The 230686-nt window shown below is 49.1% G+C and carries 195 protein-coding genes, 1 tRNA gene and 2 rRNA genes (1 of these 198 cut by a window edge); 92 read left to right on the top strand and 106 right to left on the bottom strand.

Going from position 1 to position 230686, the window contains the following annotated elements:
* The 3 genes in view from BFC17_RS04770 to BFC17_RS04760 are tightly spaced (at most 3 nt apart) and all read right to left on the bottom strand, a layout consistent with a single transcriptional unit that may run on beyond the window.
* On the bottom strand, positions 1–539 hold the 5' portion of the coding sequence (locus BFC17_RS04770) for an alpha/beta hydrolase (RefSeq protein WP_070175313.1). Its footprint begins 436 nt before the window's first position; the window shows 539 of its 975 coding nt (coding positions 1–539); its start codon is at positions 537–539; the stop codon falls past the left edge of the window.
* Positions 539–2188 carry a glycoside hydrolase family 43 protein gene (locus tag BFC17_RS04765; RefSeq protein WP_070175312.1) on the bottom strand — a complete coding sequence of 550 codons (1650 nt, stop codon included), beginning with the start codon at positions 2186–2188 and terminating at the stop codon, positions 539–541. Before BFC17_RS04765 ends, BFC17_RS04770 begins: the two co-directional genes overlap by 1 nt.
* 3 nt (positions 2189–2191) lie before the next feature.
* Positions 2192–3358, bottom strand: a complete 1167-nt coding sequence (locus BFC17_RS04760) for a glycoside hydrolase family 88/105 protein (protein WP_229681018.1) — start codon at positions 3356–3358, stop codon at positions 2192–2194.
* 452 nt (positions 3359–3810) lie between these two features.
* Here BFC17_RS04760 and BFC17_RS04755 point away from each other — a divergent pair, with 452 nt between their 5' ends.
* Together BFC17_RS04755 and BFC17_RS04750 are read left to right on the top strand one after the other, a co-directional pair.
* A complete protein-coding gene (locus BFC17_RS04755; RefSeq protein ID WP_070175310.1) occupies positions 3811–6507 on the top strand; it encodes a TonB-dependent receptor in 2697 nt (898 codons plus the stop codon).
* 142 nt (positions 6508–6649) lie between these two features.
* Positions 6650–7405: a rhamnogalacturonan acetylesterase gene (locus tag BFC17_RS04750; RefSeq protein ID WP_070175309.1), complete on the top strand. Its 756-nt coding sequence runs from the start codon at positions 6650–6652 to the stop codon at positions 7403–7405.
* A 293-nt stretch (positions 7406–7698) separates the two neighbouring features.
* Here the strand turns inward: BFC17_RS04750 and BFC17_RS04745 are convergent, their stop codons facing one another.
* The 11 genes from BFC17_RS04745 to kduD all read right to left on the bottom strand — a co-directional run bounded on the left by BFC17_RS04745 (position 7699) and on the right by kduD (position 19296).
* Positions 7699–8619, bottom strand: a complete 921-nt coding sequence (locus tag BFC17_RS04745) for a sugar kinase (protein WP_070175308.1) — start codon at positions 8617–8619, stop codon at positions 7699–7701.
* Positions 8616–9254 (bottom strand): bifunctional 4-hydroxy-2-oxoglutarate aldolase/2-dehydro-3-deoxy-phosphogluconate aldolase, encoded by a 639-nt coding sequence (gene eda / locus BFC17_RS04740; protein ID WP_070175307.1) that lies wholly within the window; start codon positions 9252–9254, stop codon positions 8616–8618. Before eda ends, BFC17_RS04745 begins: the two co-directional genes overlap by 4 nt.
* The gene (locus BFC17_RS04735) at positions 9254–10717 is read right to left on the bottom strand and encodes a mannitol dehydrogenase family protein (RefSeq protein ID WP_070175306.1); all 1464 of its coding nucleotides are present in this window, start codon (positions 10715–10717) and stop codon (positions 9254–9256) included. Before BFC17_RS04735 ends, eda begins: the two co-directional genes overlap by 1 nt.
* Positions 10718–10719: 2 nt before the next feature.
* Positions 10720–12141, bottom strand: coding sequence for a glucuronate isomerase (gene uxaC / locus BFC17_RS04730; RefSeq protein WP_070175305.1), 1422 nt, complete (start codon positions 12139–12141; stop codon positions 10720–10722).
* A gap of 13 nt (positions 12142–12154) precedes the next feature.
* Entirely contained in the window at positions 12155–13642 is a 1488-nt protein-coding gene (locus BFC17_RS04725; RefSeq protein ID WP_070175304.1) for a UxaA family hydrolase, read from the bottom strand.
* A gap of 110 nt (positions 13643–13752) precedes the next feature.
* Complete coding sequence (locus BFC17_RS04720) at positions 13753–14775, bottom strand: LacI family DNA-binding transcriptional regulator (RefSeq protein WP_070175303.1); 1023 nt, start codon at positions 14773–14775, stop codon at positions 13753–13755.
* Positions 14776–14891: 116 nt separating this feature from the next.
* On the bottom strand, positions 14892–16187 hold the full coding sequence (locus BFC17_RS04715; RefSeq protein WP_070175302.1) for a TRAP transporter large permease: 1296 nt from the start codon (positions 16185–16187) through the stop codon (positions 14892–14894).
* Complete coding sequence (locus BFC17_RS04710) at positions 16187–16675, bottom strand: TRAP transporter small permease (RefSeq protein WP_070175301.1); 489 nt, start codon at positions 16673–16675, stop codon at positions 16187–16189. The genes BFC17_RS04715 and BFC17_RS04710 overlap by 1 nt, the downstream gene beginning before the upstream one ends.
* Before the next feature lies 1 nt (position 16676).
* Complete coding sequence (locus tag BFC17_RS04705) at positions 16677–17660, bottom strand: TRAP transporter substrate-binding protein (protein WP_083271582.1); 984 nt, start codon at positions 17658–17660, stop codon at positions 16677–16679.
* A gap of 11 nt (positions 17661–17671) precedes the next feature.
* A complete protein-coding gene (gene kduI, locus BFC17_RS04700) occupies positions 17672–18514 on the bottom strand; it encodes a 5-dehydro-4-deoxy-D-glucuronate isomerase (protein ID WP_070175300.1) in 843 nt (280 codons plus the stop codon).
* A gap of 20 nt (positions 18515–18534) precedes the next feature.
* Positions 18535–19296 (bottom strand): 2-dehydro-3-deoxy-D-gluconate 5-dehydrogenase KduD, encoded by a 762-nt coding sequence (gene kduD / locus BFC17_RS04695; RefSeq protein WP_070175299.1) that lies wholly within the window; start codon positions 19294–19296, stop codon positions 18535–18537.
* A gap of 169 nt (positions 19297–19465) precedes the next feature.
* On the opposite strand from kduD, the gene BFC17_RS04690 reads away from it, so the two are divergent.
* On the top strand, positions 19466–20458 hold the full coding sequence (locus BFC17_RS04690) for a DUF4861 family protein (RefSeq protein ID WP_070175298.1): 993 nt from the start codon (positions 19466–19468) through the stop codon (positions 20456–20458).
* 24 nt (positions 20459–20482) lie between these two features.
* Here BFC17_RS04690 and BFC17_RS04685 read toward each other — a convergent pair whose 3' ends face one another.
* Positions 20483–20965, bottom strand: a complete 483-nt coding sequence (locus tag BFC17_RS04685) for an FxsA family protein (RefSeq protein WP_070175297.1) — start codon at positions 20963–20965, stop codon at positions 20483–20485.
* A gap of 199 nt (positions 20966–21164) precedes the next feature.
* Here BFC17_RS04685 and cutA point away from each other — a divergent pair, with 199 nt between their 5' ends.
* The 16 genes from cutA to BFC17_RS04605 all read left to right on the top strand — a co-directional run bounded on the left by cutA (position 21165) and on the right by BFC17_RS04605 (position 37999).
* Positions 21165–21497 (top strand): divalent-cation tolerance protein CutA, encoded by a 333-nt coding sequence (gene cutA, locus BFC17_RS04680; protein WP_070175296.1) that lies wholly within the window; start codon positions 21165–21167, stop codon positions 21495–21497.
* Positions 21498–21531: 34 nt separating this feature from the next.
* Positions 21532–23361, top strand: coding sequence for a protein-disulfide reductase DsbD (locus tag BFC17_RS04675; protein ID WP_070175443.1), 1830 nt, complete (start codon positions 21532–21534; stop codon positions 23359–23361).
* 194 nt (positions 23362–23555) lie between these two features.
* Complete coding sequence (locus tag BFC17_RS22895; protein ID WP_070175295.1) at positions 23556–24713, top strand: methyl-accepting chemotaxis protein; 1158 nt, start codon at positions 23556–23558, stop codon at positions 24711–24713.
* An 11-nt stretch (positions 24714–24724) separates the two neighbouring features.
* The gene (locus tag BFC17_RS04665; protein WP_070175294.1) at positions 24725–25003 is read left to right on the top strand and encodes an STAS domain-containing protein; all 279 of its coding nucleotides are present in this window, start codon (positions 24725–24727) and stop codon (positions 25001–25003) included.
* A 14-nt stretch (positions 25004–25017) separates the two neighbouring features.
* Complete coding sequence (locus BFC17_RS04660) at positions 25018–26697, top strand: SpoIIE family protein phosphatase (protein WP_070175293.1); 1680 nt, start codon at positions 25018–25020, stop codon at positions 26695–26697.
* Between the two features lie 7 nt (positions 26698–26704).
* Positions 26705–27070, top strand: coding sequence for a response regulator (locus BFC17_RS04655; protein ID WP_070175292.1), 366 nt, complete (start codon positions 26705–26707; stop codon positions 27068–27070).
* 6 nt (positions 27071–27076) lie between these two features.
* Positions 27077–29065 carry a chemotaxis protein CheA gene (locus tag BFC17_RS04650; RefSeq protein ID WP_070175291.1) on the top strand — a complete coding sequence of 663 codons (1989 nt, stop codon included), beginning with the start codon at positions 27077–27079 and terminating at the stop codon, positions 29063–29065.
* Positions 29065–29583, top strand: a complete 519-nt coding sequence (locus tag BFC17_RS04645) for a chemotaxis protein CheW (protein ID WP_070175290.1) — start codon at positions 29065–29067, stop codon at positions 29581–29583. Before BFC17_RS04650 ends, BFC17_RS04645 begins: the two co-directional genes overlap by 1 nt.
* A complete protein-coding gene (locus BFC17_RS04640; protein WP_070175289.1) occupies positions 29580–31751 on the top strand; it encodes a methyl-accepting chemotaxis protein in 2172 nt (723 codons plus the stop codon). The genes BFC17_RS04645 and BFC17_RS04640 overlap by 4 nt, the downstream gene beginning before the upstream one ends.
* Before the next feature lie 18 nt (positions 31752–31769).
* Complete coding sequence (locus BFC17_RS04635; protein ID WP_070175288.1) at positions 31770–32585, top strand: CheR family methyltransferase; 816 nt, start codon at positions 31770–31772, stop codon at positions 32583–32585.
* Positions 32582–33190 (top strand): chemoreceptor glutamine deamidase CheD, encoded by a 609-nt coding sequence (gene cheD, locus BFC17_RS04630; RefSeq protein WP_070175287.1) that lies wholly within the window; start codon positions 32582–32584, stop codon positions 33188–33190. Before BFC17_RS04635 ends, cheD begins: the two co-directional genes overlap by 4 nt.
* Positions 33191–33195: 5 nt before the next feature.
* Entirely contained in the window at positions 33196–34242 is a 1047-nt protein-coding gene (locus BFC17_RS04625) for a protein-glutamate methylesterase/protein-glutamine glutaminase (protein ID WP_070175286.1), read from the top strand.
* Between the two features lie 232 nt (positions 34243–34474).
* Positions 34475–34912: a type II 3-dehydroquinate dehydratase gene (aroQ, locus tag BFC17_RS04620; protein WP_070175285.1), complete on the top strand. Its 438-nt coding sequence runs from the start codon at positions 34475–34477 to the stop codon at positions 34910–34912.
* Positions 34913–34932: 20 nt separating this feature from the next.
* On the top strand, positions 34933–35385 hold the full coding sequence (accB, locus tag BFC17_RS04615; protein WP_070175284.1) for an acetyl-CoA carboxylase biotin carboxyl carrier protein: 453 nt from the start codon (positions 34933–34935) through the stop codon (positions 35383–35385).
* An 11-nt stretch (positions 35386–35396) separates the two neighbouring features.
* Positions 35397–36737, top strand: a complete 1341-nt coding sequence (gene accC, locus BFC17_RS04610) for an acetyl-CoA carboxylase biotin carboxylase subunit (protein WP_070175283.1) — start codon at positions 35397–35399, stop codon at positions 36735–36737.
* Between the two features lie 326 nt (positions 36738–37063).
* The gene (locus tag BFC17_RS04605) at positions 37064–37999 is read left to right on the top strand and encodes a hypothetical protein (RefSeq protein ID WP_070175282.1); all 936 of its coding nucleotides are present in this window, start codon (positions 37064–37066) and stop codon (positions 37997–37999) included.
* 172 nt (positions 38000–38171) lie between these two features.
* Here the strand turns inward: BFC17_RS04605 and BFC17_RS04600 are convergent, their stop codons facing one another.
* The 3 genes from BFC17_RS04600 to BFC17_RS04590 all read right to left on the bottom strand — a co-directional run bounded on the left by BFC17_RS04600 (position 38172) and on the right by BFC17_RS04590 (position 41366).
* Positions 38172–38495, bottom strand: a complete 324-nt coding sequence (locus BFC17_RS04600; RefSeq protein ID WP_070175281.1) for a DUF3718 domain-containing protein — start codon at positions 38493–38495, stop codon at positions 38172–38174.
* A gap of 382 nt (positions 38496–38877) precedes the next feature.
* Positions 38878–41004, bottom strand: coding sequence for an exonuclease domain-containing protein (locus tag BFC17_RS04595; RefSeq protein WP_070175280.1), 2127 nt, complete (start codon positions 41002–41004; stop codon positions 38878–38880).
* 53 nt (positions 41005–41057) lie between these two features.
* Positions 41058–41366, bottom strand: coding sequence for a hypothetical protein (locus BFC17_RS04590; protein ID WP_229681016.1), 309 nt, complete (start codon positions 41364–41366; stop codon positions 41058–41060).
* 80 nt (positions 41367–41446) lie between these two features.
* Between BFC17_RS04590 and BFC17_RS04585 the strand changes: the two genes are divergently transcribed.
* From BFC17_RS04585 to BFC17_RS04575, 3 genes are all read left to right on the top strand, one after another.
* Positions 41447–41638, top strand: coding sequence for a zinc ribbon domain-containing protein (locus tag BFC17_RS04585; protein WP_070175278.1), 192 nt, complete (start codon positions 41447–41449; stop codon positions 41636–41638).
* 2 nt (positions 41639–41640) lie between these two features.
* On the top strand, positions 41641–42294 hold the full coding sequence (locus BFC17_RS04580) for a flavin reductase family protein (protein WP_070175277.1): 654 nt from the start codon (positions 41641–41643) through the stop codon (positions 42292–42294).
* A 153-nt stretch (positions 42295–42447) separates the two neighbouring features.
* Entirely contained in the window at positions 42448–42741 is a 294-nt protein-coding gene (locus BFC17_RS04575; RefSeq protein ID WP_070175276.1) for a high-potential iron-sulfur protein, read from the top strand.
* A 60-nt stretch (positions 42742–42801) separates the two neighbouring features.
* Here BFC17_RS04575 and BFC17_RS04570 read toward each other — a convergent pair whose 3' ends face one another.
* Positions 42802–44424 carry an amidase gene (locus BFC17_RS04570; protein ID WP_070175275.1) on the bottom strand — a complete coding sequence of 541 codons (1623 nt, stop codon included), beginning with the start codon at positions 44422–44424 and terminating at the stop codon, positions 42802–42804.
* Positions 44425–44655: 231 nt separating this feature from the next.
* Between BFC17_RS04570 and prmA the strand changes: the two genes are divergently transcribed.
* The 6 genes from prmA to purD all read left to right on the top strand — a co-directional run bounded on the left by prmA (position 44656) and on the right by purD (position 51088).
* A complete protein-coding gene (gene prmA, locus BFC17_RS04565) occupies positions 44656–45537 on the top strand; it encodes a 50S ribosomal protein L11 methyltransferase (protein WP_070175274.1) in 882 nt (293 codons plus the stop codon).
* A 194-nt stretch (positions 45538–45731) separates the two neighbouring features.
* Complete coding sequence (dusB, locus tag BFC17_RS04560) at positions 45732–46730, top strand: tRNA dihydrouridine synthase DusB (protein ID WP_070175273.1); 999 nt, start codon at positions 45732–45734, stop codon at positions 46728–46730.
* A gap of 30 nt (positions 46731–46760) precedes the next feature.
* On the top strand, positions 46761–47054 hold the full coding sequence (fis, locus tag BFC17_RS04555; RefSeq protein WP_070175272.1) for a DNA-binding transcriptional regulator Fis: 294 nt from the start codon (positions 46761–46763) through the stop codon (positions 47052–47054).
* A gap of 148 nt (positions 47055–47202) precedes the next feature.
* Positions 47203–48801, top strand: a complete 1599-nt coding sequence (gene purH, locus BFC17_RS04550) for a bifunctional phosphoribosylaminoimidazolecarboxamide formyltransferase/IMP cyclohydrolase (protein ID WP_070175271.1) — start codon at positions 47203–47205, stop codon at positions 48799–48801.
* A 160-nt stretch (positions 48802–48961) separates the two neighbouring features.
* On the top strand, positions 48962–49774 hold the full coding sequence (locus BFC17_RS04545) for a class I SAM-dependent methyltransferase (protein ID WP_070175270.1): 813 nt from the start codon (positions 48962–48964) through the stop codon (positions 49772–49774).
* Positions 49775–49792: 18 nt separating this feature from the next.
* Entirely contained in the window at positions 49793–51088 is a 1296-nt protein-coding gene (gene purD, locus BFC17_RS04540) for a phosphoribosylamine--glycine ligase (protein WP_070175269.1), read from the top strand.
* Between the two features lie 78 nt (positions 51089–51166).
* Here purD and BFC17_RS04535 read toward each other — a convergent pair whose 3' ends face one another.
* Both BFC17_RS04535 and recG read right to left on the bottom strand, forming a co-directional pair.
* Positions 51167–51946, bottom strand: coding sequence for a class I SAM-dependent methyltransferase (locus BFC17_RS04535; protein WP_083271578.1), 780 nt, complete (start codon positions 51944–51946; stop codon positions 51167–51169).
* Complete coding sequence (gene recG, locus BFC17_RS04530; protein ID WP_070175267.1) at positions 51939–54020, bottom strand: ATP-dependent DNA helicase RecG; 2082 nt, start codon at positions 54018–54020, stop codon at positions 51939–51941. The genes BFC17_RS04535 and recG overlap by 8 nt, the downstream gene beginning before the upstream one ends.
* A gap of 168 nt (positions 54021–54188) precedes the next feature.
* On the opposite strand from recG, the gene BFC17_RS04525 reads away from it, so the two are divergent.
* Both BFC17_RS04525 and BFC17_RS04520 read left to right on the top strand, forming a co-directional pair.
* Positions 54189–54755 carry a hypothetical protein gene (locus BFC17_RS04525; protein WP_070175266.1) on the top strand — a complete coding sequence of 189 codons (567 nt, stop codon included), beginning with the start codon at positions 54189–54191 and terminating at the stop codon, positions 54753–54755.
* A 40-nt stretch (positions 54756–54795) separates the two neighbouring features.
* Positions 54796–55410 carry an FMN-binding negative transcriptional regulator gene (locus tag BFC17_RS04520; protein WP_070175265.1) on the top strand — a complete coding sequence of 205 codons (615 nt, stop codon included), beginning with the start codon at positions 54796–54798 and terminating at the stop codon, positions 55408–55410.
* On the opposite strand, the gene BFC17_RS04515 is transcribed toward BFC17_RS04520, so the two are convergent.
* The 5 genes from BFC17_RS04515 to gmk all read right to left on the bottom strand — a co-directional run bounded on the left by BFC17_RS04515 (position 55407) and on the right by gmk (position 59783).
* Positions 55407–56036: a peroxiredoxin-like family protein gene (locus BFC17_RS04515; protein WP_083271577.1), complete on the bottom strand. Its 630-nt coding sequence runs from the start codon at positions 56034–56036 to the stop codon at positions 55407–55409. The two genes, BFC17_RS04520 and BFC17_RS04515, sit on opposite strands and share 4 nt — an antisense overlap.
* 101 nt (positions 56037–56137) lie before the next feature.
* A complete protein-coding gene (locus BFC17_RS04510; protein WP_070175264.1) occupies positions 56138–56524 on the bottom strand; it encodes a RidA family protein in 387 nt (128 codons plus the stop codon).
* 17 nt (positions 56525–56541) lie between these two features.
* A complete protein-coding gene (gene spoT / locus BFC17_RS04505) occupies positions 56542–58650 on the bottom strand; it encodes a bifunctional GTP diphosphokinase/guanosine-3',5'-bis pyrophosphate 3'-pyrophosphohydrolase (RefSeq protein ID WP_070175263.1) in 2109 nt (702 codons plus the stop codon).
* A gap of 136 nt (positions 58651–58786) precedes the next feature.
* Positions 58787–59059, bottom strand: coding sequence for a DNA-directed RNA polymerase subunit omega (gene rpoZ, locus BFC17_RS04500; RefSeq protein WP_070175262.1), 273 nt, complete (start codon positions 59057–59059; stop codon positions 58787–58789).
* A gap of 82 nt (positions 59060–59141) precedes the next feature.
* Entirely contained in the window at positions 59142–59783 is a 642-nt protein-coding gene (gene gmk / locus BFC17_RS04495; RefSeq protein ID WP_070175441.1) for a guanylate kinase, read from the bottom strand.
* Positions 59784–59960: 177 nt separating this feature from the next.
* Between gmk and BFC17_RS04490 the strand changes: the two genes are divergently transcribed.
* The 5 genes from BFC17_RS04490 to BFC17_RS04470 all read left to right on the top strand — a co-directional run bounded on the left by BFC17_RS04490 (position 59961) and on the right by BFC17_RS04470 (position 64745).
* The gene (locus BFC17_RS04490) at positions 59961–60629 is read left to right on the top strand and encodes an alpha/beta hydrolase (RefSeq protein ID WP_070175261.1); all 669 of its coding nucleotides are present in this window, start codon (positions 59961–59963) and stop codon (positions 60627–60629) included.
* A gap of 118 nt (positions 60630–60747) precedes the next feature.
* Positions 60748–61677, top strand: coding sequence for a hydroxymethylbilane synthase (hemC, locus tag BFC17_RS04485; RefSeq protein ID WP_373287207.1), 930 nt, complete (start codon positions 60748–60750; stop codon positions 61675–61677).
* A 6-nt stretch (positions 61678–61683) separates the two neighbouring features.
* Positions 61684–62397 (top strand): uroporphyrinogen-III synthase, encoded by a 714-nt coding sequence (locus tag BFC17_RS04480; protein ID WP_070175260.1) that lies wholly within the window; start codon positions 61684–61686, stop codon positions 62395–62397.
* 3 nt (positions 62398–62400) lie between these two features.
* Positions 62401–63579: a uroporphyrinogen-III C-methyltransferase gene (locus tag BFC17_RS04475; RefSeq protein WP_070175259.1), complete on the top strand. Its 1179-nt coding sequence runs from the start codon at positions 62401–62403 to the stop codon at positions 63577–63579.
* Positions 63576–64745 carry a heme biosynthesis HemY N-terminal domain-containing protein gene (locus BFC17_RS04470; protein ID WP_070175258.1) on the top strand — a complete coding sequence of 390 codons (1170 nt, stop codon included), beginning with the start codon at positions 63576–63578 and terminating at the stop codon, positions 64743–64745. The genes BFC17_RS04475 and BFC17_RS04470 overlap by 4 nt, the downstream gene beginning before the upstream one ends.
* A 15-nt stretch (positions 64746–64760) precedes the next feature.
* On the opposite strand, the gene feoB is transcribed toward BFC17_RS04470, so the two are convergent.
* Both feoB and BFC17_RS04460 read right to left on the bottom strand, forming a co-directional pair.
* A complete protein-coding gene (gene feoB / locus BFC17_RS04465) occupies positions 64761–66581 on the bottom strand; it encodes a ferrous iron transporter B (protein ID WP_070175257.1) in 1821 nt (606 codons plus the stop codon).
* Between the two features lie 36 nt (positions 66582–66617).
* Positions 66618–66851 (bottom strand): FeoA family protein, encoded by a 234-nt coding sequence (locus BFC17_RS04460; RefSeq protein ID WP_070175256.1) that lies wholly within the window; start codon positions 66849–66851, stop codon positions 66618–66620.
* A gap of 298 nt (positions 66852–67149) precedes the next feature.
* Between BFC17_RS04460 and BFC17_RS04455 the strand changes: the two genes are divergently transcribed.
* The gene (locus BFC17_RS04455; RefSeq protein WP_070175255.1) at positions 67150–67521 is read left to right on the top strand and encodes a VOC family protein; all 372 of its coding nucleotides are present in this window, start codon (positions 67150–67152) and stop codon (positions 67519–67521) included.
* 72 nt (positions 67522–67593) lie between these two features.
* Here BFC17_RS04455 and BFC17_RS04450 read toward each other — a convergent pair whose 3' ends face one another.
* The 5 genes from BFC17_RS04450 to BFC17_RS04430 form a co-directional block, all read right to left on the bottom strand.
* Positions 67594–70635, bottom strand: coding sequence for an outer membrane beta-barrel protein (locus BFC17_RS04450; RefSeq protein WP_070175254.1), 3042 nt, complete (start codon positions 70633–70635; stop codon positions 67594–67596).
* A gap of 465 nt (positions 70636–71100) precedes the next feature.
* The gene (locus BFC17_RS04445) at positions 71101–72477 is read right to left on the bottom strand and encodes an alkaline phosphatase PhoX (RefSeq protein WP_070175253.1); all 1377 of its coding nucleotides are present in this window, start codon (positions 72475–72477) and stop codon (positions 71101–71103) included.
* Positions 72478–72619: 142 nt separating this feature from the next.
* Positions 72620–73525, bottom strand: a complete 906-nt coding sequence (locus BFC17_RS04440; RefSeq protein WP_070175252.1) for a YcjF family protein — start codon at positions 73523–73525, stop codon at positions 72620–72622.
* A 2-nt stretch (positions 73526–73527) separates the two neighbouring features.
* Entirely contained in the window at positions 73528–74907 is a 1380-nt protein-coding gene (locus BFC17_RS04435) for a YcjX family protein (RefSeq protein ID WP_070175251.1), read from the bottom strand.
* 99 nt (positions 74908–75006) lie between these two features.
* The gene (locus BFC17_RS04430) at positions 75007–76215 is read right to left on the bottom strand and encodes a M24 family metallopeptidase (protein WP_070175250.1); all 1209 of its coding nucleotides are present in this window, start codon (positions 76213–76215) and stop codon (positions 75007–75009) included.
* 207 nt (positions 76216–76422) lie between these two features.
* Here BFC17_RS04430 and BFC17_RS04425 point away from each other — a divergent pair, with 207 nt between their 5' ends.
* A complete protein-coding gene (locus BFC17_RS04425) occupies positions 76423–78222 on the top strand; it encodes a DUF885 domain-containing protein (RefSeq protein WP_217494013.1) in 1800 nt (599 codons plus the stop codon).
* A 67-nt stretch (positions 78223–78289) separates the two neighbouring features.
* Here the strand turns inward: BFC17_RS04425 and BFC17_RS04420 are convergent, their stop codons facing one another.
* The gene (locus BFC17_RS04420) at positions 78290–78490 is read right to left on the bottom strand and encodes a DUF1737 domain-containing protein (protein ID WP_070175249.1); all 201 of its coding nucleotides are present in this window, start codon (positions 78488–78490) and stop codon (positions 78290–78292) included.
* A 23-nt stretch (positions 78491–78513) separates the two neighbouring features.
* A complete protein-coding gene (locus tag BFC17_RS04415) occupies positions 78514–79479 on the bottom strand; it encodes a S41 family peptidase (protein ID WP_070175248.1) in 966 nt (321 codons plus the stop codon).
* Positions 79480–79626: 147 nt separating this feature from the next.
* Here BFC17_RS04415 and BFC17_RS04410 point away from each other — a divergent pair, with 147 nt between their 5' ends.
* Together BFC17_RS04410 and BFC17_RS04405 are read left to right on the top strand one after the other, a co-directional pair.
* Positions 79627–81051, top strand: a complete 1425-nt coding sequence (locus BFC17_RS04410) for an MATE family efflux transporter (protein WP_070175247.1) — start codon at positions 79627–79629, stop codon at positions 81049–81051.
* Between the two features lie 11 nt (positions 81052–81062).
* Positions 81063–81428 (top strand): RidA family protein, encoded by a 366-nt coding sequence (locus BFC17_RS04405; RefSeq protein ID WP_070175246.1) that lies wholly within the window; start codon positions 81063–81065, stop codon positions 81426–81428.
* A 36-nt stretch (positions 81429–81464) separates the two neighbouring features.
* Here BFC17_RS04405 and BFC17_RS04400 read toward each other — a convergent pair whose 3' ends face one another.
* On the bottom strand, positions 81465–83105 hold the full coding sequence (locus tag BFC17_RS04400; RefSeq protein WP_070175245.1) for an acyl-CoA synthetase: 1641 nt from the start codon (positions 83103–83105) through the stop codon (positions 81465–81467).
* 325 nt (positions 83106–83430) lie between these two features.
* Between BFC17_RS04400 and BFC17_RS04395 the strand changes: the two genes are divergently transcribed.
* Positions 83431–83952 carry a DUF3237 domain-containing protein gene (locus BFC17_RS04395; protein ID WP_083271574.1) on the top strand — a complete coding sequence of 174 codons (522 nt, stop codon included), beginning with the start codon at positions 83431–83433 and terminating at the stop codon, positions 83950–83952.
* Between the two features lie 45 nt (positions 83953–83997).
* On the opposite strand, the gene BFC17_RS04390 is transcribed toward BFC17_RS04395, so the two are convergent.
* Positions 83998–84480 (bottom strand): DUF6491 family protein, encoded by a 483-nt coding sequence (locus tag BFC17_RS04390; RefSeq protein ID WP_070175244.1) that lies wholly within the window; start codon positions 84478–84480, stop codon positions 83998–84000.
* Between the two features lie 218 nt (positions 84481–84698).
* Between BFC17_RS04390 and BFC17_RS04385 the strand changes: the two genes are divergently transcribed.
* Positions 84699–85925 carry a threonine/serine exporter family protein gene (locus BFC17_RS04385; RefSeq protein ID WP_070175243.1) on the top strand — a complete coding sequence of 409 codons (1227 nt, stop codon included), beginning with the start codon at positions 84699–84701 and terminating at the stop codon, positions 85923–85925.
* Positions 85926–85964: 39 nt separating this feature from the next.
* On the opposite strand, the gene BFC17_RS04380 is transcribed toward BFC17_RS04385, so the two are convergent.
* The 4 genes from BFC17_RS04380 to BFC17_RS04365 are packed head-to-tail and all read right to left on the bottom strand — an operon-like array spanning position 85965 to position 91818.
* Entirely contained in the window at positions 85965–87323 is a 1359-nt protein-coding gene (locus tag BFC17_RS04380; RefSeq protein WP_070175242.1) for a hypothetical protein, read from the bottom strand.
* A gap of 21 nt (positions 87324–87344) precedes the next feature.
* The gene (locus tag BFC17_RS04375; RefSeq protein ID WP_070175241.1) at positions 87345–89543 is read right to left on the bottom strand and encodes a DUF3857 domain-containing protein; all 2199 of its coding nucleotides are present in this window, start codon (positions 89541–89543) and stop codon (positions 87345–87347) included.
* Positions 89544–89587: 44 nt separating this feature from the next.
* Positions 89588–90421, bottom strand: coding sequence for an ethanolamine ammonia-lyase subunit EutC (eutC, locus tag BFC17_RS04370; RefSeq protein WP_070175240.1), 834 nt, complete (start codon positions 90419–90421; stop codon positions 89588–89590).
* Positions 90418–91818, bottom strand: coding sequence for an ethanolamine ammonia-lyase subunit EutB (locus tag BFC17_RS04365; RefSeq protein ID WP_070175239.1), 1401 nt, complete (start codon positions 91816–91818; stop codon positions 90418–90420). Before BFC17_RS04365 ends, eutC begins: the two co-directional genes overlap by 4 nt.
* Positions 91819–91977: 159 nt before the next feature.
* On the opposite strand from BFC17_RS04365, the gene BFC17_RS04360 reads away from it, so the two are divergent.
* Complete coding sequence (locus tag BFC17_RS04360) at positions 91978–92325, top strand: hypothetical protein (RefSeq protein WP_070175238.1); 348 nt, start codon at positions 91978–91980, stop codon at positions 92323–92325.
* A gap of 453 nt (positions 92326–92778) precedes the next feature.
* Here BFC17_RS04360 and BFC17_RS04355 read toward each other — a convergent pair whose 3' ends face one another.
* The 7 genes from BFC17_RS04355 to BFC17_RS04325 all read right to left on the bottom strand — a co-directional run bounded on the left by BFC17_RS04355 (position 92779) and on the right by BFC17_RS04325 (position 99578).
* Positions 92779–93723: a transposase gene (locus BFC17_RS04355; protein ID WP_070175237.1), complete on the bottom strand. Its 945-nt coding sequence runs from the start codon at positions 93721–93723 to the stop codon at positions 92779–92781.
* Positions 93724–93912: 189 nt separating this feature from the next.
* Positions 93913–95103, bottom strand: a complete 1191-nt coding sequence (locus BFC17_RS04350; RefSeq protein ID WP_070175236.1) for an amino acid aminotransferase — start codon at positions 95101–95103, stop codon at positions 93913–93915.
* 95 nt (positions 95104–95198) lie between these two features.
* Positions 95199–95819, bottom strand: coding sequence for a YitT family protein (locus tag BFC17_RS04345; RefSeq protein ID WP_070175235.1), 621 nt, complete (start codon positions 95817–95819; stop codon positions 95199–95201).
* 122 nt (positions 95820–95941) lie between these two features.
* Positions 95942–96397, bottom strand: a complete 456-nt coding sequence (locus BFC17_RS04340; RefSeq protein ID WP_070175234.1) for an Lrp/AsnC family transcriptional regulator — start codon at positions 96395–96397, stop codon at positions 95942–95944.
* Positions 96398–96440: 43 nt separating this feature from the next.
* Positions 96441–97559: a hypothetical protein gene (locus BFC17_RS22500; RefSeq protein WP_070175233.1), complete on the bottom strand. Its 1119-nt coding sequence runs from the start codon at positions 97557–97559 to the stop codon at positions 96441–96443.
* 60 nt (positions 97560–97619) lie between these two features.
* Positions 97620–98210: a glycosyltransferase gene (locus tag BFC17_RS04330; RefSeq protein ID WP_070175232.1), complete on the bottom strand. Its 591-nt coding sequence runs from the start codon at positions 98208–98210 to the stop codon at positions 97620–97622.
* A gap of 153 nt (positions 98211–98363) precedes the next feature.
* Positions 98364–99578, bottom strand: a complete 1215-nt coding sequence (locus BFC17_RS04325; protein WP_083271572.1) for a glycosyltransferase — start codon at positions 99576–99578, stop codon at positions 98364–98366.
* An 84-nt stretch (positions 99579–99662) separates the two neighbouring features.
* On the opposite strand from BFC17_RS04325, the gene BFC17_RS04320 reads away from it, so the two are divergent.
* A complete protein-coding gene (locus tag BFC17_RS04320) occupies positions 99663–100313 on the top strand; it encodes a sulfotransferase family 2 domain-containing protein (protein WP_070175231.1) in 651 nt (216 codons plus the stop codon).
* Here the strand turns inward: BFC17_RS04320 and BFC17_RS04315 are convergent.
* Entirely contained in the window at positions 100310–103015 is a 2706-nt protein-coding gene (locus tag BFC17_RS04315; protein WP_070175230.1) for an HAD-IC family P-type ATPase, read from the bottom strand. The two genes, BFC17_RS04320 and BFC17_RS04315, sit on opposite strands and share 4 nt — an antisense overlap.
* Before the next feature lie 270 nt (positions 103016–103285).
* Positions 103286–103606, bottom strand: coding sequence for a 2Fe-2S iron-sulfur cluster-binding protein (locus BFC17_RS04310; protein ID WP_070175229.1), 321 nt, complete (start codon positions 103604–103606; stop codon positions 103286–103288).
* A 525-nt stretch (positions 103607–104131) separates the two neighbouring features.
* Between BFC17_RS04310 and BFC17_RS04305 the strand changes: the two genes are divergently transcribed.
* Both BFC17_RS04305 and BFC17_RS04300 read left to right on the top strand, forming a co-directional pair.
* Complete coding sequence (locus BFC17_RS04305; RefSeq protein WP_070175228.1) at positions 104132–105175, top strand: isopenicillin N synthase family dioxygenase; 1044 nt, start codon at positions 104132–104134, stop codon at positions 105173–105175.
* 170 nt (positions 105176–105345) lie between these two features.
* Positions 105346–106086, top strand: a complete 741-nt coding sequence (locus tag BFC17_RS04300) for a class II aldolase/adducin family protein (RefSeq protein WP_070175227.1) — start codon at positions 105346–105348, stop codon at positions 106084–106086.
* A 97-nt stretch (positions 106087–106183) separates the two neighbouring features.
* Here the strand turns inward: BFC17_RS04300 and BFC17_RS04295 are convergent, their stop codons facing one another.
* On the bottom strand, positions 106184–107089 hold the full coding sequence (locus tag BFC17_RS04295; protein ID WP_070175226.1) for a lactate/malate family dehydrogenase: 906 nt from the start codon (positions 107087–107089) through the stop codon (positions 106184–106186).
* A gap of 100 nt (positions 107090–107189) precedes the next feature.
* Positions 107190–108155: a LysR substrate-binding domain-containing protein gene (locus BFC17_RS04290; protein WP_070175225.1), complete on the bottom strand. Its 966-nt coding sequence runs from the start codon at positions 108153–108155 to the stop codon at positions 107190–107192.
* Between the two features lie 634 nt (positions 108156–108789).
* Here BFC17_RS04290 and BFC17_RS04285 point away from each other — a divergent pair.
* The 8 genes from BFC17_RS04285 to BFC17_RS04250 all read left to right on the top strand — a co-directional run bounded on the left by BFC17_RS04285 (position 108790) and on the right by BFC17_RS04250 (position 119764).
* Positions 108790–111057: a TonB-dependent receptor gene (locus BFC17_RS04285; protein ID WP_070175224.1), complete on the top strand. Its 2268-nt coding sequence runs from the start codon at positions 108790–108792 to the stop codon at positions 111055–111057.
* 22 nt (positions 111058–111079) lie between these two features.
* Positions 111080–112438: a purine-cytosine permease family protein gene (locus BFC17_RS04280; RefSeq protein ID WP_070175223.1), complete on the top strand. Its 1359-nt coding sequence runs from the start codon at positions 111080–111082 to the stop codon at positions 112436–112438.
* 138 nt (positions 112439–112576) lie between these two features.
* Positions 112577–113416: a helix-turn-helix transcriptional regulator gene (locus tag BFC17_RS04275; protein ID WP_070175222.1), complete on the top strand. Its 840-nt coding sequence runs from the start codon at positions 112577–112579 to the stop codon at positions 113414–113416.
* Between the two features lie 195 nt (positions 113417–113611).
* Positions 113612–114523: a dimethylarginine dimethylaminohydrolase family protein gene (locus BFC17_RS04270; RefSeq protein ID WP_070175221.1), complete on the top strand. Its 912-nt coding sequence runs from the start codon at positions 113612–113614 to the stop codon at positions 114521–114523.
* Positions 114524–114533: 10 nt separating this feature from the next.
* Positions 114534–115766, top strand: coding sequence for a M20 family metallo-hydrolase (locus BFC17_RS04265; RefSeq protein WP_070175220.1), 1233 nt, complete (start codon positions 114534–114536; stop codon positions 115764–115766).
* 34 nt (positions 115767–115800) lie between these two features.
* Entirely contained in the window at positions 115801–117219 is a 1419-nt protein-coding gene (locus tag BFC17_RS04260) for an aldehyde dehydrogenase family protein (protein WP_070175219.1), read from the top strand.
* Positions 117220–117263: 44 nt separating this feature from the next.
* Complete coding sequence (locus BFC17_RS04255; protein ID WP_070175218.1) at positions 117264–118592, top strand: purine-cytosine permease family protein; 1329 nt, start codon at positions 117264–117266, stop codon at positions 118590–118592.
* A complete protein-coding gene (locus BFC17_RS04250; protein ID WP_070175217.1) occupies positions 118589–119764 on the top strand; it encodes an iron-containing alcohol dehydrogenase in 1176 nt (391 codons plus the stop codon). Before BFC17_RS04255 ends, BFC17_RS04250 begins: the two co-directional genes overlap by 4 nt.
* Positions 119765–119838: 74 nt before the next feature.
* On the opposite strand, the gene BFC17_RS04245 is transcribed toward BFC17_RS04250, so the two are convergent.
* The 8 genes from BFC17_RS04245 to BFC17_RS04210 all read right to left on the bottom strand — a co-directional run bounded on the left by BFC17_RS04245 (position 119839) and on the right by BFC17_RS04210 (position 131601).
* Positions 119839–120159, bottom strand: coding sequence for a 2Fe-2S iron-sulfur cluster-binding protein (locus BFC17_RS04245; RefSeq protein WP_070175216.1), 321 nt, complete (start codon positions 120157–120159; stop codon positions 119839–119841).
* 65 nt (positions 120160–120224) lie between these two features.
* Positions 120225–121361 carry an aromatic ring-hydroxylating oxygenase subunit alpha gene (locus BFC17_RS04240; protein ID WP_070175215.1) on the bottom strand — a complete coding sequence of 379 codons (1137 nt, stop codon included), beginning with the start codon at positions 121359–121361 and terminating at the stop codon, positions 120225–120227.
* Positions 121362–121555: 194 nt separating this feature from the next.
* Positions 121556–122929, bottom strand: coding sequence for a YjiH family protein (locus BFC17_RS04235; RefSeq protein WP_070175214.1), 1374 nt, complete (start codon positions 122927–122929; stop codon positions 121556–121558).
* Positions 122930–122940: 11 nt separating this feature from the next.
* Positions 122941–124551: a 5-guanidino-2-oxopentanoate decarboxylase gene (locus tag BFC17_RS04230; RefSeq protein WP_070175213.1), complete on the bottom strand. Its 1611-nt coding sequence runs from the start codon at positions 124549–124551 to the stop codon at positions 122941–122943.
* 49 nt (positions 124552–124600) lie between these two features.
* A complete protein-coding gene (locus tag BFC17_RS04225; protein ID WP_070175212.1) occupies positions 124601–126610 on the bottom strand; it encodes a S9 family peptidase in 2010 nt (669 codons plus the stop codon).
* 58 nt (positions 126611–126668) lie between these two features.
* Complete coding sequence (locus tag BFC17_RS04220) at positions 126669–127532, bottom strand: hypothetical protein (RefSeq protein WP_070175211.1); 864 nt, start codon at positions 127530–127532, stop codon at positions 126669–126671.
* Complete coding sequence (locus BFC17_RS04215; RefSeq protein WP_070175210.1) at positions 127526–129142, bottom strand: tetratricopeptide repeat-containing sulfotransferase family protein; 1617 nt, start codon at positions 129140–129142, stop codon at positions 127526–127528. Before BFC17_RS04215 ends, BFC17_RS04220 begins: the two co-directional genes overlap by 7 nt.
* An 83-nt stretch (positions 129143–129225) precedes the next feature.
* The gene (locus BFC17_RS04210; protein WP_175439525.1) at positions 129226–131601 is read right to left on the bottom strand and encodes a TonB-dependent receptor; all 2376 of its coding nucleotides are present in this window, start codon (positions 131599–131601) and stop codon (positions 129226–129228) included.
* Between the two features lie 290 nt (positions 131602–131891).
* Between BFC17_RS04210 and BFC17_RS04205 the strand changes: the two genes are divergently transcribed.
* Both BFC17_RS04205 and BFC17_RS04200 read left to right on the top strand, forming a co-directional pair.
* Positions 131892–132797 (top strand): LysR substrate-binding domain-containing protein, encoded by a 906-nt coding sequence (locus tag BFC17_RS04205; RefSeq protein WP_070175208.1) that lies wholly within the window; start codon positions 131892–131894, stop codon positions 132795–132797.
* Positions 132797–133612: a LuxR C-terminal-related transcriptional regulator gene (locus BFC17_RS04200; RefSeq protein ID WP_070175207.1), complete on the top strand. Its 816-nt coding sequence runs from the start codon at positions 132797–132799 to the stop codon at positions 133610–133612. Before BFC17_RS04205 ends, BFC17_RS04200 begins: the two co-directional genes overlap by 1 nt.
* A gap of 6 nt (positions 133613–133618) precedes the next feature.
* Here BFC17_RS04200 and BFC17_RS04195 read toward each other — a convergent pair whose 3' ends face one another.
* Complete coding sequence (locus BFC17_RS04195) at positions 133619–134518, bottom strand: LysR family transcriptional regulator (protein ID WP_229681014.1); 900 nt, start codon at positions 134516–134518, stop codon at positions 133619–133621.
* A gap of 148 nt (positions 134519–134666) precedes the next feature.
* On the opposite strand from BFC17_RS04195, the gene BFC17_RS04190 reads away from it, so the two are divergent.
* A complete protein-coding gene (locus BFC17_RS04190) occupies positions 134667–136109 on the top strand; it encodes an NAD-dependent succinate-semialdehyde dehydrogenase (protein WP_070175205.1) in 1443 nt (480 codons plus the stop codon).
* A gap of 1 nt (position 136110) precedes the next feature.
* A complete protein-coding gene (gabT, locus tag BFC17_RS04185) occupies positions 136111–137397 on the top strand; it encodes a 4-aminobutyrate--2-oxoglutarate transaminase (protein ID WP_070175204.1) in 1287 nt (428 codons plus the stop codon).
* Positions 137398–137473: 76 nt separating this feature from the next.
* Here gabT and BFC17_RS04180 read toward each other — a convergent pair whose 3' ends face one another.
* Together BFC17_RS04180 and BFC17_RS04175 are read right to left on the bottom strand one after the other, a co-directional pair.
* Positions 137474–137920, bottom strand: a complete 447-nt coding sequence (locus BFC17_RS04180; RefSeq protein ID WP_070175203.1) for a cupin domain-containing protein — start codon at positions 137918–137920, stop codon at positions 137474–137476.
* A gap of 120 nt (positions 137921–138040) precedes the next feature.
* Positions 138041–138595 (bottom strand): recombinase family protein, encoded by a 555-nt coding sequence (locus BFC17_RS04175; RefSeq protein WP_070175202.1) that lies wholly within the window; start codon positions 138593–138595, stop codon positions 138041–138043.
* A gap of 171 nt (positions 138596–138766) precedes the next feature.
* On the opposite strand from BFC17_RS04175, the gene BFC17_RS04170 reads away from it, so the two are divergent.
* A complete protein-coding gene (locus tag BFC17_RS04170) occupies positions 138767–139462 on the top strand; it encodes a response regulator transcription factor (protein WP_070175201.1) in 696 nt (231 codons plus the stop codon).
* Positions 139452–140648, top strand: a complete 1197-nt coding sequence (locus BFC17_RS04165; RefSeq protein ID WP_070175200.1) for a sensor histidine kinase — start codon at positions 139452–139454, stop codon at positions 140646–140648. Before BFC17_RS04170 ends, BFC17_RS04165 begins: the two co-directional genes overlap by 11 nt.
* Here BFC17_RS04165 and BFC17_RS04160 read toward each other — a convergent pair.
* From BFC17_RS04160 to BFC17_RS04140, 5 genes are all read right to left on the bottom strand, one after another.
* Complete coding sequence (locus BFC17_RS04160; RefSeq protein WP_070175199.1) at positions 140634–141281, bottom strand: hypothetical protein; 648 nt, start codon at positions 141279–141281, stop codon at positions 140634–140636. The genes BFC17_RS04165 and BFC17_RS04160 overlap by 15 nt on opposite strands.
* 103 nt (positions 141282–141384) lie before the next feature.
* Entirely contained in the window at positions 141385–142530 is a 1146-nt protein-coding gene (locus tag BFC17_RS04155; protein ID WP_070175198.1) for an alpha-hydroxy acid oxidase, read from the bottom strand.
* A gap of 166 nt (positions 142531–142696) precedes the next feature.
* Positions 142697–143719 carry an amidohydrolase family protein gene (locus BFC17_RS04150; RefSeq protein WP_070175197.1) on the bottom strand — a complete coding sequence of 341 codons (1023 nt, stop codon included), beginning with the start codon at positions 143717–143719 and terminating at the stop codon, positions 142697–142699.
* 28 nt (positions 143720–143747) lie between these two features.
* Entirely contained in the window at positions 143748–144836 is a 1089-nt protein-coding gene (locus BFC17_RS04145) for a 4-oxalomesaconate tautomerase (protein ID WP_229681012.1), read from the bottom strand.
* Positions 144833–145534 carry a 4-carboxy-4-hydroxy-2-oxoadipate aldolase/oxaloacetate decarboxylase gene (locus BFC17_RS04140; protein WP_070175196.1) on the bottom strand — a complete coding sequence of 234 codons (702 nt, stop codon included), beginning with the start codon at positions 145532–145534 and terminating at the stop codon, positions 144833–144835. Before BFC17_RS04140 ends, BFC17_RS04145 begins: the two co-directional genes overlap by 4 nt.
* Positions 145535–145664: 130 nt before the next feature.
* On the opposite strand from BFC17_RS04140, the gene BFC17_RS04135 reads away from it, so the two are divergent.
* Positions 145665–146852, top strand: a complete 1188-nt coding sequence (locus BFC17_RS04135; RefSeq protein ID WP_070175195.1) for a LysR family transcriptional regulator — start codon at positions 145665–145667, stop codon at positions 146850–146852.
* A gap of 118 nt (positions 146853–146970) precedes the next feature.
* A complete protein-coding gene (locus BFC17_RS04130; protein ID WP_070175194.1) occupies positions 146971–147480 on the top strand; it encodes a hypothetical protein in 510 nt (169 codons plus the stop codon).
* Between the two features lie 52 nt (positions 147481–147532).
* On the opposite strand, the gene BFC17_RS04125 is transcribed toward BFC17_RS04130, so the two are convergent.
* The 4 genes from BFC17_RS04125 to BFC17_RS04110 form a co-directional block, all read right to left on the bottom strand.
* On the bottom strand, positions 147533–148525 hold the full coding sequence (locus BFC17_RS04125; protein ID WP_070175193.1) for an aldo/keto reductase: 993 nt from the start codon (positions 148523–148525) through the stop codon (positions 147533–147535).
* A gap of 31 nt (positions 148526–148556) precedes the next feature.
* Positions 148557–149501, bottom strand: coding sequence for a Gfo/Idh/MocA family oxidoreductase (locus BFC17_RS04120; protein ID WP_070175435.1), 945 nt, complete (start codon positions 149499–149501; stop codon positions 148557–148559).
* Positions 149502–149552: 51 nt separating this feature from the next.
* Positions 149553–150446 carry an amidohydrolase family protein gene (locus BFC17_RS04115; RefSeq protein WP_070175192.1) on the bottom strand — a complete coding sequence of 298 codons (894 nt, stop codon included), beginning with the start codon at positions 150444–150446 and terminating at the stop codon, positions 149553–149555.
* 363 nt (positions 150447–150809) lie between these two features.
* Positions 150810–151694, bottom strand: a complete 885-nt coding sequence (locus tag BFC17_RS04110) for a helix-turn-helix domain-containing protein (protein WP_070175191.1) — start codon at positions 151692–151694, stop codon at positions 150810–150812.
* A gap of 163 nt (positions 151695–151857) precedes the next feature.
* Here BFC17_RS04110 and pobA point away from each other — a divergent pair, with 163 nt between their 5' ends.
* A complete protein-coding gene (pobA, locus tag BFC17_RS04105; RefSeq protein WP_070175190.1) occupies positions 151858–153066 on the top strand; it encodes a 4-hydroxybenzoate 3-monooxygenase in 1209 nt (402 codons plus the stop codon).
* A 13-nt stretch (positions 153067–153079) separates the two neighbouring features.
* Here the strand turns inward: pobA and BFC17_RS04100 are convergent, their stop codons facing one another.
* The 3 genes from BFC17_RS04100 to BFC17_RS04090 form a co-directional block, all read right to left on the bottom strand.
* The gene (locus tag BFC17_RS04100; protein WP_070175189.1) at positions 153080–153622 is read right to left on the bottom strand and encodes a DUF1285 domain-containing protein; all 543 of its coding nucleotides are present in this window, start codon (positions 153620–153622) and stop codon (positions 153080–153082) included.
* Between the two features lie 85 nt (positions 153623–153707).
* The gene (locus tag BFC17_RS04095; protein ID WP_070175188.1) at positions 153708–156080 is read right to left on the bottom strand and encodes an alpha-L-rhamnosidase-related protein; all 2373 of its coding nucleotides are present in this window, start codon (positions 156078–156080) and stop codon (positions 153708–153710) included.
* A 19-nt stretch (positions 156081–156099) separates the two neighbouring features.
* Positions 156100–157743 carry a carboxylesterase/lipase family protein gene (locus BFC17_RS04090; protein ID WP_070175187.1) on the bottom strand — a complete coding sequence of 548 codons (1644 nt, stop codon included), beginning with the start codon at positions 157741–157743 and terminating at the stop codon, positions 156100–156102.
* 844 nt (positions 157744–158587) lie between these two features.
* Between BFC17_RS04090 and BFC17_RS04085 the strand changes: the two genes are divergently transcribed.
* Entirely contained in the window at positions 158588–161308 is a 2721-nt protein-coding gene (locus tag BFC17_RS04085) for a TonB-dependent receptor (protein ID WP_070175186.1), read from the top strand.
* 53 nt (positions 161309–161361) lie between these two features.
* Here the strand turns inward: BFC17_RS04085 and BFC17_RS04080 are convergent, their stop codons facing one another.
* Positions 161362–162252 (bottom strand): AraC family transcriptional regulator, encoded by an 891-nt coding sequence (locus tag BFC17_RS04080; RefSeq protein ID WP_083271567.1) that lies wholly within the window; start codon positions 162250–162252, stop codon positions 161362–161364.
* A 148-nt stretch (positions 162253–162400) separates the two neighbouring features.
* Between BFC17_RS04080 and BFC17_RS04075 the strand changes: the two genes are divergently transcribed.
* From BFC17_RS04075 to BFC17_RS04040, 8 genes are all read left to right on the top strand, one after another.
* A complete protein-coding gene (locus BFC17_RS04075; RefSeq protein WP_070175184.1) occupies positions 162401–163180 on the top strand; it encodes an SDR family oxidoreductase in 780 nt (259 codons plus the stop codon).
* Between the two features lie 27 nt (positions 163181–163207).
* Complete coding sequence (locus tag BFC17_RS04070) at positions 163208–164623, top strand: sugar porter family MFS transporter (RefSeq protein ID WP_070175183.1); 1416 nt, start codon at positions 163208–163210, stop codon at positions 164621–164623.
* Between the two features lie 4 nt (positions 164624–164627).
* Positions 164628–165776 carry a galactonate dehydratase gene (dgoD, locus tag BFC17_RS04065; RefSeq protein ID WP_070175182.1) on the top strand — a complete coding sequence of 383 codons (1149 nt, stop codon included), beginning with the start codon at positions 164628–164630 and terminating at the stop codon, positions 165774–165776.
* 25 nt (positions 165777–165801) lie between these two features.
* Positions 165802–166686, top strand: a complete 885-nt coding sequence (locus tag BFC17_RS04060) for an SMP-30/gluconolactonase/LRE family protein (protein ID WP_070175181.1) — start codon at positions 165802–165804, stop codon at positions 166684–166686.
* Positions 166679–167620: a 2-dehydro-3-deoxygalactonokinase gene (locus BFC17_RS04055; RefSeq protein ID WP_070175180.1), complete on the top strand. Its 942-nt coding sequence runs from the start codon at positions 166679–166681 to the stop codon at positions 167618–167620. Before BFC17_RS04060 ends, BFC17_RS04055 begins: the two co-directional genes overlap by 8 nt.
* Entirely contained in the window at positions 167608–168228 is a 621-nt protein-coding gene (locus tag BFC17_RS04050) for a 2-dehydro-3-deoxy-6-phosphogalactonate aldolase (RefSeq protein WP_070175179.1), read from the top strand. The genes BFC17_RS04055 and BFC17_RS04050 overlap by 13 nt, the downstream gene beginning before the upstream one ends.
* A gap of 15 nt (positions 168229–168243) precedes the next feature.
* A complete protein-coding gene (locus BFC17_RS04045) occupies positions 168244–171060 on the top strand; it encodes a sugar-binding domain-containing protein (RefSeq protein ID WP_070175178.1) in 2817 nt (938 codons plus the stop codon).
* Positions 171061–171131: 71 nt separating this feature from the next.
* Positions 171132–174317, top strand: coding sequence for a glycoside hydrolase family 2 TIM barrel-domain containing protein (locus BFC17_RS04040; protein ID WP_229681010.1), 3186 nt, complete (start codon positions 171132–171134; stop codon positions 174315–174317).
* 33 nt (positions 174318–174350) lie between these two features.
* On the opposite strand, the gene BFC17_RS04035 is transcribed toward BFC17_RS04040, so the two are convergent.
* Positions 174351–174695: a hypothetical protein gene (locus BFC17_RS04035; protein WP_070175177.1), complete on the bottom strand. Its 345-nt coding sequence runs from the start codon at positions 174693–174695 to the stop codon at positions 174351–174353.
* 298 nt (positions 174696–174993) lie between these two features.
* Between BFC17_RS04035 and BFC17_RS04030 the strand changes: the two genes are divergently transcribed.
* A complete protein-coding gene (locus BFC17_RS04030; RefSeq protein WP_070175176.1) occupies positions 174994–175872 on the top strand; it encodes a nuclease-related domain-containing protein in 879 nt (292 codons plus the stop codon).
* 70 nt (positions 175873–175942) lie between these two features.
* On the opposite strand, the gene BFC17_RS04025 is transcribed toward BFC17_RS04030, so the two are convergent.
* The gene (locus tag BFC17_RS04025; protein WP_070175175.1) at positions 175943–176371 is read right to left on the bottom strand and encodes a DUF3010 family protein; all 429 of its coding nucleotides are present in this window, start codon (positions 176369–176371) and stop codon (positions 175943–175945) included.
* 212 nt (positions 176372–176583) lie between these two features.
* On the opposite strand from BFC17_RS04025, the gene BFC17_RS04020 reads away from it, so the two are divergent.
* The 3 genes from BFC17_RS04020 to BFC17_RS04010 all read left to right on the top strand — a co-directional run bounded on the left by BFC17_RS04020 (position 176584) and on the right by BFC17_RS04010 (position 180688).
* Entirely contained in the window at positions 176584–177429 is an 846-nt protein-coding gene (locus tag BFC17_RS04020; protein WP_070175174.1) for a hypothetical protein, read from the top strand.
* 127 nt (positions 177430–177556) lie between these two features.
* Positions 177557–178549, top strand: a complete 993-nt coding sequence (locus BFC17_RS04015; protein WP_070175173.1) for a helix-turn-helix transcriptional regulator — start codon at positions 177557–177559, stop codon at positions 178547–178549.
* A gap of 189 nt (positions 178550–178738) precedes the next feature.
* Positions 178739–180688, top strand: a complete 1950-nt coding sequence (locus BFC17_RS04010; protein ID WP_175439524.1) for an AAA family ATPase — start codon at positions 178739–178741, stop codon at positions 180686–180688.
* Between the two features lie 92 nt (positions 180689–180780).
* Here BFC17_RS04010 and BFC17_RS04005 read toward each other — a convergent pair whose 3' ends face one another.
* The 4 genes from BFC17_RS04005 to BFC17_RS03990 form a co-directional block, all read right to left on the bottom strand.
* The gene (locus BFC17_RS04005; RefSeq protein WP_070175171.1) at positions 180781–182475 is read right to left on the bottom strand and encodes a class I SAM-dependent methyltransferase; all 1695 of its coding nucleotides are present in this window, start codon (positions 182473–182475) and stop codon (positions 180781–180783) included.
* Between the two features lie 86 nt (positions 182476–182561).
* Positions 182562–183032 carry a very short patch repair endonuclease gene (locus BFC17_RS04000; RefSeq protein ID WP_070175170.1) on the bottom strand — a complete coding sequence of 157 codons (471 nt, stop codon included), beginning with the start codon at positions 183030–183032 and terminating at the stop codon, positions 182562–182564.
* 263 nt (positions 183033–183295) lie between these two features.
* The gene (locus BFC17_RS03995) at positions 183296–184303 is read right to left on the bottom strand and encodes a hypothetical protein (protein WP_139141996.1); all 1008 of its coding nucleotides are present in this window, start codon (positions 184301–184303) and stop codon (positions 183296–183298) included.
* 113 nt (positions 184304–184416) lie between these two features.
* Complete coding sequence (locus BFC17_RS03990) at positions 184417–185160, bottom strand: type II restriction endonuclease (RefSeq protein ID WP_175439523.1); 744 nt, start codon at positions 185158–185160, stop codon at positions 184417–184419.
* A gap of 250 nt (positions 185161–185410) precedes the next feature.
* Here BFC17_RS03990 and dcm point away from each other — a divergent pair, with 250 nt between their 5' ends.
* Positions 185411–187120 carry a DNA (cytosine-5-)-methyltransferase gene (gene dcm / locus BFC17_RS03985; RefSeq protein WP_070175167.1) on the top strand — a complete coding sequence of 570 codons (1710 nt, stop codon included), beginning with the start codon at positions 185411–185413 and terminating at the stop codon, positions 187118–187120.
* 576 nt (positions 187121–187696) lie between these two features.
* On the opposite strand, the gene BFC17_RS03980 is transcribed toward dcm, so the two are convergent.
* Together BFC17_RS03980 and BFC17_RS03975 are read right to left on the bottom strand one after the other, a co-directional pair.
* Positions 187697–189244 (bottom strand): hypothetical protein, encoded by a 1548-nt coding sequence (locus BFC17_RS03980; RefSeq protein WP_070175166.1) that lies wholly within the window; start codon positions 189242–189244, stop codon positions 187697–187699.
* Between the two features lie 428 nt (positions 189245–189672).
* Positions 189673–189749, bottom strand: a tRNA-Arg gene (locus BFC17_RS03975).
* Positions 189750–189926: 177 nt separating this feature from the next.
* On the opposite strand from BFC17_RS03975, the gene BFC17_RS03970 reads away from it, so the two are divergent.
* The 3 genes from BFC17_RS03970 to BFC17_RS03960 all read left to right on the top strand — a co-directional run bounded on the left by BFC17_RS03970 (position 189927) and on the right by BFC17_RS03960 (position 194607).
* The gene (locus BFC17_RS03970) at positions 189927–191249 is read left to right on the top strand and encodes a hypothetical protein (protein WP_139141994.1); all 1323 of its coding nucleotides are present in this window, start codon (positions 189927–189929) and stop codon (positions 191247–191249) included.
* Positions 191250–191428: 179 nt separating this feature from the next.
* Positions 191429–191821 (top strand): c-type cytochrome, encoded by a 393-nt coding sequence (locus BFC17_RS03965; RefSeq protein ID WP_070175164.1) that lies wholly within the window; start codon positions 191429–191431, stop codon positions 191819–191821.
* 176 nt (positions 191822–191997) lie between these two features.
* Entirely contained in the window at positions 191998–194607 is a 2610-nt protein-coding gene (locus BFC17_RS03960) for a sensor domain-containing diguanylate cyclase (RefSeq protein ID WP_070175163.1), read from the top strand.
* Here BFC17_RS03960 and rep read toward each other — a convergent pair.
* Entirely contained in the window at positions 194604–196619 is a 2016-nt protein-coding gene (gene rep, locus BFC17_RS03955) for a DNA helicase Rep (protein ID WP_070175162.1), read from the bottom strand. The two genes, BFC17_RS03960 and rep, sit on opposite strands and share 4 nt — an antisense overlap.
* A 154-nt stretch (positions 196620–196773) precedes the next feature.
* Between rep and ubiK the strand changes: the two genes are divergently transcribed.
* On the top strand, positions 196774–197028 hold the full coding sequence (gene ubiK / locus BFC17_RS03950) for a ubiquinone biosynthesis accessory factor UbiK (RefSeq protein ID WP_070175161.1): 255 nt from the start codon (positions 196774–196776) through the stop codon (positions 197026–197028).
* A gap of 3 nt (positions 197029–197031) precedes the next feature.
* Here the strand turns inward: ubiK and ubiA are convergent, their stop codons facing one another.
* On the bottom strand, positions 197032–197901 hold the full coding sequence (gene ubiA, locus BFC17_RS03945) for a 4-hydroxybenzoate octaprenyltransferase (protein WP_083271603.1): 870 nt from the start codon (positions 197899–197901) through the stop codon (positions 197032–197034).
* Positions 197902–198044: 143 nt separating this feature from the next.
* Here ubiA and BFC17_RS03940 point away from each other — a divergent pair, with 143 nt between their 5' ends.
* Positions 198045–198449: a flagellar basal body-associated protein FliL gene (locus BFC17_RS03940; RefSeq protein ID WP_070175160.1), complete on the top strand. Its 405-nt coding sequence runs from the start codon at positions 198045–198047 to the stop codon at positions 198447–198449.
* A gap of 10 nt (positions 198450–198459) precedes the next feature.
* Here BFC17_RS03940 and glpG read toward each other — a convergent pair whose 3' ends face one another.
* The 8 genes from glpG to BFC17_RS03900 all read right to left on the bottom strand — a co-directional run bounded on the left by glpG (position 198460) and on the right by BFC17_RS03900 (position 207336).
* Positions 198460–199323 carry a rhomboid family intramembrane serine protease GlpG gene (glpG, locus tag BFC17_RS03935; protein ID WP_070175159.1) on the bottom strand — a complete coding sequence of 288 codons (864 nt, stop codon included), beginning with the start codon at positions 199321–199323 and terminating at the stop codon, positions 198460–198462.
* 2 nt (positions 199324–199325) lie between these two features.
* Positions 199326–199637: a thiosulfate sulfurtransferase GlpE gene (glpE, locus tag BFC17_RS03930; protein ID WP_070175158.1), complete on the bottom strand. Its 312-nt coding sequence runs from the start codon at positions 199635–199637 to the stop codon at positions 199326–199328.
* A 7-nt stretch (positions 199638–199644) separates the two neighbouring features.
* Positions 199645–200670: an L-threonine 3-dehydrogenase gene (tdh, locus tag BFC17_RS03925; RefSeq protein ID WP_070175157.1), complete on the bottom strand. Its 1026-nt coding sequence runs from the start codon at positions 200668–200670 to the stop codon at positions 199645–199647.
* The gene (locus tag BFC17_RS03920) at positions 200667–201863 is read right to left on the bottom strand and encodes a glycine C-acetyltransferase (RefSeq protein WP_070175156.1); all 1197 of its coding nucleotides are present in this window, start codon (positions 201861–201863) and stop codon (positions 200667–200669) included. The genes tdh and BFC17_RS03920 overlap by 4 nt, the downstream gene beginning before the upstream one ends.
* 157 nt (positions 201864–202020) lie before the next feature.
* Positions 202021–204459, bottom strand: a complete 2439-nt coding sequence (locus BFC17_RS03915; protein ID WP_070175155.1) for a bifunctional diguanylate cyclase/phosphodiesterase — start codon at positions 204457–204459, stop codon at positions 202021–202023.
* Positions 204460–204463: 4 nt separating this feature from the next.
* Positions 204464–205651, bottom strand: coding sequence for a hypothetical protein (locus tag BFC17_RS03910; protein ID WP_070175154.1), 1188 nt, complete (start codon positions 205649–205651; stop codon positions 204464–204466).
* A complete protein-coding gene (locus BFC17_RS03905) occupies positions 205648–206019 on the bottom strand; it encodes a type 2 periplasmic-binding domain-containing protein (protein ID WP_139141993.1) in 372 nt (123 codons plus the stop codon). Before BFC17_RS03905 ends, BFC17_RS03910 begins: the two co-directional genes overlap by 4 nt.
* Before the next feature lie 255 nt (positions 206020–206274).
* A complete protein-coding gene (locus tag BFC17_RS03900) occupies positions 206275–207336 on the bottom strand; it encodes a glycosyltransferase family 9 protein (protein WP_229681007.1) in 1062 nt (353 codons plus the stop codon).
* Between the two features lie 85 nt (positions 207337–207421).
* Here BFC17_RS03900 and BFC17_RS03895 point away from each other — a divergent pair, with 85 nt between their 5' ends.
* Both BFC17_RS03895 and coaD read left to right on the top strand, forming a co-directional pair.
* Positions 207422–208150: a 3-deoxy-D-manno-octulosonic acid kinase gene (locus BFC17_RS03895; protein ID WP_083271564.1), complete on the top strand. Its 729-nt coding sequence runs from the start codon at positions 207422–207424 to the stop codon at positions 208148–208150.
* A gap of 68 nt (positions 208151–208218) precedes the next feature.
* Complete coding sequence (coaD, locus tag BFC17_RS03890; protein ID WP_070175152.1) at positions 208219–208701, top strand: pantetheine-phosphate adenylyltransferase; 483 nt, start codon at positions 208219–208221, stop codon at positions 208699–208701.
* 4 nt (positions 208702–208705) lie between these two features.
* Here coaD and mutM read toward each other — a convergent pair whose 3' ends face one another.
* From mutM to radC, 9 genes are all read right to left on the bottom strand, one after another.
* On the bottom strand, positions 208706–209521 hold the full coding sequence (gene mutM, locus BFC17_RS03885; RefSeq protein WP_070175151.1) for a bifunctional DNA-formamidopyrimidine glycosylase/DNA-(apurinic or apyrimidinic site) lyase: 816 nt from the start codon (positions 209519–209521) through the stop codon (positions 208706–208708).
* Positions 209521–209997, bottom strand: a complete 477-nt coding sequence (locus BFC17_RS03880; protein ID WP_070175150.1) for a hypothetical protein — start codon at positions 209995–209997, stop codon at positions 209521–209523. Before BFC17_RS03880 ends, mutM begins: the two co-directional genes overlap by 1 nt.
* An 89-nt stretch (positions 209998–210086) precedes the next feature.
* Complete coding sequence (gene rpmG / locus BFC17_RS03875; RefSeq protein WP_012516577.1) at positions 210087–210242, bottom strand: 50S ribosomal protein L33; 156 nt, start codon at positions 210240–210242, stop codon at positions 210087–210089.
* Between the two features lie 12 nt (positions 210243–210254).
* On the bottom strand, positions 210255–210491 hold the full coding sequence (gene rpmB / locus BFC17_RS03870; RefSeq protein WP_070175149.1) for a 50S ribosomal protein L28: 237 nt from the start codon (positions 210489–210491) through the stop codon (positions 210255–210257).
* Between the two features lie 216 nt (positions 210492–210707).
* Positions 210708–212819 carry a YjbH domain-containing protein gene (locus BFC17_RS03865; protein WP_070175148.1) on the bottom strand — a complete coding sequence of 704 codons (2112 nt, stop codon included), beginning with the start codon at positions 212817–212819 and terminating at the stop codon, positions 210708–210710.
* A gap of 2 nt (positions 212820–212821) precedes the next feature.
* Positions 212822–213550, bottom strand: coding sequence for a capsule biosynthesis GfcC family protein (locus BFC17_RS03860; protein ID WP_070175147.1), 729 nt, complete (start codon positions 213548–213550; stop codon positions 212822–212824).
* Positions 213547–214248: a YjbF family lipoprotein gene (locus BFC17_RS03855; protein WP_070175146.1), complete on the bottom strand. Its 702-nt coding sequence runs from the start codon at positions 214246–214248 to the stop codon at positions 213547–213549. Before BFC17_RS03855 ends, BFC17_RS03860 begins: the two co-directional genes overlap by 4 nt.
* 129 nt (positions 214249–214377) lie before the next feature.
* On the bottom strand, positions 214378–214737 hold the full coding sequence (locus BFC17_RS03850; protein WP_070175145.1) for a hypothetical protein: 360 nt from the start codon (positions 214735–214737) through the stop codon (positions 214378–214380).
* 171 nt (positions 214738–214908) lie between these two features.
* Positions 214909–215583 (bottom strand): RadC family protein, encoded by a 675-nt coding sequence (radC, locus tag BFC17_RS03845; RefSeq protein WP_070175430.1) that lies wholly within the window; start codon positions 215581–215583, stop codon positions 214909–214911.
* 145 nt (positions 215584–215728) lie between these two features.
* Between radC and coaBC the strand changes: the two genes are divergently transcribed.
* The 9 genes from coaBC to BFC17_RS03800 all read left to right on the top strand — a co-directional run bounded on the left by coaBC (position 215729) and on the right by BFC17_RS03800 (position 225334).
* The gene (gene coaBC / locus BFC17_RS03840) at positions 215729–216946 is read left to right on the top strand and encodes a bifunctional phosphopantothenoylcysteine decarboxylase/phosphopantothenate--cysteine ligase CoaBC (RefSeq protein WP_070175144.1); all 1218 of its coding nucleotides are present in this window, start codon (positions 215729–215731) and stop codon (positions 216944–216946) included.
* A gap of 57 nt (positions 216947–217003) precedes the next feature.
* Positions 217004–217594, top strand: a complete 591-nt coding sequence (gene slmA, locus BFC17_RS03835; RefSeq protein WP_070175143.1) for a nucleoid occlusion factor SlmA — start codon at positions 217004–217006, stop codon at positions 217592–217594.
* Positions 217595–217675: 81 nt separating this feature from the next.
* The gene (locus tag BFC17_RS03830; protein WP_070175142.1) at positions 217676–218245 is read left to right on the top strand and encodes a TetR/AcrR family transcriptional regulator; all 570 of its coding nucleotides are present in this window, start codon (positions 217676–217678) and stop codon (positions 218243–218245) included.
* A gap of 86 nt (positions 218246–218331) precedes the next feature.
* On the top strand, positions 218332–218658 hold the full coding sequence (locus BFC17_RS03825; protein ID WP_070175141.1) for a DUF1820 family protein: 327 nt from the start codon (positions 218332–218334) through the stop codon (positions 218656–218658).
* A gap of 36 nt (positions 218659–218694) precedes the next feature.
* Positions 218695–219186, top strand: a complete 492-nt coding sequence (locus BFC17_RS03820) for a hypothetical protein (protein WP_070175140.1) — start codon at positions 218695–218697, stop codon at positions 219184–219186.
* Between the two features lie 159 nt (positions 219187–219345).
* Positions 219346–219963, top strand: a complete 618-nt coding sequence (locus BFC17_RS03815; protein ID WP_070175139.1) for a hypothetical protein — start codon at positions 219346–219348, stop codon at positions 219961–219963.
* A gap of 4 nt (positions 219964–219967) precedes the next feature.
* Positions 219968–221368, top strand: coding sequence for a Y-family DNA polymerase (locus BFC17_RS03810; protein WP_070175138.1), 1401 nt, complete (start codon positions 219968–219970; stop codon positions 221366–221368).
* A 2-nt stretch (positions 221369–221370) separates the two neighbouring features.
* Positions 221371–224430 (top strand): error-prone DNA polymerase, encoded by a 3060-nt coding sequence (locus tag BFC17_RS03805; RefSeq protein ID WP_070175137.1) that lies wholly within the window; start codon positions 221371–221373, stop codon positions 224428–224430.
* Positions 224431–224539: 109 nt separating this feature from the next.
* Entirely contained in the window at positions 224540–225334 is a 795-nt protein-coding gene (locus BFC17_RS03800) for a hypothetical protein (RefSeq protein WP_070175136.1), read from the top strand.
* Between the two features lies 1 nt (position 225335).
* Here the strand turns inward: BFC17_RS03800 and BFC17_RS03795 are convergent, their stop codons facing one another.
* The 3 genes from BFC17_RS03795 to BFC17_RS03785 form a co-directional block, all read right to left on the bottom strand.
* Entirely contained in the window at positions 225336–226028 is a 693-nt protein-coding gene (locus BFC17_RS03795; protein ID WP_070175135.1) for an ion transporter, read from the bottom strand.
* 1189 nt (positions 226029–227217) lie between these two features.
* Positions 227218–227333: ribosomal RNA gene (gene rrf, locus BFC17_RS03790) — 5S ribosomal RNA — on the bottom strand.
* Between the two features lie 144 nt (positions 227334–227477).
* Positions 227478–230346, bottom strand: a 23S ribosomal RNA gene (locus BFC17_RS03785).
* Positions 230347–230686: the final 340 nt, after the last annotated feature.

Below are 230686 nucleotides of genomic sequence, written 5' to 3'. Positions count from 1 at the left end.
GCTGCATGGCCAATTAATGCTGCCATCTGTCCGCCCGACGAGCCACCACCAATGGCTATTTGGTCTGGGCTTACCTGAAATAGCCCGGCCCTTGTTTTAAGCCAGTTAATAACATCACTAATATCAGTCAGCCCGGCTGGATAGGTTGCTTCGGTCGATAGCCGGTATTCTGGGGTTACCACTACATAACCGCTCTGAGCGAGCAAATTGGCCAATGGGTAAAAGTGAGATTTGTTGCCTGAGCGCCAGCCGCCACCGTGAACAAGAATAATGGCCTGACCATTTTGATTTTCTGCCGACGGATGGAACACATCAAGGTGCAAGTCCCGCCCATCGGCTTGTTTGTAAGGACGTTCAAACTCGACACGTTGGCCAGCACGAAAGCTTAGTACCGGCCATTCAAGCTCGGGATGTTTGGGTTTATAGCGGGCAAAGCGCTCACCGGGCGAATAGCTGTCATCCACCGTGATGTCTTTGCTTTCAGCCAGCGTAATTACCCCAAAGGACAGCAGGAAAACGAAAAAAACAGCCAGTTTCATTACTGTGACTCCCGATGCATGGGGGTAAACCGGACATAATCATACTCAGCAAAGGCGTTATCCTCGCCTACCGCAAACAAGCCGGTTTTAGCGCCAACCCAGCGTCCCCGTCGGGCCTTAAATTGTTCACCTACCACAGTAAAAGGTGCGCTGCTGTCAAATCGATAGGCAAATACGGCGGTAGCGTCAGAGGCGAGAATATAACGAAGCTCTACCTTCGCTGACGTGACTTCACCATAATCGTGGACGTTTTCATCACAACCTGTGCGGGCACCGCGGCACTGCACATAAACAAGGTGCGGCTTTTTGTTTAGGGTTTTAATACCCACCCAGGCGTAATCTTCGCCAAACAATAGCAGCCCGGTCTCAATGGCCGGGGTATCGTTGGGCACATTCAGACTGGCCCTTACCTGAAACGTTTGCGCCGGTAATTTTTGAAGCAACAGGTTGGAGGTCATCCACAAATTATCGCCTGTCTCACGCAACTTAGGCTGGGCATGCAGGGTAAGCTTGCCCTCTGCCAGCGAGTGCCACTCAGGCTGATAATTGGCATTCCACTGCCACTGCAATCCTAATGTACTCGCAATAAACTCATCACTGGTGGGCTGCGCTGCTAGTGTAACGGGAACCGCGCTAATTGGTTTGCGGTAGCGGTAAACCGGTTCACCGATACCATCACCGTCCGGATCGCTACCGATAACCGGCCAGTCGTTAACCCATGTCAGGGGTTGTAAGTGCACAATGCGGCCATAAGCCTTGCGCGACTGAAAATGCACAAACCAGTCCTGGCCTGAGGCAGTTTGCACCCATGCGCCCTGATGCGGGCCGTTAATTAAGGTATTGCCCTGCGCCATAACCGTTCGGTGTTCGTAAGGGCCAGTAATTTGCCTGGCACGAAACACGGCTTGCCAGCCCGTTTCCACACCACCTGCCGGGGCGAACACATAGTAGTAGCCATTACGTTTATAAAACTTGGGGCCTTCCAGCGTACGATAGCCACTCAATTGATGGCCATCAATAATGGTGTTGTAGTCCGGATTAACCCAGGAGGTATCCGGTGCCATTTCATGCAGACTCAGCACGTTGTTAAAACCTGCCCGGCTTTTCGCCCAGGCATGGAGTAAATAAGCCTTTCCGTCCTCATCCCACAACGGCGTTGGATCGATAATGCCTTTACCCGGCAATATCAGGCGTGGCTCGCTCCACCCGTCCGCCGGATCATCCGCAAAGACAACATAAATGCCAAAGTCCGGGTCCGGATAGAATATCCAGAACCGGCCATTGTGATAGCGGATATTAGGGGCCCACACGCCGTTGCCATGCTGCGGCTTATTATAGTGAGCCAGCGGTACTTGTTGTGGTAAGGCGTAGTTGATCAGTGTCCAGTTAACTAAATCGGTGGAATGGAGTATGGGTAACCCCGGCGACGCATTAAAACTGGATGACGTCATGTAATAATCGTTTCCCACGGCCACCACATCCGGATCGGAATAATCGATGTGCAGTATCGGATTGCGATACTCGCCCTGCCCATCATCGCTGATATGCAGGCAGTTATCACCCGCATTCATTGCAGAAGGAGCCGACTGACCGCTGCACGCCATCAGGCAACAGGCGGTCAGCACGGCGAGCAGGGCGTGGTGGCGCATGGTTTACTTGTCCAGTTCCAGTGCGGCCAGAATAAAAGGACCAACCCCTTTGGCATCATTCGGGCGAATGGGCTCACTCATGTAATAGTCAAAACTACCGTCACGATAAGGCTTGCCGCCCAGGCCCGCTACCGCACACACCTGATTAAGGGTAATGATATTGGTTTCAGCCTCCACTGAGATCATCTGATCTACCAGTGCAGCAAAGCCTTTTTCCGCGTGCTCGCGATAAGAAGCAGGTAACACACCCATATTTACGCCACGTGCCATTGCGTAGGTCAGCATGGCAGTACCGGAAGCTTCCAGATAGTTACCTTTGCGGTTGCCCAAATCGGTAACCTGATACCAGGCACCAGAGCTATGCTGATATTTAATAACCTGCGCCATAAACTTTTCAAACCGGGCCGCTAACCAGGCACGTTTAGAGTTTTGTGCTGGCACCACGTCCATTACATCCACCATTGCCATGGCATACCAACCCAGCGCGCGTGACCAGTGATGAGGTGACAAGCCCGTTGCTTTATCAGACCACTTTTGCTCGCGGGACTCATCCCAACCATGACGAGGCAGGCCGGTGTTAGTATCGTAAAGATGCTTTTCGATCAGCTCGAACTGTAAAAATACATCGTCCAGTTGCTCAGGGTCGCGGGCACGCACAAGGTACTCTGCATAAAATGGCGCGCCCATATACAGGCCGTCCAACCACATTTGGTAGGGATAGCGCTTTTTATGCCAGAAGCCGCCTTCGCTGGTACGCGGATGTTCGTTTAACTGATCGCGCAGTTTATCAGCAGCCAGCATGTATTTATTGTCGCCCGTTTGATCGTATAGGAAGAACAGGACCTTGCCGGCATTCAGCATGTCGATATTAAATTTGTCCCGACGATAGGTGGCAATATTGCCGTCTTTGTCGATCAGCGTGTCGTAATACCCTTTAAGATAATCAAAATAACGCTTATCACCGGTTTTCTCGTAAACACGGGCAAACCCTAATAAGTTAAGACCATGCACATAATCCCAGGTCGGCTCTTTATCCCAGTCCATCATCCAGGCTTGTGGAAAGCGCTCCATCTCAGATTCCGCCATGCGCTGATACCATGGTTTAGTGTTATCCAAAGGCCCGGTTTGGCCTGATACTGCTGAAGCTATAAACAGCAGTGATACAAGCATTACCCTTACCATCTGATTTAACATGTGTGCCCCCTGTTTAAAATTTGTAAACGCTTAATGCTACCGGTAGCATTTTATGTCTTTCACCCATGTTGTCAACATGTAAAAAAACCAAATATTGAACAACAAACAAACTCGGTAACTGGTGCACCACTTGTCCTGAATACATTTAAACATCTAATAAAAGCACTCATAAATCCCTAAATCACAAGGGCTTGGTTATCTCCCGGCAAAAACAAGACACTTATTTTTCACAAAAATTTAAAAAAACGCAAAATCCATCTTGCCACCGGTGGCATTTATATCTATATTGTTAAGCGCTTGTTAACCGATAAGGAATGATAAAAACAGGTTTAACAGTATACGTACCCATGCACACAACTTGTTCGGCAATGATTGACGAAATGAAACAAGCGCAGAACAGGTTAATAAAATACGTGAGGAAGCCACGAATGAAATTTGCCAAGAAGTTTACTAAAGCCCCTTTGAGCCTTGCAGTTACCTGCGCACTGTTAACACCAGCGATGGTTCAGGCTCAGGCGTCACCAGACGCCGAGGTTGAAATCATAGAGGTTCGCGCCTCCAGTTTTGCCGACAGCCTGCAAAAAGCGCTGCTGACCAAACGTGCTTCAGCCGGTGCGGTCGACACCATTCTCGCCGAAGATATTGCAGACTTTCCTGATCAGAACCTTGCCGAGTCGTTACAACGTATCCCGGGTATCGCCATCAGTCGTGATGCCGGTCAGGGACGTGAAATTACCGTTCGTGGTCTTAACTCCAGCTTCACCCGCGTTCAGCTGAATGGCATGCAGGCGCAATCACTGTCGGCAGGCCCAGGCGGTGTTCGTAAAAACCGTGCATTTGACTTCAACGTGTTTGCTTCTGAACTGTTCAGCCAGCTAACCGTACATAAGACCTCTTCTGCCGAAATTGAAGAAGGTACTTTAGGTGCCACGGTGGACTTAACCACTGGTCGCCCGTTCGATTTTAAAGATAACGTAACAGCCCTCAATGTGCAGGGCACTTATAACGACCAGTCTGAAGAAGCCGATCCAAGACTGTCGGCACTAACCAGTTACACCAACGAAGACCGCACCTTTGGCTTTTTGGTTTCTGCGTCATTTTCTTCTCAATTAATTAGCAACGTCGGTGCTGACACCGGTCGCTGGGAAGATAACAGCTTCTGTACCGACGATTCCTGCATAGGTACCCAGAGCGAAGATTTAAGCAGCTACTGGCACCCGCGCTTCCCACGGTTTGCCGATAAGAGCCACGACCTGGACCGCACCGGCATTACTGCGTCAATGCAGTTTGCACCAACCGACGACACCACGGTTACAGTAGATGCCTTATACGCAAAAATTGAAGCTCAGCGCCTTGAGCCATTTATGCAGGCAATCTCGCTGGCGCGGACTAACTCTCTGGGTGTTGGCCAGACTTACCTGACCGACTACACTATAGACGGTAACGACAGTATTGTGGCGGCGACGGCTCACGATGTGGATGTGCGTTCAGAAAACTTTGAGTCTAACTGGGAATCAGAATTTACCCAGTTCAGTGTGGACGTGGTTCACCATATCAACGACGACCTGAGACTCCACCTGTTAGCAGGTACCTCTGAGTCGGTACTGGATAACCGTGAAACCACCATTATTTATGAGCACTTCAGTGAAAACGATTCGCGTCGCATGCTCGATTACGCCGAAAGCAGCTCTGCGGTAACTTTTGATTACAGCAGCCCGATGAGCCCAACTATTGGCTACAGCTTTGATACCGCGAATCCGGCCAACTGGGAATTATCAGAGTACCGCGACCGTTTATATGATGCAGAATCCAGTTACGACAACGCGCGTCTTGATTTTGCTTATATCCTGAGTGATTCAGTCACCCTGAAAGGTGGTGTTACCTACAAAGACTACATGTATGAAATCGCCGGTTCACGGGCAGACGGCACCTTTGCCAATGCCGATGCAGCCGACGGCACTGTAGATAATGTCGCCTTTGGTATTAGCAATGTGGTCACAGCTGCCGACGGTAATGTGGTAAGTGCCGGTGGTCAGTCGTTCTTTATGGCCGACAACGCTCAATTGCCGCAATTCCTGGCCAGTGGTGGCTGGAGCTATGCCCCGCGCGGTGGTGATACCTACGCAGTTGGCGAAGAAAACATGAGCTACTTTATTCAGGCTGACTTTTTCTTCCCGGTTGGTGACATGGACCTGCGTGGTAACGCTGGTGTGCGTTATGCAACAACCGACGTTGAATCTACTGGTCTGGTCAATGGCGACCCAACCACGGTTAAAAACGATTACAGCGATACTCTGCCATCGGTTAATCTGGCACTCGACCTTACTGAAGATGTGGTACTGCGTGCCTCTTATGCCGATGTAATGTCTCGTCCTGGCCTGAGCACGTTATCGCCCGGTGGTAGTGTGGATCCATTTAACCTGACTGTTAACTATGGTAACCCGTTCATCGACCCATTCCGGGCTACTAACTACGATCTGTCTGCCGAGTACTACTTTGCTGAAGGCGCATTACTGTCTTTCGCCTACTTCATAAAAGACATTGAATCGTTCCCGACTACCTTACCCAGCACCCTTAACTGGCAGCAAGTTGGCTTACCAGACAGCGTACTCGGTGCTCAGGCAGATATCGTGAATAATGCTGATTTTGAAGTGCGTCGCCCGATAAATGGCGGTGGCGGCAAGCTCGACGGCTACGAAGTTCAGTACCAGCAAACACTGGATTTCCTGCCGGGACCTGAGTGGGTGAAAAACTTCGGTGTGTTAGCTAACATGACTTTTGTTGATGCCGATGTAAACCTCACCGGCCAGTCAGACAGATCGTCTAACTTTACGGTGTACTGGGAAAATGACCTGTTTAGTGCCCGTGTTTCCATGGCGAAACGCAGTGAGTTCACCACGTCATTCCAGAGTAACCCGAACAAAGAACGCTATGTGGATGGCACCACCCATATTGACTTCTCGGCCAGCTACAACGTGTCAGAAAACCTCAAAGTGTCGATTGAGGGTATTAACCTGACCGACGAGCCAATTGTTGCCCTGGTATCACCAAACGTTGGTGGACGCTTGTGGAATGTGACCCGAACCGGTCGTCAGTTCTTCATCGGTGCCAGCTACAGAATGTAACGATTTTATAGTGTGCCCAAGGATCATTTGATCCGCTGTTGGACTGGTTTCGACCCCGTAAACACAGACCCATTTGTCTACGGGTAAAAACCGGTCCCAAGGCCATTGTTTAAATGGCCTTTTTTTATTTTAAGGAGAAAGGATGAAACACATATTGTGTACTCTGTTGTTATCTCTGGTTTGCTTTGGCGCCAGTGCGTGGGACCCTACCCGCGTGGCGCTGCACCTGGTGGGCGATTCCACCATGTCAAACAAACCAAATCTGGCTTATCCGGAGCGCGGTTGGGGCCAGCTGTTACCCCAGTACATGACCGAAGAACTGGAGATTGTTAACCACGCTGCCAATGGCCGCAGCACCCGCCGTTTTCTTAACGAAGGGCGTTGGGCACTGGTTTTATCCGAGCTGAAAGCCGGTGATTATGTGCTGATCCAATTCGGTCACAACGACCAGAAAGAAGACGATCCGGCACGCTATGCCTCGGCAGACAAAGATTACCCGGCCTTTTTGCGCCAGTACATTAAAGAGGTACGGGCTAAAGACGCCACGCCGATGATTGCCAGTTCTATTTGTCGCCGTCATTTTGACGAACAGGGAAATCTTCAGCGCAAATTGCTCGACTATGCCAGTGCAGCAAAACAGGTCGCGGAGTCAGAAGGCGTTGAATTTTTTGATTTAAACGAGCAAACCTGCGGCTTCCTTAAAAACATTGGCGAGCCAGAGAGTCGTCAGTACTTTATTCAGGTACCGCCGGATCTCTACACCCGCTACCCGGAAGGAAAAACCGATAACACCCATCTCAATGTTGTTGGCGCCGCCAAGGTAGCCCAGTTTTTCATTCGTGATTTAAAGGCCCGCAAACACCCGCTGGCCAACTACGTTTACCGCGATTCATTGTAATCCTGTAGCAGTTACCCCGGAGCAACAAGCTCCGGGTTTTAGTATGGCACTGCCAGATTTTTTCGGCTCAGTATTACAGCAACAAACGCGGCCTAAAGGCCTGTGTCAGCCCTCCAGATTTATCTATTTCATCGACATCAGCACGCTATCCGCTGTGTTATTCGTAGCAGTTTGGCGCAGGGTGACAGGACAAGTCAGGAACGGGAGAGTAGATACAGAACAGGAATAATTTAAAGGTTGAAGGTTGAATGGTGACGAAGCCACTGTTGCTTCGCCACACGGGAGAGCAGGTTTCAGCTGCTGAATGGCATCACTGCATTAGCCAGCACACTGGCTGGAATAATAGCACCAGGATGTTGAATAACAATGCCTGCTACCATGGCCCCGAAGCTGGCAGACTCAGTAACGTTTTTTCCCGACAGCCGTGCCGCAAGATAGCCACCATTAAACGCATCACCGGCAGCGGTAGTATCAACCACGTTTGTCACCGTTTGCACAGGCACAATAAACTGCCCTTCCTGATTAACAATATGTACACCCACCGCGCCATTTTTCATAACGATCTCTTTGATACCAAAGGGAGTAAGATGAGATAACACGTCATCGGCATTAGTATGACCATAAAGCGCAAGGTGGTCATCACCGCCCGGGAAAGCGATATCAGCAGCCTGATAACTCTTGTCCATCCACTGTTGGGCTTCCTGCTTGTCGCGCCACAGGCGCGGACGGTAGTTTGGATCAAACACTATCTGGCAGCCGTCATTACGCAGCGTTGCTATCAGTTCAAACAACTTCTCGCGCTGTGCGGTATCCAGTATCGCCACGGAAATGCCTGAAAAATAGAATAAGTCGATATCCTGCGGGGCCTGCGTCATAACATTCAGCGTTTGCGTTGCCGCTGAACTGTCGCGCCAGTAGGCAAAAGTGCGCTCACCATGGCTATCAGTACGCACCATGTAAAGGCCAAGATTACGTTTACTGCAACGATAAACCTGATCGGTATTAATCTGCTCTTCACCCATGGCAAATAACAGTTCGTTACTTAAAAAGTCTTCGCCGATTGCCGTCAGATAACTCACCGACAAACCCGGCGCATTTCGCTTAAGGTAAACGGCCGTGTTGTAAGTGTCTCCGGCGAAGCTTTTCTTTAAATCAGTGGCACTGGTTGATACCAGCTCAACCATGCATTCCCCGAAAATAACGACTTTTTTCACGCGGGTTCCTTAGTGTATTGTTGCTGGGCCAGCGAACAGGCTGCGGTAATGCCCTGCCAGTCACTTTCAGCCACACAGGCTTTCGGAATCATCCAGGAGCCGCCAACGGCAAACACGTTAGGCAAGCTGCTGAACTCATGTAAATTGTCGCCGGAAATACCACCGGTCGGGCAGAGTGATACCTCCGGGAAAATAGCCCGGTAGTTATTAAGCATGGCAGCTCCACCACATACAGCGGCCGGAAAAAACTTAACTTCGCTCAGGCCCGCTTCCACCGCCAGCAGAATATCCGATGGTGATGCGGTTCCCGGCAAGTAAGGAACAGGCGAATCACTCAGTGCTGTCAGCAGCTTCTCGCTGATGGTGGGCGTAATAATAAACTGGCTGCCAGCATCTACGGCCTCGCGCACATGCTCTGCATTCAGCACTGTGCCCATGCCAACCAGCAAATCCGGATAGGTTTCACGAATTGCACTAACCGCGGCAGCCGCGGCAGAGGTGCGGCGAACCACTTCAACGCTGCGCAGCCCACTGGCATAAACGGCACCAGCAATATTCACGGCCTGTTCTACTGTGTCGGGTTGTAAAATGGGCAGCAATGGAGTGCCGCGGATTAATCCTTTAAAGTCAGCCATTAAAGCTCTCCTAATACGGTGCCGGCGTTATCCTGAGTCAACCCGGACAACACTTCGACATAGCTAAGTACAGTATCTTTAAACCACTTATTTGCGCTCAGCTCGGCAAATACCTGAGGTAAATTTAATACTGCTGACGCCAGTGCCTGAATATCCTGCTGATGCTGTTGCGCCAGGCCTGATAAAGTATCAGCCAGCGGATCCACCAGCTGTTCTTCGTCCCGCGCACGCTTAGCGATAAACAGGATCCAGGCCGCAATCGGCACACACAACAGTTTGGCTTGATGGCCAGATTTAAGGTTATCACGGACGGTGTTTAACACCCGGAAAGGCAGCTTCTGCGAGCCATCCCAGGCGATTTGCGCCAACAAGTGCCGGATATGGCGATTTTTATAACGGTTGAGGATATCTTCGGCGTAAGCCGGTAAATCCATCACGCCTTCAGCATTAATAGACGGTATGATTTCTTCACTAAGCAAGCGCCGAATAAAGCTTGCTAACGCACTGTCACTGATGGCTTCAAACACCGTTTCTTTACCCAGCAAAATGCCGGTGTAGGCCAGCGTGGAATGGGTGCCATTAAGAATGCGTAATTTGGCATTCTCAAACGCGGCAACATCGTCGGTAAAGGTCACACCGACTTTGTCCCAGGCCGGGCGCGGGCCGCTGAAACTATCTTCCACCACCCATTGAGTAAATCCTTCGCGCTGAATTGGCCAGGCGTCTTCTACGCCCAGCTTGTCGGCAGCAAGAGCAATCAAAGCCTCGTCGGTAGCCGGCGTAATACTGTCTACCATGGTGCAGGGGAAACAAATGTTCTCAGTGACCCACTCAGCCAGCCCGGGCTGTAATTTTTGCGCAAACTGGGTTACGGCTTTACCCAGTTTTTTACCGTTATCCGCCAGGTTATCGCAGCTGATCACGGTGATGTCTGACAGTTGCTGCTCAAAACGATGCTTTAACGCACTGACAATAAGGCCTATAGCCGAGACCGGCTCATCCGGATTAGCCAAATCGTGCATGATATCCGGGTGTGAAGTATCCAGTTCACCGTTACTGTTAAGGCAGTAGCCTTTTTCGGTGATGGTTAACGAAATAATATGTGTGTCAGTGTCGGTAAGCGCTGCCATGATAGCCTCGCGGTCCTCACTGAGCACCAGTACGCTATCAAACGCGCCGATAACCTGCACATAGGGCTCGTTGTCAAGCACTACCAGTGAATACAGGTTATCCTGTTCGGCCATCTTATGCTTAAGTGTGGCACTCCGCATAGAGACACCGGTAATTCGCCAGTTACCACCGAAGGCCATAGCCATATCGGTATACACAGCCTGATGAGCACGGTGAAATGCGCCCGGCCCGATATGCACGATACCGCGACTGCGTTCCTGCCGCTGATAGGCAGGGACTTTAACTGCCGCAGGTAACTGCGTCAGCGTTGAATTATTCAGCTTACCCGCCATGATTATTCCTGCCCTAACTTGTAGGCTTTCTTCGCCAGGTCATAAGACAACTGCTTGATCAGGCTGGCCGCTTCATCTTCGCTGATACGGTGTTCAACCACCATATTCGCCAGGAAACGGCAGTCAATCCGGCGGGCCACATCGTGACGGGCCGGAATAGATAAGAACGCGCGGGTGTCATCATTAAAGCCTACGGTGTTAAACAAGCCGGCTGTTTCCGTGACCTGATGACGGTATCTCAACATACCTTCCGGGCTATCATGGAACCACCACGCAGGGCCCAGTTTAAGACACGGATAATGACCGGCCAGTGGCGCTAATTCGCGAGAATAAACGGTTTCATCCAGGGTAAATAAAATGATGTTGAGGCGCGGATCATTACCGTATTTGTCCAGCAACGGCTTAAGTGCGTTAACATATTCGGTTTGCATGGGGATATCCGCCCCTTTATCACGACCAAATTTAGTGAACACATCGTTATTGTGGTTACGGAATGCGCCAGGGTGAATTTGCATTACCATGCCATCTTCAATGCTCATGCCAGCCAGCTCTGTCAGCATCTGGCCACGAAACAGCTCTTGTTCGGCAGCGCTGGCATTGCCACTTAAACACTTATCAAATAACGCCTGACACTCTGCTTTGGATAAATCGGCAGTCAGGGCAGTGGGATGACCATGATCGGTAGCTGTAGCACCGTGTTCACGGAATGTCTGACGGCGCTGGCGAATCGCTGCCAGGTAGCCAGCCCAGTCAGTGGTATTTTCACCGGTAATTTCGCCAAGCAAGGCCACGTTAGCGGCAAAATCTTCCCGCGAGGCATCCACAATATCATCCGGACGAAACGTGGTAATCACCCGCTTTTCCCAGCCGCTACCCTGCATGGCACGGTGGTGTTCCAGCGTATCCAGCGCGCCCTCGGTAGTGGCAATCAGCTCAATGTTAAAGCGGTCCATCAAAGCGCGTGGCTTGTAGGCTTCCTTGCTCAGTTCAGCCGTGATGAACTCATAGTAATCCATCGCATTTTCACTACACAGCATGTCTGAGAGGCCAAATACATTTTTAAACACGGTATCCAGCCACATTCTCGATGGCGTGCCTGCAAACAGATAGTAGTGATCAGCAAAAATTTGCCATATTTTCTTCGGATCACCTTCAGTTGCACCGCCGTCCCAACGACGAATACCTAAACTTTCCAGCGAAATGCCCTGGCTATAGAGCATTCTGAAAACATAGTGATCAGGCAAAATAAACAACTCAGTGGCGTTACCGAAGTTGTCATCGTAGGCAAACCAGCGCGGGTCGGTATGACCGTGCGGACTGATAATAGGCAGGTCTTTCACGGTTTGATACAGCGAGCGAGCCACAGAACGAGTCGCCTCGTCGGCCGGAAACAGTCTGTCTTCGTGTAGTAATATTGGTTTCATATCAATCTCTTTGTTACAAGGTTACGCCACGTTTCCAGATCGCTATCTCGTGACTGCCGTTTTTCTCGTTGCAGGTTTTCTCGCCCGACGCAATATTCAGGCAATGCTGATAAAGCTGGGCAGCGCAGTCGTCAATACTGGTGCCCTCCAATATCTGCCCTGCATTAAAATCAATCCAGTGTGGCTTCTTACGAGCTATTTCACTGTTTGATGAGATTTTCACTGTGGGTACAGGAAAGCCGAGCGGTGTTCCCCGCCCGGTGGTGAATAAAATAATGTGTGCCCCGCTGGCTGCCAGCGCAGTAGAGCTTACTGCATCGTTACCCGGTGCCTGCAACAGGTTTAAACCTTTGTGGGAGAGCGGCTCGCCGTACTGTAATACGCCGTTAACCGCTGCCTGACCGCCTTTCTGTACAGCGCCCAGGGATTTTTCTTCCAGCGTTGTCAGTCCGCCGGCTTTATTTCCCGGCGACGGGTTTTCGTAAACCGGCTGGTTGTTGTCTATAAAGTACTGCTTAAAATCATTTACCAGTTCAACGATGTCTGAAAACACGCCCATACTGGTAGCGCGGTTCATCAGTAGTTGTTCGGCGCCAAACATTTCCGGCGTTTCGGTCAGTAACACGCTGCCGTTCTGGCGTACCATCAGGTCGGTCATTCGGCCCACCAGCGGGTTAGCCGTAATGCCGCTGAAGGCATCGCTGCCGCCGCATTTCATACCCAGAATCAATTCGCTGCCGTCTATAGGCTCCCGCGAACAGCGACCAACATCATCCAGCATTTCGTGTACCAGACGGATCCCTTCTTCAATTTCGTCTCCCACCTGCTGAGAGTTAAAAAAGCGAATCTGTGAAGCCGGGCGATCGACTTTTTTAAGCAAACTGGAAAGCTGGTTGTTCTCACAACCCAGGCCAACAACTAATACCGCACCGGCATTGGGATGCGAAGCCAGAGACGCCAGTATAGTCTGAGTATCATGCAGATCATCACCTAACTGCGAACAGCCGAAGGGATGTGTGAAAGCACGAAAACCATCGCATTCTCCAAAGAAGCGGCGTTCACATTCTGCCGCAATGCGCTCTGCGGTGCGGTTTACACAACCCACGGTGTTAATGATCCACACTTCGTTGCGGATACCTACCTTACCGTTTTCCCGCCGATAGCCCATAAAACTCGCCTGCGCCGGTCGCGTTACCGGTTTGGCCTGATTAACCGGGGCGTACTGATAATTTTCCTGACCACTCAGAGCGGTCTTAAGATTATGGCTGTGAACGTGCTCGCCGCTTTTGATATCGGCCTGTGCATTACCAATAGCAAAACCGTATTTCATCACCTTATGACCGGCCGGTATCGCTTTTAACGCCACTTTGTGGCCGGCGGGTATATCACTGACAAGTGTCACCGACAACGCTTCAACAACGGTTCCAGCGGCTAAAGCCATGGTCGAAACCGCCACGTTATCATTGGGATGCACTTGAATTAGCTTGGTTTGTTCAGCCATAAATAATCTTGCAATGCTCTTTACTTGTTTAACAATTTACCATGTATTTAACATTAATGCCACCGGTGGCAGAATTAAGTCAAAAAAATTTATCCCGCCGTAAAACCGCCTTATCTGGAGGCTTTACGGGTCGACTCACGAATAATCAGATGCGGCTTAATCGTGTACTCTTCTACGTCTTCGGCCGGTTTGTTTTCAATCAGCGCGACGATCTTCTTGGCGGCAATGCCTGCCATAGCAACCACAGGTCGTTGCACCGTGGTTAACGAAGGAATAACGCGCGAGGCCAGCAGGTTATCATCAAAGCCTGCAACCGATAACTCACCGGGTACATCGATTCCCAGTTCGTGAGCCACCTTAAGCACGCCCGCCGCCATTTCATCATTATTGGCCACAATAACCTGCGGACGCGGCGTTTGAATAAGCAGGGCCCGCGCGCACTCGATACCGCTCTCGTAGCTGTTTTTACCCTCAACAATCCGTTCCTGAGGTACGGCTATACCCAGCTCCCTGAGCGTATGAGTAATCCCTTCAAGACGCTCCACGGTAGAGTAATAGTGATTAGGGCCGCTGATAATAGCGATATCCTTGTGGCCAAGAGAAACCAGGTAACGCGCCATATCACTTAAGGCTGCCCGGTCATCTGACACCACTATATTTTCTTTCTTATCAATATCAACCGACGTCAGCCTGACATAGTTGATACCGTGATTTTCCAGCGCCGCCGCCAGCTCATTCGATTCAGAAACCGGTGGCAGGACAATCACCCCGTCAATATTAGAGCGTCTGACAAAACTCACGCAATTACTGATAAATTCATCACTGCGATAGCGGCAGGGATGCACTACCAGCTCGTAACCTTTTTTAGAACACACATCAAGCACACCACGCTGAACCTGATCGATATACAAAGCGTCGGGGTTATCATAAATAAGTCCAATCAGGTAGGAACGGCTGGCGGCCAGTCCGCGCGCTTGTTTATCCGGCGCAAACCCGAGTTCATCCACCACCTTCTGGATTTTTTCACGGGTGGCAGCGCCAACGTTTGATGCGCCGTTAATAACCCGGGACACAGTGCGTTTAGACACACCGGCAATCCGAGCGACATCATTAATCGTTGGCTTTTTGTCCATATAGAGTACTCATTTATAATTGTTGTATATTTAACCGGCCCGAGTTTAACGTTATCAAATCAGTTGCGCCACCACCGGAAGTGTCATCATACCACCAAGCCGCTGTTTACGTGCGTTTATACGCCAAACAAAGCAGGCAATGCCTCACTGAACCAGGCCACATAGGTCACTAGCATTAACACCACAAACATGGCAGCGTACAAAGGCAATAAGGGCTTTATAATTTTATCCAGTCGCGTTTTCGCGATAGCACAGGTAATAAACAGCACGGCACCTACCGGTGGTGAACACAGTCCGATAGATAAATTAAGTACAATCATAATACCGAACTGCAAGGGTGACATCCCCAGCTCGGCCGCTACCGGTAAAAATATCGGGGTAAAAATCAATACCGCCGGGGTCATATCCAAAAAGGCACCCACCACAATAAGCAGCAGATTTATCAGCAACAAAATTACGATGGGGTTATCGCTGATGTCTAACATAAATTCACTGATATTTTGTGGAATATTAGCGTAAGAAAGCATCCATGACATCGCCGTTGACGCGCCGATTAGCAGCATAACAATAGCCGTGGTTTCGCCCGACTTTAACAGAATGTCCGGTAACTGTTTTGGCGTTACTTCCCGGTAAACACCAACGGCCAGGATTAACGAATACACTACGGCGATGGCACCCGCCTCAGTAGCTGTAAAGATCCCACCTACAATGCCGCCGATCACCAGAATAATCAGAAACAAACTTGGCAGCGCAGCACCAACCTGCTGCAGCACTACCTTTAACGGCAGACGCGCGGTGGTTGCATAACCTTTACGTTTAGCGTGAATAAAACACACTACCATCAGCGCCAGCCCCACCATCACGCCTGGCAGATAGCCGGCCATAAAAAGGGCTGCAATTGACACGCCGCCACTGGCAATGGCGTAAACAATCAGAATGTTACTGGGCGGTATCAGCATGCCTGTGGTTGATGCCGCCGCCGTTACCGCGGCACTGAAATTTTCGTCGTAGCCCTGCTTTTTCATTTCTGGCAGCATAAAACTACCTATGGCAGAGGTCGTGGCTACCGCAGAGCCGGAAATCGCACCAAACAGCATGCAAGACACCACGTTAACCAGTGCCAGGCCACCGGGTAACGAGCCGATTAACGCCAGTGCGCAGTTAATCAGCCGCTTAGCTATACCGCCGCGCCCCATGATCATGCCAGACAGCACAAAAAACGGAATGGCCAGTAAGGCAAAGCTATCCAGTCCACCCGCCATGCGCTGGGCAATGGTGGTTACCGCCGGCGTAAAATCAATACTAAGCAACATAGCCACCAGCGTTGCAATCCCAATGCTGAATGAAATCGGCACATTCAACAGCAGGAGTACAAAGAACGTTACGATTAAGGCGATTGCAGTGTAGTCCATCACCAGGCCTCCTCTTCATCAGCTAACCACAGGTTGTGGATATTTATCAGGCCATAGCAAATGATTAATGCGCCCGATAACGGCAACACGATGTATACGTAGCCCATACGGACCCCGAGTGCTGCTGAAATTTGTTCCAGCTCAAGGGTCAGCGATACCAGTTGAGCACCGCCAAACAGCAAAGTACTGGCACAGAAAATAATGACTAACAATTCAACCAGGGTGAGGATGTACTTGCGGCGCTCAGGCGGTTGTTTTTCCACAATCAGATTAAACCCCAGATGAACCTTCTGGCGATAAGCAAATGCCGCCCCCAGCAAACCAATCCAAATCAGCAAAAAGCGGGATAATTCTTCAGTCACAGAAGCCGGGTCAGCCAGCACGTAGCGGGATATCACCTGCCATACCACTGTGAGCAATATGAGTGTCATTGCCAGCATTAATATGCCAGCAACAAACTGATCAAGTAATCGAATAACCTTTCGCATACTACAAGGCCTTTATTTCTGAGATAAGCGCGCCAACCTCAGTGTCACGTAAACTTTCATGAAAGGGTTTAACGGCTTCAACAAACAAGGTTTTATCCGGATAAATCACTTCCACACCATCCGCCTTCACTTTGGCCAGCGATTCGGCGGTTGACTGCTGCCAGGCCTGACGCTGGAACAGCACCGAATCCTGCATTGCCTCACTCACCCAGGCCTGTTGCTGGGCGCTGAGATTGTCCCAGGTACGCAGTGACATCAGCATGATATCGGGTACAGAAGTATGCTCATCCAGTGAATAATAACGGGCGATTTCATAATGCCGGGAAAGGTAATAGCTTGGCGGATTGTTTTCGGCACCATCTACCACGCCCTGTTGCAGCGCAGTGTATAGCTCTCCCCAGGAGACCGGCGTTGCCGCACCACCCAACTCACGCACGGTTCTTACTGCTGTCGGGCTGTTAAGCACGCGTATCTTCATGCCAGCCAGATCGGCCGGACTGTGAATAGGTTTGTTGTTGGAGTAAAAGCTGCGGCTGCCAGCATCGTAATAAGCGAGCCCCTTAAGACGAAAAGGCTCTACTTCTTGTAACAACGTTTTGCCTATGTGGCTGTTAAGCACCGTCCAGAAGTGCGCGTTATCGCGGAAGATATACGGAATACTGAAGATTTTCATTGCCGGCACAAACCCCTCAAGCGGGCTTGCCGAAACCTTGGTCATGGACAGAGAGCCTATTTGTAACAGCTCTATCATTTCACGCTCATTGCCTAACTGACTGCCAGGATAAATCTTCACCTCAATGGTGCCACCAGACAATTCAGCGACTCGTGCGCCAAAGTATTCCATCGCCTTATGCACAGAATGCTGTGTATCAAGCGTGTGGCCAATGCGTAAGGTTGTTACCTTGCTTTCACTGTCAGTACCGCAGCCAGCGACAGCGAAGCCAAACAGGAGCAAGCCGGCTAACCTGAAAATCTTGTTATACATCGACAGCGCTCCTAGCGCAGTTCACTGGCAGGGAATTTATCCATGTCGTCATAGTCGAGGTTTTCCCCGGCCATGCCCCAGATAAAGGCATAATTAGCGGTGCCACAGCCGCAGTGAATAGACCAGGGCGGCGACAGCACAGCCTGATGGTTCTGCACAAAGATATGGCGGGTTTCCTGTGGCTCGCCCATAAAATGACTGACCGCCTGACCTTCAGGCACATCCAGATAAAAATACACTTCGTTGCGGCGATCGTGCTGATGCGCTGGCATAGTGTTCCACACGCTACCGGGATACAGTCGGGTCAGGCCCATCTGCAGTTGGCACGTTTCCACCACCCCGTTAATAATTAACTGATAAATATCGCGCTCGTTGGCCGTTTCCGGCGATCCCAGGTGCAGGACATTGGCATCATCCAGTCCCACTTTTTTGCATGGATAGCTTGCATGAGCCGGCGCAGAATTCAGATAAAAGCAGGCGGGAGCGTCAGCGGCGTCTGAGTGAAACGTTACATTGTGCTCACCCGCCCCAATGTACAGTGCCTCGCCTTTCGCCAGCGAGTAAACCGTTTCGTCAACTTCAATGGTGCCGGCACCACCCACATTAATCACGCCGACTTCCCGACGCGAGGTAAAGCAGCCCGACTTGAGCGCATCCAGCGATTCCAGGCTCAGCGGCTTATCGGTAGGTACCGCGCCGCCCACCATAAAGCGTTCGTAATGACTGTAAATCCAGTAAACTTTCCCTGGCTGCATGAGTTTGTCGGCTAAGAAAGCGTCTCTTAGCGCCTGAGTGTCATAGCCTTTGGCTTCCTGTTGCCCAATGGCATAGCGGGTTTCATATTCGGTCGTCATAAATTGTCTGTCCTATTCGGTTAGCGGGCTAAAAAGCCACCATCAACGGCCAGTACGTGACCATTGATATACTGACTGGCAGCACTGGCTAAAAACACCACCGCCCCTTTTAAATCGTCGGTTTCGCCCCAGCGACCAGCCGGGATGCGCGCACAAATTTCGCTACTACGCTGAGCGTCATCCTGCAGCGCCTGAGTGTTATCGGTACGAATGTAACCAGGAGCAATCGCATTAACCTGCAACCCCTTTGCCCCCCACTCGTTGGCTAAGGCTTTGGTTAATCCGGCAATGGCGTGTTTACTGGCGGTGTAGGCCGGCACGGTTATACCGCCGCTGTAACTGAGCATAGAAGCAATGTTGATGATTTTGCCGCTGCCCTGCTCAATCATCGATTTGCCCAGTTGCTGACAAAGCAAAAAGCTGGCATCAAGATTGACCTGCAAAACATTTTGCCAGGCCTCCAGAGGGTACTCGGTCGCCGGACTGCGAAAGATAGTGCCGCCATTGTTCACCAGAATGTCAACGCCCCCCCACAGCGCCAGTGCATCATCGGCTAACGCCTGCACTGCCAGCATGTCGCTGAGATCAGCATGCAATTGCGCCGCCTTAACGGTGCCAAGCGCGGCAATCTTAGCTACGGTTTCATCACAACCACCGGCACGGGAACTGGCGCAAATCACATCCGCACCCGCCTCGGCCAGCGCGATAGCCAGGGCTTGTCCTATGCCCCTGCTGGCACCGGTAACCAGTGCACGTTTCTGAGTTAAAGAAAAATCAGCCATAAGTCCTCTTGCGTCGATTTGCGGTTGTTTGTTTCCAGAAGATTAACAAGTTTGTACCTGGAATGAATTATGTTAACAATATTTAAAATAATTGCCACCGGTGGCAATTGTCAATATGATTAACTAAATTTTTACGCTTTATTATCTAACAGCCAACACGGAGAAAACCATGAAAAGGTACTTTGCACTCTCGCTGCTAGCCGCGTCGACACTGCTCTCAGCTTGTTCTCAAGGCCCCCAGTCACAGGACAATTCGGCGGCACCGACGACTGAGCCAGTCATTAAAACCCACGCCGAACTATCGGTGCGCGAGGGCGGCGCCTGGGATGGCAACAAGTATGTGGCTGATGGATTTCAGTTTGCCCCGGTTACCTCCTTTACAGCCCCGGCGCAGCTAACCGACCACTCCTATTTTTTACGCTATGAGGGACCAGGCTGGGAGAACGATCAGATTGGCTATCGCCTATATCTGGACTGGCGCAATGGCATCGATATATTTGTAAAAACCACCAACGAGATGGTGTTATCCCGGGTTGGACAAGATGGTTACGATAGCTATCACGAACTCAGTGACTGGGGTGGTGATGCGCTTAAAGTTGGCAAATCCGTCGGCCTCGGCGCCTTGGGGCGCTGGCTCAATGACGGTGTTTCTCACTTTAAACAAGTGGGCGAAACCCAATGGCAACTGATCACACAAACACCCACCGAAAGTGCATTTGAAGTGAGCTACAAGGAATGGGTAGTCGGTGGCGTTAGTGCTGATGTCAGCACCCTTTACAGCATTAAAGCCGGCGATCCCAGCACACTGGTTAATGTCACGACCTCACAACCACTGGATAATCTGGTAACCGGATTAGTCCGGCATAACAATGTTGCCTACATCGAAAAAGAGAGCGACAACTGGAAGATGATTGCGACCTATGGCAAACAAAATTTGTTAGGCGACAATCTGGATTTAGGCATGGCGTTATTTGTGCGCAAAAGCGATATTGCAGACCAGTTTGAAGGGCCCCACGATTACCTGTTCAAATTCAAACCGGCAACCCAGTATCAGTATGGCTTTTTTGCCAGCTGGCCCGGCCATCCGGATCAGCCACAAAATCGGCATCAGTTTGAAGCCTTTATGGAGGCTAAATTAGCGAGTCTGGAATCGTCCTTGTAACGACGTATAAAAACCGTCTGGCAATTAGTTCAGACGGTTATTCGGATCGTTTTGGGTGTTGTCGGTGTATTCACCTTCAAAGGTATCACCATCGTGGCCTGCCCCAGGCTGACGCGAGTGCTGGTAGCTAGTCTGTTGGGTAGCATTGACAGTATGGACGGTCAGGTGTTTGGCTGCACGAGTGGCAATCCACTTTCGAGACCAGGGCAATGCAAAGGTAAAGCCCAGGATATCGGTAATAAAGCCCGGTGTTACCAACAGCACACCAGCAATTACCAGTAACATGCCTTCCAGCATTTCGGTACCAGGCACCTGATTTTGCGCCAGTTTGGCCTGAGCGGTTTGCAAGGTGGAAATGCCCTCCTGACGAACCAGGTAAGCCCCGACAAATGCCGTCACAATGATTAATCCAACCGTATTCCAGCCACCGATCAAGTCACCCACCTGCAGCAACAGCGAAATCTCGGCAATTGGCATGACAATAAAAAGCAGTAATAAAAAGCGCAAAATTAGTTTCCTGTTGCTTTCTTAAGTTTCAGTTAATGAAGATGGGGCACAATTACGCAAACCCAAGTCATCGTATCTTACGTTTACGACGTACAATCGACTACGGACTTGTCACAGACCCTTTTTGCTCGGTAAAGTGCCTGCTTGCCGGTCAAATTGAATGGTTTTTGCGACAAAACCGGTCTCATGAGACGTTATTATGACAGATATTTGTATTGTGCATTGCACAACCGACTCACAGGAAAATGCCGAAGTCATTGCAACGCAACTGATTGAACAACGGTTAGCAGCCTGCGTGCAGATTGTGCCCGGTATTACTTCAGTCTATCGCTGGGACAACAAACTGGCCCAGGATCAGGAGTGGCTACTGTTAATTAAAACGCACCGGCAACTGCTCGACCGCGCTGAACAGTTAGTTAATGCGCTGCACTCTTACGACGTTCCGCAGTGGGTAGTCGTAGCAGCAGAAACGGTGAGTCCGGCCTACGGCACTTGGGTTGAACAGGAATTAAACATTGAAAAGAGGAACTAACTCGGTGAATCAGTCCCGGTTTTTATTAATTACGATGACGTTCATTGCCCTGATGTTCAGTGCGCTGGCTAACGCTCAGTTGAATGGCAGCAACATGGAAGATTTATTCAGTGACGAACCATCGTTCCTGCCGGTTGACGAGGCCTTTGTTTTCGACTTTGCACAACAGGGCGACGTGCTGGTTATTCGCTTCGAAATTGCCGACGGTTACTACCTTTATAAAAAGCAGTTTAAAGCCTCAACCAAGAATGCCACCCTTGGCGAACCGGTTTTTCCACCGGCAGAGCAAATAGAAGATGAGTTTTTTGGCATCTCCGATGTGTATTACAACACCGTTTCCTTTAGCTATCCGATTATTGAAACCATTCAGGATGGCGTAGTAAAGCTGCGCTATCAGGGCTGTGCGCTGGCCGGACTCTGTTATCCGCCCACGACCAAAGTAATTTACCTGAACAGCCTGAAAGGCAGCACCGTTACCGGTCAGCTCAGCGGTGGCGAACTAGTTGCAAAAGCGACTGACGACAGCGCCATTGCACAAAACAACAGCACCGTAAGCGAGCAATATGATCTCGCTAACATGCTGCAGTCAGACGGCAACTTACTGCTTACGCTGTTACTCTTTTTAGCACTGGGAATTGGCCTTGCCTTTACCCCCTGCGTGTTTCCTATGTACCCCATTGTCTCAGGCATCGTGATTGGCCAGGGCAAGGATATTAAATTATCCCGCGCTTTTACCCTGGCCTTTGTGTATGTGCAGGGTATGGCAATCATGTATTCGTTACTGGGACTGGTTGTGGCCTCAGCTGGCGTACAATTTCAGGCATCACTACAAAGCCCGTACATTCTGGGTACTTTTATTGTGGTATTTGTCGCCCTGGCAGCCGCCATGTTTGGTGCCTACGAAATTCAGTTGCCCAGCAGCTGGCAGGAAAAAGTCAGCGGTATGAGCAACGCTCAGCAACGGGGTAGCCTGGTTGGCGTGTTTGTAATGGGCATACTTTCAGGCCTTATTGCGTCGCCCTGCACCACTGCGCCACTTACCGGCGTGCTGATATTTATTGCCCAAAGTGGCGATATGACACTGGGCTTTCTGGCCTTATATGCCCTGAGTCTGGGCATGGGCATTCCACTCATTATCTTTGCCATGACGGGCGGAAAACTGCTGCCTAAAGCAGGTAACTGGATGAATATCATTAAAACCACCTTTGGTTTTATGCTGTTATCGGTGGCCATTATCTTTATCGAACGCTTGTGGAATTCTGACTACACCTGGCTGCTCTGGTCGGCGCTTGGTCTTGCCACTTTTAGCTATTATCAGGTCGCTAACCAGTCTACCGCCGCCACTTTTGCCAAAGGGGTACGTTCACTGCTTATCTTTGTTGGGCTGTTTATCAGCGCCATGATTGGCTACAACACGCTGTTTAGTCACAACAGTGCCACGGGCATTACCAACGCCACCAATGCGGGTGTTAGTACGCCAGCTGTGGCCCATCCACAATTTATGGTGGTGAAAAACCTGGCTGATTTTGAGCAAAAGCTGGCCGCCGCCAATGCCGAAGGCAAATCGGTGATGGTGGATCTCTACGCTGATTGGTGTGTGGCGTGTAAGGAATTTGAAAAATACACCTTTGTTGACCCTGAAGTTATTGATGCACTAAGCAACACGGTGTGGATGCAAATTGACCTGACCGACAATACTCCCACCAATCTGGCCTTCCAGGAAGCATTTAATGTGTTGGGTTTGCCGACAATTTTGTTATTTGATGAACAAGGTCAGGAATTAACCAAAGCAAGGGTTACCGGCTTTATGAAAGCTCAACCTTTCGCCAGACATGTGAAAAATGCATTAACGAAAAATCAATAACTTAATTTTATCATTTATTATTTGGCAAGACTTTTTTTTATGATTTTACATTTATCTATATAAGGAAAAACACGCTTATCATCAATTAGTTGCATATATTCCAACAGAGTATTGCATCGCGCTGAATAGTTCCCTACAGTAGTGATATATATGTACTACAATCCATAGGGATAGCCTGTGGATTAGAGAAAGTCATGAATAAATACATTGCTGTAGGGATAGCAACAGCTATTGCCCTTTTACTTGCTCATTTTGTTTCTGGTGTGGTTGGCGTTATTCTACTGGCCATTGCTGTCATAGCTTATGATTTCGTCGCGCCGGCATCATCCCCTGAAACATCAGCGCCCGCCAAGGCGGCTTCTGCGCCATTAGCCACCGCGCCGGTTATGAGTAGTGGTTCAGATGCTCCTCTTACAACTATTGCACAAACGTCGACTGAAGTGCTTAGTGATTGTGAAGTCAGCCTGAACAATATCATCTCTACTCACAACGATGCGGTAGACACCCTGAGCACCAGTTTTCTTGGCCTGCGTGACCTGGTAGACCAGCAAAGCAACACGATTTTACAGCTTATTAAAGCCGACAGTGACACTGACGAACTGTACAGTGATCGCATGCGCAGCTTTGCCGAACGTACTGGCGTGACTCTCGACAGATTTATCCAGAGCACCGTAGATATGTCCGCGGGTATTATGGAAATCCTCGAGCAGATCACGGCAATTAACGATACTGTACCTTCAGTTATCCAGGCACTTAAAGACATTGATAGCATTGCCGCGCAGACTAACCTACTTGCTCTGAATGCCGCCATCGAAGCAGCCCGCGCCGGTGAGCACGGACGTGGTTTTGCCGTCGTAGCTGACGAAGTACGCAGTCTGTCTAACCGCTCGGCGCAATTTAGTGAATCAATCCAGACTCAGATCAACGGCATCAATGAGAAGATATCCTCGCTGAGTGAACGCATCGGTGTGCTCGCCGCTTACGACGTAAGCTACGTAATTGAAGCGAAAAAAGACATCAACCAGGCACTTGAGCGCATTATTGTTAAAGCAGAGCACGATCAGACTATTACTTCTGGTCTGCAATCACTGTCTGTCGAATTAGACACGGCCCTTGGCAATGCGACCCGCAGTCTGCAATTTGGCGATATCAATCGTCAGTATATCGAGTACACCATCGCAACGGTGTCCTTGCTCAACATCAACCTGACCGCCCTGCTCGACACATCAGAACGTCAGGCGTTGTTAAACAATCCTGAGCAGTTCCAACAAAAAGTTCAGTCTGAGTGGTCGGCAATACACAACCCCGTATCTTCATCATCTGTGGAAGCAGGTGATATCGAGTTGTTTTAACCGGAGAAATAATGAATACCGTAATTTCAGTGCCAGAACGCTTCGATTTTAGCTTTCATAAGTCGTTTACCGAGCAATACAACAGCATTCTGGAAACCAAAAAAGGCGGCGTGATTGTTCTGGATTTCTCGAATGTACTATACCTGGACAGTGCCGCGCTTGGCATGGTGGTACTTTTAAAAAAACGCGCAAAAAGCAATGGCTGCGAAGTAGAAATTGCTAACGCCAAAGGCACTGCGCTGGAAGTATTACAAATCGCTAATTTCGATAAAATGGTGAAAATCCGTTAAGGATAAACGTCCTGATGAAAGCTCCCATAGCAAAAAAGCCGTCAGAATCCGTTCTGGTCGTCGACGATGATCATATTTTTTGTGAACTGCTTGTCTCAGATCTGACAGTTAAAGGCGTCAAAGCGATATCGTCTTTTTCTTTGACTGATGCCAAAGAAGTGCTGAGTAAACACCCGATAGATCTGGTGATATTAGACAACCATTTAGGCGATGGCAGTGGTACCGATTTGCTGCCTGTACTGCAAGCGCTTGAGCCTTCGCCCTACGTCATCATGGTGTCTTCCGATGACCAGATAAACAATATCAGTGACAGTTTTAGCCAGGGCGTGCACGACTATATTGTTAAGCCGGTCAGCATAGAACTGCTGTGGGAAAAAATTCGTAATCTGCTGACGTTTAAACGAACCAGCATGGATTTAGCCAACAAGTACCAGCTGTTACAACAGTTATTAAGCGAGAAAGCCCAGGAAGAAAGCCTCGCCCAACACGTTTATCAGAATATGGCGAACAGCCAGTGCGATCTGCCTTCTTTTGCTCAGGTACGCAGTCGGCCAATGACCAACTTTAGTGGTGATACTATTTTTTCACCACCAAACCCATCCGGCAAGATCCAGTTAATTCTGGCTGATGCTATGGGCCATGGTCTGGCCGCGGCGATTTGTATTATACCCATTGTCACTACCGCTCGGGCGATGGCCAATAAAGGCAAGGGCATTGATGAAATATTCCACGAGATAAATCGCAAGCTTTATATCGAGATACCTGACGATCGGTTTGTGGCTTTAGCTGGCATCGAAATTTGCCCTTACAGCAATACGATTACTATTGTTAATGCAGGCTTACCTGATGTGCTGTGCTGCTGCAAAAACGGTGAAGTGAAGCACTTTAAGTCAAAAGCAATGCCCCTTGGCATTATGGAGCCCGCGGAATTCAGCATTAAAACCGAGCAGGTCCCAATAGACGACATAGCACAACTGGCGTTGTACACCGACGGTATTATCGAACAAACAAATCCCCAGGGGGCGGCATATTCCACTAAACGTTTACTGGAACAGGTCGATAACTTAGTAAATAGCGGGCAGAGCCTAATCAATATAATGGATGACTGCCTGGATTTTGCTGCGGGTAACAGCATCGAAGATGATATTACGTTATGCGTTATTGATGGTGATGCCGTAAGGGAAAAACTACAAACCAGAATTGAAGAAACCCTGCCGGACTTTGGCGAGATCGATTATCGATTTTGCATCAGAGGTAAGGTAATCGGCAGTCTTGATGTGTTAAATCAGGCTATGCACATCATGCAACACTCTGATTTACCAAAGGATTTGTGCCAAAAAGCATTTACCGTTATGGCCGAGCTGATAAATAACGCGCTCGATCATGGCATTCTCGAACTGGATTCGAGCCTGAAAAATGATTTTGAAGGTTTTGCCACTTACCTGGCACTTCGTGAAGAACGATTGGGTAAACTAACAAATAGTGACGAGTTAACCATACAACTTTACACAAATTCGACTACGTTTATAAAGATATCAGTGGAAGACTCGGGAGCGGGTTTCGCTCTGACTGAGAACTCTGCCGATAAACAGGGCCTGAGTGGTCGGGGTCTTGGGTTGGTTGACGCGATGTGCCAGACAGTAGAACGAAATGCCAAAGGCAATTGCACAACCATTTTCATAGCAAGGAACTAAAACCGTTATGAGCAAAAAAATTCTAATCGTGGACGACTCTATGTCGATCCGCCAAATGGTCGAAGTCACTCTTAAGGGTGCCGGCTACAACGTTGACACCGCTGAAGACGGACAGGCAGCACTGGATAAATGTCAGACTACCCGTTACGACTTTGTACTGACCGATCAGAACATGCCTCGCATGGACGGCATTACGCTTATCAAGTCATTACGGGGCATGATGAGCTACCGCACAGTGCCGATTGTGGTACTGACTACCGAGGCAGGGGATTCCCTTAAGAGCCAGGGTAAAGCCGCCGGTGCTACAGGCTGGATGGTCAAGCCATTTGATCCATCTAAATTACTGGCTATTGCTAAAAAACTGCTGGGATAGTCGCCAATGTCTGTTGATATGAATCAGTTCCACAACGTGTTTTTTGAGGAGAGCCAGGAGCATCTTCAAACCATGGAAGAACTGTTATTAAACATTTCTACAGACGACCCTGATCCTGAAGATCTCAACAGCATATTCCGCGCAGCTCACTCAATTAAAGGCGGCAGTGGTATTTTTGGCTTCGATGCCTTAACCGGTTTAACTCACGTCATGGAAACGATCCTCGATAAGGCGCGCAACCATGAGTTAGATTTAACCACCGACATTGTGGACGTACTGTTAGCGACCACCGATACGCTGGGTGATATTCTGCGGGCTTATCAGGACGAAACTGAGATAGACTGGCAGCAGATTGAAGAGGGTAAAGCAGCCCTTGAAGCGATCTTAACGTCAGAACAAGAGCCGTCCGCAAAGGCAGAATCCAGCCCGGCATTTGACAATGACGATGACGGCTTTGGCTTTTTTGATGATGCCCCGGGTCAGCCCCAGCAGGACAGTGCGGACGACGAGGATGACGGTTTCGGCTTTTTCGATGATGCGCCGGGTCAACCCGTTGCGGCAGAGGAAGAGGACGACGGATTTGGCTTCTTCGACGATGCACCGGGTCAGCCTGTAGCGGCCGATTCCATCGAAAGTCACAATGACAGCGACGGTAAATTTGGATTTTTCAGCGAGCCCAAGCCTGCACAACCGCTTAAGGATGAAGAAGCCTTTGGCTTTTTTGAGCAGGAAAAACCCGAGAATAAAAGCCCTGCCAGAACTGCAGCAGCTAAAAAGCCCGCCGCCAAAGCGGCCGCAAAGCCCGCGGCTAAAGGCGATGCCGGCTCTATTCGGGTAGAAACCAACAAAATTGATACCGTGGTTAACCTGGTGGGCGAAATGGTTATCACCCAGTCGATACTGTCGATGATAGGTGAAGATGTTGACGGTAACACCGGTGAAAAATTAACCGGCGCCATTGATGAGCTATCCCGCAACATTCGCGAAATTCAGGAAGCCGTCATGTCCATGCGGATGATTCCGGTTTCCTTTGTATTTAACCGCTTCCCCCGACTGGTTCGTGATCTGGCGAAGACCCTCGATAAAAAAATCGAGCTGATTATCGAAGGCGGTGAAACCGAAGTCGATAAATCAATGATCGAGAAGCTCGCGGATCCACTTACCCATTTGGTTCGCAACAGTCTGGACCATGGCATTGAACCATTAGAAAAACGTCTGGCCGCAGGCAAGCCCGAAATCGGCACCATAGTGTTAAAAGCTGAGCAACGTGGTGGCAATATCCTGATTAGTATTAAGGACGATGGCGGCGGCTTAAACCGCGAGAAAATCCTTGATAAAGCCATTTCAAACGGTATGGATATCGACCCCAAAATGCCTGATGAAGAGGTATGGCAGTTGATATTTGCGCCAGGATTCTCTACCGCTGATGCCGTTACGGATGTTTCTGGCCGTGGCGTAGGTATGGATGTTGTTCGCCGGAATATCGAAGCCATCCAGGGCGGAATAGACATTGTCTCGGTTGGTGGGCAAGGCTCTACCTTTACCATTAAGTTACCGCTGACTCTGGCCATTATTGACGGTATGTGTGTTTCTGTGGAAAACGAAACCTACATAATTCCATTGCTCAATATTATTGAGTCCTTGCAGCCCAGAGCTGATCAAATAAAAACACTCGCCAACGATACGATGTTGTGGAGCCGGGATCAGTACTGGCCGCTGGTCTCGCTACGCGAAACCATGCAAATCAACGCTACAGATAAACGCGTCGAAGACTCGATTATTGTGTTAGTAGAAATAGGTAAAAAGCGCTACGGGATCATTGTTGACCAGTTATTAGGTAAACAACAGGTAGTCATTAAAAGTCTGGAGCGGCATTACAAGAAAGTAGACGGCATTTCCGGTGCAACCATAATGGGAGACGGCAAGGTCGCCATGATTATCGATGTTGACAACCTGATTAAAAACGAACAAATCAATCAAGTGGGGTTAGCCTGATGAATACTGTGTCATCTCAGGACGCTGCGTTGGCAGCAACTGTTGGTGCAAACAAGGAATATCTGACATTTATGTTAGGTGAAGAGCAATATGGCCTGGCGATTATTCAGGTTAAGGAGATTCGTGGCTATGAACCCGTCACTAAAATCGCTAACGCTCCTGACTTCATAAAAGGCGTAATAAACCTGCGCGGTGATATTGTTCCTATTGTCGATTTGCGCGTTAAGTTTAATGTTAGCGAAGCGACCTACAACGAATTTACTATCGTCATTATGCTCAATGTGCAGGACCGCATTGTGGGCATAGTAGTAGACAGCGTCTCTGACGTGATTAATGTCACCGAAGACGAAATTCACCCGCCTCCGGAATTCGGTGTCGCTTTTGACAGCCGTTACCTGGACGGACTGGCCAGCGTGGATGACGGACTTGTCATACTGGTCAATATAGAACGACTGATTACCAGCAGGGAAATCGGCATTTTTGACAGCATGAATCAGCAAAACGAGGGCTCAGTATGAACTTGCGTAATTTATTTGGGGGCCAGCAGCCAGAACCACAAAAGCCGGCATATTATGAACTTGCGCTCAACGCAATTTCTTCCGGTGTTATGGTGGCAGACAAAGACCGCAATATTATTTATGCAAATCCGGCGGTTTCACATCTTCTGAAGAAATATGAAAGCGAAATTCGCACTGTATTACCGCATTTTTCAGCTGAGAACCTGGTAGGTCAGAATATCGATCAGTTCCACAAGGACCCGGGTCACCAACGTCGTCTGCTCGCTGATTTAACCTCGCCAATGGAATCATCCATTGTGGTAGGTGATGTTAACTTTGATCTTAAATTGACCCCGGTTCTGGATAACCTTGGGCGTCCGGACGGCGCTATGGTTGAATGGGTCGACAAAACCGAATACAACTTAACCAGCAATATGCTGGCCGCACTGGATCGCAGCCAGGGGGTTATTGAGTTCCGTCCGAACGGCGAAATCTTAAAGGCAAACGAGAATTTCCTTACCCTGATGGGTTATGACGAGCGTGAAATAGTGGGCAAACACCATCGCATGTTTGTTGACAGCGACTATTCGCACTCGGCTGACTATAAAGAAATGTGGGCCAAGCTTCAGCGCGGTGAATTTATTGCCGGCGAATTCCTGCGTTTCAACAGCCGTGGCGAAGAAGTCTGGATTCAGGCGTCTTACAACCCGGTTGTTACCAGCGGTGGTAAAGTTACCCGCGTTGTAAAATACGCCACGGATATCACCGAAGAAAAAATCAAAAATGCCTACTTTTCGGGACAGATTAAAGCCATTAATCAATCCCAGGCGGTTATTGAATTTGATCCAACAGGTAAAATTCTGCAGGCTAACGATAACTTTCTGAATGCTTTGGGTTACACCCTGGACGAAATTAAAGGCAAGCATCACAGCATGTTTGTCGATAGTGCCGAACGCTCTACCACTGAATACCGCATGTTCTGGGATCAGTTAAACGATGGTCAATTCCAAAGTGGCGAATTCCGCCGTATAGGTAAAGGTGGCGTCGATGTGTGGATTCAGGCTACCTATAACCCAATTTTAGACGACAGCGGCCGTGTTTTTAAAGTTGTGAAATATGCGACAGACATCACCAGCCGTAAGATGGCGGTTAACGATATCTGTGAAGTGATGCTGGCACTGTCTAAAGGCAGCCTGACCAGTAAACTCGAGCGTGAGTACGAAGGTGAATTTAAAGCACTGGCAGATTCGGTTAATGATTTCGTCACCAATCTGTCCAGTATTATCATGGAAATTCGGGGCGGTTCAGAAACGATCAACAACGCGTCGGCTGAAATTGCTAAGGGTAACGCAGACCTGTCATCACGGACCGAACAGCAGGCTTCCAGCCTTGAGGAAACCGCCTCAAGTATGGAACAAATCACCAGTACGGTACAACTGAATGCGGATAATGCCAAACAAGCCAATGGTCTGGCATCAGAAGCATCACGAGTGGCCAGCAACGGTGGCAAGCTGATCGATCAGGTCGTTGGTACGATGGCTGACATTAACCAGTCAGCGAAGAAAATTGAAGATATCATTGGCGTTATCGACGGTATTGCTTTCCAAACCAACATACTGGCACTTAACGCCGCAGTAGAAGCCGCACGCGCCGGTGAGCAGGGTCGCGGTTTTGCGGTAGTTGCATCAGAAGTTCGCACCCTGGCACAACGTTCTGCCAATGCCGCTAAAGATATTAAGGATCTGATCTCAGACTCTGTAGCTAAAGTAGAAAGCGGTAACCAGCTGGTTAACCAGTCAGGTGACACCATGCGCGAAATTGTCACGGCTATTCAGCGTGTAAACGACATCATGTCAGAAATCGCATCAGCCAGTGCTGAGCAGGCCAGCGGTATTGATGAAATCAATAAAGCCGTGGTGCAAATGGATGAAATGACCCAGCAAAACGCAGCGCTGGTAGAAGAAGCAGCCGCTGCTGCAGAAAGTATGAGCTCTCAGGCGTCGCAGCTGATTTCCAGAGTTAACTTCTTTGAGCTAGGCCACGAAGCTGAAATGAGTCACGTTCCAGCTATCCAGTCTGCACCACTTCCAAGAACCAAGCCTAAAGTGTCTGCCAGAGCAGTATCAGCCCGTTCACAACACCTGAGTGCTGCCAAGCCCGACGATGATGATGAATGGGAGAGCTTTTAATCCAGAGTGAGTAAATAAATGGAGAAGCCTTTTGCGTTTACTCTGAAAGAATTTAATGCCGTTCGGCAAAAAATTCGTTCGCTCACCGGAATTAACCTGGCCGACAGTAAAGACAATATGGTTTACAGCCGCCTGGCCAGGCGGCTGCGAGCGCTGAATATTGACAACTTTCAGGCTTACCTTAAATACCTGGACACCCATAAAGCCGAAACAGAGCATTTTATTAATGCGCTGACGACAAACTTAACGTCGTTTTTTCGCGAATCTCATCACTTCGATTTGTTAAAAGAGTATCTGGCCAGTCATCCTGGCCCCCTGCGAATTTGGTGTACCGCCAGCAGCAGTGGTGAAGAGCCCTATTCCATTGCAATGACCTGTGCTGAAGCCCGTGGTTCACTCATTAATAACGTTAAGATTTATGCCTCAGATATCGACAGCCGAATGCTGGAACGAGCGCAGGCAGGAATTTATCCCATTGATCAGGTTGAAAAATTAAGTCCTATGCGACGTAAGCAGTTTTTCCACCGGGGTACCGGAGCTAACGCCGGTAAAGCACGGATAATTCCCGAACTGCGTCAGTCGATTCATTTTTTCCGGCAGAACCTGCTCGACAGTAGCTATGCCATAGAAAAAGGCATTGATATTGTTTTTTGTCGTAACGTAATGATTTATTTTGATAAGCCAACACAAGAAGTCATATTGAAACGGATTTTAAGACTAACTAAACCCGATGCCTGGTACATTGCCGGTCATTCCGAAAACTTTTCTCATTTGAGCAACCTTCTGCGGCCCAAAGGGAAAACGGTTTATCTTGTAAACCGAGGCGCGATATGACGTCTCTTCCCGGAATGAGTACCCCGAACCGCTATTTTGATCGGCATTTTGACAGTGAAGCCGTAAAGATATTACCCGGCGAGTACTTCGCTACCCGCGATCCAACGATTATCGTTACCGTGCTAGGTTCCTGTGTTTCCGTGTGTCTGCGCGATCCCATTACCAAAATCGGAGGCATGAATCATTTTTTGTTGCCTAACGATGAATTTGTTACCAGTGGCGAAATGAATACGTCGGCGCGCTATGGCACCTATGCTATGGAGTTATTGATTAACGAACTGCTTAAAATGGGGGCGGCCAGAAACCGTCTCGAAGCGAAGGTGTTTGGTGGTGGTAACGTGCTGCAAGGTCTTACTATTAACAATGTTGGCGAACGCAACAGTGAGTTTGTACTGGACTACCTGAAAATTGAAAAAATACCAGTTCTGGCACGGGATTTATTGGGTCCGTATCCACGTAAAGTCTATTTTTTCCCTGGCACAGGCGAGGTAAAAGTACGCAAAATTAAAGCTATGCACAACACCACCATTCTTGATCGTGAAAGTGAATACCGCATGCGCATCAAGGATACACCATCAGCTGGTGATGTTGATTTATTTGAGTAAAAGCTATGACAATATCTGTGTTAGTTGTTGATGATTCGGCGCTTATCCGTTCGTTAATGACACAAATTATTTCTGCCCATCCCGAACTGACACTGGTGGGTACAGCGCCAGACGCCTTTGTGGCCAAAGACATGGTCAAACGTTTCAATCCTGACGTAATCACACTGGACATTGAAATGCCCCGGGTAGATGGCCTGACCTTTCTTGATCGTCTGATGAAAGCCAAGCCAACGCCTGTAGTCATGATTTCTACTCTGACCGAAAAAGGGGCGGATGCCACTATGCTGGCACTGGAACTGGGTGCTATCGATTTTATTCCTAAGCCGAAAATCGACGTTCAGGCCAAGTTTATGGCCTTTCAACAATTGGTAACGACCAAAATTCTGGAAGCAGCCAGAGCCAAAGTCAAAAAACGTGTTGCCGATGCAGAGGTCACTAAAACTCAACTCTCCTACTCCGGTACAGAGTTAATTGTCGGCATTGGAGCCAGTACCGGTGGTACCGAAGCCATTAAAGAGCTGTTAGTGAGATTACCGGCTTCGTTTCCGGCGGTGGTCATGACCCAACATATGCCACCAGGCTTTACCACCTCATTTGCCAAACGCCTCAATGGCCTGTGTGCCCTCACGGTAAAAGAGGCAAAGCACAACGAACGCTTATTACCAGGCCACGCTTATCTCGCGCCGGGAGACCAACACCTGAGTGTGATTAAGTACGGTGCCGACTACCGCCTCCAACTTAGCGATCACGGTAGGGTTAGCGGCCACAAGCCATCGGTTGATGTATTGTTTAACAGCCTGGCGGAGCAGGTAGGCCACAATGCTTTTGGTGTGATTCTTACCGGCATGGGTAAAGATGGTGCTGACGGTATGCGCGCCATGCACGACAAAGGCGCGGTAACCTTTGCCCAGGATGAAGCCAGTTGCGTGGTATATGGCATGCCAAAAGAGGCTGTGCGTCGAGGCGGCGTCGATAAATCACTGCCAATTCCCGACATCGCCACCCAATTAACCGATGCCATTCGCCAAAAAGCGAAAGGTAACCGCCTGTAAAAAGTCACTCTTCAGCCGCAACTATTTATATTTAGCAATCACCATATCGAAAAGTTGCGGCGAAATCCCCTGATAAGACCAGTATTTTGCTGCGATATCTTAATTAATCACTATAATTGTTGATTAAGCTTATTTTAGTACTAATTCAACGCGGTTTTTGTGTTAAATATTAGCCAAATTCTGTATAACTGGTCGTTATTCGGAATTTAGCCGCAAGATAGCTACAAGATTAATGAAAATACTTTTATTAAATGGCCCTAACCTGAACATGCTGGGTAAAAGGGAGCCAGAAAAATACGGACACGCCACTTTAGCCGATATTGTTGCAGGCTTAACCGCACAAGCATCAGCTATGAATATCAGCCTCGAGCATTTTCAGTCTAATGCCGAGGCAGACCTGATCGATCGCATTCATGCCGCCATGGGCAATATCGACGGTATTATCATTAATCCTGCGGCTTTTACGCACACCAGCGTTGCCCTGCGCGATGCCTTACTCAGCGTGTCGATTCCATTTATAGAAGTACATCTATCCAACGTGCATGCCCGTGAGGCATTTCGTCATCATTCTTATTTTTCCGATATCGCTGCTGGCGTGATCGTAGGCTTTGGCGCTAAAGGTTACGCTCTCGCCCTGGACGCAGCAGTCGATATTTTTGCAACTAATTAACAAGACAAACGAGACAGATTATGGATATTAGAAAGATTAAAAAACTGATTGAGCTGGTCGAAGAATCAGGTATTGCCGAGCTAGAAATCACCGAAGGTGAAGAGTCTGTTCGTATCCACCGTGGCAGTTCACACGCCGCCGCTCCTATTCACTACGCGGCGCCAGCACCAGTTGCAGCGCCTGTAGCGGCTCCGGCAGCAGCGGCTCCGGCTGCAGCAGCCGAGCCAGAAGTACCAGCTGGTCACACCGTTAAGTCGCCAATGGTTGGTACTTTCTACCGCGCTTCTTCACCAACGGCAAAAGCTTTTGTCGAAGTAGGTCAGAGTGTAAACGTTGGTGATACCCTGTGTATCATTGAAGCCATGAAAATGATGAACCAAATCGAATCTGATAAAGCAGGTGTTGTTAAAGCGATTCTGGTAGATAACCAGGAAGCTGTAGAATTTGATCAGCCTCTGTTCATCATCGAATAAACGGTAATCTCATGGATAAAGTACTCATAGCTAACCGTGGCGAAATTGCGCTGCGGATCCTGCGAGCGTGCAAAGAGCTTGGGATTAAAACGGTCGCGGTACATTCTACTGCCGACCGCAATCTTAAACATGTATTGCTTGCAGACGAATCAATTTGTATTGGTAATGCATCAGCCACCGAAAGTTATCTGAATATTCCGCGCATTATTGCCGCGGCCGAGGTAACTAACTCTATCGCTATTCACCCAGGCTACGGCTTTTTGGCGGAAAATGCGGATTTTGCTGATGCAGTAGAAAAAAGCGGATTTATTTTCATTGGTCCACGCGCCGACACTATTAACCTGATGGGTGACAAAGTGTCTGCGATTAACGCCATGAAAAAAGCCGGTGTACCTTGTGTACCAGGCTCTGACGGCCCGCTAACTGACGATGCGGATCGCAATAAAACCATTGCTAAACGTATCGGCTACCCAATTATCGTTAAAGCTGCCGGTGGTGGTGGTGGTCGCGGTATGCGCGTAGTACGCAGCGAAGCCGAGCTGATTAAGTCCATCGAAACCACTAAAGCAGAAGCCGGTGCGGCTTTTGGTAATGACGTGGTTTACATGGAAAAATTCCTGGAAAACCCACGCCACGTGGAAATTCAGGTGCTGGCAGATGGTCAGGGCAATGCAATTCACTTAGGTGAGCGCGACTGTTCAATGCAGCGTCGTCACCAAAAAGTGGTAGAAGAAGCGCCGGCTCCGGGTATTTCTGAGCAAATGCGTAGCAAGATTGGTGATCGTTGTCGTAAAGCCTGTATCGAAATCGGCTATCGCGGCGCGGGTACCTTCGAGTTCCTGTACGAAAACGGTGAGTTCTACTTCATTGAAATGAACACCCGTATTCAGGTAGAACACCCGGTATCTGAAATGATCACTGGTGTAGACCTGGTCAAGGAACAGCTGCGAATTGCGGCAGGTCAGCCACTGTCTATCGACCAGTCTCAAATTCAAATTCGTGGCCACGCCATTGAATGCCGGATTAACGCTGAAGATCCAATCTCCTTTATCCCGAGTCCGGGTAAAATCGAAATGTTCCACCCACCAGGTGGTTTAGGAGTACGCTGGGACTCGCATATTTATGCCGGTTATACCGTACCACCTTATTACGATTCGATGATTGGTAAGCTGATCACCTATGGTGAAAGCCGTGACGAAGCCATTGCCCGTATGCGCCACGCACTGGACGAGCTGGTAGTAGATGGCATCAAAACCAACATTCCGTTACAGCAACGCATTATGGCGGACGAAAACTTCTATGCCGGTGGTACTAACATCCACTATCTTGAGAAGAAGCTTGGTCTGGCCTAAGCGCTTGCACTTCACGCAGTAAATTTTAAAAAGCTTTCTTCGGAAAGCTTTTTTTATTCGTTTTTTCCTATTAAACGAATCGATTTTTTGAATTATCTCTGTCGAATCTTGGCTACTATAGTGTTTTTTAGGATTAGACTTTAGTTTAATTTTCGCCACTTTTCTGTATCGACCCACAGAGTTGTGGTGACCTTGATTTCAAGGTAATTCTCCACTTGTTTGGCCGGCGCTTAGCCGGCTTTTTTATATCTGCGTTCAGGACATTACAGATCCTGCCTCCTTTTTAAGCTACACTCTGCGACATCTGAATTACGTTGCCACAGAGTATGTTAAAGCGACTTTCTGCAATAACTGGCTTTGCCTTATATCTTATGGGATTAACCATAAAGCCACTGATGGCAGCGGCCATACCCGATTTTTACCAACAAAAACTGGATATGCAGGTCCGTTACGATCACCGCTCTGATCAAACAGAACGCAGCCAGTATCGTCTGCGGTTTTACCCCCGGTTAAACTTCGATTCGCAATGGAGCTTACATAGCTTTGTTGTCACAGGAAACGGCTTTAGTTCCAGCCACAATACTTTTGGCAGTGACAACAACGATAAAATAGCCGTCAGACGGCTTTATATGAGGCGCACTTACAGCAAAGGTAAAACCGAATTTGGTGTGATTCCCACCTACAAAGGACGTGTTTCTGCCACAGGCTTGGCGAAAGACGGCTGGTTTCAGGGTCTTCGGCATGTTCACCAGATCCAACCTGACCACCAGCTGGAACTGGTCGTTGGCGCACTCGACGCTACCGACCCCGCCAGGGCGCTTGCAGTGCATGGCGATATTAATCTGTTCGAGCTTGAATACAGCGCAACGTTAAATCATTTATTCAGCATTGAGGCCGGTGTAGAACATATCACCAATGGTAATTACCTTCGCGGTGAAATCCGTTACCACCAGCAACCTGAACAAGTGTGGTTTGCAGAAATAGTACGCCGGGTCGATCAGGCAGAAAATAAACTGGTGTTGGGTTTAGAAAGCACATTTTTAATTCAACAATATCCCATAGCGTTCTATGGCTACTATGCTTATGTCAGTACGGAATTCGGTGAACGGGCAACACTAACCGAAGATTATCTGGGCACCGGACATGCAGGCTCGCTGGAATTTTCTGGCAACATTTTCGCGGCCCGGCTTGATTGGTTTGCCAGAATCGATATGGTTAAAAATACCCGACGCCTTTTAGTTGGGATTAAACGATCGTTTTGAAGCAGCGAAGCAAGGAGCACAAGGGAGTTTTTATTGTGCAGCGAGTTGAGCCTGAACTCTCTTTATCAGTGCCCGAGTAGTCCGTTGCTAAAGTGAAAATGACGGCTTTTCTCCAGGCAAAACAAAAGCCCCGAGGCAAGCCATCGGGGCTTTTTGCATTAACATCATAGGATTAGTTCGCGCGGCTGATCAGGGTGCCAGTGTACTCACCAGCAGTGATGTAGCGGTTAATTTTTGCTACGTTTTCGCCATACTGCTCAACAAACTCAACTATAGGCATACCGTTACAGGTAATATTTTTTTCAACATAATCGCGGCTCAGGCCAACATCTTTAAGCGCTGCATGCAGTTTCATTTTGCTGCCTTTAGCAGCAACCACGCAAATCTTAGAAGTCACTTCGTTGTCTGCTGCCACCAGTTGGGTATCAGCATGAGCTGCTGCCATTGCGCCAAACGTTAAACCAGCAACCATTACTACTTTAGTGAATGTTTTCATCGTCATTTCCTTTTTTACTATTTACGGGAGAAAGTTACTTTAGCTAGAGCAATGACGATGCCAATATTTTTTAACTATATTTATCAATAACTTAATGTGAAACGCGCAAAACTAGTTGGCCTGTGCCAAAAATCAAAAACCAAAATATAGTCAATTTGACTAATTTTTAGCTTTATATTTTTAGTCCAAAATACCCGATGATTTTTCGTGCGGAAAGAAAAAAGCCCACAACGAGGTGGGCTAAACAGCAAGAACGCATACACACTTAATCAGTGTTAGATAAAGTATGCTTGTAGTGTAAAAAAAGATCAAATTAATTTATTAAAAATAATATTCAATTTCATTAAATTTATTTTAACCTATATTAGATTTTATTTATTGTTCAGATACTGCGCTGCTGAATAAGCTTCAACAGTTCGCTAGCGGCCAGTGCGTCATCCAATGCCCTGTGGTGATTTTCCAGTTTTATGTCGAAATGTCTGGATAGCGGGCCAAGTCCGTAAGCACTCAGTCCAGGATAGGTTTTGCGCATTCTGGCACAGGTACATAACTTTGGCCGCTTAAAATCAAGTTCAAGGCGGGCAAATTCCTGTTTAATAAACCCATAGTCAAAATTTACGTTATGCGCTACAAAAACGCAGTCTTTAGTAAACGCTTCAATATCTTCAGCAACGTCGGCAAAAATTGGCGCAGAAGCCACCATGTCATCACTGATACCGGTTAACTGAGTGATCCGGTAAGGAATATGGCGCTGTGGATTGATCAGGCTTTGCCATCGTGCCACTTCTTCGCCCCCCACCACTTTAACCATGCCTATTTCGGTGATCCGATGGCTGGCCGACTGCCCTCCGGTGGTTTCGATGTCTACTACCACATAGGGCTGTAAAGGATCCTGATACCATTCAACCTGAGTAATGCCTACCTCAAATCCGCACTGCCGGAGCCGTTGAATTGTAATTAGCTGATTACGTCTGAGCTGGTCACCGGGCGCTTTGATTTCTTCAAAACGTAACTGTCCATCCTGCACCACCATAATGTCAGGAAAACCGTCGCGCAAGCTGGCATAGTCTTTACACATCAATAGTAAAAATGCGCGCAAGCGCGCCATGCTGACATATTTAAGCAACACGGTTATGGCTTCCGGCAACCCCTGGCGCCACATAAACAGGCTGTTTACCTTGCCATAATGTGCACTCGCTTGTTTTAGTAAATACCGGTGCAATGTTGCGGCATCACCGCAGTACTGTGCTAAATGACTTTCTATATCAGTGGCAAAACGTGCGTAGAAATCGTTGTGACGCAGCACTTGCGGACGACGGTCAAATTCGCTGACCAAGCCCAGCTCGCCATACAACCAGTCCCAAAAGAGTAAACCAAACAGCATACGCCAGGGCTGATTCTCGGCCCGATATGCCTCAAGCCCCTGACGGCGATAGTAGCCAATGACGCCCTGCTCCACCGACTGATTATGAATATCATCAAGCTGCACTGTGTGGGTTGCGGCACGTAACATATCGGTAAGGAGCGAAGTGCGCTTGCGACCAAACTTGCGACTGTAGAAGTCTTCTGCAAAAGCCAGCAGTGTATCTGAAGACGGGTCATCGATGATCGATTCCAGCTGCGTCTGCACAGCTTCCTGGTGGCCGGCCTTATAGCTCTCTCTTAACCATTTTTCCTGGGCCTGATCGCTGCCTGCCTGCTGTAACCATGCCAGCCCCTTTTCTGCTGACTTACCCAGCCAGAACAGGCCCAGCTGATACAGCAGTTTGTCCCGGTACTCATAACCGGTAGGGCAGGATACTGGCACCGACGAGTCAACAGTAAACCCGGTCTTTTGCCCCTCATTAAGCTGTTTAAACAAGGTTAACTGGCTGGCATAGTAATACGCCCCAGTAGCCGCCTCCGGGCTGTCAAAACGTGCGAGCTGACGACTAACATCCTGTCGGGTTCGCATGACACCGAGATCGCGCATGGAAAATTGATTTAACCGCCCTTTGGTGTGTCCGAAATATAAAAACAACAGATAATTTAAAGGCTCATCAAAAGTACGCAGTAAATATTGTTCATCAATGTCTTCAGGCACCGCCAGGGCCTTTCCGGCAAGAAGTTGCGCCAGGTGTTCTGTTAGCGCTGGCTTTGCCACTGAGGCATTAACTGTAATGCCGTTATACCGCAGTAAGGCCAGCAGATCGGCTTTGGTTAATACCTGCCCCAGTGCATAACTGTCGGCCTGAGTAATACTGCTAAACCATCCCTTCCCGGCCAGCGCTGCCAGGTTTTGCAGGGGTTGATTTATCTCATCGTAAACAAAGGTTTTTACCACTACTACCGGATACTTGCGATTGGCTGCACGCACAATCAAACACTGCTCATCGCTGCTGAGCGCCTTAAAAGCATCGATAAAAGCAGCGGTTTTGTCGTCGACTAACTCACGATTGACGCCTTCAAAAAACTGTAGAAATTCGTAAAAGTGATCGAGGTAATAACGCTCGGGCAGTGTTTTTCGCATTACCGGTCCTGCATGTAAAACATGTATAAATATACAGCCCTCACTATAAATGACTACCTGCCCTTGTCAACCGTCCTGATCCGCTGCTTTGCCACCCAGCTGAAGTACTCATTCAACGCCGGATCCGCTATGAGGGCTTCGGGCGTGGCGAACACTCTGGTCAGGGTCATCTCGTCATAAAACCGATGGATCCCGTTATGACACTGGCGGCAAATCAGAATGCCCGCTGCCAGTTGGTCTTTATCATAGTGCTTTTTAAAATGGCTACGGCGATGTACTTTACGTGGAATGAGATGATGAAATGTCAGCCAGGTTTCCCGCTGGCAACAGCAGCATCGGCCCATTTTTGCTTTTTGTCCCAAGTCTGTCCTCCCGTCGTCAATCCAGCCTTGGTGTTTTTACGTATAGCCTGTAACTAAGACCATTTTTCGGGGTAGTCGCTATGAGTTTAACCAAAGCCAGTACATTTGAGTGTCCCTATTGTATGACCATCAATGATATCGAAGTTGATGAAATTAATGACATTGGACAAAGCCAGGTTGTTGACTGTCAGATTTGCTGCCAGCCAATTCTGGTGACCATTTATGACCGCCATGGCGAATTTGAGATCATGGCCGAAATGGAGAATGAGTAATCATGGACCTTATTGATTCAGCGGCTATTGAAGCCATGGAGCAGCGCTACCGGGCTAATTTTATAAATAGTCTGTCCGGCTACAAAAGCGCTAACCTGATTGGCACCTGTAATCAGCAACAACAGACCAACCTGGCCATTGTTAGTTCGGTTGTGCATATCGGTGCCAGTCCCCCCTTAATGGGTATGATTATGCGCCCTCATTCGGTAGTGCGCGACACCCTGGGTAATATCAAACAAACCGGCTTTTACACTATTAATGCCATGCCGGTTTCGATGTACGCGCAGGGTCATCAAACTTCAGCCCGTTATCCTTCTGCGATTAGCGAATTTGATGCCTGTGATTTTACCACCCAGTGGCAGCCGGATTTTGCCGCCCCCTTTGTGGCCGAAAGCCCGTTAAAAATCGGTTTGCAGTTAGCCGAGATCATTCCTATTGCCCTGAATAACACCGAACTGGTCATTGGCCATATTCAACAGGTAATGGTTAATCCCGACGCAATCACCGATGATGGCAACGTCGATATCAGCGCTTTGCAACTCGCCGCTATTAGCGGTCTCGATACTTACCATCAGGTCAGTCCGATAGCCAAAATGGCCTATGCCAAGCCAGACATTGCCCCGGCGGCACTGAAAATTTTTAATGCAGATCAATAGAATGAAGGGTATCTGTTGTAGATCTTTTTTTTATCTGTATAAGTAAAAGACTATACATTGTGACGTTTCCTTAAAACCTGCTGCGGCAGGTTTTTGCATTTTGGGACCCAAGTAAAAAAGAATCATTCTCGTTAACTTTTTTGGAGTAAAACTATGAAATCAGTCAATCGTCGTGACTTTCTGAAACTTTCCGGAACCACGCTCATTGGCATGACTTTGGGCGGTGTAGCACTGCGCGCCAATGCACAGGAACACCTAAGCGAAGAAGACGCAACCGCAAAAGCACTTAAATACACCAACAAATCAACAGTAGAAGGCTCTCAGTGCGCTAACTGCATGTATATTCAGGGTGACGCCGGTGCAGAATGGCGCCCTTGTGCAATCTTCCCTGGTAAACAGGTCAACAAAAACGGCTGGTGCAGCGCTTGGGTTAAAAAACCTGGCTAAGCTCTGAGCTGCATCTGAAGGAGGCGACACACCGGTCAGGCATGTCGCCTTTTTTGTTGGCTACTGTGGCGCCTTATAGGGCAGCGCTGTGCCAGCCATAGCTGCGCTGTCAAAGCCCGTAGGCACAAACGCCGGAGCAAGCCGGAACTGACTGACCTGTTCAAACACCAGGCCTGCATTTAACACCTTAGCATCCTGCCACCGGCCACCGATAATACTCAGCCCCACAGGCAAGCCTTTGACGCTGGTTAGAGGGACCGTCAGATGCGGATAGCCGGCAATCGCGGCCAGATACCCTATCCCAATAAAGCCTTTGGGAGCACTATCACCGTACACCGCATCAATCAGGAAAGCAGGATTATTTGAAGGCGCAATAAGCACATCCACATCGTAATCGGCCAGCAGTTTATCGATGCCCTGGCTACGCGTGGCCATTCTGATATCAGCCAGCGCCTGCTGGTAATCGCTGCCAGCCATCCCTTCTGTGGCCGCTGCCTGCACAAAAATAGACTGATCAAACAGCTGCATTTCTCGTTTAGACGTTTTATTAAAGCCGATTAATTCGTTGAGATTTCGCACGGGTAACCGGGCAGGTGAGGAAAACAAATAATCGTTGATGGTGGTCTTAAATTCGGCAAGCAATACCAGATAAGACTTTTCCCAGAAGTCTTTCGGCTGCTCAAACTGGGCTATCTCAACCACACTGGCTCCCTGTGTGCGCAGCAATTGGATGGCATTATCCACGGCTCCAATGATTTGTGGATTATCACCCTGACGATAACGCACCACTCCGATTTTCAGACCCGTAATATCGCCGGAGAGGGACAATAGCGACTGGCTGTCTGGTCTGGCGGTATCCAGTGTTACCTCGTCGCTGGCATCTGTAGCGGCCATCACCGACGCCATAAGTGCGGCATCGCCAACCGAGCGGGCCATCGGCCCGGCGGTATCCTGAGTCGCCGAAATAGGCACAATGTGCGTACGTGGGATGAGCCCTACTGTTGGTTTAAATCCTACTATGCCATTCATTGCGGACGGGCAGATAATCGAACCATTGGTTTCGGTTCCCACCGCTAAAGAAGCCAGCCCTGCAGCCATTGCGGCACCCGAGCCAGAGGATGAACCACAGGCACTGCGGGAAAGCATATGAGGGTTACGGGTTAAGCCGCCTACGGCACTCCAACCGCTGATCGACGCCTCAGAACGAAAGTTTGCCCATTCCGACAAATTGGTTTTACCCAGAATGATAGCCCCGGCTTTACGTAAACTGGCCACCAGTGGTGAATCGCGCCGGGTAACATTATCCAGTAACGCCAGGGATCCAGCGGTAGTCGGCATATCCAGGGTTTCAATATTATCCTTGAGCAGCACCGGTATGCCATGCAAAGGCCCCGGTGTTTCGCCATTCGCCAGCGCGGCATCCCGTTTTTGGGCCTCTGCCAGCGCATTGGCATTTAACCGCAAAATACTGTTCAGGGTCGGCCCGCTTTTATCCAGCGATTCAATGCGCGCCAGATAGCCGGTTACCAGCCCTTCTGAGGTGAGTTCACCCCGCTTTATCGCTGCTACCTGTTCTGCTACCGGAGCATCCAGCCATTTGCTGTCTGTCTGTGGTTTGGTTTGCGATGCACAGGACATCAGCAAAGTCAGAAGCAAGGCTATTCCAACCAGTTTGTGTGCCATCCTTTCTCTCCTTGGGAGTAACGCTTATCACCAACGCAAGGTGCAAGCCCATGCCCCTTTGTTACTTTTTTATTTTGTCACTTAAACCATAATTGAAATTAGCGATTATCTCCACGTTATCCCGCCGACACGCAAAAAATCGCAAAACCGCCTGACCAATTGCTATATAGATTCCCCAGTCAGCGCTATCCCTGTTAAACTTGCAGTTTTTACATTGCCGTTGAGGATCCCATGCCCTGGCTACAACTTCGAATCGATACCTCTGCCGAACTTGCCGAACAGGTTGGCGGTATGATGAGCGCTAATGGTGCGCAGGCTGTTACCTTTGTCGATGCAAAAGACACTCCTATGTACGAACCCAAGCCGGGTGAAGTGATGTTGTGGCCGGATACCCAGGTAGTGGGATTGTTTGATGCCGCCGACGATATGCCCGCGGTAATTAAACGCCTGGAAAAAGCCAAAGTTCTGGGCGCGGGCTTTAAATACCGCCTCGAACCTCTCGAAGATAAAGACTGGGAAAGAGAGTGGATGGACAATTTCCACCCTATGCAGTTTGGTCAGCGCTTGTGGATTTGTCCGAGTTGGCGGGATGTGCCGGACCCTTCCGCAGTTAACGTGATGCTCGATCCGGGCCTGGCTTTCGGTACCGGCACCCACCCCACAACCGCTTTATGTTTACGCTGGTTGGACGGCGTTGATGTCGCGGGCAAAACCGTGGTCGACTTTGGCTGTGGCTCAGGCATTCTGGCCATTGCAGCATTAAAGCTAGGTGCCAAAGAAGTGATTGGTATCGATATTGACCCGCAGGCATTACAGGCCTCTATGGACAACGCCCAGCGTAACGACGTAGCGGATCGCCTGAGCGTGTATTTACCCGCCGACCAACCGGCTCTGCAGGCTGATATCGTGATGGCCAATATCCTGTCTGGCCCGCTGCTTGAGTTACAGGATGTGATCACCGGTTATTGCAAAGCCGATGGTTTAATCGTGCTGTCTGGTATTCTTGCTGAACAGGTTGAGCGCATAGAAAGTGCTTACGCCCGGGATATGGTCCTGGATCCCAGCGCCATCGATCAGGAATGGGCACGAGTTTCGGGGCGTCGGCACGGTTAATTGTCGACATTTCTCCCCAACCTGTCCCAAATTCTACGCTGGCTCAATTTGGGCAAAATCGAAATCTCTTTGTCAATAGCCCACACGCAAATTTTGTGTGATTTTTAGCCTTTTCAAGATTGCAGAAAACGCGTACACTTAGCGCCCCGTTTCAGGCAGGTGGTTATTTTCTACGCAAAGTTAGGTTGTTTTTTATGCGAATTGGAACTTACACACTTGATAACAACCTAATGTTAGCACCCATGGCTGGTGTAACAGACAGGCCCTTCAGACAACTCTGTCGTCGTCTGGGTGCAGGCTTGGTTGTTTCGGAAATGCTGAGCAGTAACCCAAGGGTCTGGAACACTGCGAAATCCATGCAGCGTATGGATCACAGCGGGGAATCAGGCATTCGTTCGGTGCAAATCGCCGGCGCGGATCCGGATTTAATGGCTGAAGCAGCAAGGTTTAATGTTGCTAACGGCGCCCAGATTATTGATATCAATATGGGCTGTCCGGCCAAGAAAGTGAACAAAAAGCTGGCAGGTTCAGCACTGCTGCAATACCCGGAGTTGGTGGAATCCATTGTCCAGGCTGTAGTAAACGCTGTGTCAGTTCCCGTCACCCTGAAAATTCGTACGGGGTGGGACACGGACAACCGCAATGGGGTGGAGATTGCCCGCATTGCTCAGGAAAATGGCATACAGTCACTGGCTGTTCATGGCCGAACCCGTGCATGTATGTACAAAGGCTTTGCCGAATACGACACAATCCGCCTGATAAAACAGGCAGTGTCGATTCCGGTAGTTGCCAACGGTGATATAACCTCACCACAAAAAGCCAGGGAAGTGCTGGAGTATACCGAAGCTGATGCATTAATGATCGGCCGCGGCGCGCAGGGAAATCCGTGGATATTCAGAGAAGTCTCCCACTATCTGAATACCGGAGAACTGCTGCCACCGCCATCGTTAACGGAACAGCATTCGGTACTGAAAGAACACGTAACGGCGGTTCATGCTTTTTACGGAGCTGAGAACGGCGTTCGTATAGCCCGCAAGCATGTGGGTTGGTATTTAGTGGAGCATGATAAGGACCGTCAGTTCCGTAAAACGTTTAATGCGCTGGAGTCTGCCGAAGAGCAGCTGCAAGCCATTGACCACTATTTTAACGCGCTGTCCAATGGTGAGGCCCGACAGATCTCACCGGCAGCTTAAGACTGATTAACAAAAGAGCAAGAAAGTATTATGTTCGATCAAAATGTAACTTCTCCTTTTACTACTACTGTAACTACTCCGTCACAAACTCAGGCACAAAAACCACTGCGTGACTCTGTTAAGCAAGCGGTTAACAAGTACCTTAAGCAACTGGACAACACCAACATCGATAACCTGTACGAAATGGTACTGGCCGAAGTTGAAGCCCCTTTACTGGAAGAAGTTATGACTTTCACTCGCGGCAACCAAACCCGCGCAGCGATCATGATGGGCATTAACCGTGGCACTCTGCGCAAAAAATTAAAGCAGTATGGCATGAACTAAGCCCCACGGGCCTGGCCCACATAAGAGCACCTTTCGGTGCTCTTTTTGTTTTTACCCATCGCTTTGCCCCGGAAGACAGGTGGGATAAAATAATAACATCCGGGTAACCAAACCATCGTTATTAACCTCATCGAAGCAAGATACCACTATGGAAACACCAAAACCGATCAAACGAGCACTGTTAAGCGTTTCAGATAAAACCGGCATAGTTGAGTTCGCGACTGCCCTGCACGAAGCAGGTGTTGAACTGCTGTCGACAGGTGGCACTGCCAAGCTACTCGCTGAACAAGGACTGCCCGTAATTGAAGTGTCAAACTACACAGGACACCCAGAAATCATGGACGGCCGGGTAAAAACCTTACACCCTAAAATTCATGGTGGCATCTTAGCCCGTCGCGGCACCGATGAAGCTGTGATGGCAGAAAATAACATTGGTCCAATCGACCTGGTTGCCGTTAATCTGTACCCCTTTGCTGCCACGGTCGCGAAAGACGACTGTACGCTGGAAGACGCCATCGAAAACATCGATATTGGTGGCCCAACCATGGTTCGCGCCGCGGCCAAAAACCATAAAGACGTTACTATCGTGGTTAACGCGGCAGACTACGCGCGTGTGCTTAGCGAAATGCAAAGCAACCAAGGTTCACTGACTTATAACACCCGCTTTGATTTAGCGATTAAGGCTTTTGAACACACGGCTGAATACGACGGCATGATCGCTAACTACTTTGGCGCTCGTCTGGATGCAACTGATTGTGCCGACGATTGCGAACACGATCACAGTGAATTCCCGCGGACTTACAACATTCAGGTAAGCAAAAAGCAGGATTTGCGCTACGGCGAAAACAGCCATCAGTCAGCGGCATTTTATGTTGAAAACAACATTCAGGAAGCCTCTGTTGCTACCGCTACTCAGTTAAACGGTAAAGAGCTGTCTTTCAACAATATCGCTGATACCGACGCTGCCCTTGAGTGTGTTAAAGAATTTGCTGAACCGGCCTGTGTTATCGTTAAGCACGCTAACCCATGCGGTGTAGCTCTGGGCGAAAACATTCTGGAAGCCTACGATCGCGCGTTCAAAACCGACCCAACTTCTGCCTTTGGCGGCATTATCGCCTTTAACCGCGAACTCGATGCCACTACCGCTCAGGCAATCATCGACCGTCAGTTTGTTGAAGTCATCATTGCACCAACCGTTTCTCAGGCTGCGGCAGACATCGTTGCTACTAAGAAGAACGTACGTTTATTAGTGTGCGGTGACTGGGCTGGTCAGTTAACCGAAGGTTACGACTTTAAACGTGTTAACGGCGGTCTGCTGATTCAGGAACGCGACTTTGGCATGGTTGAAATGGACGACCTGCAAGTGGTCACCAAAGTACAACCTACCGAAGCACAATTACGCGACCTGATGTTCTGCTGGAAAGTGGCCAAATACGTTAAGTCTAACGCCATTGTTTATTGCAAAGACAGCATGACTATTGGTGTGGGCGCTGGCCAGATGAGCCGCGTTTACTCAGCCAAAATTGCCGGCATTAAAGCAGCGGATGAAGACCTCGAAGTGGCTGGCTCAGTAATGGCCTCTGATGCATTCTTCCCATTCCGCGACGGTATCGATGCAGCGGCTGCTGCTGGTATTAAAGCCGTTATCCAGCCTGGTGGCTCTATGCGTGATGACGAAGTAATTGCAGCGGCGGATGAACACGGCATTGCCATGGTATTCACCGGCATGCGTCACTTCCGTCACTAATCCGTACGCCGGACTTACGGCGTATTACGTGTATTTGCGTTGGCCTGACATCACGAATGTAAAAATTTTGTGTTAGGCTAGCGCAATAATGCACTGCTTATCACCAGTTCAGGTGAGTAGCAGGGTATCAACAACACGATTATGACAGAAGGGAAATACCATGCGTAAATCTGCGGTTTTATTACTTGCCAGTCTGCTGGCAACACCAGCCTTTACCGCTAATGCCGATGCCATTGCAGACGCAGCAGCCAGCGACACACGTTCAAGTCAGGCTCGTCTGCGCGATGAATACCGTCATCCACAGCAAACGCTGCGCTTTTTTGACGTCCAGCCCGACATGAAGGTAGTCGAGATTCTGCCTGGTGGCGGTTGGTACTCAGACATTCTCGCTCCGTTACTGAAAGCTGACGGCAAACTGGTTGCTGCTCATTTTTATGTGCAGGAAGGTTCACCGGGTTATTACCCACGCCTGCGTAATGCGTTTAAGGAAAAAATGGCGGCTGATGGCCCATACAGTGCCGTAGAGCTTACCGCTTTCGATCCTATTGTACCGCAGGAAATCACCACAGCCGGCACCGCCGACCGCGTACTGACTTTCCGCAACGTACACAACTGGTACATGGCAGATAAGCAGGACGGCGTAGTTAATGCCATGAAGACATTTTATAAAGCCCTTAAACCAGGCGGTATTCTGGGTGTGGTAGATCACCGTTTACCCGAATCGGACGCCGACGAAAAAATGGCTTCATCCGGTTATATGAAACAGTCTTATGTCATCGATATGGCTGAAAAAGCAGGTTTTGAGCTGGTAGCAACCAGCGAGATTAACGCAAATGCGATGGATAACGCAGATCATCCGAAAGGTGTCTGGACACTACCTCCAAGTCTGAGACTGGGCGACGAAAAACGTGCCCACTATCTGGCGATTGGTGAAAGTGACCGGATGACCCTAAAATTTAAGAAACCCGAATAACTTTACGGAACACTCTGAATGAAGGTACTTGTAATTGGCGGTGGTGGCCGCGAACACGCGCTGGCCTGGAAAGCCTCTCAATCCATTGGCGTTACTGATGTATTTGTAGCGCCGGGTAATGCCGGTACGGCAACTGAAAACGGCTTAACTAACGTTGATATCTCTGCAACAGACGTTGATGCACTGCTGGCATTTGCCAAAGACAACAGCATTGACCTGACCATTGTTGGCCCGGAAGCGCCGCTGGTTATTGGTGTAGTGGATGCGTTTGAAGCCGAAGGTCTGAAGATCTTTGGACCAAGCAAAGGCGCAGCCCAGCTGGAAGGTTCAAAAGCCTTTACCAAGGACTTTTTAGCCCGCCACAACATTCCTACCGCCGATTATCAGAACTTCACAGAAATTGAACCCGCACTGGCTTATGTTCGTGAAAAAGGCGCGCCTATTGTGGTTAAGGCTGACGGCCTGGCCGCAGGTAAGGGCGTTATTGTCGCCATGACCCTGGAAGAAGCGGAAGATGCCATCAAGGATATGCTGGCCGGTAATGCCTTTGGCGAAGCAGGAAGCCGCGTGGTTATCGAAGAGTTCCTTGACGGCGAGGAAGCCTCTTTCATCGTAATGGTAGACGGTAAAAACGTAGCTGCGTTTGCTACCAGTCAGGATCACAAACGTGTCGGCGATGCTGATACCGGTCCTAACACCGGCGGTATGGGTGCTTATTCTCCGGCCCCGGTAGTTACAGCCCAAATCCACCAGCGCGTTATGGACGAAGTCATCTATCCTACCGTTGCAGGCATGGCTGAAGAAGGTTATCCGTACACTGGCTTTTTATATGCCGGACTGATGATCATGGCCGATGGCACGCCAAAAGTTATCGAGTACAACTGCCGCTTTGGCGATCCGGAAACCCAACCTATCATGCTGCGTCTGCAGTCTGACCTGGTTGCACTGTGCTTAAAAGCCTGTGACGGCGAGCTGGCCGGTATCGACATCGACTTTGATTCCCGTGCCGCAGTGGGTGTTGTGCTGGCGGCCGGCGGTTACCCGGGTGACTATGCCAAGGGCGAAGTGATTTCAGGCCTGGACAAAGCAGCTGAACTGGATGGCAAAGTATTCCACGCCGGGACAGCGCTGAAAGACGGCGAAGTTGTAACCAGTGGAGGCCGTGTACTTTGTGCCACAGCACTGGGTAACAGTGTTACCGAAGCGCAGCAACAGGCTTATCAGCTGGTTAAAGCCATTGACTGGAAAGACGTTTACTTCCGCAATGACATAGCCTATCGCGCCATTGCCCGCGAGGAGTCAGGCCTTAACTAAGCGTACCGGCCTGTCTGCTTATATGCAAAAAACCTCCTTAATGGAGGTTTTTTATTTTCTGGCAAATGCGCAACACCACTAAGGGGTGTTGATATACACATCAAAACGATGCTTCTTGCTGCTGATTGCCATTGACGGCTTTTGTCCTGCCAGCAGAGGCGCACTGTTAGGTCGCTTTACCACTACCCGTTTAGCGGCAGCGTGACGGGCCGCCGGTAACAGTAAGTCGGCATCCTCATCCGGACCAAGCATTACCTGAAACAAACGCATTTCTTTTTTTACCAGCGCCGATTTTTTACGGTGGGGAAACATAGGATCCAGATACACCGCATCCACACTGCCCGGGGCTAACTGCTGCATGTAATCACAACTGTTGGCATGATACAGAACAAACTGCCTGGCCAGCTCCGGCTCAGCCAAAGCCAGACGCCGCAGGCCGTCGCTCAAAAGTAAATACGCAACAGGCGAGCGCTCAATCATAATCACACTGGCGCCTAATGCCGCCAGCACGAACGCATCACGCCCCAGGCCCGGCGTTGCATCCAGTACCGTCATAGGTTGATTATTTTTCAGACCGATAGCCTTAGCAACAGGCTCTTTACTGCCGCCGCCGTGATTACGGCGGTACTGACTCTGTCCGGACAAAAAATCCACCATTACGCCACTGCTTTTAGGCTCGGCTAAATCCAACAATTGCAATGTGTCATCGCGGATAACCAGGGCCAGTTCTGCGGCTGCTGGCAGCTCAGTAATCGCCCTCACCCCAACTGACTGAGCCAGCGAGATCAGCTGTGATTCCGTCGCAGAAGGCGTACTGACCTGCTCGGCACCAAGCAATAACACAGGTAACTCAGGCATGACCATAATGCTCCTTCTGTCCAATCCAGCGGTTAATAATCGCCTGGGCACGGGCCGGATATTCGGTCCATAAGCGATTGGCGATTTCCTGCACCTGCGGGATCAGCGGCGCGTCACGCACTATGTCGGCAATTTTAAGTTCAGCAATGCCCGTTTGGCGCGTGCCCATCAGTTCACCGGGGCCGCGAATTTCCAAATCCTGCTGAGCAATATAAAAACCATCATTAGACTCACGGAGCACAGCCAGCCGCTTTGTGGCAGTTTTCGATAACGGGCTTTGGTACATCAGTACACAGTGGCTTTCTACCGCCCCACGGCCAACCCGGCCCCGCAACTGATGTAATTGTGCCAAACCAAGACGTTCCGGGTTTTCAATAATCATTAAACTGGCATTTGGTACATCTACGCCCACTTCAATAACGGTAGTGGCCACCAGCAAATCAAGCTCGCCTGATTTGAAGGCGGCCATAATTTCCTGCTTTTCCGCCGCCTTTAAGCGCCCGTGCACCAGTCCAATTTTTAAGTCGGGCAGGGCAGTTTGCAAGATTACCGCGGTATCTTCGGCCGCCTGGCATTGCAACACCTCTGACTCATCAATCAGTGTGCACACCCAGTAGGCCTGACGCCCCTGCTGCTGGCAGGCTTCACGTACCCGCTCTATCACATCAGCCCGGCGCGAGTCTGGCAGCGCAACGGTTTTCACCGGCGTTCTTCCAGGCGGTAGTTCATCAATTATCGACGTATCCAGATCGGCGTAGGCTGTCATGGCCAGGGTTCTGGGAATAGGGGTGGCGGTCATAATTAACTGATGCGGGAAACGACCTTGCTGCTCACCTTTCTCACGCAGTGCCAGGCGTTGATGAACCCCAAACCGATGCTGTTCATCTACAATGACCAGCGCCAGCTGACTATAAGTCACCTGCTCCTGAAAAATAGCATGGGTGCCAACCAGCATCTGCACTTCACCACTGGCCAGCCGCGCCAGTACTTCAGCTCGCTGTTTACCCTTTAATTTACCGGCCAGCCAGCCCACCTCAATTCCCAGTGGTGCCAGCCATTCGCGAAAGTTGTTGGCATGCTGCTCGGCCAGCAGCTCAGTAGGTGCCATCAGCGCTACCTGATAGCCACCGCCAATAGCAGATAAGGCAGCCAGTGCCGCTACCAGTGTTTTACCCGAGCCAACATCGCCCTGCACCAGACGCATCATCGGGCGCGCCCGCGCCATGTCTTGCTGAATATCGGCGGTAACACGCTGCTGTGCGCCAGTGGGGGAGAAAGGTAATGCGGCCAGTAATTTATCAACCAGTGCATGGTCAACGTTAATGGCAATGCCTGGCTGCGCATCACTCTGCTGACGCACCTTAAGCACACTTAAATGCTGGGCCAGCAGTTCTTCAAGTATTAATCGCATTTGCGCCGGATGCTCGCCTTTTTCCAGTTCCTGCAAGGCAACATCCGGAGGCGGCCGGTGAACCAGAGTCAGTGCGTCAATCAAACTGACCTGCTGGCGATACATCCCCTCAGGCAGCAAATCTGGCAATCCGCCTTGTTTAAGGATATCCAGTGCCTGATCAGTAAGATTGCGTAAGGTCAGCTGTTTCACCCCTTCGGTAGTTGGATAAACAGGCGTCAGGGTTTCTTCCATGGGCGCGGCATTTTCTTCAATGAGCATAAATTCCGGGTGCATCATCTCAAGCCCCCATTTGCCGGTGCGAACCTCGCCAAAGGCACGGATCTCGTTACCTGGCGACATCATAGTGCGCTGCAAAGCGCCAAAGTGGAAAAACCGCAGGGTGATAGTGCCGGTGCCGTCCGACAGTTTAACCACCAGCATTCGTTTTTTACCGTACTGAATATCAGCCGACTTTACTTCACCTAAAATGCTCACATGAGTAAACGGCAGGCAATCGCCAATGGGGTATATCCGGGTGCGGTCTTCATAACGTGTGGGAAGATGAAATAACACATCCTGCACCGTCACCAGATTAATTTTAGCCAGCTTCTCGGCCACTTTTGCCCCCACGCCCTTAAGCTGGGTAATGGGCATCGTAGCGAGGGATTGGTCTGACCGCATAGTGAGTGTGATTCCTTACTTTTAGGGGCATATTAAATCAAGCGCTTAGGCATTGCGAGTCTGAATATTCGCGGCTCCGCTGCTACTACTATTATAGTGCTAAAGTACCCTTTTCCGGGCGCTCTGGCGGTCTATAGTTAAGTGACCGACACCGACAGGAACACGCTTATGCACTTTCGCCCGCTTCGTTTATTTATGCTTGGGGCTGCCAGCCTGCTTGCTGCATGCGCCAGCTCACCACCAGAAGGGCCACTTAGCGGTGAAAAGCGAATTATATTAATGGGTAATAAAGGCGAACAACTGGACATTGGCAGTGTTACCTTTACCCCGGTGGCAGACGGCGCAACCTATACTATCAGAATTGACCACCGGCACTTTACCGATTACTTCCTGTCGATGAAGGAAATGAAGTGCCTGGAAGGGCCGGAACTCTGGTGTCATTTACCTTACCCATATCAGCAACCGCGAAAGGTAACCCGTGATGACTTTAGCTGGTTAGCCCACGATTTGCTGTTTATGTATAAAAAGAAAGGGGAATTTGGTGCTAATTTCTGGAATGGCATTTATTACCAGATGCACCTGACTGATGACGCGATTACGGGAGTTGCTCAGGCGGTGGACTTAAATCAGCTTGCCGCCCCACCAGAAGACTTTACCGTGCCGCCGTTCGGTGAATTTGAGCGTACGGACATCGAGCCCGAACCCCGGTTTTTACCTTTTGTGGAAATTCGATAATCGCGTATCATCAACGGCAAACCGTCGTGCGAGAGAAATCATGTTTGTTCCTGCCAAGTTTGCTTTTAACGATACGAATGACCAGCAGGCTTTTATAAAAGCTCACCCTTTTGCCTTACTGACGACCCCGGATTTACAGGCCACGCATTTACCCTTGCTGATTCAACAGCAAGGCGAGGAGCTTTACCTGGTTGGTCACGTAGCCCGCGCTAACCCGCACTGGAAACAGGCTGATAACACCCAGGCACTCGCGGTTTTCAGTGGCCCTCACGCCTATATTTCACCTACCTGGTACGCCGGTGCGCCCAATGTGCCTACCTGGAATTATGTCAGTGTTCATGCCACCGGCACATTAACGCTAATGGACGATGAGGAATTACTTGAAGCGATGGATGAACTCATGGTGGCATTTGAGCCGGACTATAACCGGGCTACGCTGGATAATTCCCTTGTTGAATATCAGCAAAAGCTCATCCGCAGGATTGTGGGTATCAAAATGAAAGTGACGTCGCTACAGGGCGCACAGAAACTGGGGCAACATAAAAATGTGGCTGATATGGCCGGGGTATCCCAGGGCCTTAAGATGGCTGGTGACCATGAGTCACTGGCGCTGCTCGATTACATGCAGCGCCACAACATTGGTTACGCCGACTAACCCTCGCTGGCCAGTACTTCTGCCACGGATAAAATCAATTGGGCCGAGGGGCGCACGGTAAAATCCGGATTAACATAGGTAAACTGTACCTGACCCTGCTTATTAACAATAAACACGCCCGGTGCCGGCAACACTGGCGTACCAGTACCGTCTTTGGTTAGCGGAATGTTGTAACCAGCGTACTTTTTGGCCGTTGCGTCATCCACATAAAACCCCACACCAAACTCGCGCAGGGCATCAAGCTGATAATCAGAGAGTTGCTGTACTTTCATTTCGGTTTCCAGCTCCTGGGCTTGCAGTGCGTCTGGCGACTGGGGCGAAATAGCGAGAATTTGATAACCCAGTGCGATCAACTGATCCTCGACCTTTTGCAGCTCACTGAACTGACGATTACAGTACGGGCACCAGCCGCCCCGGTAAAACAGAATAATCGCAGGTTGTTGCATGGTCAGGGCTGTCAGACTGACCGGACTGCCATCGGGATATTGCAGGGTAACAGCAGGGACCTTCATGCCATTGAGCAATGGCGTAACGGCATTGGCTTGGGGTGCCAGCACCTTAGCCATAGCACTCAAGGGGAGCAGCAAACCCAATAGCAGGGTAAAAGCAATTTGTCGCATACGCATAAATGTTCCATTAGATTCTGATTATTAGAATCAAAAAAGACCCGCAAGCGGGCCTTTTTCTTTCATAACCATTTAACCTAAAGGTTAAGCAGCGACGTCGATCACTCTGGCAGTTCCATTACGCCGTCGATTTCGATTTGTGCGCCTTTTGGCAGCTCTTTAATACCAATCGCTGCGCGGGCAGGATAAGGCTTAGCAAAGTATTTGGACATAATTTCGTTAACAGTGGCAAAATGAGCCAGATCCAGTAAGTAAATATTTACTTTCACTAAGTCATTTGGCGTGCCGCCAGCAGCTTCACACACTGCTTTGATGTTTTCGAACACCTGAGTCGCTTGCTCTGCAAAGTCCTGTGACACCAGTTCCATGGTGGCAGGGACCAGTGGAATTTGACCAGACAGGTATACAGTGGTGCCGGCTTTAACAGCCTGGCTGTAAGTACCAATAGCTGCCGGGGCTTTATCAGTTTGGATGATCGACTTAGCCATAATGAGTCCTTATAAATTTAATGTTGGCGCGACTGACTGTGTCGCGACACCTTTTGTACTTCCGGCATAATTCGAATTTTACGCATAACGTTAGCCAGATGTACGCGGTTGTAGGTCGTTAATTCAATATCCACAAAGTAGATATTGCTCTCTTTTTCTTCCGTTTGCAGCCCGATGATATTCGAGTCACACGACGCAATGTTATTGGTCAGCGTAGCCAGTGTACCCTGATGGTTAAACAGCTCAATACGCAGGGACGCTTTAAATTCGCCCTGGGGCTCTTCATCCCAAATCATTTGCAGTACGCGTTGGGGTTCTTCCTTAGCCAGCTTACGAATATTCGGGCAGCCATTCTGGTGAATGGTCATGCCTTTACCCGGACTCAGTACCGACACAATCTCGTCATCCGGGATAGGGTGACAACAGCGTGCGTAAGTCACCAACAGGCCTTCAGTACCACGAATAGCCACATTGCCTTTCTTCTCTGGCAGTTCGTCACTTTCGCCCTGTAACCGGCGGGCCACAATGGCACTGAGCTCGTTACCCAGACCAATATCCACCAGTAAGTCTTCGAAGTTCTCGTGCTTGGTTTCGGCAACCACGCGGTCGATGGATTCCTGACTTATTTCATCCAGTTTTACCATGCCCAGTGCGTGTCGCAGCAAACGAGTCCCCATGTTCAGGGCTTCCTGAGAACGCTGTTTACGAAGATACTGACGAATGCGGGTTCGTGCACGAGCACTAACGACAAAGTTCAGCCAGTTCGCGTTAGGCTTGGCGCGTGGTGAGGTAATAATCTCAACGGTCTGACCGTTTTCTAATGGCTTACTCAGGCTGTAATTGCGCCTTTCTACACGTACACCCACGCAGGTATTGCCTACATCCGAGTGAACCGCATAAGCAAAATCCACCGCCGTCGCGCCAGCGGGTAATTCAATAATTCGTCCATCCGGGGTAAATACGTAGATTTCATCCGGGAACAAATCGGTTTTAACGCTTTCGATAAATTCAAAGGAGGAACTGGCGCTTTGCTGCAGTTCCAACAGTGACTGCATCCATTTACGTGCGCGCAGCTGGGCTGTGGTGCCATCGCTGGATTCTTTATACATCCAGTGCGCGGCAACCCCTTTATCGGCCATCTGATCCATCGCCTGGGTACGAATTTGTACTTCCACCGGAATCCCATGGGGCCCAACTAACGATGTATGCAATGACTGATAACCGTTAGTACGCGGAATAGCGATATAGTCTTTAAAGCGCGATTCAATGGGCTTAAACAAACCATGCATCGCCCCTAAAGAGCGGTAGCAATCGTCTACCGAATTCACCACAATTCGAAACGCATAGATGTCCATCACTTCGTTGAACATCTTTTCTTTGTTTTTCATTTTGCGGTAAATGGAATACAAGTGCTTTTCGCGGCCCACCACGTTGGCTTCAATGTTGTAGCCTTCCAGCCGGGTGTTGAGCTCCTGGCGAATATTCTCGATGATTTCCTTGCGATTACCCCGGGCCTGCTTAACCGCCGACTTCAGCGCACGGTGGCGCATGGGGTACATGGCCTGAAAACCTAAGTCCTCAAGCTCATTTTTAATATCGTGAATACCCAGACGGTGGGCAATGGGCGAATAGATTTCCAGGGTTTCGAGCGCAATACGGCGGCGTTTGTCTGGTCGTAACGAACCCAGTGTACGCATATTGTGCGTGCGGTCGGCCAGTTTAATCAGAATAACGCGGATGTCCTGCACCATGGCCATCATCATCTTGCGGAAGTTTTCGGCCTGGGCTTCCTGCTTGCTGCTAAAGGCAATCTTATCCAGCTTACTGACCCCTTCCACCAAATCAGCGACGGTCTGGCCAAAGGCCTCTGCCAGATCTTCCTGGGTGTAGTGGGTATCTTCGATAACATCATGCAGTAAGGCAGCCATGAGAGTTTCATGGTCCAGATGCATATCGGCAAGGATGCTGGTAACCGCGACAGGGTGGGTAATGTAAGGGTCACCGCTGGAACGCATCTGACCATCGTGGGCTTCGTGCGCCAACACAAAGGCATCCTGAACGAGTTGCACCCGCTCCGGTGGCAGATATTCAGCAATTTTTTGTTTTAGCCCTTCAAACAGATACACGTTTGTTGCGGATTTCCAGTAATTTCAAACGGTTTAAGAATACGGCGAAATGGCCCGGTTTCCAACGAAAAACGCCAGTGTTTCTTATAAAAGACACACTGGCGCTGTCAATATTAGCTTCCGAGGGTTGCCCGTTTTACTGTTCAGACAGAATATTGGCTACTGAGGCAAACTCAGCGTGTTCCTGATTTTGCTGGTCACGCAGTTCTTCTTGCTCAAGCGTTTCTGCTGTTACTAAGCCTTTTTCAATTTCACGCAGAGCAATAACGGTAGGCTTATCGTTACTGATATCAACCATTGGATCTTTGCCTTCGGTTGCGATTTGGCGAGCACGACGTGCAGCAACCAAAATCAAATCAAAACGGTTACCAACTTTATCTACTGCATCTTCGACTGTTACGCGAGCCATGAAAATCTCCGATTCGAACAAAAATATTAAAAAAATGGCCGCGTAGTATACAACAAGCCATACTCAATTGGGTAGTAATAAATCACTCAGCGCTTAATAAACTATCAATTAACGGCTGATGGCGCAGTTGTTGTTTAGCCGTACGTAAACGCTGAGCTTCCACAATGCTGCTTAATTCCTGTAGTGTTTCGGAAAATTCGTCGTTAACCAGCACGTAATCAAACTCGCCGTAATGAGACATTTCTGCCACCGCTTCGGCCATGCGTTTATCAATCACGCTCTGTTCATCCTGACCACGCTTAACCAGGCGCTCACGCAAGGTTTCCGTGGAGGGCGGCAAAATAAAAATACTACAGGTATCCGGCATTAACGCTTTTACCTGTCTGGCCCCTTGCCAGTCTATATCCAAAAACACATCAATACCCTGATGCAGGGTGTTTTCTATAGTAATGCGTGACGTACCATAATAATTACCAAACACTTCCGCATATTCAAAAAACGCTTGCTGCGCAATTAAGACTTCAAACTGTTCGCGGCTGACAAAATGATAGTGCTCACCATCGACCTCGCCCGGACGCGGTGCCCGGGTGGTATGCGACACAGAAACCTGCTTAGGATTTACGTTTACATCCGGCGCTTTGGATAGCAGCGCTTTTATCAAACTGGACTTACCGGCACCTGAAGGGGCAGCCAAAATAAACAGATTGCCTAATTGTGTCGTCATAATGATGTTCTGTACTAAATAGTTAATGCCTGTATTACCGCGAAAGTGTAGCACACTCAACGCCGACATAAACGCCACAACAGCAATTATCACGAATCCCGGCAAGACCATTGTACCTGTTGCTGCGGAGTGTTAATTTTAAGCAAATAACATCAAAGTATGAGGAATCATCGGTCAATGAGCAGCGCATTACCCTATATCGACGTTAATCCGGCAGGAGAGATTAAGGCCACTGTTATCTGGTTACATGGCTTAGGTGATTCAGGGCACGGATTTGCGCCCATTGTGCCAGAGCTGAAACTGCCGGATGCGCTGGGTATCCGCTTTGTGTTTCCTCACGCCCCCGAGCGCCCGGTAACCATTAACGGCGGTATGCGCATGCGTGCCTGGTACGACATTAAATCCATGGACTTTGATAAACGCGCCGATTTAACCGGCGTACTGGAGTCTTCGGCTCTGGTGGAACAACTCATCGAAGCGGAAATGGCTAACGGTGTGCCAGCCGACAAAATCATTCTTGCCGGGTTTTCTCAGGGCGGCGTGATTGCGCTGCATCTTGGCCCGCGCTTTCACCAGACACTGGCCGGCATTATGGCGCTATCTACTTACATGTGCCAGCCGGCGCTGTTGCCCTCAGAAGCCAACGCGGCGAATAACGACACCCCGGTATTTATGGCCCACGGTGAAATGGACGAAGTCGTCCCCATCTCCATGGGTAAAGCGGCTTACGAAACCCTTAAAGCAAATCATTACAATGTTAGCTGGCAGTCCTATCCCATGCAGCATAATGTCAACATGGATGAGATAAACGCGATTAGTCAGTGGTTACAATCACGCTTGGCGTAGATCAAATACAGGCGGTATAGCATCGCCTGCTCAGGCAAAATCGTTTACACTTTGCACTTTAGCGCAGCGCTGGTCGCTGTCGCCGTAATTGAACACCTAAATAAAGGCGAATATTGCAGTGAAGTCCTCTCGCACTATCCGAATTGCCACGCGAAAAAGTGCCCTGGCCATGTGGCAGGCTGAATACGTTCAGGCACAACTATTAAAGCACCATCCTGAATGCACGGTAGAACTGGTGCCGATGTCTACCCAGGGCGATCGCATTTTAGATACGCCGCTGGCAAAAATTGGCGGCAAAGGCCTGTTTATTAAAGAACTTGAGATTGCCATGCTGGAAGGACGCGCGGATATTGCTGTTCACTCCATGAAAGACGTTCCGGTGGAGTTTCCGCCCGAATTTGGCCTGCATGCCATTTGCCCTCGTGAAAACCCTTTTGATGCCTTTGTGTCGAACACCTATAACAGCATCGACGAGTTACCCGCCGGTGCCGTAGTCGGTACCAGTAGTTTGCGTCGCCAGTGCCAGCTTAAACATCTGCGTCCGGATTTAGTCATCAAGGACTTGCGTGGCAATGTGAATACCCGCTTAGCCAAACTGGATGGTGGTGAATACGATGCCATTATTTTAGCCTGCGCAGGCCTGATTCGTTTGGGCATGGAAGACCGCATTACTCAGCCGATTCCGCAAGAACAGTCGTTACCGGCCGTGGGGCAGGGCGCTGTAGGCATCGAATGCCGCAATGATGACGCTGAGCTTATCGCCATGCTGGCCGCGCTGAATGATGCCGATACCGCATCACGGGTAATTGCCGAGCGCGCCATGAACGAGCGCCTGGAAGGAGGTTGTCAGGTACCTATCGGCAGTTTTGCCACGCTTACTGATGACACTCTGTCACTAACCGGCTTAGTTGGCTCAGCTGATGGCCAGACCATTTTGTATGCCAGTACCGAAGGGCATCGCGATAATGCAGTGGCTTTAGGCGTTAAGGTGGCCGAATCACTGCTTGAACAGGGTGCAGGCGACATCTTAAAGGCACTTCATCAGTAAGCACTTATGTATCTGATTACCCGGCCGCTAGCAAAACTCGCCCAAACCGATACGGCATTTGCCGAGGCCGGGCTTTCAGCCAGTGTTGTCGCGCTGCAGGACACCATTGCGGTTGCGAACGGCATGACCACGTTACAAAGCCTGCTAACAGCCTGTTCAGATGCGGTGCTTATCGTTACCAGCACTGCCGCCGCTCAGCCGCTGGTGTCAATGGCAAATAATCTGATTGCGCACCATAAGGTCATCGCCGTTGGCCAGAGCACAGCGCAGATACTGGCCTTGGCCGGTATCCCGGCTGAGGTGCCAGAGAGAGAAAATTCCGAAGGCGTACTTGCCTTACCCTTGCTCAAAGATTGCGCCGATAAGCACATTTTGTTATTAAAGGGGCAAGGCGGACGCACAGCGATCCCGGAACAATTAACCCTAAGGGGTGCCAGGCTGCACGAGGTGGTGTTGTACCAACGGGTACCCTTAACACCCCCCGTATTTAGCCGGACCTGCAACTGGACACAACTGAATGGCATTATTGCTACCAGTAGCGAACAGGCCCAGGCACTCATAAAAAACTTTAAAACCCAGCCGTTAACCAGCGTAAAATGGTTAACCGTAAGTGAGCGCATTGCGCAGCAGCTTAAGCAGCAGGGCATCAGGCATATTTCAGTGTGCCCGAAGGCCAGTGACGCGGCGCTCATTGCATGGATCCAGCAGAATTGGGAGTAAGATATGGCTGATCAGCAGCAACCAAAACAAGAGCAACCCAAGCAGTTGCCAGGTACAGCCAGTGCGACAAAAGCTGCGCCCACGTCTCCATCCAGCTCTGCCAAAACTACCGACAGTACAGTGGCAAAACCGGCAAAAACCGGCCTGCTCTGGCTGATGACGCTGGTTAATCTGCTATTGCTAGCCGCCTTTGCCTATGGTGGCTACTGGTACTTTAATCAGCACAGTGTTACCCAAAATAAACTCGAGGCTCTGCGCAGCGAAGTCGATCAAGAGCTCAACCAGAAGCACGCTCAGATGAGCAGCAAAACCCAGGCGCTGGAACAGCAACTGAATGCCCAGGCAGCAGCCACCCGGGATGTAGTTAACGGCGAAACCGAACAACTGGCTACCATCAGTCAGTTGGAAAACCAGTTACAGGGGGCACTGGCGCAGATTCAGGAAATGGATGGTCGTCGTCCTACCGACTGGCTGATTGCTGAAGCCGATTATCTGGTACGCATGGCCGGTCGCAAAATGTGGCTGGAAAAAGATCTGCGTACTGCCATCATGTTGTTGGGTAATGCTGATCAGCGCTTAAAATCCCTGGCCGATCCCTCTGTATTGCCGGTTCGCGCGCTCATCGCTCAGGACATTCAGGCCCTTCAGCAGGTTAATCCGGTGGCGGAAGTTTCCGTTGCGCTGGCCCTGGACGGACTCATTAAACAAGTAGACAAGCTGGCAATTGTGACGCCCAAGGAAGCCACCGTTATCGGTGCCGATGAAGTCAGTGATTCGGCCAGTGACTGGCAGCAAAATCTGCTCAATGTCTGGCGCTCGCTGGTAGATGATTTCATTCGGGTTGAGTACCGCGACGAACCCATTGAGCCCATGATGACAGCACAACAGGAATGGATTTCCCGCGAGCAGATTAAACTGGCGTTACAACAGGCACAGGCCGCCGCACTGGCCTCAGAGCAAGCACTGTACACCGCATCCATCGAACGCGCCCAGACCATCATTAGCGATGATTACCTTCAGGCTAACAGCGATGTATCAGGCTTTCAAAGCGCTTTACGCGAGTTGCATAACACCGATATCAGCAAAAAAATCCCCACCAAACTGGCTTCTCAGCCAGCGCTGGAATCGCTGCTGGATAGCCGCGTTAAACGTGTGTTTGGCGAAGGAGCCAGCGCACTATGAAAAAGCTGATTTACATTCTGATTATTGTCGCTGTGTGTCTGGCAGCCATGATTGCTGCGCCGTCATTGGTGGGCGACAAAGGTTACGTGCTGATTCAACTGGGTAATCTGGTTATTGAAACCAGCGTTGTGGCGCTGGGCATTATGGTGTTTGTTGCCCTGGTATGCTGGGTAATCATTGGCATGTTACTAAGCCGCACAATGCGCCTGACTAAGCTGTCTGGCAGCTGGTTTGGCAACCGCTCACGGCGTAAAACCCAGCGGGCGTTTTATCGCAGCATTCAGGCCCTGGCAGAAGGGGACTGGGAAGCGGCAACCAAAGCGTCAGACCTTGCCGAAAATGGCGACTTTGAAGGCGTTAATTATCTTGTTGCAGCTCAGGCGGCAGTGGCCAGAGGCCGCAAGGATACAGCTATCCGCAAGCTCAACGAGGCCACCGAATATGACAGCTCTGCACTGGCTGCCAGAGTGACGCTGGCCCGCATGGCGCTGGCCGAAGGTCAGCCCCGGGATGCACTAAAAGAGTTGGCGCAACTAAACGATAAACAGCAAGCCTCCGCCTCTGCCGTAAAGCTTAAGGTGCAGGCACTGGCAGAAAGCGGGCAGTGGGCAAAACTCGAAGAAGAACTCGGCGGCTATAAAAAAGTGCTCGGTGATGACTATGCGAAATGGTCAAAACAAATCGCCAAAGGCCGCTTAGCCGAAGTCGCCAGTAAACAGGGCGCTATTGCGCTCAAAGCCTTCTGGCAGGCATTACCGCGTAAACAACGCAACGATATCGGCTACCAGGCCGCGTATGCCGAACAGCTGCTCAACCAGGGGATGCATCAGGAAGCACAAAGCGTGTTGCTGGACTGGCAAAAGCGAGGCCCTCATCCGCAGTTACTGCCACTGCTGAAGAACCTGCAATTGCCTAATCCCGCGCCAACCATTAAGGCGCTGGAGAAATGGATTAAAGCCGATGAAGAAAACCAGCAGCTGTATATGGTACTGGGCTATGTGGCTCATCATGCCGGCGACAACACCCTGGCCGACAAAGCGTTGCAAAAGGCCATGAAACTGCATCCGACCCAGGAAGGGCTGTTATTGCTGGCCGAAATAAACGAAAAGGCCAATAACCGTGAATCGGCTATGGCCTTTTATAAGCAGAGTCTTAACGTTAAATAGTCTGGCAGCGGTCTGTTACAGCAGACCGCCAATCTGATTAACGGCTACCGCGATGGTATAAGCCAGTAATCCATAGGCTACGTAAAGCCCCCAGGACAGCTTACTGCTGCCACTTTCACCCTTAAGCATCGCTACCGTGGCCACACATTGCAGTGCTACCACATAAAACAGCATCAAACCCAGGCCGGCTTCGGTTGCCAGACCATCAGCCTGAACACGCTCGGCAAGGCCGGCTACATCTTCGTCTGCGCCTTCCAGACCAAACAGCGTTCCCAGGGCGCCGACAAATACTTCACGGGCCAGGAACGACATCAAAATCGCCACGCCGTAGCGCCAGTCCAGTCCCATGGGAGTGAATACAGGTTCAATAAAATGACCAATCTGGCCTAACCAGGAGTCCTGCAAGGTTGAATTGAGCGGGAAATAGCCCAGCACCCAAATGCCCACTGACACCATAAAGATGATCGGACCAGCCCGTTTTATAAACATGATGCCGCTGTTTATCACACGCTGAAACAGCGGTTTCCAGTGCGGAAGACGATAGGTTGGCAGCTCAAGAATAAACGGCATATCGGTTTTCTCAAGATCACGAGGCAGAAACCGATTGAGGATCTGACTAACCACCAGCGCCATAAAAATACCAAAGAAATACAGCCCGAAGAAAGCGGCACCCTGCATATTAAACACACCCAGGAAGGTTTTATCGGCCGGTACCAGAACTGCCACTAACAGTGCATAAACAGGCAGTCGCGCCGAACAGGACATCAATGGAATAGTAAGCATGGTGATCAGCCGCTTATGCGGGGATTCAATGGTGCGCGCCGCCATGATGGCCGGTATAGCACAGGCATGGCCAGACAAATAGGGAATAAAACTGCGCCCGGACAAACCAAAAAAGCTTAACGGTCGGTGACACATCAGCGCCGCCCGGGCCAGGTACCCGGAGTCTTCCAGCAGACCGATAATCAGGGTAAGTACCATAATTTGCGGTACAAATACCAAAAACGAGCCAAAGCCACCGAAAATCGCATCATTAATAAAATCGTGCACTACGCCTTCGGACGTAATGGCACTTGTGCCAGCGGCCAGACTCTCAATGAACCCTTCCACACTGTCCATCAGTGGAGTAGCAAGGGTAAAGATACTCTGGAACAGGACAAACATGACGACAATAAACATGACCCCACCGGTCCAGTTATTGAGCATGAAATTGTCGATTCTGTTTTGATTCTTTAACACGATATCGTGCTGAATACCGAATTCTTTGGCCAGTTCCTGACTGCGCTCAGCGGCTTCTTCGTGAGCCGTAGCACCTTCTGTAGCATAACGCTCTGGCTCACCCGCCATGTCCAACAGGCCTTGTTTAAATTCGTGCAGACCATCCAGCGAGCGGGCTGATAACGGCAGTACCGGACTCCCAAGTGCTTTAGAAAGCCCCTCGGTATCAATAACTTCGCCAACGCGTTTGACTTCGTCAATAAAATTAAGCGCAAACATCACTGGCTTGTTGTGTTTAAAAGCCAGACTTTGAACCTGCAGGCCCATGACCAGACTTTGCGCCAGTCGGGTAGCATCCAGCACCACCAGCACCATGGCGGTATCAGGCTCAGCTACTGAGCGTCTTATTTCTTCAACGGCAATCACTTCGTCGCGGGTCAGGCCATTAAGTGAATAAGCACCGGGCAAATCGACGAGTTCGAATTTATCACACTTACCACGTGTGATTTCGACAGTAATACCAGGATAGTTGGCGACTTTCTGGCGCAACCCGGTGAGTTGGTTAAAGAGTAAACTCTTACCGCAGTTGGGTTTACCTACCATTAAAATGCGTTGCATGAATACGGCTGTCCTGAAACTAGACTGAGCTAAAAATTACTCAGTGGGGGAAATCTGAATACGGCTGGCCAGGTCGTGCTCTATGGCAAAAACGCTTCCACCTAACTGCATCACCATTGGACCGCCTAATGGCCCCCGGCGAACGCATTGTACGCTGCGGCCCTGAGAAAGGCCCATTTCGCTTAAGCGGGCAATAATTTGCTGGTCGAGGGAGGTGTCAACTTGCGTCACCGTGGCAGACTTTGACTTACCCAATTCCCATAACGTCATACTAAATAACACCTAATCTGTGGCACCTGCTGGCCAGAATTGTGCGCTGAACTGACGCGCACCACTTAAATAACAATCATTCCCATTTAGACTAACAGAAATTGACCAGTCAGGCTATAGTTCACATCGCTTAGTTAACTGCCGTTCGACTTTTTATTAAGAATTTTCTTATACATTGCGCCGGTCTGTCTTATTGCAAGGCACCGCTGGTATATAACGGGCAGTTATTTTTTCCTGCCGTGACTTGCTCTACACTAAACCGGTAGCCACTCGGGTCTACCTATAACAAGGAATATTTATGATTGCTTACACTATTGTTGGTACCAACAACATTGAACGGGCCGCTGCCTTTTACGACGAACTGCTTGGTTTAGCCGGGGCACAACGTGCCATCGACGCACCGCGCATGATTGCCTGGGGGAATAACCCTGCAGCTCCCATGTTCGCCATCGCAACCCCTTATGATGAAAAGCCAGCGACCGTAGGTAACGGTAGCATGGTAGCGATTGCCGCTACTGATCCTGATCAGGTAAAAGCGTTTTATACCAAAGCAATTGAGCTGGGTGGCACCGATGAAGGTGAACCAGGCATACGCATGGAAGCCTACTACTGCGCCTATGTGCGCGATTTAGACGGCAACAAGCTTAATTTCTTCTGCATGGCTAAATAAGCGTCAGGTAAAAAAAAGCCACCTCAAAAGAGGTGGCTCAACCGTCGTGAGTCAACGAGGTTTACACGAAAATCAGAATTTCACCCCAACAGCCAACTGGATGCGACGCGGGTTATAGTAGTTACGAGGTGTACCAAACAGATCGGAGGTAGCAAATGGGTTGTAGTTATAACCAGTCTGCTTATCAAACACATTAAATACGTCGGCACGGAAGCGTGCTGTATAGCCTTCCATAAATTCCCAGTTTTGGGTGTAGCTTAAATCCATCTGCCAGTGGCTCGCGCCACGCCGACTACCTGCCGGTTCTGCAAAACGTGTGGTGCTTGAAGCATATCCATAATAGCCACCATCCCAGGCAGTCCAGGCCTCACCAGACTGAAAGATAAAATACGCACCAAAAATACCATCCCAGTCAGCGGTATAAGTAGCGAGTACTTTTACCTTGTGAGGCTTATCACCAATTAACTTACCATAGCGGTTGTCCCATGAGTAACGGCCGTTTCCATCACCATAATTGGAAGAACCAATGAACACATTATTATCATTGGTAGTCGTGGTGTTATCCTGGTCGAAATTACCATAGTAATGACTCCAGACATAAGACGCGTTTACATAGACACTATCAGCGCGATACTCCCCTTCGATACTCCATTCCCAGTATTTAGTCTGGCCGTTATCCACCTCGGCGATGACGTAAGAGGACACATTACCCAATTGATCATACATCTCTCGAACACCGTCGATATAATCGCCTCTCGCAGCAATACTATCTGGCACCGCACCGTTACCATAAGTACCGGACGAGCGAGCAGCGTTAGGCATATCTTCCCAGAAATGACTACCATAACGATAACGCAGGTGAGACCGCAGGAAGAAATCATTAGTGAGCGCCTTTGTGGCACCCAGGGTAATTTCATCAATCCGACGCGGACGCATATTTTCAGCAAAGAATTTACCGGCAGAACCAGCTGCAGTGGTGTTTGTCAGATAGTCCCCATTTTCGTCAAAGAAAACTTGTAGCGTGCGGTCAGCGATACGGCGGTCCCACGAAGCCGCGCGAGCCAAGGAACTTGCACTCGGATTATAACTGGCGTAGTTAGCAAATACGGTAGCAGCCTCAGCATATTCCCAGGTCACTCCCAAGCGTGGTTGCACCATATCTTTCCAATCGGTCTGGTACATTTCATACTTGTTACCTACTGCAATTTCATAACCAGAAACAGTACTGCTATTTTTGCGCAAACCCTGACCGTATAATGTGTCACGACTAATCAGGAAACCCACGTTAAAGGTAAAGTCGTCCCATTCGATTTCATCATTTATTTCAAAATTCAGGGTCTCAGCATATGAGCGCAAATTAGGGATTTCCGGAACATCGCCGCCAAGCCCCATCTGGTAAACGGTTGCACGATAGAATGCTCCACCCAGTTGGCCCTCACCGGCATCAGCGTTCAAACCACCAATATAGGATATTCCCCCCCAACCGTTTGACACGCGGGAAAGCTCCTCTAGTACTTCTGACCACTGAAATCCAAAATGCAAAATATGCGTTATGTCACCGGTATACAGTTCTGTATCAAAGCCAACCTCAAAAGACTCCCGTTCAAATGTGCTGTCAGAGCGGTTGGAATATACTCCGACGCCACCGCCGCCGGTTAATACACCGTCTTCATCATACCCATAAAGATTAATTAGGCCTTGTACATTGGCGTTATACGCAGCAATTTGCGCTTCTGAAAACTCATCATCGATCAGGTCACGTAATTCTGGGACCGAGAAATACCCCATACCTGTAAGATTATTGATATCCAGCGATTCACCGATAACGGGTGCAAAGCTAAGTTCATTATCAGGACGTGAACTTCCCTCGTTTACATACTTTCCGTATTTGAAGGTTAAGCTGGATACATCACCAAGTAACCATGAGCCATCAATTGACAGGATATCCTGCTTGGTCTCACTCCCCAGTGACACACTGTCCGCTTCGAATTCACCAATGGACTCACCACGGTTTTCACGCTCTGAATAACGCTGACTGATGTTAAGCAAGATATCATCCGTTGGTGCCCAAGTGAGCTTACCAAAATATTCGTCACGTTCACTGCTGTAAGGTTTGGCTGGGCCATAGCGGGTAAACTTATCACTGCCATCTTCTTCCGGACGATAGTACGAAGCATAAAAGAACAATTCATCTTCAATTATCGGACCGCTAACAGAACCAATAATCCAGCTTCGATCGGTGTCTTGAATAACACCAGATTTTGGCGTTGCAGCGAAGTCAGAATTTTGCAAACGGTATTCAAGGCTGCCATGGAAATCGTTGGTCCCGGATTTTGACGTTACGTTTACAGCGAATCCACCAGAACGGTTAAAACCGATAGCTTTTGCAGCACCACGGTCTATCGATACGTTTGCAATGTCATGCGTTGAAGGTTCAGAGGCTAAATTGCCAAACAATGGTAGAGATAAATCAACACCATCAAAACCATAGCTATTATCTACACCGGAACCACCCGCAGACGGGCCTAATGTATTAGCTTCACTGTATGCAACACCGGGCAGAATTTTGAGCATATCCCGATAGGTTTGCCCTATCGGCATATTAGCAACAAGCTCCTCTCCAAAGGAATTACTCAGAGCTGAGTCCCCTTCCATAACTATTGGCGAACCAACAATTTCAATCACTTCCATATCTGCTGGCTGATAGACAAAGTTAATAACGGCCGCTTGATCCAGAAATACCTTAGTCGTTAGTTTACGCACAGAACCATCAGAGAAAGTGAAGGTAATATCGTAATCACCGGGCAGCAAATAAGGTAGCGTAAACGTACCGTCCGGACGAGTTGTGGTTGAACGCGGCTTCGGCATTACGTCACTGGTAACTACTACCTCAACGCCGCTAACCGCAACATCGGCAGCGGGTGCAGTTACTGTACCTTTTATGCTACCGGTAATTTGCTGTGCCTGAACCGGAGCACAAATTCCGGCTGCCATGGCACCGGCAAACATTACAGCCGCCGTGGAGGAAGGACGATTATTCCAGGTTTGACGAATTGCGTGGCGCAAATACTGCCCGGCCAAACGCGCTTTGAAAGACGTGAGTTCCTTATGCATGAGTGAGACCCTTTTGCTGTTTTTAGTGCGGCTAAATTGCCACTTATGGTCATCATTTAACCCACAGCACTTCCTCAGGTCAAGAATAATTTTTTCTAATTATTTCTAAATTTAAAAATATTTTATCTCTATCAAGTTATCTTTATTTTCTTAATTAAAGAATTTATTCCAACCTAATATGATATGTGAGACAGCTATTTTTTGCTGTCCCAAACCAGTGGTTCCTACCACTCAGCAGGTGGGATTTTAATCTTTTTATTTCAAAATGTTAGATAATAACTAACAGCTAACCGCAGCTACAGACCTTATATCTTTAACTTTACTTTAAATGCGTTTTTATGCTTCTTGCTGGTTAATTATTACGCAACAATAGAATATTCACAGGAATAAAATATTAATATTATCTAATAAAAAAGGTAAATTTATTCGTAGAAATGACTGCCGCCAATGCGGCAGTCGGCGTTGTTATGCCCGCAGATGTTTCCACGGGCCGGAAATAGCCAGTGTCTGGGTAGGAGAGTACAGATTAACAAACAAGGTTGAACCATCGGGAGAAAAACACGCCCCCGCCAGCTCGGTTTGCAGCGCCAGTTGAGCAAAGGGATAAACTTCCCCATCAGGCGTCACTCCGCGTAAATGGTTATCCACTATAGCGGTATACTGATCTTCACAAACAATCAGGTGGCCATTAGGTGCGACCGTTAAGTTATCACCAAAATTGAATACCTGGCTGTCGCTGCTCTCAACAAAGAGTTGTAACACGCCCGGGGCATCGCTCTCGCTTGGTGTACCTTCATACGCCGAAGGTTTATAAGCCATCACCTGACCCAGCTTTTTATTCCCGCCGTTAGTACAGCAGAAATATAATCGGTCATCGGTCCAGTGGATCCCTTCCCCTCTGGCAAACAAGGCGGCACCAAGCTGATAACCCTGTTTACGTAAATCATCCTCGGCGCTGTCCGGCGACTCAATGTCTACCCAACTAACGTCAAGCCACTCACCCAGCGGCATTTCACGCTTTTTCCAGTTACGGGTATCAAATTTTGGATACCCTTTAACCGCCAGCGCCTGCAGTTTTCCACCGGCGGCCAGCTTGCCATATTCATTAGGCACCAGGCGATACAACAAACTATCGCCACGGTCTTCGGTCATGTACACAATACCCGTTTCCGGATCCACACAGGCAGCTTCGTGGTTAAAGCGGCCCAAAGCTTTTAACGGTTTGGCTTCAATCAGCCCCTCAGCGGTAGCCGGGATTTCAAAAACATAACCATGGTATTTTTTACCATCTCCGGACGGCGTATCAACGCTTTCCTCACAGGTTAACCAGCTGCCCCAGGGTGTTACACCGCCAGAACAATTACGAATGGTGCCGGTTAAACTGACAAACTCACGTTCTTTGTTACCTGTTTTGGTATTATATATCAGCGTGGTAGTGCCGCCAGGCAAGGCTTCATTGTAGGAGTTAGTGTCGTAAGCGAGCGCCGTTTTTAGTGGTTCAGGCTGCCCCGGACCGTATTCTTTAAGATGCTTTGGCTGTAGCTCGTGGTTACGGATAAGTGCCACCGTCGAATCATTCAACGCTATGCAGCCCATGCCATCGGCTCTGTCGGGGACGCGCATACCATCGCTCATCAGCTCACCAAAAGACGACAGTACCTGATAGGAAAACCCTTCTGGTAACGCCAGTATGCCGTTAGGATCTTTAAGCAGAGGGCCGTATCCCACGTCGGTTCTCATGGGAATAGTAGTAGCTGCCTGTGGCTGGCGGAAAATACCGCCGGTCATACCGGCAGCCGCCAGGGTTCCCAGCGCTACGGTAAACTGTCGTCGTGTAATCATGAATATCCTTTGCTATGCACCGCAATTATTATGTTATTAAACGCTGTCAAACGTCGTTTTTTCGAAACATAAATTGGGTTTTGGTTCCATCCTATCAATATTCTATACGCTCAATACGCTATTTTCACCGATAAACGCCCGGCTATTTCTCTTCTTCCAGCAAGCGCATCAGAGTTTTCCCCAGACGTATGTTCAGTGCCCCGGCAGCAACCGCCTCGGCAGAATTTTCCATCAGCTTAGCGGCTAATGAACCACTAAGCTGATTGGTCATTTCGTCAGTGGCGAGATCAAAAATACTTTGCGCCGCCAGATTCTGGGCCAGAATTTTCATCAGCTTCCAGTTACCTGCAGTGGCGGGTCGCAGTCCGTATACTTTTGCTACCCGTTTTATGGTGCGCATGCTTATCCACAAAATCATCAGCGACTGAATCAAATGATTGGGACTGATAAACGCCATACTACCGCTGGCCATAGACTCTTTCTTTACTACCTCACTGGCCTTGGTTTTAACCGGTTCGGCAACAAACTGGCGATACATTTCCACAATCTCGGCGCTGGTATGGTCGGCTTTTACCAGCCCGGTAAAGCGCTTGTAGCACTGCTCGGCGTAACTGTGACGGGAAAACTGGCTGGCATGCAATTTTAATGCGTCCAGGGCCGCCTGAGTCGAATCATTGCTAGCCAGTTCCGCTAGTTTTGGCCGCCGGTGAATAAACTGAGAGACTTTGCGATATCCCCTCACCTCTCCCAGCGTCAGGCTACCAAGGGACACGACAAACACGCCCAGAAGCACTGCCAGTAAAGAGGTAGAAATGGGCGAAGCGGCAAAATTCATTTCTATAAAGTTTAAAGCTTCAAATAGACTAAAACCCAATACACAGCCGATGCCGGATAGCAGTGCCAGCCATTTAGCTGATAAGCCGGACGCGGGGTCATCCACAATCACCAGTTCCGCTTCCCGCTTAGCCGGCATGGCATGATCAGGAGGCTGAGCGTCAATTTCCATTTGTGTCACTTTAGAGCGATAAGGTTTCTCTGTGGTGCTCATATTCAGTCCTCCAGTAAATACTGAAACAGCCGGTCCAGGCCGTTACCGTTTAACATGCGGGCCAGATAATCTTTTGGCACACCGGCAGGCAATGCCGGATAGTGTTCATCAGCAGGCATTGCCTTAAGTGAGTCAGGCAGCGGCTCAAAGGTGGCCTCGATATAGCGGCCTTCGCCGTTGACGTAACGTAATGACTGCTCGCTACTACCGGCATCGGTAGCCTGGATTGCCGATACCAAAAAGTGCTCAAACTGAATATTGTCTTTATCAAGCTGGGCGGTAGCGCCACGGGTTACATCCTTAAGCAGGGCTAACAGGTAGTCTTTTTGTGCGGCCGGGATAAGGTCACTCTTTGTTGCCACAAAGGCAACTTTGGCGATTTTTTGTTGGCGTAACAAATGCCGCTGAACCCAGCCCGGATCGCCATAAACAAAGGTTTGCGCCAGGTTACTCAGGGTTTCCCTGAGCTGATAAAGATGGCTCTTACTGTGGTTGAGCCCTTCAAACAAGTCGACCAGAATGATTTGTTTGTCCGTCTCGCGGAACGTACTTTGCTTCAGCGCCGCCAGCCACTGCTTCTGGAATATCTCAAAATGGTGGTTAAATCGCTGGGTCCAGGGACTGGACAGGTCGCTGCTGATCCTGGATGGCAGTGGTGTAAAACCAAATTCCTGCCAGTCAAATCCGGAGCCCGGAATCAAAAAGCTGCCCGGCTGGAGCATGGATATACCTTCGGCCTTGGCCGTCAGCAGATAGTCCCGGTACTTCGCCACCAGCATGGCAATGGCATCTGGCGTGGGGGGCTGTTCAAAATCAAACTCACTGACCAGCTGATGCCAGTCTTTAGCAAAACGGTTTTGCGGCTCATTCATTTGCTGCGCCCAGGCCGAGTCTGACCACTGGGTGTAGGTTTTTTCCAGCATGGGTAAATCGGTCAGCCACTCACCGGGGTAGTCGATAAACTCAAATACGATATCGGTAAACGGCAGCAGGTATTTTTTTAACTGGTGGGTCTGACGTAATCGCACCGTAAGCTGAAAACCGGCCACGGCTTCGGTAGCCGGCGGCCAATCACCGCGTTCCAGTGCCGCCATATGTGCGTCCACCGGAAACTCGGGTAACTCCCCTAAAGGTTCAACCCACATGTTTTCAACTAAATCCATGGGCAAATAGCGCAGTAAAGGTAAACACTGATATTGCTCTTCACTGCGATATTTAAGGATGGTCATCAGACTGGTAAACAGCATCGATTTACCACTGCGACTCAGGCCGGTAATGGTAAAGCGATGACGGGATTGCATAAACCACTGGGCAAACTGCGCCGAACCGGCATCAGACGCACGTCTGACCGGATTTAGTACGCTATCAAGTAGTTTTCGCATGGCCGCACTCCCACACCATCAACAAATAATCCTTTTGAATATTCCTTAAGGGTGGTGACAACGCAACCCATTTCAAGCGATTGGCATATTTTGTTACAGTTAACCAAAGGGGTTATTGATAGACAGGGCCGGTTCTGTAAACCAGCGCGGCCCCTGGTCGGTCATGTAAAAATGATCTTCCAGGCGAATACCAAACTCACCCGGCACCACAATCATGGGTTCATTGCTAAAGCACATTCCAGCGGCCAGTGTTTGCGGATTGTCTTTTACCAGATAAGGCCATTCGTGAATGTCCATACCAATACCATGACCGGTACGATGGGGTAAGCCCGGTAAATTGTATTCAGGCCCCAATCCGGCGGTTTCCAGGCTTGCCCGTGCCGCTGCGTCTACGTTACCGCAGGGCTCACCAATGGCAGCCGCGGCGAAAGCCGCCAGCTGGGCGTCTTTTTCGGCCTGCCACAGGCGCGCCTGTTTGTCACTTGCCTTGCCAAATGCGTAGGTACGGGTGATGTCTGAAAGATAACCATGCAATTTACAGCCAGTATCAATTAACACCAGGTCGCCTTGCTTTAACACCTGCGGGTCTTTAACCCCATGGGGAAATGACGTTGCTTTGCCAAACAACACAATACAAAAATACGAGCCGCTGGCACCGACTTTTTGATGCGCAGCGTGAATAAACTGTTCTACCTCTGTAGTGGTTATGCCTTCATGTAAAATACTGGCTGTGGCTTTGTGTACAGCCAGAGTCATATCCATCGCGCGCTGAATCAAGGCGAGCTCACTGGCGGATTTATGCATCCGGCAGTGAGCCGTGACGGGCCCGGCGTTAATAATTTCCAGATGGGCCATGGCCTTGTGAAAACCATCAACAATAAAAAAGGCTGTGGATTCATCCACACCAAAAAGATCGCCGCCTTTTACCCCTGCCTGTTTAACAAGCTGCGCCACCAGCGCATAAGGGCTCTCATGCTCCTGCCAACCGATAATTTTACCGCCAATAACCTGACGCTCGGTCAGCGAATCAATTTCAAACGCAGGGGCTACATAAATTATTTCGCCACTGGCAGGCAGAATGGCCCCGACCAGACGTTCACTGGCGTACCAGTCCATACCGGTAAAGTAACTTAAATTGGTGCCGGCATTAAGGTAAATGGCCGCAATCTGATGTTCGCGCATGTAGCGCTGCGCCTTATCAATGCGGGCAAGGAACTCACTCTCACCCACCGGCGCAGTATCACCGGTCATATCGGATAATGTTGCCAGCGCCTCGGCCTGGGTAGCGCCGCCTATACCTGTTTGCATGCCTGTCTCCTGTAAAAATTACCGGCTATTGCGATGGCTAAACTATACCTTATGCCACACAACCAGGACAGGCAGCGGCAACGGAATTGGTCTACGCAGAGCAGCAACCTGACGGTTTGTACTCGCTCCGTGCGCATCACTGAGGCAGTATGACTGCACTACAATTAAAAAAGACTCATCCGGATATAACAAAAACAGGAGAATCTGGTGTCATCAGCTCAACATTCTTTAAAAATCATTGCACTGTCAGTGGCTATGGCTTGTGCCGCCGTTGGAACCACCGCTTGTTCATCGACCACCCCCACCGCCAGCAGCGTTGTTGAAACCTCAGCTGAAAACTCAGCAGACAGTCAGTTTGAAGCCTTGTATCAAGCCGAGTGGGCATGGCGTCAGAACAAAGATACCACCGACGAAAACAGCGACGCTCAGGCTGCTCCTTCCAGACTGCCCGATGTCAGCCTGGCCACCCAGCAAAAGCGACTAGACCGTTGGCAGGCGACGCTGGAACAGTTAGACGCTATGGATGTCAGCGCGCTGTCAGAAGCCAATCAAACCAACTATGCAGTGTATCGCCTGCAAATCGAAAACCTGATTGCCGAGCAGGAGTTCAGAACCTACGAGAAGCCGTTGCTGGGCGATACCGCGTTCTGGAGTAATCTGGCCTACATTACCCGCTCTACCTTTCATACCGAGCAGGATTTTGCCAACTACCTTAAATGGCTACAGGACATGCCACGTTACTTCGACCAGCAAATCAGCAACATGAAGCTGGGTTTAGCGCGCAAGTTTACGCTGCCGAAAATCTCTCTGGTGGGTCGCGATGCCTCAGTGATTTCAGTGGTAGAAGCCAAAGGCGCGGATAACACTTATTTTAAACCGTTCAGCAAAATGCCAGACCGCATCAGTGAGGCAAAACAGGCTGAGCTACAGGAACAAGCCAAAGCCGTGATCAACAACTACGTGATCCCGGCCCATCAAACCCTGCTGACCTTCCTGCAGGAGGAGTATATTCCTAACGCGCAACCGTCGATTGCCGGCTATGACCTGCCCGACGGCAAAGCCTACTATCAGGCGCAAATCAAGCAGTACACCACGCTGGATTTAAGCGCAGAGGAAATCCACCAGATTGGTCTGGATGAAGTGGCTAAAATTCGCGCGCGCATGCAGGACGTGATGGACGAAGTGGGTTTTGACGGTGATCTACAGGCATTCCTTGAGTTTTTGCGCACCGACGAACAGTTTTATGTGACTACCCCACAGGCGCTGCTGGACCGCGCAGCCTGGACAGCAAAGGAATTTGACGGCGTGGCAGAGCAATGGTTTGGTCACCTGCCGCGCAAACGCTTTGCCATTATTAAGGTACCGGATGACATTGCGCCATTTTATACCGCTGGTCGTGGCGGCCCGGGTACTTACTGGGTAAACACTTACGACCTGCCTTCGCGCCCGCTGTACTCGTTACCCGCGTTAACATTGCACGAATCAGCGCCGGGCCACGCATTCCAGATGCCGCTATCGCTGGAAAATAAAGATATTCCCGAGTTCCGCCGTAAAAGCTATATCTCCGCTTTTGGCGAAGGCTGGGCGTTGTACTCAGAGCTGCTGGGCGAAGAGATGGGTTTGTACCATACCCCATACGAAGTCTTCGGCATGCTGAGCTATCAGATGTGGCGCGCAGCGCGCTTAGTGGTCGACACTGGTATTCACGCTAAAGGCTGGAGCCGTAAACAGGCCCAGGACTTTATGAAAGACAACACCGCGCTGTCGATTCACGAAATTACCACAGAAGTTGACCGCTACATTGCCTGGCCTGGACAGGCACTATCTTACTATCTGGGTGAAATGACGATTATTGAGTGCCGCGCACGCGCCGAAAAAGCGCTGGGTGACAAATTTGATATACGCAACTTCCACGACATGATCCTGCAAATGGGCTCGGTGCCGCTATCGGTACTGGAAGCGCGGGTGGATAAATTCATCGCCGAAGGCGGCCCTTCGCCTTATTAAGCTCTCCCCTGTTTGTTACGCTGCACAGACCTCACAATAGTCAGGTTTGTGCAGCCTGCTTCCGGGTTTAATAAGCACTAAGCGCGATGTCAGCTGAGAACGCTTCACCCTCAACTTGTTTAATCACCGCCTGAGCGACAATAGTGCTGGTGCCGTTAAACGTTAACGAAGGGCTACCGTGCAGTACCCATCCTTTATTCAGTAACTCGGTTATTCTCATACAAAACGTGGCATCATCCGGCCCGGAAATCAGTCGGTATAACTGCATTTATTTCTCCTTTTATCTTTGCATTATTCGTCAGGCGCTATGCAATCTGCAGGTGCGTCGTTATTAATCATATCCATAGTAGCCGCTACCGCTTCGTTTGCCTGACAGCGTACATCCGGTATAACCCCTTCTCCCTGCCAGTTATCCCTGGTTGCAGGATTAATTATGGTAGCGTAAGCCATACCAATGCTGAGATGTTCACTGAGTGGCTTGGACGTCATCATGTAACCTAAACCAATGCTCGGCATGCCCACAATGGTCGCGCGATTGCCATGTTTAAGTGTATATGCCGCAAACTCCCATCCGCCGGCAACAAAAGGAGAGAGAACAATATACACGGCCGTCCCTGGCTTCAGCGGTACACTGGTTCCGGGTGACAACAGGTCGCTGCGCTGTTGATGAGCAAAAATAGCCTCAGCCAGCAATTGCCCCCTGGGGACAAAGTACCCTAAGAAATGTTGCGCTAGCGAAAGTGAAGTGAGTCCGGCACTTCTTAAATCAATGACCAGAGCCGTTACATCGGTTAATCCTGCCATAGCCACATCCAGCTCGGTTTGCCATCGCTGGTCTATCAGGTCACCATCAATAGCAAGAAAACCCACCCCGTTTTGCAGGATGCGGGTCTGGATAGCGCCGGGGAAATTCTCCTCAGCTACCAGGGCTTCGCCCGACAGCCCTGAGTGCCATTGCAGCTCAAAGCTTGAATCGCCGGTAGCTGCCGACAATATGGATTCCAGTTTTATCTTCAATCGGCCATAGGGAAAGTGGCCGTTAAACTCACCCCGGTTAAGTGCCACGGTTAAGGCTTCAGCGGCTTTTTCTGCTTTTTCCTGGTGCAGATAATCCTGTTTAATCAGGGTGATTAACTGGTTTATCGCCGCCGTGACTTCTTTTTGTGGTAACGGCGGCTCCACAACCTGAGCTGACACGCTGGTGCCACACAGACTTATCACAAGCGCCAACATGGCCAGCATAGTTGCTATTTTCATGCCCTTTCCCTGCATTTTTATATTTCCCTTATGATTTGGCCTTTCTGTCAGGTTTCAATATATAAAATGCCAAATCCGCAGGTCTGACATTCGTGTATTTTTACGTCTATCAGGGTACCATAACGCCACTTCTGCTACGGAGCTTGCATGGCTACTTCATCCACCTTATTAACCGGCCCTATTCACAAAGCCCTTTTATCGCTGGCGATCCCTATTGTGATTAGTCAGTTACTGCAATCTGCTTATCAGCTTACTGATGCGTTTTGGGTCGGTCGATTAGGCCCTGCAGAAGTCGCTGCCGTTTCAATCAGTATGCCGGTTACCTTTCTTGCCATCGCTATTGGCGCCGGCCTTGCCATGGCCGGAGCAACCCTTGCTGCGCAATACATGGGCGCAGGCAAACAGGACGAAGTGGACAAAGTGTCTGCGCAAACATTGCTGATGGTGCTGATTGTGTCTACGCTTCTCGGCGCTTGTGGTTACTGGCTGTCCCCCCACTTTCTTACTTTGCTGAATGTAGAACCCGCGGTTTACACCAACGCCCTTAACTTTATGCATGTTTCATTTATCGGCGTTATTTTTGTTTTTACCTTCAATATGTTTCAGGCACTGATGCGAGGCATTGGCGAGGTGAAGATACCGCTACTGATTGTACTGGGTACGGTTTTACTCAACCTGGTGCTGGATCCCTTATTTATCTTTGGCTTTGGCAGCTTTGAGGGGCTCGGCGTTACCGGCGCAGCGCTGGCAACCCTGGTCACTCAGGCGCTGGCGGCAATCATCGGTGTCGTTATTTTGCTTAAGGGCCGCCACGGCATTCATGTTCACTTGCGTTATTTTGTGCCCGATTACACCTATATCCGTCGCGCTTTTTTCCTGGGAATACCCGGCTCGGTCGATCTTTCCGCCCGTGCACTGGGGCAGATTATTATGTCCTTTCTGGTGGCGAGTTTTGGTACGGTGACTATCGCCTCTTACGGTGTTGGGAATAACATTCTGATGTTTGTGACCATTCCGGCACTCGGACTGGGCATGGCAATCTCTACGCTGGTTGGGCAAAACCTGGGCGCAGGGCAAATTGAACGTGCATCTCAGGCTGCCATTACCGGCACTATCTGGGGTTTTGTGTCACTTACCATAGTCGGCGGACTGAGTTTTCTGCTTGCACCACAAATCATTGCGTTTTTCGTGCCCGAACAGCCACAGGTTATCGTCACCGGAGCCGAGTTTGTTAAGGTTATGGCATTAACCTGGGGCGGCATGGCTGTACAGGTATGTATCACCGGGGCCTTCCGCGCTTCCGGCAATATGATGAATGCCATGGTGCTTTCCCTGCTGTCGCAATGGATGTTCTTATTCCCTATCGCGTTTGTCCTGTCTAAACACACCGAACTGGGTAAAGCCGGTATTTGGTGGGCTTTTGCGGCTGCCAATATTCTGATAGGCATTGTTAGCGTGTGTTGGCTTGCGCGCGGCAGTTGGAAACATACCAAACTCACCAATGACGATCAGGAAGTGTTGCAGGTAACCGAAGAAACTCTGCGCGAATCAGATGACCGTTACTATCCGTAAACAGAGGTACCATGAAAAAAATTCATCGCATTAATCCCACCCAGCGTTGGTCAGACGTTACAATTTTTAATGGCATAGCCAACTTTGTTGAAGTACCCGAGTGCGAAGCGGTGCTGGAAATTGAAGGCCAGGTGAAAGCGATTTTCGAACAGGCCGAAGCATCGCTGGCGCTGATTGACAGCGACAAGAGCCGCATTTTAAGCGTTACCATTTACATTACTGACTTCAGCCTGGTAGATCGCTTAAATGCCGTTTGGGATGAATGGTTTGAAGAAGGCACTGCACCAAGCCGCGCCTGCGTAAAAGTAGAGCTGGCCGACCCGGACTGGCTGGTTGAGATGGCCTTTACCGTGGCCGCCGGCGAAGCGTTCCAGTAACAACAAGAAGCGGCTGATGCCGCTTCTTTTTTATGGTTAGTTTTCCTGCACCTGAGAGCGCAGCACAAACTTCTGAATCTTACCCGTTGAGGTCTTGGGTAACTCGCCAAACACAATCTTTTTCGGCACTTTAAAGCGCGCCATATTGTTGCGGCAAAACTCAATGATGTCCTCTGCGGATACTTCCATCCCGTCTTTCAGCTTAATGAATGCCGCCGGTACTTCACCCCATTTTTCGTCAGGTTGAGCCACCACAGCCGCCTCAATAATGGCCGGATGACGATACAGCACATCTTCTACCTCAATACTGGAAATATTCTCCCCGCCGGAAATGATGATGTCTTTGGACCTGTCTTTAATTTCTACATAGCCATCAGAATGCCACACCGCGAGGTCGCCGGAATGGAACCAGCCGCCCTCGAAGGAATCATCAGTGGTAGACGGGTTTTTAAGATACCCCTTCATTACCACGTTACCGCGCATAAAGATCTCTCCCACGGTAACGCCGTCCTGGGGCACGGGCTCCAATGTATTGGGATTAGCCACCATAATATCTTCCTGCATTGGTACCTTAACGCCCTGACGCGCTTTTTTACGGGCTTTTTCTTCAATGGATAATGCATCCCACTCATCATGCCAGGCACAGACAACACAAGGGCCATAGGTTTCGGTAAGGCCATACACATGGGTCACCGCAAAGCCCATTTCTTCCATACCCTGAATGACCGCAGCCGGCGGCGCAGCCCCTGCTGTCATCACACTAACCTGATGTTCAATACCGGCTTTCATCTCGTCAGGCGCATTATTGAGCATGTTAAGCACAATAGGCGCACCGCAGAAATAATTAACCCCGTCGTCTTTGATGGCGCTGTAAATAGCATCAGGCCGCACATGACGTAAGCAAACGCTTACTCCGGCATTAGCCGCAATGGTCCAGGGAAAACACCAGCCGTTGCAATGAAACATCGGCAACGTCCACAAATAGCGCGGATGCGGTGCCATATTCCACGACACAATATTACTTACCGCATTTAAATAAGCACCGCGATGGTGGTACACCACGCCTTTTGGATCGCCGGTGGTGCCAGAGGTGTAATTCAGGGAAATGGCATCCCACTCATCATCAGGCAATGACCATTCATAGTTAGCTGCATCGCCGGTAGCGATAAAGGCTTCATAGTCCACTTCACCAATCAATTCGCCGCCTTCGTAGTAAGGATCGTCGATATCGATGACCAGTGGTTTTTTACCCAGCATTTTTACCGCTCTGCCAACCACTTCAGAAAACTCGCGGTCGACGACGACAACTTTGGCTTCGCCGTGTTGCAGAATAAACGCAATCGCTTCGGCATCCAGGCGGATATTAATCGCATTGAGCACGGCGCCGGTCATGGGCACACCAAAGTGAGCTTCAAACAGCTCTGGTAAATTGGGTGCAATAAACGCCACCGTATCGCCTTTACCCACACCGCGCTGAGTAAGTGCGCTGGCCAGCTGCTGCGTACGCTGATAGGTTTCGGCCCAGGTGCGGCGGGTTTGTTGATGGATGACCGCCAGATGATTGGGATAGACCGCAGCAGTCCGTTTAATAAAAGATAGCGGGCTCAGCGCAGCAAAATTGGCCGGGTTTTGGTCTAGTCCTAACGCGTAGGGATTATGAGAGTGTGTAGGGTTCATGGCTTTCCTTATCGCATTCAAACAGGTGTTTAATTATTTTTTCCATACTAAACTTTTGTTTAAACAATGCACAGTAGCGGATAGTCTTATATACCCTGTCACAACATGACTTATTGATTCAAAACAATCCCACAGAGCCAGGTTTTACTGTCTAGTGTGCTAATAAAAACAAGGCAGGCTGCGCCAAAAAATCATGCAAAAAATGACAAACCCGTTCAACCTAACGCCCACTATTTATTGCCGCTGGCAGGAATCGTGCTGACCGATTAGTATCAGAACATGAATTTACAAATTAGTAACATCTGGACACGATAGCGGAGAATGCATGCGAACCTGGATACTCATATTAAGTTTATGCTGGGCGTTACCAGCACTGGCTGACGACCTGGCAAAACCAGAACTGGAATTTATCTTTAAGGCCTTTGTGACCCTGGACCCGCCACAGGAGCTGGGCGATACCAAATACGGTAAGCGCCGAATCATCGGCATTAACGGCGGCACTTTTGCGGGCCCGAAAATGAAAGGGGTTGTACTCGATGGAGGCGCTGACTGGCAAACCGTGCGGGCTGACGGCACAGCCGACCTGGTTGCCAAATACAGTTTAAAGACCGACGACGGCTATGTGATTTACATTCAAAATTCAGGCATTCGTACAGCGGCGCCCGAGGTACTGGCAAAACTCGCAAAGGGCGAAGACGTACCCTCCTCACAATATTACATGCGCACCGCCGCTACGCTGGAGGTGAACGAGGACAGTCCCTACGCCTGGTTAAATAAAAGTGTGATTATCTCTACCGGCCGGCGCAACGCTGACAGTGTAGAACTGGATTTTTATCGGGTGAAATAAGTCGCGGGGCGATATGTCGCCCCATAACATTGACCTTGGTGTCGGCTAGCTTTTGGCCGCTTCTTCGTCTTCAAGCTGCTGTTCTTTCAGTTCAAGTTCTTTGACTTCGATTTTGCTTTTAATCTGATCGGTTAAGCCGTCATGTTGTTCGCGGGTTAACGGATAAATCTTGTTGATATAGCATCTGAACGGCAAGGTATCCGGCGTGTAGATAAAATCCGTACCTTCGCTTAGCGTGTTACCAAAGCGGCGGTGCAACAGGATACCAGGCCCAAAACCAATTTCGCTGCAGCGTGGAACCAGCTTAACCAGATAATAACGCCGCGGAGAGCTGCGCAGTATTAAGTACTCATGGCTGAGTTCGGCATAACTGTCCAGTCGGAAGGCGTTAACCGTATGGTCACGCTCCAGCTCTTCATCGGCAATAAACTGCTCCACCAGCGTCACCATTTCGCTGTTTGTTAAACTGGGAGTGGCACACCCTGCCAACGCTATTATTCCCGCTATTACTAACCAAAATCGCTTCATAACGCTCTACCTGTATCCTGTCTGTAAAGTTGATCTTGCCGGCCTGACTAATAAAATCCGCCGGAGTAAGCCATACTAACATTACAATATTAACCCAAGCTTAATCTCCCGCATCATTTTGCTAAGGGATTACTTAGAAACCAATACCTTATACTGTTATCATGCGGCCACGCGCAACATCGAGCGCACGACCATCGTTTTAAGCAAAGAGACCTCCCTTGGATACAAAAGAGTTTATACAAATACGCCGGTTTATCCTTAAACTCGGTAAAATGCTGCATAAGTACGGGACGCCCTCTTTTCGACTAGAGGCCTATCTCGACGAAGTGGCCCGCTACCTCGGTGTTTATGCCTCTTTTATCTCCACGCCAACCTCTTTGTCGGTGGTTATCTGGAGTGATCGCCATGAAGAAGAATACAGTCATAATGCCCGATTGGATCCCGGCGAGCTGGATTTAAACTCATTATCGCTGACCGATGAACTGGCCAATCTGCTGCTGTCCGGGCAGCTTACCCTGGAAGAAGCCGACAAACGCCTGTCAGCTATCGACGCTATGCCAAGCCCTTATGGCAAGCTGATAACCGGTTGTTCTTATGGCTTATCTACCGGTGCTTTTGGCATGCTGATGGGTGCCAGTTGGTCTGAGATCCTGTGGTCCGGATTATTTGGCTTAGTCGTGTATTTATGGGTGCTTTGGTCTGAGCGCTCTAAACGCGTAACGCTTATGCTTGAGCCGGTAGCGGCTTATGTTGTGGCACTGCTGGCCTGTTTTGCCAGCCGCTACGCCGACCCCGGTATCAATATTCCGCTGATTGTGCTGTCGTCCATCATCATATTTGTACCGGGACTGGCACTGACCATGGGGCTGGCCGAACTTTCATCCCGTAATATGGTGTCGGGCACGGCCAGGATAATGGACGCTATGATGCAGCTGTTTAAACTGTATTTTGGCGCTTATCTTGGCGTAGCTACCGGTTTTAGCCTGTTTGGTGAAAACACCTATGCACCCGAGCCATCGTTACCCTACTGGTCTACCTGGCTGGCGGTGCTGTTACTTGCCTTTGGGCTTGTGGCGATCTTCAGAACCCGGGCCAAACACATTCCCTGGGCGCTGCTTTCCGCCTTTATTGCTTACAGCGCCACGGCTTTAAGCTCTGACTATCTGCCACAGAATCTCGGTAGCTTTGTCGGCGCATTCACCCTTGGCGTGTTTGCCAACGCCTTTACCCGTTTTGCCAATCAGCCGGCTACGATTGTTGCCATGCATGGTCTGATAGTGCTAGTGCCCGGCTCAAAAACCTACATCGGCCTCAACTCCTTTGTGTCCGGACAGGATTTTGTGAATGCCGAACACATTGGCCAGGACGTGTTCATTATTTTTATGTCGCTGGTGGCCGGGCTTATTTTTGCCAACGTGGTGTTCCCCACCAAAAAGGCACTGTAAATAATGACTCTGTTTACGTGTTTGCCCTGTGGGCAAACACTACTGAGCGGCCTTTTTTAGCGCCTTAACCCGGTTGCGCGCGGTGCCAAATTCAAAATAATTCATAACCCCCAGATCAATAATCTGTTGCCAGTAGGTATTGGCCTTTTCGGTCTGGTGGTTTTCAAAGTGCTGCAGAGCCGCAACAAAAAGGGCTTCAGATTGCTTACAGCGATCATCAGCAACTGCCATTAACTGTGCCTCGTCGATGCTGCCACGGGCAAAGGCCAGCATATTGCGATGCCAGTCGCTCATGCTGATGGTGCTATCCAAAAGCTTTAACAGTTTCTCCCGTTCTGCCGTGTTACCCATAATGCCGTAACTGTATGCCCCGTAAAGCACGCCATAGGGTTCTGCATCTTCTAACTGACTGTACAGCGAGGCCTGTTTTGCCGCTTCCTGCCAGTTTAGTGCAGCAATACTGGCATAAACTTTAGGCAGTACATACATCACGTCGCGCTGCTGTGCTGCATCTCCTGTAAAAGCCATGACTTTATCCAGCCGCGTGTCCCACAAATACAGCTCGAGTAAATAATCGGTGTAGGATTTATCCAGCTCCGCGGCCTTGGCGGCAGCAAAAATAGCCAAAGGATACTGGCGGTTAAGGCGAAACACTTCGGCCAGTTGGGATTGGAAAAAAGCCTCATCAGGCACCATACGGGTAAGCGTGCGGGCATCTTCGAGTACCGCCGGTACGCTTTCGCGAATGTCAGCGTGACACATAGCTTCAGAAAGTTGGGTAGTCCGGTAATGCACGAGGTCAGACAATACCTCCACCGACTCCTCGTTATGGCGACGGGCAGCCATCATCAGATAGGTCGCCAGTGCGGTTTTATCCTCAGTATAGTAATGGCGGGCCAGTTCCAGATAGGCGTTCATAAAAAACGGATTGGTCCGCAGGCTTTGCTGCAATATGGCGACTTTTTCGCTGCCGGTAGGCTCCTTCAGCAAATAGTCAACGTACACTGGCGGCGCTAAATCCAGCGTAGCAAGAAATGGATGTTGCTGGTAAAAAGCCTGCCATTTTTTCTGCTCATAACGGCCTTCGACAAAGGCCAGTTTTAAATTGATAACATAATAATGGTAAGCAAAAAATCGTTCTGAAGGGGCTATCTCCAGCCCTTTAAGCAGATTTTTTTCAAGCCGGCTGAACAACTCAAAATCCGGCGATTCATCGAATAGTTGCAGTTGATATTCGACTAATTCCCGCAGGGCCAGAGAGTCATTAGGATACTGTTCCACTTTACTTACCAGTGCGGCTTCTTGCGGCTCCAGCCTGGCCGATTTTGATGTAGTGGACACACAGCCATTCAGTAATACCAGGCAACACAGCAGGCCGAGGGAAAATAATAACTTCATGATAAATTCCTTTTCAGCCGGTTAATACTGATAGCCAAGGGCTTCTGCACGTTTAAATGCAGACTCAGACAACGCATCATTACCGTTAAAGCCCTGTGCAATACCCAGCAGAAATTGCACCTCTCCGTTTTCTTCGTTGGCCTCAGCAAGGGCCTCTGTATAGGCTAACGCTTCAGCAAATTTGCCGTTGTCGAGCAGCGTTCTGGCTTGGGCTATTTGCTCTTCCAGACTCAGTACCTCGGGTGTTTCGGTATCGGATGCGGTGCGCTCAAAGATATACAGGCTTTCGCTGTCTTTTTGAAAAGCAGTGATGTCTTTATACAGATCCGCATACTGTTCAACCGAGATAGTTTGTGCATTTAACACAAAGGTGGCGGAGCTGACGACCTTGTTGTCGCTGGTTTCGGCGCTATGGATAATTTCAAAAAACCGGTTCTGGAAATTCTTTGCCTGTCCCTGATAACTTAACTTTGCGTCATCCCAGGGCGACGGATAGGTTGAGATAATTTTTACCGTAATCGGGATTTGGATATACAGGCTCTGATATCTTTCAGCCGGCGGCTCCATAGCCGAAAAACCGGTAAAAACCTTCAGTAACTGGGCGTTTTGCAACGAATAATGAAAACGCTGGATGTCATCGGTAATAGTCAGTAAATCCTTAAATTCACCGGTCAGAACAAACGGAGTCGCTATGTCTGCCGGATCGGTGGCCGAAAAGGTCGTTACCCGGTTATCGTGCACAAAGGGCGATAGCAGCTGATCGGCAACGCCACGCTTTTCTGGCGAAAACTGATAGTAATTTCGCAGGTTGGTCTCTACCTGTCCGGCAAAGCTCATGGTCACTGTCGAATTCAGGGACTGCCCTTCCAGCCTGTAATCAATGGCCACTGTCGCCACATTATCTTCGGGCTGGATTGCCGGAATAGTGATCAGCTCCCCCCCTTTACCATCAACCACAAAAGTTTGCTGATCGGCCAGCACAGCACTAAGGCCAGGGAATGCCCCCGTGGTACCGCTGGTATCAAGCCAGTACCCGCCCGCATCAGAGGCGACATAAGTGATCATGTGGTTAAAGTTCAGCGTAGCCAGTTCATCAAATAACTGCGTACCGTTATAGGTATTCACCAGTGCGGGATACGCTTCTATCCCGCCAAGGCGCAGCAAGGCAACTATCAGTGTGGTTTGATCCTTACAATCACCGTAAGCATTTTGCAGCACTTCGCTTGCCGTATGCGGCTGATAGCCACCACGGTTAACGTGCGCGCCAATGTAACGCACATTTTTTTGAATATATTCAAATACGGCGCGGACTTTATCCTGCTCCTGGGTCAGTCCGGCAAACAGCGAGTCGGCCAGCGCTTTTACGTGACTGTCCGCCTCGCCGATACCGGCTAATGCCGGGTCAAACAAGTGCGAATACCAACGGTCGATAGCCTGCCAGTTATCCATTGTTGAGACATAAATTGCTGGCACCATGTTATCTACCGGCGGCATACCAGATTGCATGGTAATGGCGTCAAGGTTGTTCATTTCCCAGCGATATTCTGTGGTTTTGCCCTGTTGAGTGATCTCTGGTTGTAACGTGTTATTGCGGTTTTTCAGGGTCAGCGGCATATCGGTGGGTACCGTTAGAGTGACCTTTGAAGTGAGCATGGGGTCTATTCGTAACCAGTTTTTCTGCGGTAAAAATTTAACGTAGCGAAAGCCAAGTACCGAGAACCACTCGCCGTCGATAATGGGCTTGGTCTGCACTTCGCTAAACTGATATTCAATGATGTTACCGACTTTAAGCTGTGGTACCGCAAACTCGATACGCTTCATGTCGTCAAGGTAGTCGTCGGAATTTGCCGCCGTCTCGGAGATGGCGTCCTGCTGCATATCAAATACTTCACCGTTAGCGGTAATTACCCGCGCAAAGTCAATGGTGCTGTCGTGATAGTAAGCATTAAAGGTGGTAACCAGTTTAGAGTAGTCGCTGACCGCCTCTTCGTTGGTGAGATAGATTGCCCGGTAATAACGGGCTTTTTCCAGGCGCTGGCCGGTGACTTCTATTTCGTTCAGTCTGCTAAGTAGTACCGCCCCTTTATCGGCAAAGGGCGTGGCCTTGCTCTTAAGCGCCAGCAGCGTTTGCACATCAGGGCCTATGCTGGGTGCTGCCGCAAGCACATTGGCACAATAACAACAAAACAGAGCAATCAACAATCGGATTTTTACCGCCATCCTAAATTCCTTGTATGGGCTAACGGACTGATGCTAACAGCTTTTTAGTTTTTTTTGGAGGTTAATAAAAACACTTTGTCGTTTGTTCCATCGGTCAGTACATCGTCACCATAGCGGTCTTTTAAGCCGATTCCGCTTAACTGTTTCGCACGGGCATTTTCCAGCAAATGGATGCAACGCTTAGCCGCTTTATCCGGTGCCAGCCCTTCGGGTCGTACATTGGAAATACAGTTACGCCTGGCATCATCACAGCCACGTTCAGGCGACCAGGTAAGATAGACGCCAAGGCTATCAGGCGAACTTAACCCCGGCCGTTCGCCAATCAGTACCACCACCATTTTAGCGTTAAGGGCAACGGCAATATCATCACCAACCGCCACCCTGCCTTGTTCTACCAGAGTCACCGGCGCTAGCGACCAGTCGGGCTTACTGCTTTCCAGTTCTGCCAGTAAAGCAGTTAAAAACGGCACGCTTTGTTGCATAACGGCGGTGGCAGATAAGCCATCCGCAATCACTACCGACAGGTCATAACCTTCTTTATCACTGGCCTGCTGTAGAGTGTAAGTACTTGCTTCGTTGAGTTTTCGACCAAGATCCGGTCGCTGCAGGTACACATAGCGGTCCTGTGCTTCGCTGTGAACGCATAGCGGGTTCAACGGCGTGTTGTGATACTGTAGAGCGGCAAATTGTTTCAGGATTTCCTCCCGATCAAGCGGGCTGTGCACCGCATCAATTGCCTGTGCATGGGCCAGCTGAAACTTCAGCAATTCACTGGTGGGTAAGCTGGTTCCGGCGCGGCCAAGGCCAATTCGCGCCGCAGTGAGCTGGCGCAACTGCTGCCAACTGTCGGTATGCAGGTGCTGTTCTTCTTTACTCATAACTTGCCTCCTGCGCCTGACAACGCCGCGGCAAATCGGCCGGGAAGTTTATCGGCCAGTAACTGGTTACCGCTCTCGGTAAAGATTTTCTGTTGCTTTAACCAGGTGTCAAACTCCGGTGCCGGGCGTGCCCCAAACAACTGGCGAATATACAGCGCGTCGTGAAATGAGGTGGTCTGGTAGTTCAGCATAATGTCATCAGAGCCTGGTATGCCCATAATAAACTGGCAACGGGCACTGGCCAGCAGGGTAAGCAGCGTATCCATATCGTTCTGGTCGGCCTGGGCATGATTGGTGTAGCAAATATCGCAGCCCATGGGTAATCCCAGCAGTTTGCCGCAAAAGTGATCTTCCAGGCCCGCCCGGATAATTTGCTTCCCATCAAACAGGTATTCGGGCCCGATAAACCCTACCACCGTATTAATTAACAGAGGATCGAGTGCTCTGGCCAGGCCGTAGGCGCGGGTTTCGCAGGTTTGCTGGTCAACTCCGTGATGGCCATTGGCCGAGAGCGCACTGCCCTGACCGGTTTCAAAGTACATCACATTGTCGCCTACAGAACCTCGTTTAAGCGAAAGCGCCGCTTCACGAGCCTCTTGTAACAGCGCCAGCGACACGCCAAAGCTCTTATTGGTGATCTCCGTGCCGCCAATAGACTGAAACACCAAATCCACCGGCGCGCCACGCTCTACGGCTTCAATAGTGTTAGTGACATGGGTGAGCACGCAGGACTGAGTAGGTATTTCATAACGAGAAATCAGTTCATCCAGCATGTTTAGCAGTTTGATGGTTTGCGCCACGTCGTCGGTTGCCGGGTTAATGCCAATTACCGCATCGCCACTACCGTACATCAGGCCATCAAAAATAGAGGCTGCAATGCCGTTGAGATCATCCGTGGGGTGATTAGGCTGTAAGCGCGTAGAGAAATGCCCGGGCACCCCGATGGTATTACGAAACGCAGTGATCACCTCGCACTTACGCGCCACCAGAATAAGATCCTGATTGCGCATTATCTTGCTCACCGCCGCGACCATTTCTGGCGTTAATCCTAAGCACACATCCTGTAAAATCCTGGCATCGGTCGACTCCAGTAACAGCCAGTTACGCAACTCGCCCACGGTTAAATGGGCTACCGGAGCAAATGCCTCTGCGTCATGAGTATCGATGATGAGGCGGGTGACTTCGTCCTGTTCGTAGGGAATCACAGTTTCGTTAAGGAAGGTTTTTAATGGCAGGTCAGCAAGCACCATTTGCGCTACCACGCGCTCTTCTGCGGTGGCGGCGGCAACGCCAGCGAGCTGGTCTCCCGAACGCAGCGGCGATGCTTTTGCCATTACCTCGGCTAAATCCTTAAACCGATAATTTAGCTGGCCAAGTGTGTAGCAATATCCTGCCATAGCAACTCTCCCTGTGAGTGAGCACAGTGCCATCATGCCCGCGCATCGGTATATTTGCAATTGCACCGAAGCGACAGGTTTCCCTTACAGGTGGCACATTCCGCCAATTTACTGTTTAATTACTGTTCAAAACAAGGATTTGACGATTAGGAAGTCATTATGAAAACGCTACTATCCATATTATTTCTCACTGCCAGCCTGGTTTTTTGCATGATTGGCCAGGCAAACGCAGACGAGCATGGCACGAAAAATTTAGATTCTGCATTATTTGGCTACTGGTATGGCGAAAACATTCCCATACCCATTGATGGCAAAATGGTTAATAGCCGGTTTTCCTACTTCTTTTTAGAAAACGGACAGATGTTAATGGGTCCGGAAATAGCGGTAGAAAAGGTAATGAAGAATCATCAGGACACCACCTCACCAGAAAGGATAGCTGTGGGACAGGCACTAAATAATCCCCAGGGCACCACCTCTTCAGAAAGCGATGTAAAGACAGGCACTTAGACCGTAGAGGACAATTTACTGCTGGTTAAATGGGACAACGGTGCCAACACTAAACGCCGTTACGGGATAAACGGCAATGTTTTGGAAATGCTTAACAGTAAAGGTGATGTGGTTGCCGCTTACCGCCGCTAAGGCCTTCACATTATTGCGAAACCCCGTTCCTTTTCTTACTAGGACAGGCATAGTTAAATATTTGCAAACGCACCGAATCGACATGCCCCCCTTATTTTAGGACAGGCACTAGTGAACCGCGTCAAATAGAGTTTCTTCAGCTAAGAGAATTAGGCCGTTGTTTGGTGTATTTTTATATTTCTGAGGATGAAATTAAGGCACTTGATCTTGCAGAAGCGGCAAGGCTGGCATGTTTCCGCGCCCTGCACTTAGTGTCTGGCGATGTGGAATGAAACAGTGTTGATTAAATACTGTGGTTTGACTCAACAGGCCATGATAGTGCTAACCGTGGTATTTATGTTTTTGGCGTTGCGTCGTTAATTTTTCAATACTTACTGATGATTTAAACTCAGTCTCGATCCCGGTTATCATCTTGTTCCAATCACAGTTTTCTAGCCCAACTCTTGTTAGTATCGGGGAAGCTGTATTATCAATTTTCCCATTTCTTCCAGGGTGGAAATGCCGTCCTGACAGTTCAACCAGTTGAATATAATCTTCTACCCGAAAAGGGAGGCCGTCAGGCATGTTATTACTTGGATTGCCTGCGAGAGGAAGTAATTGCTCCGGTTGTCGATTTGACCTGGCTGCCTTGATTCGTTTTTGAATGCTTGTGTGCGCTGATGCTTCTGGTGTATCAGCCAAACAGGCGCGTACAGGATTTAAGTCAACATACGCCATGCAAGCGGTTAAAGAGGCTTCATCCAGAAGCGCCTGTGACTTAAACCGACCTTCCCAGAAATGACCTGTACACTCGTCTTCTTTATTAGCCCGACGGGCGATGAATTCGTTAAGCAACCGCATAAACCAACTGATGTCATAAAGCCGCTGCCGGTAAATTTCAGCCAGGCTTGTCACGGTTTCAATTTCAGCTTCAGTCAAAGAATTGCATTGAGCAGGGTCTATGTAGCGTTGAGACAATAACATACCTTTGTAGAGCCTGTGCCATCGTCTGATGATGTCTTTAACACTTAATGCATCGGCCTTTTGCTTATTGATGCGTAAGACCACATGGGTATGGTTGCTCATTACCGCATAAGCGCATACATCAACACAAAATACCTCTGCCAGAAACAACAACCGGTCTTCTACCCATTGCCTGCGATGCTCGTAGCTCTTACCTGTTATTTCGTCCTTTCCACACAAATATGCCCGTCGCACACAGCGGGAAACACAATGGTAGTAAGGGGTATCTGCAAGATTGATAAGGGCTTTACGAGGTCTGGGCACATTGTTTCACTAAACTAGAAAAGTTGTGTGTTAATTGTGCCAGCACCAAGGCAAAATCCAACTGCCCATGGGTCTAGTGAGTGACTGTCCTTGTAAAATGACTAAATCCAACTGACCATGAGTCTAGCGAGTGACTGTCCTTGTAAAAAGGGGGGAGGGCTTTACGTTTTAGCAAAGCCCCGTTCTTGTTTAGCACACTGCCGCAAACGCTTTTGCGGTGGCATCGATGTTACGGCTGTTCAGGCCTGCAACACACATACGGCCGCTGGCAATCAGGTACACGCCAAACTCGTCTTTTAAGCGTTTGATTTGCTCAGGGCTGAAGCCCGTGTAGCTGAACATGCCTACCTGTGCGGCCAGATAGCTGAAATCCACATCAGGACGCAGCTCACCGAGTTTTTCGACCAGTTGCTGGCGCATGGAGTGCATGCGCTCACGCATGGCTTCCAGCTCAGTTTGCCATTCGTTGGTCAGCGCTTCACTGCCCAGAACATGGTTAACCAAACGGGCTCCGAACGACGGTGGCGTTGAGTAGTTAGTACGCACGGTAAACTTAAGCTGGCCCTGCACATTCTCTGCCGTTGCCGATGACTCACAAACCACATACAGCGCGCCGACCCGCTCACTGTAAAGCGAGAAGATTTTCGAGAACGACTGCGCCAGTAAAAACGGCTGGCCGGTTTCTGCCATCAGTTGAATCGCTTTTGTATCTTCGGTTAAGCCAAAACCGAAGCCCTGGTAGGCCATATCGAAAAATGGCAGCAGGTTTCGCTTTACAACGATTGCCACAACTTGTTGCCATTGCTCAGTCGTCAAATCGATACCCGTTGGGTTGTGACAGCAAGGATGCAACAACACCACAGCCTGTTCTGGTAACTGGTTTAAATCGGCCAGCATACCTTCGAAATCCAGTACTTTGGTTTCCGGATTGTAGTAACGGTAAGTATTTACCTTAAAGCCCGCGCCTTTAAAAATAGAATGATGATTTTCCCACGTCGGGTTACTTACCCACACCTCTGAATCGGGGAAATAACGCTTTAACAGGTCCGCGCCAACCTTCAGTGCGCCGGAACCACCCAGGCTCTGGGTTGATGCTAAGCGACTGTCCACTAATGGCAATGCATCACCAAAGGCCAGCGATTTAACCGCAACACGGTAATCCGGCAAACCATCCATTGGCAGGTATACCGGCGAAGCAGGAGGATTTGCCGCCGCCCAGGCCTTAGCGGTGTTTACACAGTTGAAGTCCGGCACCTTACCGTCTTCATCAAAGTAAAACCCGATGGTGAGGTTTACTTTGTCCTCACGGGGATCCTGCATGAATTGTTCAACCAGCGAGAAAATCGGGTCGCCGGCATAGGCATCGACATGTTCAAACATAGTAATTCCTTTGAGTAACCGCCTCTTGGGGCTGGTTTTTAACTAAGCTATTGGCCAGCGCTTAAGCCTGGCCCAACGTAAGCTGCTACCGTCGCTTACGCCAAATAACGGTCTTTGCGGTGGTTAAGCGCAATCAGTATGTTTAACACTACCGCACCAAGCACCGAGGCAATCAGGGCCGGAATGCTCACCACGAAAAACGCAGCACACACCACCAGCACATCTACACCCATTTGCAGATACCCCGCGCGGAAGCCGGTTTTATCCTGAATGTAAAGTGCCAGAATCGTTACACCACCCAGGCTTGCACCATGGCGAAACAATACCACAAAGCCAGTGCCCATGAGCAGATTTCCGAACAAGGTTGCGTAGAATAAATTCAGTTCGCCAAACTGAATAAATTCGGGGTGAATTTGGGTAAACAGAGAAACCAGCGACACGGTAGCAAAGGTTTTAAGAGTAAACAGCACGCCCATTTTCTTAACCGCGAGTACATAAAACGGAATGTTAACCAGAAAGAAGGCCAGACCAAAGGACATGGGTGACAGGTAATCAATGAGGAACGCCATGCCTGCGGTGCTGCCGGTCAGCGCGCCTACTTCGCGCAATAAAATAGCGCCAAAAGAAACCAGTATGGTACCGGTGATGAGGGCCAGAACATCTTCTACCCAACTGTGCCGAATGGAATTCGGCTGACTGATTACTGCTTCGCTCATGCTATTACCCACGGATTGACTAAGAACTAAACCGTGAGAAATATAGCACAAAAACAATCATATTATGCAATAAAAACAATTTATTTGCGCATATTGTGCGTTGAATTGACATTTTCAACTTATTACAACCATACCCCGTCTTCTTTAAGCCGTTCCAGCACCACCGCCGTTCTGATATGCCCCACGGTTTTATGCGCTGCCAGATTACTGATTAACTCAGACAAATCGCTCAGCTCAGCCACCGCAACCTTAAGAATAAAGTCGGCATTGCCGGTAGTTTTGTACATGTCCAGAATGGCCGGAGTTTGTTTTACCAGCTCATAAAAAGCGCTGACCGCATCGGGCGCAGCCTCTGCCAGGGTGATCTCAAGGATAGAGGAGATATCCAGATTCAACGCCGCGGGCGAAATGCGGGCGCTGTAACCAATGATGTATTTTTGCTGCTCCAGATGGATACGGCGGCGGGAAATCTGCGAGGCAGACAGCCCCACCAGCTCACCCAGCTCCTGATTAGTCAGACGCCCGTTCTGGCGCAGCAATTTCAGGATCTGTTTATCGTAATCGTCTATATCATGCATACTTTGTGCAAATTCCAGGGCAATTAATCATTATTGTGCAAGCTTAGCGCGAAAAGGCTATTAAATCATGCAGAGTATTAATCGACGGCAACTGGTGCTCCGGCTGATAGAACAAGCGGTTTAAACGCCCGAGGAAATTGACCTTACGATTGGGATCCTGAGGTTTTACCCGGTGCTCGCTGCTGGTTTGCAAAAATTCCTGTGGGCGCAGATTCAGTTCACGAATTTCCTCGGTGGTAATGCCCTGCGCATAAACCGTACTTAATATACGTTCGGTTTTGCTTTCCATAATGGGCATGATGTCAGCTGCATAGAGCTCGCTGATAGGATCACCAATGGCTGACAGCGAGTGATTGATGGCCGCCCACAGTTCATCATGGCTGTAATGGGCATCCTCAGGCGCATAATACCCCATCACTTCCCATTCAAACTCGGCATTGCTGGCGGCAATAGAGCTTTCCGCTTCAGGAGAAAACGACAAATCGGGTCTGGCACCAATATTGTAGGCATCCACCGACAAACCAATACAGATAACCAAATCGCCCATCACCGCAGGGTTTTGATACAGGGCTTCGAACGCAGCGCGCTTAACCCCCATCCAGCCATAAATCAGCGGTTTTTGCTGAGCAAAATGACGCACTTCATGGGGTAAATCCTCGCCGTATTTTCTGATCAGCAAGGGTAATGGATCGGCCTCTAACTGACTTTCCGGCACCCACACTTCGTATTCCAGGCGATTATCAGCTTTCCCACGGCTCTTAATACCATAAGAGAGGTTTACCGGCCGACAAATACTGCGATCTTCATCAACGCGATGGAAGTATTCTGAGCGTAAGCGCTTGATAAATGGCGCATCTAATCCGGCAAGCGCCGCTGTGGGATAGCGGTAGCCGCAGTCGCTGTCATTTACAATGGTGAGACCAGGAACACGCTCAAGCAGCGCTTGTTTCAGGCCTTTAAACACATTGTAATCGGGCAAAATAATGCTGCGCTCCGGTTCAATGGTAAAACGTTCACCGGTTTCGCTGATAAATTTGGGCGTTTTACTGAACTCGTAGTTATCGAGACCTAACTGCTCCGCGATGGCGCAGTCTCTTAAGCGGGCAATCTCCAAAAACAACGCTTCGTGATTGCGAATATGTTTTAACAGCGGTCGTTCCATTTACTCAACATCTGATTATCTGAAGCCTGTTAATCAGTCTGCCAGAAATAGCACCATAGGTTAAGCACTTAAGTAACGGGCAGGATTAGCGCTACAAACGCCGTCACATTGCCAGCGGGTGAGCACCGCGATATACCGGCGAACCGTCAGATCATGATAAATAGGATCGTACAGGGTTTTAACTTTTGATTTTGGCAGATGGGTTATTCCCCGCAGTTGTTGTTCAGCGTCCCGGGACATCGTAATGACGCCCGACGTGTAACCGTACAACAAACGAATAAAGCCATCCCGTAAGCGGTGCCCCCCGAGCGCGTAATCAGTAGTGTTAAATAGTCCCACTACATTTCCCTGCAGGCCGCTAAGCAGGTTGGCCATAGACGCCGCCTGAATGACCTGGTGCTGCACTGCCAGCAACAACTGCCCGGGATGCCCATGCATATAACGTTTGAGTTCGGGCACTGCCAGCCAGGGATTGTCAGCTCTTAGGTACTGAACCTTTAAACAAGGGTGATCAACGGAATAAAACGGACATTTTTCGCCACTGCCTACCAGCAATACATCCACTTTAACGCCGCGATTAATCAGCGCTTCGATGATATGCAGCGTAATGGTTTCGCAGCTGTTGTCACATTGGTTTTCCGCATACGACATAACTATCGCAAGGTGCGTAAGAGAATGATGAGCTATGTTCGGCATGCTAACCTGACCAGTTTTGGGTTACTCCACATACACAGAGTTAAGCACATTTACCCGGCCAGATCATTAACATTTTTATAACAATTTATACTGCAGCAAAAAATTTTCTTAAGAATCAAAGCTCCGTGCTTTATTGTCACTCGTTTCGGGCTGACTATCTGATTGGTGCAAGCGTCTTAGCAAGGCAATGTAGCGAGCCACGGCTACGTCCTGATGAAACTTATGTACGGCCGCTTGCAGCGTATTTGCCGGGAGAGGATTGTTGAGCGTATCCAGCATTGCTGCGGCCAGTAATTCACTCTCTCCACGAGGCACAACCCTACCTGTCTCTCCACCTCGCAATGTTTCTGTCACATCACCCACATCGGTAGAAACGCACGGTACGCCCAGGGCAAGGCACTCGGTAAGGACCGTAGGAGAACCTTCCCAGTCGGAGGAAAGTACAAATAAATCAGCGCGCCGCATCTCTGCATAAGGGTTTGCAATAAAGCCATACAGCGACACCTGCTCGCTGATACCCAGAGTGTTGGCAAGTTCTTCGAGGGCCTGACGCTGGGGTCCCTCGCCAAAGATGATTAGCCTGACAGGTAATGAGCGCCGGACTTCGGCAAATGCCCGCAGTAATAAAGCAAAGTTTTTCTGTGGAGATAAACGCCCGGCAGCCACAATCACCGGCAAGGTTTTATTTACTAGCCAGGGATGCGATGCTGGCAAACGGGCTTTTTGCAGCAGCGCCGGGGTTACCACAGGGTTTGCCAGCACGGTAACCTTGCTTGCTGGCAGGTTAGTGATAGCAACCAAAGATTGCGCTGCGTCTGCAGACACTGCGATCACGCCGCCGGTGTAACTGTACAATCTTCGCATTAATGCAAAGCGGATTTGCTGTGCAATGGCAGGCCGGTTAGCCAGTCCCACCTGCATATTATTGTGCAGTTGTCCTATTACCCTGCTCTTACTACCCGCCAGTTTACTGGCCAGTGCAGCAGCCTGAATAGCCCGGTCTTTCACGGCCAGTAATAATTTATCCGGATGCTGCTGTAAGTAGCGCTTAATTTCAGGGATGGCCAGAATGGCGCTGCTGGCACTGAGTTTAGTTACGGTTAGCAGCGGATGAGAAACCAGCTTAGCAAAATGCGGCCCGCGGGTTTTCAGCAGTAGCAGGTCTACCTTTACACCGGCGTTTACCAGCCCTTCAACCAAATGATTGGTGATCACCTCTACTCCGCCACTGCCAGAGTAAGACACCAGAATAGCCAGATGCGTGAGTGACTGTCCATTCACCTCATTCACCTCCAGTGGTTGTTCCTTTACCTGTGAATTCATAGCAACCGGTGTGACTGTCCTTAATATGTCATATTTGCATCGTATCGTTTTAATTAAACAAATTTATGACAACGCCCCTATTTCATGCTGCTTTCCCACAAACATCAGTTTCTCTTTGTTCATATTGCGAAAACCGGCGGCACCAGTGTGCGCGATGCGCTGTCGCAATACCGCTGGGATGCCCGTTATGGTTTGCCGCAGTTTGTGGTTAATAAACTGAGTCAGCTGTGCGGTCATAAACTGGGATGTCGATTTCCACGGCACAGTAAGGTGATTGCAGCCAAAGAAATGCTGCCAGCGGAGTATTTTACCGCACTGTATAAATTTGCCTTTGTTCGCAACCCCTGGGATTTGCAGGTAAGTTCTTACCACCACATTAAACGGGAGCGCCCACACCTGGTGGAAGGCTTTGCAAACTTCGACAGTTTTATGCGCTACAAGCTCGACCCTGAACGCTCTTATCAGTATCACATCGACACATCCATGCAGTTACAAACCGATTATCTGGTCGATTTGCACGGCACTCTATGTATGGATTTTATTGCTAAATACGAGTCGCTGCAGGACGATTTCAATACCATTTGTCAGCATCTTAACCTGCCTCTGGTCACGCTGCCCCATAAACGTAAAGCTACCGACCGGGCTAGTTATCACAGCTATTACTCAGACGACCTGGCAGAACAAGTCGGCACGCGTTTTAAGCGCGACATCGACTTGCTCAACTATCAGTACTAGTGGTGTTTGCCAGTCAGCGACAGCCGGACTATTTTTTCCAGTTCAAGCAAAATAAGCATGGCGATGCCAGTCAGCACAATCACCAGATTATCCGTTAAAGTCGGCGAGTGGGTGCCAAACACGGCTTGTAATGGGGCTATATAGGAAATCGCCAGTTGTGCCAACACCACCACGCCCACGGCTGCCCACACCACTTTGGTCCCCTTGATGCCCTGCAGGGTAATAGAGCGTAGGTTCATGGTGCGAACAAAAAACAAATAGAATATTTCCAGCCCCACCAGCATGTTCATTGCCAGGGTTCGCGCATACTCCACATCATGGCCCGCAGCAATGGCATAGCGGTAAATGCCAAACACGGCTAAAAAGAACAGCGTACCCACCAGCAGTATCTGCCAGACCAGCGCCGGCTGAATGAGTGCCTGTCCACGTGGGCGCGGTGGCTTTTTCATTGTGGCGGCATCGGTGGGCTCAAAGGCCAGCGCCATACCCAGCGTAACGGCGGTGATCATGTTCACCCACAAAATTTGCACCGGGGTAATGGGATAAGGCAAACCAGCCAGCAGTGCCACGATAATTGTGAGTGCTTCCCCCGCGTTAGTCGGAAGGGTCCAGCTCACCACTTTTTTAATGTTGGCGTAAACCGTTCTGCCCTGCTCCACTGCAGCCGCGATAGAAGCAAAATTATCATCGGCCAGCACAACCTCAGCAGCTTCTTTGGCTGCCTCGCTACCTTTGAGACCCATGGCAACGCCGGCATCCGCACGTTTTAGGGATGGCGCATCATTCACCCCATCGCCGGTCATCGATACAGTGAGACCCAAAGACTGTAATGCCATGACCAAACGTAATTTGTGTTCCGGCGTAGTACGGGCGAACACGTCGGTGTGCTGCACCGCCTCTTTGAGTTCTTCATCACTGAGCCTATCGAGCTCTGAGCCAGTGAGCACTTTATCGGTATGGGTTAACCCCAGTTGTTTGCCAATAGCCTGCGCGGTTACACCGTGGTCACCGGTAATCATCTTGACCTGAATGTTAGCGTTCAGACAGGTTTGGACGGCTTTAATCGCTTCCTGCCGCGGTGGGTCAATTAACCCTACCAGACCAAGCAAACTCAAAGAGCCAGTTAAATCATCGGCCGAGAGTACCGTATGCTCAGCTTGCACAGGCCGCTGCGCAACAGCCAGCACACGCTGTCCCTGCCGGGCCATGGCCTCTGCCTTAGCTGTCCATAGTGAAATATCCAGGGTTTGTTCGCTGCCATCAGCGGCTTGCTGCGCCTTACACAGCGCTAACACCACCTCCGGCGCGCCTTTTACCAAAATAGCGCCATGCCCATTGTGGTCGTGATTAAGCGTAGCCATATACTGGGTGGTCGAATCAAAAGGCAACACATCGGTGCGCCGCCACAGGGCTTTAAAATCCTCACCCTCATCAAAAGTGGCCTTGCCAGCAAAACTCACCAGCGCCGCTTCCATAGGATCGCCTTCAAAGCTCCAGCTATCGTTGCGATGGTGTATTTCGGCATCGTTGCACAAAGCACAGGCGCGGGCGACCTCCTGCAACAGCGGTTGCTCCGCGGTATGCACAGGCTTACCGTTAAACAACACATCACCAATAGGCTCGTAGCCTTCGCCATCCACGTCGTAATCATTCGCCGCGGTCTGCACGCTCACCACCATCATCTCGTTGCGGGTGAAGGTGCCGGTTTTATCAGAACAAATCACCGAGACTGAACCTAAGGTTTCGATGGCCGGTAACACACGCACTATCGCATTGCGTTTTGCCATTGCCTGTACACCCACCGCCAGTGTTATGGTGAGTACCGCCGGCAGTCCTTCCGGAATCGCTGCTACCGACAACCCCACCACCGCCAGGAACAAGTCAGTGAAGGGCTGATCCAGTAATAACGTGCCAACCAGCAGCAATATAACCGCAACGGTCAGAATAAAGCCTGTGATCCACCTGGCCAGCACATCCATTTGCTCCACCAGCGGTGTTGTGAGCTTTTGTACGTCTGACAGCATACCGCCAATCCGGCCGATTTCGGTATTACCGCCGGTCGCCACCACCAGCCCTTTTGCCTGTCCAGCCGTTACCGTGGTGCCGCTGAATGCCATACACTGGCGATCGCCCAAGGCTGCGTTTTCCGCCACTGCGGTAACTTGCTTTTCTACCGGTAAGGACTCGCCGGTGAGCAAACTTTCCTGAATAGCCAGGCTGTGGCTACTGAGTAAACGAATATCCGCGGGCACCTTATCGCCCGCCTCAAGTAATACCACGTCGCCGGGCACCAGTTCTTCACCGGCAACGGTGCGACGTTTGCCATTGCGGATCACCGCGGCTTTGAGCGCCAGCATCTGGCGAATAGAGTCCATGGCCTTTTCAGCCTTGCCTTCTTGCATCACACCAATAATGGCGTTAACAATCACTACGGCAAAAATAACTGCGGTATCTATCCAGTGCTGCAAAAAGGCGGTAAGCACACCGGCAATGATAAGTACAATCACCAACAAGTTAGCGAACTGCTTTAAAAATCGGGTTAATGAGCTGGCCTGGGGGGCCTCAGGTAGCTTGTTGGGGCCAACACTCGCTAACCTTTCACTCACCTGTTCCTGAGTGAGGCCGGCGGGATCGGCATTCAGAGCTAAGATAGCCTCCTCAGAGGAAAGCGCGTGCCATTGGGGTTGCTGTTCATCGGTCATAAATACTCCCGTAAACACATTAGTGGCATGACTACAAAAGGAAAGCTGTTTTACAACCTCCTTTTTTGCCAGAGAGGATAGTAATAACCTACTAAGGTTACAGCCAAAAGATACTGATATGTATCAATGATACATTCGCCTGCTATGGATTTACCGAAGACTGGTTGCAGGTAATTAAGTGGCGGGACTAAAACGCAGCGATAAAACGAGTGCTGTACAACACAAAAGGGAGGCCTTAAGCCTCCCTTACGGATTCGAAATAACGTGTTATTACCATTCACTCTCTGGCACATGTACCACGATACCATCAAGCTCTTCGGTCATGGTAATCTGACAAGACAAACGACTGTTCGCAACAGGCTCGATGGTACTTTCCATCATCTCCCTTTCGTCTTCATCTGCCGTTCCTACTTTACCAATCCAGGCATCATCAATAATGCAGTGGCAGGTTGCACAAGAACAGCTGCCGCCACAGGTGGCAACGATTTCTTCGATTTCGTTTTCAATCGCCGCCTGCATAATGGATTCGCCTTCTATAGCATCAACCACTTTAATGCTCTCGTCAGGCAGAATAAACGTAATATTTGGCATAATCATACTCCTGTCAGACAACATAGAGCTGTCTGCTATCTTGTTAATCAATTGGCCGACGCGACTTATCCACTCCGGATTCATCAGTAAACTGCTTACAGGCCGTCTTCAAAAGTCAGGCATAATTAATGGTATGTAACCCTCATTGCACGCCAAAACATTTTGTTTTGCACCCATACTAAACCAATCTAAATTATGATCCAAACAAATTTGTACATAATTTTTACATTATTCAAAATAAACAAGAATTTAAAAAGTTAAAAATAGATCAATCATTACTTCAGCCCAGTAAGATTAATCGCAAGCCCACCCTTTTTTAGTGATGCAACCATACCATATAGGCAAAAAACGGTTAATTTACCAACCTCGTCACCCGCATTTTTTGGCAATATGCAGTGTGCGTAACAAAAAACATAACATTCTTCGTATTTCGCCGACTCTGTACCTATGGTTTTATATCGCTCAAAAGGGGCAAGTTAATTTAATAGACCCGAGCTAAGCAAAGACAACAAGTTGAGAGCGAATATGACGTCTAAAACCTTTACCGAGATTCCGGTTATCGACATTTCTGGTTTATACAGCGAATCCATTGAAGATCGCCTGAGTGTGGCAGAGCAAATGGGCAAAGCCGCCCGCGACGTGGGCTTTTTATATGTGGTGGGTCATGGAATGCCCGCCGACAAGATTACCGCCCTGCGTGATGCCGCGAAACGTTTTTTTGCCCAGTCTGAAGCCGAAAAAATGAAATATTATATTGGCAGCTCAGCCTCTCATAAAGGCTTCGTGCCAGAGGGGGAGGAAATCTATGGCACGGGTAAACCCGACAAAAAAGAAGCTTATGACGTAGGCTTTCCTGCCCCCCACGACCATCCGTTGGTGAAAGCAAAAACGCCATTAATCGGCCAGAATGAATGGCCTGCCCTGGATAACTTTAAAGAGCCGGTACTGGATTATTATGAAGCCGTATTTGCACTGGGTCGTAAGCTTTTTTCCGGCTTTTCTCTGGCCCTGGGTTTACCGGAAAATCACTTTGAATCAATGATCACCTGCCCACCATCAAAGTTACGACTGATTCACTACCCGTTAGATACTGAGGCAGAGGACCGTCCAGGTATTGGCGCTCATACCGACTATGAATGTTTTACCATTCTGTTACCAGACCAGCCCGGTCTGGAAGTGATGAACGATAATGGTGAATGGATTGATGCCCCCCCTATTAAGAAAAACGGTGAGGAAGCCTTTGTAATCAACATTGGTGATATGCTCGAAGTGCTCACTGCGGGTAAGTTTGTTGCTACCTCCCACCGCGTAAGAAAAGTAGCCCACGAACGCTATTCCTTCCCATTGTTCTTTGCCTGCGATTACCATACGCTCATTCGCCCGCTCGAACAGTTTGACGATGGCTCCGCAGAATACAAAGAACTCAGCATTGGTGAACACATGTATAGCCAGGCATTGCAAAGCTATCGTTACCTGCGCGAAAAAGTCGCAAAAGGCGAACTGTCGCTGCCAGAACGGGCCACCGGCGTAGCCACCTTTGGCCACCTGAAAAATAACAAACCAGCGTAACAACGGGGTAAGTTATCCCCTGTTTTATGGCACACTCACTCGTTACAGGGCTGTTCAGCGAATAGCCCTGTGGTTTTTGAGGTATCAACTGATATCAATTAACGTGTAGAAGAGCCCGATTCCCTTACCGTATCAGGCAAACCCTGAGTAAGACCTTTAGAGGACCCGTAATGGCTGAAATAAACGCCGAACATGAATTACGAAAAGATTTAGCCGCCGCCTACCGCCTGCTGGATCTGGAAGGCTGGAGCGATATGATTTTCACGCATATCTCTGCTCGCCTGCCGGACTCGGACGATAGATTTTTATTAAACAGCTACGGCTTACTGCCGGAAGAGGTCTGCGCCTCAAACTTAGTGTTAGTGGACGTTCAGGGTGAAAATGCGGGTAGCAGCCCTGCCACTGTTAACCCGGCTGGGTTTACCATTCACAGCGCCCTGCATATGGCCAGGGATGACGCCCATTGTGTAATGCATACGCATACCATGGCTGGCATGGCGGTTTCCGGACTTGCTGAAGGACTGTTGCCCGTTAACCAAACCAGTATGGAATTTTTTAATCGCATCGCTTACTACGATTACCAGGGCATTCCCCTTGAGTGCGACGAACGCGAAGCCATAGTGGCCGCCATGGGTGACAAAAACAGTATGATCTTACGCAATCATGGTCTGTTGACTGTTGGTCGCACTGTGGCTGAGGCGTTTTACCGTATGTATTACTTAAATAAAGCCTGTGAAATTCAGGTGGAAACCATGAAGACCGGCGGCACGCTGTTAATACCGTCCGATGATGTCTGTGAGCATGTAGCTCAGCAAGCTTCCAGCCCGCGCTATATGGCACAGAGTATTGACCTTATCTGGCAGGCAATGATCCGTAAACTGGACCGCATTGACCCTTCTTACCGCAATTAATTAGCCTTCGACAAAAAAAGACCCGCAAAATGCGGGTCTGAAGGAGTAAAGAAGGTTTAATACGGCACCTTCGATTACACATGAAACATTCAATCGTCTATACCATGGCCACATACTGACGAATAATTTGAGCTGACTGCTCAAACCGGGCTTGTTCTTTATCATTGAGCGTTAAGGTAAATCGTTTCCCCAACCCCATTTTACCAACCTGTGTAGGGTGACTGATATAACACTGAGCCGTTTCGTCATACACAGAAACCGAATAAACCTTCTGACTGTCATAAAGAATGGCCTGGCAAATATTGGCTGCCATTGCGCCGATACCAAACTCAGTACAGCCTTTACCATTGTAAATAACAGCGCCAGATTGCATCACGTCGAACTCAATACGTGCCTTATCGTCATCGCTAATGTTCCACTGTTCTGCCGACACACCCGCCATTCGCATGGGTGACCATGCTACAAACTGCGAGTCGCCATGCTCTCCTGCCATGTAGCCATCGATATCTCCCGGGTTTAACTCCAGGTGATCACCCAGCAGGCGCTGCAGGCGGAGTGAGTCCAGGGTGGTTCCGGTACCAAAGACACGACTCTTTGGTAAACCGGACGCCGCCTGCAGCACCTGGGTGATAACGTCACACGGATTAGTGATATTGAGCACAATACCGGGGTATTGCGCTTCTTTGAGTGTCTCGGCAAGGGCCTGGATGCCCACATTGTTGCTATGGAATTCATCCAGACGATCAAGTGAAGTAATATTTGCCGGGCCAATTGCAACAACAATGATATCGGCTTTCAGCATATCCTCGGTGTCGTTTACCGTTATGCTGACATCCTGATTTAATGCGATGAGCGCATCCTGTAGATCCAATGCGTGGCTGGTCGCTTTGACGCTATTGGTATCTATAATTGTAAGGTGAGATACCAATCCCTTATTAATAAGGGTATAACCTAGCGCTGAGCCTACCCGGCCGAATCCAACAATCGCGATATGTCTGTTCATCTCTTTTCACTACAACTCAACATTAAGTTCAGTCTAGAGGCTTGTAACAGGTCTCGCTAACAGTGTTTTTTTATGCTGCCATGCAATTTTGTAATGGTAATCAGGTTTCTGCGCGAACAGGTTCAGCAATTACATCATATACACCCCGATTAAGTCTGGCGCCACTTTTCTCGAGACTACCGATAATGGTTTTAAGTACCAGCAATGTGCGCTGAGTCATATGTGCTTTTGGTTCTGTTACCAAGTAAACAGATTCACCAATTTGCTGATCAGTTTGAATGATTTGCATTAGTCGCCCCTGCTGAATATCTTCACGTACCTCCATCACATCAGCCAGGGCAAGCCCCATACCTAGCCGGGCAGCTTCGATAGCCTGGTAAGCATAATCAAAATAAGTGTGCTGAAACGCTTGCTGCACATTCAGCCCGTGTGAGCTCAGCCACTGCTGCCACTGATTAAGCCGGTCATGCAATAGCGGGTGGGCCAGCAGCGAAGCAGGCGAAGCCTGAGGCTGACCATTGACTAACTTAGGGCTACAAACCGGCACATAATATTCATCATAAAGCTTAGTCACCACACGACTCTTATCGGTAGGCGCTCCTAGCGTCAACGCAATATCAAACTCCTGATTAAGCGACTCCTCCAACGGCTCCAATGTTTTAACCCGTAATGTAATTTCCGGATATTGTTGCTGCACATGAGTTAATACCGGCAACAACCAATTCATGGATATAGTCGCGGTACTGGCAATAACCAGTTCACCGGCTATCTGAGTCGGATTCATATAATGCAGACCTCGGTTCAGCTCCTGAAAGGCGATCTGAACCGAGGCCAATAAGCGCCTGCCAGTTGGCGTCAGCTGAATTCCATTGCCCTCGCGGTGAAAAAGATGACTGCCCAACCGCTCTTCTAACTGACGGATATGTCGGCTGAGTGCCGAGTGTGATACATGTAGTTCTTGTGCGGCACGGCGGATGTGACTATGTCTGCCAGCGGCTTCAAAAGCCCGCAATGCCGTAAGCGGAATTTGGCGTAAATCCAGATAAGGGGAAGGTTCCGGTCTCATTTAATCACCAGAATGACGTTAATTTAGCTACATTAAAGTACCAATTAGCACCATAAGCCAAAAAAGACAATTTTATTTTTCAGAGAAGTTACTCTTTATTCGTTATTTCTTCCGCCGCCTGAATGGTGCATCGACACGTCTTTCCAGACGCTGGCTTCCATTGTGTCCGATCACTTTGACTTGCACGTTTTCACCATTAAATAGCTTTATAGACGGACTATTTTCTGTAATTACACTGCTGTATTCCATTTACATTAAACAGTGTGATTCACGACCTCCTCAACCGTTTCTTTGGTCAGAAGTATTGGTATGCGGGTAATTTTTTTGCGTACAGTTTGTCTTCAGACCCTTCAGTATAGAAAGAGACAATTTCGATTCAAGCAAACTTTTCTCACCAAAGTGGTGACAAAATCAGACCAAATGGTAACATCATTCTCAACTCGGAAATTGCTCGTCTTTGCCAGATAAAATCCAGCCAACTCCTCCCATGCATTAGTTAACACTTTCTCAACATCGTGCTTCGGAAATAGTTCCTTAGGACTATTTTAACTCCAGACCAAACGTAGTCTTATAAAAATCCAAAAAGTTAAAACTAATAAAAATAAAAAGTAAAATTACACCAAGGAACACCTTTATGAGAACCTTTCCACTTAACCCAATTTTTTGCGGGCTTGTTGCGACGAGCCTGTCTTTCTCGGCTAATGCCGCTGCACAAAAAAATACAGATACGTCTGCAAATGGTGAGCAAGTAAAGCTCGAGCAGATTGTGGTCACTGCGCAGAAAAAGGTCGAAAATATCCAGACTGTTCCAGTAAGCGTTGTTGCCCTGGGTATGGACGACCTTGGCAACCTGAAAATGCGAAACACCCAGGAAATCGTTTCTCAGGCACCCAATGTTCAAATGCTGGGAAGCAATGGCGATGCCCAGTTGGTGCTTGGCATGAGGGGGGTTACCCAGTCAGATTACAGCCCTAACGGCACTGGCGCAGTCGCACTGTATGTCGACGAGGTATACATGGGCGCGACACCGCTGGCATCAGGGGTACAACTGTTCGATCTCGACCGCGTAGAAATGCTGCTAGGCCCCCAGGGTACCCTGTATGGTAAAAATACCACCGGCGGCGCAGTGAATATTATGACAACCCGACCGCAGATGATGGGAACCAGCGGTTACGTAGAAGTTGGCGCGGGCAATTTTGGCTACCGGACCATGACCGGTGCGGTGGACCAGGAGTTATCCGACAACTGGGGTGCGCGATTCGCATTCACTTCAGTGAGCAATGATGGATTTGTGGAAAATAAACTGGCTGGCGCTGAAGATCTCAGCCAGATTGACGAACAGGCAGCGCGCTTTTCACTGGCCTATGAAGGTGATGGTCTCGATGCCATTTTGCGGGTGCACAAAAGCCGCAGCAGAGCCAACCCTACCAGCATACTTCTTATAGAAGCCGATGGCGGCGTAGCTAATGGTGGCGTTGGCATTGGCGCGACAGGCTACTCGCGGCAAGACTTAGGTTTTCATGAGACAGAAACCAATAATGTCAGAGCAAAGAAGCTCGACCTGACCGGTGCTAATTTAACCATAAATTACGGTCTGACAGATTATACCCTGACCTCGATCACCTCCTATGATGACGGTGAATACTTTACGCCTGAAGATGCTGACGCGAGTCCGTATCACTTACTGGAAGATGATTTTTACGCACATACCAAACAGTTTACCCAGGATTTGCGTCTGTCTTCCGATTACGCCGGGCCGTTTAACTTTATAGCCGGGCTCTTTTTTAGCAAAGACACCACCGATGGTGCCACTACCTATCGCTGGCTGGCTGACTTCGGCGATGGTACTCAGCCCCTGCCCAATAACTGTGAGGATACCTTTTTCTATGGCTGTTACTACGGTAACAGTTATGAACAAACACGCACGACCAAAGCCGCTTACCTGCACAGTACCTATGAACTAACCGATGAGGTGACTGTGACTGTTGGCCTGCGTCATACCCGTGATTCTATCGACATTGATGGCTACAGTTCATGGTACGGTGAAGCGCAAAACAGCTTCGGTCAGGACAGCGACGGTCCGGTGCTGGGCAGTTTAGGCCTGGATAACCGTAGCGAAAGCATTGACGATACCGATACCTCAGGCAAAATTGGCGTCGACTGGGCGATTAACAGCGATTTGATGGTGTACGGCTCTTACAGTACCGGCTACCGTGGCAGCGCGTTTAACGGTTTTGCGTTTGCGCCGGACGAGTTTACTTCGGTTGAGCCTGAAGAATTGTCGGCCTGGGAATTCGGTTTTAAATCAACCCTGCAAAATGGCCGCACCCGGTTAAACGGTGCCGTATTCCGATACAATTATGAGAATCAGCAGTTTCTTATTTTTGACGCCGGTTTACAATTCCTGCTAAACGCAGGTGAGTCTGAGATCCAGGGCCTTGAACTGCAACTGACAACGCAGGCAACCGACAAGATGACGATCAATGCCGGGGTTGGATTACTGGATGCGGAATATGTCAGTATGAGTTATGCCGGTGCAGACTTGTCAGGTAACACGCTACCCTCATCCCCTGAAACCAACGTCAATATTATGGTTGATTACGACCTGTGGGAAAGTGATTCGCTGTGGGTACAGTTCCACTACGATGCTAACTATATTTCAAAACAATACTTTGAACCCTTTAACGACGATCGTTTAGCCCAGCCCGGATACAGTATCCATAATGCCCGGCTTAACTTCTCATTTGGCGGCGATGCGCACAAAGTAGGCGTTTATGTGAAGAACTTAACCGATAAAGAGTACGCCACTTACTCAGTTGATCTGGTTGCGGACTGGAACGGACTCTTTTTCTTCCGCGGCGCGCCACGCACATTCGGGGCAGACTATAAATACACGTTTTAATCAACCAGGTTAAGGAAGTAGTATGTCACAGTTAAATTTAACTCAGGCTGAACGTGGCGCAGAGGCAACACAGATGTCGGATGAATTCGGGCCAGTAAAAGGCACCCTTTCGACAAGTCGCATCGCCATGATCTGGCTGGCAGCAAATTTGGTGGTGACAACCTTACTGACGGGCACATTATTTGTGCCCGGTCTCTCCTGGCTACACTCCATTGAACTCATCATCACCGGCACTCTGCTCGGTGCCACGATTCTGGTTCTGGTGGGCAATATTGGCACCCGTACCGGTCTGTCGACCATGTCGCTGACCAAAGGCGCCTTTGGCTTAAGGGGCTCTTACGTTACCGCCATCGCCAATGTCGTTATCCTGATGGGCTGGAGCTGGGTGCAGGCTATTCTGGCTGGCATTACTGTTGATTACATGGTGGAGCAAGTAACAGGATTCTCTAATCCGGTGCTTTTCTCAGTGCTGTGTCAGTTATTGGTTGTGGGGCTTGCCATCTTTGGCCATTCCGGCATTGAAAAAGTAGAGCCCTGGCTGGCACTCATTATCCTGAGCATTATGGGTTACGTTTTCTCAGTGGTGTTTACCGACTACTCGGTGGCCGAACTTACCGCCATTAAAAATGATCCAGCCTTAGGTTGGAACAGGATGCTGGTATTGGATGTGGTCATCGCGACCTCCATTTCCTGGACCGTGCTATCGGCTGAATTTAATCGCCTGGCGAAATCACAAAAGGCTGGCATGATTGGTTCGGGTATCGGCTACAGCCTGTCTACAGTGTTATCCATGACGCTGGGAGCCACCGCTATAGGTTACGTGGCGCTTAAAGGCCTCGATGTGAACGGATTTGACCCGATTACCATTGTCAGCGCTTTCGGCTTTCCGCTGGCCATTGCAATTTTTCTATCCGTCATAGCCACCAATACCATGGTGGTGTACGGCATGGTGTCATCAATACTCAACCTGTCGCCGGTGAAAAAGCTACGGTTTTTACCTACTGCCTTAATTGTTGGTGCTATTTCTGTGGTGGGCGCAAGCTGGCTGTCGATGCTGGATAAGTTCACTCATTTTCTCACCCTCATCGGTGCTTTATTTGTGCCGGTATTCGCCATCATGATTGTCGATTATTACCTGCTTAAAAAGTCTGATTATCACCAGGACATTTTACGCGGAAGCGGCGGGCGCTATTGGTATCGCAATGGCTTTAACGCGGTAGCATTCGTGGTGTGGATAGTCGGTTTTCTGTTGTCGTTTGGCTTATCGGGCAACGCCGGACAGTTTGGCGTCACCATTCCGGTGTTTGTGTTTGCGTTTTTTACTTACTGGAGTGGCATGGCATTCTTAACCAGAAAGAGACAGACAACGGCTGTGCAGTGAAGGCTGGCAGCAACGTTAGCGCAACTCAGACCAAAAGAGCGGCCGCCCATTGTCGTGTTTATTTTGTTAATGGGATTTTACAGACATTTTGTTTTTAGATAGGGTAGCAACAGTTAACGTTTCACATTGCATCCCCTTATGCTTGATGTCCACAGTTCAGGTTGGTACCAACTGCTTGCAGAGTTAACCCCAAAAACGGGGCAACCGGGCTTTTTTAAGGTCTTGTCTGACGCGCTTGGTCAGATTATTCATATTGATTGTACCGGCGCTATTTTTTACGACGGCACGGAAGTCACCAATGTATTCGAGGGCAATTTGTCGCCGGAGTACAGTGAATACCTTAAGCAATATCTGCAGGGGATGTATTTGCTGGATCCGCACTACAGCTTCCTGAGCAATGGAGTTGAAACCGGAATCTACCGTTTTCGGGACATAGCCCCGGACTGTTTCCATGAGAGCAAATATTACGAATCCTTTGTTAAACCGGTTGGCATCACCGATGAATTCGATTTTATCGTTAACATTAATAACCGTTACCTGGACTTTTACCTTAACCGCCTGAGCGGCGAATTCTCAGCGGCCGACAAAGCCGCTTTAACGGCTATTGCGCCAATGATCTGTTATCTCATAGAGACGCATTGGCAGGCTCAGGAAAAGACTTCCCGTCAATCAACGCAAACGACCTATACCCCGCACTATCACTCGTTTTTCGACTCTTTTGGTAAATCTATCCTCACCAGTCGGGAGCAAGAAGTGGTGAAGTGTATCCTGCACGGCCATTCGTCTAAGTCGTTGGCGGACAAACTCAACATCTCACTGAGCACGGTTAAAATTCACCGCAAAAACATCTATCAAAAGCTCGATATTAAAACCCAGTCAGAGTTGTTTTCGCTGTGTATCCAATCCCTGTCTCTTACAGAATCCAGTGAATTCGACGACCCACTGAGCATTTTAAAAAGTAAGAGAATCTCTGACTAAAGTATTTTCGCTGTGTTCAAAAGTGCTGTGATTTACAACCACTGGCCATCCAATCAGATAATAGCGACTTCTAAGCCAGTCCAGGCGCCAGATTGGTCTAATTTAATCACCATGATGGTATAAATTCGTTACTTGAATGTCCTGATTAACACCATAAACTGGAGTAAATATCATACATCTTCAGAGACCTTTATTATGACTACCGATTTTTTTCGCCGCCGTAACCTCGCTGGGGGCACCGAGAGAATGCCACACTGGGGCATGAATTCTGAGTACGGCGTTCTGCAGGACGTACTGATTGGCCCGATGGATCATTACACCTGGCAAACGGGTAATGCCATGTCGCGCCGTTCCATGCGGTTAGGTCGGCAGTTCGACAAAGAAGTCGCCAAACAGCAATATCAGGAAATGTGCGATATCTACGAGCACTGCGGAGTAAAAACCCACTTCTTACAGCCCGATGAAACACTGCCCTATCAAATCTACGCCCGTGATTCGTCGGTAATGACCCCCTGGGGACCGATAGTCACCCAGATGTACAGCCCATGGCGCCGTGGCGAGTGGCTGGAAGTGGTTAAATTCTATCAGGAAAACGATATTCCGTTATACGATGTAGTGACCGCTGGCACCTTTGAAGGCGGCGACTTCATGGTTATGGAGCCAGGCGTTATTTTTTGTGGTTACACCGGCGAACGCACCAGCAAGGAAGGCCTCAACCAGGTGCGTGGTTGGATGGAAAAAGAAGGTTGGGAATTCCGCGCCTATGAATTTGACCCGTATTTCCTGCACCTGGATGTTAAATTTGCCATGCTTTCTGAAAAACTGGCAGCGGTTTGCACGCAGGCCGTGGAACAGGAACAACTTGACTGGCTTAAATCACGTGGCATTGAGATTATCGATTTATCTTACCGTTCGGTACTGGAACTGGGCGTTAACGTTGTAGCACTGGGTAACGATCGGGTACTGGTACCCGCCGGTAGCACAGAGCTGGTAGAAAAAGCTAAGGCACATGGCCTGGAAGTATTCAGCCCGGATATGTCCATGTTTACCTCGGGCGGTGGCGGCGTGCACTGTATGTGTCAACCGCTGAGCCGTAAAGACGCATAGGAGAATCCGCATGACAGCATTAGCAGTAAATGGTAAACGACTGTGGTCGAGCCTGATGGAAATGGCCGAAATTGGGGGCACCGCGAAAGGCGGCTGTAACCGACAAGCATTAACTGAAGAAGACAAAACCGGCCGTGAGCTGTTTATTCGCTGGTGCGAAGAGATTGGCTGTACTCTGCGGGTCGATCAGATGGGTAATCTGTTTTTACGTATGGCGGGTAGCGATAACTCGTTACCGCCGGTGCTGATGGGAAGCCACCTGGATACGCAGCCAACCGGCGGCAAGTTCGACGGCGTTTACGGAGTACTCGGCGGTTTGGAAGTGCTGCGCACCATTTATGATGCCGGTATTACACCAAAACACCCTATCGAAGTAGCAGTATGGACTAACGAAGAAGGCGCTCGTTTTTCGCCAGCCATGATTGGTTCAGGTGTATGGTGCGGTGAATTCGACCTGGCCTATGGTCACGCCCGGACAGACAAGCAAGGCGTCTCAATTAAACAGGCGCTGGAAAGTATCGGTTACCTGGGTACTGAACCGTGCCAACCTTTTCCGGTAAAAGCGGCCTTTGAACTCCATATCGAACAAGGCCCGATTTTAGAATCCATCGGTAAACCCATTGGTGTAGTTAAAGGTGTACAGGGCATGCGCTGGTACGATTTAATTATCGACGGTCAGCCAGTTCACGCCGGCCCCACCCCCATGGAACAGCGCCGCGATCCCTTTATGGCACAAGCGGCTATCGTTAGTGAGTTGTACGCACTGGCAGCAACTCATTCACCCTGGGCCCGTGCGACATTTGGCGATATTAAAGCTGAGCCGGGATCACGCAATACCGTGCCTGCCCGCCTGACAATGGCGGTGGATTTACGTCATCCGGATCAAAACATCCTCTCTGAAATGGACACTAAATTCCGCGAAATAGCAAAGAAACACTGTGATAAATTTGGCTTAACTTACGAAATCAAAGACGAATGGAATTCACCGGCGGTACAATTTAACAGCGACTGTATTGATGCGGTACGCGATGCCACCGAGGCACAGGGCTATGCCTATGAGGAGATGTTCTCCGGTGCCGGCCACGACTCGGTTTATACCTCACGCGTTATTCCAACCTCAATGATTTTTATTCCCTGCGAAAAGGGCATTAGTCACAACGAAGCAGAAAACGCCACCCCGGAAGATATTGAAGCCGGTTGTAATGTGTTGTTAGGTGCCGTTTTAAAAATGGCCAACGCCTGAGTCACAACCGCAGCGTAAACAAGGATAAGCATTAATGAAAGACTACCCGCAACTGTATATCAACGGACAATGGGTAAACAGTGCGTCAGATGACCGGATTGAGGTGATTAATCCGGCCAATGGCGAACTTTACGCCACCGTACCTGCTGCCAATCACAGCGACATTGATGCAGCGGTTGCTGCAGCAAAGGCAGCCTTTGACAGCTTTTCAACCACCAGTGCCGATTATCGTCGCGGCCTGATCCACGCCATCGCCGACGGTATGGAAGCCCGCAAGGACGAGCTGATTGAAGCCATCGTTAATACCATGGGCTGTCCCATTGCGCTGACTGATGAGATTCAGGTGCAGGGTAGTATCGACGCATTCCGCAGTTTTGCCAGCTTAGCTGGCGAGATGGATCACAGTGAAACCTTCGACAACTACATTACCGTGAAAGAAGCGGTAGGTGTATGTGTGCTGATTAACCCTTGGAACTACCCGCTTTCACAGCTGGCCGGCAAGTTGGGCCCGGCGCTTGCAGCCGGTTGTACAACGGTACTCAAACCTGCCGAACAAACCCCGCTGCAGGATTTAATTCTGGCCGACATTATTCATAACGCTGGCGTACCTGCCGGGGTCGTTAACGTACTCACCGCGGTGGGCAGCGATATTGGCGATTACCTGTGTAGTCATCCGCAGGTTGATATGGTGTCGTTTACCGGTTCTACCCTGGCCGGTATTAAGGTTGCGCAGGCGGCCGCCCCCAGCGTTAAACGGGTGTGTCAGGAGTTAGGCGGAAAGTCACCGTACATCATTGCACCGGGTGCCGATTTAGCCGCTGCCGTGCGCTATGGCGTGGAAGATGTCATGATCAATTCCGGGCAAACCTGCTGTGCGCTCACCCGCATGCTGGTGCCTGCTGAGTCACTAAAAGAGGCAGAACAGATTGCTGCCAGTGTGGCTGCCGAGTGGCAACCGGGTAACCCCCTGGCCCCGGAAACGATGCTCGGCCCGGTAAGTTCCCATAAGCAACAGCAGCGCATTAACAGCTTTATCCGCCAGGGTATCGACGAAGGCGCCAAACTGGTTTGCGGCGGCCAGCTCACCGATCCGGCGCTGGCTAACGGCGCTTATGTTCCACCAACCATTTTCTCAAACGTGTCTAACGATATGACCATCGCCAAAGAAGAAATCTTTGGCCCGGTATTGTGTATTTTGCCCTATGAAACGCTGGAACAGGCGATTCAGATTGCCAATGACACGCCTTACGGATTGTCCTCCGGGGTATATGCCAAAGATGCCGAGGAAGCCCGCCAGATTGCGCGTCGTATTCGGGCCGGCCAGTGTTATATCCAGGGCGCGTTATTCAATACCGACGCGCCGTTTGGGGGTTACAAGCAGTCGGGAAATGGCCGCGAGTGGGGCGTAATTGGCCTGCATGAGTACACCGAAACCAAAGCCTTAATTATCTAAGCCGTAATAACCCGGCTTTTACCGCCGTAAAAAGGAGTTTGCCCATGTCTGGTAACGTATCAGCAGAAACAACCAAACCCATTCCCGCGAGCGAACAAAAAATGGGGCTTTGGGGCACGCTCTTTTTATGGACGGCGGCAAGCCTGGTCACCCCATCACTAATGACCGGGCAAATGTTTATTCCGGACATTGCTCCCCTAACCGCCATTGTCATTGTGGTGTGTGCGTCGCTGGTGGGCACAGTTGCACTAAGCGCCATGGCCATTATTGGCACACGCACCCGCTTACCCACCTTTGTAGTGGCCCGCGCTACTTTCGGCACCTCAGGCGCCAAACTGTTTGCCGTAATGAACATTATTATTCTGGCAGGCTGGGGCATTATTCAGGGCTATCTGGGCGGTCTGGCGCTCCACAAGTTTTTACTGGCAACCACCGGCATTGATAATGTGGTCGCGGCCATCATTATTACCCAGGGGCTGGTGATGATCATTACGTTGATGGGGCATACCGGTATCCAGAAAGTAGAAACCGTTGCCTCCATTCTGATGCTGGTCTTAGTACTCAGCGTTATTTATAAGTTACTGGCGGAGCACGGTTACACCGAACTACAAAACCTGCCGCTTTCCGATACCCCGTCGTTAACCTATGCCATTGTGTTTGACCTGGTGCTCGCTTCTGCCTTTTCCTGGATGGCATTACCCTGCGACTACAACCGCTACTGCCGCTCAGTGAATGTGAGCGCCTGGGGCATTGGCTGTGGCTATTTACTGGGTACGGTGATTGCCATGACTCTGGGGATCCTGGTGGGGAGTTTCACGTTACTCGCCGGCCAGCCCTCCAGTTACGATCCGGCCGAATTGCTGAGTGGCAACTATGCAGTGATCGCCTCTGCGGTGTTGTTTGTTTCTGTGCTCAGTACTAACTTGTTCAATTTATACAGCATGAGTATGAGTGCGTTGTCGCTCGGCAAGTCTGTACGCTTTGTTTATGTCACCCTGGGGTTTGGTTTATTTTGCCTGGCAGGTTCGCTGCTGCAGGAATTAGTGATGGCCGGTTTCTTTGACTGGATCCTGTTTGTAGGCGCTGCCATGATCCCCAGCTTTGCCATTATTCTCACAGACTATTACTGGGTGAAAAAATCCACCTGGTCAGCCACCGCGCAACAGGCCAACGGGGCCTTCAATGTACCGGCCATCATTACCTACATTATTGGCGCGGTTTTTTCACTGTACTTTACCTATGTTACCCCACTGGCGTTTGGCGCTACGGCACTGACATTTTTGGTAACTGCGCTGACCTATCCGGTCCTTATTCGCCTATGGCATCAGCTGCGCTCAACGCAGCGCAATGCGACGGAGGAAACCCCATTATGACGCAAACTACCTGGCAAATTACTGTTCCACCGGTTGCCTTTGGCCCGGGCTCACTGCAACAACTGACCGAGATTATTGTTAACGCCGGTTATAGTAAACCCATGCTGGTTACCGATCCGGGCGTAAACCAGCTGCCTTCTACGGAGTCGCTTAAACAGCAGCTTAGCCAGGCATTCAGCCAACTAACCGTGTATCACGATGTAAAAGGTAACCCAACCCGAACCAACGTGGACACTGGCATAACGCAGTACCGGCAAGCCGGCTGTGATTGCCTTGTTGCCCTGGGCGGCGGTAGCGCTATTGATGTCGCCAAGGGCATTTCACTGACCGCACACAACAGCAATGATCTGTGGGATTTCTGCTTTTTTGAAGATGAGGAATCGCTGCCAGAGCCAATCGGAGCGGACTTTTTTGTGCCGCTGGTGATTATTCCCACCACGGCGGGTACCGGCTCGGAGCTTTCCGGCAGTTCGTGCGTCATCACCGACGAAGCGCAACAACGTAAACGCGTTGCCTATCATCCGGCCCATTTTCCTTTTGCCATTATTGACGATCCGGAATTATTGCTTGGTTTACCGGCCAGCCTGACGGCCTGGACCGGTATGGATGCGCTAACGCACGCGTTGGAGGCTTATTGCGCACCGGATTTCCAACCTGCCTGTGACGGTATCGCGCTGGAGGCAATATCCCTATGTCATGACTATCTGGCCAAGTCCGTTGCCGACGGCAGTGATCTTAAAGCCCGCGAAAAAGTTATGGCAGCCTCCTCCATTGCGGCCATTGCATTCACTTCAAAAGGCTTAGGGGCGGTGCACTCCCTGGCCCACGCCATTGGCGCGATGTTCGACACTCACCATGGGCTGGCTAATGCGGTATTGCTGCCATACGTTCTGAAGTTTAATGCTCCGGCGGTAGACAACAAACTCTGTCGGCTTGCCCGCTTGCTGGACTTGCCCGACGCCTCTGCGCAAGGCGTTGTAGAATGGGTGGCGGCGCTCAATGACTCATTGCGTATTCCGGCCTCCTTACAGGCGCTCGACATTTCCCAGGCGGCACTGGATGACATTGCAGCACTGGCGATGCGTGATACCGAACACCATACCAATCCAAGAACCATGTCAGAACAAGACTTCCGGTCGATTCTGACCTGTGCCTATAACGGCGCGCTGTGAGACAATACTGAAAATCAAAAAGGAGGCCGAAGCCTCCTTTTGAGTAATGCGTTGCTTGAGCACTCAGCGGTAAGTTACCACTCACTTTCAGGTACGTGTACCACGATTCCGTCCAGGTCGTCGGTCACTTTGATCTGGCAACTCAAGCGGCTGTTTGGCGTTGCCTCAATGGCACTTTCCATTATCGACATTTCTACCTCATCGGCAGTGCCGACTTTGCCAATCCAGGCATCATCAATAATGCAGTGACAGGTGGCACAGGAGCAGCTTCCGCCACAGTCGGCGGTAATCTCTTCGATGTCATTATCGACAGCGGTTTGCATAATCGAATCGCCTTCGATGGCGTCGACCACTTTGATGCTCTCATCAGGCAGGATAAAAGTAATATTTGGCAAAATAATTCTCCGGTTAGACATTCGAAGATGTCAAAAATACGTTTAAATTCTCAGGTGCGACAAAGCTATTTGCTTTGCATTTTACGCAGCCACATCTGGTGAAATGACATATTGACCTGATCCCAGGCCTGCACGAGATGCCCCTGATCAGCGACTTTGGACGTGCGGGTATGTTGTAACTTATCGAGCAGCTCAATATCCTGCTCGTTAACCTCATTAAGCACATCGCTCAAACGGGCACGTTCAGCCGTGTATTCATCGCTGGCCGCTTCTTCGCTGGTCACATAGATTGACAAGGTTTCATCAGTTTTAGCCGCCCCGGTTGGCTTTACGACGATGGTCTGCACCCACACCGGGTCAACAAAAAACAGCGTGTTAGGGAAAATACCAAACCACTGTTGAGTGCCCATTTTTTCTTCTGCAAGCCCTGGCCAGTGCGGTATTTGTTTGGCGGTTTTCGCTGGCTTGTTGCTGGCGCCATTAGCCAGACGCAAACCGACAATATCATCCGACAGAAACAAGTCCTCCTGGCCGAGTGCCGATTCAATAGAACAGGCCTGTGAATGCACAAACGGCACATGGTAGCCGTCCAGGAAGTTATCCACCGCCAGCTTCCAGTTCACTTCACCGGAGTAATCCGTTGAGCTAACCCGCTGCAGACCCTCTTTGGGGTATTCACTTAACAGTTCATCCAGTGGCTGAATAAATTCTTCAAACGGCTGGGCATCGCCAGACACGTTAACAAAAATAATGTCCCACCACACCGCAAAGCGCACCGGGATTAGCCCCTTGTCTGCTTTATCTTCCGTTGAAATAGGTTTGTTTTCATTACCGTAAAAGCGTGGTGCGCCCATCAACTCGCCATCGAGTTTGAACGACCATTTATGATACGGGCAAACAAGCGTACGTTTATTACAGGGCTCATCGACCAGCGGCGCGCTTTTATGGCGACAAACGTTGTGAAACACACCAATACTGCCGTCTTTGGCGCGAATGGCAATCAGCGATACGCCAGCCATTCTTACTGGCAGAATATCGCCAGGCTTTTCAATCTGCTGGCCAACGCCGATGCTCGCCCAGCCTTGTGCAAACACCTTCTCTTTTTCTTGTTCGTAGACCGCATCGTCAGCAAATACAAACCCCGGTAAACCGTGTTTGGTGACGGATTCAGTCTCGATATTTTGCACATCAATTGTTGTCATAGTTCCACTCGCCTGTTGTATCGTATTGCTTATTATTGGTATAGCGTTATCAAATCATATCCAGCGATTTTCGACTATACGAAGAATGTTATGTTTTGCACACACACCTTTAAAAACGTGACATCTGGCTCGCAAAAAAACACAAGGAGGCACTTTTGTGCCTCCTTTCAAAATATTTTTCTGCTGGCGGTCGGTTAAAACAGCCAGTGAGCAATTACCGTTAGTATAGGTAAGGCAATACAGGTACGAATACAAAATATTGCCACCAGTGACTTCACCGATAAGGGAATGGAGGAACGCATGATCAATATGGCACTTTCAGCAAAGAAAATGAGCTGAGTCACCGATAAACCCGCCAGTACAAATTTGGTTTCAAGCGCCGTTAATTCGCTGGCAATGATAGTGGGCACAAACTGATCAAACAGACCCAGCACCAACCCTGGAGCAGCCGCCTGCGCCTCTGGAATTTGCATCAGTTCCAGCAGTACACTGAGTGGGTAAGTGAGTGTCTGGAAAAACGAGGTGTTGTAGTAAATGGCCAGGGTAAACAACTCAATGGTCATTGCCGCAGGCATCATCATCAGGTAAATGTCCATCATGGAATGCCAGCCACGCTTAAGCGCTTGCCGGGGGGACGGCGCTTTTTCAGCAACACCATAGGCTCGCGCAACGGCGTGTTTTACCCGTGACTCGCCATCATCCACATCCTCATTCAGCGTTTTCCCGTGGGCCGGATAATACTCATCCTTAATTCTCGACAATGGCGGCAGGCGCGGAGTAATAATGGCGCAAAGCACACAGATTAAGAACATCGAACCATAAAGCTGTAAAAAGTAACTACCAAGGCCAGCCACATTTGCCGTTAACAGTACAAAAGGCACTGAAACAACAGAGAAATTGGTGGCGATAACCGACGACTCGCGAGCACTGTAGTAGCCTCTTTCAAACTGTGCGTTGGTTAATACCACCGCGATGCTTGATGAACCGACCCAGGAAGCAAGGGTGTCGATAGTCGCCCGGCCGGGCAAATTAAAAATTTTCTGAAACGGGCGCTGTAACATGGTGCCGACAAACTCAAGCAAGCCATAGTCAGTTAAAAAGGGCAGCAACAAGCAGCCTAATCCCACTAACAGAAAAATCGCCCCGGCCACATCAATATAGGCGGTTACGCCGGTTTGTTCTGAAATCAACCAGTGCGGACCAACTTGAAAGAGTGTCATTGCTGCCAGTACCGCTGCCGTTACGTTCACGATCACCCATAACCAGTGGGAGGCAATCAGCCGGTCTGCCATGGGCAGTTTCATGGCAATGTGTTTAGGCGAGGTGTTATATACGATCGACACCACTGCCGCCATCACAAAGCAGCTCACGGTGAAAACGCCCATATTGTCACCCAGCCAGTCGCTTATCTGGCTGGTAAGCAAGCCCAGTGCAATGGTCCAGGAGCCATCGATATTAAGCGGTGTTAAGAAAAATAAAACGCCAAATAAAGAACACCCAAGTAACTTTATCCAGGTTTTTGTCGTGCTGGTATCCTGCATGCTGAGGGCCTGTTCGTTATCGCTCATAATGGATCTCCTTAAAACGCATAGCCGGCTTCAAGACCCGCTTCGCTTACGTTTATAAGTGTAGTTTTGCCAGCCTGCGCGGCGGCTTTTAACGCGTTGGCGAACTGCTCCAGGGTGTCGGCGTTATACGCCACACATCCCATGGACTCTGCCAGCGCCGTGTAGTCAGGCGGAGTTATATTCACCCCCTCCCGTTGCACCCTGGCATCGTCCATGAAGCGGCGAATTTCGCCGTGGCCGGTGTTATTCCAGACCACGTAAATAACCGGCAGCTGATTTTCTGCCGCGGTAATCATTTCGTTTAATGAGAACTGGCCGCCACCGTCACCGGTTAAGCCAATCACTGGCAGATCGCCGGCTGCAATTGCCGCCCCAATAGCAGCCGGGAAGGCATAGCCAAGGGTGCCGTAGCCTGTGGTTGAGTGAAAGTACCGTCCGGGCGCTTTGGTTTCATAATAGGCCTGCGCGTAGTAAGCCGGCTGGGTAGAATCGCCCACGATTACGCAATCGCCCAGCACCGCATCAATGACTTCAAAAACGGCCTGATATTGTGGTTTGTTTAAATCTGATATGGCTTCTTTAAGTGCACTCACCCGGCTGTATCCGGCCTCTGCCTGAACGGCAGCCACCTGCTCATGCAGCGCACCGAGTGCCAGCCCGGCATCGGCATATACGGCGACATCGGCGCGATGATTACGCAATAACTGGGCAGCATCAAGGTCGACCCGAATGACTTTGCCCTGCATGGCAACATCGCCTAAAAAGAAAAAGTCATAGTCGGTTTCGGCCAGCTCGGAGCCCACCACCAAAACCACATCCGCATGGTCTTCCATCTCTTTGCGCAACGCCGGGTGCGACGGTGTACCACCCACCCATAACGGATGTGTTGCCGGCATCACACCTTTGGCATTACAAGTGTTAATCACCGGCATGCTAAGTTTTTCAGCCAGCGCCTGCACTTGTGGCCCTGCTTGTTTAGCTCCGCCGCCTAGAATCATCAATGGGCGCTGCGCGTTATTAAGCAATGCCGCCGCCTGCTCAATGGCTTGTGGGTGTGGTGCCGGCGGCTGTGGTAACGGCCAGGCAGACACATCTAAATGACTGGCATCGGCGGCCAGCACATCCAGCGGAATTTCGATATGTACCGGGCCGGGGCGCTGACTGCTGAATACCGCAAAGGCCTGGGCCAACACCTTAGGTAAGTTATCCGCACTTAACAGCGTATGGCTGAACCGGCATACCTGAGAGGTCAGTCCATGTTGGTTTGGCAGCTCATGTAAACGCCCCTCTCCCATCCCTAACTGATGGGTACGGTTTACCGACGAAATCACCAGCATCGGCACTGAGTCCTGTAAGGCCTGCCCCATGGCGGTAACGATATTGGTCATGCCCGGACCGGTAATAATAAAGCACACACCCGGCTTACCCGAGACGCGTGCATAGCCATCGGCCATAAAGCCGGCGCCCTGCTCATGGCGGGGCGTAATATGCGTCAGACTGGCATTTTCCAGGCCGCGGTACAGCTCAATGGTGTGCACGCCCGGAATACCAAAAATGGTGTCTACCGCATAGTTTTTTAAAATCTCTACCAAGGCCTGGCCACAGGTTTTCGTTTTCGTCATAAATTAATCTTGTTCTCTTAATTTTGTGCGTCCATGACACCCATCACGTCTATTCGGTCAACAGGTACTGGCTAAACCATGCCAGACTCTGTTCCAAACGATGCACAATATAGCTTGGTGTTGTCAGCATATGGCCCTGATTGGGGTAAATCGTCAGGTGCGTGGCTTTATCCTGCGATTTCAATGCCAGATACATCTGTTTGGCACCCATGCACGGCACGGTGCTGTCGATACCCGCACACTGAAACAGCGTCGGCGTATTAATTTGATCGGCGTGTAGCAGCGGGTAGCTGTATCGCAGGTAGGCATCGGTGTTCTTCCACGGCGTCCCCAGCTCCTGCTCGTAATCCGCGGAAAACACATCATTACCGTAAAATCCCAGCACAGTGCTTACACCCGCGCCACTTACCGCAGCCTTAAAAAGGTTAGATTTGGCAATAGACCAGTTAGTTAAAATACCACCATAACTCCAGCCGCCAACGCCAACCTTGTCGATATCAACAATGCCCTGTTCTGCCAGTGAATTAACCACTGCCAGCACATCGGCGACGTCGGGGGTGCCCCAGTTATTGAATATTGGTAACGAGTAGTTCAGCCCTTTTCCGGATGAACCTCGGGGATTAACTTGCACCACGGCATAACCCTGAGCCGCATAAACCTGGGCATCGAGTGAAAACTGGTGGAAAAACTGAAATACCGGGCCACCGTGCAGCAACACAATAGTCGGTAACGGCGTTAATATCTCAGTATAGGCTGGCAGCGTCACTAACGCATCCACGGTAACGCCGCTGTGCTGAATTTGCACGGCGTTGGTATTGGCAACGGTATAATCAGCCAGCCATTGATTAGGGTTAATCAACGCTTGCTCACTACCCGCCTCAAAGAGTGCGGCAGGTGCATCATCGTTGCCCTGGGCGACGATAAGCCGGGATTCATCACCACTGACGGTATAGCCCGAGGTAAGGTGCGCGCCTGGATTAAGCAGCCTGACAGTATCGCTGGCAATATCGATCTCCACCAGCCACTGCGCCATGTTATCTTCCTGCAACGCCAGCAAACGCTTGCCATCGGTAGTGAACGAAGGCGTATCAAAGTTTCTGTCTATGCGCGCCACCGGCGTAATGCGACCACTTTTTACATTACCCACCAGCAGGGCTTTCTGGCCGTAATAAGACGCATCCTCCGGCGTGCGCTCTACCCAGGCCAGCTGTTGACTGTCCGGTGACCACGCCAAAGGGGCCGGCCAGTAAGCCATGCCGTCGGCCTTATCTGAATAGGTGAAGCGGGTTTCTTTACCGGCCTTGACATCAAACACGTAGAGCTCGGAATTGTTAATCCGCTCGGCGGCAAAATCCGGGTAGGAGAAATACGCCAGCTTGCTACCGTCCGGTGACCATGTCACATGCCAGTGATTAAAATTTGTATCGGTAAGCTGAGTAACGGTTTCACCTTGCGTATCAACAATAAAGAGTTGCTCCGGCTGGGTCGAAACGTACCCCGACCATGGGCCAATATAGTTGAACCGGTCAATCTCAATCGGTGCAGGCGTGCCAGCAGCATTAACCTGCGGTGTATTGTTACTCGCCGCTACGGCCACCTGTTTACCGGTCGGTGCCCAGCTAAAATCGCTGACCCCCTGAGTAAAAGCGGTCACCTTGGTCACGTTGCCCGATGACAACGCCAGGGTGAAGACCTGCTGACTGCCGGAGTCGACATCAGTTCCCAACCAACTGAGTGTCGAACTACCGGCAATAAACGTCAGCTTATCAGGTTGTACCCCATTGGATAAGGTGACCGCTTTCTCAACGCCATCGTCCTTTTTGCACCAAATAGATGCAACAGACTGATCTTTTTCGGTGCTTACCTGGCGCTGGATCCAGCACAGCGTTTCACCCGTTGCCGTCAAAACCGGCGACTGCACGCGTACCAGCTGCTGATAATCGGTAGCGCCCAGGGTGGTAGTTTGCTCTGATGCAACAGCCGTTGCTGGCAGGCCAGGCAAAGCGACTGCGGCGGTGACCGCCAAAGAAGACAAACTAGCCAATACACGTTTTAACATTGATACTCCGGTTAACGCCCTTCCCGCCCAAGCTGGTTGAACCGGGTCAGGCAGCCGATTAAGACTGCGTTGATTTCAGGGCGTTTTGCCACAATTGTTCAGCGGTTTCTTTTAACAACAGCGCCTCTTCCCAACGGTCACTAAGTTCGTAACCATCCTGTCCGGTCATGGCATACACCGGCGGGCCGAGCTCGCTTAAAAACACGCATCGATTGTCTGAGTCACTACCTTGACGATATATCCATTTCTCGAACCCTTCCTGCCACCAGCTTTTAAACAGCTCAAACCATGGCTTGTGTTGTTCGAATAAAATAGGCACCTGAATTTGTTCCCGGGTAGCGACTCGTCCGTGAAAGGCTTCTGCTTTGGTAAGAAACTGGGACATTCTTTTTTGTGCCTGCTCATGCAAAGGCAAATACCATTCCTGATTGACAAGCACATGCGACAAATCTGCGACCATCAGCAAATCCGGTACCTTTTCCATCAACTGCAAGGTGAACATCAGGTCGTTGGTCATGCAGTTACGGTGAATTTCCACATGGGTTTTCACACCGGCTTCGTCGCCAATTCGCATCCACTCACGGGTGGTTGCCGCCACGTCATCAAGATCCCAAGGCTCAATTTGCCCGACAATAGCGATAAAACGGGGTTTGATCGGTTGTGAATTCACAAAATTCACGATGTCCTGATAATGCGGCACACTTTTTACAAAGGCGTTGTAACAGAGGTCCAGGTTGAACTCCTGCAACAGTGGCATCGCTTCGCTGATATAGGCTTCGGTGTGATAACCAATATCAAAACTCACCCCTTTAAAGCCCGCACTGGCGATCTTTTCAACCTTTTCCCGAAGGGTCCACTCGAACCCATCCGGGCGTTTAAATTCCATTGCCCACATGGATTGAAATACATCCAGACCTACCATTTTATGTCCTCTTCAGTTAGGGGGCTTACCCCTTGCCTGGCCAGTTCGCGCTGTAGCGCGCCCAGCGCTTCTTTATAGTGTCGCCACTGCCCAACATAGCGGTTATGCAGCGGCTCTGTTACCTGGCTGGCACTTGCAGTCTGCGTGGTGCCAGCGGCGGTATGAAACTGTAAACAGTCGGCTTCCCACGCCAGCTGGCAAAAGCCAAGCAGTGCGCGGCAACTGTTTTCAGGGTCAGCAATGAGCTGTTCGTAGCTCACCGTTAAAATTTGTTGCGGCCAGGTCTCTTGCCATTGCCGGGTCATGGCCTGATAGGCTGGCAGATACCGGGCAATGTCGGCCAACGAATAGCTGTAGTCATAGCCGCGGTTAAACAGCATCTTGAAATTGCTGAAAGCAGTATCCATAGCATTGCGCTCTACCTGGATAATGCGGGCATTGGGGATGGCCGCTAAAATCACTGGTACTAACAACGCGTTAAGCGGCAGTTTGTCGGTAAAGCACCCCTCGGTGGCCAGATAATCACGAGCCAGCGCCATATAACGTTCACCAATGGCTGCCATATTTTGTTTTGCAGCCTGGCCGAGTACTTCAGGCGTCAGCCCTTCCGGTCCGGCTGACGTACTCGCATCACCCGCCTCAAGCAGTGTCATGGGCAGGAAATTCAGTTCTCCACCGCTGGTCACCTGACTGTGACTGGCCAGCATGCGCTCAACCACCGTAGTACCGGTGCGCGGCATACCCACAACAAAGATGGGGCCTGATGCTTCACCTGAATTAGCGGCACAAGTAAACCGCCCCTTTGTAACCAGTGCCTGCATGGCCTGCATACGCTCGATTTCCTGCTCACAGGTTGCACGTTGCAGGGTTTTCTTCAGTGCGGCGCCCGTGCTGTAGGCTTTGTAAGCCCGTGACCATTGCTGTTGGTCTTCAAGCACCTTTGCCTTGGCGTAATTAAGCGCGGCAATAGCCTCACTGGCTTCATTGCCAAAGTCACCTGCATATGCGGTCAGGCATCGCTTAATGCTGGCAATTACCGGGGTCGGGTCGCGGTGCTTTTTACAGTGGGCCAGCGCACAACAGGCCTGATAGTCTATGGGATCAAGAGCCACTGCAGCGGTTAAACACGCTGCGGCCTTATCGATCTGGCCGCCATAACGGTATAAAGCCCCTAAGTTGAACAACACTTGTTGGTGTTCCGGCTCAGCCTTATGTACCCGCTCGTAAATCTCGATGGCCTGCTCGATATGACCGCCTTTAAAGTACAGATCAGCTAACGCGTTGAGCTGCTCAGTGGGCAGCTTGTCAGCTAATTCAAACAGTTTGGCGAGGACCTTTCGTGCCGCCTGCCAGGCGTTGAATCCGGCATATAGACGGGCCAGGTGCAGCAGGTAGCCAGGGTTAGTCGGGTCAATTTCGAGCGCCTTTAACGCACTGTTTACCGCCATGCGGTTTTGCTTCAGGCGGAAACTGATATCGGACATCAGTAACCAGCTGTCACCAGTTTCGGGGTACTGTTTGACAAGTTGAATACAGTCCGCGGCAGCCGTATCAAGATCACCCTGCGCTATTAGCGATTCAATTTTTTGAAAGGGACTTAATGTGTTCATGGACAAACTCCGACTGTATTCAACTTAACAAAGGTAGAGGTCAGACTGATCCCAGGCTGGGATCAGTCTCGCTCTTTATTGAATCAGAAAGAATAACTTGCGGACAAACCAATAGTACGAGGACGTACACGGTAGGCTGGGTCAGCAAGCTGATCTGGGTACTGCAGACCAAACTTCTCGCCTGAATAGACTTCGTCGCTGGCACTGCTGGTCATGTCATCACGGTTAGCCAGGTTGTCGGCGAAAATGCGTACTGACCAGTCGTCCTTACTAAAGACGACCGAGGCATTTAACAGTAGTGAACTGCTAATGCTGTCAGCATTACGCTCATCGTACCCTGTTATGAAACTGCCTTTGTAGGACAAACCTAAGCGGCTGCTTACTGAAATACCATCCATAAACTCGGTGCTATGTAATAAGCTGGCAGTAACGGTATGCTTCGGTACACCCGGCATAACATCGCCTGCACTGGCTACCATAGCCTGTGATTCCTCACCGTTAGCCACGTTAGGACGATAGAAGTCTTTGGTCAGCTCGGCGATGGTATAGCTCCAACCCAGGTTCAGCTTGAGTGAGTCAGTTAACAGCGCATTAATCTCTACTTCCGCGCCCTTAGATTCTGCTTCATCCGCATTGAACATAATGGGGAAACCACCATTTGGCGTAGAGAAGTTGAGAATTGGATCCTGCCAGTCGATGTAGAACACAGCAACCGAGTAGTTCAGTTCGCCATCCAGCAGCATGCCTTTGGTACCCACTTCATAGTTAGTGGTTTTATCCGGGTTAAAGTACAGATAATCCGGGTGCTCCGCATACACTCCACCTTCTACCAGCTCAGTCGATAAATCATCAACCGGCGCACCATTGGCACCACCATGACGGAAACCCTGGGCAATGTTGAAGTAAACCTTGGTATCTAAATCAACATCATAAGAAGTGTTTAAGCGATAAAGCGTATCCGTAAAGTTACGCTCACCTTCACCCGAGCTATAACCCAAAGCGCCTTCACCACAATATGGCCCACAAGGCGGTAAAATGACCGACTGGAACGCATAGAAATCCTGATCGAAGTATCGCAGACCACCAGTTACCTGCCAGTCGTCGCTGATGTGATAGGTTAATTCACCAAACACAGCGCGGTCGGTAAACTCTGTCGCCTGTACGTTACGGTAGCCCAGGTCAGGGGCCGCCGGGTTAACCATGCCGTAGAAGATATCCACGCCATAGATGTAATCGTCTGCAGTTTCATCGTAGTCCTGGTCAGCATAGTAACCACCAGCGAGCCAATCGATACTATCCAGAGAACCGGTAATGCGTACTTCCTGAGTAAAGGTATCCGTTTTGTAGCTCTTGATGCCGCGAACAACTTCACGCGGTACACCTGCGTAGTACTGCCAGAAATTCTGGTATGAATAACCATAACTCTGGTCGTGCATGTTTTCGGCTTCGTTTGACGTAAACGAGGTAGAAGAGGTCAGCATAGCCGAATCACCCAGCTCATGTTCGATAACCAGCGATGTAATAGATACTTCACGCTCGAAATCACCGATCATCTTGGCACCGGTATTATAGCCTTCAAGACCTTCTGATGTCGCTGTAGAGCCTTTGATTTCGTCCTTCTGATAAGCATGGCTTAACAAGATATCGGTTTCAGCACTGGGTACCCAGCGAGCTGCTATACGCGCCATCATCACATCTTCTTCGTTGATGTCTGTGCGCGAGAAGACTTCACCAGTAGGCTGATTATTTTCGTCCAGACCTTCCAGGTAATCAGCGTCGATGTAACCTGCATTGTGCAGTTTAGCCACCACACCACGAACGGCAAACGTATCTGATAGCGGTATATTAAGCACGATATCACTGTCAAAATCGGTGCCGTCAGACTCTGCATTTTGAGCAACTTTGCCAGTTACAGTGCCACTGAATTCGTCGAACTGGGGCTTGTTCGGAATATAACGTAACGTCCCGCTTAAAGAACCTGAGCCATACAGCGTAGATTGCGGTCCGCGTAACACCTCAACGCGGTTAATGTCGCGAATTTCCAGGTTGGCCGACATAGGGGTCTCGCCCAGATAAACAGATACAGCCGGGTCTGTTTTAGAACCAAAGTTTTCAGAACCCGCTGCATTAGCATTAATACCACGAATAAAGATACCGTTAGAGATACCATTTTTGCCGCGGCCTACATCATTAAGCGTCAAACCAGGGATATTGCGTGCCAGGGTGGAGAAATCCGTAATCCCATTCTCTTCCAGTGAATCACCACCATAAGCAGAAATACTATAAGGGACTTCCTGGATAGTCGTTTCACGACGTGTCGCCGTAACACTGATCACTTCCAGACTATTTTTTTCTTTTGCTTCACTTGCATCGCTTGGCGTACTCTGGGCCAGGGAACACAAAGGTAATCCCAGCAACGCACAACCGATGGCGACATTCACTTTACTCAGCTTCAACATTTTTTGCTTCCCGTTAATACTGTAAGAATTATTTAACTTTATTGTTGTAGTTTTCTCATTTGGCAAATTCATACTAGCCTCGCTGTTAATTTCCCTTCAAACGATCAAAACTTGTAATACCATTCCAAAATGGAATGGCATGACCAAAGCAATGAGAGCAGACCAGCGAAACCAACAATAGCCAGTGAGGTTGCCGGAGTTCGTGCTATGCTATTAAGTTATCCAGCATTAACACCCGTTCGCTGAACCGCTGCATGTTCGGTTAGCAAAGAAGAGAGGTTTTTTTCGCCATGGCCAGAAAACTGCCAAGTATTACTTCTTTACAGTGTTTCGATGAAGTCGCACGCCATCTCAATATGACCTATGCCGGAGATGCACTACACCTAACCCAGAGTGCAGTAAGCCGGCAGGTAAAAAATCTCGAAGAGTTTATCGGCCGCCCACTGTTTTATCGTCACGACAATCAGTTAAGTCTGACGCCAGTTGGCGAACAATACGCGCTCGAAGTTCACAAAATACTTAAAAACCTGGACGCGATTACGCAAAAAATATCGCTGAATGAAGTCTCTAAAAAAGCGGTGGAGCTAAAGGTAGTAACCGAACCCACCTTTGCTATTGCCTGGCTGATGCCCCGCTTAACCGAGTTTTACATTGCCTATCCGGATATCGAAATCACTTTGGGTACCGACTACGAGACCGTTACCCGTAATACCCGTAAAAGTGATTTTGCCATATTGTGGGGCAGCGGCGACTGGCCACATTACAAAGCTGAACCCTATCGCAGTGATACCTATCTGGCGGTAAGCACACCGCGCTACATGAAAGGTCGGCAACCCGCCCGGACCATGCGCGACGTCACTCAATTTAACTTTATCCACCAAAGCAGTGCTATCTCCACTACCGATGAATGGTTACGAAAAGCCGGTTTAACTGATAAAGAAATTTCCCAGATGGGTGGGCAAAACTTTGAATACTTTATGTATTTGCTACAAGCGGTGAAAAGTCATTTAGGCGTATCCATTTTCCCGGAGTACCTGGTAAAAGACAGTCTGGCATCCGGCGAACTGATCCTTGCCTGTTACGAAACCTACGTGCCGGATGAGTGTTTTTACATGCTGTACCCGGAAGAACGGCAGGAAGACTATGCCATTCGCCAGTTTCGTAAATGGCTTCTCACGCACAAAGATGATCGCTAATGACTAGCTTACCAACGGCTTCCAACTCCCAACAGCTCCACGACCAGCTGCCAGCAGTGATCGAAACCCTCGACTCTACCGGATTCTACCCTGCGCTGATCAACTGGTTATGCCGTTTTTTTCCGGTCGACAGTGTGTCGGTCATTGCCTATTCCGAGGCACACCCCCCGAAGCTATTGTTTGAAGCGCTCACCGAACAAGAACGGGAAATCTTTTTTGCCCGCTTTATGGATGGCACCTATGTAGCTAGCCCATCCTATCGCGGCGTGATGGAAAACTACGCGCCCGGCGCCTATTTGTGGCCCGAACTCATGCCCGATGATTTTCGCGAATCCGACCTGTACAAATCCTACTATCAGGCCAGTCAGATTGAAGATTTAGCCTATGTGTTCTGCGTACCTGCGCCAGGCGTGCATATTCAGATTGGCTTAGGGCGGCACTATCCCAACCCAAAATTCAGCCAAAGCGATATCGCCAACCTGTATCAGCTTGAAGCGCTGGTCAGATCCCTGGTAGATAAACACTATAAGCTGACCGGCAGCGACGATCCGCCAGATTCGGTCGTACTGTCTCGCCATGTTACTGAACGGGTAAAGCAGGTACTGAATAATTTTGGTGCCGATATTCTTACCCAGCGGGAAAAAGACATCGCCAAGCTGATTATCTCTGGCTACTCGTCGCAGGCAGCTGCAGAGAAGCTGTGTATCTCACCAGGCACTGAAAGGGTTCATCGGGCGAAAGTTTACGCCAAGCTAAATCTGCGCTCTAACTCTGAACTGTTTTCGTTGTTTTTAAATCATCTCACAGAGCTCTAGGAGCCATTAATCTGAGTCGGCTGCGCTGTCTCGGATCTCAGGGTAAGCCCTGGCACACTTATCCAGCAGCTCCGCAAACAGCGTCACTTTTTTCGGTTCAGCTGGCACTTCCTTGTGTACCACAGACTGAGAAAAGTTATAAAAATAGCGCTTTGCCGATAACACGCGAAAGGTGCCGGCATTGAGTTCTTCCTCAAAATAGCTTTGCGGCAGATAGCCAATAAATTTACCGGAAGCAATTAACGCTTTACGCGAATCAAACTGATAGGCAGTAGCCCCAGGATTGAGCTTTTTTACCTGCGCCCGACCAGCCTGGCTAATTTCCACCCCGGGCACTACAGCCGGAAACTGCTGCAGGGTCAGATCGTTAATGTCCTGCTCGTTAGTGTCAAAGAGCGGATGTTGTTCGCTGCAACACAAAAAAATTTGTTCATCAAAAGCCGGTTTATAGCGCAGTCCGGCCATACGCCGATAATCAGGAAACAACCCCACATGGGCCTTATCTTTTATTAACGCCCGTTCGATATTTTCTATTCGATCGCCATCTACCGAAATGCGCAATTCCGGGGCTTTTTCGTTAATTAATGCCACCACACTCGCCAGCAACTGGCTACGGGTTTGGTCGAGTATGTCTGAATGCAGAATGACCAGGCTGCCGCTAACCTGCTGACTCAACTGCGACACCGAATTAGAAAAATCACTCAACGCATCAAACAAGGTAAGCGATGCCTGATACACCTGACGACCATCAGGAGTTAGCACAAAACCGCCCCGTCCACGCTGACAAAGGGTCAGTCGAAGCCGGGTTTCGAGGTTATTCATGTGAATACTAATGGTCGAACGTGTCAGGCCCAGCTCATTCTCGGCTGCAGCGAAGCCGCCGTTCTCCACCACAGATTTGAACACATTCAACAACTTAATATCGTACTCGGTAATTATACGTCCAGCGATTTTCATAAGTTTTATATAATCAAACTTTAGGTTTAATGTTTGGTATTTAACATAGTTAAAAGCCCTGATTCAATAGCTGAAAGATAGTTAATCAGGTGAAATTATGAAAGAGAACGTAGCAGCATTGTTTCAGCCTGGCTCATTTATTAATGGCCAGTGGCTGTCAGGCGATGACCGTTTTGCGGTTATTAACAAAGCGACCGGAGAAACACTTGCTGAAGTAGCCAGTGCCGGTGCAACTGAAATGCAACAAGCTATAGACGCTGCGAAGCAGGCGTTTGCCGGTTGGTCAGCGACCCCAGCGGTTACCCGCGGGCAGTTGCTTCGCAAATGGTTTACCCTGATGACTGAACGCAGCGATGAGCTGGCCGAATTACTTACCCTGGAACAAGGTAAACCTCTGGCCGAAGCCAAAGGCGAAATTGCCTACGGTGCCGGCTACATCGAATGGTTTGCCGAAGAAGCTCGTCGTATTGACGGCGATGTGTTACCAGCCAACAGTGCTGCGCAGCGCATCTATGTTACTCGCCAGCCTGTGGGCGTAGTGGGTGCGATTACGCCGTGGAACTTCCCTAATGCCATGATCACGCGTAAAGCCGCCGCCGCCCTGGCTGCCGGGTGTACTTTTGTGGTGAAACCAGCGAGTGAAACGCCGTTGTCAGCATTAGCGCTGGCCGCCCTGGCAAAAGAAGCCGGTATTCCTGACGGTGTGATTAACGTAGTAGTAGGCACCAGTTCCCGTGAACTGGGCGGCGTTTTAACCCAATCGCCTGATGTTGCTAAGTTTTCTTTTACTGGTTCTACCCAAGTCGGAAAAGTACTAACGGCAGACTGTACCAGCACCATGAAACGCGTAAGTATGGAACTGGGCGGTAATGCGCCGTTTATCGTGTTTGATGACGCCGATATCGATGCCGCCGTTGCCGGTGCAATGGTATCTAAATTCCGTAACGCCGGACAAACCTGTGTATGTGCCAACCGCTTTATCATTCACGAAGACGTGCAGGCAGAGTTTGTCGAAAAGCTGCTGGCTAAAGTGGCCGACCTTAAAGTGGGTAACGGTATGGATGAGGGCACCACCATTGGCCCATTAATTAATGAAGGTGCTGCCAAAAATGTCCACCAACTGGTTTGTGCAGCAACTGCACAAGGCGCTGTGCTAAACACCGGTGGTGAATGGGACGGTGCTAGTTTTTATCCACCGACAGTACTGACTAATGTCACGCCGGAGATGGATATCGTCAGTGAAGAGATTTTCGGTCCGGTGGTCACGGTGCTGACATTTAAAGACGATGCTGAAGCTATCGCGCTGGCCAACGCCACAGAATATGGCCTGGCAAGCTATTTTTATTCACAAAACATCAGCCGTATTCACCGCGTTGCCGATGCATTGCAATTTGGCATGGTTGGTATCAACGAAGGGGCTATTTCTAATCCGGCAGCGCCATTTGGCGGTGTTAAAGAGTCTGGCTACGGCCGGGAAGGTTCAAAATATGGTCTGGATGATTATTCGTTCATCCAATACCGGTGCTTAGGAGGTATTTAATATGTCAAACAACGAACAACTACAGGCCAGAAAAAACGCTGCTATCGCCAGCGGCCAGGGTACACTCTACCCGGCCTACATAGAACACGCTAAAAATTCAGAATTATGGGATGTCGACGGCAATCGCTATATCGATTTTGGCGCTGGTATTGCGGTGTGTAACACCGGTCATGCCCATCCTAAACTGGTAAAGGCCGTTAGTGAGCAAATGGCGAAATTCAGCCATACCTGCGTTATGGTTAACCCCTACGAATCAGCCGTGGTACTGGCAGAAAAGCTAAACGCTATCGCCCCGGGTGATACGCCTAAAAAGACCGTCTTTATCAGTACCGGTGCCGAAGCGGTAGAAAACGCCGTAAAAATTGCCCGCGCTTATACTGGCCGCCGCGGTGTAATTGCCTTTAACGGTGGTTTTCATGGTCGTACCAACCTGACCATGGGTTTAACTGGCAAAATTACGCCATACAAAGACAAATTCGGCCCCTTCCCGGGCGAAATTTTTCATGTGCCTTTCCCGATCCCAATGCATGGCGTCACCGAGAAAGATTCACTCAAAGCGATTAAAAACCTGTTTAAAGTTGACATTGCTCCAGCCGATGTGGCCGCGCTGATCATCGAGCCTATCCAGGGTGAAGGTGGTTTTTACGAAGCCAGCCCGGCGTTTTTACAAGCCCTGCGTGAGCTGTGCGACGAGCACGGTATCGTGCTGATTTGTGACGAGATCCAATCCGGCTTTGCGCGTACCGGCAAAATGTTCTGTACCGAATATGCGGGCATTGAACCTGATTTAATGACCATGGCCAAAGGGATTGCCGGTGGTGTGCCACTGTCAGCGGTAGTGGGTAAGCAACACATCATGGATGCCTCGCCGGTGGGCGGTTTAGGCGGTACCTATGGCGGCTCTCCGCTGGCAACTGCAGCGGCCCTGGCGGTACTTGATGTCATCGAAGAAGAAAAGCTGATTTCCCGAGCCCAGTTCATTGAGAGTCAGTTCCGCGAAACACTGGGTCAGCTGGAAGCCGAATTCCCTCAGCTAATTGGCGATATTCGCGGTAAAGGTGCCATGATGGCGCTGGAACTGGTAGTGGATGGCGATGCCGATCAGCCTAACGTTGATCTGACCAAAGCGATTATCGGTGAAGCCATGAGTCATGGCCTGGTGCTGCTGGCCTGTGGTTTCTACGGTAACGTTATTCGATTCCTGCCACCACTGACTATTGATGATGCGACACTGGCTGAAGGCTTAAACACCTTTGTTGCGTTATTTAAAAAAGTCGCAACCAAATAACCCTGTCACGTTAAAAGCAATCGCCCGTCTGAGTGGCGATTGCTTTTTTACCATGATTTCCCACAGACCACTACTATCAAATACACAATGTCGCACCGTGCTGCGAGAAGATTTGATGCACTCTATCCAATTCTTCCGGACTGGAGTTTTTTAAGAACGTACTCAGGGAGCGGAACAGATCCAGCGCCTGACTGCCAGGCCCGGTAAACTCAATCATCTTGACGCCATTGACGCCAGACTGAAAGGCATGCACCTGATGCTCGGGAATATAGACCATGGCGCCGGCCTCAAAGTGGTAGCCGTTTTCATTCAGCATAAAATCAACCGACCCACTAATCACATAAAAGGTTTCTGACCAGGGATGGCTATGAGGCGGCGGACCGAAGCCGCTTTTTTCGCTCTCCTGCACGGTTACCGATTGCTCGTCACCTTGACCGGCATCACTCATAACATTTATCACGCCGCCCAATATATCGATAGATTCTGTTGGCACGGTATCCCGCAAAATAATTGCCTTATGCATTTTATCCCCCTGAACAGCCACAGCATTGCAAAGCATTCTGTTCAGTATAGAAGGGGTTTTTATCTGCCCACAAATGCAATTAACAATTATCTAACAGTCGGGCACACCGGTAGAGCCGAACTAACCTTCGGAACGCTGCGCAGCAAGGTATTTATAGAGGGTAGATTCGCCAATATTGAGCGCTTTGGCCACGTCTTTTTTCTTCATACCTTTGGCCAGGAGTTTGTTGGCTTTAGTAATAATCGTCGCTGGCAGCGCCTTCCGGCCCTTGTACTTACCTTTGGCCCTGGCTTTGGCAATGCCTATAGCCTGACGATCGATTAACAAATCCTTATCCATGCGTGCTGCACCAGCAATAAGGGCAAAGATATTGATGGCCGGACTGCCCACTGTTTCCAGGTTATCAACGATAAGCATAACGCCCTGACGTTCCAGTTCGGCGCTGACAGCGGCAACCGCCCGGATACTCCGTCCCAGACGCGAGACATCATGAATAATCAGCCGATCACCCCGGCGGAGTCGTTTCAGCAGCCGGTTTAGCTTGGGTTTTTGACCAGGATCGACATTAGGCTCACGAACAACAATGTCGTAAGGGTATTTGTTGATTAAAGCTTGCGCCTGGTCGTCAACGTCCTGTTTTTCAGTACTACTGCCAACGTATAAGTAGGTGGTCACGCGCTGTTTGCATAGGAATAAACTATGAACAAAATGATAGTAAAAACAATATTGAATACAAGCAATAAAAGACAGGATCGTAAAATTCTTATGCTTTCACCCCCTTTTGACCGTTGCCAGCGTACCTTAAGCAAAACATACTAGGGCTTGCAATCAACAGGACGCTGATCAGTGGCAAAATCTATTTCTGTTTTATTAGTCGAAGACAATCTCGCTATCGCTAAACAAGTGGTTAATTTTCTTGAAGGCCATGGCTGGCAGGTCGATTTTGCCGCCACCGGAAAACAAGGTGTGCAACAGGCATTAAACGGGCAGTTTGATGTGATGATCCTCGACCTTAATTTACCTGACATCGACGGACTGGAAGTGTGTAAGCAGGTAAAATCGCAAACCCTCAGGGTATTGCCGGTATTAATGCTAACGGCCAGAGATGCTTTTACCGACAAAGCCAAAGGGTTCGGCCAGGGCGCCGACGATTACCTCACCAAACCATTTGATCTGCGCGAACTCGCACTGCGCTGCGAAGCCCTTGCGCGTCGTCCCCAGCTGCATACCGACACCTCGGTTAGCGAAGGAGGTTTAAGTATGGATACCCGGGCCATGACCGTGAGCTGGCAGGATACACCACTGGCCGTCACCGGCATTGGGTTTAAAATTCTGCATAAACTGTTGAGTGATTACCCTTACCCGGTGAGTCGTTCTGATTTAATCAGTCACATCTGGGCCGATGAACCACCCGAAAGTAACGCGCTGAAATCGCACATGTATACCCTGCGCAAAACCCTGGAAAAGGCCAGCGGACAACCTTTGCTGCATACCATAAGCAATGTCGGCTATCAGTTAAAAGGACTGGATAATGATGTTTAGGGGGATACAGGCGCAGCTATTTATTGCGTTTGGTACTCTGGTGTTAATTATCAGCTTGTTTTACACCCGCCTGAGTATGCTGTTTATCGAGGTAACTCAGGATATTGTTGCCTCACATTTGCTGGCCATGGAAATCGACCATCTGCAACAAAGCTGGTTGCAGGAGCACAGCCTGCAAGTCACCTCACCGGCTTATCAACTGGTTGGGGCGAACAGCGACTTACCAGCCAAACTGACTCCCAGCACCTATAGTAATGATGTATTTAATGTCGCAGGCCAGGAAAACACCTACTACCAACCCTTTGCCCTGACAGACATGCCAGCACAGGGCGTGATTGTCAGTGCCAATGAGCTGCTGCCACTGAGTGACTTTGCCACAATCTACAGCGTGTTTTTGCTCAGTGTGTCGGTAGCGGCGATTATTCTGGCCATATTAAGTACCTGGTTTCTGGCGTCCCGGCTGGCCAAGCCAATACAGCAACTGGCGCTGGCCATTCGCGAGCAATCGCCCGATACACCTTGTAATATCAGCGGCGACAACCGTCAGGATGAAATTGGCGAGCTCGCCAGTGCGTATAAGAATACTTATTCTGAGTTGCAGGAAGCATGGCAGCGCGAGCGCGACTTTACCCATGATGTCAGCCATGAGCTTCGCACCCCCATTACACTGCTAAAAAACACCCTGACCCTGAATCCTGATGTCATACCTGATCCGTCAGAACGCCAGTTAATTGAGCAGGCAACCAACACGTTACAGCAAACGGTTGAAGTATTGCTGGCCCTGGCTAGAAAAGAAAACCTGCAGTTTACACCGGTTAAAATAATGCCCATTCTTGAAAAGCAGTTGCTGGCGCTGTATCAGCTTTATCCCACGCAAGCGTTTGCCGCAGAGATTGATTTACCCGATAACTTTACCATGCCGGGCAATGCCTACCTGATCACGCTACTGTGCCAGAACCTGATTAATAATGGCTTTTATCATGGCGGCGGCGCGGGCATTCATATTTATCTGCATGAAGATAAACTGGTATTTGAAAATCCACTGACAGACACTCCATCGCGCCCGTACTATCAGGGCCTCGGCCATGGTCAGTACCTGGTGCAACGCATTGCCAGTGTGATGGGATGGCAGATTGATATCCAGCAAACGGACACTCACTACCGGGTGTGTCTAGGTTGGCAGTAAGCGTACTTTTTGGCGCAGTAACAAACTGCCCAGCCAGCAAAACCACAGGATTTGCAGCACACCAAACACGCCGCCCACCGCCGCAAAGGGAGGGTACAAGGTAAACAGCCCGGTAATACCAACAATGCCGCCATACACGCTAAGCTGCCGGGACACTACGCGGTGGTAATACAAACTCAGATTAATCATTACCATCCAAATCCCGCCAATCCATTCCACGCCATCGCCAAGGCCCGTCTGAATGGCAAAAATTGCCGGCCACGCCTGCTCTATTTGCGTTGCAGACTGGTGCAGCAGATATTCGATGGTGAGCACAGAAATAAAACCAATAGCAAATACGTAGGCAGCCCACACATACCCGATAAGTGCGCCAATCAGCTGTAACTGACCGGATGCTTCGGCCGGCGGTAAATATAAACTGCGGTTAAGCAGTAACAGGGCTATGCCAAACAGCACAAAAATAATCAGGTACCAGCTTTGAATCAGCCGGGGCTGGGCCAGGATCGCCTGCAAGCGTTCATCGCCGTTAACATGGATGTCCGGCATCACAAACAGTATCATGGTAAAACCAATGACGAAACACATTGCACAAACCAGGGCAGCAATGCCACCCAGGCGAAACCGGGAGTCCATTTGAGTTTCTTCAAGCCTTAACGGATAAAGGCCCCAACATAGCATTTTTCAGGGTGCTCAAGAATGGCATCAGGCTACTGACCGACCACTATTTTGTAACAGATTATCTAAAACGCACGTGGTTTCGATTAAGTTCGCTGACCTTACTACAGCCCATCAGCCGCATATCGCGTTCAAGTTCGGCCACCATTAGTTGCATAGCCCGCTCCACTCCGGGCTGTCCTGCCGCGGCCAGCGCATACAGATAATAGCGGCCCAAGCCAACGGCCTTTGCGCCCAGCGCCAGTGCTTTAAGGACATGAGTGCCGCGCTGAATGCCACTGTCGAAAATCACGTCTATTTTGTCACCCACGGCATCCACAATTTCGGCCAGATGATCAAAGGAACTCCGTGAGCCATCCAACTGCCGGCCACCGTGATTAGAGATGACAATGCCAGTACAACCAATATCCACCGCCCGGCGGGCATCGTCGGTGCTCATAATGCCTTTAAGGCAAAACTGGCCGTCCCAGAATTTAACCATGTCTTCCACATCTTTCCAGTTCATCGAAGGGTCGAGCATGTTGGTAAAATAATCGCCTATGGAGCTGCTGCCACCGCCCATGTCGATATGGGCATCGAGCTGAGGCAGGGAAAATTTTTCGTGAGTGAGATAGTTAATCCCCCAGGCGGGGCGGGTGGCAAATTGCCACAGGCCGGCCAGGTTGAGTTTAAAGGGGATAGAAAAGCCGGTGCGCAAATCACGCTCGCGGTTACCGCCGGTAATCGAATCCACCGTGAGCATCATCACCTGAATACCCGACTCCTTGGCCCGCTCCATCATGGCGCGGTTTAAGCCCCGGTCTTTATGAAAATAAAACTGATAGACCTGGGGGGTGTCGAACTGCCGTGCGATTTCTTCCATGCTCACTGTGCCCAGCGAAGAAACACCAAACATAGTGCCGTATTTTTCTGCCGCGGCGGCGACTGCCCGTTCTCCCTGATGATGAAACAAGCGCTGAAGCGCAGTGGGTGACAGATACACCGGTAGCTTCAGTTTTTGGCCCATCACCTCTACGCTGAGGTCAATGTCCTGTACCCCGGTTAAAACCCGTGGGATAAGGTCGCAATCGGCAAAGGCCGCGCTGTTTCTCCGCAGCGTGGCTTCATCATCCGCACCACCATCAATGTAGTTAAAAATAGGCCCTGGCAGGCGTTTTTGCGCCAGTTTTCTGAAATCGTGGAAGTTAAAACACTGATTTAATCGCATCTGTCAGTTCACTCGTCACATGGGTATTCGGGTTCAGCTTACCTCAAAAAAGCTAACATTGAATCCGGGATCAGTTGAGTAACCAACAAAGCGCGCAGAACGGCTAAGAACAAAGATAAAAAAGGGCATGCCAGTGGGTCGTATCAGCATGCCCCAGGCTGAGGGATCAGCCTATGCCAAGATCGTTTAATTTTTTATCCAGTCGCGGATAAACACGACGAGCATTACCAGAGTAAATTTGTTTACGCTGGGCGTCAGTTAAATCCAAAGCGTCGACGTAGCGCTTAGTATCATCAAAGTAGTAGCCGGTTTCCGGATCGATTCCACGAACGGCACCAATCATTTCAGAGCCGAACAGAATGTTGTCCAGATCGATAACTTCGAACAACAAATCGATACCAGGCTGGTGATACACGCAGGTGTCAAAATACACATTCTTCATTACGTGTTCGCGCAGCGGTGGTTGTTTAAGCATATCGGCCAGGCCGCGATAGCGCCCCCAGTGATACGGCACCGCACCACCACCATGAGGAATGATAAAACGCAGTTCCGGGAAATCTTTAAACAGATTGCCCTCTAAAAACTGCATAAATGCGGTGGTGTCGGCATTCATGTAATGCGCGCCGGTAGCATGGAAGTTCTCGTTACAGGAACCGGATACGTGGATCATCGCCGGTACATCCAGCTCTACCATTTTCTCGTAGAAGGGATACCAGCTTTTATCGGTTAGCGGCTTGGAGGTCCAGTGACCGCCGGAAGGATCCGGGTTTAAGTTACATCCCACAAATCCCAGCTCGTTGACGCAGCGTTCCAGTTCGGCCACGGAATTCTTAATCGGTACACCCGGCGACTGCGGCAGCTGACACACGCCAATAAAGTGCTGAGGGTACAGGTCAACCACACGTGCAATCAAATCGTTACAGGCACTGGTCCACTGTTTGGATACGGCTTCGTCACCTACATGGTGGGCCATAGCCGACGCACGCGGCGAGAAAATGGTCATGTCCGAACCGCGTTCAATTAACAGGCGCAGCTGGTTTTTTTCAATACTTTCCTGAATTTGCTCATCGCTGATATGCGGCACTTCTGGCAGTGCTTTGCCGTCTTTATAGGCTTTTAACTGTGCTTCCCGGAACAACTGTAAAGGCTCCGGTGCGGTAGTGTAATGTCCATGGCAATCAATAATCATAATTAAAGCCTTTTCCTGTTAAGTCGAATTAGTTATTTAGGAATGCTTTGTCGGGGATCATCACTTCCCCGCGCATTAGCAAACGCGCTGTGCGTAACAATGCAGCGCGACGAATGTTAATTGTGTCAGGCGAATCAGCCCCGTCGACATCCATTGCCACGGTAAACTGGCCGGTAGGATGTTCAATATCCAGCGCATCAAAGTTGCTGCTGGCAGACAAATATTCGCTTCCCACCGCCCCTTTAATTACACAGGCTGTGGCGACACTCACCGAACCAAGTACCCCGATAGCATCGTGCACCCGATGCGGAATAAACGAACGGGTATTTACCAGCCCGCCTTTCAGCGGCGCTGATAGCAGGGTCATCTTAGGTACGGTTTTGCTGGTCACATCACCCAAATTCATTTTCTCACCGGCCTGCAGGCGGATAGCTTCTACTTTCTGCTTCAACCCGGTCATGCTTTCAAGCTGATCGGGTGTTTCGTTACCGCTAATACCAAAGTCACTGGCCTGCATTACCACTACCGGCATACCGTTATCGATACAGGTTACGGTTACGCCGTCAAAGCTATCAGTGATATTGCCGGTAGGCAGTAAGGCACCGCAGCTTGAACCGGCGATATCCAGAAAGTCGATTAACACCGGCGCTGCGCCACCGGGCACGCCGTCAATCTCGGCATCGCCTTCGTATACGGCTTTACCGTCTTTCACCTGCACCTGAGCCACTGCCAGCGCCCCGGTATTAACCATATGAATCCGTACGTCAGTCACGCCGTCCCGGGCAGGAACCAGTCCTTCGTCAATGGCAAAAGGGCCAACACCAGCCAGAATATTGCCGCAATTTTGCGCGTCGCTGACCACCGCTTTATCAACCACCACCTGTAAAAACAGATAGTCGACGTCGGCATCATCACGCTCCGACGGGCAGACAATCGCGACTTTGCTGGTGAGCGGATGTGCGCCACCAACACCGTCAATCTGACGACTGTCCGGAGAGCCCATCGCTGCCAGTAACACCTGGTCTCTTATTGCTGGCTCAGCCGGCAAATCCTTAGCCTGAAAGTAAAGTCCTTTGGACGTACCGCCACGCATCAGGCTACAGCGAATGGCTTTCACGCTTTACCGCCCGTATGTTCTTCGTAGGTTACGTAGCGTAGTCCTTTTGCGGCCAGACGCTCACGCATGTTGTATATATCCAGACCCAGTTCACCATTGGCTAGTCTCACACGTTTGGACTCTTCATTCGCCACGCGCTTAAGCACATTTTCGTGCACTTCATCGGCTTCCTCGCGGGCAACCACGACTACACCGTCTTCATCTGCCACAACCATATCACCCGGGTTAACCAGCGCCCCGGCACACACCACCGGAACGTTAACGCTGGCGATGGTTTCTTTTACTGTACCCTGGGAATAAATCGCTTTGGACCAGACCGGAAAGCCGATTTCCTCAAGAGTTGCGGTATCACGTACACCACCAGCAATTACCAGGCCCTGCACGCCGCGGGCTTTTAATGAGGTCGCCAGTAAGTCACCAAAAAAGCCATCGATACAGTCACTGGTAGGCACTACCACCAGCACGTCACCCGCTTTACATTGTTCTACGGCGACGTGAATCATCCAGTTATCACCGGGGGCTACCTGACAGGTAACAGCAGGACCGGCAATTTTGGCCGGCTTATAAATAGGACGCATATATTCCGCCATCAGCCCTTTACGGCCCTGCGCTTCATGTACGGTAGCCACTTCGGCCCCTGCATAGTTTTTAATTGTTTGCTCTGACGGGCGCGGGCACCCGGTAACACATACCGCCATATTTGCCTCAAATACATTCAAATTCTGATACTGTCAGTATGCGTGCAGATAACCAAAAATTCCGTTTAGAAAGATGTAAAAATCCATTAGGATTTTCTATAATGAATTTAAATCCTCAAGGAAGACCGTCATGCAATTCAATATCAGGCATTTATTTTGCGCTCTCGAAATCCGCAAGCATGCTAATCTTTCCGAGGCAGCACGTCATGTTCACCTAACCCAGTCGGCACTCACACAAAGCATTCGAAAACTGGAAAAGTCCATTGGCGTTGCGTTGTTTACACGAGCCACAACGGGCATGTTTGTTACCCCGGAAGGAGAGATATTTTTAAATCGCTTTGAACGGGGCTTTGCTTACATCGAAAATTTTGCCAATACACTGTTTAATGCCGACCGGTCTGCCCGGCTGATGTTTTTGCGCGGTATCAGCGCCCGTCAGCTGGCCGCCCTGATACAAGTTGTTGAGCACCAGAGCTATACGGCCGCATCCCGGGTAATGGGGTTAACCCAGCCAACCCTGCACCGCACCATAAAAGAACTGGAAACCCTGTGTTGCCAGAATTTGTTTACCCGCTCGCCCACCGGAGTTGAAGGCACCTGGCGCGCACGACAGTTAAGTCGTCATGCCGGACTCTATTTTGCCGAATTACAACAGGGTCTTGATGAACTTCAGGAACTCGCGGGCTCGGGGCATGGCTCGTTAAGGATCGGCAGTTTACCCCTCACCCGTACGCGTATTATTCCTAATGCGGTTTTAAAACTTACCGAGCTGGCACCGCAGGCTTACATAAGTATTGTAGACGGCCCCTATGAAGAACAGCTGCACGCCCTGCTGCATGGCCAGATTGATATTCTGGTGGGCGCGTTACGATTTCCGCCCCTGAGCGACGAAATTACCCAACATCACCTGTTTAACGATAACCTGTCACTGGTGTTTCGCCATGGCCATCCTATGGCAACGCAATCAAGCCTAAGCGAGGCTGACTGGTCATCATTACAATGGATAGTGCCGAAAACCGGCACACCGGCCCGGGCAATTTTTGGCGAGCTGTTTAGCAATATGCAGCTACCGGCCCCTACCGATATTATCGAATGCAGCTCACTGGTAGCCACCCGCGCGTTACTCATCAACAGCGATCGCGCTGCGTTATTACCCGCCCGCCAGGTTGAGGTAGATGTACAGGCCGGCTTGCTGGCCGTGAGCCCGCTGGACCTTGGCGATCCTGTCAGGAAGATAGGTTATACCCTGCGCAAAGGCTGGACTCCTACCCGCTTACAGGCAAGCTTTCTGACCATTCTGGAACAGTCAACGCGATAAGCTGGCTGTCGCCAGCTATTAAATTTATCGATACACCTAACACAACAATCAATTGGTTTAATAACAGCTGCTTTATTAAATTTACATCTGGTTAACGTAAATTTAATAAGGATTGTATATGCATGCGCAACAGCCTGTTAGTGGCTACATCAAAAGGGAAACCTGTATCGGCCTGGTTATTAACGCTTTATTTAGTCTGCTGTTTGTCTGGCTTATTTTTGGCGGCCAGGCCGACGTTAGCCTGACCGGTGAACAGGGCCTGATAATCGACAGCATTCCGCAGGGACTGGCCATTGGCTTACTGGGCTCATTTTTCCCGTCAATGCTGACCCGTAAAAGACTCGCCGCAGGCGCTATTCATCCACCCGCAAATGTTCGCACGCCATCAGCATTGCCTCAGCTACCCTTTCTACGCGCACTGATTTTTGCGCTTATTTCAGCTTTGGTCTCATTGGGGCTGTTTACTTTGCTGAGTGTAGTCAGCGGGTTAGCCGCCATTAGCTTTATTCAGGCGCTTGTAATAAAGGTATTCTGGGGGGCGTTACTCGGTGGCGCAGTCTCTAATATTGCCCTGCGTTTTGCATTGCGGGACTATGCCAGCAAACCTCAACAGGCAGCTTTGGCATAATAAAAAGCCCGTCATCAGTAAACTGAGACGGGCTTAACTCTATATAGGTAGCTTATTCGTCAGCAAATACTTCGGTATCAATATCAGCTTGAGCACCCGCGCCATAACGCGCGCCCTTTACGGTACTGCGATTAACCAGTTCATCCGCCCTGGTCAGTAATTCCGGCGCTAACGTCAGGCCACTGGCTTTAATATCCTCAAGCAAATGGGCTTCGCTGCTGGTACCGGGCAAAGCATGAATATGTTCACCCTGTGCCAACACCCAGGCCATGGCCAGCTGAGCAGGCGTAATCCCGGCACCTTTAGCCAGCTCTGCAAATTCATCATATAACGCCTGATTGGCCAGCCAGTTTTCGCCCTGAAAACGCGGCATCCCTTTGCGAATATCCCCTTCGCCCATGGTCGCCGGATCGACACCACCAGCCAGATAACCCCGGGCCAGCGGGCTAAACGCTACAAAATCTGTGCCAAGCTCTTTACAAGCATCAAGCACCGCGATTTCAGCGTTGCGGGTCCATAAAGAGTACTCGGTTTGCAGCGCGGCAATCGGGTACTCCGCATGCGCTTTTCTTAAGGTGTCCGCCGATACTTCTGACAAGCCCACCGCACCGATTTTACCGGCTTTAACCATATCTCCCAGCGTGCCCACACTTTCTTCTACCGGCACATTCGGATCGATACGATGCAAATAGTACAGGTCGATATGGTCAGTTTGCAGGCTGGTCAATGCATTATCCAACGTTGCCTTAATGGCATCAGGATGACCATCAATAGTACGTTTGCCATTAAGGCCAACCATCCCGCATTTACTGGCCAGAAAAATGTCCTGACGAAAGCCTTTAATCGCCTCACCCACTTTTTTCTCATTTGCACCAAAGCCATACAGGGCAGCGGTATCAAAATGGGTAATGCCAGCCTCAAAAGCCGTGCTAAGAAGACGGTTAGCCGTCGCCTGATCCACTTTTTTTGCATAGGCGTGGTCAAGGTTCATGCATCCCAGACCAATCTCTGAGACCATGCGACCGGCCAGCTTACGTTGCAACATAATGCTTATCCTTTATTTACTGTGTAGCAGATTACTGCGCAGCTAATTGCTGCTCCAGTTCGTACAGTACACGATAGCAATCAAATACCTTGGCCACACTGCTGTTAGGCTCACGACCTTCATTAATCGCCGCAACAAATTCGCGATCCTGCAGCTCAATACCATTCATGGACACATCGACCTGAGAAACATCGATAGCATTTTCACGGCCATCTACCAAATCGTCGTAACGGGCAATATAAGTACCGTTATCACAGATATAGCGGAAAAATGTGCCGAGCGGACCATCATTGTTAAACGACAGGGACAGCGTACAAATAGCGCCGTTTTCCGCCAGTAGCTGTATCGACATATCCATCGCAATGCCCAGTTCAGGATGCACAGGCCCCTGAATAGCATTGGCTTTTACCACTTTGCTGCCAGCCTGATAGGCAAACAAATCCACCGTGTGCGCAGCATGGTGCCACAGCAGGTGATCGGTCCACGAGCGCGGCTCACCTTTAGCGTTAATGTTTTTACGGCGGAAGAAGTAAGTTTGTACATCCATTTGCTGGATGTTCAGCTCGCCCGCTGTAATTTTATTATGCACATACTGGTGCGAAGGGTTAAAGCGGCGGGTATGGCCAACCATACAAATTTTGCCGGTTTCTTCCTGCACCTTTAATACTTCCTGAGAATCTTCCCAGCTGTCTGCCAGCGGAATTTCCACCTGGACATGCTTACCCGCCTTCATACAGGCAATGGCCTGCGCCGCGTGCATTTGCGTTGGCGTGCACAGAATAACGGCATCGGCGTCGCTTTCTAACGCAGCTTCCAGCGTGGTGTAAACATTTGCAATGCCATATTCATCGGCAACCGCCTGGGCTTTCTCAGCGTTACGGCCTACCAGACCGGTAACCTCAACACCATCAATATTCTTCAGACCATCTAAATGTTTGATGCCAAATGCACCAGGTCCTACGACAACAATCTTCATAAAAACTCCCGTCTCTTTCTGACCGGCAGCCATAGCTGCCAGCACGCTGTTTTAATCCGCCCAGTAAAGGCGCATAGGGTTATCAATCAATAATTTACGCTGCAATTCTTCGGTTGGCGCAATTTTCGGGATCATGTCCACCAAGTGGCCATCATCCGGCATGTGCGATTTCATGTTAGGGTGAGGCCAGTCTGTTCCCCACAGTACCCGCTCAGGGAAACGCTCGACCACAGTACGTGCAAACGGCACCACATCGGCATAACCGCCTGATGGGCCGACCTGAGAAATACGCTCAGGGCAACTTACCTTGCTCCAGAAGTTTTCGTTTTCTTCCAGCAGTTTTAAAAACAACGCAAACTCAGGACCGTCGACTGGCTTTGCAACATCGGGACGGCCCATGTGGTCTACCACTACCGTGGTGGGTAACGCGGTAAAGAAATCATACAGTTCCGGCAGTTCCTGAGCTTCAAAGTAAATCACGATATGCCAGCCAAAGGGTTTGATTTTTTCCGCAATGGTAGAGAGCGAATCAAATGGCAGGGCATCCACCAGACGTTTAACAAAGTTAAAGCGAACACCACGAACGCCGGCATCATGTAAGGCCTGCAGTTCTTCGCTGGTAATATCCTGAGTAACGGTAGCGACACCGCGGGCAAGACCATTGGAATGATTCAGGGCATCCACCAGCGCGCGGTTATCTGCGCCATGACAGGTTGCCTGCACAATAACATTGCGACTAAAACCCAGATAGTCACGCAGCGCCCACAACTGATCTTTAGAAGCGTCACAAGGGGTGTACTTACGCTGCGGCGCAAAAGGAAACTCGTCGCCTGGCCCAAACACATGGCAGTGGGCATCCACGGCTCCTTCCGGCACCTTAAACGTGGGAACTGAAGGTGATTGATGCCAGTGTAACCAGTCAGCATCCACTACAAACTTGCTCATGTCCTGCTCCTAAATTATGTTGCCTGTTATGCCTGTTGGGTTGGCAACGAATGTCTGCACACGCTACAACGCGGTTGTACGATTTTCAGGCACAGATAAAAAAGTACAATTCAAAGATTAAAATATACAATTCAAGCCGCTGTAATCATCGCGAATAACGCTATTTTTTTATTGCTCTAGTATGCGTTACTCTGTGCCACCGTGCAGTTTAGAAAACTGCCAAAGGTCATTATTTTTTTCTATAAATAAAAAACCAAAACCAAATAAAAAACACCGCAACCGCGCTTTCAAACCCATTAGATACAGCGCGTTCAAGTGAATAACCCATTACCTTACATAAGTGTAAGGCAATTAGTGTTATCGTTATTTTCTTTTTTTAGTGCGAAACTCCCCAGCCGTTACGCCTTCCATTTGCTTAAAGAACCGGCAAAAGTAGCCCGTATCCTTAAAGCCCAGTGTCAGGGCGATTTCATCCAGGGTTTGCTGGGTATAAATAAGACGACGTCGCGCTTCGCTTATCAAACGCTGATGTACCAGTCGTTTGGGCGTTTGCGACAGCTGTTGACGACAAATTCGGCTCAGGGTAGACACCGATACAAACAATTTTTCGGCGTATTCATCAACGGTAAGATGATCCTGGAAATGCTTGTCTATCAGCTCTCTGAAGCCAAGTAATATTCGATTTTCACGCCCAGAAGGGCCATTTTGTATGGTAACCAGCTGACGCTGCCGGGCAATGGTAATCAGCAGTAACTTCAGCAATAGCATTATGGTGGTGGTTGCGCCAGGATCTGAGATCTTCATTTCATCCGATAACATCATTAAATAGTTAAGATAACGATCCGCCTGTCGCTGGCTCCGGAACTCAATGGTTTGCGGTAACCATACCAGCTGATTAAAGGCACTGATGTCTTCACCCACGTCCATATTGCTAATGACATCTGCATTGATTGACAGCACAAATCCTTTGGTATTCGGCGCAAAATGAAAACCATGAACCACTCCCGGCGGTAGGGTTACCACCCAATTACCACTAAGCTGATAAACGTTATCATCCATCTGAACTTGCCACTTGCTGTCGAAGGCACAAATAATCTGCGCCAAATGGGCATGACGGTGAGGCTTTATTTCCCAGCCGAGATCGGCGCTGCGTGACTCAATATCTTCAAGGTGTACATAATCCGGCTTAAGCCGCAAAAACGATTCACCATACAGATCATAAAATGGAATTTGCTTTTGTGTCGTCACCCTGGCCTACCTCAGGAAGTAACATTGCAATTACTTGCCCGGACAAAAAATTAACATATGATTAAAAAGTACAACAATTCAACACGGAAGTGAATAACAATTATTGCCCGCCTCAATAATCATAGGGACAACAACAGAGAACTGAATTGAGGGAATTACCATTATGAACGTTAAAACCAAAGTCGCTATTATTGGCGCAGGCCCTTCAGGTCTGCTACTTGGTCAACTGCTACACAAAGCCGGTATCGACAACATCATTGTGGAACGAGTGAGTCCGGACTATGTTTTAGGTCGTATTCGCGCAGGTATTCTGGAACAGGGATTTGTTGATTTAGTTCGTGAAGCCGGTGTACACGAGCGCATGGATAAAGAAGGTCATGTGCATGATGGCTTTGACATTGCCTATTACGGCAAGCGCTACCGTATTGACCTTAACAAACTTACCGAAGGCAGCACAGTAATGTGTTATGGCCAGACCGAAATTACCCGCGACCTGATGGAAGCACGCAGTGCCAGCGGTCTCAACAGTTACTATGAAAGTGAAAAAGTAGAGCTGCATAATGTGGAAAGTGACTCACCACAGGTAACATTTATTAAAGATGGTCAAACCATTACTATTGACTGCGATTATATTGCAGGTTGCGACGGTTTCCATGGGGTGTCACGACAAACCATTCCGGCCGACAAGCGCACCGAACATGAAAGAATTTATCCTTTCGGTTGGCTCGGCGTGCTGGCCGATGTACCGCCGGTGAGTGATGAACTGATTTATTGTAAAACTGAACGGGGCTTTGCCTTAGCCAGTATGCGTTCTTCAACCCGTTCCCGTTATTATTTGCAGGTACCCCTAACCGACAAAGTAGAAGAATGGTCAGACGAAGCGTTTTGGGATGAGCTGAAAAAGCGCCTGCCTGAGGACAGTCTTAAAAACCTTACCACAGGGCCAAGTATCGAAAAGTCTATTGCTCCATTACGTAGTTTTGTGTGCGAACCTATGCAACTTGGCAATCTGTTCCTGGTGGGTGATGCCGCCCACATTGTGCCGCCAACCGGTGCCAAGGGTCTTAACCTGGCCGCCTCAGATGTATATACACTGAATAAATTGCTGCAAAAACGCTTCAACGATAATGACCTTAACGCACCGCTTCGTTATTCAGAAATTGCACTTCGTCGTGTATGGCACGGTGAGCGTTTCTCCTGGTGGATGAGTAATATGCTGCACGACTTTGACCAGACCGAAGTTAACGGCATGGACAAAGCCACGTTTGATCGCTTTATGCAGTCAGAACTGGACTTTTTCCTGAATCACGAAGAAGGACAGAAAGTAATTGCACGCCAGTACGTGGGCATGCCTTACGAAGAAATTAACTAGCGCCGGGAGCCAGCTATAGCTGGCCTAAACTAAACCGCGATTTACCACTGGTGATCACAAGATGTTCGAGCCCGTCTATAATGGCGGGCTCGGCTATATCTACCCATTGATAGTAAACGTTACGATGAACCAGCGCCTGAAGCCCACGGTGTAAGGTGACATAAGGGCGCGGTTGCTCAGGATTGCTGTGATCTACTACCAGTGGATGGGTTTCAGACAACACCGCAACATGACCTAAATTAGATATCACCTCAATGGCCGGACCGTCGTCGGTGTCATGGCGCTGCCAGCCGGTAATCACAAAAGGCGCATCCTCAACCTTAATGCGCACCTTTTCTGCCGGGGTTTTTAAAAAGAACTCATCGCCTTCTTTTATCAATACACCAGCAAACAGTTTAACCAGCTTTTCCCTGCCGATGGGGCTGCCCATATACCACCAGCTACCATCAGCCTTAATGGTCATGTCGATATCACCACAAAACGGCGGATGCCATTTCTCGAAGGGCGGCGCTGCGCCAAGATCTTCTATTTGTGCTGTCAGCGTAGTTAAATCCATAGCGTTGCTTACCTGCTGTCACTTACTGGTTATATCGCTTATACCGCTGAGTATAGTAATTGCGCCCCACCCTGTCATCCGTGCCTTAATCAAACGCCAGCGTATTCTCGCCACTCACCAGGGGCACCGATTGACCCTGCCAGTGAAATGCGCCCGTTAGCCCGGCCGGCAAGGTGATGGTGCCGGTCAGGCCTGACTCATTGTGTCGCTGTAACGCCACGTTTATCATACCCAGTGGGTGCGGCATAGTGCCGCTGGCGCGGGTCAGCTCACCTAAATTCGGCGCGATACTAACCTTACTAAAACCGGGCGCACTGCTGCGGACGCCGAGTACAATACTGAGTAACCCGTAATTAGGATGCGCCGCCCAGGCATGCGAGTCTGAGCGCGTTGGGTCCGGGTTTTCCGGGGTGGTTGTCAGCCCCAGCGCCAGCATCTCCTGCCACGGGGCAAGCTGCTTAATATACTCATCCCCCAAGCCTGACTTATACAGGGCTTCAAACAAATAAAACTGATAGTAATAGGTCGCCTTGGCCAGATTGGGCTTATCCAGTATTTTGCGCATCAGCGCCGGTTGCGCTGGCGGGTCAATAGCACTGGTAAGAATAGCCATAATGTTAGTTTGCTGACTGAATACCTGCTCACCGGGTTGGTCGGCATACATGCCTGCTGCACTATCCCAACTGTGTTGGTTAACCGCCGCAATCAGTTGCTTGGCCAGTGCCGCATACTCCTGCCCCTGTCCGGCCACGCCAAACCCGGCTTCCAGCTCCGCCGCCTGTTGTAACGCATAAGCAAACTGTAAGGTAATTAACGTTGAGCCGCCGGCTAATCCGCCGGGCGGAATACCGCGCTGCCACTGCGGCACCCAATCCATAAATGGCCACCACTCAATGGGGCCCAGTAAACCATCGGCTCGCAGTCGCGCACTGAACCAACTGAAAATGTTACGGATCTCCGGCAGAAATTGTTGCAGCCAGGCCTCGTCGCCCCGTTGCATCCAGTAATCATGCACCATCATTACCCACACCAGCGAAAACGGCGGGATAAACTGGTCCATTGAAGACGGGTATCTGCTTGCCGTAAGCCCTTCGGCACTCATGGAATTAGCAAATTGCAATAACGCCTGACGGAACAGACGGTCGTCACCATCCATATACAGGGTTAGCAGTGACTGAATGCGGGTATCGCCGGTGTACTGTAGCTGCTCGTAATAGGGCGTATCAAAGTAGGCATCAAAGGCACATAAGCGCATGGTGCGCCAGTTCATGTCCCACATATCATCAAGCCAGTTAACATCGGCCGCAAATTCGGCCTTTAATGCAAGCGGGTAGGCAGTAAATACGCCGTGCAGATCATTAATTATCAGCGGCTCGCTTTGGGTGGTAACGGTTAACTGCACATAACGATAAGTACGAAACCACAGGGTCTGAAAAGACTCTTCAGCCAGTCCCGCAGGATAGATTTTATCGGTCAGACCATGAATCGTCTTATCTTTAATCTCGTTACGATTGCCTTTACTGCCGTCGGTATATTTAAGCGACTCGGCGTAGGTCAGTGAAACTTCGCTACCAACCCCCCGTGACGTATTCAGCGTGGTGTAAGCATTGGTAAGATGGGACTGGTCGAGCAACAGGGTAGCCGTGGTATTAGCGGGGATAGTCAGCGCGGTTTTGCCACTGATAAAGTCTGTCGGTACCTCTACACCACTGCTACGGCGCACGCTGGCAAAACGCACCGGCTTTTCTTCCATCTGCGGCAGTAAATGCTCCGTTAACTGCCAGCCAACGGCAACGCCAAAGGCCGAGTCGCCCTTGTTGGCTACCGGTAAACGCAGCGCAACGGCCGATTGCCAACTGCGGTCATCAAAACCAGGCTGCTGCCAGCCCTGAGGGATACCGGCACCATAAATAGTCTCTCCCGGGGAGGCCGCGTAATAACCGCCAACCTCGCGCCCCGACACCGGTATAAAAGCATAATCATTGTTTTGATAAACCTTCCAGGCGGCATTTGTGTTAACCAGTTCTGCTGCGTCGTTGAGTCCTTCCAGCAACAACCCGGTTTGCAAGGAGAACTGGGCCACAGGCTTTAAACTCCCCCAGTTCCACACCTGCACCGCCAGAGTGTTTTTGCCGCTATGCAGATAAGGCGCTAAATCAAACTTATCAAACCGCCAGTGGTTAATATCGGCTCGTTCCGGGCCTGCCCCTACCGCATTGCCATTAACAAACAAGCGATAACGATTATCCGCAGTAATGCGTACAGGCAACGTATCGGGAACCTCACTAAGCATTACCGAGCGGCGAAAATACAGCACTGCGGCGCTCGCATCGTTTACCCCTTCGGCAGATATCCAGCGGGCGGATGCGGTATTTTGCTGCTGAGCACTCACCCCCAGGGAGGTTAAAATCAACCCGCAAAACCAAATCACGCTGAGGGTTATACGTTTCCTGAACATCACACTATTCCTTTTGGCATTATTTGATTGGCACTTCGGTATCGGCATGAGGCTCCTGCGCAAAAAACTGACGTTCCAGGCTTTCCGGATCCTTTTGCAGGCGACACTCGGCATCAATAATCAGCGTATCCCGTTCGTCTAAGCTATACGCGCGCCATTCGGGTTGCCCTGGTGCCGAAGGCACGCTGTGGCGGGCAAAGTTAGCCCATAGGGTACTCATGTTAGTAGCGGTTTTAAGCCGGGCTTCGTCTTTAGGACCAAACTGCGCAGCAGTATTAAACTTCATGGCAATATCCGAGGCATGGGGCGAGCCCTGCGGAAAATCAGTGCCTCTCACCGGCACCGGCGAGTTATAATCGAGGATATACGAATACACCTTTGCCGTACCTTGCTTTGCTTTCGCTTCGGCGATGCGCAGGTGATGGGCGCGCCAGGGTTTGGCCGTGGTAATGGCAATAAAGAGTTCAGACGGCGTTGCCGTCGGGCGCGATTGCTTAAAGGTGTTAATCCAGCGCTCGGTGTGGCTGCCCAAGATCGGCTTTAACCGTTCGTGCAGTCCGGCCTCGGTAAGACTAAACACCGATTTGTCGCCCTGATAGAAAAACACTGACTCATCCTTACAGGTACCCACAATTAGCGGCTTGTTAGCAGAAACAGCAGGCGCATGGCCACTAAAGGGCTCTTCCGGCAGTACCTTGCCATCAATTAACGGCCAGAACATAATTTCACCATCCGCGGTTTTAGACGCATCGGCAGGACCGGCTCCACCAGTTTGCGCAGCGGTACCGCCAACCTGGGCTTTTATTAACACATCAGCAGGTAAGGTCAGCAACTTACGCGGATCGGTAACATTGACCCGGCGCATCACTTCGCGGGTTATCTCTGTCGCCTGCTCAGGCGTTTGGTGGCCGGGTCCGATGGGGCTCTCGATGGAGGCTTTGGCAAAATACGGCGCGGCTGAAGGCATACCATAAAGCGCCGAGGTTTTACCGCCACCGCCACTTTCGCCAAAGATCATCACGTTATCCGGATCGCCACCAAATTCGGCAATATTCTGATTAACCCATTTAAGCGCTGCGACTAAATCCTGCAAGCCCTGGTTGCCCTGGTATTCTTCGCCCAGTAAGCCGCCTAAATACAAATAGCCCATAAGGCCAAGACGGTGATTAGACTGCACTACCACTACGTCGTGCTCGCGAGCCAGCGCGGCCCCGTCCTGCCAGGGGGCAGCACCTGAACCAATAACAAAACCACCACCGTGCTGATAAACCATCACTGGCCGTTTGGCACCATCCAGTGCGGGTGTCCATACATTCAGGAACAGGCAGTCTTCATTCATGTCGGGCTGGTCAAAACCAAAAGGTTGCGACTTTTGCCAGGCCGGTGCACCAAATCGTGTGGCATCGCGCACACCAGACCATCCCTCAGGAGGCGGCGGCGCTTTAAAACGGTTAGCGGCACCAGACACGCTGCCTGCATAAGGCACACCTTTAAAGATCAACACACCGTTATCGTTCAGCCCTCGTAACCTACCCTGCGCAGTGTTGGCAACCGGTGCCGCAGACGAACCGGCCAGGGCATTAAATGGCAGCGACAGCGCAGGTACCGAAATCCCGGCGGCAATCAGAAGTTTTCGTCGATGGTGATTAATGGTGTTATTCATAAGGTTATTTATCCGTGTTTTTAGCGCCTCAAACCAACCAGTCCGGCAGCAGAGTGAATCTGGTTTTATGTAGAAAAATCAGAAGGGTGGTGGGTCATTATACGGATAGCCAGAGTTATTTACCTGACCACTAATCTTAAAACTACGCCTTTACACCTATACGCCGGTTAACTGTGCCGCTTCTATAACGAAGCCAGAATTAGCCTCGTCAGAGAAAAAACCTCCTCAAGCAGGTTACATTTTGCTCACATATAAGCACACTCGTTTCACATCACAAGGAAGGAAATTACATGTGGTTTAACCAGGACGTTAACCTGTTCAAAGTGAGAGAGCGGCGACGCACCAAAACGCGTTACATTAACTTAACACTAAAACTATCTTCTGCAACTGGACTATTTTCGAGTTTACAAAGAGATAGTCCGGGTAGTGAGCATGGTCTGTTTGCCCTCTGAACAAGCCAAAAAGTTTATCCTTTTGGCTAACTTATTTTACTAATTTGCATAGCCTACCCAACACAGGTCGCTAACGGCGCTGACTCTCTTTTATTGATCTACATCACATTGCGACTTTACAGCCGACAAAATTTCCTTAAGCTTCGCTACCGGCCAAATGCAGCAAAATAATCCGAAGTCATAGAATTACTTCATTTATCATAAAATCGTCCAGTTTTTCCATTTCTTCCTCCATGTTAAGCAAGTGTTAATCTCACTAGCATGCGCTTCAACATTTGCTATACATTTGACGACGCTAACTTCTTAAAATGAATTTAACTTTTACCTAACACTTAAATTCATTGGCCCAAGCCGCCCTACAAGAAGTTTTCATTTGCCTGGAGAAATAGAAAGTGAAATCGAATTATCACAAAAAAACCATGTTAGCGATGCTGATTGGTGCATCACTAAACATGACTGCGAATGCGCAAGAAAATGCATCTGCATCAGAAGATACTGCTGATGTTGAAATCATTCAGGTCAGTGGTCTGCGCGGCAGTAACTTAAGAACCCTGAACAACAAGCGTTACTCAGCAACAATTGTTGACGGCATTTCTAGTGAAGAACTGGGTAAATTCCCGGATCAGAACGTTGCAGAATCTCTCCAGCGTATTACTGGTATTTCAATCGACCGTAGTGGCGGTGAAGGCCGTTTCATTACCGTGCGTGGTTTAGGCCCTGAATTTAACTCGGTATTATATAACGGCCGTGTACTGGCAACCGAAAACTCAGGCCGTGAGTTCAGCTTTGATATCCTGGCGGCAGAAGCAATCAGCGGCGCAAATGCATACAAATCATCAACGTCTGATCTGATTTCTGGTGGTATCGGTGCTACGGTCAACCTGACCACTGCAAAGCCGATGGATACCGAAGGTACGCAGGCAGCATTCAGTGTTAAAAGCACCTACGACACCCTGGCTGAAGAATACTCACCACAAGTTTCTGGTGTGTACAGCTACTCTAACGACACCTTTGGCGCGCTGGTTTCATTAAACTATGTAAACCGTAGCTACCGCGTACAAGAAGCTATCACTGACGGCTGGATTGAGCGTGACTTCAGCTATATCCCTAACCAGGAAGGCCCTGGTGACTACACTCGTGTAATGGCTCCGCGTAACTACGACTTCCGTGACGACGCCGGTGAGCGTGAGCGTATTGGTGGTACGGTTGTTATTCAGGCTCGTCCGAACGACGATATCCTGTTAACCGCAGATATCCTGTACTCGAAGTTTACCGTTGATTCATCGGTTATGTCGGCAGCAAGCTGGACCCACGACTGGGTAGCAGGCTTTGACTCTGCTTATGTAGACGAAAACAACACCATGCTGGCCTACTCTTACGCTGATGACGTAGCGGGTCTGTCTTCTGACTTCGTACAGCAAGCATTTAACCGCCCGACTGAAACTCGTCAGGTTGGTTTAAACATGGAGTGGTTCGCCACTGAAGAGCTGGAGCTGACCTTTGATGTTTCTTACTCTGATGCAGTAAACGACGCCGGTGGTACTGGCCAGTTCGTTATCGCTGGTATGCCTAACGCTAACCCGCGTTATGACTACACCAACGGTGGTGACTACGGTTCAATCTCCTACGACAACGCCATGAGCGCATCTGCGCTGCGCGCTCACTCGCTGTACTTCAGCGGTACTGATGTTGATGACAAAATGTCACAGTTTAAGATCGACGGTAAATACACCTTAGGTCTGGATTACGCTGACATCATTCACTTTGGTGTTTACGGCTCAAGCCGCACTAAAGGTCGTCAGGACTATGACAACGGTACAAATGGTAACGTATTCAGTGGTTATAACGCTGATGTGCCAGACGAAATCTTCCACGGTGTTAACCAGGGCGGTTTCTTAAGCGGTGGCGTACCTTCAACCTGGTTTACTTTCGACCCGTTTGAATATGCAGACTACCTGTGGTCAGAATCCAGCATTCAGGAAAACGTTATTGATGCGGGCAGCCAGTATGCGGATACCATCGAAATTCGTCGTCAGCTGGGTGGTCCATACGCACGTCCTAACCGCAACAGTGTTGCCAGCGTTTCTGAAGACGTAGTCGAAGCTTACTTCCGCGTTGATATCAACACCGAAGTTGCGGATATGCCACTGACTGGTAACTTTGGCTTACGTTATTCATACACTGATATCGAAGCTACCGGTTACAGCGCACTGGTCACTGACATCGTACCGGTACAAGGTGATGACACCCTGCTGAACCTGACACTGAGCGACACCATGCGCCTGTCAGAAACCAATGATTACGATTACTGGTTACCGTCTGTAAACCTGAAATTAGACGTAACTGATGAGCACGTAGTGCGCTTCTCAGCGTCACAGTCTATCGCGCGTCCTACGCTAACCCGTATGACTCCGGGACTGAGTGGTTACAACGGTCGTCTGAATGCATCTACTGCTTACGGTGGTAACCCACAACTGCTGCCATACGAGTCAACTAACTTTGACCTGGCATGGACCTGGTACTACGGCGAAGCTAGCTACGCGGGTATCTCAGCATTCCGTAAGCGTGTAGATAACTTTATCTCCAGCATTACCCTGCCAGAAGACATTCTGCCTGGTAACGAATATGGTGAGTTTAACGTAACCCGTGAGCGTAACGCCGAAGCAGCTAACATCACTGGTCTTGAACTAGCAGTTCTGCACACTTTCGAAAGCGGTTTTGGTGTTCAGGCTAACTACACCTTTGTTGATTCAGACGATGATTTCGATCCGAACAACAACGTTGAAACCTTTGCTCTGGAAGGTCTGTCAGACTCGTACAACCTGATTGCGTTCTACGAAAAAGACGCCATTCAGGTACGTATCGCCTACAACTGGCGTGACGAGTACCTGGCCCGTGCAGTAGGCGGTTACAGCCAGCCAGAAATGGTGGAAGCATACGGTCAGTTAGACTTTACTGCGACTTACGATGTTAATGAGAACCTGTCTATCTTTGTTGACGGTACCAACATTCTGGACAACGAAAGCAGAAGATTCTCTATCTACAAAGAACGTCTGCTGAACTTCCAGTCTACTGGCGCACGATTCTCTCTGGGTGCACGCTACACTTTCTAAGCGATTAACACTGCCCAAACAAAAAAGCCCTGGCCATCTGGCCGGGGCTTTTTTTATTCACTGATAAGGCTAAAAGCTTTTCGGTAATTTTTCGGCGACAAGTCATTGTGCCGTTTAAACAGTCGCGAAAAATAAAACGCATCGTTGTACCCCAGCGAAGCTGCAATGTTCTGAATAGGCTCATTAGTCAATTTTAACTTATCACAGGCAGACTGCATCTTAAGCCGGGTAAAAAACTCCAGCGGTGGCACGTTCATTTTATTTTTGAACAGCGCCGCATAATGGGTTGGCGACCAGCCGGCAATTTCCGCCAGTTGATCCAGCGTTAACAGGCGATGCAGGCTGGTTTTCATTACTTCCACCGTTTTCTCTATGCGCTTCTCAACCCCTTGCTGGCTGGCCTTTATAGAACGCTGATACAGCTTACAAATACCAAAAAAGTGGGCTAACGATGTGGACAGGCACAGCAGCGACGTATTGGTGTAGCCACTCTCGGTATGCTGGTACACATCCTCAAACGCATCCATCAACCCACTGATATTCGGAATGTTAATAATTGGATCCTGAGCGGAGATTTGCAGCTCATTAAGATAGTGAACAAACATATTTCCGCGCACATGAAACCAGAAAATAGTCCAAGGATTTTCGTGATCAGCCTCATAGGAATGCGGGCAATTTGCCGGAATAACAATCAGGTGACCAGGCTTTAACTGCCACTCTCCACCGTTGAAACGACAAACCCCGACACCGGCCAGACACACTATCACAATTGACTCCGGCGTACCCTCGCCACGCTTTACATAATGGCCCTTTACGGATTCAAAGGTACCGATGTGCGTAGGAAATAATCCGGCACAAATGGGATTTTTTTCCGCCGTTTCCACGATCGCCGGCGGCACCACAATTAAGCGCTGACCGGGAAACCCTTCTGACATTCTTAGCATTCTTTAGGCTCCAACCCCAAAATCATAAGATAGTTAATGTTATACGAACTTTTATCCATTTTAAAAATAAATTAACAACCCTATAGTCCGTGTAAATTAAAAGAATGCCCTCAGGGCATGGCAACATCACGAAAACAGGTTGTATTTTATGAGTCAAAGACTGCTTGGCAAAGTCGCTATCGTCACCGGCGCCGCCATGGGAATTGGTGCCGAAGTAGCCCGTACCTACGCCAAAGAAGGCGCAAAGCTGGCGCTTTTTGATATGCGCTACGACGACTTGCAAACCCTCAAAGCAGAACTGGTTAACGAACTTGGTACGCAGGTACTTACTTACCAGGTAGATGTTGGTAATGCAGACGTAGTTACTAAATCCATTGATGATGTTGTGGCAACCTTTGGCCAAATCGACATACTGGTAAACAATGCTGGTACCAACGTATTCAATAATATTCTGAATCTTAGCGACGCAGATTGGGAACGTTGTATTTCTGTTAATCTGATGGGCGCGCTTAACTGCTGTAAGGCTGCCATCCGCCACATGCTGACCAAAAGCTACGGTAACATCGTTAACATTGCCTCAGTACACGCACATAAAATCGTTAAGGGCGCTTTCCCCTATACTATATCTAAACACGCCATTATTGGTTTGTCCCGCTCACTGGCCATCGAGTATGCCGATCAGGGCATTCGGGTGAATTCTATCTCGCCGGGCCTGATTGATACGCCACTGGCGAAGAGCTATTTCGATAGCTGCGAAGACGCTGAAGCCGAGCGTGAGAAACAACGCCAGATAATTCCGGTGAAACGCTTTGGCCAGCCAGAAGAAGTAGCGCAAACTGCGCTGTTTTTAGGCTCTGACGAAGCACGGTTTATTAATGCCACCGACATCCTGATTGATGGCGGGCGCAGCCAGGTCTATTGCGACTAACCGGCCATAAGAGGTTTAAGTAGTACTATGACGAATCAGGTTCAACACAGTCCACAAATTAACTCAGCGTTTATCTGGCTAATCAGCTTAACCGCCGCCTGTGGCGGTTTGCTGTTTGGTTATGACTGGGTGGTCATCGGCGGTGCCAAGCCGTTTTATGAAGTGTACTTCGATGTAAGTTCACCGGCACTGTCAGGCTGGCTGATGTCCTCGGCACTGATTGGCTGTATTGGCGGAGCCATGGTTGCCGGTGTACTGGCCGACAAACTTGGCCGTAAATACGCCCTGATCATCTCTGCGCTGCTGTTTGTTATTTCTGCCGCGGGTACCGCGCTGGCTGACAGCATCACGCCGTTTGTGTTGTACCGTATTTTAGGCGGTATCGGCATTGGTATCGCTTCTACAGTCTCGCCTATGTATATCTCGGAAGTCAGCCCGGCGGACCGCCGCGGTAAGCTTATTGCGGTAAACCAGCTGACTATCGTGATTGGCGTGCTGGCTGCACAGATTATCAACCTCGTTATTGCCGAGCCAGTAGACGGCGCGATTGCGCTGGACTCCTGGAACGTGACGGAAGGCTGGCGCTACATGTTTGCTGCTGAGCTTATTCCAGCGGCACTGTTTTTTGTGCTGATGTTTTTAGTGCCGGAATCACCACGCTGGCTGGTAAAAATGGGCCGTCACGCTGCCGCAGAACAGGTACTGGGTAAAATTGGTACCGGCAGCTACGCCGCCACCAGCCTGGCCGAAATTGAAGCCAGCTTTGGCACCGAAGATAAAAAGTTCTCACTGGCCGAGCTTAAATCCGTTAAGCCACTGCTGATCATCGGTATTGTGCTGGCGTCTTTCCAGCAATGGTGCGGCATTAACGTTATCTTTAACTACGCGCAGGAAATTTTTGCCTCGGCCGGATTTGACGTTAACGACACACTTAAATCCATTGTTGCTACCGGCATCATCAATCTGGCCTTTACTATTCTGGCCCTGCCCATGGTTGAAAAAATGGGGCGTCGCACGCTGATGATCATTGGCTCAGGCGGCTTAGGTATTCTGTATCTGGTAATTTCCGGTATGTATCACATGGGCATCGATGGCTTGCCACTACTGGTGTTGGTACTGTGCGGCATTGCCACCTATGCACTGACCCTGGCACCGGTTACCTGGGTACTGCTGGCCGAAATCTTCCCTAACAAATTACGTAGCAGCGCAATGTCGGTGTGTACCCTGGCACTTTGGCTGGCCTCGTTTGGCCTGACCTTTACCTTCCCGTTCCTGATTGAAGCCTTTGATGCCTCTGGCAGCTTCCTGTTCTACGCCCTGATTTGTTTTGTGTCGTTCCGCTTTATCTGGCTGTACGTGCCAGAAACCAAAAAGCTAACCCTGGAGCAAATCGAGAAGAACCTGGCTGGTGACACGCTGGTACGTCAAAACGGTAAAGGATAAGCCAATGAAAATCACACAACTCCGTCTTTACCCTGTTGCCCCGCGCTGGTGTTTTTTAGCCATCGATACCGACGAAGGTATCACTGGCTGGGGTGAGCCTATTATCGAAGGCAAAGTCGAAACCGTTATGGCGGCGGTTAAAGAGCTGGAATTTTATCTGCTGGATAAAGATCCGGCCAATATCAATGACCTGTGGCAGTTGCTTTATCGCGGCGGCTTTTACCGTGGCGGCCCTATTTTAATGTCGGCTATTGCCGGTATCGAACAGGCGCTGTGGGACATTAAAGGCAAGGTAATGGGCCAACCTGTCCACCAGCTGTTGGGCGGTCGCGTGCGCGACAAAATGAAAGTGTACTCCTGGGTAGGCGGCGACGATCCGGCCGATGAAATTGCCCAAATCAAACAGCAGCAAACCCTGGGCCGTAACACCTTTAAACTCAACGGCTGCGGCAAGATGGCGCTGGTAGATTCGCACAAAGCAGTGGACGAGGTTATCGAGCGCATCGGCCTCATTCGCGAAACCTTTGGCAACACCGTGGATTTCGGTCTGGATTTTCATGGCCGCGTATCGGTGCCAATGGCCAAAGTGCTGCTGAAAGAGCTGGAATTTGCCCGCCCGTTATTTGTTGAAGAGCCGGTGCTGGCCGAACAATACGAGCAGTATTCAGTGCTGAGCAGCAGTACTTCAATTGTGCTGGCCGCGGGTGAGCGTATGTATACCCGCGCCGAGTTTAAACGCGTGCTATCCCGCGGTGGACTGGGCATTTTACAACCGGATGTCTCCCATGCCGGCGGCATTTTAGAAACCGTAAAAATTGCGGCCATGGCCGAGGCCTACGACGTAACACTGGCACCGCATTGCCCGCTTGGTCCTATCGCGTTTGCCGCGTGCCTGGCAGTGGACTTTGTTAGTTACAACGCCGTACTGCAGGAAACCTCTTTAGGCATGCACTACAACACCGGTGCTGACCTGCTCGACTACGTTGTAAACAAAGACGATTTTGCCATAACCGATGGCTACATTGCTCCGCTAACCAAACCGGGTCTTGGCGTAGAGTTGAACGAAGAAGCAATTTACCGGGCAGCAGAGCAGCATACCGGCTGGCGTAACCCTGTGTGGCGTCATCAGGATGGCTCGGTGGCCGAGTGGTAATTGCCCCTAACAAATCAGAAAGAACATGTTTGAATTAATCGACACTATAGACGTAGAAAACACCCTGGGTGAAGGGGTGACATGGGACACCGAAACACAAACCGTGTGGTGGACCGACATTGAACAAAAGAAACTGTTTGCCTATCAGGTGACCGACCGCAATCTCACCACTTATAACACGCCACACCGCCTGTGTGCCTTTGCACTGACTAAGGATAGCGGCGTATTACTGGCTGCATTTGACTGCGGCATTGGCTTACATAACCTGGCAAGCGGGAAAACCGACTGGCTGTTTAAATTTCCCGGCGACGCCACCGTACGTTTTAACGATGGCCGTACCGATGCCAAAGGCCGCTTCTGGGTAGGCACCCTGAACGAAGACGGCGACAAAACGGCAAGCTCTGGTTTGTACCGCGTAGACACCAACATGCAGGTAACCAAAGTAGCCTCAGATGTAGGCATTTGTAATGGTTTGGCCTGGAATAACGATGCCACCCGTTTTTACATGGCCGACTCTTCCAGGCAAATCATTTACCAGTACGTGTTTGATAACGACAGCGGCGATATTTCCTCGCGCAGCACCTTTAAACAGCTGGATGCATCCACCGCGCCGGATGGTGCAATTATGGGTAACGACGATCATCTCTACAGTGCCCTGTGGGGCGGTAGCTGTGTGGCCCGTTTTGCCCCCAATGGTGACGAAGAGCGCTTTGACGTGCCGGTAGAACAACCTACCTGCGTAGCCTTTGGCGGTGAAGACAACGATCTGCTGTTTGTTACCTCTGCCCGTTATGCTTTATCTGATGAAGCCATAGCCAACGCGCCTAAATCAGGCAGCTTGTTTATTTACCGCACTGGCTTTAACGGCACCCAAAGCCCCCGCTTTGCAGGAGAAACCCGCCATGACTGAGCAAACACCTTCCAGCATTCTGGTTGATTGGGGCACCACCAACTTTCGGGCTTATTTGCTTGATGAACAGGGCAACTGCCTGGCCGAAAAAAGCGCGCCCAGCGGTATCTCACAAATTAACGGTAAGTTTGAGTTTACCCTTAATGTAAATATTGGCGACTGGCTTAAACAGTACGACAACCTCACCGTGATCCTGGCGGGCATGATTGGCAGCCAGATTGGCTGGAAAAATACCCCTTATGTGGATTGCCCTGCCCCGGTTAACGGCTACGGCCAATACGGCGTGCAGGTTGAAGAATTTAATAACGGCAACTGCTTTATTATCCCCGGTATGAAACAAGATACCGCCGATGGCAAAGTAGACGTGATGCGCGGCGAAGAACTACAGGTAATTGGTGCAAGCTTGCTGGCCAACGACACTGAAGAAGCCGCTTATTGCTGCCCCGGCACCCATACCAAATGGGTAAAAGTACAGCAGGGTAATATTACCTCTATCAGTACCGCCATGACTGGCGAAATGTTTGCCTTGTTATCCAGCCACTCAATTCTGGCCAACTCTCTGGATAAAACCAGCGAACTGGATGAAGCCGCCTTTATGAAAGGCCTTGAGTACAGCCAGCAACCCGGTGGCCTGCTTAACCATATTTTTAGTGTGCGCACTCAGTTTGTTACCGGTAAACAAGATACCTCCGCCGGCGCCGGGTACTTATCAGGCATTCTGATAGGCCACGAGATCAGTGCCTTTATCAACGCTAACGGTAAAGACGCCATTGGTACCTGCCATATTATTGGCAGCTCAGGTTTAAGCAAACTGTACCAAACCGCCATGAATCACTTTGGTATCAGCAACGCGCTGATAGCCGACAAAGACGCCAGCATTGCCGGCGCAAACTCACTTATTCAGCAGTTAAAGGATAAATTATGTCACGCCTGAGCCCTTACATGAACATGCCACTCATCGCCATATTGCGCGGTGTGACAAATGATGAAGTGGTAGAAGTGACCGCCGCGCTGATTGAAGAAGGCTTCACCATGATTGAGGTGCCGCTTAACTCACCTAACGCGGTAGAGAGCATTCGCCGCATTGTTGAGGCCTTTGGTGACAAAGCACTGATTGGTGCGGGCACAGTACTTACTGTGGAAGACGTAGAAGCGGTTGCTGCTGTGGGCGGTAAATTAATCGTGTCGCCAAACATGAACGTTGATGTGATCAAACGCACCAAAGAGCTGGACATGATTTCTGCTCCGGGCGTGGCCACACCAACCGAGCTGTTTGCCGCCATTCAGGCCGGTGCCGATGCAGCCAAAGCCTTCCCGGCTGACGCCATCCCGCCGTCTACTATCAAAGCGTGGAATTCAGTTACCCCTAAAGGCTATCCCATTTTAGCTGTTGGCGGCATTAATGCCGACAACATGGCCGATTACCTTGCTGCCGGTGCAGTAGGTTTTGGCATTGGCAGTAATTTATATAAGAGCGGTAAAACCGTCGACGAAGTTCGCAGCGTAGCGAAAGAATTAGTTCAGGCTATCTCGGCCCAATAAGCAATGAGAAGTACTATGAAAAAACGATACAGCACAATATTCAGCGCGCTACTGGCCCTTGGCATGACAGCGTGTGGCACCACTAACGACACCCCCTCTCCACAAAGCCTGTCACTGGCAGGTGAATGGCAGGTAAAACTAGACCCGCAAAACGTGGGCAACAGCGAAAACTGGGCACAACAGGCTATCAACGGCCAGTCTATTGCCCTGCCCGCCACGCTGGATGATGCGCAAATTGGCACTAAAAACACCAGAAAGCCAGCCATCAACAACTACGTATTGTCGCACCTGACCCGCGAATATGAATATATTGGTGTGGCCTGGTATCAAAAAGAAGTCACCATTCCACAAGAATGGCAGGGTGAAAGCATTGAGCTTGAGCTGGAACGCGTCATCTGGGAATCAGAAGTGTTTGTTGACGGTAAATCCGTAGGTAAACAGGACAGCCTGATTGCCCCGCATCACTTCGACCTGACCCAGTACTTAACGCCAGGCTCGCACACCATTACCGTGCGTATTGATAACGGCGATCAGCACCCGGAAATTAACATTACCAGTGATAAATACCCACTGGAATCCAGCCAGCAAATGGCCCACGCCTACACCAACCACACGCAAATTAAGTGGAACGGTATGCTGGGTGACATCGAGCTGACCGCTAACTCGCAAAACACGCCGGATAACCTGCAGGTGTACCCAAGCCTGGCAGATAACACCATTACCGTGAGTTTTGCCCAAAAGACACCAGCGGCCGGTGCCGTTGCTTACACCATCACAAAAGCCGATGGCAGCGTAGTGGCTAAAGGCACTGCCGACGCTAAAACCGCCGAAGGCAAAGTTACCTTTACCATTGCTAAGCCAGAAGGTGTTGAACTATGGGACGAATTTAACCCTAATGTTTACACGCTGGCAGTAAACCCGGAAAACAGTGGCTCTGATGTAGCGGTATCGGCCACTTTTGGTTTCCGTGAAGTCAGCCAGGCCAATGGCGACCTGCTGTTAAACGGCCAGCGCATTTTCCTGCGTGGTAACCTGGATGCGGCTATCTTCCCGCTGACTGGTCATCCACCGATGGACAAAGAAGGTTGGCTGGAAATCCTTAAGCAGGCTAAAGCATACGGCTTAAACCATTTCCGCTTCCACTCCTGGGCACCACCAGCCGCTGCCTTTGAAGCCGCTGACGAAGTGGGCTTTTACTATCAGGTAGAACTGCCACACTGGAGCCTGATTGTGGGTCAGGATGAAAGCGCCACTGACTTCCTGCGCCGCGAAGGACAGCGCATCATCGACGAATACGGTAATCATCCATCGTTCATTATGATGGCCATGGGTAACGAGCTGGAAGGCGATCTGAATACCCTGAGCAGCATGGTTAACGATTACAAAGCGCAGGATGGCCGCCACCTGTATGCGTCTACCGCGTTCTCGTTCCAGAAGCCACAGGCCCAATGGCCACTGGCGGTAGACGAGTACTACATTACCCAGTGGACCGAAAAAGGCTGGGTACGTGGTCAGGGTATCTTTAATACCAACTCGCCGAGCTTTGATAAAGACTACACCGAGAATGCTGAATACATCAGCGTACCGCTGGTTTCACACGAAATCGGCCAGTACTCGGTATACCCGGACATGAGCGAAATTCCAAAGTACACCGGCGTATTAAAGCCGCTGAACTTTATGGCCATTAAACAAGAGCTGGAAGAGAAGAACCTGATCGATTTAGCCGATGAGTTTACCTACTCTTCAGGCAAATTAGCCGCCATTCTGTACAAAGAGGAAATCGAACGCGCCTTAAAAACGCCTAGCTTCGATGGCTTCCAGTTACTGCAATTACAGGACTTCCCCGGTCAGGGTACTGCGCTGGTAGGCTTGCTTAACGCATTCTGGGGCTCTAAAGGCGTGATCAGCGCTGAAGAATTCCGCGAATTTAACAGCGAGCTGGTACCTCTGATTCGTTACAGCAAAGCGGTATACGAAAACGGTGAAACCTTTGATGCATCTATCGAAGTGGCCAACTTCTTTAAAGATTTGAGCAAGCAAAAGATTCACTGGTCAATTACGGATACCGCAGGCACCGTGGTAGCGCAGGACGACATTAGCAATGTTGACCTGACCATTGGTAACAACGTTGAACTGGGCACTATCAGCTACAAGCTGGACGTTGATCAGGCCGAGCAGATGACAGTTAAAGTGTCGCTTGAAGGTACTGACTACAAAAACACCTGGTCTTTCTGGGTATATCCGCAGGACGTAGCGACCGAGTCTGACGCCGTGGTATCTACCACCTCATTTGCCGAAGCCGAAGCCGCACTTAAGCAAGGTAAAACCGTATTCCTTAACCCGGATTACAACAGCCTGACCGGTGTGGATGGCCGCTTTGTGCCGGTATTCTGGAGCCCGGTACACTTCCCGAACCAGCCAAGCACCATGGGCTTACTGATGGATCCTGAGCACGCAGCATTAGCGCAGTTCCCAACAGCTTCGCACACAGACTGGCAGTGGTGGGACTTAGCCATTAAATCTAAGTCGGTAGAAGTGAATGAAGAGCAGGTTACGCCGATTATCCGCGTGATTGATAACTTTGTAACTAACCGTCACCTGGCTAACGTAGTAGAAGCGAAAGTGGGCAACGGTAAACTGGTATTCTCGTCTATCGACCTGACTAACGATTTAGCCAATCGCCCGGCAGCACGCCAGCTGAAGCACAGTATTCTTGAGTACATGCAGTCAGATGCGTTTGCGCCAAGTAAAACCGTTGAGCTGGAGGCGTTAAAAGCGCTGCAAACCAACGAAGAAAAAGCATCGTTCGAAACCAACGATATCTACAACTAAGTCTTAGTATCTAAATAAAAGCCGGAGCAGCAGTTCTCCGGCTTTTTTATGTTTTGGAAGAAGGTTTTCAAATGGACATAAAAAGCAGTTTCCCGGCAATTATGCTAACGCTCACCGGCGCACTTACCACCAGCGCAGCGATGGCAGTAGAAGACTGGCGTAACCCCCAGGTATTCCGAATTAATAAAGAACCCGCGCGGGCCTTTTTTTACAGCTTTAACGATAAAGCCGCGATTAATACCGAGCAACCCTGGGCAGCGGACAACTACCAGTTGCTTAACGGCGAATGGAAATTTAACTGGGTAGATACCCCGACTAAAAAGCCACAGGGTTTTTACGCTACCGATTACGACGATAGCAGTTGGGGTACCATTGCCGTACCAGCCAACTGGGAACTAAACGGCTACGGCGACCCTTATTATCACAGCCATGCCTGCTTTAATAACGACCTGAGTTTTTTAGAAGGTGACGAACTTAACTATTCTATGTCGTTCATGGAAGGCAAGGTTAACTACAACCCGGTAGGCTCATACCGCCAGACCTTTACCATTGATAAAAGCTGGACTGGCAAAGAAGTATTCCTGCACTTTGGTGCGGTAAAATCGGCGTTTTACCTGTGGATCAACGGCGAGAAAGTGGGTTACTCGCAGGATTCTAAAACCGATGCCGCCTTTGATATTACGCCCTACATCAAACCCGGCACTAACACCCTGGCCATGGAAGTGTACCGCTTCTCTGATGGCAGCTATTTAGAATGCCAGGACATGTGGCGCATGAGCGGGATAGAGCGCGATGTATATTTGTATGCCACACCTAAAGTTGCGGTAAGAGACTTTCACGCCTACACCTCACTGGATGCCAGCTACACCGATGGCGTATTACGCCTGGACGCGGATATTGATAACCGCGGTAGCACCAATGCCAGCGATATTACCCTGAGCGCCCAACTGACCGACGCCAAAGGCAAAACGGTTTACCGCAAAACCCTGAGCCTGGCAGCGCTTGGTGCTGGCGACATCCAGCAGCTTGGTTTTGCAGCGCAAATCGACGAGCCCAACCTGTGGAGTGCCGAGCAGCCCTACCTGTATTCGCTGCTGCTTACATTAACCTCCGAAGGTAACGAACCGCAGTATATTCGCCGCCATATCGGATTTCGTTCCACCGAATATAAAGACGGCAACATTCTGGTAAACGGCAAGCCGGTATTGTTTAAAGGTGTTAACCGCCACGAGCACGACCCGCACACCGGCCATGTGGTTTCGCGCGAGTCCATGCTGGCCGATATTAAGTTAATGAAAGAATTTAATATCAACGCGGTACGCATGTCGCACTACCCTAACGATCCGTACTTTTACGATCTGGCGGATAAATACGGCCTGTACATTATGGACGAAGCCAATACCGAATCTCACGGCTTAGGCGCGGCCAATCAGGGCCCTTACGATGCGGCTAAGCACATTGTGAATAAGCCCGAGTGGCAGGCTGCTTATATCGACCGTATATCCAACATGTACGAACGCAGCAAGAACAACCCGTCGGTTGTGATGCGCTCACTGGGGAACGAATCCGGCGATGGCCCGAACATTGAAGTGACCTACGACTGGCTGAAAGCCAAAGAACCGTCGCCGGTAATTTCGGAGCAGGCGCAGCTGCGCCGCCATACCGATACTTACAGCCAGATGTACGCGCCCATTCAGGACATTGTTCGCTATGCTGAAACCGAACACGACGAACGCCCGGTACTGCTGATTGAGTACGAACACGCCATGGGTAACTCGTTAGGTAACTTCCAGGACTACTGGGATGCCTTTGAAAAATACCGCGCCTTGCAAGGCGGTTTTATCTGGGACTGGGTAGACCAGACCTTTGCCCGCACTAACGCCAACGGTGATTTTTACTGGGCCTACGGCGGCGATATGGAACCACTAGGCACGCCTAACTCCGACAGCTTTTGCGCTAACGGTTTAGTGTTTGGTGATCGCACACCTTACCCCTATTTGTGGGAAGTAAAAAAGGTACAACAAAACATCGGCTTTGCCCTGACCAAAGACAACGCTCGCGAAATAGTAGTAACCAACAAGCACTTCTTCCGCGATTTAAGCGCCTACGCCTTAAGCTGGCAGATTATCGAAGACGGCAAAGTGGTGAAGTCCAAAGCCGGTATTTCGCTTAACGCCAAAGCCGGTGCACAGCAAACTATAAAGCTGCCTAAGCTTCGCTTTAAACAAGGCAAAGAGTACTTTGTAAATGTACAAGTAGCCCTTAAAAACGATGAGCCACTGCTGGCCAAAGGCCATGTTGTAGCAGAAGAACAGCTGGCACTGGCGTTTACACCTGCTGCGCCTGTGCAAACCACCAGCGCCGATATTGCCATCAGCGATAGCAATAATGCCATCACGCTGACCGGTGATGACTTTAGCATGGTAATTAACCGCCACACGGGTTTGGTATCGTCGCTAAACTACAACGGTAGCGAGCTGTTAAAAGCCGAATCACATCCGTCGTTCTGGCGCGCGCCGGTGTATAACGATCTGGAAGTCAAAAGCTACGAAAGTGCGTTCTCGGTGTATCAGCAACTCGGTAAAAACACCGAGCTAACCAGCCTGAACGTAAACCAGCTTTCTGCCCAGCAGGTCGAGATAAAGCTTGAGCATGCCTTGCCTGCAATAGAAAGTAAGTACTTCACAACCTTTACCGTTAACGGCAATGGCGTGATTGATGTGGATATCTGGTTTTATGCCGCGCCGCATAAGAAGTTTGGAGAGCTGCCACGCATCGGCACGCTGTTTGAACTGGCCACCGACTACAGCAACGTAACCTACTATGGTCGCGGCCCGCACGAGAACTACAACGATCGTAAATCATCGGCGTTTGTCGGGTTGTATAACACCACGGTAGATGCACTATACGTGCCCTATGTAACGCCATCAGAAAACGGCCACCGTACCGATGTGCGCTACGTAGACTTTACCGACAACACCGGTAACGGTGTGCGCTTCTCAGCCCAAAAGACGCTGGAGTTTAACGCCGAGTACTACAACACCGATGATTATGACGCCACCAAAGCTGATCACTTCGACCGTAACCTGCACCCTGCCGACCTTAAAAAGCAGGACCGCATCTTTGTGCATATCGATTACAAACACAGAGGCGTAGGCGGCACCAACTCCTGGGGCGAAGCACCGCTAAGCAAGTACATTCTGCCCTGGCTGGATTATCACTATGGCTACCGCATAGAACCAGCTCCGGGTAAGTAAAGCAGCTCTAACCCAACACTACATAAAACGTCGCTAATTCAGCGGCGTTTTTTTATTACCGTCTTTACCCCTGAAACGCTGCAGAACTTCACCCAACAAATACAGCATACAAATAATGGTAACCAGCCAACCTGTTTTAATCAGGTTGCCGTTTATCACGCTGGCAGTAAAAAACGCTATCAGCACCACCGATAAATCGATGTGGCGAATGTAGTTACGGCGCTTTTTAAGTAAGCCAGCGGCTATGGCGGCACAACCAAGATACAACAAGCTGATATAGCCTGTATTTTCAATAAACAGGCCCTTTATCGCATAGGCAATTGCTCTAATGCCAAAGGCAACAACAAGGTAAAAACAGAGCGTTTTTGCTGCTTTCATAGTGACTCCGGAGCAAGCAAGGGGCCAGCGCCATAGACTGCGTTAACTTCTGCTACAGATAGTTCTGGCAAAAATTTCGCCTTATGGTGCTTTCTTAAACAACAGGGCATTTTTATCCAAAGGGAGAAACAAAGGTAACTGTACTGATGCCGGTTTTATGGTTTGGCTAGTGTATTTAGGGATGAGAATTACTTCGTTAGTTTAGATTTGTACACGGTGAGGAATCATAGCTCGTGATAGTTTGGTCACTTCTCTTCGTTAGACTCTTTAACGTGCAATTTCTTAGGAAAATATATAGATGGAGTTATTTTTCGTTATTTTAGCAGCCGCAATTCCATTTGTGCTTTTTATCGCAACAATAGCCTTGTTACTCAAAGTTGCCCAAAAGAAATCTCGCATACCATTTGAATACTCTGAAATGGCGAGAACACCGGCATTTTCCCTTATCCAGTCACAAAAAGAACTCAACTTTAATATGCTCTCCTGGGCCATGCTTTCCAGCATCTACTTTCAACTACCTTTCTCAATACCGACTATTTCAACGTTGCTTGGATTCGAAGAAAAAATTGGGCAATGGTATAGCTATTCGATCATCTTCTTTATCGCAGCGACTTTCTCCCTTATCAAAGCCGTCAAAGTATTCAGTAAAATACGAAACATCAGGCTTGGCATAGAAGCCGAATGGGCGGTATCTCACGCTTTGAGCAAGATTACCGATAGTAATGTCAGGGTATTTCATGATGTACAGGGACCGAATTTCAACATAGACCATGTTGTCACTTATCAAGGAGGAATATTAGCGATCGAAACAAAAGGCAGGAGAAAGCCAAATATCCAAAACTCTAGCATCACCCACAAAATAGCGGTAGAAGGCGACAAAATTCAATTCCCTCATTTCACTGACACATCCACAATTGAGCAATCAAAACGACAGGCAAATTGGCTATCTAAAGAGCTAACTCAAAGTACTGGCATGGAAGTAACAACAAGTCCTTTAGTTGTGATTCCGGGGTGGTATATTGAGAATAAACAAAAGCCGACTGTACCTGTAATGAGTCATAAAACGCTGACAAAGTACTACCGTCTTACAAAAAAACTCATGCTGGATGAATCAGCGCTTGCCCGGATTAATTATCAGCTTGAACAATTAGCGATGAGGGGTTCAGACGAGTTCTAAGGCCGAAGATCGCGTACCAGCACACTATTCAAGCCATGAACGGATTTCCAAACTGGCCTTGCCCTGTGAGCTATAGGTGTTGACTCACGTAGGCCAGTGCGGTTTCAAACGCGGATTTCTGAAAACCTTTTAAACCAGTGTCGCTAAAGTCGATATACATATGGCTATCTTTTAATGCCGCTTTAATCTCGGTTGGCGGCATCACAATAACCTGCACACCTTCCAGCAACTCAAGCGCTGCTTCTAATTTAAAGCCAATAGCGCCACCAGCAAACTTGCCCTTCATGGGGCGCTGGCGAATAACGATGGTTTCGATTTTGTAATCCTGCACCAGCTGCGCGAAGGATTTCTGAAAATACTTAAGCTCATGGGCGGTAGCGGCTTTTTGCAAACTTAATTTGCGGGCACGGCAATCAGGCAACTTAATCATGCCATTTTCCAGATTCAACAGGGCAACGTTTGCATCATTTCCCGCCAGTTCTACACCACATACACGCATTACAAAACTCCACCTTTAAATATTAGCCCGGAGTATACCGGATTTACCCGCTCTGCGCTGGTTTTGGCGCTAAAAGCAGCTCTCTTTGATTTACTTTTCAAGCTGAATGGAAAATGCAAAGTGGTTGGTCTATATTTCATAACAGACTGTTAGATATCCAAAAATCATCCTGGCAGATAAATTTTCACCTGATTAATTAAAAGGATTTAAGCGTGACAGCAAAAATTAAGCTAACGAATAGTGCGTTTTTCTCATTGTTACTTGAGGGGCTTGAAGCATATGCGATCAAGCATCAGGGAAAGCGAGATGTTGCTATCGAAACCCATGCGCAATTATGGGGAAGTTCGAATAAGCGCTTACCCTTTAGTTGTGAAATAAAGCACGTATCAGTTGACAGTTCTGCTAAAAAGAAACGGGGAGAAGTCACTGTAAAACAGTTAGCACTTGACTTGAAGCAAGATGTAGCTGCAATGTTTGGTGATGGATATGCGCATTTAGGTACCTTCCACACCCATCCTTGGGTATTAAAAAACCCTGATCACAATGTTGATGAAAACAAAGCACAATGTGCTGAAAGCCCAAGCTACATAAGACGTCATAAATTATACGATTTTTCAGAGGCTGACCACTTTTGCGAATGTAACAGTCCCACTATAAAAGTAGGCAAACATGAATTCTCTATTGCCCTTGTTATGACAATCTTTGCCGGGAAGAAAGCAGACGATAGAAAGGATGGCCCAGTCGATGACTCGCTATTTGAGTTTTCACTAGGTAACGTAAAAGTATGGCTGAAAGCTCAAGTCTATCAGCATAAACCGGAAAGCTCATTGTCAGACGATGAACACGAACAATTAAACATATACGGTTTGACTGATTATTCATCCTATCAGAAACAAAAATTCAATTCTGTTCCGGTTCCTGTATCGACGATGTTAGAAACCCCTTTTCTTGAAAAGATCAGCTATTACTTAGAAGAGTTTGGCCGGTTATCTATCAAGGGAAACAAAAGCATATATAGAACTGCTGAAGAAGCAGAAAAACGTTGGTTTGCAATCTGATTTGGTCTTAAATAACTTAACAAGACGAGGGAGCATGATGCTTTAAACTTGTTTTAAGCATTATGTTCCATTCAACGCAAAAAACTGTGTTTGACGATAAAACTCAGACCGTAAAAATAGCAGAGTTATGAGCGCAAAGGCCAAGGATACCCTGATCCGCATTGTTAGCATGCTTGGGTTGATCCCAATTTATCCTCGTTGGACGACTGCACGTCAACTTCACGAATCCTTACAGGCAAAAGGTTTTAATGTAAGCAAGCGTACCGTAGAACGCGATTTAAATAACATATCGGTGTTATTCGAATTAGTGGATTTCGACAGTCCTGAAGGTAAAAAGTGGTCTTTTAGCCGAGAAGCCACGCAAACGTTTCTGCCTTCCTTATCTATTGAGGAAGCACTGTCACTTAAGATGACACAACAACATCTACGATTATTTCTGCCGGCAAATGTGTTTACTACACTCAATACTTTGTTCAAAAAAGCGGATGATGTGATCAGCCAACAACCGGTTTACCATCAATGGAGCAAAAAAGTAGCCGTAATCCCTCCTGGTTTAGACATAAAAACCCATGATATTACCCCTGAAATAAACCAGGTCATTTATTCTGGCATTCTTAATAATAAGATGATCGAAGTCACCTACGGAAAATTGCGGAGCCCACGAAAAATAAAACCTCTGGGCTTAATTATTCGCAATAACAAGCTGGTGATCCCGTGTATTTTTGACGGCTACGACGATATTAGGATGATTGTGGCTCACCGGATCAAACACGCGCAACTAACAAATTACAGTTTTTCCGAGGATTTCGATCTCGCCGCCTATGTAGCTTCAGAAGCCCCACGTAATCTCATCGAAGGCGAAGATATACTGCTGGAATTAAAAGTGACTGGCGTAGCTGCCACCATGCTGAAAGAATCAAGCATAGGTAAAAAGCAAAAACTTCAGCCATTAGATGATAAATGGTGGATTTTTTCCGCTCAATTAAAACACACATTTGAGCTAGAGCATTGGATCAAAGGCCACATTGATTGCATCCAAATAATGCAACCTGATTCATTGAAAAAGCGGATTCTCGCACAATTACAAGCAGGATTAGCCCTGCAAATAAAATCAGACTGACTTTCAATATAGACGACACAGTTTGTCGCACCATTCAGTGAAAATATCCCTGTTGATTAACGATAGAGGTATGTTTCTCAGATGTTCGAAAAAATGTTATGTCCTCAGCAGCAAGCCAACGCATTGGATGATCTTCAACGGTTATGGGCTTTTCGCGCAATACTCGACCTGGATGGTTTAAACCAACTGGTGAACGGTAAAGCATACCGCTCAGACTCACTGGCAAAACAGCTTGGTTTGGAACCTTGCACAATAACCAAACACGGTAAAAAGGGCGTAAAAGATCACATCAAAGCCATGATGAGTGAATTGGAAGCTCAGCCCCTCTCTCTTTCATCACAAAGCCTTACATTGAGAGAGAACATTACCGAATTTGCCAGCGTGGCGAATCTGGATAGCGACTGTGTGAACGTGCTGGAGTTCATTGTTCACTTACACTCCTGTCCACAACTGGAATCGCTGACTGACCACATCAACGTTAAAACCCTGGGACAAGTTTGCAGCCAGCTAGCAACCCTTTTGCGACTCTCGCCCAATGCAGTTAAACAAACATTGCGCGAGTCCAGCAGGCTCCATCAAACCGGCCTGATTGAATACCGTTCATATTCTGAGGGTTTGTGCGGCAGAGTGGATATTCCCAACGAAAGCGTTATTGATGTGCTTTATGACGAGCAATTTACCTGTGAAAAACTCCTTGAGCACGCGGTTACCCCGGCCCCAAACGCCGTGTTAAAAGCAAAAGACTATGAACACTTAGGTGGTGACGTAAACATCATGCTGAACTACCTGAGAAACAAAAATCAGGGTTGCAATATTTTACTCTACGGCCCCCCCGGCACAGGCAAAACTCAGCTTGCCAGGCTCATTGCGGATATGGCTGAACGCCGACTGTTCGAGGTCGCTACAGAAGGTGAGAACCATAAGGCCATCGAAGGCTATCAACGGATGCAACGATATAAATTGGGGCAGAACCTTCTTGATGCACAATCAAGTATTTTGCTGTTTGATGAAATTGAAGATATTTTCGAAGACGGCGGATTATTTATGCCTAGCACAGCATCCAGGCACAAAGCATGGATGAATAACATGTTAGAGACCAACCCCATCCCCACATTCTGGCTATCTAACTGTGTTCACGGCATGGATCCAGCGTATCTGCGCCGCTTTGATATCGTTGTTGAGGTACCAATCCCCAGCATAGCTCAGCGTAAACGAATTGTAGAACGTTGTTGTAAGAGACAATTATCTGCGGCAACCATTGACGTGCTGGCACAACGGGATGATATCTCCCCCGCTTTGCTGGCTCGCACTTCCGATGTCACATCAACAATAACCACCGGCAAAACAGCAGAAAAAATCTACCTCAAATTACTTAACCAGAGCTTAAAAGTAATGGGCCTGCCAAAAGTTAAAATGAAAAACGCCAACCCAGCAAATAGTGAGTTGTACAGCCTGTCATACCTGAACACTAATACTGACATAAGCCAGCTCTTGGCCGGATTAAAACGAAATCCAGACGCGAGAATTTGTCTCTACGGCCCCCCGGGAACTGGAAAAACAGCCATTTGTAAGCACATCGCTCACGCGCTCAAAAAGCCCCTGCATGCCCATAAGGTCTCAGATTTAATGTCGATGTATGTTGGGCAATCTGAGCGCAACATCGCCAATGCATTTGCAAAAGCGCAGAACGACGGGGCCGTTTTAATCCTCGATGAGGTCGACAGTTTTCTGCAAGACCGCACCCAAGCATCAAATTCATGGGAAACCACCCTGGTAAATGAAATGCTCACCCAGATGGAGTCTTATGACGGTATTTTCTTTGCCAGTACTAATTTGATGAGTAATCTGGATAAGGCTGCGCTGCGCCGCTTCGACCTGAAGGTGGAGTTTTCGTATTTGCTCCCAGACCAAGCCGAATCATTGTTTACTCGCTACGCTAAGGCACTCAATTTAACTGGAATAAAAGCGCAACATCTAACGTCAATCAGGGCGCTGAATAATATTGCACCTGGTGATTTTGCCGCAGTTTACCGTCGCCACCGGTTCTCACCACTAACATCAATTGAGTTATTTATTGAGAGTATTCGAGCTGAGTGCAACCTGAAGCAGCCAGAAAGCCGGCCGATCGGTTTTATTTGATGTTGCCTCCTGGCTCACATCACTGTGAGCCAGGAACAGTACTCGTTTAAATGGACAGCCAGGTTGATCGGCCGTCAATGTTAAAAGTCTCATTACCACTCTTCGAGTTGCTGAAAATCTTTAATTCGATCTCGCTGTAATGTGAGTGCTTCAAATACGTCATCAAAACTTCGATTATTATCAGGCAGATTTGGCAACGCTAAATTAGCCTGAATAAAAAACTCATCTGCACTATCAGACCAGCCTTGTTGCCACCAGTTGGTAATGATCTGTCGGTTCTGCTGCAATCGTGAAGAGCTGGGCAATTTATCTGACTTACTGGCGTTTAGTTGCGTTTTAGCAGGCAGTAGGTTCCACAAGTCGTTATTCGGCCACCGGGAGAATGGCATAGCATGGTCGACGGCATACCCTTCAGCCTTAAGCTTTGTCCCCGACCAACAACAGTTTACCTTTTCACTCTCAAGCAATTCGTTCACCCGGCTTCTGACTCGGGCTGTGCTTCTACGCGGATCTTCCCAGGTTAATGCTATAAGCAAATCAGATTGAGAGAACGCCATCGCCCGTTTTACTGTATAGGTTTGCATTAATGCAACCCACTCATTTACCAGCGAAGGCTCTATCCACACACTGAATCGAGCCAGAGAATCCCATATATTTCCCGGAATATAAAAGCGCCCGAAGGAACTCAAAAATTCAGTATCCAGAACCACACTTCCAGATGGTTTACGGGTACGTTTACTCTCGACATGAAAAACACCCTGCTCAGTGCCAGGCAGAGTAATATGTCGCACTGGCATATCCCGTATTGTGAACGTAACGTCCTTCAACGTCTGGTATACCGCACCAGCGGTATCGCTGTTCAGATAGGTAGCACCGATATAAAAATCGTTTGCCGTGAACGAGAGAAGTGCTTGCCATCCACCTTCTTTAACAAAACCAAGTCCTTTGCTTTTATTACTACTTTGGGGAATTTCAAAGTGATCGACCAGGGGTTTAAATAGCTTAATCCAGTAAAGCGCTACCATCCCTACTGGCAAGACTACGTGTTCTTTTGTGCGCTCAATAACCGCTCCAGGGTGGCCTTCTGCTATTCTCAACAAGGCGCGCAACAAAGCCACTTTATACGTAGAGGATTTGCTATCGTTAACAATAATATTGCGAAGCAGAGGAAATGCACCTGAACCATCATCAGGCAAGGTGAGAATGACCGTTTGCCAGTGAACATCATCTCTCCCAAGTTCATCAGCATTGTTCTGTTCACTGAGCAACCGAAATGAAAGGCCGAATTTACGCGCAAAATCAGACAGCTCATCTGCCGAGACCGAATACATAGTTCGTTCGTCGTGGTTAGCGCCATGGCGCAACGAAATAACAATCTTCCCGTTGGCTTTCAGCAAGGTGCTGAGCTTACGGATGCAACGTTCCCGTTCAGAAGGCACAATATGCATCCACACAGCGCTAAGTAGGATAAGATCAAATTTGGTTTGCAGGCGAAACACCTGACTTAGCTCTGGCAGCTTGTCATTCAACCAGTGTATTGGCTGATTAACCAAATATTGTTGAGCACGTTCGCGAATTCCATCAGCAGGTTCAACTGAAACTACACTCAACCCTCTGGCTGCAAGAAAGCGTGCATCTCGGCCCGAACCCGCGCCAATATCCAGTACAAATCCCTTTTCGGGAATTTCAGATAGCCAGTCACCATGTACTTTTTCAAACGCTACGCTGTTATATTGATCAGCGAGTTTCTCTGCGTTTGTTGAATAATAGGAGATGTTCTCCGACAAGAAATTTTACCTTTTGTTAACTACACTAGAATTTCCCAACATTACGGCGAATAAATTGGGATACTGGTTCTCTATAGATTACTCGTTCAAATTAGCGATGAGAACTTACTTTCCGGAATTTCTAAAAAGCTCGTAGAACCGGATAACCAGGACGTGAATTTATCCAAAACATCACCGGGTTCTAACTTCGCTTGTCCCTTAAGGCTACATTCCCAAACAATCACCACTCGCCAGCCAAGCTCACGCAAAAAATCCTCCGCAGCTTCACTGCGGAGCCTGTTTTCCGTCAACTTTTGTCGCCACCAGTCAGTTCTGGTTGCCGGTAACCTGAAGAGGGCGCAATCATGCATATGCCAAAAACAGCCGTGCACAAATATTACGACCTTATATTTTGGAAGCACGATATCAGGTGTCCCTGGCAAGTTTTTTACATGAAGTCGATACCGATATCCGGCACCATGGAGGAGTTTTCTGACCAATAACTCAGGCTTTGTATTTTTTGCCCGAACCGCCTTCATGTTTTTTCTTCGTACAGGTTTTGAATGAACGTCAGTCATTTTCAAATCTTCCCCAAAGAACAGCCTGGATCAATCTGCTTTTCCTAGTACTATACTGCCAGGCTCGGTATCGGTCTATGGCTTGGCGATGAACTATCGCAGACTCGCTACCAGAGAATTAAAGCTAAAGACCTAAGAGTTCCTGCAATGCTTTAACGAAGAAAAAGGTGATACTTTGATAGTGGTAAGTTGTCGCATGCTTAACAAGCCTCGTTTCAGAAAAAGACTAAGTTAATACACTTAAAAAACCGATATTAAATAAGTTATCTGGAAGCAGCTAAGTATTCTAATCGAGTCAGATGCAATGGATTACTTCCCCCGAAATACGGATTTGGGAAACGGCAAGGTTTTTGTCTGTAGGCTGTTTCAATGTTATCGATTGCCTGCTGGCAGAATTTCTGAATTTTGTAATTCAGACGATACGACGTATCTGTCATTAAAACCCTGCTAAAATATGCATCTAATAAATCTAATTGCCCTTCTGAATCGAATATAACTAAAAAAAACGATAGCCTATCGGCCCGCCTGGCTCTGGTTTCGATATACTCAATTTCAGAGATAAAACCCAATATTGCATGTAGATAGTAAACGGCACCTTCCCAATAAGCAGCGTGCACTAAAAGATCCGTTGTATAAGAAGGATACTTCGGAACCCTTTGAACTTTGTTATCTTTCAGAGCATCGATTACTGGTTGATAGGCTTTATGCCAATCATTATTTAAGCAGGGCTTTTCTGCCCATAAAAACCGTAAGTTTCCACTAGTCATTATCACCGGATAAGGCGGCGCAGGTAATAGCAGTTCAGGCACAGAAGTAAATACCATTCCTCCGGACATACCTCCAAATTCGTGGGAAAATACAGGCAAAGCCCCAATTTCAGCTACTCCGAGCATATGAGTAAACCAGCCTACGAAAGGGTAATTCGTACCCGCACTCGCTGCCATTAAGTCAGGGAAACGAACTTTCAAGCGTTCGGCCAACTCTTTAACGGTCAAACCTTTAGCGTCTTGCAATCCGAAATAACAATTCCCGCCATTGGCAGAGGAGTGGCTTACCCGCTCGTGCCTAAACATATTATACTTTCGTACAAAACCATCTTCATCAAAATATAAATTTTGAAATGGGTGCAAACTTATACGCCAGTCCATACCTGACGGACTCATTGCACAGCTACACGCCAGGTTATGCAGCCCTTGCTTGTGAAGTTCTTGAACAGCATGTAATAACCTGATGCTGCGTCTAATGGTTGGGGTAATTTTTGTTGATGTCATACATTTATGTGTACTTAATTATTTTTATAAAATACTTCAGGTACCTTTGTTCTGTGCCTTAAATATTTGAAGGACACTAATGTATGATGATTACCTGAATTAAGTAGTCCTCACTAGCTAGCCCATCGGTTTAGCGCCGGCTTAAGGTGGATTTCAAAGAACTGCTCGAAGGACAGTACATTATAACTTGAGGAATAAACCGGATTACTCTCTTTTATCTGAGCGGGAACGACGATATACAACTTGTGCGTTGCAGCCTGCTTAAGCTGACTTTCAGTAACTTTTTCATCCAGAGTGGCAAGGAAATAGCTATAAGACTTATTCGCTTCCGTAACAACCTGACGCCAACGTTCACGTAAGGTTCTTTTCGCTGTGAATAGCATACAATCTAATGGCCGTTCTTCAAAATATTCGGCGGAAGGCATCACGAAATCAGGCTTAGCTCCATCTACAGTTATTTGTTCTGAAAAAGGAACTCCAGCTCTGATGAATAATTCTCTTATGATAAACTCGAACGCCTTACCTGCTCTCGACTTTCTGGACTGAAAAATAGACATCAAGAACTTATCGACATCAGAGAAGTTAATCTTACCAAACTTATCGATCTGCTCATCAATTACTTTTTGTCCACTCACTTCCTGCTCTTTTAGATAACTTTTATATATTTCTTCCTGCATTTCTTCCAATAATTCGGAAAAATTAGACATTACATAATCTTTTTTATGTTCGCCGATCACTCTCTCTGCAGATGATCTGCAGAGTTGCTCATTAGTGGGAAGATAAGACTTAAAATCATCGAAAAAGTTGTTACCGGAACTGCTCATAAAATCCTTCTTTATGGTAAACGTTGTTGACAAGATACCTTCCATTGTACCCAAAAGGATTCTCAAATCTATAGTTAGATGAGGATAAAGTATTATTCTAAATATCTGAAAATTAATATATTAAGCAGATATTCTTAGGTTTCTCATGTATTTTCAGATTCAGTTGCAAAGACGTTCTGGCGGATGCAAACAACTGTATAAAAACACAATACAAACTTTAATTAGGTTTTTTGGTGTGATACATTTTCACACATTAATCCCTTTTTAAGTTACAGATTATCATATGTACATTAAAGAAGTTGCTTTGGCAGATTCGCAGGCCAACTCAAGAATCCTGTTATTGAAGCATGAAACAGATAAATTACTGAAACTGCTTCTCACTATTTATGATCAGAAAACTCTCGCTTCAAAACTAAACAGTGAAGAAACAGGCCTTCAACTCAAAGAAATATCCAGAGAAAAGTTGAACAAGTGGAAAAAAAATCCGCAGAGTAGTGACATTCTTATTCACGAGGATACAAACGAGAGGATTAGGCGCGCTTTACTTCCGCAAAAGCCTACGCACTGGGACAATCCAGATTTCAAATTCATAGATCTTTTTGCAGGAATTGGGGGGTTGAGAAAAGGGTTTGAGGACGTAGGCGGCAAATGTGTATTTACCAGCGAATATGATGATCAAGCCCGAAGAACTTATCTGGCCAATCATTATGTTGACGAAAGTGAACAGCCCTACTTTACGGACACTTTAGAAGAAAACCCCGATAAGAATATTTCCTTGATGGATATAACTAACCTTACACTTACGGGACCTGAGCACTCCGAAGTTTCAGAGTCGGAAAGGTTGGAAAATATCAGGCAACATATACCAGAACATGATGTATTGCTGGCAGGCTTTCCATGTCAGCCGTTCTCAATAGCCGGTGTTTCAAAGAAGAAAAGTCTCGGAAGAAGCCATGGGTTCGAGTGCACCACACAGGGAACTCTTTTTTTCGATGTAGAGAAAATTATTCAGGCGCGAAAGCCAAAGTTTTTTGTTCTTGAAAACGTCAAAAACCTAAAGAGCCACGATAAGGGTAATACTTTCGCCACCATAATTAAGACATTGGACTCATTAGGTTATTTCATAGCAGATATTTCTGATCAAGGTGAAACTATAGAAGAAGCTATTGCTGTGGTCAGAAAGAGAAAAAAAGAACCAACTATTGTAGATGGTGCAAACTTTACGCCTCAGCATAGAGAGCGTGTTGTGCTCGTTGGCATACGTAATGACTTGATTGAAAGAAATCCTGATTTCAGTAAGTTCAGTCTGACTGATCTCACTGATTTTTATCCGGAAAGGCGTCTTACCGTATCAGAAATTCTCTGTGATCTTTCTGAAGAACAACTTAAGACCTACACGCTTACCGAAAACTTGTGGAATTATCTCTACCACTATGCGTTAAAACACAAGAGCAAGGGAAATGGGTTTGGCTTCGGGTTGGTAAATCCGGAAGACCCGAATGCTATTACAAGAACATTGTCAGCAAGATACTATAAAGACGGGTCAGAAATACTTATCAACCATAATGGTCTCGAAGCTGAATATCTGGAGAAAAACAAAAGCGCAGCAGCAGATAAAAATGCTAAGAGAGAGGCATACTCAACATCAAGAGCAGCAGAAGTACTGAACCAGCGTAAATTTGAGAATCAGGCTTTATACGAGGAAGAATTTAAGAAAAAGGTCAAAATATTCGAACGAGAATATGACGAAGAATATGGACGATATTCCGCTGATTTTGATCCTTTATATAAAACACCACGCCGCCTGACACCTAAAGAATGCGCAAGATTAATGGGATTTGAAAAACCTGAAGCCTACCGCAATGATGGATTGGACTCTGACTTCAGACAGGTTTGTGCAGATAACCGTGCTTACAAGCAGTTTGGGAACTCGGTAGTAGTTCCTGTTTTTAGGGCTGTGGCTAAGCTAATGAAAAGTAGTCTAATTAGTTAAACAACTGTGAATATCTGAATCAAAAATTAAGGGGTAAGAAATTAAATATTGATGCCACAGTTAGATTCACGGAACACATTATGTGCTTTTGGCTCAATGATATTTTAACAAGTACTAACATGATTAAACTGGGATTGAACTCTTTACCAAATGAAACTGATGGGCTGGTGTAGGATATCTTCATCGCCTGCCCTGATGGCATGCAAGGGCTCCCTGGAGACATCGAAGCTGCTTACCAGAAAGGCATTTACAGCGCAGCCACTCTGGCAAAACGGAACTAGCCTGACCACTATTTGCTGAAAAATGGGATGGCTAACATCCAACGATTAGCCAGTAAAAGAGCGGAAAGCGACCAATAGTCAGTTATTGGTCATGTGCTGTGACCGCATATCACTGTGATAAACAGTCATTTAAGCAGCCGCACTCACAGTCAATTAGCGCGTTTCCTAGCCCCGTAATGATAAGTTTTACGATGGATATCATGTCTTAGCATGAGCTGAAATGGCTCGTTCTTATATCAAATTATCCACATCTTAGTTATACATTTACCTAAACAATGAACATTGCCATTGATACTTAATCTTTAAGACAATTACCATCTAATTGTCCAGTAAAGAGATACCCAAGATTACATCCAACATCATCCAAAGCTCCCCTAATATTCTGGTTTTTTGTTAGAGCTTCGTTAACAAATTTAGTTTTGTTTGATGTATTAAAATCTGCCGTCCATATTGGGTGGTTTACAAAGAGTTCTACAGACTTTTCAATCTGTGTCCATAAATCCTCGTTAGAAGAGTCAGCTCTTAGCATAGCTTCGCCAACGCGATCCTGCAGATTGAATTTACTAGCCACAATAGTTTGAAATAAATCAAAGGCCCTAAACTGAGCTACCCCTTTGGTCAATCTGTCCATTCTTCGCTTCTCGTGCTCAGAAGGCGTAGTATCTTTCATATTAAATGCATATTTACAAAACATGTTCGTTACATTAATTATATTTCTTGCTTCTTGCTCCCTCAATTCTGAGCTTTTCTCCCAGTTTTCTTCAAGCTGCTTTCCCCATATTAATTTTTTTAGAATTTTTGTTTTCAATTGAGATTCTGTAATTAAGTATGGAAAATCATTATTCCGTCCAGCTAACGCCACATAATTTCTGAAATCAAAATCATCATTACTAATTATATTATCTAAAAATGCTGATTCCATTGCGCTTTTTGCTCGACTCCTATCAGTTTGCGGCAGCCATGCGATGAATCCTTTTTCACTTCCATTTTCAATCCCCTGAAGCTCGAGATATTTATCTATTTGAGCTTTCCATTCATCTTTGAGTTTTGCTATCAATTCAAGTGGTGACAGACTTAACTTAGGAATTTTTGCCTGTATGGAATTTACTAATTCATTAGCTGCATTTTTACTTAAATCAAGATAAATTTTGGCTACGATATCTTGTCTTCCCAGCAGCCAATTAGATACTGTTTTATGCTGACCATCAAACATTAGAACTTTGGTTTTTCCATTCATTGCAGAAAGTCGACACCCCGGCGCTTCATAAAGAGGGTTACGATTTAAGTCAAAGAAAATCAACCAAATTTGCTTTTTCTTAATAATTCTTGGTTGAACTTCTTCATCATTGAATAGCGCTTCCCGAGGAATCCTTGCGTAAACATATCTCAATGTCCCTCTATTATTCGTTTCTTCAAATATACGATAACTTTCATTGTGTCCATCAGGTGTTTCCAGATTTAAAAATTCGCCCTTAATTGAACAATTGGATTCCTTTGGAGTTATTTGAAAGTAATCCGTACACCCTGAATACCTAATACCACTTGGTTTGCTATCTAAAAAACGCTCAAACTTTAAGTAAGGCCTTACGTCTACCGTATTAGCATTTCTTTTTACTCGATTACAGTGCTTATGAACTAAATTCAAATTCTGCCTGTCAGTTACTCCGTTTTCAGCTTCAGCTTCGTCGTGATCTGCTTCAATATCATCAGAAGCTTCATTAAGTGGACCATCGCATAAATAGCAAACGTTACCAGCCTTGGCTCTCAGGTAATCTACAATGTCGGCTCTCTGCTCTTCGGGTAACGCACTTTTCAGTTTAGAACTAATCTTTATACCTGGCATTTACATTCTCTTTAATGGTACTTATTTAACATCAATCACTACTTCCCTAATGAGTTTACGAAAGCAAAGAGGCGTAATTCAACAGAAAAATTTAAGGCCGCTTGTTAATTTAAGAAATGCTGCGAATGATAAGTGCACTAACCTTTATCATGTTCAATTTAAAAAAACTACAACCAGACTAGGCGTTTTCTATATTTAAGGAGACTCGCATCAGAATGTATAGATTCTTAACTCACAAAACAGGGAATCGCCACTAATGGTATATTTGCCATAACCAGCAGAATCACTCGGCGCGTCCTGCGCCTCGCCCTGCGGGCCGCGCTAAAGCGCGTTCAAAATTGCTCCCAGCAATTTTGTCGAACGGAGCTTCTCATCCACGGAATACAACAGATACAAAAAAACCAGCTCATGGCTGGTTCTTTTGTATCTGGCGCACCCGATAGGATTCGAACCTATGACCTTTGCCTCCGGAGGGCAACGCTCTATCCAGCTGAGCTACGGGTGCTTTCTGTGTAAACGGCTTAGAACCGTCTAGAGTGGCGCATTATAGGAGTTCGGCTGGTTAATTTACAGTAAAAAATGAAATTGGCGGTGCTGATGTTTAAAAATCAGGCAAATTAGGCTTTTGCTTCGTTGGGGGAATTGCCTTAGTCTGGCTTTAACTTTAACGGATGATGCCTTTATGCCGCGAACCTTTCCTCTATTATTGTTGAGTGTGTGCGTTCTTTTTGCTTTTTCTGTGCTTGCCAATGAGCAAAGCGATTTAGATTTTTACCACAATGTGTTTAGTGCACCGCCTGTTTTGCCTGCGGGCTATGATAATGATTGTCGGGCGTCTGATTGCCCGGGGAAGATTATGCCCGGCATTTCTATGCTTAGCGATAAAGCTAATCCGGAGTATGTTACCGTTGAGCAGTCCGGCACGGGTGCGGGTTGGGAAGAACGGGTGGCCAGCAATTGGACATTCTTTAATATACCTGCGTCGTTAGGCAAGGTTCTGGTTATTGATTACGGTCCCACACCTTCTGGTACCGGTTATCGTTATCTGGCGAATGCCAATACCCAGAATACGCTTTATGAACCCTGGAGTTCCTCCAAAATAATGGCCTTTGCCGGGGCGCTTGCCAGCGTTGGTGCCGATGTGAATGCCACCAGCATGGTGGGTGATGTAATGATGGGCGATTTAATTACCAGCATTAACAGCTATGCCCCTGCCGGTAAGGCAGATGGTAATTCCAATGCCATTGCTACTTACTTTGCTAATGTGGCTGGTCGTGGGTATTTAACCGGGCTGTTTCATGAAAAGTGGTTGCGAATGAGTAACCCGGCAATTCGCTTTCGTGGCGCTTACGGGCCAGTTGCCTTTAAGCCAGAACCGAGTGTTTGGCAGCTTGATTCGGGCACGCAACTTAATGTGAGCGCGTTTACCGAGGCCGGAGATGACCCTTTTTATCAGGGGTACCGCTGTGATGAGTGTGGCTTAACCGGCAACAAACCGATGACCACTCTGGCGCAGGCTGAATTTTTAAAACGCCTTGTTACCCATGGTTCTGAACCACATACCCGTTTACCGGGGTTTCGTGAATCCCACCTTGAAATGTTGTTATATGGCGATGGCCACAGTAATTCGGTTGTCGATGCTGGCGGTATGCAGGCGGGTATTGGCGTGTTGTTAGCGCGTGCGTTGGCAAAAGCGATTGCACCGGGCTATTTGGAATCCGGGGAATCTGCCAAGTCGGTATTAGATAAGTTTACCGCTGGTAACTGGCGTATCTTTCAGAAAATTGGCGCAGGCCCGAGTGAAACCCGTGGCCAGAGCGAAACGGTTTTACTGGCCCATGTGGTGTTGTTACCTGAAGATGAACCGCCACGGGAATTTACCCTGGCGGTGCAAACTGAAGTAGCGGGCGATAGCGAAGCCGGTGTTGGCCGGGCTGGCAAAAAAATGCAACAGGTGTTGGATATCAGTATGGCGCAGTTGTTGTCGGCGAAGTCATCTGAATAACGGTGTTTTAAGTAAGAATAGGTTGCATTTGCGCGACTAACTACCAAAAAGTCAGGTTTTTATTGGCTTTTTGATGGATAAGGACTAATCAATTAGTCTCAAACAGTTGTCGCCGCCGTATTAACCTTTATAATCATGCGGATTATTTATTTTCAGACCAAAATTGCCTGGAGACGATTGTGAAATTAAAAACGTGGTTAGGTATGGGCGCTGTAGTACTGGCAGCTTTTGCGGTAAACGCTCAGGAAATGTCAGACGAGGCGATCAAAGAGCGTATTAAGCCAGTTGGCTCTGTGCATGTTGCTGGCGCGGCCGCTGCAGCACCTGCTGGTGCAATGTCTGGTGAAGACGTTTACAACAAAGCCTGTGTAGCATGTCACGCTGCTGGTGTACTGGGTGCGCCTCGCGTAAACAATGCTGCTGACTGGGCTCCTCGCCTGGATCAAGGTTTTGATACCGTATTATCTCACGCTATTAACGGCTTTAACGCTATGCCTCCTCGTGGTACCTGCGCAAGCTGTAGCGACGACGATATCAAAGCAGCTATCGAGTACATGACTTCAGAGCTGTAAGGCTCTTATCACTGACAACCTGCATATAGCTGGTAGCTTCGCTAACGTTCGGCGCATTTTCGGTGCCGATCGTGGCGATTATCAGTACATCCATTCGACTAAAGCACTGGCAAAAAATTCTACAATAGAGTAAGTTTATTCTTCTATTCGAATGGAATTTTTGGCAGCTGAATTTTATGTCAACTGAGTCGGGCAAATATGAGTTATCAGAAGCGGAATTAAGGGAACTTATTCCACAGCTTCAACAACTCACTGATAAATATAAACGCGCAGAAAGACTGCAAAAAGCGCTGTTTAATATATCAGAACTGGCCAGTTCGGTAAGCAACCTGTCACTCCTCTACCCCGCAATCCACGAAATCATTGCTGATTTTATGGATGCCGAAAACTTTTTTGTTGCCTTTTACTCCGCTGCTACCGAAATGGTCGAAATGGCCTACTTTGTGGATGAGTTTGACGAGCAGGTTATTAAGCACCTTCCCTCAGAAGAACTTAAAAAAGGGTTAACGGGTTATATTCTTGAATCCGGCAACCACGTTTTTTTTCGTAACGAAACCAAAGAGGCTATCGATAAAGATTTAAACGTGGAGTTAATTGGCAGTCAGCCCCACGAACTGCTGGGCGTGCCGTTAAAACGTGGCAGCCAGATTATTGGTGCCATGGTGGTTCAAACCTATAACGACAACGTGTCTTACACCCACGAAGACCTTGAGGTGCTGTTGTTCGTTTCCCAACATATTGTTACCACGGTAGACAGGGTAAAAAACCGCGAGCTTACTGAGCGCACCATCCGCGAAAGAACCCGCCAGCTGCGCCAGATTAATGATGATTTGCAGGAAGAGATCCTGGAACGGCAGAAGGTTGAGGCACTGCAACAAGCGTTATTCGAAATATCCGAGCTGTCAGCCACTGCCAGTCGCGATATGGAATCCTTTTATACTACATTGCACGATGTTATCGCGCGCCTCATTAGCGCTCCAAACTGTTACATCGCGATTCTGGATGACAACAAAGAGTACCTTAACTTTCCTTATTTCAGCGATACCCAAAGCTCGCATCCCGGTACCCGTCCGTTAGGCTATGGCTTAACCGAGTTTGTTATTCGCCGTGGCCAGGCTGAGCTTATCGACAGTTCGCGAATTTTATCCCTTACCGAAGCCGGTGAAATCGACGTATCTGTTGCCCAGAATATTTTAAAACACTCTAATTCGTGGCTGGGTTCGCCGCTAATAATCGATGGCGAAGTTTACGGCGTTATTGCAGTGCAAACCTATGGTAAGTCAGCCAGATACACGCCACGCGATTTAGAACTCATGCGCTTTGTGTCGCACCATATTGCCGTTGCCTTAGAGCGTAAATTTCAGGCTGAGGCCAATCATGCGTACAGCGAACAGCTGGAAGAGCGGGTAAAAGAGCGCACGCTGGAACTTAACCGGGCCAATGATGTACTGCGCCAGCAAATAGAAGAGCGTAAGGAAATCGAGCGCAAACTCATTCATGATGCCCACCACGATACGCTAACCGATTTACCCAACCGTTCTATGTTTGCCAGCCGTCTGGAGCTGGCGGTAGCCAATAAGCAACGTCATCCGGAAAACCTGTTTGCGGTGCTTTTTATCGATCTGGACCGGTTTAAAATTATTAACGATACCCTTGGTCATCACGCTGGTGATGAATTTTTAATTGAGGTTTCCAAGCGCATCACCAAGTGTATTCGGGGGCACGATTTACTGGCTCGCCACGGTGGTGATGAGTTTGTGTTGCTGCTTGATAATTTCGAATTTGCCTCTGATGTAGAGGAAGTATCAGCGCGGATTATCGAGTCTATCTCGGCGCCATTTATACTGGATGACAAAGAAATGTACTCCGGCGCCAGTATTGGTATTGCCCATGTAGAAACCTACTACCACTCTGCCGACGAGGTCATTCGTGACGCCGACGCCGCAATGTATCAGGCAAAATCACTGGGGCGCGGGCGCTTTGTTATCTTTGATAAGAGTATGCGCGAGCGCCTGCTTGAAGAACTCGAGCTGGAAAACGAGTTTCGTCGTTCGCTGCGCGAGCAGGAATTTGAATGCTACTTGCAGCCGGTTTTTAACCTTACCAACAAGCAACCGTTATACCACGAAATTTATGTGCGCTGGGTTCATCCCACGCTGGGGAAAATCTCCCGCGAGCAGTTTCGCCAGGTGGCCGAGCAAAGCGGCCTGATCCTGGAGCTGGACCTGTATCAGTTACGTGCTGCCTGTAACCTGCTTCAACACTGGCCAGATGCCAGATACACCCAGCAACAGCCCAAGATAGCCGTGAATATCTCGATAAATCACTTGCTACAAGGTGTGATGGTGCAAAAGATTCTGGATGAAGTCAGTGCATCCGGCGTATCGCCTGAATCGCTGGTGTTTGAGTTTGACGAACACGACTTAAACCGCCGTTCGCAATATATCTTGCCCGCGATTAAAAAGCTTAAACGGGCCGGGGTAACGCTGGTACTGGATAACTTTGGTAGTGGTCTGGCGTCGCTGAGTTACTTGTTTTCTTATCCCTTTGATTTTATCAAAATCGACCATCGCTTTATTAAGTCGTTGCCGCGCTCGTTGCGAAACGAAAAACTCATTCAGTCGGTTATGCTTATCTCGGAACACCTTAATTTTGAGGTGATTGCAGAAGGCATTGATTCCCCTTCACAGCTGACCGCGCTTACCAATATCAAATGCAATTACGGGCAGGGTAAATACCTTGAAGAGTCGCAACTGCTGCCCGACGTGAAGCAAGCTAACAGTTAAGACTTACCCAACATTTCCCGCAGGTTGGCAATGCTGGCCTGGCCCTTTTGCTGGCGCTCCTCGGCGGTAACTTTGCGCTTTTTCTCTTCCCAGTCTAAATCGTCCTGGGGTAACTCAAACAAAAACCGGCTCGGCTCTGGCTGAATAACCTCGCCGTACTGACGACGTTCTTTCGACAACGTAAATATCAGCTCTCGCTGGGCGCGGGTAATACCTACGTAAGCCAGGCGGCGCTCTTCCTCAACGTTGTCTTCGTCGATACTGCTTTGATGTGGCAGCAGGCCTTCTTCCATGCCCACTAAAAACACAATGGGAAACTCCAGCCCCTTGGATGCATGCAATGTCATTAACTGCACCTGATCGGCCTCGGCCTCTTCTTCACCGCGTTCCATCATATCGCGCAGAATCAGGCGGTTAACTACTTCAGGTAAGGTCATGGGTGCGTTAAGTTCGTCGCCTTCCAGCATATCGGTAACCCAGCCAAACAGCGTACTTACGTTGGCCATGGCCATTTCGGCGGCTTTGGGACTGGTGCTGTGCTCGTACAGCCATTCTTCGTAGCTCATGGCGCGGATCATATTACGCAGCACAGCTGCGGTATCCCCTCGCACCGCTTCGTCAGACAAAGTCACTATCCAGCGGGCAAAGTTGTGTACCGCTAAAAAGCCTTTGCCGCTGAGCACGGAATTGAGGTTATCGTGACAGGCGGCCTCAAACATCGAAACGCCCAGTTCGTTGGCAAAATTACCGAGTTTTTCCATGGTCGCGCGGCCAATACCCCGCGATGGCGTATTGATAACCCGCAGTAAGGCGTTGTCGTCGTCCTGATTTACCAGCAACCTTAAATACGCCATGATGTCTTTTACTTCGGTGCGGCCAAAGAACGACATACCACCACTGATTTTGTAGGGAATACGGTTGCTCATCAGCAGCTTTTCGAACAGGCGGCTCTGGTGATTACCGCGATACAAAATGGCGTAATCTTTAAAATTAGTGCGGCGGGTAAATTTGTGGGCCAGCAATTCGGCCACTACCCGCTCGGCTTCGTGCTCTTCGTTTTTGGCCATTAACACCCGCAGCGGCTCGCCATACTCCAGCGCCGAGAACAGGGTTTTATCAAACATGTGTGGGTTATTCTGAATAAGAATGTTGGCGCAGTGCAGAATGCGCCCGGAGGAGCGGTAATTTTGTTCCAGCTTAATCACCCTAAGGCGGGGAAAGTCCTGCTGCAGTAAATTGAGGTTTTGCGGCCGGGCACCACGCCAGGAATAAATCGACTGGTCGTCATCCCCTACCACCGTAAAACTGGCCCGTTCGCCCACCAGCAGCTTCACCAGCTCATACTGACTGGTATTGGTATCCTGATATTCGTCCACCAGCAGATAACGGATTTTGTTTTGCCATTTTGCCCGGGCCTTTTCATCCACTTTCAGCAATAGCGTGGGCAGCATGATTAAGTCATCAAAATCCAGCGCATTGTAGGCGCGCAGGTGGTTTTGATACTGCTGATAGTATTCCGCAAATTCCTTTTCGCCCTGGCTAACGGCTTTTTTAAGCAGCAGCTCCGGCGTCAGCAGGTCGTTTTTCCAGTTAGAAATACAGCTTTGTAAAAGTTGCAACTGATCTTTATCGCCATCCAGTGAATGGGCAGTTAAATCGTTAAGCAGTGCCATGCTGTCTTTATCATCAAACAGCGAAAAGCCCGACTTTAGCCCCAGCGCTTTTACTTCTGACTTAATAATGTTCAGCCCCAGGGTGTGGAAGGTTGATACCTTTAACCCCCTGGCCTCCACTTTACCCAGCGTTTGCGCCACCCGCTCTTTCATTTCCCGCGCGGCTTTGTTGGTAAAGGTTACCGCCGCAATATAACGGGCAGGCATATCGCACTGGCGCACCAAATGCGCAATTTTGTTGGTGATCACCCGAGTTTTACCGCTGCCTGCACCGGCCAGTACCAGGCATGGGCCGGATACAAAAGTAACAGCAGATTCTTGTGCGGGATTCAGTTTCATTTATGGAGGTTCTCAACAGCAAAAGGCATTGGCGTTCATCGGCCGCCTATTGTAATCGACCGAGGGTAAGAATCCGAGTACTGATTATATTGCATCATCGCTCAATAGTTTTAGAATAACCCCCGTCTATTTCATTGTCAGGACAGGAAGCGTCATGTTAGATCCTAAAAAATTAGAAGATATTGCCCGCCAAATCGCCGACTCGGTACCACCGGGCGTAAAAAACATGGCGGAAGAAGCCGAAGGTAAAATTAAGCAGGTGCTGCAGGCGCAGCTTTCCAAACTCGATTTGGTTACCCGCGAAGAGTTTGATATTCAGACTCAGGTGTTAATTAAAACCCGGGAAAAACTGGAAGCCATGGAAGCACGTCTAGCCGCACTGGAAGCGCAACAAGCTGCAGAAAAATAACCCCTAGCCTACCAAAACCAGATCCACAAACAGCCCCAGCGCAATCACCAGACCTACGTAGTGATTATCCAGAAAGGCCTTAAAACAGGCCTCGCGCTGGCGATGGCGGATATTGTAGTGTTGGTGCACAAACAGTAAGCCAGCGGCTAACAAGCCAAGATAAGCGGCAATACCCAGGCCGTTTAATAAAAATACCGCGCTCAGCAAGGCCAGAGTGATCAGTTCCAGTACCGCTACAATGAGTTTGTCCATACGGCCAAACAGAATGGCGCTGGACTTAATACCAATGATCACATCATCATCCCGGTCCACCATGGCGTACATGGTGTCGTAGGCTATGGTCCACAGCAGATTAGCGATAAACAGTAACCAGCCCCATTCAGGAATATTGCCGTGAACAGCCATTACCGCCATGGGTATTGCCCAGCCATAAGCTGCGCCTAACACGGCCTGCGGCAAATAGGTGTAGCGCTTCATAAACGGATAAGCCGACGCCAGTACCAGGGCCACGCACGAGAGCAAAATCGTTGCCCAGCTCAGCTGCACAACAATTAAAAACGCAATAAAAATCAATACACTAAAAAGCTGAAGGGCTTCTCGCTCAGTCACATGCCCCGCCACCAGGGGGCGAGCATTGGTGCGTTTTACCGCGCCGTCCACATGCCTGTCGGCGTAGTCATTAATCACACAGCCTGCCGAACGCATCACCACAACCCCAAGGCTGAAAAGCAGCAGCTCCTTTACCGGTGGCATACCATTAGCGGCCAGCATCAGTGCCCACAGGGTGGGCCATAATAAAAGATAAATACCAATGGGCTTATCCAGCCGCATAAGTCTGGCGTAATAGGGAAAATTTTGCAGGGATAACACCATGATATCGCTTACCCAGGTACCGAAAAGTCGCGCAAAGTGTAGCACTGCCTGTATCACAGAGACAATGCATTAGTCTAAAGTAGGTTGTGCGCCCCGGGAGTCTCAACTAGAATTTAGCTACTTGAATTTTATGGATAACCTTAATGAAGCAGTTTCTTCGGCTGGTAGTGTTTTTTAGCTTGCTCGCGCCTTTTTCTAATAGCTATGCGCAAGATCAGCCATCTTATGCGTATATCGGCATAGAGCCAGAAATTGTCACTAATTATCTGGGCTCCAGTGCCACTAAATTGGGCTACGTAAGAGTGATGATTGAAATTATGGTGTCTGATGTAGACCAACTGGAACTGGTGGAACACCATATGCCGCTGCTGCGCTCAACGGCTATTGAGATTTTTGGTCGTCAGCCTGAAGAAAAAGTAAAATCGCTCACCGGTCGCGAGGATATCCGCCGCGCCGTGCTGGCAGCGCTGCAGGATCACATGCAACAAGAAACCGGCGCTAAAGTGATTAAAGATATTATCTTTACCAAATACCTGCATCAAAAATAGCGCATTGGGTTTATTTTGGGGCGGTTTTACCGCTCCCGATTGCCAGCAACCATGCGGTTATGCAGCCCGACAGCAAGCCCATGGTATGCGCAGCATTAGCCATGTTTACCCACAATATGTCGGCATAACCTAACACTAACCACACCAGCATAAAGCCTACAATGGCCCTGGGCATAGAAAGGCCCCACTGGGGTCGCAACCAGCCGATGATCCAGACAAAGCCCACAACCCCGTAAACAACGCCCGACAAGCCGCCAAAATTGGGGCCAGACACCGCTAATTGCGCGAGATTACTGAACAACGCAGTAACTAAAAACAGGATTAGTAAGAAGCTACTGCCAAATTTGTGCTCAATCTGAGAACCCAGCATCCCCCACCACAGCACGTTAAAGATAAAGTGCAGGGCACTAAAGTGAATAAACGCCGGCCCGATAAGCCGCCACCATTCGTTATTTTTTGCCAGATTACCCAAAGGCATGATCATGAGCGCCTCTGCAATGGGGCGAAACAGTCCCACCGCAGACGCCGCAAAGATAAGCGTACACAGGATCAGAATAATACCGGTAAACGGGGCCCGGCGCAGCGATACCAGCCAGCGACGAATACTATTGCCGCTGGACGGTGGCGCGGGTACATCGGTTTGATCGGAATGCTGCCAGGCCGCCTGTTGGTAAACCGGATCGTTAGGCGCTTTAATAAACGCCTGACAAATTTCCAGCGCCCGGGCGTAGTCCTCGTCGTTTTCCAGTAGCAGAATATACTGGTCTTTATCCGGCTCGGCCTGTACCTGAACCGGTATAAGTTGTGACTTAAGATAACTCGCTAAAGCGTCAGCATAACGCAGCTGACTAATGGCAATAAGGGGAGTTGCCACTGTTAACCACTAACCACCGGTTGTCCCAAACGCCAGCCTTCAAAGCCGCCGTCCATGCTGTACACAGTTTCGTAGCCCTGCCCGGCCAGAAACTGCGCCGCCTGCTGGCTGCTAACGCCGTGATAGCAAACAACAACAACCGGTGAGGTTTTTGGCGTGGCTTCCATAAAGGAAGCCAGATTATCGTTAGACAGGTTAACTGCACCATCGATATGCGCCGCCTGGAACGACCCGGCATCACGAATATCGGCGATTACCAGATTGTCTTTTTGCTCGGCAACATCTGCGATGGAAATATGTTGGAATGGTTGCATAGTACTCTTATTGCCAGTTGAGAATGACTTTGCCTGATTCTCCGGACCCCATTACATCAAAGCCTTGCTGAAAATCATCAATGGCAAACTGATGGGTTATGATAGGTGAGATATCCAGGCCACTTTGCAGCAGACTCGCCATTTTGTACCAGGTTTCAAACATTTCCCGGCCGTAAATTCCTTTAATTACCAGACCTTTAAAAATAACCTGGTTCCAGTCAATGGCGACGTCCTGTGGCGGAATACCCAGCATGGCTATCTTACCGCCGTTGTTCATGTTGTTGAGCATATCGCGAAACGCCACCGGTACTCCAGACATTTCTAGGCCGATATCAAAGCCCTCAGTCATCCCCAGCGACGCCATAACGTCTTTAAGCGATTCCTCAGCAACGTTAACCGCGCGGGTCACACCCATCTTCTCGGCCAGCTTGAGTCGATACGGGTTTACGTCGGTGATCACAACATGGCGAGCGCCCACATGACGCGCTACCGCGGCGGCCATAATACCAATGGGGCCGGCACCGGTAATCAGTACATCTTCGCCTACCAGATCAAAAGACAACGCGGTATGAACAGCGTTACCAAAGGGGTCAAAAATAGACGCCAGATCGTCAGAAATATTGTCGGGAATTTTAAACGCATTAAACGCCGGAATGACCAGGTATTCCGCAAAGGCACCCGCACGGTTAACCCCAACACCCTCGGTGTTGCGACACAAATGACGACGTCCCGCACGACAATTACGGCAGTGGCCACAGGTAATATGGCCTTCACCAGAAACGCGGTCGCCCACTTTAAAGCCCTGCACTTCCTGGCCCATATCAACCACTTCACCCACGTATTCATGGCCGACTACCATGGGCACCGGGATAGTTTTTTGGGCCCAGTCGTCCCACTGGTAAATGTGCATGTCGGTACCGCAAATTGCTGTTTTGCGAATTTTAATCCGCAGGTCGTTATGCCCCATGGCGGGCTTGTCGGTATCAGCCATCCAGATACCGCGGGTTGGCTGTTGTTTTACCAACGACTTCATGCAATTACTCCTAACTCACGACCAACTTCGATAAAGGCATCAACGGCTTTATCAACATGTTCAAGAGTATGTCCCGCCGACATCTGCGTACGAATACGCGCCTGCCCTTTTGGCACCACCGGATAAGAAAAACCAATCACATAAATGCCTTTCTCCAGCAGTTTATCGGCCATTTCATTGGCCAGTTTGGCATCGCCCAGCATGACCGGAATAATCGCGTGATCTTTACCGGCCAGGGTAAAGCCCGCTTCGCTCATACGGCGGCGGAAATGCTCGGCATTGCGCCACAGCTGGGCCCGTAATTCGTGGCCATCGGCCATCATGTCGAACACTTTTAAGGAAGCCGCCACAATAGGTGGTGCTACCGAGTTAGAGAATAAGTACGGACGTGAACGCTGACGCAGCCATTCAATAGCGGCTTTGCTGCCAGAGGTATAACCACCGGAAGCACCACCAAGCGCTTTACCCAGCGTACCGGTGATAAGGTCAACCCGGCCAAGAACATCGCAATATTCGTGGCTGCCGCGGCCGTTCTCGCCTAAAAAGCCGGTAGCGTGGCAGTCATCCACCATCACCATGGCATCGTACTGGTCGGCCAGATCACAGACGCCTTTTAGGTTTGCAATAATACCGTCCATCGAGAATACGCCGTCAGTGGCAATCAGGATAAACCGTGCGCCGTCGGCACGGGCTTGTTTAAGCTGTTCTTCCAGCGCCTGCATATCGTTGTTGGCATAGCGATAGCGTTTGGCTTTGCTTAACCGCACGCCGTCGATGATGCTGGCGTGGTTCAGGGAATCCGACACAATGGCGTCTTCCGGGCCTAACAGGGTTTCAAATAGGCCGCCGTTCGCGTCAAAGCAGGATGGATATAAAATGGTGTCTTCGGTGCCCAGAAACTGACTGATTTTGGCTTCCAGCGCCTTATGAATATCCTGCGTACCGCAGATAAACCGCACTGATGCCATACCAAAACCATGACTGTCCAGGCCTTCTTTAGCCGCTTCAATCAGCGCCGGATGATTCGCCAGGCCAAGGTAGTTGTTAGCACAGAAGTTAATTACGTGATCGCCACTTTGCGTTGCGATATCCGCCTGTTGCTGAGTTGTAATTACGCGTTCAACTTTATACAACCCATCTTCACGCGTGGCGTTAAGCTGTTGTTCGAGATGAGAAATAAAAGATGCTGACATTAGGAGCGCTCCTGGCCGAAGGGTGTTGTCAAAGGCGCGTATTGTACCTAAGAGGCAAAGAACCTGCCTGCGTCCGGCGAATTGGATCCGGCTTTAACCACAAACCAAGTGTAAACTTTTAAAGACGCCTGGTTAACCCAAAGCTACAAACCGCCACTTAAACCAGCCAGCGACCGTTGAAGATCTTGCTTTCCAGGGTGTTCCATAACAAGCTTTCGTCGATGGGTTTGCTGATATAGTAGCCCTGACCATACTGACACTGCATTGCGCCCAGCTCCTTGAGCTGCTGGGCCTGTTCTATTCCTTCTGCCACAACCTCTAACCCCATACTACCAACCATGTTGATAGTTGAGCTGACAATGTTCCTGTCACTTTCTGTTTCGAGCATGCCGGCTATAAAAGAACGGTCAATCTTTATGATATCGCTGGGGATCATTTTAAGGTAACTCAGTGAGGAATAACCGGTACCAAAATCATCCACCGCGATTTTGCATCCCAGGGCGCGAATTTGCTGAATAACCGCAACGGCTCTTTCGATATCAGCCACCAGCACGGTTTCAGTGAGTTCCAGCTCGATGTTTTTAGGATTTACCGAGTAAAGATCAATAAGCTCCATTAAATAGGGCTGTAGGGCGCTGTTGGCAAACTGAGCCGCCGACAGGTTGATTGCCATTTTGACATCGTTGTAGCCCGCTTTTTCTAATTTAGACAGTAGTTCGATAGCATGTTCCATTACCCAGAAATCCAGCTCTGTCATCATTGAGGTATTCTCGAGCAAGGGTAAAAAGTCACCCGGCGGCACTAAACCACGCTGTGGATGCCGCCAGCGCAGTAAGGCTTCAAAACCGGACAGCCGGTTATTCGATAAATCAATTTGCGGTTGCAGCGCAAGGAAGAACTGGTGTTCTTTTAAAGCCACCCGCGCTTCGCTTTCCAGCTCCACCTGTTTAACGATTTTGTGATTCATGGAGGGGTTAAAGAAGCAATAGCTTGAGCCGCGCTCCAGTTTGGCTTCGTACATGGCCGTATCGGCCTGGCGCATCAGTTCTAACGCCCGGGTTTTTGGCGAGGTGGTATAAGCAATACCAATACTGATACTGATATAAAAGCTTTGCTCACTAATCACCATGGGTTCAACAAATTCATCAGTAAGCTTTTGCGCAACAATATTGACCTGATTTTCATGTTCCAGCCCGGTTACCAGGATCACAAACTCATCACCGCCGAAGCGGGCAATTAAGTCATTTTCCCGGATCACGCGGGAGAGGCGCTCGCTGGCTACTTTAACCACTTCGTCACCGAAGTGGTGACCATGGCTGTCGTTAACTTTTTTAAAGTTATCCAAATCAATAAACAGCAGCGCCAACCCGACATGCTGACGGCCCAAGGCCGCTAACTGCTTGTTAACCTGAAATGTCATCATATTGCGATTAGGCAGGCCGGTTAAACTGTCGAACATCGCCATTTTTTCTAGTTTGGCGGTATCTACTGACATTTGTTTGTCCATGGACTCCAGCTTATCCGACAGCTCCACGGCTGCGTCACCAAGGGTGTCGAGCTCATCTAACAGCCATTTTTTGCTGGAAAAGCTCTTTTTCTGCTGTTCTTTAAACTCTTTAAAACGCTTTTGCGCCAGCAGTGGCAGCATGTTAGACAGCGCCGTTAACTTATGAGCATAACGTTTTAACAGTACCAGCATGCACAGAACAAAGGTAAGCACCAGGCCAATGCCACCCCAAAAGATGATTCGGTTCTGACTTTTGTAGGCTTTTTTACGCTCATCAATATCATGGGCGAACATTAAGTAGTGACCGTTAGGCTGATGGGTATATAACGGCAATAATGTTACAAGGAAGGCCTTACCCTGAACATTGACTTCGTAGCCATTGGATAACAATACGTCTTTATGACCCGAGGCGGGAAAGGCGGCGAGAATATCGCGCATAAACCTTTCCTGTTTTTCACTGACCATACTGTTAATAGTGTAGCGCTCAGCCTGAGTCTGCTGGTTAATCGCGTATTTCACTAGTACCAGATTTGACTGCGTGGCTTCGCTGAGTAACGCCAGCAATTCCTGCAGTGAGGTACTCATCACAACAACATTAGTGGTTTGCTGGTCCACCATCAGCGGAACACTGACAAACTGCTCACAGATCACCCGGCAGTGCACTTCATAAAACGGCCTTGCTTCCTTAAGGGTTTGCGCCACTATCGGTTTAATTTCATCTGGCAGGTTTTCGCCCTGAAAATAAATAATCGACTGCTTAGCGTCAATCAGCCACAGATTATTGACATCCCATTGCAGTAACAGGAAATCCTCAGCGCGTTGTAACGTAGTGATCAGCTCCTGATTACTTAATGCAGGGCTGGTATGGAGGTGCTTAAGGCCCTCAACCCAGACAGATAACCGATCATTGAGCAGGGTAGACAGCTGGTAGTAACGGGTAATGTCCCGGGCTAACAGTTGCTGATTTAGCTGCCGCTCCTGGTTTGCAGCCTGATAAAGCAGCAACCCCATTACCAAAGAGCAAACAAACATGACCAACAGAAGCATGATCGCCAGCACTTTATAGCTAAGAGAGACGTTTCTTTTCATTAATTCAGAACCAATACATTAACTGTATTGCCCAGGCGTTCCAGTAGGGGTCGGCTTTGACCAGCCCATCCGGTAAAAATACCGCAGATAGCCTGCCCGCGCCGCGAACTCTGGCAAACTCGCCACTTAACCGAAGGTTGTCTTGTATGTCCCAGCTTAATCCCACGGTCAGTGTGTCCATGTAACCGTAATATGATGGGATCGCACCAAACGGATTTTCTACCAGCAACTCACCGTTGCGATCGTCACGGTTAACATCATAGGTATCAAAGCGAACCAGGCCGGTTAAATTTTGTTGCAGGAAGTAGCGCCACTGCACGTAGCCGCCCTCGCTCGTATTATCAACGGTTAATGGGAACCCCTGGGCAAAACTGCCAGTGTATCTTAAACGATCACGCAGATATTCCGTGGTCAGTTCCCAGGCTTCGCTATCGTAGCGGGCGGCCAAAGTAACTCTTTCGCTTAAGGAAAAACCATTAATTAAAAAGTCTTCTGGTGCAGGATGATAAGTAAATTCCGACTTTAGCAGGCTAAAGCCAATTTGCCATCGCATTGAGTCGGGCTGCCAGTATGTGCTGAACTGATGCGTATAATCCTGCTTGGCTAAACCCTGGGCCTGAGGGCTTATCAACCTTTTGGTATCTTCTTCGAATAAGGGCGAGCGCCCATAGCTCCAGCGTACTTCCCAGGTGCCGTTCGAACCGGCTTTGGTGCTCTGTAAAGCTATGCCGTCGCTGCTCAGGGCGACATCACGATTGCTGTCAAAGTACACCGATTGCGGCAACAATATAGAAGGGCGGGTTTGCGGTACATCCTGGGTGGCAGAATACAGCCAATGGCGATTTTTGTAGCGCCCCAGGTGCACATTGACCTGCCAGTCAAATAACTGGGTCACGCGCCAGTCAAGAAACAGATAATCCAGCCTTGTGCCCTGACGAAAACGATTACCACCGTTTAAATACATCACCTGCCCCGCCACGCTTAACGAAGGGCTGATTACGTAGGTAGCGTTCAATCCTACCTCGGTCAGATCTGTCGTGATCTTGTCGCCGGTTGTGATGTAATCACTGGCAGTAGAACTGGTAAGTCCCTGAGCCACAAAACCGTGCCAGGAAAAGCGGTCATGGTCGGCCCGGACCAATGGCGGTAACATTACCAGTAAAAGGCCGACGATTAATGCAGAAATCTTCATTGTGTCGTCTCCACAGTAATCATAAGAATGCCTTCCTTTTCATTAACCGGTTGTGGCAGGTAGCCAATAGCCCCCGGAGTTGCGGCAATCATCGCACTCATTTGGGCGACGGAGTCGACCACTGTAGGCGCGTCGCCCTGGCCGGAATACACCACACGTTGCCAGATTCGCTTAAGTTGATAGGGGTAAGTATTTAACAGGGTTCGGCAAAACTGCTGATGAACGGGACCGTCGGTGGGTAAAACAAAAACCTGAATTCTGCTGCCGTCCTGCCAAAACTGCGTACGCCCGGCAAATATCATGCGCAACTGCACTGAAGACAGTTCATCTACATTTACGGATTGGTTAACCAGTACTGCTACTGGCATCTGATCTGTCTCGGCTTTGATGATGCCCGTCATCAACAGGCATATCGCGAAACAGAGCGCTCTTGCTGTCCACACCTTCAAAATTACGCCTTAGATCAATAAAATAGTCACTTGCGTATGTCCTTTGCCTTTGGTGCCATGCGGAATAATCCGCAGTATCCCTAACTAAGTGTAGAGAACAATTCTGGTTTTTAAAGTCTTTCTTTTAATCCTTTGGTTTAACCTGGCCAATTAAGTTTACTAACGATAAATCAGTTACTTCACCGCATTACGCAAAATATGATCAATAGCGTTAAAGACCTTTTCCGGAACGATTTTTTCCATCAGATCGCTACCTTTTACCCGACGCCCCCAGGGCAAGGATTGCCAGGGTTTGCCATATTGCGCTGCAACACATTCATCGTACACAGAGACAACATCAGTAAGATTATTGTAAGGGCCGGTACGCCTTGGATTTGAGTGTGCATACAGCCCCACAACCGGCGTTCCAACCGCAGTGGCCATGTGCGCGGGACCGGTATCAGGTGCAATCACAATTTCCGCCTGGGCCAGTACACCGGCCAGCTCCTTCAGTGAGGTTTTACCAATCAAATCTTCGGTAACCGGCGCCTGATTCGCTACAATCTGGTCGCCAATTTCCCTATCCAGCGGGCCGGGGCCGCCACAAAGCAGCACGCGCAGGCCCAGCCCGGCAAGATGCTTTGCGGCCGCAGCATAACCTTGGGGTGTCCAGTTACGCTCTGCTTTTGATGCCGCAGGACAAATCACGGCGTATCGCTGATGACGCTGTTTTAACTCTATGCCTAATTGCAGATCCTGCTCACTAAGAGGCAGGTTCCAGCCCGGCTTCTCAACCGGCTCAATGCCCATGGCGTCGGCAAAAGCCATAAAGCCTTCGAGCACATGGGGATGAGTTTGCGCGGCAATACGCTTGTTTATAAACAAACTGTGGCCTTCCTTGCTGCGGGATTTATCAAAGCCCAGCCGGACTTTGGCCCGCACGGCTCTGGATAGCAAATTTGCCCGCAATGCGATTTGCATTACGCATAATACGTCAAAGCGACAGGCTTTTAACTGCTGGCGTATGGCTTTCATTCCCTCACGACCGGTTTTTTTGTCGTAGGTAACAAACTCAACGCCGTCCATGCCTTTTAAAAACTGATATTCAATCTTGCCAATAATCCAGGTAATTTTGATATCGGGTCGAGCGCAGCGAATGCGGTTAACCATAGCGGCAGCATGGCACACATCGCCAATGGCAGAGAGTCTTAGAATACAAATTCTGGCGTTTTGAGGGAGTTTTATTACGGTTGACAAAGAATCTTCCAACTAGCACTGATAAACCACGCTAATTTGATTACAATCAAGGGGATTTAACAAGACTTAATACTGAGAATTATAGTTGCAAACCCTGGAAACCTTTACCACTGGCCGCCATACGTTGCTGTTATGCCCACAGCAATGTGACGCTTTGGACATCGATCTGCCCTCGCTGCAATGGCTGCAAAGTGACTACTGGCTCAGCCAGGCACATGCCAAGGCTAACAGTGGCCGGGGTCAGGCCATTCTTATTGAAAAGCCTGCGCCTATGGTGCTAAGGCAATACTGCCGCGGCGGTCTGGTCAGGCATTTTGCAGAACGCCGGTTTATTTTTTCAGGCTTAAGCAACACCCGTCCCTATTGTGAACTCACATTGCTGAATAGGATGTACGAAGCGGGATTACCCGTACCCCGCGGGCTCGCGGGCCGGGTTAGTCGGTATGGAGTAAGTTATGAGGCCAGTATTCTTATGGAGCGGATCCCTGATAGCCAGGAAGTCCATGAGTATTTGTTGTCAGCGCCCTTGTCTGCCGAAATGTGGTTACAGGTGGGGCAGCTGATTCGGCAATTGCATGACCGGCAAATTTACCATCACGATCTGAACATCCATAACATTATGCTGGATAAAAACGCCAAGCTCTGGCTCATCGACTTTGATAAATGTGCGGAAAAAACCGGACAAACGTGGAAAGAAAACAACCTCTTGCGGTTACAACGGTCGTTACACAAGGAACGTGATAAATGTCCTGGCTATCATTTTGCCGACGAAAACTGGCAGCAATTACTGGCCGGTTATCAGCAGGCTCAGTAACCCTTTGTAATTGCATCCTGATACAATAGTAGTTACTGTTTTCCTATATTCATCAACGCCGACAAATTATGCAGACACGTGCCATTTACCCGGGAACCTTTGATCCTATCACTAACGGTCATGCCGATTTAATTGAAAGAGCATCCCGTATGTTTGACGAAGTCATTGTAGGGATTGCCGCTAACCCCAGCAAAAAGCCTTTATTCAGCCTTGAAGAACGAGTGGAGCTTATCTCCACGGTAACCAGTGAACTGAATAACGTAACGGTGATTGGTTTTTCTGGCTTGTTAGCCGAGTTTGCCCGTACCGAACAGGCCACCATTCTTATCCGTGGGCTAAGGGCGGTTGCGGATTTTGAATACGAATTTCAGCTGGCAAATATGAACCGCCGGCTCAATCCCGATTTAGAAAGCGTGTTTTTAACGCCCTCAGAGGAAAACTCGTTTATTTCTTCTACTCTGGTTAAAGAAGTAGCCCTGCACCATGGCGATGTCGGTCAATTTTGCCATCCCGCGGTAAAGGCCGCTCTGCAAATACGCTTACACGGCTAAGCCGCTAGCGCTGACACTGTGGGCAGTAAAACGTATTGCGCTGCCCGATAGTCAGGCTTTTAATTGGCGTTTCGCAGGTTAAACAAGGCTCGCCAGCCCGCCCGTAAACGTTGAGAGACTGTTTAAAATAGCCCGGCTTTCCATCGGTCTGGGTAAAGTCTTTTAGCGTTGTACCGCCTTGCTGAATTGCTTTGGCGAGCACTTCTTTAATCGCCTGAGTCAGCAATTGATAGCGTTTGGCACTCACATTGCCGGCTTTACGGCGAGGATCAACCCCTGCCATAAACAGCGCTTCGTTGGCATAGATATTCCCTACCCCAACCACAACAGCGTTATCCATAATAAAGTTTTTCACTGCGCTCTGTTTGCCTCTGGACAGCGCCACCAGCCTGTCAGCGGTGAAATCATCAGTTAACGGCTCTGGCCCAAGATTCATAAGCTGCGTGGGCTCTGCTGCGCCGGGAGGCTGCCACAAGCATGCACCAAATCGTCGGGGGTCGTTTAACCGCAGGCATTTGCCGCTTGCCAGCACAATATCGAGGTGATCGTGCTTTACCGGTGCAACCGTTGCTTCAAGTACCCGTAATTTACCAGACATGCCTAAATGAAGAATAATCTGGCCGCCGTTTTGCAGTACGATAATGAGGTATTTGGCACGTCGGGTAACCGCCTCAATGCGGTGACCAATGGCATCAGCCAGCGATTCGCTCACCGGCCAGCGCAGTCGGCGATCACGCACAATAATATTTTGGATTACTTGCCCTTGCAGAAACGGTGCAACACCTAAACGACTGACTTCGACCTCTGGTAACTCTGGCATTACATCTCCTGATTATCAGTCTGCCACGGCAGTAGCTGAGCCAGGCGTGTGTTGTCGATGCTGTACCACTGCTGTGCATACTGCACCCAGACAGTTTGATCTTTTGCGACAAACGCATACACCAGTCCCTGGGTTTCACCCGCTACCCAAACCACGGCGATTAATGGTTCGGTTTGCGTTACTTCCCGCGGGGGCTTAGCGGCTTGCATAACTGCGCTGCGCCAGGCATTAATCTGGGCTTCGGGGGTGGTCTCAAACGTACGGTTAACGCCATTCCAGCGCCATTGCTGGCCTACCCTTTCGAGTTTGTAGTTGCTTTGTTCTATTTTAAGAACGTGAGCGCTTTCGGGCAGTAAAGGCAATGTGACGGGCAGTTTGGATTCGGGGACAAAGCGCTCAAGGTTAAACAAAAATATCATGCCTAACATGGCGAAAATCACCACATTATTAAATCCTCGTTTAGACAATCTTGCCATCTGTTGCTACCTACCCGGATCAACTGCTGATTGAACACGCAAAAAACCCGGCAACGGCCGGGTTTTCGTGGAGACAAAAGCAAGTTTTATTACTTGATTTTGGCCTCTTTGAACATAACGTGCTTGCGAACAACTGGATCATACTTTTTGATTTCCATTTTGCCCGGCATGTTACGCTTGTTTTTGTCAGTGGTGTAGAAGAAACCAGTACCAGCTGAAGAAACTAATTTAATTTTATCACGCATGATTTGGCTTCCTTAGATCTTTTCACCACGGGCACGGATGTCAGTTAATACTGCATCAATACCTTTTTTATCGATAATACGCATACCTTTAGGCGTTAAGCGTAATTTAACAAAGCGGTTTTCGCTTTCAACCCAAAAACGGTGAGTTTGAAGGTTTGGTAAAAAGCGACGACGAGTCGCGTTTCTAGCGTGAGAGCGGTTGTTACCTACCGCAGGACGCTTACCTGTTACTTGACATACTCTTGACATTATTTGTCTCCAAAACAACGAATTTTGTCTCGTCAATCGGTCCCACCAGCGTTTTTGGGCGTCGGGTCTGATGACGTCTTAACCTTTAAATAAGAGGGCGCATTTTATACAGCAAATTTGCGCCTAATTCAACACTAATCCAGAAAAAGCTGCGATCCTGATTAAAAAAACGCCAACCAGATCCCTCAGATCGGCATTTATACCCTGTTTTAGCGCTTAATCCAAGAACGGCGATCGTATTTCCGTGGTGCCGATCAGCTGTGAAGGCCGGTTCAGCATTTGCCCGCCATCCCGGGCAATCGGGATCCATGGGAATTGCCCCCGCCCCTTCGCCGGCTTAAGTAAAAACAGATCGATCGGGATCGAAATATAGAAGCCTTTGGTAAAGCTGCCTTCGCCGTATTCTTCTGCCGACACATTGGTAAATGAGGCAAACGCACCCACTACAACGCCACTGTCGAAGCGTTTGGCAAATTCCAGGTTAACCCCGCGGTCTTCTGCCAAAAACTGGCCTACACTGGCTCTGAGGCGTGTATCCGGTAAAAAGTCGGGTTCGTAGTAAAACGACGCATAACCGGTTACCGCGGTGTAGTCTAAAAAGCCTGTCGGACTGTCGAAATCCCGCTGTTTGACGTAGTTTACGTCGACACCAAAGGCAAAAGAACTGTCGATAGGCCGGTACATAACTTCACCCCCGATCCCGCCATACATGGTCTCCAGCAGACCACCGTAGGTCTGATAATACCAGTTATCACTAATTCGATCGGTCCATACGGCAAAAGCAGTATCCAGGGTAAACACGCCCTGGGTAACATATTCACGAATTTGCGTTCTTACCCGGGGCAGCACGGTTTCTTCGTTATCGACCTTATAGTTAAATTTATCAAAGTTATCTAACAGCGTGGTTCGAATACTGCTGTAAACCCCGAACTGAGGGTTAAACTTATAGCCCAGCGTGGTGATTAAACCGGTCTGGTACAGGTAAAAGTCTTCCGGGTTACCAAAAGTCTGAGTCCAGAAAAACTTGGTAGAAATTGATCCGCCTGATGTGGCATTAGGGTGATAATCCTCAACCTGCTGATCGGTGGGCGAGGTTCTGCGGTAGGTGGTCGTCAGGTCGCTTTCAGGTACGCTGTAAGACGCATGCGCTCTGAACTTTTCGGCATCAATAACCGTGTCCAGCATGGGAATATTGTTAGTATGCTCAACCAGGTGGTATTCCTTGATCGACAACGGCAGTTCTGAAGCCAGAATACGCCCTACCCGCTCAACCGCTTCATCCTGATCGCGATAGGAGGTTTGTAAGCCGTAGAAGGTCGCTTTATCTTCGGTAATTTGCATGTCGTTGATGACATAACCGCCCTGGTAGATCATATCGTTATACAGTCGCTGCCGGTTTATCGTGGTAAGATTTTCGGCGGGTTTTACGCCAACGATATTGCGCGGTTCACGGTCTATTTTGGGCTGACTCATGGTGTGCATATTCATGCGGTAACTGACACCAAAGCCAAAGGTATTGCCACGCTGATAGTTAACTGAAAAATCCAGATCGTTCCAGCGGTACACCGCACCGATGTTCCACCGCGAGTCCTGCGCTAACTGGCCGGCACGGTCAAACTGATAGTTATTGCCTTCGTATTCCGCTTTAATGCTCAGGCCCGGCATGGGAGTCTGGTATTCAACGCCACCAAACAGTGCCACAGGCCCTTTAAAAAAGTTTTGGTAATCTACCTTACCACCGCGGCCTGAATAACCGTCAGGGCGGGTACAATAGCTTTCCCGTAGCTCACAAAAGGGGTTGGTCAGATCGTTATGATGACCCAGATACCCCCAGCCTAACCCCGCATGGATATCAAAGGGGCCGATGGATTTACTGGCATTTATAAACTCACTTTCAAAAAAGCCCGTGCCGCCGAAATCGCGAAAACCGAGGGAAATATCCGGCAGGTAATAGCTTTCCTGCCACAAGCGAAATTTAACATCCAGGCCTTTGTCTTTGAGGGTCTGATCGCCACTAAAACTGTCGATGTTACTGTAAAGCCGGGTCCGGACATCAGTATATCGGGCGGTGGCTTCCATCCAGGGGAACAGTTGCAGACTGACCGACCAGAACCGGTATTCTTCATTATCGGTGTAATTTAGCGATAACGACCCTTCAGGCATCATCCTGGCCGTGGGAGTTTGCCAGATACCAACCCCGCCCTGCACCATCTGGCTGGGCGTTACGGCATAAGTGTTTGGCTCATCAGACTCATTTGCCTGTACCGCAATACCTGAGCTGGCAAGCAGTAACGAAGTTAAAGAAAGAGAAAAACGCGAAGCAGCCAAAATTACATCCTATGCATCATCAGTTGGGCGATATGGTCGTTAAGCGAACCGATTCGATCGAAAAACAGCTCATCCTGCAGCGGGATAAAAATTTCACTGCCTGGCATGGGTCGGTAATGCTGCTTATTCCAGTAAGCAATACCTAATTTATTCACAGCGCCATCAGGTTCCAGTAAGTAGACATAATCCCGGTGAGCGGCGTGACTGAGCTGAACCTTGTCGAGATAGTCGGTAACAGTAAAGCTGCCGTCGAAGGGCAATGCGGTAGCCTGAGTCAGCATGCCGGTGAGTTTTATCTGCTCCGTTCTTGGTTTTAAACGAATGTAGTAAACACCTTCGTTAAACTGCGGGTTACGTTTTGGGTTTAAGCGCGCCTGATCGTAATCGATATTGATGTTGAGTCGACGCATTAATTGCCAACGGCCAATCTCCTGATAAAACGCGGTCAGATTGCGATAGGCGTTACTGTCTTTGGTTTGCTGGCGAATCAGCGACGCCAGTTGCTTTAGTACCTCGGCGCGCATCTGTTCAACGTCTGGGTCTTCCAGGTGATATACGGCGGCGTTTGCCCAGTACTCTGGAGTAGGCTCTACCATGGATAACACCGTTGCTAACCTCACCGGCTGATTAAAGGTAATGATTTTGCCTGCCACATTAAAGGTCACATCCGCAAGTACCCAACTCGGTAAGCACAGCAGTGCCACCAGCGCCGTTCTGATGAAATACTTCATAGGTCAGACTCCGACTCGTTTAGCAGGCGGGCGATACGGCTAACATAGGTCATTACCATACGCTCTGAATAAGGGGTTGCCTGTTGCTCGGAATACACCACTTCTCTGGTGCTGGCATCCAGCCAGTAATAATTCTCCCAACGCTCGGTATGCTGCCAGTAAGGGTCCTGAATCTCCGTTGTCATTACCTCGGTAACCGGTATAACCGATAATGGCTGCTCGTAGAAAGTAACCGTTTCTGGTTGGCCTTCCTGCCATTGAGAGGTCACTGGTAAACCATACACTTTATCTTCGATATCAATTTGATACTGCCAGCTCTGGCCGTTAAGAGAGTGTTCTTTTCGCAACGGGTTAGCGTCTGTCCCCTGGGTATATTGCAGATTAGTTTGCAGCCCGCTGGTCCGAATAATCTTATTGTTGTCCATGGTTAATACCGCGTGATCAGCCGATACCCACTTATGATGTCCGCCTTCGATATAAGCTAAAGCCAGAAAAGCAGGCTGGCGTTCGCCATGCACAACTTTGAGTAAATCAATTTTGCTACTTTTTACCTGTTCGAGGGTAAGTGAGGGAGTATCCGGGAAAAACGCTAATTTAAGCGTATTCCAGTATAGCTGGTTGGTAGACGAGCAGCCTGACAGCAAGAGCCCCGTTAACAGCCCAACCAAAATAATACGACGAGAGAATGCAGAAAACATGAATAACTCTGTATTGCGAAAGCTTACCGGTTCAGATGAGTTCAATGTACAAGAAAAGCCCGGCATGCTAAACACTTTAGCCAATAAAAAAGCCGCCTGAGAGGCGGCTTTTAGAATTCGGTATAACGATTAACCAGCTGTTGGCAGGTAAGTAGTTGTTACCGGAACAGTGATTGTAGTGGTTACTGAGTTAGACACTGTTACGGTTACTGTATCAGTAACGTTGTAACAAACGCCGTCAATCAGGTCGTCACCAGCTTCACAAGAAGCAGGTGGTGGGGGTGGTACGATAACAGTAGAGTTACCGTCGCTGCTAGCAGCAACAGAAGCAATAACGCTAAGACCGATAGCGCCACCAGCAACAGCTGCTGAACTCAGGCCACCAATTGTACCACCAGTAGCGGAGCCCGCACCGCCAGTCTCTTCTTGTGCATTCGCAGACATTGCCATAGCGGCAGTGATCAGCGTAATAAGCAATGATTTTTTCATGTTTAGTCCTTTCTATGGGATATCCGCCAAGTAATCATACTAAAGCATTTTGTACCCGAGATCACTAGGGTTGCTGCAAAAAAGTACAACTCAATGCTAACTATAGCGGTATATAAAAGCAAACTAAAGTATAAATTTTAAAACCTTTATAAAAAATAACGGCTAAAAGGTTCACATCAGCCCTTGTTGAGCCAGTGAACACACATGGTTATCTGCCACAATAAAATGGTCCAGCACATCCACATCGACCAGTGCCATGGCATGTTTTATATCCCGGGTTAAACGAATATCGGCCTCGCTGGGGGTGGCGTTACCCGACGGGTGATTGTGTACCAGAATAACAGCGGCCGCATGATCGGCTATTACCTGTTTAACAATTTCCCGCGGATAGACTGCAGCAGCATTTATGGTACCAGCAAATAATTTACGAAATGCAATTAACTGATGCTGACTATCCAGCATCAGCACCCCAAACACCTCTTGCTTAAGATCCCTGAGTTCGGCTCTTAAGTAAATTTTGGCGTCTTCGGCACAATTAAAAACTGACTTCTTATACAACGGCTCAGCCAGCTGTCGGCGGCAAATCTCCATGGCGGCTTGTAATTCGCAGTATCTGGCCATTCCAACCCCACTCACTTCGCACAACTGCTGACGGGATGCTGAGACCACTCCCCGTAAACTGCAGAAATGCGCCAGCAAGGTACCGGCCAGCTCCAGAACACTAAGCTCCCGGGTGCCTGTACGCAAAATAATGGCCAGTAATTCGGTGTCCGAAAGTTGATCTACGCCGTATCGGAGTAATCGCTCGCGAGGTCTTTCCTGCTCGGGCCAATTTTGTAGTGCCATGATAACTCTCATGAAATTAATCTGATAACCACTTTAGACTAAAGCATTAATTTCCCGTCCACTACTGCACCAGAGCCGGGTTTTCACTACCCACGGCCGTTACCACATGCTAATCTTTTAACGTTTAGCAGGTCAGGCATAAAAGATGACGTTACAAGGTAAAAAGATAGTATTGGGGATCTGTGGTGGTATCGCGGCCTACAAGACCCCGGATTTGGTGCGTAAATTAACCGCCGAAGGCGCTCAGGTAAGAGTAGTGCTGAACCAGTCTGCCAGTCACTTTGTCAGCGAACTGGCCTTGCAGGCTGTCTCAGGTTTTCCGGTGAGTACCGATTTATTAGACCCCAGTGCCGAAGCGGCAATGGGACATATCGAACTAGCCAAATGGGCTGATGTACTGTTAATCGCCCCGGTGACGGCAAATACCATGGCCAAACTGGCTCACGGCATTGCCGATGATTTGCTGACTACCCTGTATTTAGCTACCACTGCTCAGGTGTGTCTGGCACCGGCCATGAACCAGCAAATGTGGAAAGCAAAACCTACTCAGCACAATCTGAGTTTACTGCAAAATTATGGCATTCATCTGTTAGGCCCGGCGGATGGCGCGCAGGCCTGTGGCGATATTGGCCCCGGTCGTATGCTTGAGCCAGAGGATATTGTTAAATCGCTCAGCAGCCTGTGTAATCCGGTGCAGCCTCTGGCTGGCAAACGCCTGTTGATAACCGCGGGGCCCACCCGGGAATGTCTTGATCCTGTGCGTTTTATATCCAACCACAGCTCCGGCAAAATGGGCTTTGCCATTGCCGAACAGGCCCGCAACCAGGGCGCAGAGGTTACCTTAGTAACGGGCCCTGTGGCGCTGACTACGCCTAAGGGTGTGCAACGCATTAATGTGGAAAGCGCAGCCCAAATGCTCGATGCCGTAATGGCCGAAGTTAACCAGCATGATATTTTTGTCGCCACCGCAGCGGTAGCAGATTACCGGGCGCAGGCTGTGGCGGATAATAAAATTAAGAAAAATGACGATGAGTTAACACTTACTTTTGTAAAAAACCCTGATATTCTAAAGACAGTAGCAGGCTTGCCTAAACCGCCGTTTTGCGTTGGTTTTGCTGCCGAAAGTCAGGATGTTGAAGCTTATGCTAAACGCAAACTGGCCGATAAGAAGCTCGACATGATTGCTGCTAATGATATTACTATTGCCGGTTTAGGCTTTAACAGTGATGCCAATGCGCTAAATGTTTTTTGGCCGGGTGGCCGCCAGGACTTACCTGCGCAGCCCAAATTAGCACTGGCCGTTGCGTTATTGAACCTGATATCAGAACGATATCAAGAAAAACAAGACACACAGTCATTATAATATTCAGTAAACAACGAACCGTTGTCATCCAATATTAGTGGAGGAAACACTTTTATTATGCCTGCTGCAAAAAGAACAAATCGCCGCGCGCAAATTCTTCAGGCGCTCGCCAGCATGCTGGAAACCAGTCCCGGACAGCGGATCACAACCGCTAAACTGGCTGAGAAAGTAGGCGTATCAGAAGCTGCACTGTATCGTCATTTTCCCAGTAAAGCCCGGATGTTTGAGGGGCTGATTGAGTTTATCGAAGAAACCTTATTTTCGCGCATTAACAAAATAATGAACGAAGAAAAGGATTCGGCCGCCCGTTGCCAGCTTATCCTGCACCTGATTTTAGGTTTTGCAGAAAAAAACCCGGGTATTACCCGGATTTTAAATGGTGATGCCCTGATGGGCGAACAGGAACGCTTAAGGCTGCGCATTGCTAAGTTATTTGAACGCCTGGAAACTCAGCTTAAACAAGTGCTTCGTGAGCGTCGACTGCGTGAAGGCAAGGAATTATCGGCCGATGAAGGGCTGATTGCTAACACCTTGATTTGCTTTACTGACGGCCGTATTAATCAGTTTATTCGCAGCGGTTTTCAACGTAAGCCCACCGAACATTTTAACGAACACTGGGCTTGCTTCAAACAGTCGTTTTTTATCTGATTTCTTTATAAAACCAACCGTTTATTTGCATTTAGTGCGAGGCAAACTACAGTTATTAAATAACATAAAATTAACAGTATTATGCCTCGTAAATCGCTTTATAACTTAGATGATATTCTTGCTGAAGCAGAAGATATCTTTATTGAACACAGTTATAACGGTGCAGTAATGGACGAAATTATTGCCCGGACTGAGTTTAATCGGCGTGGCTTTTATTTAGAATTTGGCAGCAAGCTCAAGTTTCTGTATGCCACTCTAAGCTACTACGAGACCCACAAACTCCAGCCTATTCTGGCTAACCTTGAAGATCATCAGGGACTGGCCTCCATCGAGCGTTTTTTTGCCGAATATATCGCACACATTTATGGCAGAGGCTGCCTGTTAATTAATATGGTGACAGAACTCGGCAGCGAGGATGACGAGATCAAATCTCGTGGTCGTCATTATCTGGACAGATTACAACTGGCCTTTATTGGCTGTTTGGAACAAGCCCAGCGCCAGCAGACAGTCCAGACCAATATTAACGTTGAGGCCGTTGCCCTGCAGCTCACCAGTTTTGTTCAGGGCTTCGCTATTAACAGTATTCTGGCTGAGAGCATCGAAGAGCTGCATATTGCCACCCGGGCATTACTTCAGCCTATCTGCCGCTAACAAACCGCCGTATTCTATTGGAGCGCAGCAATTAACCCCTTATAATTGTGAGCTATCACCTTTTTAGCAGTAAACAGAGAAAATTGATGGCCGGTAATAAAATGCTCTATCGTGTACAGTTTGTTAGTAATGGGGAACATTACGAGCTTTATGTGCGTGAAGTCTCCCAGGGCGGATTATTTGGATTTGTGGAGATTGGCGATTTTGTGTGGGATAACCATTCGCAAATCGTTGTTGATCCCTCGCATGAAAAACTCAAAACTGAGTTTGCCGACGTGACCAGTACTTTTATTCCTATGCATAATGTGCTTAGAATCGACCAGGTAAAAAAACAGGGAACTGCAAAAATTACCGAATTGTCTGACAAAGTCACCGCATTTCCTGGCCCTATCTATACGCCTAAAAACGAATAACCAGAAGGCAAATTCTCACACAAGGATTACTTTGGCATGATTATATTTGCAAGTTTCGCAGCGCTGATTTTGTTACTTATCTTTTTTGGTTTAAAAATACAGAACCTGCAAAAAGAGCTGGTGCTTAGCCAAAACAGCCTCAAAACCACAACAAGACGCATTTGTGATGCTAATTCCAGCATGGTAATCCTGGCTCAGCAAATCCAAAGTTTTCTGGCCGAAAGACTGGATGCCTCGCATAAACGAGGCCTGATCAGCGTTAAAAACTACGAAGTGCTGCAGCCCATGTTCGAGAAAATCAGTGCAGTAGCTGTGTATTGTATGGATAAAGGTATGTCGGTTGAAGAAGCACTGAATGCCGCATTAAAAGACAGTGAAGTCACCCTGGAACAGATTCGCGAAATAATAAAGGTACAGCCCAGTGATCTCAGGGTTGCCTGGAGTAAAAATACCCTCGATGGGTTTATTATTGCCTGCAAAGGGCTCAGCTTTCCCGCGACTAAAACCGAAGAAAAATCGGCCGATTAATATCAACAAATAAAACGCGCCTCTTGCAGAGGCGTTTTTTTTGGCTAAAATACTGTATAAATAAACAGTATTTTGATTATGCCAGCATCCATAGCGTCACTCATTAAACATCCCTTGGTTTTTAAGGGCAGAGCACAGCACGACAACCAGGCGGTCGGGATGCTGCGGCTCCCTTTTGGCCAGCAAAAACTGGATGAAGCTTGTGTTGGCGGTGTACCAGCAGCCGGCGTTATTACCCTTCGCGCTTTACCCGGCAGCTCGGAAATCCAGCTGATGCACAATGTAATGCAGCAAAAAGCGGCGACACAGAAACGCATTTTATGGCTGCATAACGACTGGCAACTCAATCACAACTGGTTAATTCAGTCGCCATTGCACAAGCAATCCTGGGTAGTCACTACCCGTTGTACCGAGGATTCGTTATGGGCAGGCGAGCAAGCCATTAGAAGTCAGGCATGTTGTTGTGTAGTTCTGTATATTTCGCAACTGGCTGCTAAAGCCGCCAGGCGTTTACAGGTACTCGCCTGCCAGTACGATTGTCTGGTAATTGTTGTTCAGCATGCATGGGGAAATCATGGAGTGCTTCCGGTTAATATCGATATGCAACTCACGTTTTCTGCTTCAGAGTGGTTGGTTCAGCTAAACCGTGTCAAAGGCGCCTGGCCGCAAACAGATATCCCCATCACTCACCCTTTACCTGCCAGCAATGATGCCATCGTTAAAGCCTTTTCACATTTCAGCCATGGACAAACTTCCACACTCCATGAAGTGAGCTAGCTAAGTGCACTGGCTTTATCTTTATTTTCCCCGTTTACAGTTGGATCAGTTTGAGGTGCTACACCCTGACTGTAGCGAACCGGTGGTGGTATTGGATATTAACCAGAACAACGTTAAACAACGTTCAAAAGTGGCAGCACAAGCGGGCATAAAAACCGGAATGGGCCTTGCCGAAGCAACGGCAATTCATTCGCAAATTGTTATTCTGGATTACTCTGAAGCCAGTGAAGCGGGCCAAATTGAGCAACTTGCAAATACGCTTTATACCATCGCCTCAGACATAGTGTGCTATCCCAACCAGGGCATTGCCATAAACCTGACCCCGCTGGCACTTTATTATCAGGGGCTGGACAATTTTTTTGCGCTTTGCCGGCAAACCCTTAACACACAACGCGTCCATTTTTACTTTGGCGCAGGCCCTACCATTGAAGTGGCCCGGGTGCTCGCTCATCACAAAAGCAATGCTTTATTTACCGAACCTAAGGATGCACTTGATGCCTTGGCAAAATGCCCGTTACACAGCTCGCAGCTGGATAAAAAAACTATCGGACAGCTTAAGCGTGCGGGCATAAAACAACTGGGCGAACTGCAGGCTCTGCCGCTGCAAGAGATTGGCAAACGGTTTAACAACGAGGTTATTACTTATCTGCTGGCGTTAAAAGGGGTTAAACAACCGCCCTATAGCCTGTTTCACCCGCGCAAACTGTTCAGCCAGTTTATGGAACTGCCCTATGCGGTAGACTCAGCCATGGGCATAAGCCGCTACCTTGCCCCCCTGGTCACTAATAATTGTCAGTACCTGCAAAAACGCAATTTAGTGACTGATGAATTACAGATAACACTGCTGCAACGGGATCACGGCGAGCTGTATTTTACCATCAATGCCGGCACAGCTCATCATCATGCGGACGACTGGCTGCTGTTAATCGACCTGAAACTGGAACAGCTTAGCCTGAGCTCAGCGGTAACATCGCTAACCCTGACCTGCGACAAGCTGAGTGAATTTAATCCTGACAACCTGTCCTTGCTGCAAAGTAATTACTCCAAACATGCTGAAAATATATTGCTGGGCAAGCTGCTGGCCAAATTCGGCAGCCAGAATGTTAATACGGTAAGTGCCATTAATGATCATCGCCCTGGCTATAGCAACCCACAGGTCTCAGCAGATAATGACAACAACAGCCAGTCCCAGCAGGATATCCAACCGGCATGGCTGCTACCTCACCCACAACCTTTAACCACAGACACCCACATAGTTTATGGGCCGGAGAGAATCAAAACCGGCTGGTGGGATAATCAAAGCATGATCCGAGATTATTTTATTGCTCAAACCCGTTCAGGGCAGCGCCTTTGGGTTTTCCGGGATGAACATCAACAGTGGTTTGTGCAGGGGTATTTTGGCTGATTATGTTTGCAGAGCTGGTTTGTCAGAGTAATTTTTCTTTTCTGGAAGGCGCATCCCATCCGGAGGAAATGGTCACTACGGCTGCCTTTTTAGGATATCCGGCGCTGGCAATTACCGATGAATGCTCTGTAGCGGGCGTTGTTAGGGCACATACCGAAATTAAAGCAAACAGACTCCCGGTAAAATTAATTGTAGGTAGCCTGTTTAATATTCCGTCGAGCCTGAAAATAGCCCTGCTATGCCCCGATAAAGTTGCCTATTCCGAGCTTTGCCGAATCATCACCAATGCCCGACGACGCAGTGAGAAAGGTCAGTACGCTCTGTCTCAATGGGATCTGAAGACCGTTAAATCCTGCCTGGCAATATGGTTACCTACCTACACTAAAGAAGATGAGCACTGGGGCCGCTTTTTTAATAAGTACTTTGCGGGCCGGTGCTGGATTGGTATTTCACGTTTACTGGATGGCAGCGACGCTGACCAGTTTGCGGCGGCGATGACGCTAAGTGAAGATCTGGATTTACCCATAGTAGCGACCAATCAGGTGTTGTTTCACCACCCCGACAGACAAACCACTCAACATGTGCTGCATGCCATCAGGACCCGCTCACAGGTTAAGGATTTGGGCAGACATGCTTTGCAAAATCAGGAGCGAAGTCTTAAACCCCTGTCCAAGCTGAGCCGTTTGTATCCCCCGGCATGGCTGGCCGAAAGTGTCGCCATTGCAGGGCGCTGCTCTTTCACTCTGGAAGAATTAAGATATCAATATCCCAGTGAACTGGTGCCCGCCGGATATAGTGCGACTAGCTACCTGAGACACTGCGTAGAACAGGGTATTAAAAAACGTTTCCCGGAGGGGTTGAGTAGCGAACTCAGGGCTATTATCGAAAAAGAGCTTTCTTTGATTAACTCGGAGGGCTTTGAGTATTTTTTTCTGACCATCTACGACATTGTGCAGTTTGCCAGCCAGCGCAGAATTTTATATCAGGGCCGGGGCTCGGCAGCTAATTCTGTGGTGTGTTACTGCCTTGAGATTACCGCTGTTGATCCGCGCCAGATTAATGTTTTGTTTGAACGTTTCATTTCTAAAGAAAGGAATGAACCACCAGATATCGATGTTGATTTTGAGCATGAACGTCGCGAAGAAATTATCCAGTATATTTATCAGAAGTATGGACGCGAACGGACGGCATTAGCCGCCAGTGTGTCTACCTTTCGGTTTAAGAGTGCCTTTCGCGAAGTGGGCAAAGCACTGGGCTTTAGTGAATCCCGCTTAAGCTACTGGCTAAAACAATTTAATTTACGTGACAGAACACTTGGCTGGCAGAGTCAGTTATTAGAAACCGGCATTGACCAACAGGATCATGCCGTTAAAAACCTGATCGCACAAACCGAAGCACTTATTGGCTTTCCTCGTCACTTGTCGCAACATGTTGGTGGTTTTGTTATCTCCGCTGGGCCTCTTTACGAACTGGTGCCGGTAGAAAATGCCGCCATGGCAGAGCGCACCGTAATTCAGTGGGACAAAGATGATCTTGAGTCTCTAGGGCTATTAAAGGTTGATGTTTTAGCACTTGGCATGCTGACAGCCATTCGCAAAACGTTTGCGTTAATTAAACAGCGCTATCAGTTTGATTTAACGATCCCTTTTATTTCTGCCCATGGTAGCGACCCACAGGTTTTCTCGGCCATCTGCAAAGCCGATACCGTGGGTGTTTTTCAGATTGAATCACGGGCGCAGATGAGTATGTTGCCCAGACTCAGACCCGTTTCTTACTATGATTTGGTGGTACAGATTGCGATTGTCAGGCCTGGTCCGATTCAGGGCGAAATGGTCCATCCTTATTTACGCAGACGACATGGGAGTGAACCGGTAAGTTATCCTTCCAAAGAAGTAGAATCGGTGCTGAGTCGCACCATGGGTGTACCAATTTTTCAGGAACAGGTTATTCAGCTAGCCATGGTCGCGGCCGGTTTTACCGGCGGTGAGGCAGACCAGTTGCGTCGGGCCATGGCCAGCTGGAAAAAGAACGGAAAGTTACGCCAGTTTCGCTCAAAGCTTATTGATGGCATGTCGGCTCGCGGCTACAAGCTGGCGTTTGCTGAGCAACTATTCGAGCAGATTTGCGGCTTTGGTGAGTATGGATTCCCGGAATCTCATTCTGCGTCATTTGCCGTGCTGGCCTATGCTTCCGCGTGGTTGAAGTACTATTTTCCCGTTGAGTTTTATGTTGGACTACTTAATAGCTGGCCAATGGGTTTTTATTCCCCGGCACAGCTGCTCCAGGATGCTAAAAAGCACCGCATATATGCACTGCCGGTAGATGTTAACAATAGCAGTATTGATCACACCGTAATTGATAACGACCATCTGCGTCTGGGCTTCAGACAGATTAATGGCTTATCAGTCAAAGGGGCCGAACAGGTTGTAAAACAGCGTCCCGCCGCTGGCTATCAAACACTGACACAATTGCGTCAAAGAGGCCTGAACCAGGCCGACTTAGCAGCGTTAGCCAGCGCTAATGCGTTGAGCAAGTTTGCCCCGGATCGATTTAATGTGCGCTGGAAGTTAATGGATTCCCAGTTAGCATTGCCATTATTAAACAATCTGGAGTCAACTGATATTCCAATTGAAGCACCCTCAGCGGTGGAAAACCTGATCGAAGATTATGCCGCACTGGACCTTTCCATTAGCGAGCATCCTATCCGCCTGTTACTGGAACGTTATACCTTTAAAAATATTGTAGTGGCAGAATCTTTACCAACAAAATCGCATAAAACTCCAGTTAGGGTCTTAGGCTGTGTTATAGGAAGACAGGCGCCGGGGAGCGCTGGCGGAGTGACCTTTATGACGTTGGAAGATCACACCGGCAATGTGAATATTGTGGTTTGGCAAAATACTGCCAGAGCCCAGAAGAAAGCATTTATCAGTGCCAGGATCCTTGAGGTTCACGGCATTCTGGAACGTTCACCAGAAGGCGTTATCCACGTGATCGCAGGAAAACTTATTGATCATAGCGATAAGTTTGAAGCCCTTGTGATTGGCTCAAGAGACTTCCACTAATCAGTAGTGCTGGCCCGGTTTAATATAAGCATTAGCCCAAAAAACGTATATAAATTAGCCAGAATTTATCTTATGCTAGCAAAATAACAGATTTTGTATGTAAGTAATCATGTTGCTCCATTCTTCGGCCTTACTTTTTCTCTACCGACTGTTGCTCATAATAATGTTCAGCTCCGGCTTGTTCTGTCGGGCCGACACTGTTGTTATCGGCACACAAAATCTGCATTACTTCCCTCACTATGATTTTACTGCTGATAACGACAAAGGGCTGGCCTGGGCCATTTTAGAAGCCTTCGAAGCTACCACATCCCATAAATTTGTGTATGAAGCCATGCCGGTTTTACGTCTGCAAAAAGAACTGGCTAAGGGTAGTATTGATGCTGTTTATCCGGATAACCCTAAATGGTTTAATCCCGTTATAGAAAATAGTAGGAAAGTATTTAGCAATCCTCTGACGAGAGCACTAGGGGGCACCATAGTACGGCCCAAATATGTTGGGGGAGGAATTGATGAAATTAAACGCCTCGTCATGCCACTGGGCTTTACCCCGGTCAATTGGCAGGAACGGGTCAACAATCGTTTGACTCACCTTATCCGTGTGGAAAATACTCTGAGTGCGTTAGAGTTAATTGCGCTGGACAGAGCCGATGCAGCCAACCTTGAGTACCATGTCACTATGCATATCGCCGCGCAACGACCATGGCTTGGCAACTTTACTTTAGATCCGGCACTGCCTCATGATGGCGTTTCGTTCATGCTATCAACCATAGCGAATAAATCACTCATAGCGGAGTTTAATGACTTCCTGGTCACACATCACGAGCAGATAATTCAATTACATCGTGAGTATAAAATAAGGCCCCCGGAAAATATCCTTAGCGATTTAACAGCCAAATTCTACTGACTCAGTCCTCTTTTTTATCTCTTACCGCAGACAATGCAGAAGCGACTATGCCAGTTGGTACGGCAATTAAACCAAGACCAATCATCAACACAAAAAACGTAAACATTTTCCCGCCCATGGTCACCGGATAAATATCCCCATACCCCACTGTAGTGAGTGTAGCGACTGACCACCACAGGCTGTCAAATATAGACCGGAATACCTCAGGTTGCGCAGCATGTTCAAAGTGGTAGATTCCAACTGCTGCCAGGTAAAGCAATACGAAGCTTGCCAGGGTAAATATAATTAACTCTTCTTTTGCTACATAAAGTGCTTTAGTAAAACGGTGGAACGCGGAATTATATCTGGCCAGTTTAATGATTCGTGCAAGCCTGAGCAGACGTAATAACCTTAATGTTGTCAGATCGACAGCAAATGCCAGAAAGAAAGGCAGAATAGCAATCAGGTCGATTAGCCCATAGAAGCTGAAAATGAATTTTAACTTATCTTCTGCCAGGTAGATTCTTGTTAGGTATTCAAGAGTAAAGAGACCCACTATCAGGTATTCAGCATACCGAAGTAAACGAATATCTTCGCTGCTGAGATCCGGCAGGGTTTCTATTGAAAAGGCCACGACAGACAGCATGATCAGGCTGGTGATACAAAATGCAAAAACAGGCTTATCTAAAAACGTTTTAGGTTGCTGACTGCTCATGAGTTAATCCGTTTAGGGCATCTACGCCGCTGAGTATGAAATAACATCCTGTAAGGGTGCTGGACGGTCTTTATTATTCATCGCCTACCAACTTAATTGCAAATGTAATTGTTTTGACTGAGATAGCGTCGGTGCGCTTTTTAACTCTACGGTTGCACAAAGGGGATCCCCGATAAGCACTGCGTGCTTTCGGGGATGATTGAGTTGTATTAGCGATAGCGACGGTGAACTTTTTAACTCTACGGTTGCACGAAGGGGATCCCCGATAAGCACTTCGTGCTTTCGGGGATGACGGAGATGTATTAGCGATAGCGACGGTGAACTTTTTGACTCTACGGTTGCACGAGGGGGGATCCCCGATAAGCACTGCGTGCTTTCGGGGATGACGGAGATGTATTAGCGATAGCGACAGTGCACTTTTTGACTCTACGGTTGCACGAGGGGGATCCCCGACAAGCACGGTGTGCTTTCGGGGATGACTGAGTTGTATTAGCGATAGCGACGGTGAACTTTTTGACTCTACGGTTGCACGAGGGGGGATCCCCGATAAGCACTGCGTGCTTTCGGGGATGACGGAGATGTATTAGCGGCAGCGACGGTGAACTTTTTGACTCTACGGTTGCACGATGGGGGTCCCCGATAAGCACGGTGTGCTTTCGGGGATGACTGAGTTGTATTAGCGATAGCGACGGTGCACTTTTTGACTCTACGGTTGTGCGACGGAGGTCCCGGATAAGTACTGCGTGCTTTCGGGGATGACGGAGATGTATCAGAGATAACGACGGTGCATTTTTTGACTCTACGGTTGTGCGACGGAGGTCGCGGATAAGCACTGCGTGCTTTCGGGGATGACGGATCTTTAGTTTAATTTTATATGCCCTCACATGGGGGTGAAGAAAGGTGCTTCGTAGAAGCATGTCGAATGCCGGTGGCATTCGGCAAGTGATGAACGCGAGCCATGGATGGCGAGCTGGACGCCCGCTACAGGGATGTATCACTAAAGGACGCTGTTCGCAGAGGGTTTATGGATATGACCCTCGATGGTTAGGCTCTCATGGGAGTGGCACGCAGTGCCTTTCTAAGGTAAAGGGCTATCCTGATGTTGCTGATAGTAGGGACGACGTCGTATTCATCGCCAGATGCAAAAAAGGGCTACCCTTTCGGATAGCCCTTTTTCTTAGAATTGGGAGCCTGGCGGTGTTCTACTCTCACATGGGGAGACCCCACACTACCATCGACGCTAACGTGTTTCACTTCTGAGTTCGGAATGGATTCAGGTGGGACCACGTCGCTATTGCCGCCAGGCAAAAACGGTTGTTACTGACTTCGTCAATAACTTAACAATTTTGGAATCTGATATTAGCTCAATCTATCGAGTAACTACTACTCTCTCTGACTTTATTAGACAGTCGTACCAACAACTTCTAAGTAAAGCTACTTAGGCGTTGTATGGTTAAGCCTCTCGGGCAATTAGTACAGGTTAGCTTAACGCCTTGCAACGCTTCCACATCCTGCCTATCAACGTCATAGTCTATAACAACCCTTCCAGGACTTAAGTCCAGGGATGACTCATCTTGGGGCTCGCTTCCCGCTTAGATGCTTTCAGCGGTTATCGATTCCGAACTTGGCTACCGGGCAATGCCTTTGGCAAAACAACCCGAACACCAGCGGTTCGTCCACTCCGGTCCTCTCGTACTAGGAGCAGCTCCCCTCAATCATCCAACGCCCACACCAGATAGGGACCGAACTGTCTCACGACGTTCTAAACCCAGCTCGCGTACCACTTTAAATGGCGAACAGCCATACCCTTGGGACCGACTTCAGCCCCAGGATGTGATGAGCCGACATCGAGGTGCCAAACACCGCCGTCGATATGAACTCTTGGGCGGTATCAGCCTGTTATCCCCGGAGTACCTTTTATCCGTTGAGCGATGGCCCTTCCATACAGAACCACCGGATCACTATGACCTACTTTCGTACCTGCTCGACGTGTCTGTCTCGCAGTTAAGCTAGCTTATGCCATTGCACTAACCTCACGATGTCCGACCGTGATTAGCTAACCTTCGTGCTCCTCCGTTACTATTTGGGAGGAGACCGCCCCAGTCAAACTACCCACCAGACACTGTCCACAATCCCGATTAGGGACCTATGTTAGAACATCAAACATACCAGGGTGGTATTTCAAGGACGGCTCCACAGAAACTAGCGTCTCTGCTTCAAAGCCTCCCACCTATCCTACACAAGTAGGTTCAATGTTCAGTGCCAAGCTGTAGTAAAGGTTCACGGGGTCTTTCCGTCTAGGTGCGGGTACACAGCATCTTCACTGCGATTTCAATTTCACTGAGTCTCGGGTAGAGACAGCGTGGCCATGGTTACACCATTCGTGCAGGTCGGAACTTACCCGACAAGGAATTTCGCTACCTTAGGACCGTTATAGTTACGGCCGCCGTTTACCGGGGCTTCGATCAAGAGCTTCGCTTACGCTAACCCCATCAATTAACCTTCCGGCACCGGGCAGGTGTCACACCCTATACGTCCTCTTTCGAGTTTGCAGAGTGCTGTGTTTTTAATAAACAGTCCCAGCCACCTGGTCACTGCGACCCCCGACTGCTTAAGGAGCAAGTCCTATCACAATCAGGGGCGTACCTTCTCCCGAAGTTACGGTACAATTTTGCCGAGTTCCTTTACCCGAGTTCTCTCAAGCGCCTTAGTATTCTCTACCTGACCACCTGTGTCGGTTTGGGGTACGGTTCACATAATCATAAGTTTAGAAGCTTTTCCTGGAAGCAGGGCATCAACAACTTCACCACCTTGGTGGCTCGTCTCGTGTCTCAGCCTTAAGAAACCGGATTTACCTAATTTCTCAGCCTACGCACTTTCACTTGGACAACCAACGCCAAGCTTGCCTAGCCTTCTCCGTCCCTCCATCACTGATTATATAAGTACGGGAATATTAACCCGTTTCCCATCGACTACGCATTTCTGCCTCGCCTTAGGGGCCGACTTACCCTGCCCTGATTAGCATGGGACAGGAAACCTTGGTCTTCCGGCGTGCGGGTTTTTCACCCGCATTATCGTTACTCATGTCAGCATTCGCACTTCTGATACCTCCAGCAAACTTCACAGTTCACCTTCAGCGGCTTACAGAACGCTCCCCTACCCAGCATGTAAACATGCTGCCGCAGCTTCGGTATATTGCTTAGCCCCGTTACATCTTCCGCGCAGGCCGACTCGACTAGTGAGCTATTACGCTTTCTTTAAAGGGTGGCTGCTTCTAAGCCAACCTCCTAGCTGTCTGGGCCTTCCCACATCGTTTCCCACTTAGCAATATTTTGGGACCTTAGCTGGCGGTCTGGGTTGTTTCCCTCTTCACGACGGACGTTAGCACCCGCCGTGTGTCTCCCGGATAGTTCTCTTTGGTATTCGGAGTTTGCAAAGGGTTGGTAAGTCGGGATGACCCCCTAGCCTTAACAGTGCTCTACCCCCAAAGGAATTCGTCCGAGGCTCTACCTAAATAGATTTCGGGGAGAACCAGCTATCTCCCGGTTTGATTGGCCTTTCACCCCCAGCCACAAGTCATCCCCTAACTTTTCAACGTTAGTGGGTTCGGTCCTCCAGTTGATGTTACTCAACCTTCAACCTGCCCATGGCTAGATCACCGGGTTTCGGGTCTATACCTAGCAACTAGACGCGCAGTTAACACTCGCTTTCGCTACGGCTCCCCTAAACGGTTAACCTTGCTACTAAATATAAGTCGCTGACCCATTATACAAAAGGTACGCAGTCACCCCGAAGGGCTCCCACTGCTTGTACGTATACGGTTTCAGGTTCTATTTCACTCCCCTCACAGGGGTTCTTTTCGCCTTTCCCTCACGGTACTGGTTCACTATCGGTCAAATAGGAGTATTTAGCCTTGGAGGATGGTCCCCCCATCTTCAGTCAAGATAACACGTGTCCCGACCTACTTAATATGTAAACAAAGCATCTTCATGTACGGGGCTATCACCCTGTATCGCTCAACTTTCCAGAAGATTCCACTAACACTTTGTTTATCGGCTGCTCCCCTTTCGCTCGCCGCTACTAAGGGAATCTCGGTTGATTTCTTTTCCTAAGGGTACTTAGATGTTTCAGTTCCCCTCGTTTGCCTCTACAACCTATGTATTCAGTTGCAGATACTGCCGAAGCAGTGGGTTCCCCCATTCGGACATCTGTGGCTCAAATGCGTTTTGTCAACTCACCACAGCTTTTCGCAGACTTACACGTCCTTCATCGCCTCTATTTGCCAAGGCATCCACCGTATACGCTTAGTCACTTAACCATACAACCCTAAATAGCTTCCCAGGTTACCCTGTTCGTCGTAGCCACTGTCTTATTCACATGAGTAAGGAATAAGGTTTGCTACCGTACAATACTATCCAAAGGATGCGACATCCTAAAAGGATGGATAACGTTGCGCCTAACCTCCGCCTTTTTATCCGGAGCCAGGTGTGCATTAAAGCACTGTTGTATGCATGACTGTCTAATCAAATTTACGTTTGCAACTTTCGTTGCGCCGTATGTCAAGTAGAGAGTAGTCTTGAAAGAACATCTTTCGATATTCTCAGTTACTCAATATTGATTGATTACTAAATATCAGCTTTCCAAATTGTTAAAGAACG

The sequence above is a fragment of the Marisediminitalea lipolytica genome (genome assembly GCF_001758465.1).
In the GTDB taxonomy this organism is placed as follows: domain Bacteria; phylum Pseudomonadota; class Gammaproteobacteria; order Enterobacterales; family Alteromonadaceae; genus Alteromonas; species Alteromonas lipolytica.
The sequence above is the reverse complement of the archived record's forward strand: the minus strand, read 5'-3'. Positions and strand labels throughout refer to the sequence as shown.

Excerpts from the sequence above, each read along its gene's own strand:
- rep (WP_070175162.1), bottom strand. The coding sequence starts at position 196,619 with ATGAAACTGAATCCCGCACAAGAATCTGCTGTTACTTTTGTATCCGGC.
- cheD (WP_070175287.1), top strand. The coding sequence starts at position 32,582 with ATGACGTCTCTTCCCGGAATGAGTACCCCGAACCGCTATTTTGATCGG.
- BFC17_RS04000 (WP_070175170.1), bottom strand. The coding sequence starts at position 183,032 with ATGACTGACGTTCATTCAAAACCTGTACGAAGAAAAAACATGAAGGCG.
- BFC17_RS04690 (WP_070175298.1), top strand. The coding sequence starts at position 19,466 with ATGAAAAGGTACTTTGCACTCTCGCTGCTAGCCGCGTCGACACTGCTC.
- BFC17_RS04765 (WP_070175312.1), bottom strand. The coding sequence starts at position 2,188 with ATGCGCCACCACGCCCTGCTCGCCGTGCTGACCGCCTGTTGCCTGATG.
- kduD (WP_070175299.1), bottom strand. The coding sequence starts at position 19,296 with ATGGCTGATTTTTCTTTAACTCAGAAACGTGCACTGGTTACCGGTGCC.
- BFC17_RS04570 (WP_070175275.1), bottom strand. The coding sequence starts at position 44,424 with ATGGCACACAAACTGGTTGGAATAGCCTTGCTTCTGACTTTGCTGATG.
- pobA (WP_070175190.1), top strand. The coding sequence starts at position 151,858 with ATGAACGTTAAAACCAAAGTCGCTATTATTGGCGCAGGCCCTTCAGGT.
- BFC17_RS04470 (WP_070175258.1), top strand. The coding sequence starts at position 63,576 with ATGAAAAAGCTGATTTACATTCTGATTATTGTCGCTGTGTGTCTGGCA.
- BFC17_RS04595 (WP_070175280.1), bottom strand. The coding sequence starts at position 41,004 with ATGCGAAAAACACTGCCCGAGCGTTATTACCTCGATCACTTTTACGAA.
- BFC17_RS04300 (WP_070175227.1), top strand. The coding sequence starts at position 105,346 with ATGGCTGAAATAAACGCCGAACATGAATTACGAAAAGATTTAGCCGCC.
- BFC17_RS03795 (WP_070175135.1), bottom strand. The coding sequence starts at position 226,028 with ATGAGCAGTCAGCAACCTAAAACGTTTTTAGATAAGCCTGTTTTTGCA.
- BFC17_RS04405 (WP_070175246.1), top strand. The coding sequence starts at position 81,063 with ATGAAAAAAATTCATCGCATTAATCCCACCCAGCGTTGGTCAGACGTT.
- accC (WP_070175283.1), top strand. The coding sequence starts at position 35,397 with ATGGATAAAGTACTCATAGCTAACCGTGGCGAAATTGCGCTGCGGATC.
- BFC17_RS04285 (WP_070175224.1), top strand. The coding sequence starts at position 108,790 with ATGAGAACCTTTCCACTTAACCCAATTTTTTGCGGGCTTGTTGCGACG.
- BFC17_RS04725 (WP_070175304.1), bottom strand. The coding sequence starts at position 13,642 with ATGGCTGAACAAACCAAGCTAATTCAAGTGCATCCCAATGATAACGTG.
- dcm (WP_070175167.1), top strand. The coding sequence starts at position 185,411 with ATGTACATTAAAGAAGTTGCTTTGGCAGATTCGCAGGCCAACTCAAGA.
- BFC17_RS04295 (WP_070175226.1), bottom strand. The coding sequence starts at position 107,089 with ATGAACAGACATATCGCGATTGTTGGATTCGGCCGGGTAGGCTCAGCG.
- uxaC (WP_070175305.1), bottom strand. The coding sequence starts at position 12,141 with ATGAAACCAATATTACTACACGAAGACAGACTGTTTCCGGCCGACGAG.
- BFC17_RS04400 (WP_070175245.1), bottom strand. The coding sequence starts at position 83,105 with ATGAACCCTACACACTCTCATAATCCCTACGCGTTAGGACTAGACCAA.
- BFC17_RS04275 (WP_070175222.1), top strand. The coding sequence starts at position 112,577 with ATGCTTGATGTCCACAGTTCAGGTTGGTACCAACTGCTTGCAGAGTTA.
- purH (WP_070175271.1), top strand. The coding sequence starts at position 47,203 with ATGGAAACACCAAAACCGATCAAACGAGCACTGTTAAGCGTTTCAGAT.
- BFC17_RS04305 (WP_070175228.1), top strand. The coding sequence starts at position 104,132 with ATGACGTCTAAAACCTTTACCGAGATTCCGGTTATCGACATTTCTGGT.
- rpmB (WP_070175149.1), bottom strand. The coding sequence starts at position 210,491 with ATGTCAAGAGTATGTCAAGTAACAGGTAAGCGTCCTGCGGTAGGTAAC.
- ubiK (WP_070175161.1), top strand. The coding sequence starts at position 196,774 with ATGTTAGATCCTAAAAAATTAGAAGATATTGCCCGCCAAATCGCCGAC.
- BFC17_RS04050 (WP_070175179.1), top strand. The coding sequence starts at position 167,608 with ATGTCACGCCTGAGCCCTTACATGAACATGCCACTCATCGCCATATTG.
- BFC17_RS04150 (WP_070175197.1), bottom strand. The coding sequence starts at position 143,719 with ATGATTATTGATTGCCATGGACATTACACTACCGCACCGGAGCCTTTA.
- BFC17_RS04075 (WP_070175184.1), top strand. The coding sequence starts at position 162,401 with ATGAGTCAAAGACTGCTTGGCAAAGTCGCTATCGTCACCGGCGCCGCC.
- radC (WP_070175430.1), bottom strand. The coding sequence starts at position 215,583 with ATGGCACTACAAAATTGGCCCGAGCAGGAAAGACCTCGCGAGCGATTA.
- BFC17_RS04215 (WP_070175210.1), bottom strand. The coding sequence starts at position 129,142 with ATGAACACATTAAGTCCCTTTCAAAAAATTGAATCGCTAATAGCGCAG.
- BFC17_RS03830 (WP_070175142.1), top strand. The coding sequence starts at position 217,676 with ATGCCTCGTAAATCGCTTTATAACTTAGATGATATTCTTGCTGAAGCA.
- BFC17_RS04090 (WP_070175187.1), bottom strand. The coding sequence starts at position 157,743 with ATGAATAACACCATTAATCACCATCGACGAAAACTTCTGATTGCCGCC.
- BFC17_RS04490 (WP_070175261.1), top strand. The coding sequence starts at position 59,961 with ATGAGCAGCGCATTACCCTATATCGACGTTAATCCGGCAGGAGAGATT.
- BFC17_RS04095 (WP_070175188.1), bottom strand. The coding sequence starts at position 156,080 with ATGTTCAGGAAACGTATAACCCTCAGCGTGATTTGGTTTTGCGGGTTG.
- cutA (WP_070175296.1), top strand. The coding sequence starts at position 21,165 with ATGACAGATATTTGTATTGTGCATTGCACAACCGACTCACAGGAAAAT.
- BFC17_RS04035 (WP_070175177.1), bottom strand. The coding sequence starts at position 174,695 with ATGAAAGCAGCAAAAACGCTCTGTTTTTACCTTGTTGTTGCCTTTGGC.
- BFC17_RS04330 (WP_070175232.1), bottom strand. The coding sequence starts at position 98,210 with ATGTCGTATGCGGAAAACCAATGTGACAACAGCTGCGAAACCATTACG.
- BFC17_RS04235 (WP_070175214.1), bottom strand. The coding sequence starts at position 122,929 with ATGAGCGATAACGAACAGGCCCTCAGCATGCAGGATACCAGCACGACA.
- BFC17_RS03800 (WP_070175136.1), top strand. The coding sequence starts at position 224,540 with ATGTTGCTCCATTCTTCGGCCTTACTTTTTCTCTACCGACTGTTGCTC.
- BFC17_RS04200 (WP_070175207.1), top strand. The coding sequence starts at position 132,797 with ATGACTAGCTTACCAACGGCTTCCAACTCCCAACAGCTCCACGACCAG.
- BFC17_RS04260 (WP_070175219.1), top strand. The coding sequence starts at position 115,801 with ATGAAAGACTACCCGCAACTGTATATCAACGGACAATGGGTAAACAGT.
- BFC17_RS04140 (WP_070175196.1), bottom strand. The coding sequence starts at position 145,534 with ATGGCGGTATGTGTTACCGGGTGCCCGCGCCCGTCAGAGCAAACAATT.
- gabT (WP_070175204.1), top strand. The coding sequence starts at position 136,111 with ATGTCAAACAACGAACAACTACAGGCCAGAAAAAACGCTGCTATCGCC.
- BFC17_RS04340 (WP_070175234.1), bottom strand. The coding sequence starts at position 96,397 with ATGCATGATATAGACGATTACGATAAACAGATCCTGAAATTGCTGCGC.
- BFC17_RS04605 (WP_070175282.1), top strand. The coding sequence starts at position 37,064 with ATGTTAAAGCGACTTTCTGCAATAACTGGCTTTGCCTTATATCTTATG.
- BFC17_RS04070 (WP_070175183.1), top strand. The coding sequence starts at position 163,208 with ATGACGAATCAGGTTCAACACAGTCCACAAATTAACTCAGCGTTTATC.
- mutM (WP_070175151.1), bottom strand. The coding sequence starts at position 209,521 with ATGCCAGAGTTACCAGAGGTCGAAGTCAGTCGTTTAGGTGTTGCACCG.
- BFC17_RS04055 (WP_070175180.1), top strand. The coding sequence starts at position 166,679 with ATGACTGAGCAAACACCTTCCAGCATTCTGGTTGATTGGGGCACCACC.
- BFC17_RS03825 (WP_070175141.1), top strand. The coding sequence starts at position 218,332 with ATGGCCGGTAATAAAATGCTCTATCGTGTACAGTTTGTTAGTAATGGG.
- BFC17_RS03880 (WP_070175150.1), bottom strand. The coding sequence starts at position 209,997 with ATGGCAAGATTGTCTAAACGAGGATTTAATAATGTGGTGATTTTCGCC.
- BFC17_RS04750 (WP_070175309.1), top strand. The coding sequence starts at position 6,650 with ATGAAACACATATTGTGTACTCTGTTGTTATCTCTGGTTTGCTTTGGC.
- BFC17_RS04375 (WP_070175241.1), bottom strand. The coding sequence starts at position 89,543 with ATGGCGGTAAAAATCCGATTGTTGATTGCTCTGTTTTGTTGTTATTGT.
- glpE (WP_070175158.1), bottom strand. The coding sequence starts at position 199,637 with ATGCAACCATTCCAACATATTTCCATCGCAGATGTTGCCGAGCAAAAA.
- BFC17_RS04040 (WP_229681010.1), top strand. The coding sequence starts at position 171,132 with ATGGACATAAAAAGCAGTTTCCCGGCAATTATGCTAACGCTCACCGGC.
- tdh (WP_070175157.1), bottom strand. The coding sequence starts at position 200,670 with ATGAAGTCGTTGGTAAAACAACAGCCAACCCGCGGTATCTGGATGGCT.
- BFC17_RS04480 (WP_070175260.1), top strand. The coding sequence starts at position 61,684 with ATGTATCTGATTACCCGGCCGCTAGCAAAACTCGCCCAAACCGATACG.
- BFC17_RS04635 (WP_070175288.1), top strand. The coding sequence starts at position 31,770 with ATGGAGAAGCCTTTTGCGTTTACTCTGAAAGAATTTAATGCCGTTCGG.
- BFC17_RS04310 (WP_070175229.1), bottom strand. The coding sequence starts at position 103,606 with ATGCCAAATATTACGTTTATTCTGCCTGACGAGAGCATTAAAGTGGTT.
- eutC (WP_070175240.1), bottom strand. The coding sequence starts at position 90,421 with ATGAGTAAAGAAGAACAGCACCTGCATACCGACAGTTGGCAGCAGTTG.
- BFC17_RS04290 (WP_070175225.1), bottom strand. The coding sequence starts at position 108,155 with ATGAGACCGGAACCTTCCCCTTATCTGGATTTACGCCAAATTCCGCTT.
- BFC17_RS04205 (WP_070175208.1), top strand. The coding sequence starts at position 131,892 with ATGGCCAGAAAACTGCCAAGTATTACTTCTTTACAGTGTTTCGATGAA.
- BFC17_RS04420 (WP_070175249.1), bottom strand. The coding sequence starts at position 78,490 with ATGCAGTTATACCGACTGATTTCCGGGCCGGATGATGCCACGTTTTGT.
- BFC17_RS04475 (WP_070175259.1), top strand. The coding sequence starts at position 62,401 with ATGGCTGATCAGCAGCAACCAAAACAAGAGCAACCCAAGCAGTTGCCA.
- BFC17_RS04125 (WP_070175193.1), bottom strand. The coding sequence starts at position 148,525 with ATGTTGCAACGTAAGCTGGCCGGTCGCATGGTCTCAGAGATTGGTCTG.
- BFC17_RS04115 (WP_070175192.1), bottom strand. The coding sequence starts at position 150,446 with ATGAGCAAGTTTGTAGTGGATGCTGACTGGTTACACTGGCATCAATCA.
- BFC17_RS04455 (WP_070175255.1), top strand. The coding sequence starts at position 67,150 with ATGATTGCTTACACTATTGTTGGTACCAACAACATTGAACGGGCCGCT.
- BFC17_RS03970 (WP_139141994.1), top strand. The coding sequence starts at position 189,927 with ATGCCGCGAACCTTTCCTCTATTATTGTTGAGTGTGTGCGTTCTTTTT.
- BFC17_RS04655 (WP_070175292.1), top strand. The coding sequence starts at position 26,705 with ATGAGCAAAAAAATTCTAATCGTGGACGACTCTATGTCGATCCGCCAA.
- BFC17_RS04155 (WP_070175198.1), bottom strand. The coding sequence starts at position 142,530 with ATGCGATTAAATCAGTGTTTTAACTTCCACGATTTCAGAAAACTGGCG.
- BFC17_RS03855 (WP_070175146.1), bottom strand. The coding sequence starts at position 214,248 with ATGTTTTCTGCATTCTCTCGTCGTATTATTTTGGTTGGGCTGTTAACG.
- BFC17_RS04735 (WP_070175306.1), bottom strand. The coding sequence starts at position 10,717 with ATGGCGGGTAAGCTGAATAATTCAACGCTGACGCAGTTACCTGCGGCA.
- BFC17_RS03905 (WP_139141993.1), bottom strand. The coding sequence starts at position 206,019 with ATGCCAGTAGCAGTACTGGTTAACCAATCCGTAAATGTAGATGAACTG.
- BFC17_RS04025 (WP_070175175.1), bottom strand. The coding sequence starts at position 176,371 with ATGCGTGTATGTGGTGTAGAACTGGCGGGAAATGATGCAAACGTTGCC.
- dgoD (WP_070175182.1), top strand. The coding sequence starts at position 164,628 with ATGAAAATCACACAACTCCGTCTTTACCCTGTTGCCCCGCGCTGGTGT.
- BFC17_RS04045 (WP_070175178.1), top strand. The coding sequence starts at position 168,244 with ATGAAAAAACGATACAGCACAATATTCAGCGCGCTACTGGCCCTTGGC.
- BFC17_RS04755 (WP_070175310.1), top strand. The coding sequence starts at position 3,811 with ATGAAATTTGCCAAGAAGTTTACTAAAGCCCCTTTGAGCCTTGCAGTT.
- BFC17_RS04265 (WP_070175220.1), top strand. The coding sequence starts at position 114,534 with ATGACAGCATTAGCAGTAAATGGTAAACGACTGTGGTCGAGCCTGATG.
- BFC17_RS03805 (WP_070175137.1), top strand. The coding sequence starts at position 221,371 with ATGTTTGCAGAGCTGGTTTGTCAGAGTAATTTTTCTTTTCTGGAAGGC.
- BFC17_RS04190 (WP_070175205.1), top strand. The coding sequence starts at position 134,667 with ATGAAAGAGAACGTAGCAGCATTGTTTCAGCCTGGCTCATTTATTAAT.
- purD (WP_070175269.1), top strand. The coding sequence starts at position 49,793 with ATGAAGGTACTTGTAATTGGCGGTGGTGGCCGCGAACACGCGCTGGCC.
- BFC17_RS03850 (WP_070175145.1), bottom strand. The coding sequence starts at position 214,737 with ATGAAAAAATCATTGCTTATTACGCTGATCACTGCCGCTATGGCAATG.
- BFC17_RS04515 (WP_083271577.1), bottom strand. The coding sequence starts at position 56,036 with ATGCGTATGCGACAAATTGCTTTTACCCTGCTATTGGGTTTGCTGCTC.
- BFC17_RS03940 (WP_070175160.1), top strand. The coding sequence starts at position 198,045 with ATGAAGCAGTTTCTTCGGCTGGTAGTGTTTTTTAGCTTGCTCGCGCCT.
- BFC17_RS04240 (WP_070175215.1), bottom strand. The coding sequence starts at position 121,361 with ATGACAACAATTGATGTGCAAAATATCGAGACTGAATCCGTCACCAAA.
- recG (WP_070175267.1), bottom strand. The coding sequence starts at position 54,020 with ATGCGGTCAGACCAATCCCTCGCTACGATGCCCATTACCCAGCTTAAG.
- prmA (WP_070175274.1), top strand. The coding sequence starts at position 44,656 with ATGCCCTGGCTACAACTTCGAATCGATACCTCTGCCGAACTTGCCGAA.
- BFC17_RS04760 (WP_229681018.1), bottom strand. The coding sequence starts at position 3,358 with ATGCTTGTATCACTGCTGTTTATAGCTTCAGCAGTATCAGGCCAAACC.
- BFC17_RS04430 (WP_070175250.1), bottom strand. The coding sequence starts at position 76,215 with ATGCAAACAGGTATAGGCGGCGCTACCCAGGCCGAGGCGCTGGCAACA.
- BFC17_RS04710 (WP_070175301.1), bottom strand. The coding sequence starts at position 16,675 with ATGCGAAAGGTTATTCGATTACTTGATCAGTTTGTTGCTGGCATATTA.
- BFC17_RS04395 (WP_083271574.1), top strand. The coding sequence starts at position 83,431 with ATGCGAACCTGGATACTCATATTAAGTTTATGCTGGGCGTTACCAGCA.
- BFC17_RS03915 (WP_070175155.1), bottom strand. The coding sequence starts at position 204,459 with ATGAAAAGAAACGTCTCTCTTAGCTATAAAGTGCTGGCGATCATGCTT.
- BFC17_RS04320 (WP_070175231.1), top strand. The coding sequence starts at position 99,663 with ATGCTGCTTTCCCACAAACATCAGTTTCTCTTTGTTCATATTGCGAAA.
- rpmG (WP_012516577.1), bottom strand. The coding sequence starts at position 210,242 with ATGCGTGATAAAATTAAATTAGTTTCTTCAGCTGGTACTGGTTTCTTC.
- BFC17_RS04165 (WP_070175200.1), top strand. The coding sequence starts at position 139,452 with ATGATGTTTAGGGGGATACAGGCGCAGCTATTTATTGCGTTTGGTACT.
- BFC17_RS03960 (WP_070175163.1), top strand. The coding sequence starts at position 191,998 with ATGTCAACTGAGTCGGGCAAATATGAGTTATCAGAAGCGGAATTAAGG.
- BFC17_RS04315 (WP_070175230.1), bottom strand. The coding sequence starts at position 103,015 with ATGACCGATGAACAGCAACCCCAATGGCACGCGCTTTCCTCTGAGGAG.
- BFC17_RS04460 (WP_070175256.1), bottom strand. The coding sequence starts at position 66,851 with ATGACGTTATGGGAATTGGGTAAGTCAAAGTCTGCCACGGTGACGCAA.
- BFC17_RS04510 (WP_070175264.1), bottom strand. The coding sequence starts at position 56,524 with ATGGCTAAGTCGATCATCCAAACTGATAAAGCCCCGGCAGCTATTGGT.
- BFC17_RS03995 (WP_139141996.1), bottom strand. The coding sequence starts at position 184,303 with ATGACATCAACAAAAATTACCCCAACCATTAGACGCAGCATCAGGTTA.
- BFC17_RS04280 (WP_070175223.1), top strand. The coding sequence starts at position 111,080 with ATGTCACAGTTAAATTTAACTCAGGCTGAACGTGGCGCAGAGGCAACA.
- BFC17_RS04520 (WP_070175265.1), top strand. The coding sequence starts at position 54,796 with ATGTTTGTTCCTGCCAAGTTTGCTTTTAACGATACGAATGACCAGCAG.
- BFC17_RS04525 (WP_070175266.1), top strand. The coding sequence starts at position 54,189 with ATGCACTTTCGCCCGCTTCGTTTATTTATGCTTGGGGCTGCCAGCCTG.
- BFC17_RS04645 (WP_070175290.1), top strand. The coding sequence starts at position 29,065 with ATGAATACTGTGTCATCTCAGGACGCTGCGTTGGCAGCAACTGTTGGT.
- BFC17_RS04445 (WP_070175253.1), bottom strand. The coding sequence starts at position 72,477 with ATGATTACACGACGACAGTTTACCGTAGCGCTGGGAACCCTGGCGGCT.
- BFC17_RS03860 (WP_070175147.1), bottom strand. The coding sequence starts at position 213,550 with ATGAAGTATTTCATCAGAACGGCGCTGGTGGCACTGCTGTGCTTACCG.
- BFC17_RS04535 (WP_083271578.1), bottom strand. The coding sequence starts at position 51,946 with ATGCCTGAGTTACCTGTGTTATTGCTTGGTGCCGAGCAGGTCAGTACG.
- BFC17_RS04575 (WP_070175276.1), top strand. The coding sequence starts at position 42,448 with ATGAAATCAGTCAATCGTCGTGACTTTCTGAAACTTTCCGGAACCACG.
- BFC17_RS04210 (WP_175439525.1), bottom strand. The coding sequence starts at position 131,601 with ATGTTGAAGCTGAGTAAAGTGAATGTCGCCATCGGTTGTGCGTTGCTG.
- BFC17_RS04325 (WP_083271572.1), bottom strand. The coding sequence starts at position 99,578 with ATGAATTCACAGGTAAAGGAACAACCACTGGAGGTGAATGAGGTGAAT.
- aroQ (WP_070175285.1), top strand. The coding sequence starts at position 34,475 with ATGAAAATACTTTTATTAAATGGCCCTAACCTGAACATGCTGGGTAAA.
- BFC17_RS04390 (WP_070175244.1), bottom strand. The coding sequence starts at position 84,480 with ATGAAGCGATTTTGGTTAGTAATAGCGGGAATAATAGCGTTGGCAGGG.
- BFC17_RS04080 (WP_083271567.1), bottom strand. The coding sequence starts at position 162,252 with ATGCTAAGAATGTCAGAAGGGTTTCCCGGTCAGCGCTTAATTGTGGTG.
- BFC17_RS04440 (WP_070175252.1), bottom strand. The coding sequence starts at position 73,525 with ATGAGCACCACAGAGAAACCTTATCGCTCTAAAGTGACACAAATGGAA.
- BFC17_RS04580 (WP_070175277.1), top strand. The coding sequence starts at position 41,641 with ATGGACCTTATTGATTCAGCGGCTATTGAAGCCATGGAGCAGCGCTAC.
- BFC17_RS04720 (WP_070175303.1), bottom strand. The coding sequence starts at position 14,775 with ATGGACAAAAAGCCAACGATTAATGATGTCGCTCGGATTGCCGGTGTG.
- fis (WP_070175272.1), top strand. The coding sequence starts at position 46,761 with ATGTTCGATCAAAATGTAACTTCTCCTTTTACTACTACTGTAACTACT.
- BFC17_RS04220 (WP_070175211.1), bottom strand. The coding sequence starts at position 127,532 with ATGGTAGGTCTGGATGTATTTCAATCCATGTGGGCAATGGAATTTAAA.
- BFC17_RS04675 (WP_070175443.1), top strand. The coding sequence starts at position 21,532 with ATGACGTTCATTGCCCTGATGTTCAGTGCGCTGGCTAACGCTCAGTTG.
- coaBC (WP_070175144.1), top strand. The coding sequence starts at position 215,729 with ATGACGTTACAAGGTAAAAAGATAGTATTGGGGATCTGTGGTGGTATC.
- BFC17_RS22500 (WP_070175233.1), bottom strand. The coding sequence starts at position 97,559 with ATGGAACGACCGCTGTTAAAACATATTCGCAATCACGAAGCGTTGTTT.
- BFC17_RS03980 (WP_070175166.1), bottom strand. The coding sequence starts at position 189,244 with ATGCCAGGTATAAAGATTAGTTCTAAACTGAAAAGTGCGTTACCCGAA.
- BFC17_RS04660 (WP_070175293.1), top strand. The coding sequence starts at position 25,018 with ATGAAAGCTCCCATAGCAAAAAAGCCGTCAGAATCCGTTCTGGTCGTC.
- accB (WP_070175284.1), top strand. The coding sequence starts at position 34,933 with ATGGATATTAGAAAGATTAAAAAACTGATTGAGCTGGTCGAAGAATCA.
- rpoZ (WP_070175262.1), bottom strand. The coding sequence starts at position 59,059 with ATGGCTCGCGTAACAGTCGAAGATGCAGTAGATAAAGTTGGTAACCGT.
- eda (WP_070175307.1), bottom strand. The coding sequence starts at position 9,254 with ATGGCTGACTTTAAAGGATTAATCCGCGGCACTCCATTGCTGCCCATT.
- BFC17_RS03820 (WP_070175140.1), top strand. The coding sequence starts at position 218,695 with ATGATTATATTTGCAAGTTTCGCAGCGCTGATTTTGTTACTTATCTTT.
- BFC17_RS04545 (WP_070175270.1), top strand. The coding sequence starts at position 48,962 with ATGCGTAAATCTGCGGTTTTATTACTTGCCAGTCTGCTGGCAACACCA.
- BFC17_RS04380 (WP_070175242.1), bottom strand. The coding sequence starts at position 87,323 with ATGAAGTTATTATTTTCCCTCGGCCTGCTGTGTTGCCTGGTATTACTG.
- BFC17_RS04640 (WP_070175289.1), top strand. The coding sequence starts at position 29,580 with ATGAACTTGCGTAATTTATTTGGGGGCCAGCAGCCAGAACCACAAAAG.
- BFC17_RS04585 (WP_070175278.1), top strand. The coding sequence starts at position 41,447 with ATGAGTTTAACCAAAGCCAGTACATTTGAGTGTCCCTATTGTATGACC.
- BFC17_RS04030 (WP_070175176.1), top strand. The coding sequence starts at position 174,994 with ATGGAGTTATTTTTCGTTATTTTAGCAGCCGCAATTCCATTTGTGCTT.
- BFC17_RS04225 (WP_070175212.1), bottom strand. The coding sequence starts at position 126,610 with ATGTTAAAACGTGTATTGGCTAGTTTGTCTTCTTTGGCGGTCACCGCC.
- BFC17_RS03815 (WP_070175139.1), top strand. The coding sequence starts at position 219,346 with ATGCTGCGGCTCCCTTTTGGCCAGCAAAAACTGGATGAAGCTTGTGTT.
- BFC17_RS04230 (WP_070175213.1), bottom strand. The coding sequence starts at position 124,551 with ATGACGAAAACGAAAACCTGTGGCCAGGCCTTGGTAGAGATTTTAAAA.
- slmA (WP_070175143.1), top strand. The coding sequence starts at position 217,004 with ATGCCTGCTGCAAAAAGAACAAATCGCCGCGCGCAAATTCTTCAGGCG.
- BFC17_RS04255 (WP_070175218.1), top strand. The coding sequence starts at position 117,264 with ATGTCTGGTAACGTATCAGCAGAAACAACCAAACCCATTCCCGCGAGC.
- BFC17_RS04015 (WP_070175173.1), top strand. The coding sequence starts at position 177,557 with ATGAGCGCAAAGGCCAAGGATACCCTGATCCGCATTGTTAGCATGCTT.
- BFC17_RS04135 (WP_070175195.1), top strand. The coding sequence starts at position 145,665 with ATGCAATTCAATATCAGGCATTTATTTTGCGCTCTCGAAATCCGCAAG.
- BFC17_RS22895 (WP_070175295.1), top strand. The coding sequence starts at position 23,556 with ATGAATAAATACATTGCTGTAGGGATAGCAACAGCTATTGCCCTTTTA.
- BFC17_RS04600 (WP_070175281.1), bottom strand. The coding sequence starts at position 38,495 with ATGAAAACATTCACTAAAGTAGTAATGGTTGCTGGTTTAACGTTTGGC.
- BFC17_RS04410 (WP_070175247.1), top strand. The coding sequence starts at position 79,627 with ATGGCTACTTCATCCACCTTATTAACCGGCCCTATTCACAAAGCCCTT.
- kduI (WP_070175300.1), bottom strand. The coding sequence starts at position 18,514 with ATGACGACCGAATATGAAACCCGCTATGCCATTGGGCAACAGGAAGCC.
- BFC17_RS04625 (WP_070175286.1), top strand. The coding sequence starts at position 33,196 with ATGACAATATCTGTGTTAGTTGTTGATGATTCGGCGCTTATCCGTTCG.
- dusB (WP_070175273.1), top strand. The coding sequence starts at position 45,732 with ATGCGAATTGGAACTTACACACTTGATAACAACCTAATGTTAGCACCC.
- BFC17_RS04415 (WP_070175248.1), bottom strand. The coding sequence starts at position 79,479 with ATGAAAATAGCAACTATGCTGGCCATGTTGGCGCTTGTGATAAGTCTG.
- ubiA (WP_083271603.1), bottom strand. The coding sequence starts at position 197,901 with ATGGTGTTATCCCTGCAAAATTTTCCCTATTACGCCAGACTTATGCGG.
- BFC17_RS04345 (WP_070175235.1), bottom strand. The coding sequence starts at position 95,819 with ATGAGCGAAGCAGTAATCAGTCAGCCGAATTCCATTCGGCACAGTTGG.
- BFC17_RS04160 (WP_070175199.1), bottom strand. The coding sequence starts at position 141,281 with ATGGACTCCCGGTTTCGCCTGGGTGGCATTGCTGCCCTGGTTTGTGCA.
- BFC17_RS04060 (WP_070175181.1), top strand. The coding sequence starts at position 165,802 with ATGTTTGAATTAATCGACACTATAGACGTAGAAAACACCCTGGGTGAA.
- feoB (WP_070175257.1), bottom strand. The coding sequence starts at position 66,581 with ATGCAACGCATTTTAATGGTAGGTAAACCCAACTGCGGTAAGAGTTTA.
- BFC17_RS04365 (WP_070175239.1), bottom strand. The coding sequence starts at position 91,818 with ATGGCAGGATATTGCTACACACTTGGCCAGCTAAATTATCGGTTTAAG.
- coaD (WP_070175152.1), top strand. The coding sequence starts at position 208,219 with ATGCAGACACGTGCCATTTACCCGGGAACCTTTGATCCTATCACTAAC.
- BFC17_RS04270 (WP_070175221.1), top strand. The coding sequence starts at position 113,612 with ATGACTACCGATTTTTTTCGCCGCCGTAACCTCGCTGGGGGCACCGAG.
- BFC17_RS04705 (WP_083271582.1), bottom strand. The coding sequence starts at position 17,660 with ATGTATAACAAGATTTTCAGGTTAGCCGGCTTGCTCCTGTTTGGCTTC.
- BFC17_RS04100 (WP_070175189.1), bottom strand. The coding sequence starts at position 153,622 with ATGGATTTAACTACGCTGACAGCACAAATAGAAGATCTTGGCGCAGCG.
- gmk (WP_070175441.1), bottom strand. The coding sequence starts at position 59,783 with ATGACGACACAATTAGGCAATCTGTTTATTTTGGCTGCCCCTTCAGGT.
- BFC17_RS04715 (WP_070175302.1), bottom strand. The coding sequence starts at position 16,187 with ATGGACTACACTGCAATCGCCTTAATCGTAACGTTCTTTGTACTCCTG.
- BFC17_RS04360 (WP_070175238.1), top strand. The coding sequence starts at position 91,978 with ATGAAAACGCTACTATCCATATTATTTCTCACTGCCAGCCTGGTTTTT.
- BFC17_RS04665 (WP_070175294.1), top strand. The coding sequence starts at position 24,725 with ATGAATACCGTAATTTCAGTGCCAGAACGCTTCGATTTTAGCTTTCAT.
- BFC17_RS04180 (WP_070175203.1), bottom strand. The coding sequence starts at position 137,920 with ATGCATAAGGCAATTATTTTGCGGGATACCGTGCCAACAGAATCTATC.
- BFC17_RS03920 (WP_070175156.1), bottom strand. The coding sequence starts at position 201,863 with ATGTCAGCATCTTTTATTTCTCATCTCGAACAACAGCTTAACGCCACG.
- BFC17_RS04250 (WP_070175217.1), top strand. The coding sequence starts at position 118,589 with ATGACGCAAACTACCTGGCAAATTACTGTTCCACCGGTTGCCTTTGGC.
- BFC17_RS04130 (WP_070175194.1), top strand. The coding sequence starts at position 146,971 with ATGCATGCGCAACAGCCTGTTAGTGGCTACATCAAAAGGGAAACCTGT.
- BFC17_RS04450 (WP_070175254.1), bottom strand. The coding sequence starts at position 70,635 with ATGCATAAGGAACTCACGTCTTTCAAAGCGCGTTTGGCCGGGCAGTAT.
- BFC17_RS03910 (WP_070175154.1), bottom strand. The coding sequence starts at position 205,651 with ATGAAGATTTCTGCATTAATCGTCGGCCTTTTACTGGTAATGTTACCG.
- BFC17_RS04650 (WP_070175291.1), top strand. The coding sequence starts at position 27,077 with ATGTCTGTTGATATGAATCAGTTCCACAACGTGTTTTTTGAGGAGAGC.
- BFC17_RS04350 (WP_070175236.1), bottom strand. The coding sequence starts at position 95,103 with ATGTTTGAACATGTCGATGCCTATGCCGGCGACCCGATTTTCTCGCTG.
- BFC17_RS04120 (WP_070175435.1), bottom strand. The coding sequence starts at position 149,501 with ATGAAGATTGTTGTCGTAGGACCTGGTGCATTTGGCATCAAACATTTA.
- BFC17_RS04435 (WP_070175251.1), bottom strand. The coding sequence starts at position 74,907 with ATGCGAAAACTACTTGATAGCGTACTAAATCCGGTCAGACGTGCGTCT.